This is a genomic window from Arthrobacter sp. TmtSoilC79 (genome assembly GCF_059739405.1).
On the sequence record NZ_AP046051.1, the window covers coordinates 2,675,388 to 2,906,073 of the forward strand.

Genomic DNA, 230,686 nt, shown 5'->3' on the forward strand with positions numbered 1-230,686 from the left:
CGACGACTGATCACGGGGCGGCAGAAAGCGTTAGGATGGATCCTCGCCGATGGCGCCCTTATGAGACCGACGCTACGCGCGTGTGCCCAGGGGTTGGCGGCCAAGGCTCCTTGCTCACTAAGGGAAATGGCGTGTGAATTCTCAGGAGTGCCGGTATGACGCCTAGGGTGCTTCCGGCCATCGTGAAGAAATACCCACAGGTGGCCGGCTATGCCCTTGGGTTGAAGGGGTCGGTTATTTTGTTGCCCAGATCGATCCACACCGTTTTCGTCTCCGTGTACTCATAGATGGCTTCAGGGCCGTTTTCCCGGCCCAGGCCACTGTCGCCGAAGCCTCCGAACGGAGCGATGTAGTTGGTCTTCCTGTAGTTGTTGATCCATACGGTTCCAGCCCGGAGGGTTCTGGTCATACGGATGCCGCGGGCGAGGTCTGTTGTCCAAACCCCGGCGGCGAGGCCGAAGTTGGTGTCGTTGGCGATCCTGACAGCGTCCTTCTCATCTTTGAAGCGTATGACGGCAGCAACGGGGCCAAACACTTCTTCTCTCGCAATTCTCATGTCGTTATGGACATCTGCGAAAACTGTGGGTCGGACGAACAAACCCTGATTTAATCCGGGGTCTGTGGGGTGGAAGCCGCCTGCGACGAGTCGTGCGCCTTCTCCCTTGGCAATGTCGACGTATGCGAGAACTTTGTCGAACTGTGCCTTGCAGGCCACTGTGCCCATTTCGGTTTGCTGGTCCAGTGGATCTCCCAGACGGACTCGGTTGGCCTTTTCCGCCAACTTTTGTATTACTTCGTCATAGATGCTGTCCTGCACGAGGACGCGGGAGCCGGCCATGCATGTTTGACCTGATGCGGCGAAGATGCCGGCGACTACTCCGTTGATTGCGTTGTCGATGTCAGCGTCTGCGAAGAGGATGTTGGGAGATTTGCCGCCGAGTTCCAGTGACACCCGCTTCAGCTGGCGTCCGGCAGTTTCGGCGATATGGCGGCCGACTTGCGTGGAACCGGTGAAGGCTATCTTGTCCACTTGCGGGTGCTGTGCGAGTGCTGCTCCGACGGTTCCGTGGCCTGTCACGACGCTCACTACTCCAGCTGGCAGGCCCGCTTCTTGCAGTAAGCGCATTAGTACCAATGTTGATACGGGAGTTACTTCCGATGGCTTGATGACCACAGTGTTGCCGGCTGCGAGGGCGGGGCAGAGTTTCCAGAGCAACAGAGCCAGCGGGCTGTTCCATGGAGTTATGGCTGCGATGACGCCAATTGGCTCCCGCACTGTGTACACCTGGAAATTCGGTACACTGCTGGCCAGAGTTTGCCCGGTGAGGTTTTCGGCCGCACCAGCAAAGAAGTAGCAATGGTTCGCCAAGGCGCGGGTTTGCCCGTGAACTTCCCGGATGAGTTTGCCGTTTTCCATGACTTGGACGCGGGCAAGTTCGTCCACGTTTTCGAGGATGAGGTCACCGAACTTCCTGAGCAGGGCTGCCCTGCCTGCCGGGGAGAAGCTCGCCCAGGGCCCGGACTCGAATGCCTTCCGTGCAGACTGCACAGCTTTATCTACGTCAGTGGATGTGGCCTCGGGGACTGATGCCCATGGTGCATTGGTGTAGGGGTTGATGGAATCGAACGTTTCGTTGGATTCGGCGTCGACCCACTGGCCGCCAATGTGCATTTGGAAGAATTCGGGGGCCAAGATTTTGTGCGTCATGTTGATCTCTTTCTAAAGAACCTGACCGGCGGCTGGCTGGTCCAGCTCCGCGGCCATCGTTTCCTCGATGTTGCTGGCGGCCTTTATTACGGCCCGACGGAATTCCTTCACCTTCACATCGGTAAATTCGTGGACGGGTCCGAGGATGTTCACGGCTCCGGTAACGCGACCCGTTGCGTCGTGAATGGCAGCGGCGACACCGGCTGCCCCCGGGATGCGTTCACCACGGGAAACAGCGACCCCTGTCTGGCGAACTTCCTCGACGCGCCTCATGAAGGCCTTTTTGTCGAAGGGCTGTGGGGCCACCGCGTCACTCCATGGTGAAAGCTCAAGGGCATCGTCGATGGTTGCATCTGGAAGGCCAGCCAGTATCGCGCGACCCGTCGAGCCGAGATGAAGACCGTACGGGCGTCCCAGTTCCACCGACATCTTCATCTCCGAATCCGGCAGAACCTGATCCACGTACATCCTCCGAAGTCCTCCCAAGACGCTGAGCGTGGCAGTTTGACCTGTTTCGGCCCCAAGACGCTCCAGCATTGGACGGGCAAGGTCCCTGAAGGAGTTGTGAGTCATCTGATTGCTGGAGAGAAACGCAGCACCCAGCCCCAGGGAATACTGCTGGCTGGCAGGGTTCTGCGCGACCAAGGAGCGTGACATAAGGGCACGTAGGATCCTGTGCGCCACCGTTGGACTCAAACCGGCCCGGCGCGCCAGTTCGTTGACGCCGATAGGTCCGTAGGCGTCGCCCAGGGCGATGAGGATGTCTGCGACACGACGGGCGGATTCGGTTCCTGCATCAGTAGACATTTTCGGGGGTTCCTCTTTCCATTGTCTTGGCTTCCTCGTAGCCGAGGATATTGCGACGGTGTGCGATTCGCCGGTATCCATACAGGGATAGGAGCGAGAAGATTCCTGCGACAGCCATCATCGCTACCAGTGTCTCCCAGCGCCCCGTCCCCGAGACTAGCGCTTCGGCGATGATCGGTGTCGGGGCACTCCATACGAGTGCAGCGACCGCGTATGTGACGGCTGTGCCTGAGTATCGGAAATGCACCGGGTACAGTTCGGCAATCATCGAGGACAAAACGGAGTAGGTAGTTGCATGGGCGATGACCAATCCGACTGCGATTGAAACGAAGATAAGGACGGGATTGCCTGAGTTCACACCCCAGAAGAACGGGAATCCCATGATGACCGCTGCGACTGCACCCGCCCCGAATACCCTCGCCACCCCGACTTTGTCGGCCAATGAGGCCAACAGGGGCAACGCGATGACGTCAACCACGGCGGCAAGCATGACGATCAGCAACGCCGTTCCCTGTGCCATCTTCAAAACGTTGACCGCATAGGAGACGAAGTAGGTGGCGACTATGTAGAAGACAACGTTCACTGATGCTTGTAACCCGACGCCGATTACCATGGGGAGCTTGGCATACCGAAAAAGCTGACCGAGGGGGACCTTGGGTTGGTCGTGGCGTTCCTTGATCTTCACGAATGACTTGGATTCCTCGACGCCGAGTCGGATCAGCAAGCCGATAATGACCAGCACGAACCCAAAGAGGAACGGGAGCCGCCAGCCCCAGGCGATTCTGTCCGCCTGCGGCATTAGCCCTACCAATGCCATGACACCAGTAGCCGTGATGAGACCGATGGGAGAACCCATCTGAGGGGCGGAACCATACAGGCGCACTTTGCCCGGCGGGGCGTTCTCGACCGACATGAGAACGGCGCCTCCCCACTCTCCTCCCACGGCCAAACCTTGGAGGAACCGCATGGTGACGAGAAGAGTCGGAGCGAGGACTCCGACCTGAGCATAGGTAGGCAGCAGGCCGATGAGCCCTGTAGCACCCCCCATGAGTGACAGCGTGACAATCAGGGTTGCCCGACGACCTATCCTGTCGCCGAGGTGCCCAAAAACGATGGCGCCAAGCGGACGGGCTATGAACGCGACACCGAAGCTCGCGAACGCCAAGAGTCGTCCGACTGCAGGATCGCCACCGGGAAAGAAGAGCGGGCCGAAATATAGTGCAGCTGCGGTGCCGTAGATGAAGAACTCGTACCATTCGATGCTTGTCCCAACCAAGCTCGCCATCGTGGCCCTTCGCGCTTGGATTTGAGGGGTGTTGGCCGTGGAGCTAGACGTTGTACGCATAAGATTCCTTCGAATTTCCGATGTGTTTGGCGGCGGCGTCTGCGGCTGCCAACCGGCCAAAGACCATGGCTCGAAGCATTGACGAAGCACCAGGGTAGCTGTGGTGGTACAGGCCAGCGGCCTCACCGACCACGTAGAGACCAGGGATTGGCTCCCCGTCTGTGGTCACCGCCCGCCCCGCCGTGTCTGTCTTGACACCGCCGAAGGTGAAGGTGATGACCGATGCCATCGGCCAGGCACCGAATGGACCTTTCGAGATGGGGCGTGCCCAGTTGGACTTGGGTGGGTTGAGGTTTTGGGTAGCGACGCCGTCCTTTACAGTGACATCGAGAGGACCGGGATGACAGGCGGAATTGTAGGTCTGCACCGTTGCGGCAAGTTCCGAGGGTTCGATGCCCAGTGAAACGGCCAGTTCTTCAAGGGAGTCGGCAAGAATCGGTTCAGTTTCTGAAAGCACAGCTTTTTTGTAGTCGCTTTGCAGAAGCAGTTGATCAACAATCAAGTAAGCCTGCTGGTTGGCATCTCTCCAGATGTGGTAGGCGACGTCTTCGAACGTCTCGTCTACAGAGTCTTTGCCTTCGTCCAGGAATCTTCGGCCTTCACTGTTGACCAGGATTCCGTAGGGGTAAATCATGACCAAGGCTTCGGCTTTGGTTGTTCTGGGATCGCTGGGCTCGCCGTGGAACATGTCGAATTGGCCGGCCTGGCCAGCGCCGGCTTTCAGGGCCATGCTGATGCCTTCGCCGCGGTTGTTTGCCCCGCCAGGGCAGATCGTTTCGAGGCTTCGACCACGCTCGCCCAGGTGGTGGGCGAGGAGTTCCTTGTTTCCCTGGAAGCCGCCGGTCGCCAGCACGACCGCCGGAGCCCGCCACGAAGTTTCCAACTCGTTCGCATCGAGTCCGGAGACACCAACTATCCGGCCTGCCTCGATGATCAGGTCCACAGCTGCTGCCTCATATTCGATCTGCCCACCGAGTTGTTCGAACCGTGCGGCCAATGCCTCCACAACCGCAGCTCCTCCCCCGCGCGGCATCATCCGGCTTCCCTTGGACGTCAAGAAGTACGTCTCGGCCAGGCCCATCTCAACACCATTGCTCTGCGCCCACGCAACAGTCTGCTGAGCCTCATCGGTGAGCTTCTCAACGATGGCGGAATCTGCCTGGCCCAGACTGTATCGATCGATGCGCTCAGCGAAGTCCTCGGTAGGGCTGCCGTCTTCTCGCAGCCGGAAGAAGCCCTTCGTCCATCTGGTGTTGCCGCCCCGGTCCGCACGGGCCGCGCGTTCAAGAACGACGACCTCGGATCCGGGCCGCTTCTCCAGAAAACTCACTGCAGCGGAAAGACCTCCTGCGCCGCATCCAACGACGATGAGGTCTTTGGGCTGAAACTGCTTCATTGCACTTTCTCCTTCTGCGTTTCGTTGAACGAAATGCTTTGCCGTGATTTCCACCACTAGATCATCAGCTCTTGCGCTTTAAGTCAAGAAATTCCTACTATGAATCTAGCGAAGTTGTCTACTAGTGTGATTCGCTCAGCGAAATGGAGTAGCCGTGAAAAGTTCAATCGAGAGTGCAAAGGCGTGGAGTCATCTGGTGCCGCCGCCCATGACCGTCAGCAGCAACGTGGGAGGTTTGACGTGAAATCAGACCTGTTGGAAGGCGTAAAGGTCCTCGATCTCGCCAACGTGCTGTCAGGTCCTTTTGCCGGGTACCAACTCGCCCTCATGGGTGCTGACGTGCTCAAGGTCGAGGCCCGGGGAGGTGGCGATTTGGCTCGCAAGCTGGGGAGTTCCCCGGACCTGAGCGAACGACACCTTGGCATCTCGTTCCTCGCACAGAACAGTGCAAAGCGGTCAATGACGCTGAACCTGAAGTCTGAGCAAGGAAAGGACGTCTTCCGGCAGTTGGTCGAAACCCACGACGTCGTGCTGGAGAACTTCCGCCCCGGCGTACTCGCCCGGCTTGGTTTCAGCTGGGACACACTGCGCCAAATCAACCCGGGAATCGTCTACTGCGCCATATCAGGGTTCGGCCAAACCGGCCCGCTCCGTGACCGCCCCGCCTACGACCAGATCATCCAGGGGATGTCCGGTCTCATGTCCGTTACCGGGGACAGCGAGACCGCGCCGTTGCGGGTGGGAGCCCCCATCAGCGACACGGTGGGTGGCTTCGCTGCCGCATTCGCTATTTCCTCAGCCTTGGTGCGCCGTGGCCGCACAGGCGAAGGCGCTTTCCTCGACGTCTCCATGCTCGAAGCCACCCTTACCGCAATGGGCTGGGTGGCGTCCGATTACCTCGTCGGCGGCAGCCTTCCCATCCCCATGGGGAATGAGAACCGCACCGCGGCACCGTCCGGAACCTTCACCACGGCCGACGGCAAGTTCAACATCTCCGCCAACAAACAGGAACAGTTCGAGGACCTCTGCCGCGTTCTTGGCTGCCCTGAACTTGCCACAGACCCCCGGTTCGCCGAGCGGGAGACCCGCAAAGCGAACCGCAAAGACCTCGAGGACGAGATCGAGGGCATCCTCAAGCAGCAGCCCAGCTCCCACTGGGACAGGGTCCTTTCCGCGGCCGGAATCCCGGGAGGACCGGTCATGGACGTTGCCGATGCCTTGGATTCTGAACAGATCACGGAAAGGGGTCTCGTTTCCACCCTTCAGATCGAAGGGCTCCAGGGAGTCGCCGACGCAACAATCGGCCCAGAGGGATCCGTCCGTCTGCTCGGCGCGCCCGTCCACGTGGACGGCGCCGCCGTCGGCCCAACCACCAGGCCTCCCCTCCTGGGAGAGCACACCGACGACGTACTCTGCGCGCTCGGCTATTCACCCAAGGACATAGAGTCCTTCCGATCCGAAGGCGTAATCTGATGACCCGCTCCGACTGGTGGAAAACCTCCATCTCCGACATCTCACCCGGCATCATCCGGTACTACGGCTACCCGGTGGAGCAGCTCATCGCCGCAGAGCACGTGGGAATGCCCTCCATGATCTGGCTGATGACCCGCGGCGAACTTCCGACAGCGCCCCAGGCGCACCTGCTGGAGCGCGCCCTCGTAGCCGGCGTCGACCACGGCCCGCAGGCCCCCTCCATCGCCATCGCCCGCATGGCCATGACCTGCGGCGTCGGCATCAATAGCGCCATGGCATCCGCCACGAACGTCCTGGGTGACGTCCACGGCGGCGCCGGCCAGGAACTCATGGAGGTCTTCCAGAGCATCCTCAACGATCCCCGGCCCCTTCCAGAGGCCGTCGCGGCTGAAATCGCCCGCCTGCGCTCCGACAACAAATACGTGCCGGGCTTCGGCCACCGATTCCACCCAGTCGATCCCCGACGCGAGCCGCTGGTTTCCGCCGTCGAGACGGCCCGCGACGAGGGAACGGTCGAGGGGCGACACCTGGAGGTCGCCCTGGAGATCGAACGCCAAATCAACCTGAACCGTGATCGCCCCATCCCAATGAACATCGATGGTGCCACCGCCATCATCTACGCCGAACTGGGATTCGAACCTGCCCTCGGCCGTGGCCTGTTCATCCTGTCCCGGTCCATTGGTGCCCTCGCGCACGCCTGGGAGGAATCCCGCTCGGGGCTGCGCAACAAAGGACCGGAACACAGGTCCGTCCTACCCGACTACCTCGGACCCGAACCCCGGGACGTCCCATGATCACCGACCCCACCATACCCAGATCCACCCTCACCATCGGAGCCAGAGAGATCCAGTACATCGACCTGGCATCTATTGAGGGTGCCAACTCCCTGCCATTCAGCCTCAAAGTGTTACTGGAGAACGTCATCCGTCACGGTGGAAGCGCTGAGACCATCGAGCTGCTGCTGCAAGGAGATGAACAGGATCGGCAGCCGGGCGGGGAGGTCCCGTTCAACCCCGCCCGCGTGGTGATGCAGGATATGGCCGGCGTCCCTGTGATCCACGACCTGGTCACCCTGCGTGAGACAGTGGAGCGCCTGGGCGGGGATACATCCCTGATCAATCCATCGATCCCGGCCGAGCTGGTCGTCGACCATTCTGTGAGTGTCGACAGTTTCGGGAGCTCTTCGGCGTTGCAGCGCAACGCGGAGCTGGAATTCGAGCGCAACCATGAACGGTTCCGCTTCCTGAAGTGGGCACAGAACGCCTTCGACAACTTTCGCGTCATACCTCCGGGAACCGGCATCATCCACCAGATAAATGTCGAACACTTGGCCCGGGGAATCATGACCTCCGAGATCGATGGCGAACTCCTGGCCTACCCTGACACCTGCATCGGAACGGACAGCCACACCACCATGATCAATGGCCTCGGGGTCCTCGGCTGGGGCGTCGGTGGTATCGAGGCCACCGCCGCGCTGCTCGGCCAGCCGCTGTCCATGCTGATCCCGCCGGTGGTTGGCGTCGAGATCAGCGGGTCCCTTGCAGCCGGAACGACGGCGACCGACGTGGTGCTGACGGTAACGGAAATGCTCCGGAAGCAGGGCGTCGTCGGCAAAATAGTCGAGTTCCACGGCCCTGGCCTGGCGAGGATTCCGGTGGCGGACCGATGCACCATTGCCAATATGTCTCCCGAGTTTGGCTCTACCGCCGCGATGTTCCCCATCGACGCAGCGACCATTGATTACTACCGGCTGACCGGCCGCTCCCCCGAACAGGTCGAGCTGATTGAGGCATACGCCCGGGCACAGGGCCTTTGGAACGACCAGAACTCTTTGCCGGCGCATTATTCGGAGTACCTACGACTAAACCTGTCCGAGGTGGTCCCCTCCATTGCCGGCCCCTATCGGCCCCAGGACCGGATAGGACTGGATCGCGCCCACGATCAGTTCCAGACCGATCTGGCACACCTGCGGCCACACGGATCGGCTGAAGTTCCCGTCGAGGTGGTTTTGGACGAAACAACAATTGCCCTCAACCATGGCGCGTTGGCTATTGCCGCGATCACGAGCTGCACCAACACATCAAACCCTCAAATGATGATGACTGCTGCCCTCATGGCAAGAAACGCTGTGGACCGCGGCCTGGCAGTCCCACCTTGGGTGAAAACCTCGATGGCGCCGGGGTCCCAAGTGGTGACCCAGTACATGGAAAAAGCGGGACTACTGCCCTACCTGGAAACGCTGGGATTCCACATCGTGGGCTACGGATGCACCACGTGCATGGGCAATTCCGGGCCCCTGCTACAACCAATCTCGGCAGCCGCCCGAGAGAATGGCCTGACGCTCACATCGATCCTCTCAGGAAACAGGAACTTCGAGGGAAGAATCAGCCCCGACGTGCGCATGAATTACCTCGCTTCCCCACCACTGGTAATCGCCTACGCCCTGGCCGGAACCATGGACATAGATATTCAAAGGGACCCGCTTGGACAAGACACCGACGGACGGAAAGTACACCTACGCGACCTCTGGCCTTCCCCCGAAGAGGTCGATCGTGAACTCTCCCGAGTCATCACCCGTCAGATGTACCTGGACAACTACCGCGACGCCTACTCCGGATCGCGGCAGTGGCAAGACTTAGAGGTCCCTAGCAGTGCCACATACGACTTCGGCACCTCATCGACCTACATGCGCAGTTCACCTTTCCTTGCGCGAGTCGGTCTGGAGCCGACCCCCATTCAAGACCTGACCGGGGCGCGTGTTCTTGTGAAGCTCGGGGACTCCGTCACCACCGACCACATCAGCCCGGTGGGCCAGATCCGTTCCGATAGCCCGGCCGGCAGATACCTGCTGGACCGAGGTGTGGCTCGTCGGGACTTCAACACCTACGGCTCCCGACGAGGGAACCACGACGTCATGGTGCGCGGGACATTCGCGAACCCCCGGCTGCGCAACCACCTCGTCAAAGATGCCGACGGCGGATACACCCAACTCCTCCCCGACGGCGAACAAATGACGGTCTTCGAAGCAGCAACCCAATACGCCGAGCGCGGAATCGACCTCGTGGTGCTGGCCGGACGCGAATACGGTGCCGGCTCTGCGCGCGACTACGCGGCCAAGGGCACCAGTCTCCTGGGCGTCCGCGCGGTGTTAGCCCAGTCCTTTGAGCGGATCCATCGGTCGAATCTCGTCGGCATGGGCGTAGTTCCCTTGGAATATCTCGACGGCGAATCCCCCCGGTCGCTCGGCCTCGACGGAACGGAAGAACTCTCGGTCACGGGACTGACGGAGTTCACCAGCGGATGGCCGGATGCGGTCAGCGTCGACGCCGCCCGTACAGACGGGCAAACGATCTCGTTTACGGTCAGGGTGAGGGTTGATACTGCCACGGAGGCCATCTACATCCGCCATGGAGGCATTCTCCCCTACGTCCTACGGCGCAGTCTCACGGAGGCAAGGAATCCACGGCGCGGCCACTGAGGCTCCTCCGCGGACGAAAGGAAATCGACGAAGGCGCCTACGGTGCGTAGCGGGAGTACTTCGACGTCGATCGGTTTCATCGCCTCTGTCTGGTTCACGAAAGGGCCCTTATCGGCAGGCTGGCCGCTTCCGCGCCGCTCACCGTCAAGCGCGAGATCCGCAAGCCTCCATTTGCAGTACCGCTATGGCTACACGGATAAAACCAACCCCAAGGCACTCGGTGGGCTTAGCGACTGAACTCTCACATCAGAGTGACCCCGCAAGTCATGTAGCTATGGCCACTCACAGGCGATGAATAGATGTAGGGCGAAGGAGGGACAAGCCAATGATAGACAATAGTCGCAATAAAGCAGACTTAAGTGTGCACACTGTACACACCCCTTTTGGCCTGACAAAGCAGCGCCTAACCCCGCTTCCTCACGTCATGAACGCGCCGACGTCCGATGGTCTCGGCGCCATGCCCCGAAGTCATGTAGCGCCAAGCCCTCCCATCTATGAAGAGGCGTAGGCCAACCACGACCTACCGGACGAACCAAAGAGAGGAATCCATGGCCCAGTAGAGAGCCAGCGGAGGGTCCACCTGCCACGACCCTGAACCCGCTCCCCCAAAACCGAACAGGCCAACCGGCGGCCAGGCAACAAGCCGGCAGCACACATCAGAGACTCGCGTCAACAATTGTCAACACGTTAAAGCAAAAACCCCCTCTAACGAGGGGGTCTGCTGTGCCCGAGGTGGGACTCGAACCCACACACCTTTCGATACTGCATTTTGAGTGCAGCGCGTCTGCCAATTCCGCCACTCGGGCGCGGATTACTTGGAAGTTAAATCTCGCTGACTGCTCTCATTTCTGTGAGCAACGCGATCCTTTCCCAGCACGCGAAACTACTCTACATGCAGATAGGCTGATTCAAAGAACCGGGCACGCTGATGCAACAAAAACCAGCCATCAAAGAGTCCACACTAAGATGGACATGAACCCGCCGAACCTTTTCAAGGAGATCCCGTGACCGAACAGACGGAGTCCACACCCACAGCCCAGCCGGCCCGACGCGTTGTCGTAGCCGAGGATGAGACCCTCATCCGCCTGGACATTATTGAGATCCTGAAGGGCGAGGGGTACGACGTCGTCGGCGAGGCAGACAACGGCGAGAAGGCCGTGCAGCTGGCCGAGGAATTGAAGCCTGATCTTGTCCTCATGGACGTGAAGATGCCTGTCATGGACGGCATTTCCGCGGCTGAGAAGATCGTCAAGGCACGTATTGCTCCCGTTGTCCTGCTGACTGCCTTCAGCCAGAAGGAACTGGTGGAGCGGGCACGCGATGCCGGCGCCATGGCGTACGTCGTCAAGCCGTTCTCCCCCGCGGACCTGATCCCGGCCATCGAGATCGCCCTGTCCCGCCACGAGGAAATCAAGGCGCTCGAGAACGAGGTCTCCGACCTCCAGGAGCAGTTCGCCACCCGCAAGCTCGTAGAGCGCGCCAAGAGCCTCCTGACCACCAAGATGGGCCTGACGGAGCCGGAAGCTTTCCGCTGGATCCAGAAGACCTCCATGGACCGCCGCCTCAGCATGCGCGAGGTTGCCGAAACCATCATCAACCAGGTCAACTAGCTTCAAACGCACGACGGCGGCCGCTCACCTCGCACGAGGTGGGCGGCCGCCGTCGTACGCACCAAAGCCGTACGCACCCACTGAGCCAACAAAAATGCGGGCCCCACCAAAAGGCGGGGCCCGCATTCAACAACCGAAGAGCTAGCTCTTGGCCTTGGACTTCTTTTCCGGCCAGGGGCCAACGGGTTCCTTGCGTGAACCGTCGTCGGTCTTGGAGGTGTCGGCGAGGTCGCCCACCTTGTGGACCTTCAGCGAGTTCGTGGAACCGGCCTGTCCGGGAGGGGAACCGGCAGCGATGACAACCAGGTCGCCTTCCTCCACGAGATCCATTTCGAGCAGGCTCTTGTCAACCTGTGCGGTCATCTCGTCAGTGTGGCCCACGGAGGGAACCAGCACCGGCTGGATGCCCCAGGTGAGGGCCAGCTGGTTCCAGACGTGCTCCACCGGGGTGAAGGCGAAGACGGGCTTGACCGGGCGCAGGCGCGAGAGGCGTCGTGCGGAGTCACCGGACTGGGTGAAAGTACAAATGTACTTGGCATCCAGCTGGTCGGCGATTTCGACGGCGGCACGGGTGATTGCGCCACCACGGGTCTTGGGCTTGGTGCCCAGCGGGGGTACGCGCTCGAGGCCGTGAACCTCGGTGGACTCGATGATCCGGGCCATGACCTTGACGGTTTCGATGGGGTACTGGCCCACGGAAGTTTCACCGGAGAGCATGACTGCGTCGGCGCCGTCGAGCACTGCGTTGGCGCAGTCCGAAGCCTCGGCGCGCGTCGGACGCGGGTTGTCGATCATGGACTCGAGGACCTGGGTGGCCACGATGACCGGCTTGGCCCAGCGGCGTGCCAGTTCAATGGCGCGCTTCTGGACGATCGGCACCTCTTCGAGCGGCAGTTCAACACCGAGGTCGCCACGGGCAACCATGATGGCGTCGAAGGCGTCGATGATCTCGTGGAGCTGCTCAACGGCCTGCGGCTTTTCGATCTTGGCGATCACCGGTACGCGGCGACCTTCTTCGTCCATGATCTCGTGGACGCGCTTGATGTCTGAGGCATCACGCACGAACGAGAGGGCGATGAGGTCGGCGCCGCGCTTGAGTGCCCAACGGAGGTCGTCCTCGTCCTTTTCGCTCAAGGCGGGAACGTTGACGGCTACGCCTGGCAGGTTGATGCCCTTGTTGTTGGAGACCTTGCCGCCAACGGTCACGGTGGCAACAACCTTGACGTCGTCAACCTCGATGGCGCGCATGGCCACCTTGCCGTCGTCGATCAACAGGGCATCGCCCACATTGACGTCTTCGGTGAGGCTTTTGAGCGTGGTGGAGCAAATCTCCTTGGTGCCGGGGACGTCTTCGGTGGTGATGGTGAAGGTGTCGCCGACGGCCAGCTCGTGGGGTCCGTCAACAAAACGGCCAAGACGGATCTTGGGTCCCTGCAGGTCAGCCATGATCGCAACAGGCTTGCCCAGCTGCGCCGCAGCCTTGCGGACGTTTTCGTAGGTGATGTCGTGCACGGAGTAGTCGCCGTGGCTCATGTTCATGCGGGCAACGTCAACGCCGGCCTCCAGCACCGCGAGGGTGTTGTCGAAGCTGGAGATAGCCGGGCCGAAAGTTGCCACAATTTTTGCGCGTCTCATATACCTACCCTAAGTAGTTCATGCTGATTGAGTAAAAGGTTGTTCCTGCCGGCGCTATAAGACCGCTATCGCCCGGTCGGTGGGGGCGACCGGTGCCGGGAGAATAGTGCTTCCCATCAGGAACTTGTCCACTGCGGCCGCACATGCACGGCCTTCCGCAATGGCCCACACAATCAGTGACTGGCCACGTCCGGCATCGCCGGCAACAAACACGCCCTCGGTGTTCGTCATGTAGTAGCCGTCGCGGGCAACGTTGCCCCGACTGTCGAACTCTGCGCTGACCTGCTCCGTGATTCCTGCCGGCTCAGCACCGGTAAAGCCAAGGCTCAGGAAGACAAGGTCAGCTGGGATGATCCGTTCTGTACCGGCTTTGGGAAGGCGTTTGCCGTCCACGAACTCGGTTTCAGCAACTTTAACTCCGGTGAGTTTGCCGTTTTCTCCAACGAACTCAACGGTGGATGCAAGGTAGGTACGCTCGCCACCTTCTTCGTGGGCGCTGGCGACCTCGAACAGGGTGGGGAACGTGGGCCACGGCTGGTGGGTGGCACGCTCGGCGGGCGGCTGCTTGCCGATCGCGAGGGTGGTCACCGAGGCCGCCTGGTGGCGATGCGCGGTGCCGATGCAGTCAGCACCGGTATCGCCGCCACCGAGGATGACAACGTGCTTGCCACGGGCGTCGATGTGGTTCGCGGGGTCCTCCCCCGCCACCTTGCGGTTGGACGGGACCAGGTAGTCCATGGCGAAGTGGACGCCCTCAAGGTCACGTCCGGGAATGGGAAGGTCGCGCGGAACGGTCGCTCCGGTGGCAACCACGACGGCGTCGTAACGGCGTCGCAACTGCTCCCAGGTCACGTCCGTACCAACTGCGACGCCGGTCCGGAAGCGGGTGCCTTCGGCCTTCATCTGCTCAAGGCGGCGGTCAACCTGTTCCTTCTCCATCTTGAAGTCGGGGATGCCGTAGCGGAGCAGGCCGCCGATCTTGTCATCGCGCTCGTACACGGCAACGGTGTGGCCCACGCGGGTCAGCTGCTGTGCCACGGCAAGGCCGGCCGGGCCGGAACCCACAACCGCGACCGTCTTGCCGGTCAGGCGCGTTGGAGGCAGGGGCTGGACCCAGTCGTTGTCGAAAGCCTGGTCGATGATGGAGACCTCAACCTGCTTGATGGTCACAGCAGGCTGGTTGATCCCCAGCACGCAGGACGCTTCGCAGGGTGCGGGGCACAGGCGGCCCGTGAACTCCGGGAAGTTGTTCGTCGCGTGAAGGCGCTCAATCGCTTCTTCACCCTTGTCCCGCCACACGAGGTCGTTCCATTCGGGAATCAGGTTGCCCAGCGGGCAGCCCTGGTGGCAGAACGGAACGCCGCAGTCCATGCAGCGGCCTGCCTGGCTCTTCAGGACACCCTTTTCCTGGGCTTCGTACACTTCTTTCCAGTCCATGATGCGGACGGGAACGGGACGGCGTGGCTGCGTCTCGCGCTGCCGGACTTTCAGAAATCCGCGTGGATCAGCCACCGGTTACCTCCAGGATTCGAGACCATACTTCTTCGCCATCGGGGTCAAGGCCCTCTTCGATGGCGTCGAGACGGGTTTGCAGGACTGCGGCGTAATCGCGCGGCAGCACTTTGGTGATGCGGGCGGCAGTGTCGTCGAAGTTTTCGAGCAGACGGCCGGCCAGGACGGATTCGGTTTCCTCAAGGTGCTTGGTCAGCAAACCATGAACGATGTCGCGGTCCTCGGCGTCGAGCTCCAGGAGCTGGAGTTCGCCGGTATCGAGGGCCATCTTGTTGACGCGCTCAGGCTGAAGGTCCAGCACATAGGCAGTACCACCGGACATGCCGGCACCGAAGTTGCGTCCGGTGCGGCCGATGATCAGGGTCTGGCCACCGGTCATGTACTCGCAACCATGATCGCCAATACCTTCGACGACGGCGGTCGCGCCGGAGTTGCGGACCAGGAAGCGTTCGCCCACCTGGCCACGCAGGAACATCTCACCGCTGGTTGCACCGTAACCGATGACGTTGCCGGCAATGACGTTGCGCTCGGCCTGGAACACGTTGGTGCGGTCCGGGCGGACGATGATGCGTCCACCGGAGAGGCCCTTGCCCACATAGTCGTTGGAGTCACCGAACATCCGCAGCGTGATGCCCGCGGGCAGGAACGCGCCGAGGGACTGGCCGGCGGTGCCATTGAGCGTGACGTCGATGGTGTCGGTCGCCAGGACATCGATGCCGAAGGTCTTGGTCACCACATGGCCGAGCATCGTACCCACGGAACGGTCCGTGTTGATGACGTCCAGGGTGATCTTGACGGGCATGCGGTCGCTGAGCGCTTCTTGCGCCATGGTGATCAGCCGCTGGTCGAAGTGCTTGTCCAGCTCGTGGTTCTGGCCGGTCATGTTGCGCAGCGGCACGTCGTCGTCGAACTCCAGCCCGTGCAGGATGGGGTCCAGGTCCAGCCCTTCGGCCTTCCAGTGGTTGATCGCTTCGCGGGTATCCAGGACCTCGGCGTGCCCGATTGCCTCTTCCAGGCTCCGGAAACCGAGCTCGGCCAGGATCTCACGGACTTCTTCTGCGAGGAACTCGAAGAAGTTGACCACGAACTCCGGCTTGCCGTTGAACCGTGAACGGAGCTCAGGGTTCTGCGTGGCAACACCAACAGGGCAGGTGTCCAAGTGGCAGACACGCATCATGATGCAGCCGGAAACCACCAAGGGCGCGGTTGCGAAGCCGTACTCCTCGCCACCCAGCAGGGCGGCAATGACGACGTCGCGGCCGGTCTTGAGCTGACCGTCAACCTGAACCACCACACGGTCACGCAGACCGTTGAGCATGAGGGTCTGCTGGGTTTCGGCGAGGCCGAGTTCCCACGGCACACCCGCGTGCTTGAGCGAGTTCAGCGGCGAGGCGCCGGTACCGCCGTCGTGACCTGAAACAAGCACGACGTCGGCCTTCGCCTTGGTGACGCCGGAGGCCACCGTGCCGATCCCGACTTCCGAAACCAGCTTCACGTGCACACGGGCCGAAGGGTTGGCGCGCTTGGCATCGTAAATGAGCTGGGCGAGGTCTTCGATCGAGTAGATATCGTGGTGCGGGGGCGGGGAAATGAGTCCGACGCCGGGTGTGGAGTGACGTGTCCGGGCTACCCAGGGGTAGACCTTCTGTGCCATCAACTGGCCGCCTTCGCCGGGCTTGGCGCCCTGTGCCATCTTGATCTGGATGTCGTCGGCATTGGTCAGGTACAAGCTGGTGACACCGAACCGGCCCGAAGCGATCTGCTTGATGGCAGAGCGGCGCTCGGGATCCAGCAGGCGGTCAACGTCCTCGCCGCCTTCACCGGTGTTGGACTTGGCGCCCAACCGGTTCATGGCGATGGCGAGCGTTTCGTGCGCTTCCTTGGAGATGGAACCGTAGCTCATTGCACCGGTGGAGAAACGCTTGACGATGCTGGAAACGGGCTCCACTTCCTCAAGCGGGACCGCCGGGCGGACACCGTCCTTGAACTTCAGGAGCCCGCGGAGGGTCATCAGGTTCTCGGACTGATCGTCAATGCCCTTGGTGTAGGACTTGAAGATGTCGTACCGGCGTTCGCGGGTAGCGTGCTGCAGGCGGAAAACCGTCTCCGGGTTGAAGAGGTGCGGTTCACCGTCACGGCGCCACTGGTACTCGCCACCGCCCAGCAACGGCTGGTGCGGGTGCTCGATGCCGCCCTCCGGGTACGCCATCTGGTGGCGTGCCGAAACCTCGGCGGCAATCACGTCCAGGCCCACGCCACCGAGCTGGGAGTGCGTGCCGGAGAAGAATTCATCCACGAGTTCCTGGGACAGACCCAGTGCCTCGAAGGTCTGGGCTCCCGTGTAGGAAGCCACGGTGGAGATGCCCATCTTGGACATGATCTTCAGGACACCCTTGCCAAGGCCCTTGATGAGGTTGTAAACGCCGTCTTCTGCAGTGACGCCTGTGACATCGCCGTTGGAGATCAGCTGCTCCACCGACTCCATGGCCAGGTACGGGTTGACGGCCGATGCGCCGTAACCGATGAGCACTGCAACATGGTGCGTCTCGCGGACGTCGCCGGCCTCAACCACCAGGGCGGTCTTGGTGCGGTTGGCACTGCGGAGCAGGTGGTGGTGCACTGCGCTGACCAGAAGGAGCGAAGGAATGGGAGCCCACTGCGCGTTCGAGTCACGGTCGGACAGCACCACGTACTGCACGCCACGGTTGATCGCACCGGAGACCTGCTCGCAGATTTCGGTCAGGCGTGCACGGAGCGCCGCTTCCCCACCCTCGGGGCGGTAAAGGCCACGAACCTTCATGGCAATGCGATCACCGTCGGGGGTTTCGATGTTCGCGATCTTGGCGAGTTGATCGTTGTTGATCACCGGGAACGGCAGGGAGATCTGCGGCTGGCGGACCTGCTTGCCGTCCAAGAGGTTGCCGTTGGGCCCGATGGCGCACTTCAGCGAAGTAACCAACTCTTCGCGGATGGCATCCAGCGGCGGGTTGGTGACCTGGGCAAAGGACTGCACAAAGTAGTCGAACAACAGGCGTGGGCGCTTGGAGAGGACAGCCACAGGCGTGTCCGAACCCATGGCACCGAGGGGCTCGGCACCGGTCCGGGACATCGGTCCCAGCAGGATCTTCAGCTCCTCGGTGGTGTAGCCGAACGTGCGCTGGCGGATGTTGACCGATGCAGCGGTGTGAACCACGTGCTCACGCTCGGGGAGCTCGTTGATGTCTATCAGGTTGTCCTTGAGCCATTCAGCCCACGGGTTTGCAGCAGCTACCTCGGCCTTGACCTCGGCGTCGTCAATGATGCGGCCGGCTTCGGTGTCCACCAGGAACATCTTGCCGGGGGCAACGCGGCCCTTCTTGACCACGTTGGAGGGCTCAACCTCGATCACGCCAACCTCTGAGGCGAAGATGATGAGGCCGTCTTCGGTGATCCAATAGCGTCCCGGGCGCAGGCCGTTGCGGTCCAGCGTGGCGCCAACAAGGTTGCCATCGGTGAAGGAAACAGCTGCCGGCCCATCCCACGGCTCCATGAGCAGTGAGTGGTACTCGTAGAAAGCACGGCGGGCCGGATCCATGGTGGCGTGGTTCTCCCACGCTTCCGGGATCATCATCATGATGGAGTGCGTGATGGGGCGGCCGGACAGCCAGAGGAGCTCTGCAACCTCGTCGAACGAAGCAGAGTCAGAGGCACCCGGGGTGCAGATCGGGTACAGCTCTTCGGGCACTGAGCCCAGCAGCGGGCTGGCCAGCTGCGACTGGCGGGCACGCATCCAGTTGCGGTTGCCCTTGACCGTGTTGATCTCACCATTGTGGGCGATGGTGCGGAACGGCTGCGCCAACGGCCAGGACGGGAAGGTGTTGGTGGAGAAGCGTGAGTGGACGATGGCCAGCTTGGTCTTGAAGCGCTTGTCCGAGAGGTCCGGGTAGAACGGCTCCAACTGGGCGGTGGTCAGCATGCCCTTGTACACAATGGTGCGCGAGGACAGCGACGGGAAGTACACGCCGAACTTGTTCTGGGCACGCTTGCGGATACGCCAGGCGCGCGAATCAAGCTCGTTGTGTTCCAGCTGCTCGCCAGTGGCGGAGGCAAAGAACGGCTGCGAGAAGTACGGCATACAGGCACGCGCCATGGCGCCTACAAGGTCAGCCACCACGGGTACCTCACGCCAGCCAAGGACAGTGAGGCCCTCGTCGGCGGCAAGGGCTTCAATGCCTGCCTTGGCGGTATCCGCTTCGCGGGACTCAGCAGGAAGGAAGGCAGTGCCCACTACATACTGGCCGGGAGCGGGCAGTTCGAATTCTGTGACGGCCCGGAAGAACTCGTCCGGAACCTGCATCAGCAGGCCCGCACCGTCGCCGGTACCTTCGTCGGCGCCCACGGCGCCGCGGTGTTCGAGATTGCGGAGGGCGGTCAGTGCCGCTTCCACGATGTCGTATCCCGGTTCCCCGCGGAGCGTGGCAATAATGGCCAGGCCGCAGGCGTCCTTCTCCTTATCAGGGTTGTAAAGACCCTGGGCCTCCGGGAGCGCGGCAAAGCGCTTGAACGGAGACATGGCACCCTGCGGTTCGATATGTTCGGACCAACCGGGGTTATGAAGATGGGTCATGGGAGACGTCCTTCCTCGAGATCGTGCGTATGGAAGGGACAACGTTGGCCCCACCTTGCCTGCCCTGTGACGGGCACAACAAAGCGCTAGTAATTGGAATTGTAGGCCAGCCGATCCAGCGCAACGAACAGTTACGCAGACCTCTGGCCCCGGCTTGACCAGTGAACATCGGTATGCTGCGATCCGGTTTCCGGGGTGCCACGACGCTGTGGACTGGGCCCTACGAGCGGTGACTCTGTTGCCCCTTTACCGAACGCGACTACTTGGTGTCGTCTGCGTTCGGTGTGGATCCGGGGGCCTTCCTTGCGGCAGTGGCAGCAGATACGGAACCCGTGCCGGACTTGGTGTCCTTGCTCGCGTCCCCTGCTGTTTCCTGCGGCTCGTCAACGTGGCCCGAATCGCTTTGGTTATCTGGGAGATTACCACGCGAACCAGTATCTGAGACAGATGCGTCCACATCATGACTGGTGACGCTCGTCACCGACGCCGGCTCCTTTTCCTTGGTCTCATCCGGCTCGCGCCCCGGCAAATACGGGGTATCCGGTACAGGGCGTCCCTTCCGGCCAAGAACCAGGAAGATGGCAAGGGCGGCAATGAACACAAAGATGCTGGTCCACACATTGAGCCGGGTGGTAATCCCGAAAAGGTTAATCTGCTCGGCATCATCGATCCGCAATGCCTCAATCCAGACACGGCCGAGGGTGTAGTACATGGCGTAGAGCCAGAAGAGGCGTCCCCACCGGAAGTTGAACTTCCTGTCCAGGAGCAACAAGATGGCGACGCCGGCCAGGTTCCACAGCATTTCGTAGAGGAACGTGGGGTGGAACAGCGTGCCGGCAGCCATGTCCGGCGGGAAGTTGGCGTTGGCGGGATCAATCTCCAGCCCCCAGGGAAGGGTGGCGGGGGCGCCGAAAAGTTCCTGGTTGAACCAGTTTCCCAAACGGCCGATTGCCTGTGCCAGCAGCAGGCCAGGGGCCGCTGCATCCAGGAAGGCCGTCAGCTTCACGCCGGCCCTCCGGCAACCAATCCAGGCACCCACTGCGCCCAGGACCACGGCACCCCAAATGCCCAGTCCACCGCGCTGTATCTGCGGAATCAGCGAGAGGTCGCCGGTGCCGTCAAAGCCCGGACCGAAGTAGGCATCAGGTGAGGAGAACACGTGGTAGAGGCGACCGCCGATGATGCCGAAGGGAATTGCCCAGATGGCAATGTCCCACAGGCTGCCTTCGGGGGCGCCGCGGCGCTTCCACCGGGCGGACGTCAGCCACAAGCCAACGATGATGCCCGCCAGGATGCAGAGGGCGTATGCGTGGATACGCAGCGTCCCCCACGGCAGCGGAATGTCGAAACCGGACCACGACGGGCTCGGGATACTCATGGGGACCATTGCCGCAGCGTGGAGGACGGTCTGCATTCGCTTCGCTGTTTCCTTTTTCTAGGCTTCTGCAGCTGCGCGGCCCAGGCCGGCGCTGAGATTCTTGGTGAGTTGCCCGACGGCGTCAACGCCGCCATCGCGAAGGGCCGCCACCAGGGCGGTTCCTACGATCACGCCGTCAGCGTAGGCGGCGATTTCGCGGACATGGTCCGGGTTGGACACACCCAAACCGACGCACACACGCTCGGCTCCGGCAGCATGGGCGCGGGACACCACGTCCTCGGCACTGCTGCTGACAGAGGTGCGCGTTCCGGTGACGCCCATGATCGAGACGGCGTAGACGAATCCACGGCTCGCCTTGACGGTCATGTCCAGCCGCTCCGGGGTGGATGACGGTGCCACGAGGAACACCCGGTCCAAGCCGTACTTGTCCGAGGCCTCGAACCACTCGTGGGCCTCGTCAGGCACCAGGTCCGGGGTAATAAGCCCCGCTCCCCCGGCTTCGGCCAGGCGGCGGGAGAATTCATCGACGCCCATGCGCATGACTGGGTTCCAGTAGGTCATGACCAGAACGGCTGCATCGGTGGCGGCGGTGATGCCGGCAACGACGTCGAAAACGTTGCTGACACGGAAGCCATTGGCGATCGCCTCGGTGGTGGCAGCCTGGATGACCGGGCCGTCCATTACCGGATCGGAGTACGGGATGCCGATTTCGATCAGGTCGGCACCGTTCCGGGCCAAGGCGATTCCGGCCTCGATGCTCTCCTGGACCGTGGGGTACCCCGCGGGGAGGTAGCCCACCAGGGCGGCGCGGCCTTCAGCCTTGGCACGATCGATGGCGGCAGCGGATTTGCTGGCGAATTCTTCAGTCATCAGTTCTGGTCCTCGTTGACATCCACGGCTGCTTCGGACGTGCGCTCGGTGGGGCCCTTGGGCTTGCGCGTGGACAAGGTGGTGCCCTTGACGTGCCCTTCCTCATCCAACATGTTGAACCAGGCAGCGGCAGTCTCCACGTCCTTGTCTCCACGGCCGGAGAGGTTGACGATCACCGTGACGTCGGAAGGGTTGTCCTTGCCTTCAGTCAGGCGGTGGCCGATCTTGATGGCACCAGCCAGGGCGTGCGAGGACTCGATGGCGGGAATGATGCCCTCGGTCCGGCACAGGAGGCTGAAGGCGTCCATGGCCTCGGTATCCGTGACAGCCTCGTAGGTGACGCGGCCAATATCGGCCAGGTAAGAGTGCTCCGGACCCACGCTGGGGTAGTCCAGGCCTGCGGAGATGGAGTGGGATTCGATCGTTTGGCCGTCTTCGTCCTGCATGAGGTACGAACGTGCACCGTGCAGCACACCGGGCCGACCCAAGGAGATGGCAGCAGCGTGGCGGCCGGTTTCGACCCCTTCGCCGCCGGCTTCGAATCCGTAGATCTTCACCGAGGCGTCATCAAGGAAGGCGTGGAACAGGCCGATGGCGTTCGAGCCACCGCCAATACATGCAGCAATGGCGTCCGGGAGCTTGCCCGCCTGCTCCAGGATCTGGCTGCGGGCTTCTTCGCCGATGACCTCGTGGAAGTAGCGGACCATTGCCGGGAACGGGTGGGCTCCAGCTGCGGTGCCAAGAAGGTAGTGCGTGTGCTCCACATTCGAAACCCAGTCGCGCAGGGCATCGTTAATGGCGTCCTTGAGGGTCTGGGAGCCGTTGGTGACCGGCACCACAGTGGCACCGAGCAACTGCATGCGGGCCACGTTCAACGCCTGGCGCCGGCAATCCTCGGCACCCATGTACACCACGCACTCAAGGCCCAGCAGGGCCGCAGCAGTGGCACTGGCAACGCCGTGCTGTCCCGCTCCGGTCTCGGCGATCACACGGGTCTTACCCATGCGCTTGGCAAGGAGGGCCTGGCCCAGGACGTTGTTGATCTTGTGGGACCCGGTGTGGTTCAGGTCTTCGCGCTTGAGGAAGATGCGGGCCCCTCCGGCGTGCTCCGAGAAGCGCTTGGCCTCGGTAAGCAAGGAAGGCCTGCCGGAGTAATTCTTGTTGAGGTCCTTGAGCTGCGCGATGAAATCGGGGTCAGCCTTTGCCTTCTCAAACGTGTCCTGGACTTCGTCAAGGGCGGCGATGAGGGACTCCGGCATCCAGCGTCCGCCGTAGTTGCCGAAGTAGGGCCCGGAGGCGTTGCGCAGCGAAGGGCCACCTTGCAGGAATGCGTCGGCCGCATTCTCTTCTGAGCCGGCTGTTGGCGCGTCGACCATCAGTCTCACCGTCCTGTTCCAGTTAGTTCATTGGGTAGTTCCACGTGCCACAAGGCAGCCGCGGGCTTCAGCCCGGGCTGCCTTGCGGCTGTTCGCCGTGATTCAGTGACTGCCTCAGTTCCTGACGGCGATGGCGGCAGCTCCAGCTGCCTTGAATTCAGTAATGCGTTCACGCGGGGTCGAATCGCTGACCAGCGCCTCCCCCACCAGGATGGCGTTGGCACCACCGGCCGCGTAATGCGAGACGTCATCGGCGCCCCGGACCCCGGACTCGGCGACGATGACCGACTCAGCCGGAATCAAACCGGCCAGGGACCCGAAAACCGAACGGTCGACGTCGAGCGTCTTGAGGTTGCGTACGTTGATGCCGATGATCCGGGCGTTTGCCGCCACGGCACGTTCGATCTCTTCCTCCGTGTGGGTCTCCACCAGTACGTTCATGCCAAGCTCGTGGCTCAGTGCGCTGAACTCCGCCAACTCGGTGTCGGACAACGCCGCGACAATCAGCAGGATGAGGTCCGCTCCGTGGGCGCGGGCTTCCCAGATCTGGTACTCGTCCACCGTGAAGTCCTTGCGGAGCAAGGGAATCTCGACGGCGGCGCGGACCGCATCCAAGTCAGCAAGCGAGCCACCGAAGCGGCGCTGTTCGGTCAGGACACTGATGACGGAAGCTCCGCCGTCGGCGTACTGAACCGCGAGGGAAGCGGGATCGGCAATAGGCGCGAGATCGCCCTTGGAGGGGCTGCGGCGCTTGATTTCCGCGATGACTTTGAGGTCGTTGCGGACCGATGCAGGCCCACCCAAGGCAGCCCAGGCATCGAGGGCCGGAGCAGCCACCGCTGCCCGGTCCTTCAACTCCGCCAGGGATACGAGGCGCTTGCGCGCCTCCATCTCCTCCTTGACGCCAACAATGATGTCATCAAGAACGGTCACGATTAGTGGCCGTTGTTCTGCAGCTTGCTGCCACCAACTCCGTAGCCCGCCTTGCGCATGACAAAGCCAACGATCAGGCCGATGACCATGACTACCAGCCCGCCAACGAAGATCGGGGTGCTGGCAATGACGAACGCGATGGAGGAAATCAAGGCACCGACCAGCATCACGAGTACGCAGGTCCAAGCAGCCGGGCTGTTTCCGTGGCCGATGGCGTCAGCGTGGCTGGCCATGGTGGATTCAGCTTGGTTCGTGGACACTGTGGTTTTGCTCATGTGAAATCTCCTCAGGATGAATACTGCTTACATTCTGCCATTTATTGGCGGCGTCCGGGACATCGCCCGACGTCAGGACGGGCGCGTGGGGATTTGTTGCGCCCCACCTGCCCGCAAGCCCCCTATGGCTGCCTACGTAGGGTCCTCACCGCGCGACAGGCTGTCCCAACTGTCAATCTCGTCCACCGGTTCATTGCTGCTCTTCCGGCTCCGTGCGCCGGCGTCGTACTTGGTTCGCGAGGTCCAATGGCGGCCGGCCAGCGCTAAGGCAACAGCGCAAAGGGCCAGCAGGGCGCCGGCAACAATCGCCACCACAGGGAAGGCGGTGGCGGCTGCATCGGCCTGGCCGCCGGAAACACCTGTTGCAGCCGCAATGGCACCTTGGGAGGCACCCAACGGATCCATCAGAACGGTGATCGCGGCAAGAATGATCCCGGCCGCTGACAGGACGATGAGGACGGCGATGATCCAGCGCGCGATTCTTCCCGCAATGGAGGCGGCCAGGCCGCCGGCCAGGGCAACCACGGCCAGCGCCGTGACTGCTGTTGCGGCTTTGCTCCCCTGGACGTGGAGATCGCTGTTGGAGGCTCCCGTGGGATCCAGCCGCACTTCGATCCAGGTCTGCGTTGTGGCCCCGAAGACTGCAAGGGCAAGGATCGTGGTGGCCAGGACCAAAGTGGACTTACGCGCCCAGCGCGGAGGCCGCTTGAGGGCAGACGGGGATTCAGTGCTCATGAGGCCGAAGTCCCGTCGTCCGGGACGTCTGTATTTCCTGCCGCTTCAGTTGAAACGTTGTGCAGGGATCCGGCGGTGTGTACGGCACGCAGGGGCGCTGCGGCTTTGTTGACCGTTTCCAAAGCCTCGGAAGGCTTGTGGGAATCGGCCACGATTCCGCCGCCTGCCTGGACGTACGCACGGCCCTCGCGGAGCAGCGCGGACCGGATGGCGATGGCCATGTCCATGTCCCCGGCGAAGTCGAGGTAGCCCACTACGCCGCCGTAGATCCCGCGCCTGTGTGGTTCGAGTTCGTCAAGCAGCCGCAGTGCACGCGGCTTGGGGGCTCCGGACAGGGTGCCGGCCGGGAATGTTGCCTTCAGGACGTCGTAAGCCTTGGCCTGCGGGGCCAATTCGCCCACCACTGTGGAGACCAGGTGCATGATGTGGCTGAACCGCTCCACTTCCATGAACTGCGTGACGTCCACGGTGCCGGCCACACAAACCTTGGAGAGGTCATTGCGCGAAAGATCCACCAGCATCAGGTGCTCGGCGCGCTCCTTCTGGTCAGCCAACAGCTCTGCCGCCAACGCCTTGTCCGCCTCCATGGTCTTGCCACGCGGGCGCGACCCGGCGATGGGGTGCGTAATGACTTCCTGGCCGGTCACGGTGACCAAAGCTTCCGGCGAGGACCCCACAATCGAGTACTCGCGTCCGTCTGCATCTTCCAAGCTGAAGAGGTACATGTATGGGCTCGGGTTGGTGTTGCGCAGGACGCGGTAAACGTCCAACGGGTCCGCCGCGCACTCCATCTCGAAACGGCGGGAAATCACCACCTGGAACACTTCGCCGTCAACAATGGCTTCCTTGCCGCGGTCGATCGCCTCCAGGTACCTGGCCTCGTCCCAGCGTTCCTGCACGCTGGAAGCAAAGTCCAGGGCCGCAGTTTCCAGCACTGAAACCGGCTGGGAGACGGGTGTGCTGATCTGCTCCAGCAGTGCCTGCACACGGGCAACGGCATCGTGCCACGCGTCGTCCACGCGCTCGGAGCTGTCATCAAAGTTGATGGCGTTGGCGATCAGGAGGACAGTGCCGTCCATGTTGTCGTGGACAGCCATGTCGGTGACCAGGTTCAGGGCCATCTCGGGAAGCTGCAGGTCGTCCTCGGGCGGGGAAGTCAGGCGCTCCCAGTGGCGGACAGCTTCCCAACCGAGGAAGCCCACCAGACCGGAGGTGAACGGGGGCAGTCCCTCAAAGCGGTCCGTCTGCAGCGCAGCAATGGTATCCCGCACCGCTTCTACCGGGTTGCCCGACACTGGAACACCAACAGGGGGCTCGCCAATCCAATGCGCCTGGCCGTCTTTGGTTGTCAGGGTGGCGCGGGACTTCGATCCAATGAAGGAGTAGCGCGACCAGGCGCCGCCGACTGCCGCGGATTCCAGGAGGAAGGTTCCGGGTTGCCCTTTGGCCAGCTTCCGGTACAGGCCAATGGGGGTCTCGGCGTCTGCCAAGACCTTGAGGCGAACAGGAATGACACGGCTGTGGACGGCGAGTTCGCGGAACTCTTCCAGGCCCGGGCTGATGATTCCAAGGTCCTGCATGGCTATTTTCTCCGCCTTTATCTGAGGTGGTGCTTCAGTGGAATGTAGTGGGTGCCTTAGTCGCGGTGACCCGTAACAACTGTGAAGTCGCGACCATCGAAGCAGGTCCGGGTTCCGGTGTGGCAGGCTGCGCCGATCTGGTCCACGCGGATCAGGAGGGCATCGCCGTCGCAGTCAAGGGCAACAGACTTCACGAACTGTACGTGTCCGGAGGTGTCGCCCTTGCGCCAGTACTCCTGGCGTGAACGTGAGTAGAACGTCACGCGACCTGTGGTCATGGTGCGGTGCAGGGCTTCGTCGTCCATCCAGCCAAGCATGAGGACCTCGTTGGTGTCATGCTGCTGCACGATCGCGGCTACGAGCCCGGAAGAATCCCGTTTCAGGGCGGTGGCGATCTCCTGCGGCAGGGGGCTGGCGGAGTCGCTTGAGGGCTCCACGGCAGGAGTTGGGCTGGGGGCGGACTGCTCTGACATCAGATCAAGTCTAGTGCCTTTGGCGGGAGCCGGATTCTGCGGCGGTTCCTCTGCGCAAGAGCGCTCTGATCGTGCTAGTTTCACAAGTGATGCATTTCGTCGATCCTTCCCGAGAAGTACTGGCCGAAACCCTGCTGGCGGCCGGACCTGACTCCCCCACGCTCTGCGAGGGGTGGCAGACCCGGGATCTTGCTGCGCATTTATATCTGCGCGAACGGAAAATTGCGGTAGGCCTGGGCCTGCTGATTCCAAGCCTGGGCAAGGCCTCCGAGAAAGCCACCTCCAAACTGGCAGCAAAGCTCAAGAGCCCTGAGGCCTATGCGGAACTCATCAAGACGTTCCGAGGCGGGCCCCCGGCCCTCTCTCCCTTGAAGATCAAGGCTTTGGACGAGACGTCCAACCTCATTGAGTACTTTGTCCACACCGAGGACATCCGCCGCGCCGGCGATCGTTGGGCGCCACGGGCCCTGGACGAAGCCTATTCCGATGCCCTCTGGGACGACCTCATCAAACGGGCCGCCTTCTTGTACCGCGGAGTGGACCTCGGCATCGTACTGGTTCGGCCTACTGGCCCGCGGCATGTGGCAAAGCGGGCCCCCGTCTCGGTTGCCATCGTCGGCGAACCGGGCGAGCTGCTCATGCACGCCCATGGCCGCACCAGCCAGGCCCTGGTGACCTTCGAAGGCCAGCCGGACGCCGTCGCACTGTTGCAGTCTGCCGACATCGGACTCTAACGATCCACTTGTTTTAACAAAGAAATGGAGAGTCACTTTCACAGTGACTCTCCATTTCTGTTTAATCCTGGCGCTAGCGGACCTCGAAACCAGCGTGCCGGATCGCCGTTTTGACTTGGGCGATCATGTCGTCCGGCCCGAAGTGGAACACCGAGGCCGCCAGCACGGCGTCAGCCCCGGCTTCGACGGCCGGCGGGAAATGTGCCGGCTCCCCCGCGCCACCTGAAGCAATAATCGGGATGTTCACCGCGGCACGGACCAGACGTATCAGTTCAAGGTCGAAGCCGTCCTTGGTGCCGTCGGCATCGATGGAGTTGAGCAGGATTTCCCCCACACCCCGGTCCGCTGCTTCCTTGGCCCAGGCGATGGCGTCGATTCCGGTTCCAGTGCGGCCACCGTGGGTGGTGACTTCAAAACCGGACGACGTCGGGACGTCACCTTCGCGGGTGCGGCGCGCATCCACGGAGAGCACCAGGACCTGAGAGCCGAAGTGGCGGGTGATTTCGTCGATGACCCCGGGCCGCGCGACTGCTGCGGTATTGATGGATGCCTTGTCCGCACCGAAGCGCAGGAGCTTGTCCACCTCGGCAACACCACGGACGCCGCCGCCCACGGTCAAGGGGATGAAGACTTCCTCTGCCGTTCGTCTGACGACGTCAAAGGTGGTTTCCCGGTTGCCGGATGAGGCTGTGACGTCCAGGAATGTCAGCTCATCGGCCCCGCCGTTGTCGTAGCGGTGGGCAAGTTCCACCGGATCACCGGCATCGCGGAGGCCTTCGAAGTTGACGCCCTTGACGACGCGGCCTGCGTCGACATCAAGGCACGGTATGACTCTGACGGCTACAGCCATGTGCTGCTCCTCAATCTTTCTGGGCTTGCTGTTACCGCGGGTCAGATGCGGCAGGCGTGGATGCTGCTGACCAGGATGGCACGCGCGCCGAGGTCGTAAAGCTCGTCCATGATGCGGTTGGTTTCCTTCTTGGGAACCATGGACCGCACAGCAACCCACTCCGAGTCACGCAAAGGTGACACGGTGGGCGATTCCAGGCCGGGAGTCAGCGCAGCGGCGTCTTCCACGAGGTCCTTGCGGATGTCGTAGTCCATCAGCACGTACTGGCGGGCAACCAGGACACCTTGGAGCCGGCGGATGAGGATGTCGATTTCCTTGACGGTTCCGTTGGCTGCTCCACCTGAACCGGAGCGGCGGATGAGCACGGCCTCCGACTTCAGGATGGGATCACCAAAGATCTCCATTCCGGCGGCCTTGAGCGTGTTTCCGGTTTCAACGACGTCGGCAATGGCGTCTGCCACGCCCAGCCGGACGGAAGACTCCACGGCACCATCAAGGCGAACCACGGTGGCATTGACCCCGCGCCCGGCGAGGTAGTCGCGCAGGAGTCCGTCATAGCTGGTGGCAAGACGCTTGCCTTCAAGCTGTTCGACGCCGGCAAAGTCACCCACCGGACCTGCAAAACGGAAGGTTGACGGGGCAAAGCCCAGGGGAAGGATTTCTTCGGCTTCGACCTTGGCGTCGAGCAGGAGGTCCCGGCCGGTAATGCCAACATCCAGCGTTCCCTGACCTACATAGACAGCAATGTCGCGCGGGCGGAGGAAGAAGAACTCGATGTCGTTATCGGGGTCCACCATCACCAGTTCGCGGGTGTCGCGGCGCTGGCGGTAACCGGCCTCGGACAGCATGGCCGAGGCGGCTTCGGACAGGGATCCCTTATTGGGAACTGCTACACGGAGCATGGGGAGACTTTCTTGTTTGAAGGGAGGTTTCAGGCACCTTGGCCACGCGTGGGGACTCCGCGGAAGTACGCCGGAGTGGCGTGGCTAGAGATGCTTGTAAACGTCCTCCAGCGTGAGGCCCTTGGCGAGCATGAGGACCTGCAGGTGGTAAAGCAGCTGGGAGATTTCCTCAGCGGCGGCTTCGTCGGATTCGTACTCCGCGGCCATCCAGACTTCGGCGGCCTCTTCGACCACTTTCTTGCCGATGCCGTGGATTCCGGAGTCCAGTTCGGCAACCGTGCGCGAACCTGCCGGGCGGGTCGCTGCTTTCTCACTCAGTTCTGCGAACAGCGTCTCGAAATTCTTCACGCCCTCCAGACTACTTGCTCCGGGGCTGACACTGCTTGTTGGGGCGTTGCATGACGAAGGGGATGTGAGTGAAGACACACCCACATCCCCTCCATACGCGATGCCCCTAGCTGTACTGCTTCAAGGTCACGGCAGTGGCGAGGGCTGCGGTCACTGCCTCGTGGCCCTTGTCTTCCTTTGAACCGGGCAGGCCAGCGCGGTCCAGCCCCTGCTGCTCGGTATCGCAGGTGAGGACCCCGAAGCCAACCGGCACGCCGGTGCGGACACTGACGTCGGTCAGTCCCGACGTCGCGGCCTGGCAGACGTAGTCAAAGTGCGGCGTCCCGCCGCGGATGACCACACCAAGAGCCACCACTGCATCAAAGTGCGGCGCAAGTTTGGCAGCTGCCACGGGAAGCTCGAAGCTGCCCGGCACCCGCAGGAGTACGGGATCGGCGATCCCGGCTTCCTTTGCGGCGCGCAGTGCGCCATCAACCAGTCCGTCCATGATTTGGGTGTGCCAGCTTGCCGCCACGATGGCGAGCTTGAGCTGCGAGGTTTCCTCAGGGTTGAGGGTGGTGAGGTCAATAGTGGGCGCGCCGTGTCCGCTCATATTTTCGTGAAGTCCGTTCAGTCTTGGGTGCTGTCAAAGGTTTGGTTCGAAGGTGTCTTGCCGTTGCTGACCGGCTCAACGTTGAGCGCCAGCAGGTGGTCCATCCGGTCTTTCTTGGTCTGCAGGTACCGGAGGTTCTGTTCGCGGGAGGGAACCTCGGTGGGCACCATCTCCACAACGGTGACTCCGGCCTGGGCAAGACGGTTTTGCTTGTCCGGGTTGTTGCTCAGCAACCTGACCTCGTGCAGTCCCATCTCCGCCAGGATCTGGCCCGCCGCAGTGTAGGAGCGTGCATCCACGGGCAGGCCCAGCTGTTCGTTGGCCTCCACGGTGTCAAAACCGGCTTCCTGCAGGGCATAAGCCTTGATCTTGTTGGCCAGCCCGATTCCCCGCCCCTCTTGGCCGCGCAGGTAGAGCAAGGTTCCGCCCTCTGCGTGGATGAGCTCCAGGGCAAAGGCCAGTTGTTCTCCGCAGTCGCAACGGTAAGAACCAAATACGTCACCGGTCAGGCATTCGGAATGGAGCCGTACCAACGGTGCACGGCCGCCCTTAGGCGGGTTCGGGGAACTCACGGCAAGGTGCTCGTGGCCCGTCTCAAGGTCTGTCCATGCCTGTGCCACGAACTCACCAAATGCCGTGGGCAATTGCACGATCGGCCCACCACTGACGGGGTGCGGCGCCTGTCCGGAATGGTCGCTGCTGTGCGTGGTCGATGCGGTCATCGCTTCTCCTCGTCCTCCTGTGAAATACGTGCCGCCTGGGACTCTACCGTCTCAACATAAGACACCAGGTCCTCAATGGAGATGAGGGGGCATCCATGGTTGGCGGCGAAGTCGCGCAGGCTGTCCAAGCGCATCATTTCACCATCGTCATGTACCAACTCTGCGATCACACCCACCGGGGCGAGCCCGGCAAGACGACACAGGTCCACGGCAGCTTCCGTGTGACCTGGACGTTCACGCACTCCCCCGTTAACCGCGCGCAGCGGGAAAATATGCCCGGGACGGGTGAGGGACGCCGGGCTGCTGCTCGGATCTGCCAGGATCCGGGCGGTCAAAGCCCTGTCCGTCGCCGAAATACCTGTACTGACGCCGATCGCTGCGTCGCAGGAAACGGTGTACGCCGTCCCCTTGGCGTCCTCATTGATTTCCACCATTGGCGGCAGCAGGAGGGCGTCCGCCCGTTCGCCGTCCAAGGGGACACAGATAACGCCGGATGAATAGCGGATGGTCCACCCCATGAGGGCGGGCGTGGCGTGCTGGGCGGCAAAAATAATGTCGCCTTCGTTCTCGCGGTCCTCGTTGTCTACCACGATCACGGCCCTGCCGGCAGCCATGGCTTCAATGGCTGCTTCCACCGGATCCAGTCCGGTCCGGGGCGATCCTGCCGGCGAATTCCGGGTGGGGGCGCTCATGGTGCGTTCCCTGCCTGCGGTGCGAAAGACAGAAGACGTTCGGTGTATTTTGCCAGCACGTCCACTTCAAGGTTGACCCGGCCGCCAACGGGCTTGGCGCCCAGCCCGGTCTCATCCAGCGTGGTGGGGATAAGCCCGACTTCAAACCAGGGGGCCTGCTCAGCGGCAGGACTGACTGCCGTGACGGTCAGCGAGACACCGTCGACGGCGATCGAGCCCTTCTCGGCGATGTAGCGCGCCAGCGGGGCCGGCACCCCGAAGCGCAGGCGGTCCCAATTACCCAGGGCTTCGCGCTCCAGCAACTCTCCTACGCCGTCGACGTGGCCCTGGACTACATGGCCGTCCAGGCGTCCGCCCGCCGGCACACAGCGTTCGAGGTTGACTGCGTCCCCGGCTTCCAGTCCGCCGATGGTGGTACGGATGAGGGTTTCGCCCATGACGTCGACGCTGAAGTCCTGGCCGTCGATCTGCGTGGCAGTCAGGCATACGCCATTCACTGCGATGGACCCACCCAAGGCCAAACCTGCAGCGGTTGTAGGCGCTTTCAAGCGCAAGGTGGCGCTGACATCTCCGTCACGCTCAATACCCAGCACAGTGCCTTGTTCGGCAACAATTCCCGTAAACATCAGTGTCCTCCTGTGAGATGTTCCGCAGCTTCACTGCGCGAAACCAAATTCTTGTTTTGAACCACATTCCCGGCATTGCCCGCACTGCCCCTTGGTGATCTGAGGTGCAGGCGAAGGTCCTCGCCGAGCGTCCGGACAGCTCCGCCGCCGGCGTCATCCCAGGACCACCGCTGGGCGTCAGCCAAGGTGGTGATGCCCAGGTCATTCAATGCGGGGGTCCCTGATCCCAACAAGGTGGGAGCCAGGTAGACGATCAGCTCGTCCACCAGGTGCGCCTGGAGGAATGTACTCAGAATCGACGAGCCGCCCTCGACCATGACGTGCCGGACACCTTGGTCGAACAACATGCGTAAAGCCTCTGAAGGATCCCTCGTGGGCAGGTGCACGAACCTGCCGTCAGTGCCGCGTACCGAGGCGTCTTCGGGCACATCCCGTAAACCCATCACGGCGCGCAGCGGTTGCCGGTGGGAAAGTTCTCCGTCCGCGTCCCTGGCAGTGAGCCGCGGGTTGTCAATCAGGACCGTGCCTGTACCCACCAGGATGGCGTCGATGAGTCCCCGCAGCCCATGGTTGTCGGCCAGCGACTCCGGACTGGAGATCCATTGGCTGGTGCCGTCGGCGGCCGCTATGCGGCTGTCCAGCGTCTGGGCGATGTGCAAGGTGACAAACGGACGCTTGGCGGCAACGGCGTCGAACCAGTCCCGGTTCAAGTCAAAGGCCTGGTCCAAGGCCAGCCCGGAAAGGACCTCCACCCCTGCGGATCGGAGGGTTCGGGCGCCACCCGCGGCGGGGTCATGCGGATCATCGACGGCGTAGATCACCTTCGCGATTCCGGCGGCAATGATCGCCTGGGCACAAGGTCCGGTGCGGCCTACATGGTTGCAGGGCTCCAAGGTGACAACCATGGTGGTTCCCACGGTGTCGACGCCCTTCTTGTGGGCCTCGGAAATCGCGTCCGCTTCGGCATGGGCCGTTCCGGCTCCCCGGTGATAACCGGTTGCCAGTTGCTCGCCCTCCGGGCTGAGGATGACCGCTCCCACCAGAGGGTTGGCGCCACGGGGACCGGCCAGGGCAGCGGCGAGTGCGGCGTCCATGGCTGTCTGTTCTGCCGGGGTGCAGGTCACGCTCACTGGGCAGCACCCGCAGATACGGCGACGGCTTCCGGGCCGGCGTCATGGCTGGCACGTTCACGCTTTTCGGCCCGCCACCACACGAAGAACCCCGTGAGGGTGAAAAAGCCGTAGAACAGATACATGACCGCGCTGGCGTAGTATCCAGCACTGAAAAGCAGCGGAACGCCCACAATGTCAACGGCCACCCAGATCAGCCAGAATTCAGTCCATCCACGGGCCATGCCATAGGTTGCCAGCAAGGAGCCCATGAAGGTCCAGGCATCAGCCCAAACGGGCGGGTAGGAGCCAAGGGCATCGAACACCGGCGTGAGGGCCGCAGTGCCTGCCACCATGGCGGCGATCAGTGCGATGCGAACCTTGTTGCTCGCCCAACCGGGGACAATGGCGCGGCCTTGGGCACTCGATTCCTGGCCCTGCTTCCAGCGGTACCAGCCGTAGATGGCCACGGTGATGAACATGACCTGACGCGCAGCCTGTCCCCACAACGTGGCCGGTGCTGCTGCACCGAAAACGTTACCCAGGAAGACCGTGAGCAGGAGGATGTTTCCGAGTATGCCGATTGGCCAGGCCCAGACTTTGCGGCGCATACCGCCGAGGGCGCTGAGCAGCCCAAAGATGTTTCCAAGCACTTCGCGTAAGACAAGGGCAGATCCTCCAATGGGGATCTGTGCTTCGAAGAGCCATCGCAGTAAGTCCATGCCGTTCCTTCCCAGTAAGCCGCGATGACTCCGGGGGTGTACGACAGCGCAATGCCGGGCGTCGCTGAAGGAACGCCCAAGGCATGACTGTACGTGCTTCTCCCATCCAGACTTTAACTGTCGGTACCGGAATTTCACCGGTTCAACCGTCTGCCATCGAGGCTCCAATCACTTGGAATCACGATGGCTCGCGGGTCGCGGACTATAACCGCCGGTTCGGACTTACACCGACCCCGGAGCACGTATGTGTGTTGTTATTCTGCCACAACTACCAAGATGCCCGGGCTATTCCCGGGCAATCTTCGTAACATGTGGTGACGGTCGTCAGGCGAACGTCGCTGTGACGCCCTGGCCCGCTGCACGCAGGCGATCAATCGCCGCTGCGGGGTCCTGGTGCCCATAAACCGCCGAACCGGCGACGAACACGTTGGCGCCGGCTTCCGCGGCCCTGATGATGGTTTCCTCGGTGATGCCCCCATCAACCTGGATGGCTACACCGATGCCCGAGCCCTCTACTGCTGCCCGGGCACGACGGATTTTGGGCAAGGTGATATCAAGGAAGGACTGTCCCCCGAAACCGGGCTCCACCGTCATGATCAACAACATGTCCAGCTCGCTGAGCATGTCCAAATAGGGCTCTACCGGGGTGGCCGGACGCAGGGCCATTCCAGCCTTGGACCCCCTCGCCCGCAATTCCCGGGCGAGCTTTACCGGGGCCATGGCCGCCTCAGCATGGAACGTCACGGAAGCAACGCCGGCGTCCGCGTAGGCAGGTGCCCAACGGTCGGCGTCGGAAATCATCAAGTGAGCGTCCAGCGGTACCGGGCTGACCGCCTGGATGCGCTGCACCACCGGCAGGCCCAACGTCAGGTTGGGGACAAAATGGTTGTCCATGACGTCCACATGAACGGCATCGGCATTGCTGATCCGCTGAAGTTCCGCCTCAAGATTGACGAAATCAGCAGACAGGATGCTCGGGTTGATACAGCACTGAGACAAGGCAGCCCCTCTGGGTAGGTGGAAAGCCGGGTTACGGCTTTTTACGGATGATTGCCATGAACATGGCATCCGTCTGGTGGACGTGCGGCCACAACTGGGCCGTTTGCTCATGACCGGCACCCAAGCGTCCGGTCAGGCTGACATGGTCAAGTGCCTGTCCGGCGTCGAGCAGTTCCAGGTCTTCCCGCTTGGCCATGACGTCGCTGACAACCGCGGTGGTTTCGGCCGGGTGCGGCGAGCAGGTCACATAGGCAACCACGCCGCCGGGCTTGACGGCGTCAATGGCGGACTTCAGGAGATCCCGCTGCAACGGACCGAGATCGCCGATGTCCTTGGGCGAGCGGCGCCACCGCGATTCGGGTCGCCTGCGCAAGGCACCCAATCCGCTGCAGGGAACATCAACCAGCACGCGGTCGAAAGCTTCCGCCTGTTCGGAACCAACGTCGCGTCCGTCACCGGTCCGTACCGACCAGGTGTCCGCAGGAACTGCCGAGAGCGCCTGCTGGACCAGCTTGGCCCTGTGCGGCGCCGGCTCGTTGGCCAACAGGGTAGCGCCGTCCCGGTGTGCCAGGGCAGCCAGAAGGGCGGCCTTGCCTCCCGGGCCGGCGCACAAGTCCAGCCAGCGTTCACTTCCGGCGATGGCTCCACCAAGGTCCACTCCGGCCAAAGCCCGCGCGACCAACTGGGATCCAACGTCCTGGACACGGGTGGTGCCGCGACGGACCGACTCCAGGCGGCCGAGGTCCCCACCGGCGGACAAAGCAGAATCTTCCACCAACTCCCCCGCCGTAGCCCCATTGTCGAAGGCCTCATCCAGGCTCCCCAACCCGGGCAACGCTACAAGATTGACCACCGGAGCGGCGTTGTCCGCTTCCAGGAGGTCATCGATTTCCGACTTCGGGCGGCCGTGGTTGACCAACGACTGGCGCAGCGCGCGGACAATCCATTCAGGGTGGGCGTGCCGGAGCGCTGCGATCTTTGTTTCATCAGTCTCGTTGGCCAGGAGGATGTTCAGCCACTCACCCATGCTGTGCGCGGTGACCTTGCGAAGGACCGCGTTGATCAGGGCTGACGGACCTGCGCCGATGACCGCTCGCGCCAGGCCAACGGTTTGGTCCAAGGCTGCGTGCGCAGGAACGCGCATAGACAGCAACTGATGGGCGCCAATCCGCAGGGCATCCAGGATGGCGGGGTCGAGTTGCTCAAGGGGGCGGTCCACGCAGCGGGCCAAGATCGCGTCATAGGTGCCTTGGCCGCGCAGGGCACCGTAACTGAGCTCGGTGGCAAAGCCGGCGTCCCGGCGGTCCAAGCGATGTTCCCTGATGCGGGCCGGAAGCACCAGGTTGGCGTAAGCGTCCTCGGAGGCAACAGCGCGGAGCACTTCGAAGGCAACGAGCCGGGCCGGGTCAGCGCGGCGCGTGCGTTGCGACGGAGCATTGTTGGTAAATCCGCGCTGGGGTCCCCGGTTCCGCTCGCGGCCCTGGGCGTTGCGGCGGCTTTCACCCCGCGCACCACGGTTCCCTTGTCCTCCGCCGTCCCGGTTCCCGCTGTTGTTGGGGCCTCGCCGGCCGGACTCACTCATTCGAATACCACTCTCTCGGGTGTTGCCAAGCCGCGGGCCCAATCGGCCGACGACATCATTTTCTTGCCTGCCGGCTGGATCCTGCCAAGTTCAACGGCATGGGATCCGGTGCCGACAAGAACAGTTTTTCCATCCACCCTGATGGCACCTGGCGCCAGGTCCTTCATATCAGGACGGAGGCCTACGGGTTCGAGCTTGATCCGCTGGCCCTCCAGGGTGGTCCATGCCCCCGGCTCGGGGGTCACACCACGAGCCCGACGATTAATGGCCAAGGCGGGCATCTGCCAGTCAAGGCGGCCATCCTCCAACGTCAACTTGGGTGCCAGGGATATCTCCCCGGTTTGCGGTTGGGGGGCGGCTTGCCCGGCGTCAATGGCGGAGAGCGTCTGGCTGAGCAGCACTGCACCGCTGACGGAGAGGCGCTCAAGGAGGTCCCCGGCGGTATCGTCCGGCCTGACAGCTTCCGTTAAGGTACCGAAGACCGGCCCGGTGTCCAGGCCCTCTTCAAGCTGGAAAGTCACTGCGCCAGTGATCTCGTCTCCGGCGATAACGGAGCGCTGGACCGGAGCAGCACCCCTCCATGCGGGAAGCAGCGAGAAATGCAGGTTGACCCACCCATGCCTGGGAACTCCCAAAGCAGACTTCGGAACAATTCCCCCGTAGGCCACAATGGCCGCGACATCAGGGGCGAACTCCGCGATCCGGGCAGTGGTATCCACATCGACCTTGGCGGCACGGATCACCTCGATACCCAGTTCCATGGCCCGAGCTGCCACAGGTGAAGGTGTCAGGACCCTCTTCCTGCCTACCGGCGCGTCCGGGCGTGTCAGGACGGCAACGACGTCGAATCCTGCCTTAACCAGTGCGTCCAGAGACGGGACCGCCACGGCTGGGGTGCCAGCAAAAAGGACCCTCACTCGGGAGCCCCGAAACTGCCGCCACCAAAGCTTGATCCCACGCTGGTGGCGCGCTGGGACGTAGTCTTCTCCGTGATGGCGTGGTAGTTGGCGTTCCGGATGGCGCGGAGGGCTGCCTTCCGGTCCTCCCCTTCCAACCTGTCCGTGTACAAAATGCCGTCAAGGTGGTCCGTCTCATGCTGGAAACACCGGGCGAGCATGCCCTCGGCCTCCACGGAAACCGGGTTGCCATGCATGTCGACTCCCGTCGCCCGGGTTGCCCGGAACCGGCGCACCGGGAAACCCAGGCCAGGGATCGAGAGGCAACCTTCGACTTCATCCGGCTGGAAATCTTCGCTGTTCTCCAGGACGGGGTTGATGATGTGGCCTTCCACTCCCCCGATCCTGTAGGTAAAAACGCGCTGGCTCACGCCGATTTGCGGTGCAGCGAGGCCTGCACCTTCCACGTCCTCCATGGTTTCGGTCATGTCAGCTACCAGCTTGGCGAGCTCCGGACCGAAGTCGGTGACGGGGTCCGCTACGGTGCGCAACACCGGATCCCCGATGATTCGGATACTCAAAATTGCCATGTGCTGTCAGTCCTCACTATCGTCAAACCCGGCTCCGGGTGTTACGGAGCCTAAGCCAGTTTAGTTGAGAGCATCGCCGGTGCCCGCGGCTCCGGCACCGACCCCTGCAAACACGGGCGGAGCTATGGGCAACAGTGCTTGCCCCGCCGCAGAGACGTCCGCAGACATTTCCCAGACACGGCGAAGCGCGCAAAACTTCCACCAATGGTGCTTGAGTATCTCCGGATTGGCCCGCATGGGCCGCACTTCAGTCTCTCCGATGGCCACCGCCAGCAGCATGGGATTATCTCCGTATTTCCACGGCTCCCATTCACCGGCAACAGGATCAACCAGGCTCTCCTCTGCCTTCATTCCCGCGGCCAGCTGCATGACCACTTTGTCATCCAAGGCCTTGACTGTGCCGTCCCGCGTCGTGCCTTTGGTCTTGTAGTCGATCAGGCAGATACGTCCGTTGATCCGGGCCACAAGATCCAGTGTTCCGGCGTAGCCCACCGTCTTGTTCCACACAGTGATCTCCGGGGCCAACGGCTCCACCCTGTAAAGTTCCCACCACTCATCAAAGCGGGCGGCAAAGGCCTGCTCTCCGTGGGCTGCGAGGTCGTCCCTGCATTCCTGCATCCGGTGGGGGCGTCCCAGGGCACGAAGGGCCACCTGTTCACAGTAAGTGTGGACCCTGTCGCCGCGCGCCGCTGCGGCATCCCGGTAGGCTTCCGCAGCTTTTGCGGCTTTGTTGATGGCCTGCCGGGTCTTGGCCGGGCTACCCAGAATCGCGGGAAGCTCCGGATCCGCAGCGAGGCTGCTCGCGCCCATGTAACTGAACCAACCGTCCAGGGAGTGTGCCTGTTGTCCAATCACCGTAGTGATGGAGGGCACAGAAAATTGCTCCGTGGTGGAGCGGGCGTACATCCGGCCGTAGTCAGTAGCGTGGGCAAGCAGTGGAGCAGTCATATAAAGACTGTGTCATACCGGACCGACAGAATTCTCCGGCGGGAAGATCGTTGCCAGTTGCTCCGGTGCAAGCCTGGCCAGCTTCGCGGCGAGGACGGGAGCCGTCACCGCCAGCTCCTTGCAGGGCAGCGCAGGACCGGGACAGTTCCGGGGCAGTTCGGGTTCTTGATCGTCTTGCATGCTGACGAAGTGCGCCGATGCAGCGGTTCGTGACGCGAATTCGCAGTACGTCCGCTGTACTTCCGTAGAACGAGGCGCAAAAACAGGCAAGAACTTGGCCGATCTGCTCGGCCGGGAGGATGGAATGCTCAGTCTTTGGACAAAACTGCTTCCAGAACGGCCTGAAACTCCGGGCCGACGCGGATCGACAACTTTCCATCCTCAGACAACGCGGTCAGTTGCTCATAGCCAGCGCCGTTGCTCCAGTAGACATGGGGACTCACTGGTCCAGGTGCGTCGCCGTAGCCCATGGCAGTGAAGCGCACCATGCCGTCCAGGACCATCACCAGGGTTTCATCGCTGATGAGGTGCCACACCAACTGATGCCTGTTGGGCATGCTCATCAGCCAGCCAAGATCAGGGCGCAAGGTTTGGCCGGACGCCTCTTCAGCAAGTCCTGGCAGCAACAAAGCCTTACTCGCCGTATAGACCGAATCACCCAAGAGGGCAGTAAATGAGCCACCGCCTTGCACAGGCACGGTTTCCAGGTGCTGGTCTTCCACCAACTTCAAGTTCGCAATTCCCTGGGAACGCAGAGCTTCCCAGCCTCCGCATCTCCCCGCGTGTTCCCGATTGAACACTGCCACGGTATCGGGAAGATCCAGTGCCAGCATTTCGATCACACCTGGAGCAAATTCGGTGTGGGGATAAGCGTCCGGATTTGGAATGCTGGATGCTTCGTATAGGCGTGCATGGACCCGGCGTGCCACATCTGCAGGCGTGAGGCATTCGAACGGATCGGGCGCTTCAAAGCTGGCAAGAACCTTCTGCAGATGTTCTCTTATGGTGTCCCGCCATTGGGATTCCGGACGGTTGTGGCACGACGCAGCAACATTCCAGAATCCATAACCCCGTCCGTCAGCATCAACGGCGCGGTCGCTGAAAATGTGTACCTCGTAGCCCAGCTCGCCGAAGACTTCGCGGATTGTTGTCCGAAACCTTTGGGCTTCGGAAACCGTGAAGAAGGACAAATCCTCGTCGGACGGTTCTTGCTCAGGCCGTTTCTTTTTGAAGAAACCCACGGGACCCACTTTCGTTGTTCCTTGGCGCCCATCCCGCAACGCCGGGGACTTCGAGGGCTGTCAACACGATGCACCCAACCTACCGGGCCAACCCCACCGGGCATAGCAACCGCAGGTCAAAAGGTGTCCACGAACGTCGTCGGCGCAATCCCACTGCCGCTGAACGTGTAGGTCATCGTGGTTGTCTGGTTGGGGTCTTTGCGGGTGACTCCCATATGGAAACCGAGGGCTCCCGGGTCCACCGCGGTACTGGTGCACTTCAGCTCCGGAATATCGTCGTGTTCCTTCCGGCAGCTCCAGCCTGATGGCTCGATCAATTTACCTGGGATGAGGCCTGATCCCTCCGACAAGCTGAATGTCACTTCAGCAGATGCTGGAATCCTCCCGTCGCCGAGGACAAAAACAATTTCTACATTCGCGTCGGAAGCAGTGGTGCCGGGTTCTGCCGAGAAGTCTGCTGTCACAGCCGGCACCGGATTCGTTTGGGTCGGCGTCGGCGTCGGCGTCGGAGTCGGAGTCGGGGTTGGGGCTGGACTCGACGACGACGGTTGGGGCGAGGGCGTGGTGTTGCCCGTCGGCGTGGCAGCGGGAGGGACGGATGCTGTGGCTGATGGGGATGCTGAAGGGACAACTGGCGGGTTGGTCCCGGGCGCAGAGGGGGCAATGGTGGGCAGGACCGGAGGCAAGGAAGGCGGCTCCTTTGGGGTCGACCCTCCGGGCGCGGGGGGCAGTGCCGGCAACGAGGGGTTGGTGTTTCGCCGCAGCACCACCCAGATTGCGGGAAGTGCCGGCACCTCGGCTGCTGTGGGTGGATTGGCCTGGCCTGTTTCCCCCGGAACAGGAACCAGTGGCCGCGTCGGGCTGGCCGTAGGTCTTGGAGTTACTCCCCGGGGCTTCGGCGAAGGCGCAATCTCGGCCGTTTGTGCGCCCGGAACAAACATGCCCGCAGCGCCCATGGCTGCCACTGCTGCGGAGCCCGCCACGGCAGCCACAAGCACCCCGACAACCACTTTCATGGGCAGTGCCATGCCGCCATGGGCTGCACCTGCTGCGGCAGTCGCACCGGCTGAACCAGAGGCTGAAGCCACAGCGGCAATTGCCGGGCTGAAGGCAATTCCCGCTATCAACGGGAACAGCACAGACCTCATTGAGGATTGGACATCATGAAGGTCCAGCAAGAGAGCCGTGCACATTGAGCACTCCTCCAGGTGGGACTGGACTTTCCGTTCGGATCGTGGGCTGAGTCCTTTGCGGGAATAGACCCCAAGCTGCGCAGAGTACTCCTCACAGTCCTCGCCAACAGAGGCTTTGACATGGTTCTGCAGGTAGGCCTGACGCAAACCTTCCCTTGCCCTCAGGGCAAGGGCGGAAACGCCGTTGGGGCTGAGCCCCAACATCGGCGACGCTGCCCTGGGCTTCATGCCCTCAATGTCGACGTACCACAGAACGGCCTGCCATCGCTCGGGAAGGGATTTGAAGGCTTGGGCCACAGCGGCTGTTTCGAATTCGGCCAGCACCAAATCCTGATGGTAATGCGCACTATCCAAGAGATAGGACTCGTCAGTGGGCCGCGTTCGCGAACCGGAGCGGTTGGCCCTGTAAGCGGTTCTGCGGACTGCGGTCAGCAAATAGGCGCGGAAAAATAAGTCGGGGCCCTTCCCCTGGGTCAGTGATTCCAGCACGGATGCAAAGGCATCAGCCACTACATCGTCAACGTCAGCACTGTTGTCGACTTGGGCTGCAGCGACGTGCCTCGCCATCACGCGATGCCTGCCATAAAGAGCATCGAAGGCGGCGGTGTCACCGGAGCGCACCTGCTCAACCAGTTGCTCATCGCTTAGTGCCGGCTCGGCCAGCCCCACTCCAGAGCTACTGTCCCGCAATCTGTTCCGTCTTGGATCCGCCCCCATGGCGCTGCCTACTGACGGACACGACAAGGTGAACGGAAAACCCGGACAACAACGTCCGGGACAGGAGAGCCACGCTGCTGCAGCCCTCACGCAGTCGCCATGTCCAGGGGCCGCGCTCCCCCACCAGACTAAAGCCGACGACCTCCCAGGAAAATAACGAATCGGTACCTTGTTTTCCGTTGAGGAACCGAAACCGCGCGATGACGCGGCAGGACCGGAAACCGGCCTCTGTGTGATAAAGCTCACACTCACTTCTCCGTCACGATCCCCTTCTGAAATCCACTAGTCATCCAATTGGGCGAAGAGCTACCGGTTTTCCGGTGGCATGTCAGGAGAAATGGACCATGCAGAAGTACATGAAGCGGGGCGTCACCAAGACCAACCGCGAGCGTGCCGCCTCACGGCTCGTCCTCCTCGCAACGGCTCTTGCGGTCCTTGCCGGCACCATCGGCTACAGCGCCGTCAATGCCCCCACACCTGTTGCCGCCCTGCCTGGAACGCCGGGCGTCACCCAGGCGGGAAAGTTGGTCTACAGCGAAGATTTCTCAAATGCGAGCGCGGCTACGGCGCCAATACCCTTGGGCTCGTACACCGGCGGAGCAGCAGCGGGCAGTGAACAGTACACGGCCGATGCCGCATGGCTGCCCGGCGCCCAGGCTTGCAACGGCTGGATCCTGCGCGAAGGTACGCCATTGCCCAGCAACGGCGGACTCCTGAACATCTTGACCAACGATCAATGTGGCCGGAACACCGCTTTCACGGAGCTTGGCAAGATGGCACATGCCATGGGCCTTTTCCAGGGCATGACAGACGCGCAGGCCGCCCAGAACCAGATCCTGAGCGAGTACACCAACAGCGTTACCGGCGCCCAGTTGGCGGGGCGTCAGTTGCAGACCACCAAGAACACGATTCCCACCATCGCCGGGCATTACTACGCGATCTCAGGCATCTTCGGGGCAACCAGTTGCTTCTCCAACCATGCGAGCCAGGAGTTCGCCATCCTCATCAACGGAGTACCCACCGTGGTGGGCTCCAATTTGGATCCATGCTCCGATGCCAGTTCCCAGTCCGTCAATTATGGCGGCAGCAGCTTCCGCGTCGCGAAGCTGCAGTCCGGCGCAATTCAAGTTCCCGTTTCCGGGACGACTCCCACGCTGGGCATCCGGGTGCGGAACCTTACGGCTACAGGCAACGGAAACGACGTCGGTTTTGACCTTCCGCAGCTGGTGGACGTGACCCCTCAGCTGGACAAGTCCTTTGCCCCCACCACTATCACGCAGGGGCAGAACACAACACTGACCTACACCGTCACCAACACCTCTGACCTCATGGCCAAGAACGGATGGCATTTCATTGACACAATGCCTGCCGGATTGACTGCCGTCGGGCCACTGGGCGGGACGTGTGTCCGCACAGCCGGAACAGTGTCGGGCAGGACCGTGGATGTGACGGGGAACCTCGCACAGGGCAGTGTCTCGTGCACCATTACCGTTACCGTTACGTCCAACACTCCCGGCGTTTACAACAACTCGGGATGCGTAGCCAACGACGGTACTGCGGTTCCCAATTGCACCAACAACTTCCCCACCATTACCGGGCTTTACTCTCCGGGGACTGCCCCTCTGACCGTGAAGCCGGTGGTGGACCTGTCCATCACCAAAGGCGCTGACCTCACCACCTACGTGCCCGGCCAGAGCATCACGTACACGGTGGTGGTGCATAACAACGGACCCAGCGATGCCGTGAACGCTCTGTTCACTGATCCCTTGCCCTCATCCATCCAGGGCGCAGCATGGACTTGCAGTGTGACAGCTGCAGGTACCCCGAACCTCCCACCCACCGCACCGACCGCCTGCAACGCTCCCAGCGGCACAGGAAGCATCTCCGGAACTGTACGTATCAACGTCGGCGGGACACTGACCTACAGGATTACAGGCACAGTTGCCCTGGGCAGCTCAACGAGTATCACCAATACGGCCACCATCGTGCCCGCCGCCCAGACCGCCGTTCCCACCATGCCAGGTGGAGGACCGAATCCTGTGGCTGGCTCCACCTCGCTGGTCACTACCGTTGATCCCGCCTGTGCTCCGTCTCCGGGAACCGGCTGCTCCGCCACCGTCACAACCCCCGTAACACCCCAGTGGACCATGGCAAAGAGTGCCTCAGTCAACGGCATACCTTCTGCCGGAAACACTTCTGTTCGACCCGGAGAAACCATCACCTACTCTGTGACGGCCACCAGTGACAGAGGGCAGATCAACAACGTTGTCCTCACCGATAACCTGGCGGACGTCCTGGATCAGGCAGCCTTCGTGCCCGGATCCGCCACACTGAAGATTGGCACTTCAGCGCCTGTCGCTGTAGCCGACCCGCCGGCAGGTTCGACGGTACTCACCACCGCCCCATTCACGCTTCCGGCCGGTGCAACGGCCGTCCTGAGCTACAAAGTCACCGTCGCCCAGACGGCCTGGAGTTCCCAACTCGTCAACATGGCCACCGGCAGTGGCAGCGTGACTCCTCTTCGTTGCGCGACTGGCGCCACACCAGTGAATCCGGCATGCATCACCACCCACCACACGCCGTCGAAAATTCTTCTTGAGAAGGTCGGGGAATCCTCGGGTTCATTATGGGTCCCCATGGCGGGCTCGTCCTGGGCCATCCACGACGACGCCTCGGGTGCGGCCGGTGCCGTCAATAATGCCTACGCTGTGACGCCTGTCCCCTCCAGCATTGGACAGTTTCAGATCACCGGAATCGAGCCGGGCGTTTACTGGCTCCAGGAGACCCAGGCACCTGCGGGATTCAGTCTCCTCGCAGAGCCGGTGCAGTTCACGGTTGCGCCCAATGGTGCCGTAACGCTGGGCGCCGGCAGCGGTTCAGGTGTCGTGACCAGCGGTGACCCTGACGGCGACGGCGTGTTCCTCGTTACCGTCCGTGATGTCCCTGCTTTGAAGATGCCCGAAACAGGAGGCATTGGTTGGTGGCCGCTCACGGCAGCCGGAACAGGACTCCTGACGGCGTCGCTGTTCGTGGCCTTCACAAGCTTCAGGCGCTCACGCAAGCGGGCATTGGCCTGATACCAGACCCGGTCCGCCATCCCAAGGTAGGACCGTATTTCCCCCCAAGGTGTTCACTCCGAGCATCACCCCCAAAAAAAGAAAGAGGTTCACGTGAGCAATTTACGCTCCCGGGGTCTTTGGAAGACCGCCGCCGCCACCATCGCCGGGGCGGTGCTGGCTATGTCCTTTTCCGTAGCTCCTGCATCCGCCGCTCCCCTTGTCGATGGCACCCGGACTGGTTCCATCACTGTCCACAAGTTTGAGCGTCCAGCCACGCCCACCGGGTTGCCGAACAACGGCACCGCCGTGGATACCAGCGCACTGACCCCGTTGTCGGGCATTACCTTCAGCATCGCGCAGGTCAATTCCATCGATCTGAGCACGAACGCCGGCTGGGATGCTGCCCACAACCTCAGCACTACTTTCTCTGCGGCCAATCCGGCTGGTTCCATCGCGGCCGGAGGCTACACCCTGGGCGCCGCACAATCCCAAACAACAGACGCCACCGGCACAGCAGCCTTCAACACTCTTCCCTTGGGCCTCTACCTGGTGACAGAAACCAATTACCCGGCCGGTGTGACGCCGTCGGCTCCTTTCCTGATTTCGGTGCCGCTCACTGACCCCAACAACACCAACAACTGGATCTACGACGTCAACGTCTACCCCAAGAACTCTGTGACCGGTGCTGAGAAGACGGTTACGGACGCCCCGGCTGTGAAACTCGGTGACGCGGTCGACTTCACCATCACCGGTGACATCCCGAACGAAGCCATCATTGATGGTTACAAGATTGTTGATGTCCTCGATCCCAAGCTGAGCTACGTCGATGCAACGGCAACGCTGCTCGATGGCACCGTCCTTACCGAAGGAACCCACTACGTGGTGACCTTCGATGCAGCCAGCAACACTGTTTCGGTTGAGTTCACCGCAGCCGGCCGGGCCGTGCTTGCCGCGCACAACACCACCCGCGTCCAGCTCGTTGTCAACACCACCGCCAACGCAGTCGGAGAAATCGAGAACGTTGCTGCCGTTTACCCGAACGCCGGAAGCTTCACCGGCACCCCGGGTCAGCCGGGTGGACCGATCGTTACGCCGCCGGTTGTCACCAAGTGGGGCGAAATGACCCTTCAGAAGACCGATCCGAACGGCACAGCCCTTTCTGGCGCATCCTTTTCCGTTTACGCTTCCGAGACAGACGCCAAAGCCGGCACCAACCCGATCGCCATCAGCGGCCAGACCGTATTCACCGTAGCTGCCGATGGCACGCTGACTCTGTCCGGTTTGCGCTACTCAGACTGGGCGAACGGCGCTGCTGTGGCACCCGGGGATGCCAACTACCGCACCTACTACCTGGTTGAAACAACCGCCCCAGCCGGATACGAACTGCTGGCCGCGCCGGTGTCCTTCGTCATCAACGCCGGTTCCACGGCAGTCGGGATTGACCTCCAGGTCAAAAACGTCCCTTCCAACAGCGGTTTTGAACTCCCCCTGACCGGTGGCGTTGGAACGAACCTGTTGTACGCAGCCGGCGGACTCCTGGTGGTTGGTGCAGTACTGCTGCTGATCCGTTCACGCCGCAGCGCCGACAAAGGCTGAATCCCGGAAGATCAGGGCCTGACAGCTTGACCGCACCGTGGGGAAGAACGCCAATCATGCGCTCTTCCCCACGGTGGTTCCGTCCGTTCCAACGACTCACTTCACCACCCTTCCCAGGACCGACATGAAACCGAAGCAAACAAACCGGCTGCGCCCCCGGAGCCCACGTCGCCGTGCCTGGACAGGGCAGCGCCTCTTCATCATTTTTGCCGCCGTCATAGGCGTAGGCATCCTGCTGTACCCAACTGCGGCCGCCTGGTTCTCGGACCGTGTGCATGCCACGGAAATCAGCGGCTACGCCGACACGGTGGAGAACCTTGCACCCTCAGCGCAGGACTCGTTGCTGGAGAAGGCCCGGGCATTCAATGCAGCCCTGCCCAGCGGTCCTTTGAGGGATCCGTACTCTTTGAATGACGACGGCGGCCAGATCGTTGTGGGGGCCGGCTCGGAAACGTACAAAAACATCCTCGACGTCGGCCCCAACGGCATGATGGGACGCATCAGCATCCCTTCAATCCACAGCGACCTCCCCGTCTTTCATGGCACGGACGAGGAAACCCTGTCCAAAGGCATCGGGCACCTTTTCGGCTCTGGGCTGCCGGTTGGTGGAACGGACACCCACAGCGTGTTGACCGGCCATTCGGGCTTCGTCAATTCGACGCTCTTCGACAACCTGGACAAGGTCAAAACGGGGGACGTCTTCTCCATCACCGTCCTGGGCAAGGCGATTTACTATGAAGTCGACCAAATCCTGACCGTGAAGCCCGAAGACACCGAAGCCCTCCGCAAAATCGCAGGGCAAGACCTGGTCACCCTCGTTACCTGCACCCCAAAGGGCGTCAACAGCCACCGACTCCTGGTACGCGGGAAGCGCGTTGATGCTCCAAGCGAGGACCAAGCACAAGCCTTTGCCGGCCAGACGCTGGACCCCGGCTTTCCTTGGTGGACACTCGGACTCTGTGCAACGGCAGCCCTTGCCATCCTCGTGACACGCCCCCGTCAGCAGGGTGCCGGGCGGGGCGTTGCGCCTAATGGTGAAGGTCCGTCGGGACCTGAACCGGCGGGCCTCTACGGCGTCGGGCGGTCCCGCACGTAAGCTTGTCCCGAAGGGGGCCACGTGAATTCACCAAGAACCTGCGTTGTCATTGAGGACGATACTGATATCCGCGACCTCATAGCGTTGATCCTTACAGACGCCGGCTTCGAGGTTCACGCCTGCGAAACAGGACATGACGGCGTGGTTGCAGCCGAACGACTCAACCCTGACCTCATCACTCTTGATGTGGGCCTCCCTGATATGGATGGCCGCGAGGCTGCACGCCTGATTGCCGCCGTTTCACCCGCCCCCATTCTGATGATCACGGCCTTTGCAGAACTGGATGACGAACTGCACGCCATCGCCTCCGGAGCCACGGCATACCTCATCAAGCCTTTCCGGCCCCGCCAGCTGCGTGAACTTGCACTGCAACTGAGTCCCCACGAACCGGCCTCGGGCGCAGTGCGTCCGACACCGTGCGTCAAGCCGTAAAGGAGAGGTGGGGACCGGCCCATCGCTCCAAAGAAGGAGTGCCCACATCATGAATAGACTGACAGCACCAATCATGATCGCGGCAGTGCTGCTGTTGGGCAGCTTGTCGGCGTGCGCAGATTCCGCGGGCCCGGGGTCCGGCCGGACCAGCAAGCCATCTGCTCCTCACAGCACCAATGACGCCTAAGCGTATGTCGCCTTACTCACGCCGCGGTCAGGCCAGGACGGCCGATTGTCAGAGTATTCAGTGCAGGGTTACCAGTACGGTCTCCGGGAGGTAAAGGGCACCGGCGTCGAAACCACTTTGCTGAATAACGAAACCCATGAGTGGGAGAGCCTGGGAAGTTTCGTGAAACTTCCGTAGGCAGGGTCACCGGTCTGTCACCGCCACCGCTCCCACGCCGGGAGCCAAGCTTCAGAGGTCCTCTTCCCAAAGCCGTTCGCGAAGTTCAAGTTTGGTCCTGGTTGGCCATCCGGCGTCAGTGTACTTGCGTTTGACACGCTCAAGGTACTCTCTGGCCGTTCCATAAGCGACGCCTGCCTGGCGGGCCGTTGCGGCCAGCGTGGCCCCCGAGGCGTAGATACGCAGAACCGTGGATTCCTGGGCTGAAAGCCGGGGTCGCTGCGGCCGCGCGTCAGTGCTTAGCAAAAACGCCAACTCCGGGCTGACCGCCAACTCGCCCTTAGCTGCGGACCGGATAAAGTCGACGAGGTTGGGCAGATCATTGTCCTTGGTGATGTAGCCCGACGCGCCCGCTTCAATAGTTGCCAACACATGTTCTTGATCGGGAATGGTTGAAACCACGAGAATAGCTGCACCTGTTTCGAGGAGCTCCTGGACATTGCGGCCGGGATTGCTGCCGTCCCTGAGATTCAAATCCAGCAGGATTACATCGACGTCCGCATGATCCTGCAGATATTCGGCCACCGTGGACGCCATCCTGACCAGCACCACATCCTCCAACGGTTCCAGCCACGCAGCAAGGCCTTGCAGGAGCATCCTGTCATCGTCAATCGCGCCAATCCGCACAGGACTGCTCATGCGGGCCACCGCAATTCCACGCTGGTCCCTTGCCCGGTCTGACTCTCAACCACTGCACTGCCCCCAATTTCAGCCATTCTGGCAATGATCGAACCGCTCAGTCCGAGGCCCGGATAGTTTCCGCCCGTGTCGAATCCCCGCCCGCGGTCTGTTACCGTGACCGTGACTCCGCCGTTCCCGGAGGGGTCGCCGCGCCCCGTCACCCATGCCTGGCTCTGCCCCGAATGCTTCAAGACGTTGTTCAGAGCCTCCCTGCTGGCGTCCCGAATCGTCATGACGACCTCCTCGGGAACGGTTGCGGGCATGTCGGCAACCTGGTGGTGCACCCTCAAGCCCAATACCGCCTGTTCCCGGCCTAGAGCCGCAAGCTCGCCCTGAAGCCTGTTTGCCGCTGACCGGTCCGCCGAGGAGATAATCGAGCGCAGGTATTCCGCATCAGCTGCGCAGCGCCGTTGGACGAGCGGGTCTGAGGCATCCAAACTTCCACGGGCCAGCGCACTGAGGGTAGAGAGTACTGTGTCATGCAGCGTGCGGTATTGCCTTGTCCGTTCGCTGCCTTGCATTTCCGCGGCTCGGCGCCACTGCAGGGCGTTCTCCAATGCCTCCGCGGCGCGGCCGGCATTTTCCGCCAGCGCGCGCAGCCGGTGCCCCACCAGTGAGGCCAAGGCAGCCACGACGAGGAGCATAACCAAGGTGGAAAGATACTCAGTCACCATCGCCGGCTGGCCGAACATGGCGACAGAGGCGCCGGCACCAATACCGGTTGACAGCATAAGCCAAGCCAGGACAACGCGCCGTGCCGGAAAAAGCAGTGCGAGGGAAAACATGCTTCCCATGGCCAACGGAACCGCGGAATTTGACCAACTCAATGCGTCCCAGGGATAGCACGCCAGACCTGCCGTGACGGCAGCACTGGCATTGATGGAGACATCTGCCCACAGCGACCATACAGGGATGTCGTTTCGGCTGAGCACGATGGTCACCCAAATCAAGGACCAAAGGGTTTGCAGGACAATGGTGACGGTCGCCAGGGCCGGGTTCTCAATGCCCGCAGTCAGGCCGAACACAATGCCTGCCGGCCACAGCAGCAGCTGGGCCAGCCGAAGAAGGGCAATGCCCCGCACCAGGAATGTCCGGTTGTGCATCAACGCATCCCTCACCGTCGCAAGGGTCTCTTCCCCGGTTCTGTCCATGGAACGCAATGCTACCCATCGCCGCCACCGGCATGCTGTCGGCAGTTCTGCTGACAGCATTTTTCCCGGCGTGACAGCACTGGTTGAAACTGCGATGGTTACGTCACAGCACGAAAAGTGCGGACCAACGCTATAGATCAAGGACAAGCAATCATGGAACGATTCGAACACCGGAGGATCTTGCTGGTATTGCCGTTGGTCTTGGCCAATGCAGGAGCAGCCTTTGCTCTTTCTGCATGCGGTGCCGGCGGCGCTCCTGCAGGAGCAGTCGTAACGGATGCGCCCGTCAGCAGTGCCGTCTCCACTGCGGCCAGCCCGTCACCGCAACTTGGTTCGCCGGTATCTGCAGGCCCCACATCAAATTCTCCTGCCGCAGCCAACTCCAGTTCCGGACCAGAGGTCATTATCCCCACCACCGCCCCAACTGCGCTCCAGATTTCCAGCGGAACCACCCACACTGTCACAGGCGACATTGTTACCGCCGAACTGAACTGTTCGGGTGGTGACGTTGTCATCGATGGAACAGGGAACACGGTGAGAATTTCCGGTGCCTGCAACTCAATCAGCGTCATGGGAACTTCGAATACGGTACAGGCCGCCAATGCCACAACCATTCAGATTGACGGTGTTGGGAATTTCCTCACAGGTGACACCTTTGAAAACGTCACCATCGTCTCGGGGCCCAATTCCCTGCACAATCGCACCACCGGTGTACTGACCATGGAAGGACAAGGCAATTCGGTCAAAACCGGCACGCTGAAGATGGCCACTGTCAGCGGCAACTCGAACTCGGCACGCTATGCCGGGGATGCCCCCGCGAGTTCGGTTACCGGCATTGGGAACAGCGTAACCCCCCACTAGCCACCGACACCTCGGACTGGAGACTGAAGCAGGCTTCGGCATCGAGTCAGTGTTTCCAGGCAGCTTGTCCCTCTTAGTCCGGGCACCTCATTTTCTGAAATTCCGCAGCTATAAAGTAGGAGAAACAGTCTTGAAGAGGATCCAACGTTCCGCCATTTTTGCCCTGGCAATGTCCATGACCTTAGGTCTGTCAGCCTGCGGTACCGGTGGCAGCCCGGAAGGCCCAAAACCCGACCCCTCCACTTCTACGACGGACTCGGCGCCCTTTTCCGGGCCTACGGCTTCTGAGCGTCACAGCCCGGCCGGGACATCCACGCCGGCACCGACGCCGACCACCACCGCACCCGGGAAGCTGGCGGCACCGGGTTCCCTGCAGGCCGGCGGCCAGTGGCTATACGCGCTCAAAAACGAATCCACCAGGCCGGTGGGCGAAACCAGCGCCGTACTTGAAGGCGATGCATCGGGCACCGTGTACACGAAATCAACATCCCAGTTCATGGGCTGCGACGGAACGACCGACCAGACAAGCTATCAATTGGATGGCGCATTCACGATTTTCAAGGCCCAAGTGGGTCTTCGCGCCGGTACCCCCGCTGGAATCAAAGCAATTGTTGATGTGTATCTCGATGATGCGCTCATCACCCGTCTGCAAATAGACGACGACGGAGGGGCGCCACTGCAAGTTGTTCTGACGGGGGGACAAACGCTGACTTTCCGTGCTTCAACAGGCACCGGCGAGTGCGAATATTCCGAGCAAGGCTATCTCGTCTTCGGTGACGCGCAGGTTTCCTGACCCAGCAAATATTTCTCCAGGCCAACAACGCAAGGCCGTTCGACGCGCAGGGACAACTCCCATTTCATCACTTGTCGTCACGATTCCGTAACCCACATCACATATAGGCAGCGGTAGTTCACCGTGGCACCGTCAGGCCTGATCTCAGTTGAGACCATGGCCTCCTCAGGCAACAAAGATGAGAAGGAGAAGTGGACAGTTGAAACCCACACTCAAGAAATTTGGCACAGCAGCGGCCATTGGCATCACACTCTCGTTGACCATGGTCGCTCCCCCGGCAAATGCGGCTGTTGCAAAGCTGTCAAGCACCATCAAGTACTGCACTCAGTTCCCACATAATGGCTACGGTGGCGCTGTCTCTTTCAGCGACTACCGCGCTAAGTGCGCTCAGGTCTACACCAACTACAACCTCAACGTCCGAAGAGGACCCGGCACCGGATACGCGCTCACGGGCCGCACGCTCAGCAGTGGCCTGGTCCAGGAATTCGATTGCTGGACCACCGGCACATGGGTAGACGGTGACAACATCTGGCTCAAGCTCTACCCCGGCTCGTTGGGTGCCCAGTACGTTTCTGACCGCTACGTCTACACCGGGCCGAACGTCACGACCATCCTGCCGCACTGCTGAAAGCTTCTGCTCAGACTTTGAGGACGACGCTGACATCCCCGGAAACCAAAAACCCCCCGGAGAACCGGGGGGTTTTTGTTTGGTGGGCGATACTGGGTTCGAACCAGTGACCTCTTCGGTGTGAACGAAGCGCGCTACCACTGCGCCAATCGCCCGGGTGCATAGAAAACACTAACCGACCACGGCCTGAATGCAAAACCGATCAGCTCCTTCGCACCGGCAGCGAACTACACGGGTGGAATTACACCGGTGAAACTCCCCGCAAGCCGCGGAAAGACAAGGATCCGGCCGTCTCCGAAAGCAAAAATCAGCGCCCGATTTGGAGTTTGCAACAACCTCCTATAGAGTTTTTACTCGTCGGAAAGCGACGGAAAGCCTGCAGGGCTGGCCGTCAAAACGACACTGCGGACGTAGCTCAGCTGGTAGAGCACCACCTTGCCAAGGTGGATGTCGCGAGTTCGAATCTCGTCGTCCGCTCGCAAGGCACTGTCAAGGCAAGAATTCCCCGGAATCCTGCTTACACGGTGGGTTGGCCGAGAGGCGAGGCAGCGGCCTGCAAAGCCGTATACACGGGTTCGAATCCCGTACCCACCTCGGTGAAAACCATGTCTTCCAGCTTCTGGCTGGATGCATGGGCGATTGGCGCAGCGGTAGCGCGCTTCCCTGACACGGAAGAGGTCACTGGTTCGATCCCAGTATCGCCCACCAGAACAAGGCAACTTGTTTGTTGTTGAAGGCCAGGCACCAACCAGGCAGACAACATGTGCGGACGTAGCTCAGCTGGTAGAGCACCACCTTGCCAAGGTGGATGTCGCGAGTTCGAATCTCGTCGTCCGCTCTCCTTTTAGAAGGACCCGGAAACGGGCGATTGGCGCAGCGGTAGCGCGCTTCCCTGACACGGAAGAGGTCACTGGTTCGATCCCAGTATCGCCCACCAGAACAAGGCAACTTGTTTGTTGTTGAAGGCCAGGCATCAGCCAGGCAGGCAGCATGTGCGGACGTAGCTCAGCTGGTAGAGCACCACCTTGCCAAGGTGGATGTCGCGAGTTCGAATCTCGTCGTCCGCTCCGGAATAAAAAAGCAGCTCCCCGGAGCTGCTTTTTTTGTGCCATTTTTCAGCAAAGACCAACTCATTACGGGAAATAACCGATACCCCTCAGAAGAAGTCGCTTTATCTAATGTGATTCGGCTCGCATAATGTACTGCGAGCTCATCACCGTTCCACGCCTATGGCAGGAGTACCCCCATGAATCAACAGACGGCTTCCAAGTCCGTCCTGAGGCGCAAGCCCATCGACGACATCGAGGAAGAAAGCAAACACAGCGGACTCTTTAAGAGTCTTGGCCTCTGGCAGCTGACAGCAATCGGCGTTGGCGGAATTATCGGCGTCGGGATTTTCTCCCTTGCCGGCCTTGTAGCCCACGGCAGCGAGGGCAACCCGGGCGTAGGCCCCGCAGTGCTCTTTTCCTTCCTGATCGCCGGCCTGGCTTCCGGTGCAGCCGCGCTCTCGTACGCGGAATTCGCCGGCATGATCCCCCGCGCCGGCTCGGCCTACACCTACGGCTACGTCGCCCTTGGCGAAATCATTGGCTGGTTCATCGGCTGGGATCTGCTGCTGGAGTACATTGCGATCGTGGCTGTAGTGGCCATCGGCATCTCCGGATACTTTGATGCTTTCCTCTCCGGCATCGGAATTCACATGCCAACCTGGATGACGTCCACGGCCGACGAGGGCAAGGGCGGAATCATCAACCTCCCGGCAATCCTGGTCTGCCTCCTGGTCACCTGGATCCTCAGCCGCGGAACCAAGGCCTTTGGTCGGTTCGAGCTGGTAGCTGTGGCCATCAAGGTCATCCTGATCCTGTTCATCATTGGACTGGGCATCTTCTACGTCAACACCGAAAACTACAACCCGTTCATGCCCAGCGGCTTCGGCCCGGTCATTGCCGGTGCCGCCACCGTCTTCTTCGCCGTCTTCGGCTATGACGCCATGAGCACGGCGGCCGAAGAGGCAAAGGACGGCAAGAAGCACATGCCCAAGGCCATCATCCTGTCCTTGATCATTGCCATGCTCCTGTACGTAGCTGCCACGCTTGTCCTGACCGGCATGCAGAACTACAAGGACATCAATCCCACAGCCGGCTTCGCATCGGCATTCCAGGGCGTGGGACTGCCCGTCATTGCCACCATCATCTCCGTGTTCGCGGTTCTGTCCATCCTGACCGTCATGCTGACCTTCCTGTTGGGCGTCACCCGCGTGTGGTTCTCCATGAGCCGTGACGGCCTGCTGCCGGGCTGGTTCGCCAAGACGGACCGGCACGGGACGCCGCAGCGCGTTACGTGGATCGCCGGCGTTGCTTCGGCATTCCTTGCCGGCGTCTTCCCCATCAAGGAAGTAGCCGACCTCACCAACATCGGCATCCTGGCCGCATTCGTGGTGGTGTGCGTCTCGGTGATTGTCTTCCGCTACACCAAGCCGAACGCTCCGCGGACGTTCCGGTTGCCGCTCATGCCGCTCGTGCCTGCCTTCGGTGTCCTGGCTTCGGCATTCCTGATGTTCCAGCTCCACTGGGAAACCTGGGTCCGGTTTGGTGTATGGCTCGTGATTGGCCTGGTGATCTACTTCGCTTACGGCCGACGACACTCCCTGATGAATCCGGACAGCCCCCGCCACAAGGTGGAAAGTACGCCGTTGGCGTAGTTTGTCCACAGGCCAATCCGGAACCCTTGGCACCCCTGGGAAGTGGTGTTAGGGTCGGACGCGGAGGAGCGAACTGGCTCCGCGATGGAAGGGAGGTGCCCGTGGGTTTAATTGACGACCTGAAGGGCAAGGCTCAGGGTCTCATTCAAGGCAACGAAGAAGCCATCAAGAATGGCATCGAAAAGGCCGGGGATTTTGTGGACGAGAAGACGGGCGGCAAGTATGCCGGCCACGTCGACAAGGTCCAGAACGCCGCTTCCGACTTCGTGGCCAAGAACGACGGTCAGCCTGGACAGGCTCCCGTCACGGATGAGCCGAAGCAGCCGTAGCTGCCTGAGCCGCCGTACCAGATACGTCAAGGGGGCACCGGTCCCGCCGAGAGGCGCCACCGGTGCCCTTGGCGTTTAACGCCCACCCTCTGACGGTCGGGTACGTTGGTCTTTATGCCTTCCGTCTCCCCGCCCCGAACGCACGACAGTTCCAGCCGGGAGACACTGGGACCTCCGATTACCGCCGGTATCGTCACCGCGCTGGTGGGTTTCACCTCATCATTTGCCGTCGTCCTTGCCGGCCTGCAGGCGGTGGGCGCCAACCAGGCCCAGGCATCGAGCGGACTACTCGCTCTCACCCTCACCTTTGGCCTTGGAATCCTGTGGCTGTCCTGGCGTTCCAGGTTGCCGGTGACGCTCGCCTGGTCCACGCCCGGGGCGGCGCTGCTCGCCTCAGCCGGAACGGTCGACGGCGGATGGCCGGCTGCCGTGGGGGCCTTCCTTATGGTTGGGGTGCTGATCGTCCTGACAGGACTGTTGCCGGTATTGGGGCGGCTCATGGCAAAAATCCCGACGGCACTTGCCCAAGCCATGCTTGCCGGAGTCCTGCTCCCCCTGTGCCTGGCTCCTTTCAAGTCGCTGGGATCGGCTCCGCTGCTGATTGTTCCCGTGGTCCTGTGCTGGGTTGTCCTGATGAAGTTCGCGCCGCGGTGGTCAGTCCCGGCATCGTTGCTGGTGGCCCTGGCCGTTATCGGAATCCACATTGCCTCCAACGGCGTCCAGATCCCCGTGGACAGCCTCCTGCCAAGGTTGGAGTGGACCACACCGGCTTTCTCCGTGGAGGCGGCAGTAGGGCTGGCCTTGCCCTTGTTCATCGTCACCATGGCCTCCCAGAACATCCCGGGAGTCGCTGTCCTGAAGTCGTTTGGTTACACCACACCTTGGCGTTCCTCCATGCTGGTCACCGGAGCCGGAACCATCGTGGGAGCGCCATTCGGCGGCCATGCGATCAACCTTGCCGCCCTCAGCGCAGCCCTGGCGGCCGGCGAGGAGGCGGGCAGGAACCACAGCAGGCGTTGGATCGCAGCGTTCGTCTCCGGTTTGGCCTACCTGGTCCTGGCCGCAGCTTCGGCGGCCCTGGTGACCTTGGTGGCGGCGGCACCATCGGGACTGCTGGAAGCCGTAGCCGGCCTGGCACTCCTGGGGACCTTGGCGGCGTCCATTTCCTCTGCGCTGGCCGTCGCAGAGGAACGCATACCAGCCTGCATCACTTTCCTGCTGGCAGCGTCAGGCCTCAGCTTCGCCGGTGTGGGCGCCGCGTTCTGGGCGCTTGCCGGAGGCATCCTGGTTCGCTGGATGCTCAAGAGCCGCGAACCAGTACAGAAAGCGTGAGTCAGGCAGGCTCGTGGTTTTGCGCCTCGCGGGCAAGCGCTGTCAGCCTGGACACAGCACGGAAGTACTTCTTGGTGTAGCCGCCGGTCATCATCTCTTCGGTAAAGAGCTTGTCGAAGGGGACGCCACTGGCCAGGATGGGCACATCCTTGTCGTAGAGCCTGTCCGCCAACACCACAAAGCGGAGGGCCACAGCCTGTTCCGTGATGGTTTCGACGTCGCTCCAGACCACTGCTTCGACGCCGGAGATGAGCTGCCGGTAGCGGCTGGGGTGAACCGCAGCCAGATGGTTGACCAGTGTGCGGAAATCGTCCACTGCCACCGTCTTGCCAGCAAATTCGGCCTTCATGCGGTGCTTGAGTTCTTCAGTCTTGAGGGGTGCCGGAGCAGCAGGCAAGCCGCGGTGCCGGAAATCCTCGCCGTCGATCCTGACAACATCGAATTGGTCGGCAAGAACCTGGATCTCGCGCTGGAAATCGACGGCGGCAAAGCGCCCCTCACCCAGCGAGCCAGGCAAGGTGTTCGATGTGGCGGCCAGTTTGACGCCGGCGTCGGCCAGTTCGCGCATGAGGCGGGACATCAACACGGTGTCGCCTGGATCATCGAGTTCGAATTCGTCGATGCAGACCAGCTTGTAGCTGCTCAGGGCCTCGACGGTCTTGCGGAACGAAAGCGCACCAACCAGGTTGGTGTATTCCACGAACGTGCCGAATGCCTTGGGGCCCGGAGACCTGTGCCACAAGGAGGCCAGGAGGTGGGTTTTGCCCACTCCAAAACCACCGTCAAGGTAGATTCCTGCCCTGGTGGCCGGAGCCTTTTTGGCGAAGAGCTTCTTGAACAATCCGCCACTGTCCTCGGAGCCAACCCCGTCGGCGAAGGCCGAAAGGAGCTTCACGGCGTTGGCCTGGCTCGGCTGCGAGGGATCGGGACGGTAACTGTCGAACGAGACCTCTCCGAATCGCGGAGAGGGGTAGAAACCCTTGAGGAGTTCCTCCACGGAGACTGCCGGTGTGCGGGCAGCCAGTTGTTCGATCTGTACCACGGTGGTCCGTTCCTTCGGTATTAGGTCCCCAGCAAGAATACCGGCATTGGAAGGTCCGGGAAGGACACGTGACCAAGCACATGTTTCATCGTGTGACCGCCGGGAAGCAATCCGGGCAGCCCGTGGTTAGTGTTGGGAGAACGCCGGGCTGGCACCTGCACCATTTTCCACGGCCTGGCTCCCGTCCGTTGTCAGTGAAAGGCCATCACCATGTCCTACCCCGTTGAACAGAACGAAAAGTTTGCCGCATACGCAAACCCGGAACGCCTCGTCTCCACAGAGTGGCTGGCATCAGCCCTGGCCGACGGTGCCATCGCCGACGGCAAGCTGGTAGTGGTGGAGTCCGATGAAGATGTCCTCCTCTACGAGACCGGGCATATCCCGGGGGCCGTGAAGATCGACTGGCACACCGACCTGAACGACGAGGTCACCCGTGACTACGTCGACGGTGCCGCGTTCGCTGCCCTCGCTGCCTCCAAGGGAATCTCCCGTGACAGCACCGTGGTCATCTATGGGGACAAGTCCAACTGGTGGGCTGCTTACGCCCTCTGGGTTTTCACTCTCTTCGGCCACGAAGACGTCCGGCTGCTTGACGGCGGGCGCGACAAGTGGATCGCAGAAGGACGCGCTCTCACCACCGACGCTTCCCAGCCCGTCGTCGGCGAATATCCCGTGGTGGAGCGCAATGACGCCCCCATCCGTGCGTTCAAGGAAGACGTCCTGGCGCACCTGGGCAACCCGCTGATCGATGTCCGCTCCCCCGAGGAATACACCGGCCAACGCACCCACATGCCTGCCTACCCCGAAGAAGGCGCCCTCCGCGGCGGCCACATCCCCACGGCAGCATCGATTCCGTGGGCACGTGCAGCTGCAGAAGATGGCACCTACCGCAGCCGCGAAGAGCTTGAAGCCCTGTACCTGGGTGAAGCCGGGCTCGAAGCCGGCGATGACGTGGTGGCCTACTGCCGGATCGGCGAACGTTCAAGCCACACGTGGTTCGCGCTCAAATACCTGCTGGGCTTTGATTCCGTGCGCAACTACGACGGCTCCTGGACGGAGTGGGGCAACGCAGTACGCGTTCCCATCGTCAAGGGCGCCGATCGGGGCTCGGTACCGGCCGCCTTCGCTCGCAGCTGATACGTGAACGGGAGTCCCGTAGTGTTGCGGCACACAGAGCCATTCCGCCCCGGTTGTGCGTAAGCTGGAAGAGATGAGTACGTACACTTTGCCCACCGCGTTGGCGGAAATCGTCGATGACTTCCAGGCACTGACGGAGCCCGACCGCCTCCAGCTCCTGCTTGAGTTCTCCAGGGGACTGCCGGAGCTTCCGGAACGCTTGAAGGACCACCCCGAGTTGCTGGAACAGGTTGTGGAGTGCCAATCTCCGCTGTTCCTCACGATCGAGTCGGAGAAGAATCCTGATGGCGTCCGGAAGTACCGGCTCTTCTTCAAGGCTCCCCAGGAAGCGCCGACCACCCGCGGCTTCGCAGGTGTCCTGCACGAGGGACTCGACGGATTAACAGCCGAAGAAATCCTCGCCGTCCCGGATGACATGCCCGAACTGCTGGGCCTGACCAGGGCCATCACTCCCCTGCGCATGCGGGGAATGACCGCCATGCTCGGCCGCATCAAACGCAAAGTTGCAGCCGCCAACCGGTTGGAACACTGATTCCGTCAGAGCACTGAAAGGCGACACCACACGGTATGGCCAAAAAGATGGCTTCACAGGGAACGCCGGCCACTGCAGCCCTCGCTGCGGCCGGCGTTTCCTTTGTGCTTCGCCCGTACGTCCATGACCCGGCAGCAACCAGCTACGGCCTGGAAGCAGCAGAGGTCCTGGGCATTGAACCGGCGCGGGTCTTCAAAACCCTCATGGTTGAAGTCGAAGCCCGCCTTGCCGTGGCCATTGTCCCCGTATCGGGCAACCTGGACCTGAAATCAGTGGCGGCAGCGCTGGGAGCCAAAAAAGCAGCCATGGCAGATCCCAGGGCTGCGGAGCGCCGAACCGGCTACGTGCTCGGCGGCATATCCCCCTTGGGGCAGCGCCAGCCCTCCCCCACTGTCCTTGACGCTTCAGCGCTTGCCTTTGATGCCATCCTGGTATCCGGAGGCCGGCGCGGGCTGGACATCGAACTTGCTCCGACGGACCTGGTCCGGCTGACCAACGCCACTGTCGCGGCCATTAAGACCACGCCAACGGCCCAAGGCTAACCAGCCAGCGCGTTCAGCCGCGAGGGCCCTGAACGCCGGCTGTGCCTCCACCGTCCACAGAATCCCCACCATGTACCTGGGCCGTGCCGTCCGTCGGCCCTGCTCCGCCCGCTTGTCCCGGGTTGTTCCGCGGTGCCAGCTGCCGCTGCAGCCATGAGCGCACTATGCGCTCCCACCGTTCCGGGTCCACATTCCATTCCTTGGTGTGCCGGGCGCCGTTGAATGGCTCAAAGGTCACCATCTCCGGGTTCTTCTCGGCAAGGCTCGCCGAGGGTCCGAACGGAACATAGTCATCGTCAACGCTGTGGATCAAAAGCGTGGGTGTGCGCAGCTCCACTGCCCGGGCTTCCCAATCCATTGCCTTGAGGTTAACGGGGGCCGCAAGACCGGTCAGCCTGCGACCCAGCGGGTGACCCAGCATCAACTGCCCGTAGCGCCCCACAGTGTAGGGAATCCTGTTCATCTGCGCGTGGTGTGCCATGACATTGACCCAGTTGATGACAGGGGCATCCAGGACCAGGGCCCGGATGAGATGCCGGTGGCTGGACAGATCGGCGGTCTGGAGGCTGATCGCTCCGCCCATCGACCACCCGAACAGCACGATCTCCTCCGCTCCGTGTTCACGCGCGTAGTCAATGGCAGCCTCCACGTCGCGCCATTCGGTGGATCCCAGGCCGTAGCGTCCATCGAGGGCTGACGGGGCAAGGCCGTCGTTGCGGTAGGAGATGAGCAGGCTGTCCATGCCCAGGCTCTGCGCCGTTCGCACAGCCCGAAGGCCTTCAAGGCGTGTGGCCCCACGCCCGTGGACCATGATTGCCCAGACCGCTGCCGGATTGGACGCCTCGGCGCGGACCAACCACGCAGGTGCCACACCGCCGTCGACCGCTATGTCCACGTCCTGGGCCAGCAGGCCAATCGACGCCGGGTCCGGGTAGGTGGCGCCGCTCCACCACCCACGGCGGGCCTCTGCAAGATTTCCGCTGTAGACCTCTTCAACCTCCCGGAGAACGGTCTGCTCGGCCGGGGAATAGGACACGATCCTGCCAATCCGTGCATGGCCCTGACCTCCGGCGAAGAAGAGGCTGAATACGCCGTCTATGGTGGTGTCGGGAGTAGCGGCCAGGATGACTTGGGGGCCCTTGTCGCCCTGGATGACGGCGAGGACCTCCTGGTCCTCATGCCTGGCAGCGGGGGTGATGACGCGGCGGGCAAAGTAGACGGCGAGCGCAGAGGATCCTGCGCCCAGCAGTCCGGCGAGGGTGCCGCCCGCGAGGAAGCCGCCGATGGCCCATTTGGTGCGGAGGGACAGTTTGTTCTCTGCAGCGTCGCTCGCTGACCGGTTAGTCGATGCCATGCTTCCATTGTTGCCGGTCCTTGGCGGTGCCTGGTGCAGGTGCCGGGCGCGCGGCGCCACTGTGCATTGAATCGGCGCGTTGATTCAGTGCGTTGATTCGGCGGCAAAAGCCTGCGGACGCACGTTGGGCGGGACTACGCTGTAGCCATGAGTGATCCCATAGTCATCCTGACTGAAGAGCCCCTTGGCCCCGACGACCGCGTAAACATCGCCAAACTGGTGGACGGCGGTGACACGCCCCTTGTTGTACTGGTTCCGGCCAATACCGAGCGACATCTCCTGGTGGATTTCCTGGAGAACCTCTCGTTGCTCGATATTGCCAAGGCATTCCGTGAGCTCACTGCGCAGTCACCGGATCCGGTAGCCGAGCGGGCTGAAGCGTCGGAGACGTTGGCTGCCTCGTTGGCGGCTTTGGCCGGCGTGGGTGGCGGCGTCACCGGTGAAGTAGTCGACGGCGGTGCGGTGGCCGGTTTGGTGGCCAAGGTGCGGGCACTGGATGCTGCTCAAGCTGTGGTGGTCACGCGGCCCCACGCGATCGCCGACACGTTCCACACGGACTGGGCCAACAAGGCCCAGGATCAATTGGGGCTTCCGGTGCTGCATTTGTACGCGGGTTCGGGATTTATCGGCGACTCGTGAGCGTTGGAGAAGACATGAACACTCCTGAGAACACCAGCAAGACAACCGCTGCGCCCGTGGAGAAGAGCGATGCCCAGTGGCGCGAGGAGTTAACCCCGGAGGAATACCGGGTTCTGCGGCAGGCGGGAACGGAGCGACCCTACACCGGGGAGTACTGGGATACCCACACCGAGGGCGTCTATCAGTGCCGTGCTTGTGGCAGCGAACTTTTCACCAGCAAGGAGAAGTTCGATTCCCATTGCGGCTGGCCCTCGTTCTGGGCTCCCCTGGCCGATGGCACGGTCCGTTACCTTCATGACCGCACCATGGGGATGGACCGGGTAGAGGTCCGCTGCGCCAACTGTGATTCCCATCTGGGGCACGTGTTCGAGGGTGAGGGCTACGGCACTCCCACCGACCAGCGGTTCTGCATCAATTCCGTTTCCCTCCGCCTGGTCAACGCGGAAGAGAACTGACGCGTCCGGACGGGCCAGCTATTTACTGGTCCGTCCGGCATCGTTCGGAGGAGAAACGCTGCGCGCTGGACCTCGAACGGGACAGAAGCACCCGAAGAACAAGAGTTGCTTATGCTGAGGGCTTTTTTGGATTAGCAATGCTTTTCGCTTGCTACGCTCGGCCCAGAAGCAATAACTACTTCGGAAAGGGCCGAGCTCCATGACAACCATCGCCACCTCCACCCTCCCGCGTGTCACCGCCGACAACGCCGAGTGGACATCGCTGAAGGCCGCGGCCACAGCGCTCCAGGCACACCAGGAACAGGACGGCTCCATCGCCGATCCTTCTGCCCACGCCGGGGCAGCCGCGCTCGTCGCAACGATCTGCGAAGCCATTACCGCCCTGGCTCCCCTCTTCCCCCACGATGCCCGTTACCTGGAGTTGCTGGTGGAAGACTTCGGCCGGTGGGTGAACGAAGGTTTTGGCGTACCTGACTTCCTGGATTCCCTGCAGGCGTTCCAGCCCCAGGAACTTCGCGTGGACGGCCTCCAGCACCTGGTGGTCTTCCCCATGTACACGCAGAACGGCAGCACCAACCGGCTGGTCGAGGCCGTCCTGATCGAGGTTATCTGGCCGGAGTTCATTGGAGGCCTGGAAGCAGGCGAGTACTCCAACAAGCTCTTCGTCCCCATCCGCTTCATCGATTTCACTCCGGGGTACGACACCAACTCAGCGGTCCTCTTCCCCGAAACCGTTGCAGTGCGCGAGACTCCCACCTTCACTTGGGGCGCCATCTTCGCCGACCGCGAAGCCGCACGCTTCCGTCGGGTCCTCAAAGCTGCAGCAGCAACTACGTCACTGGAACTTCCCGCGGATGCAGCCCAGTTGATCGAGGACCAGGAACTCACGCAGCGCACGTTCGTTATGTGGGACCTCATCCACGACCGGACCCACATGCGTGGTGATCTTCCGTTTGATCCGTTCATGATCAAGCAGCGCATGCCGTTCTTCCTCTACTCACTGGAGGAGCTGCGCTGTGACCTGACCGCTTTCCGTGAGTCGGTGCGCATCGAAAAGGACGAGAACGCAGATCCCGATGCCCGGAAACACGCAAAACTGGTTCAGTATGCGGTGATCTTTGACCGGATCTTCCGTTTTGCCATCACCGGCAGCCGCGTCCGCAACTACGACGGGCTCGGTGGGCAACTGCTGTTCGCCTGGATGCACCAGCACCACGTTCTGCACTGGACCGACAGCAAACTCTCCATTGACTGGGAAGATGCTGCTGCAGTGGTGGTTGAACTCGGCGCAAAGATCGAGGAACTGTACTGGCGTTCGATCGACCGCCCCAAGGCCGCCCACTGGTTGGCTGCTTACGAACTCATTTCCGGCACCGTCACAGCCCACCCGGCGTCGGTATGGGCCAAGGGTCCGGATGCCCTGCCGTTGGACGGTCCTCCCCGCGGGCTCACCGACCAGGTCCTTGACGATGAGTTCCCCCTGTCCATGTTCTACGAAGCACTGGAGAAGAAAATGCGCCCCGTCATCGAATCCACCACCGGCATCACTGGCGCGACGGCAGCCTGATGCCCGGTTTGACCATCCTTGTAACCGGCGGCAGCAGCGCGTCCGGCATCGCCACGGCGCGTGCGTTGGGGGCCGCCGGTCACAAGGTTTTCACCGTCGGCTCGGACGATGCCCGGATCAAGGCCGCGGCGGATGATGCCGGCAACGGAGTCACCCCCATGGTGTGTGACCTCGCCTCCTACGATGCCGTTCGTGAACTGGCCGGCGGGCTCACCGGCCGCGGCGTGGACCGCGTGGATGGTGTGATCCACCTGGTGGGCGGTTGGCGTGGAGCGAAAGGTATAGAAGACCAGTCCGATGAGGACTGGAATGCGATGGAACGCGGCGCTATCACTACCCTGCGCAACGTTTCCCGCGTCTTCTACAGCCAGCTTGAGGCCTCCCCCCATGGCCGGCTGGCGATGATTTCCTCCACTGCCGCTTCCGCCCCCACCGCCGCTGCCGCCAGCTACGCCGCTTCCAAAGCCGCCGCTGAAGCCTGGACCCTGGCGGTGGCTGACGGGTTCCGCAGGGCGCAGGCTGAAGGCCGGGCCGAAACCCAGCACCAGCCCGAAGACCTGCACAGTGCCGCTGTCATCTTCGTCGTCAAGGCTCTGGTGGATCCTGCCATGCGGGCCGCACACCCGGAGAGGCGGTTCCCCGGCTACACGGACGTCGAAGACCTGGCGGCCGCCGTCGTCGGATTGTTCGAAGAGCCGGCCGCAAACCTCAACGGCCAGCGCATCCTGCTGGCCAAATAGACTTGAAAGCGTGAATGAACAAGTGACGAGCACAACAGAGGCCACTGCCACCGCCAACACGATGGCCGGGCACCAACAACTCCACGACCCATCGGTGCGTGGATTTGCCTCCGACAACTACTCCGGCGTGCATCCTGAGATCCTTGCCGCCTTGGCCGGTGCCAACGGTGGCCACCAGGTTTCCTACGGCGAGGACGTCTACACCGCGCGCCTCCAGGAAGTTCTGGAGCAGCAGTTCGGCTCCGGCATTGAGAGTTTCCCTGTCTTCAACGGCACAGGGGCCAACGTCCTGGCTCTGCAGTCCCTCCTGCCGCGTTGGGGAGCCGTCATCTGCGCTTCCACCGCGCACATCAACATGGATGAGAACGGCGCACCGGAACGCGTCGGCGGGATCAAGCTCCTGCAGGTCCCCACAGAAGACGGCAAGCTCACGCCCGAATTGATTGATCGGGAAGCATGGGGATGGGGCGACGAACACCGCGCGCAGCCCCTGGTGGTCTCCATTACCCAAACCACCGAGCTGGGCACCTGCTACACCCCTGAAGAAGTACGTGCCATTGCAGACCACGCCCATGCCAAGGGCATGAAACTCCATATGGACGGCGCGCGGCTGGCAAACGCCGCGGCCTACTTGGATGTGCCCCTGCGCGCCTTCACACGCGATGCCGGAGTGGACATCCTCTCCTTTGGCGGCACCAAGAACGGCCTGCTCTTTGGCGAAGTGGTGGTTGCCCTGAACCCTGAGGCCGCGGACGGACTGAAGTTCCTGCGGAAGATGAACATGCAGCTGGCTTCGAAGATGCGCTTCATTTCCGCACAGTTCATCGCCCTGCTTGAGGACGGGCTGTGGTTGCGGTCTGCCGCACATGCCAACGCCATGGCGGCCCGTCTTCGCACGGCTGTCGAGGCAATCGACGGCGTGGAGCCCACCCAGGCAACGCAGTCCAACGGCGTCTTTGCCATCCTGCCGGCCGGCGTTGCCGATCGCCTGCGCAGGAACTTTGCCTTCTACGATTGGGACGCAGCCAGGGGCGAGGTCCGGTGGATGTGCTCCTTCGACACTACCGAAGCAGACATCGACGCCTTCGTCGCAGGAATCAAGCGGGAACTGGGCTCCCTCTAACCCCGTGCATCCGGGGCGGCGAGCCTGCTGGGAATCGCCGTCCCGGAAGCATAACCTGCGAGGGTGAACGCCCTCGCACAGGTTCCCTCGGACTTTCTTCTCGCTTTGGGAACGCTACGAAAAGCCCAATGCCGCAGCGAACTGCGGCTTGACGAAATCCCTGCACCGGCACGGCTGGCACCCTATGCAGTAGCCCTCGGAGCAGAAGTCTTCAGCCCCACCGCGGCAACACGTCGGGTGCCCGTGCACGGGCCGGCAGCCAAAGCATTCGCAGCCAGCCAGGCCAACACGCCGGCAAGCGAGGACGACGACGAACTGGCCACGGGCCGGTTCATCCTCCTCTACGATCCCGACGGCTCGGCAGTATGGGAAGGCGAATTCCGGATCGTCACCTACATCAGGGCCCAAATGGACGCGGAGATGGGCAATGACTCCATGCTTGGCTCAGTCGCGTGGACGTGGCTGGTGGATGCTTTGGAAAACCACGCGGCACCGTACCGCGCGGCTGGCGGCACGGCAACCAGGATTCTCTCCGAAAGCTTCGGCACGCTGGCCGAACGTCCGGACACCATAGACATTGAACTCCGCGCTTCGTGGACGCCGGCCGGCGCTGATGTCCAGGCCCACTTGGAAGCCTGGTCCGACATGGTGTGCACGTTCGCGGGACTTCCACCCCTTCCACCGGGTGTCACCGGACTGCCCAACAGGAGACTCAATTGACCAATAATCACCTACCGGCAGAGGTGCCCACGGTGCTGCCATCACCACGCCCCGGCGTGATCCCGGCATGAATCGGTAAGCTTAAGCCACCATGACCCCTGAAAACCTGGATAAAAACACAGCCGGCGTTCCGGTTGCTGATCCCACCACGCACATCAAGGTAGACGGCTTCGACAGCCACGTCCCTGAAGTCATCGATCTCGATACGCCACGCGAAGGCGTGCCCGTAGTCATCGATACGCCTTCGGGACTGGAACGGTGCGCCGCCGCCATCGCCGCCGGAACAGGACCAGCCGGGGTGGACGCAGAACGCGCCTCCGGCTTCCGCTACGGACAACGCGCCTTCCTGGTGCAGATCCGCCGCGAGGGGGCAGGAACCTGGCTGATTGATCCCGAGCCTTTCGAGAACCTGGACATCATTAACGAGGCCCTCCGGGGAGTCGAATGGATCCTGCACGCAGCAACACAGGATCTCCCCTGCCTGTCCGAGCTCGGCATGTGGCCGGACAAACTGTTCGACACCGAACTTGCCGCACGGCTTGCCGGCCTTCCGCGCGTAGGCCTGGCCGCCGTCATTGAACAACTCCTTGGATTCGGCCTCGCCAAAGAACACTCAGCGGCCGACTGGTCCACCCGCCCGCTGCCCGAGCCGTGGCTCCGGTACGCAGCCCTCGACGTCGAAGTCCTTGCCGAATTGCGCGAAGAACTCATCGAACTGCTCGAAGCTGACGGCAAACTTCAGTACGCAGAGCAGGAATTTGCCGGCATCCTTGCCGCCGGCATTTCAGCACCCAGGGTGGACCCTTGGCGGAAGACGTCCGGCCTGCACCAGATCCGGGACCGACGCCAATTGGCAGCCGTCCGTGAACTGTGGCAGGAGCGCGACCAGCTGGCCCGCAAGCGTGATGTGGCTCCAGGTCGCCTGATTCCCGATTCTGCGCTGGTAGCCGCCGCCAAAGCCATGCCTACCACTGTCCCCCAACTGCTGGCCACCAAGGGATTCCATGGCCGCTCAGCCCAACGTGAGGCGCCACGCTGGCTGCGCTGCATCACCAATGCCCGGACCCTGACGGACGTGCCGCCCTTGCACTTGCCCACGAACGCTCCGCCGCCACCGCGGGTCTGGGTGGATCGGGACCCCGAGGCCGCGGCCCGACTGGCTACCGCGCGCCCTGCGCTCCAGGCCAAAGCTGACGAACTCAACCTACCGGTGGAAAACCTGCTGACGCCGGACTTCCTCAGGCGCATCACGTGGCGACCCCCTGCGGAGATCTCCCTTGAGACCGTGGCTGCTGAATTGCGGGCGCTGGGCGCGCGCGAATGGCAGGTCGACTTTGCCGCCCCGATCCTCACCGATGCCTGCTTGAACCCCAAACCGCTTCCGGCCAAGGAATCAAAAGCGAAAGACAACCCACAGTCCCCGGGAACCCAAGAGTCCAAGGACTCCGCCTGAGCCTTATCGGACCGCCCAGGCCCTATCGGCCCGGCCGGCCCGTCGCCCGAACCACGGTTCGCGGTGGCGGGCCTTTCTCGTCTCCCCATGCACGTTGAAAGGATGTGACGCACCTTGCACCCTAAGTTACCGACGAGTAACATGGGCTTAATGCCAAACCGGAGCACCCGCAACGCGGGCCGGCACCATGTCTCAACGAGGAGTTAATACATGAGTCCATCACGCAGCGCCCAGAGGACCGTCCGGGATGTCGTCTTCGTGGACGGAGTCCGCACGCCCTTCGGCAAGGCCGGCGATAAGGGAATCTACGCTGGCACCAGGGCCGATGACCTCGTGGTGAAGTGCATCCGCGAACTGATGCGCCGCAACCCCTCGCTGCCTGCCGAACGTGTGGACGAAGTAGCGATTGCCGCCACCACCCAAACCGGCGACCAAGGCCTCACCATCGGACGCACTGCCGCTTTGCTGGCAGGTCTTCCGCGCACAGTGCCCGGCTTCGCGATCGACCGCATGTGTGCAGGTGCCATGACGGCAGTAACGACGACGGCGAGCGGCATCGGCTTTGGCGCTTATGACGTGGTCATCGCCGGCGGCGTCGAACACATGGGCAACCACCCCATGGGTGCTGGAGCCGACCCCAATCCACGGTTCATGTCCGAGCGGCTGGTGGACCCGGCTGCCCTGAACATGGGTAACACCGCAGAGAACCTGCACGACCGCTTTCCGGCCATCACCAAGGACCGCACAGACGCCTACGCTGCTGCTTCTCAAGCCAAGCTCGCCGCAGCCTACGCCAACGAACAAATCCAGCACGACCTCGTCCCCGTGGCCACCATGAAGCCCGGCCAAGGCTGGGCCCTCCACACCACCGACGAACCCCCGCGCCCGGGAACCACAGTGGCCGACCTTGCCGAACTGCGCACCCCGTTCCGTGCCCACGGCCGTGTCACCGCAGGCAATGCCGCAGGACTTAACGACGGCGCCACGGCTGCCGTCCTCGCCTCTGCCGACGCTGCGGAGGAACTGGGCTTGTCAGTGAAGATGCGGCTTGTTTCTTACGCCTTCGCCGGCGTCGAACCTGAGGTCATGGGCATCGGCCCCGTCCCGGCCACGGAAAAGGCCCTGAAGAACGCCGGACTGGGCATCGAAGACATCGGCCTCTTCGAGATCAACGAGGCCTTTGCCGTCCAGGTGCTCAGCTTCCTGGACCATTTCGGCATCGCAGACGAGGACCCCCGCGTCAACCGCTATGGCGGGGCGATCGCCGTCGGACATCCCCTGGCTTCCTCAGGTGTCCGGCTGATGAACCAGCTGGCCAGGCAATTCGAGGAAGATCCCACAGTGCGTTATGGCATCACCACCATGTGCATCGGCCTGGGCATGGGTGCCACAGTGATCTGGGAGAACCCGCACCACGCCGACTACGCTTCCTCCACCGCTGATACCGCCACCACCGAAGGAGCCGCCGCATGAGCGCCGCCGAATTCCAGAAGCTCGCCGCCCTTTTCCCTGATGAAGTCCGCACCCACTCCTACGTCCAGGACATCCAGCTGCCAGGTGGCGCAGGAACCTTCGCGCTGATCACCCTGGATAACGGCCTGGACCACTCCAAACCGACCACGCTGGGCCCGAACACGCTTGTTGAACTGGGCGGCGTCCTGGACGCCCTCAAGGAGCGCGCTTCGAAGGGCGAAATCGTCGGCGTCGGCGTCACCGGCAAGCCGTACTTCCTGGTGGCCGGCGCGGACTTGTCTGCGGTCAAAACGCTCAAGGAGCGCGAGCACGGTCTCTGGATGGCACAGCTTGGCCATGCCGTCTACAACACCCTGGCCAACCTTGGCGTTCCCAGCTTCGCCTTCATCAACGGCCTCGCCTTGGGCGGTGGCCTCGAAATCGCCCTGCAGTCCACGTACCGGACGGTCTCCACGGGCGCCGGCGCCTTGGCCCTGCCCGAAGCGTTCATCGGCTTGGTCCCGGGTTGGGGCGGGGTCTACATCCTGCCTCGCCTCATTGGCCCGGAAAACGCCGTCAAGGTCATGATCGAGAATCCCCTCAGCAACAACCGGACCCTCACCGGCCCGCAGGCCTTCGAGCTCGGTGTAGCTGATGCCATGTTCGAGCCAGCCGACTTCGTCGAACAGTCAATCGCATGGGCCGCCAAAGTCATCTCCGGTGCCGTAACACCGGAGCGGAAGAACTCCGTGGATGCCGGCGATGACACCGTCGCCGGCCGCTGGGCAGACGCTGTGGCCGCTGGACGTGCTTTTGTGGAGTCCAAGACCTCAAACGCTTCCCCTGCCCCGGCAAAGGTCCTGGATGTCATGGAGGCCAACCGCACCATGACGCAGGCCGAATCGGCCGCCCTCGAGTGTGAGACCCTGGCGGGCCTCATGCAAACCGACGAGTTCCGGTCCACGGTGTACGCATTCCTGGACCTCGTCCAGAAGCGCTCCAAGCGTCCTGCCGGCGCCCCAGACCGCAAGCTTGCCCGACCGGTCACCAAGATCGGCGTGGTGGGTGCAGGGCTCATGGCAAGCCAACTGGCGTTGCTGTTCGCCCGGCAACTGAAAGTCCCCGTGGTCATGACGGACATCGACCAGGCACGGGTGGATAAGGGCGTGGCCTACGTCCATGCCGAAGTCGACAAGATGCTGGCGAAAAAGAGGATCAAACCCGACGCCGCCAACAGGACCAAGGCATTGGTCACAGGCTCGGTCTCCAAGGAAGCCTTCGCAGACGCTGATTTTGTCATCGAGGCAGTCTTCGAGGAACTCCACGTCAAGAAGCAGGTCTTCGCAGAGGTTGAAGCAATTGTTTCCCCCGAATGCATCCTGGCCACCAACACATCCTCGCTGTCCGTCACTGCGATGGCCGAGGACCTGAAGAACCCGGAACGACTGGTGGGCTTCCACTTCTTCAACCCGGTGGCTGTCATGCCGCTCCTGGAGATAGTGCGGGCACCCAAGACAGACGACGCCGTGCTGGCCACCGCGTTCGAGCTCGCCAAGGGACTCAAGAAGACGGCCGTGCTGGTCAAGGACGCTGCAGCCTTTGTGGTCAACCGCATCCTGCTGCGCCTCATGGGTGAAGTCATCGCAGCCTTTGACGAAGGAACTCCTGCCGACGTCGCTGACAACGCCCTCCGTCCCATGGGCCTGCCGATGTCACCGTTTACTTTGGCTGCCATGGTTGGCCTCCCGGTTGCCCAGCATGTCCAGGAGTCCCTGCACAGCGCATTCGGTGAGCGGTTCCCCGTCTCGCAGAACCTGCAGAAGCTCATCGACAACGGAGTCAAGACCCTGTGGGTTCCCGGCTCCGAGGGCAAGCCCGTCATCCCGGCTGAAACCCTTGCCATCCTGTCGTTCGGGAACACCCCGTCCACCGGCGAAGAAGTCCTTCGACGCACGCAGGATGCTTTGGCAGAGGAAATCGGGCTCATGCTCGAGGAAGGCGTCGTGGCAGGACCGGAAGACATCGACCTCTGCGTCATCATGGGCGCCGGCTGGCCGATGTTCCTCGGTGGCATCACACCATACCTGGACCGTGTAGGCGCTTCCGAACGTGTCAACGGGAAGCGGTTCCTGGCGCCCGGGATTGCCTCGGCACCGGCTTAGGCCGGGCGTGTCCCTTTCCAGTACTGTCCGGCCACGTCCAGTCCCGTCCCTGATAGACAAGCAAAGGCCCCTATAGACAATCAAAGAGGGCAGTGGCCCGGAGCAGATGCTCCGGGCCACTGCCCTCTTTGCCTATCACCCGGCAACTTCCAACGCTGGGCCGGTCAATCCAGTTCTAAAACAGTGCCACTTTCGGAGCCTGCGGGAAGATTCCGTCCAATTCCGCGCGATCTTCCGGAGTGGGAACCCAGCACACCGCTTCGGCATTCTGGCGGATCTGCTCCGGACGCGTGGCGCCGGCAATGACGCTGCTGACGCCGGGCTGTGCCGCCAGCCAGGAGAACGCCAACTGCAATTCAGTGATGTCCCGCTCCTTGGCGAATTGTCCAAAGCGGCCCAACTGGTCCCAGTCGGCGTCATGAACCAGGTTGGTGCGCGTGTGGCTAAGCCGGGTTCCTTCGGGCGCCTTTCCAGCGGAGTATTTGCCCGTGAGCAGCCCATTGGCAAGGGGGAAATACGGCAGCACGCCCAGGGAGAAGGCACCAGCGGCGGGAAGAACCTCCAGTTCAGCACGGCGATCCAGCAGGTTGTAATGGTTCTGGGTGGAAATGAAGCGTGCACCGCCGGCCTGACGGCCAACATACTCGGCTTCGGCGATCTGCCAGCCAGCGAAGTTCGAGTGTCCTATATAGCGGACCTTGCCTTCGGTCACCAGGTCATCGAGCGCCGCGAGCGTCTCTTCGATGGGGGTCAGCGCGTCTGGGGTGTGGAACTGGTAAAGATCGATCCACTCCGTATCCAGTCGCCGGAGCGATGCTTCGACGGCTTTGACGATGTAGCGGCGTGAACCACGGGCTCCAAAATCATTCCCATTGACCCCTTGCATGTCCATGCCGAACTTGGTGCCGATGACGACGTCATCGCGCTTGCCCTTGAGGGCTTTGCCCAACATGGTCTCGCTCAGTCCGGGCTCGCGTCCGTAGACGTCGGCAACATCAAAGAACGTCACACCGGCCTCAATCGCAGCATGGACAACGGCGTCCGTGCCTTCCTGGGACTCGGTGGGCGTATTGGCGCGGCCCAAATTGTTACAGCCCAGCCCTACAGCTGAGACTGTCAGTCCGGAATGGCCAAGGCGTCGGTATTCAGTCATGAATTCAGCCTAGCCTCCGTTGTAGGAGATACCCGATTCCTCCATGGCGTCCTCCAGCTGGGCGATCGCCACCGGCCCCATACCGTGCAGCGTGGAGATCTTCGACTCGCCGAATTCCGCCAGCTGCTCCAACGTTTCGATTCCCTCATGCGCCAGTGCCCGTCTCGCCGGTGCAGCGAGCCCCTTGGGCAGTGGTGTATGTCCGGGCCAGTTGCTCTTGGACGCCATGGAAGTCCCTTCTGGTGCGTTGGGTGCTACTTAGAGAGTAAAGCCCATCCCCTGCTTGGGCGAGTGCTTCACCTTGAAGGCGTCGGGCTCGTTGTAGGGCGCCGAGGCGATGGTGAGCTTGGTGAAGTCCAGATCCTCACCGCGAACGCAGATCTTGATCGCGTTCACAGCCTTGTTGACGTCCGGGCAGAGGCAAAAAATGTTCAGGTGGCCATTTCCTATGTCGGAACGGTCCACCACGCCCAATCCACGCCATGCCAGTTCCCCGGTCAGGGCTGCCTTGGCTTTGCGTTCAAGATGGCGGTCCCGTTCAGTGCCGTCCTTGGTCTTGAGCGCAATTTGGGCGACGACCCAGAACTGCTCGGACTCGGGAATCTCCGCATATCCGTCTTCCTCGCACTGCGCGGCAAAGGCCGCCATCAACCCCTCCACCGACGACTCATCCTCAACGCCGGTTTCATCGGTTTTACTCTGGTGTCCCACTACGCCGTGATTGATCACGAACTGCTGGTCCTCGTCGTCGTACCAGGCTTCGCGGAAGTGGAGAACTCCCTCGTCATCCCGCTTGTATGTACGAATAATCCCGCTCATGCCCGTCCTTTCCTGAACCATTCGGCGCTGGTACTGGCACCAGAGACATCGAAGGGTGCTTTCATGGCCGCTACAGCCTCCAAGAGGGCTGCGCATTCCGTGCGCATAGCGGCCACTGTTTCGTCCGGATAGCCCATGGCCACCCGGTGCTGCTCAAACTCGTCTTCATCGTCAACAAACACGCCGTGGCGGGTGGAACGGATCACGTCCAGATCCATGTCGATCACATGGAACTCCGTTACACCGGGCTTGATGGTGTTCCAACTGTGGGACGTGGCCAGATCAACATAGATCCGGAAGTCCCCGGGGTAGGTGTCGTCGTAGAACGTGGCTACGAACTCACCACTCCGCGGAACCAGCAGGACAGCGTCCGAGGCCGTGTAGAAGGCTGCTCCGGGACGGGAACAGAACTCCCCCGCGCCCTGGAAAACCCACCAGCCGTGGATGTCCTCGCCAAGGTACCTGCCCGGAACCACCCAGTGGGCGTTACCGTTGAATTTCCTGTTCCTCGACACAACGAGGTCGCCGGGCTGCAGTGAGCCCGGCCCGCGTTCGTCCATCACAACGTGGGCAGACTGCCGGTGGCGGGGTGTTCCTGACCTGGAAGGGGCCTGGCAAAGGGGACCTTTGTCCCCAAAACCTGCGCTACGACGTCGTGCGTGATCTTCTGCGCCGTCAGCCCAACGCGCTCCAGGACTTGGCTCCGCGAGCCGTGCACAAGGAACTCCACCGGCAAACCGACTTCGTTGAGGGCCGTGTCCACCCCCGCGGCGCGCATTTCCTGCCGGATGCGGGAGCCGACGCCGCCTGCCCGCACACCGTCCTCGATGCAAATGACCAGGCGATGCCGGGCAGCCAGGGCAATGATCGATTTCCGCACGGGAAGGAGCCAGCGGGGGTCCACCACCGTGGAACTGATGCCTTGGGCCCCCAGCCTGCCTGCTACATCCAGGGCTAGTTCGGACATGGCACCGACGCTGACAATCAGGACATCGTTTTCGGTGGACCCCTCGGGACGACGGGCAAGGATGTCGACGCCGTCGTGGAGCCGCTCGATCGCCTCGACCTCTGACCCGACACTGCCCTTGGAGAAACGCACCACCGTGGGAGCGTCGTCAATTGCAACGGCCTCCCGCAGTTCTTCCCGGAGCCTCGTGGCGTCGCGGGGGGCGGCCAGGTGAAGACCCGGGACAATCTGGACCATGGCCATGTCCCACATACCGTGGTGGCTGGGGCCGTCCGGGCCGGTGACGCCGGCCCTGTCCAGGACAATCGTGACGCCGGCCTTGTGCAGGGCGACGTCCATCAGGAGCTGGTCAAAGGCCCGGTTGAGGAAAGTGGCATACACGGCCACTACCGGATGCAGTCCGCCGAAGGCCATGCCTGCAGCTGACGTGAGTGCATGCTGCTCTGCGATACCGACATCAATGACCCGCTCGGGGTGGCGCTCGGCGAACTTGTGAAGCCCCACTGGGATGAGCATGGCTCCCGTGATCCCCACAATGTCCTGGCGCTCGTCGGCTATGTCCGCGATCTCTTCGGCGAATACCGAGGTCCAGGACCTTGCACCTGGCATCTCAGTGGACTCACCCGTTTCGGGATCGATGATTCCCACGGCATGGAATTGGTCTGCCTCGTTGGCCAGGGCCGGGGCGTAGCCGTGGCCCTTCTCGGTCATCGCGTGCACGATCACCGGACCGCCGTACGCTTTGGCGGTGCTCAGGGCGTTCTCCATGGCCTGGAGGCTGTGGCCATCCACTGGACCGATGTACTTCATGCCCAGGTCCTCGAACATGCCTTGGGGCGCCCACCAGTCCTTGATGCCCTTCTTCATGGCGTGCAGGCTCTTGTAGGTGAACTGCCCGGCAGGTCCGCCGTCCTGGAGCTTCTTCTTCCACCAGTCCAGCATCCGCTCATAGGCCGGAGTGGTGCGCAAGGAGTCAATGGTGGGACGCAGTGAAGCGAGGTAATCGGCAAAGCCGCCGACAGTAGGTGCGTAGGAGCGCCCGTTGTCATTGACCACAATGACAACGCGGCGGCGCTTGTCGGCGGCAATGTTGTTGATGGCTTCCCAGGTCATGCCACCGGTGAGCGCGCCATCACCAACAACGGCGACGACGAACCGGTCACCTTCGCCGGTCAGCTGGCGGGCACGCGAAATGCCGTCGGCCCAGGACAGGGAGGATGAGGCGTGGGAGCTCTCCACAATGTCATGCTCTGATTCGGCGCGCTCTGGATAGCCGGAGAGCCCGCCCTGCTGGCGGAGGGTGCTGAAATCCTGGCGGCCGGTGAGCAGCTTGTGCACATAGGACTGGTGCCCGGTGTCGAAGACGATGCTGTCGCGCGGGGACTCGAAGATCCGATGGACAGCCAAGGTAAGTTCAACAACACCCAGATTCGGGCCCAGGTGTCCGCCTGTCGCGGCTACGTTGGTGATCAGGAATTCCCTGATTTCGCCAGCCAGTTGTTCCAGCTCGGTGCCGGACAGTTTGGCCAGGTCCTGTGGATCCTTGACGGTTTCCAAAAGTCCCAACGGCCCTCCTTAGGGTGAATGACGTGCTTGTTAACTTTAGCGCGTACGCGGGACCCCCGCGTTTCCCACGCCTGAGCACTGGGGGGCTGTGCTGGCCCCGGACGGCAACAGCCCCGGCTGGTCATTCGACCGGCCGGGGCTGCATGCCTCGGAATCAGCTGAAACCAGCTGGTTCGCTACGCGGAGATCTGGCGCAGAACGTACTGCAGGATGCCACCGTTGCGGTAGTAGTCCGCTTCGCCCGGGGTATCGATACGCAGGACAGCGTCGAAGGACTTGGACGTGCCGTCCTCAGCCGTTGCCGTCACCTTGAGCGTCTTGGGCGTGGTGCCGTTGTTCAGCTCCGTCACGCCCTCAACAGCGAAGGTTTCCGTACCGGTCAGGCCCAGCGTTGCAGCGGACTCGCCGGCCGGGTACTGCAGCGGGAGCACACCCATGCCGATCAGGTTGGAGCGGTGGATGCGCTCGTAGCTCTCAGCAACAACGGCCTTGACACCCAGGAGCGCAGTGCCCTTGGCTGCCCAGTCACGGGATGAACCCGAACCGTATTCCTTGCCTGCCAGGACCACCAGCGGCGTTCCCGCAGCCTGGTAGTTCTGGGCGGCATCGTAGACGTAAGCCTGCGGTGCACCTTCCTGGCTGAAGTCGCGGGTGAAGCCACCCTCAACGCCATCCAGGAGCTGGTTCTTGATACGGATGTTCGCGAACGTACCGCGGATCATCACTTCGTGGTTGCCACGGCGCGAACCGTAGGAGTTGAAGTCCTTGCGCTCCACGCCGTTGGCCAGGAGGTACTGGCCTGCCGGGGTGTCGGACTTGAACGAACCTGCTGGGGAGATGTGGTCGGTGGTGACCGAATCGCCAAGCTTGAGGAGCACGCGGGCACCGGAAATGTCCTGGACGGGATCCGGCTGGGCTTTCATGCCCTCGAAGTACGGGGGCTTCCGCACGTAGGTGGAATCCTCCGCCCAGGCGAACGTGTCACCGGCAGGGGTGTCCAGTGCCTTCCAACGGTCGTCGCCGTCGAAAACGCCCTCGTAACCCTTGGCGAACATTGCCTCATCGATGGAGGAGTCAATGACTTCCTGCACCTCGGTGGGGTTCGGCCAAATGTCCTTCAGGAAGACCTCGTTGCCTTCGGAATCGGTGCCCAGGGCATCGGTGTCGAAGTCGAAGTCCATGGAGCCGGCCAGTGCGTAGGCGATGACCAACGGCGGCGAAGCCAGGTAGTTCATCTTCACGTCCGGGTTGATGCGGCCTTCGAAGTTGCGGTTACCGGAGAGGACTGCCGTAACGGAGAGGTCGTTGGCCTGGATTGCCTCGGAGATTTCCGGCTCAAGCGGGCCGGAGTTGCCGATGCAGGTAGCGCAGCCGTAACCAACAATGTAGAAGCCAAGCTTCTCAAGGTAAGGAGTGAGGCCGGATTTCTCGTAGTAGTCGGTGACAACCTTGGAACCGGGGGCAACGGAGGTCTTGACCCACGGCTTGGACGTCAGGCCCTTGTCTACGGCGTTGCGTGCCAGGAGGGCAGCAGCCAGCATGACGGAGGGGTTGGACGTGTTGGTGCATGAGGTGATCGAGGCGATCGATACTGCACCGTGGTCCAACTCGAACTCGCGGCCGTCGGCCGTGGTGACCTTGACCGGCGTCGAGGGCCGGCCGTGCGCACCGTTGGCGGCGGAGTAGACGCGGTCCGTCTCCGTGGTGTGCGAGTCAGCATGGGTGAACGACGGTGCATCCGAAGCCGGGAAGGATTCGTCCAGGGACTCGTCCACGCTGCCGTCTTCGATGGCGACGTAGTTGTGGATGTCCTTGCGGAACTGTTCCTTGGCATCGGTGAGTTCAATGCGGTCCTGCGGACGCTTGGGACCGGAGATGGAGGGAACAACCGTGGACAGGTCCAGCTCAAGGAACTCGGAGAAACGAAGTTCGCGGGAGGGGTCGTGCCAGAGGCCCTGTTCCTTGCTGTAGGCCTCCACGAGGGCGACATTCGCCTCGGAACGGCCGGTCAGGCGCAGGTAGTCCAACGTGACGTCATCGATCGGGAACATGGCAGCGGTGGAACCGAATTCCGGGCTCATGTTGCCAATGGTGGCGCGGTTGGCCAGCGGCACAGCGGCGACGCCTTCGCCGTAGAACTCAACGAACTTGCCAACAACGCCGTGCTTGCGAAGCATTTCGGTGATGGTCAGGACGACGTCGGTGGCGGTAGCACCGGCCGGTATGCTGCCCTTGAGCTTGAAGCCCACAACTCGGGGAATCAGCATGGAAACAGGCTGGCCGAGCATTGCGGCCTCGGCTTCGATGCCGCCAACGCCCCAACCCAGGATGCCCAGGCCGTTGACCATGGTGGTGTGTGAGTCAGTGCCGACGCAGGTGTCGGGGTAAGCGCGCAGAACGCCGTCCACTTCGCGGGTCATGACGGTGCGTGCCAGGTATTCGATGTTGACCTGGTGGACAATGCCGGTTCCCGGGGGAACTACCTTGAAGTCGTCGAATGCGGTCTGGCCCCAGCGAAGGAACTGGTAACGCTCGCCGTTGCGCTGGTACTCGATCTCCATGTTGCGCTCCAGGGCGCCGGAGTTACCGAAGGCGTCGATCTGGACGGAGTGGTCGATGACCATTTCTGCAGGTGCCAAGGGGTTGACGCGCTTGGGATCGCCGCCGAGTTCCTTGACTGCTTCGCGCATGGTGGCGAGGTCAACAACGCAGGGAACGCCGGTGAAGTCCTGCATGATGACGCGGGCGGGGGTGAACTGGATTTCCGTGTCGGGCTCCGCATTGGGATCCCAACCGGCCAGGGCGCGGACATGGTCCGCCGTAATATTGGCGCCATCCTCAGTCCGCAGGAGGTTTTCAAGCAATACCTTAAGGCTGAACGGAAGGCTGTCTGCGCCCTCTACGGAGTTCAACCGGAAAATTTCATAATCGGTGCCGGCTACATTCAGTACGCCTTTGGAACCGAAGCTGTCCACAGTGCTCATGGCAGGACTCCTCTCGCAACAGTTTCATCTTTGTCGCGTGGTTGGCCGCTAGCCAGTTAGGCGCACCTTACTTAGCCGGGCGGCATCTCTCTTGGTCACCCCGGGCCGCGGTGTTGATTCCCCCGGAGCGGGACTACTACGCCCATCGTAGTGGCATCCGTCCCAAGAGTGGCACGCCTGACCCCAAACCCGCGCCGCCCGCCGGACTCCGGCGGGCGTACGCGCCAGGGGGTCAGTGGGAGGGGACGATCAGGCCCACTGTTTCGAGGTGATGCGTGTGGGGGTAGAGATCGAACGCGCGCAGCGACTCCAGGCGCCAACCACCCTGATGGAAGTAACCCAGATCACGCGCAAAGGACGCCGGATCGCAGGACACATAGGCAATTGCGCGGGGTCCGGTGGCCATCAACTGCTTGACCACAGCCTTTCCGGCCCCGGCGCGTGGCGGGTCCAGCACCAGCGAATCAAAGCTTCGCTCACTCTGGTGCAGCACACGTTCCACCCGACCCTGGACTATTTCCACCTGTGGTTGCCCGTGCAGGTTCTTGCGGGCGTCACGGCTGGTCCCGGGGGCGCCCTCCACCGAAAGCACCGATCCCGTGACACCTACGGCGTCGGCCAAGGGGGCCGTGAACAGCCCTGCGCCGGCATAGAGATCGGCAACGGCGGCACCGGGCTGCAAGTACCCGCCCCGTGAAAGATAATCCGTCACAGCACCCACCAAGGTTCCGGGCGCGTCCTTATGGATCTGCCAGAACCCCTCGCCAGTGACCCTGTATTCGTGGCCGGCGGCGGACTCCTGCACCCAGGTCCTCCCCCGCAACTGCAGGACCTCGCCCTTTCCCGGGTCGAAGCTGGCTACTGACACCTCATGCGGCAATTGGGACACGATGCTGTGCACCCTCTTGGGGCTCGTCCCTTCTTCCGGGGCCAACAGAATCAGCGGCCGTGAACCGTTGGCCGGCACGGCAACCTCGACGCGGGCGATCCCGGTGAGGTCCAGGTCCCACAGCTTCAGTTCATTGACTCCGGGCAGTGCCAGTGGCATTTCCTTAATGGGAAGCACCAGATCGGAGCGATGCGCGTGCATGCCCAACCGTCCCTTGGAAGTCACGGCGAAGCTGGCGCGCGTGCGCCAGCCGAGGCCGTCGTCGTGCTGGTCCCCGACCGCTTCAACCTCGGTGGCGAGGTCGAGGCCGGCAAGCCTCTGGAGTTGCTCGGCCAGCACCCCGGACTTCAGTTCACGTTGGTGCTCCAGCGAGATATGTCCGAGCTCAGCGCCGCCCACCGGAGGCCCACCCCGTTTCCACGAGGCCAAGGAGTCCGCCGGTTTCCAGAAATGCGGAACGCGGTGGGGCGATGCTTCAAGGACTTCGACGACGTCGGCCCGCCAGAAGCGCGACGAGTCACCGGAGTCGGTCAACCGGATGCGGACCTTCTCCCCCGGGATGGCATGCCGGACGAAGATGACGCGCCCTTCGTGCCGTGCGACAAAGTGGCCACCGTGGGCGATCGGTCCGATGTCCACGACGAGTTCGGTACCTGCCGCGCCTGGATGTTCGCCGGCGGCCTGTGCGGTGGGGTGGGAAGTGGTGTGGGAGGTCATTTAGGTATCCTGCAGTGCCTTTGCTTCTTCGGACGATTTCAGCTGCCACGGAACGCTGGCAACCATGACTCCAGGTTCAAAGTGGAGCCGCGTCTTGATTCGGAGTGCTGTCTGGTTGTGGACCAGTTGTTCCCACCATTTGCCCACCACATATTCGGGGATGTAGACCACGATCAGGTCCCGGGGCGAGTCACGCCGCATGTTCTTGATGTAGTCCATGATGGGTGTCACGGTTTCACGGTAAGGGCTGGCCAGCACGGTCAGGGGCACCGGAATTTCCAGCTTCTCCCAGTCCCGGACGGTGTGCTGGGTCTCTTCTGTGTTGATGTCCACGGTAATTGCGTCAAGGCGCGAGGGCCTGGATGCCCTGGCATATGCCAGCGCCCGGAGGACGGGCTTGCGGACGTGCGAGACGAGGAGAACCGCATGGACGCGGGTAGGCAGGGCGCGCGGTGACGAGTCCTCGTCGACCGCCAGTTCCCTGGCCACGTTGTCATAGTGGGCGCGGATGCTCCACATGATGAGGAAGAGGACAAACATGGCAAGCAAGGCGATCCAGGCGCCCTGCTCGAACTTGGTGATCAGGACGATCACCAGGACCAGGGCCGTCATGCCGAAACCGACCATGTTGATGGTGCGCGACTTGATAATCCTCCGGCGGACGGCCTTGTCCCTGGCGAGTTTCAATTCGCGTCCCCAGTGCCGGATCATCCCGAGCTGGCTGGCCGTGAAGGAGATGAAGACGCCCACGATGTAGAGCTGGATCAGCTTGGTGACATCGGCGTTGAAAGCGAGAATCAGCACCAGGGCACCCGCGGCCAAGGCCAGGACGCCGTTGCTGAACGCGAGCCTGTCGCCGCGGGTTCGGAGTTGACGCGGGAGGTAGCCGTCCTGGGCAAGTATGGAGCCAAGGACAGGGAACCCGTTGAAGGCAGTATTCGAGGCGAACACCAGGATGACACCTGTTGCCGCCACCACGATGTAGAACGGAATGGACCCTGCACCGAAGATGGTGTCGGCAATCTGGCTGATGGCCGGGTTCTGGATGTAGCCCTCGGGAAGCGGCTTGCCGTCCACCAGGAACTCCGTGGCGGGGTCAAGGACGATGTGTACTTTGGTGGCATTGGCCAGGAAGAGGATGCCGGCCAACATTGCCGCGGCGATTGCGCCGAGCAGCAGCAACGTTGTTGCCGCGTTTTTGCTCTTGGGCTTCTGGAAGTTTGGTACGCCATTGCTGATGGCTTCGACGCCGGTCAGTGCCGCAGCGCCGGAGGAGAACGCCCGAAGCAGGAGGAAAGCGCCGGCCAGTCCAACCAGGCCCTCATCAAATCCGGACTGCGGGACGATGGTGAAGTTTGCCGACTGTGCCTCCCCCAATTGCCCGGTGGCAAACTGGAAAATACCCACGGCGGTCATGCCCAGGATCGAAGCCATGAAAATGTAAGTGGGAACAGCAAAAACCGAGCCCGCTTCCTTGATGCCACGAAGGTTCACCAACGCAAGGATGACGACGCCGATAGTGGCAATGAGGGCCTGTTGCCCGTGCAGGGAAGGAATAGCCGTGGTGACATACGCTGCAGCGGAAGACATGGACACGGCAACGGTCAACACGTAGTCCACCAGGAGGGCTGAGGCCACGGTGAGCCCGGCATACTTGCCCAGGTTGACGTTCGCGATCTCATAGTCGCCGCCACCGGAGGGGTAGGCGTGGACGTTTTGCCGGTAGGACGCCACAACTGTGAGCAAAACCACCATGACGGCGAGGCCGACCAACGGCGAGAAAGCTACGGCACTGACGCCCGCGAGGGCCAGCGTCAGCAGGATTTCATCAGGGGCATAGGCTACCGAGGACAGCGCATCCGAGGCGAAGATCGGCAAAGCGATGCGTTTGGGCAACAAGGTGTGGGACAGGCGGTCATTCCTGACCGGCCTGCCCACCAACACCCGCTTCGCGGCATTCAAAATTGTCAGCACTCCGCAAAGCTACTCTGAATCCCCATCGATGTCATGACGGTTGTTCACAGCCAAGCCACTGCGCACCGGTAAAGTCATACCGAGCGGGACGGACAGCACAGATAAAGGAGACATGGTGGCACACTTCGTGATCATGGGTTGCGGCCGTGTTGGCGCAACCCTGGCACACACTTTGGAGGATGCCGGCCATTCGGTCGCCATCATCGACCAGGACGAGCGGGCCTTCCGCCGGTTGCGCAATACCTTTGCCGGCCGCAAGGTCACCGGCGTCGGTTTCGACAGGGACACCCTCAAGCAGGCCGGTGTGGAAGAGGCCTACGCCTTCGCCGCAGTTTCCAGCGGCGACAACTCCAACATCCTGGCCACCCGGGTGGCCCGCGAGACCTTTCATGTTGCCCATGTTGTGGCGCGGATCTACGACCCCGGACGTGCCGAGATCTACCAGCGCCTGGGCATCCCCACCGTGGCAGCTGTCCGTTGGAGCGCCGACCAGGTCCTGCGCCGCATTCTTCCCGAACAGCATCTGGCCGGGGATTACCGTGAGCCCTCGGGCCGGCTGGTTTTAGCCGAGGTGGATCTCCACGAGGAGTGGATCGGGCACAGCCTCGCATCCATTGAAGCCGCCTCGGGAATACGCATTGCCTTCATTACCCGGTTTGGCGAGGGCGTCCTCCCCACCACGGGCACGGCCTACCAGGAAGGCGACACCGTCCACGCGATGCTGAGCCTGGACAGAACGTCCGAGATCAGCCGGATCCTCGCCAAAGCACCCGCCAAGGAGTCTTAGTGAAAGTCGTTATTGTTGGTGCAGGAAGCGTCGGTTCGTCCATTGCGCGTGAACTTCTGGCCCATAAGCACCAGATCCTGCTGATCGACCTCAAGCCCGAGGTCATTGGCCGCAGCGGACTGCGGGGCGCCCGCTGGCTGGTGGGCGATGCCTGCGAACTCAGTACCCTGCAGGACGCAAAACTTGAGGATGCCGACGTCGTGGTCTCTGCCACCGGCGACGACAAAGTCAACCTGGTGGTATCCCTCTTGGCCAAGACGGAATTCGGCGTGGGCCGCACCGTGGGCCGTGTGAACAATCCCAAGAACGACTGGATGTTCAATGATTCCTGGGGCGTAGACGTCGCGGTCAATACTCCGCAGCTCATGACAGCCCTGGTGGAAGAAGCCGTCGAAATCGGCGACATCGTCCGCTTGCTGACGTTGCAGACAGGAGTGGCCTCGATCGTGGAATTCACGGTCCCGCATGACTCCCATGTCATTGGCAGCACGGTCGGCGGGATCGATTGGCCGGAGGACGCCACACTGGTGGCAATCCTGCGCGACCAGGCACCCATTACCCCCACCCGCGACGACGTCCTCGATGGCGGCGACGAGCTGTTCTTCGTCACCACCATCGCAGCAGAGGACGGCCTAAGGTCACTGTTGTCGCCGGGTTACGACGACGACAACGAACCTCGCGAGGGAACGTCGGGAACCGGGGATCAGGCCTCCGAGGACGACGGCTTCGACGGCTGAGGTGCGGGCTTGGTGACCAGCCAGGCAACCCAGAGGCCCAGGATGTACAGCGGGGCTCCCATCAGGAGCCTGGTGGTTGCCAGGGCTGTCAGGCCTGCTTCGCCCATGAAGTACAGCGGGACCTGCACCAGAAGGCGCAGAGCCAGGACCGCAACCACGATCCACGTTCCCAGCTTGTAAGCCCTCAGCCGTTCAGGGTCCTTGCGCCATTCGAGTCCCTCATTGCGGACGAACCCGAAGAGGAGGCCCGCTACCGGCCATTTGAGGACGATGGAGAGCACCATGGCGAGGATATAGGCGATGTTGGTGAAGAAGCCCAGGACGTAGAAGTCCTCGGCTTTGCCTGTGGTGTTGGCCAGCCACGCCGAAATACCGACCCCCACAACCCCGGCCAAGGCCTGGGTCAGTGGGCGCCGTTGGATCAACCGGACCACAGTGAACACGGCTGCCGTAGCCAAAGCCGCCACCAATGCAGGGGTGAGATCCCTGGCCACCGTGAACACCACCAGGAAGACCAATCCCGGGAGAATGCTCTCGGCGATGCCCTGCCAGCCACCGGCGGACTTCAGCATGTCCACGTGCCCGGCGCTGTTCCGGTGAAGGCCGGCCTTTTGTGCGTAGCCGGCAGCGAGATCGGAAACACCGGGTGCTTCCGCTGACGGCTTTGCGGCTTCCCCGGACAGGGAAGGGCGGCCATCCGGAACAGAGTCTCCGGTGTTCTTCGGTTCTGATCCGTTGGCCACTGTCATAGGTGCTCCTGGCGGGAAAGTATTTCGTAGCGTGGATTAAACATGGCCGGCAGCCCGTCAAGCTGGGTCACCATGCCGTTGAGGCGAAGCTGCACTCCGGCTTCGATACCGGGTACGCGGGTCCTGCCCAGCCAAATGACGCGAAGACGGTCGTAGGGCTTCCGGATGCCCCCTGCATTGGTGGCCTGGAGGGCTGCTGGGCCAAGGTCATCGACCACCACGGCGGAGAAAAATGGCTGCTCGCTGGGCGGTTGATGCGTCACCGATTCAATGTAGCCGGTACACACCGCCCTTCCCCTGGCTGGAAGATCACGGACGCCCTGCGCGCGGGGACGCTGGCCGGCCAGCCCACCTTTGCCCGAAGTGTCAGCCAATCTGGGTGATCTCCGGCCCTCGTTCAGGCTGTTCCATGGCCGGTGCGCCCTCAGGAGCGCCAGCTTGACCCGGCACGGCGGCGTCCTTGGGCAGGCGCAGCTGCAGCAGTTCGCGCGGGGGCATCGGATTATCGCCGCGCACCACCACTACCCTGCGGAAAAGTTCTTCCAGGCCTGCCGCGGCGTCACGTTCCAACGCAGCCTGCCCGCCGAGGACGCCCCGGAGGAACCAACGCGGCCCGTCCACGCCCATGAAGCGTGCGGCACGGAAGCCGCGGCTGCCATCAGCAGCTTCGGCGGGCAACTTGGCCACGAGTTCAGTACCGAACGCTCCGGAGACTTCTTCGGTTTCCCCGCCCTGGCTGGCTACGGACTGGGTGATCTGTTCCCGGATCTCGTCCCACAAGCCTTCCGAACGCGGAGCCGCGAAGGCCTGGAGCTGCAGGCTGGAACCTTCCAGGTCCATGGTCACTGCCACCACCCGCTGGGTGGCTTCTTCGACCTCAAGCCTCAGTTGGAGACCCTCGGCAGGAGCGATCAGGAGCGCACCGAGGTCCACGTAGCCATCACGGTCCTCGATCTCGTCTATATCCAAGGGGCCTTTGGCCAGCCTGAAATCACCGGCAGTGCCGGGCTGGACCGATTCAGGACTTTGTGCCTCAGCACCGGATTCCTCGACGGTGCCGGCGGATTCCGACCGCTCGTCCTTGGACTTCTTGCCGCGCCCAAAAAGCATTGGGTTTTCTCCTTAGTAGTGGTCTATCCCCAAGTAAACCGCACCCACGTTGAACCACGTTAAACCACGCCAAGGCGACGCCTGGACGTGGGGAGGGTCCAGTGGCTTCCTTTAGGCCTTCGATGCGTTGAAGCCACCGGTGGAACCGAAGCCACCGGTGCCACGAACGGAATCGGACAGCTGGTCAACAGCTACGAACCGTGCGTACTCAACGCGCTGAATTACCATTTGTGCAATTCTATCGCCGCGCTTGAGGTCGATGGCGTGGTTTTGGTCGGTGTTCAGGAGCGTCACCGCAATTTCGCCACGGTAGCCCGCGTCCACAGTGCCTGGGGCGTTGACGACCGTCAGGCCATGCTTGGTGGCAAGGCCTGAGCGTGGGTGGATGAGGGCAACGAATCCGTCCGGGAGGGCGATGGAGACGCCTGTCGGAACCAGTTTCCGCTCGCCGGGGGCGAGGTGTACGTCCTCCCGGGCGCGGAGGTCGGCTCCGGCATCTCCCGGGTGGGCATACGACGGCGCTTCCAGCCCGGCGTCGAGCATTTTCAGCTGCACTTCCAAAGTGGGGGCGCCGTAAGCCGCCGCGGTCTCACTGCCGCTGCCGGTGTCGGGGGCTGTGACTGTGCCTGTGCCTGTGTCTGCGTCTGCGTCTGCGTCTGCGTCTGTACTGAATACTGCCGTCTCATTGCTCACAGTGGACCATTCTACTGGGAGCCGCACCCCGGGCACCGGCTTGCCAACAGTTCCTTACCTGAAGGTGATTGCCGGCAGGTGATTGCCGGCAGGTGACTGCCGGAGGGTGATCGCCGACTCCCAGGTGGACGCAGCAGCCGTGCATCGCCGGATAAGCTGGATGCATGCCTACGCCTGACCAGTCCTCCCCCGTGCCTGCCCGGAACACTCCATCGCCGGAGGTCCTTTACTCCGAAAAACTGTGGCCGTCAGTGTGGATCTGGATCGTGGTGGTTGGCTTGTCCGGCGCGGGCATCCTGATGTTCGGTCCCATCAGTGCGGCAACGGGCATTATCGCGGCTTTGGTCCTGCTGGCCATCATGACCGTCATGCTGGTGCTCTCGACGCCCACCATCACTGTTACCCCAACTACGGTCCGTGTGGGCCGTGCGAGCATCGATCGGAAGTTCGTGGGAACCGTCCAGGCCTTCACCAAGGACGAAGCCACCGCTGAACGTGGTCCCCGGCTCAATGGACTCGCCTACATGTGCTTCAGGGGCTGGATCGATCCCGTGGTCAAGATTGAAATCACCGATCCCGCAGACCGGACTCCGTACTGGCTGGCCTCGTCCCGCAGGCCTGACGAGCTGGTTTCGGCCTTGTCAGCTCCGCGGGCCTGAAAGCGCCGGGACAACACCCTAACAACGGCGCCTCAACCAGGGCCCCTTAACAAGGGCCGGACGTCGCATTAGCAGCGCCCGGCCACTACCCGGGCAATACTTGCAGCTACGCCCAATCCCTGCAGCTACTCCCAATCCTTGCAGGTAGGCATTGCGCACTGATGCGCCTAGCTTTCGCACTCCGTGCAATACAAGTGACCGCCCCGCTCCGCGGCGATCTGCGACCTGTGCTTCACCAGGAAGCAGTTGAAGCAGGTGAACTCGTCCGGCTGCGGAGGCATCACCTGAATCAGGAGTTCCTCGCCGGACAAATCGGCGCCGGGCAGCTCAAAACTGTCGGCAAGATCGGACTCATCGACGTCCACAGCCGAGGACTGCTTACCCGACTGGTGCGTCTTGAGTTCTTCCAGGGAATCCTCGCTGACGTCTTCCTCGGTCTTTCGAGGGGCATCGTAATCGGTGGCCATGGTCCTTCCTTGTCCTCCATACCTGCTGCGGGTTCTGTCCGGTCCGGCGGTCCATCCCCGGCCGGTGTTAGGGTCCAACACCGGACGTCCCGGATTTGTGCCCGATATCGGCCAGATTTTCCTCCCCCGGCCCTGAAAAGTCCATAGACACCGCTTCTTACCGAAAAGTGCTAAAAACGCTGCCTACAGGGGCGGTTTCAGCGGAATATCACGGCACGCCCTTGCTCCTAATAGGAAAAGGCCGCGGCGGGTGGCAGAGTTTCGAATGTCAGTTATGCCATGTGGTGGAGGGTGTTATGCAGGATCTACGACTGGTAGGCGTCCACGACGACGGCGGGCATCTGCTTTTGAGCGGCCCCGGCGGTGAGATGTTCCAGCTTCCGATCGACGAGGCCTTGAGGGCAGCGGCGAGCCGGACCCCTGCCCAAGTGGCGGCCCGGGCCGCCAACACACCCATTGCCATGTCACCCCGTGACATCCAGTCCAGAATTCGCAGCGGCGCGACGGCGGCCGAAGTGGCCGAATTGTCCGGGCTACCCCTCGCCAACGTCCAACGCTACGAAGGCCCCGTCCTCGCAGAGCGTGAATACGTCGCCAGGCAAGCACGCAACATTGAGGTCGCTGCCCCCGCTCCGGGCCATGACGCCTACCGCTCAGCCTTCGGGGACAACCCGGCCACGCTCGGAGAGATGGTGGACCACCGGCTGGCTGCCCACGGCATCGATTCGTCCACCGTGGACTGGGATTCATGGCGCCGGACGGACGGTTCCTGGACCGTCGTCGCACGCTTCGAGACGGTGCCGGGCACGCACGGCAGCATCGGCGAAGAACCTCCCGCCATGTGGACCTTCAGCCCGCAGCGCAAGTCACTTCAGAACGCCAACCGTTGGGCACAGCAGCTCAGCGAACTCGAGCCCTTGGACGGACCAGTTCCGGCGCGCCGGCTCGCTGCTGTCTCGGACCGTCCCTTCGACTTCGAGACTGATGCTGAAACAGCCGCACGTGTCTCTGCCAAGGAAGCCAAGGAAGCGGACAGCCTCCTGGAGATGCTCCGGTCGCGTCGGGGTCAGCGCCTGGGAGTGGACGAGGACGGAGACGACGCCTTGGCAGTGCTGCTGAGCAACGTTCCGGCAGCCCACCCGCGGCCGGGAGACGGGAACGACGACGTCGACGAAGCCCCCGGTGCAGAACCCGCGCCCGCAGCGGTTCCTGCTGAGGAACCCGCGCGCAAGGACGGACGTCCATCGATGCTGTCGCGGCTGAGCCTCGCGCCACGGCACTTCGAACCCCAGGATGACGATGACGATGATTCGCTGAAGCTTCACCAGGGCGTCAGCACGGAAACGCGGGAGATCACGGTGGTGGCCAGCCCGCTGCGCCCCGTCACGCCTCTCGCCGGGCGCAAACCGGCCGGGCTTGACGAGCTTCTGGGCGGCAGCAACGTTTCCCGCGACGCGCAGGAGCAGCAGGAGTCACATGACGGGAACCCGGATTCGACAATTCCGGCCGATTCCACGGACTCCGAGGTCCGCAAGGACGCCGATGCGCCAGCAGAACGCCAGCCTTCACGGCCAAAGCGGTCCAGCATCCCCAGTTGGGATGAGATCGTTTTCGGGGCCCGCGGGGACTAGTTTTACAGCCTAGCTGCGGTGGAGCTCCCCGGCGCCCGGCCAGAGGCAAGCGTCAATATCGAAGGGAAGCGGCTGGTCCGCCCCTGCCATCAGGTTGGCACCATGGGCCGTGACACGCCTCATGTAGTGACGGCGGCACAATGTCTCGTAACCCACCACGGCTTCCCGGCCATCGACGCCGGCATCGGAAGTTGCCGTGGCGCCGTCACTTCCGGTGGAAGGTGCTACATCGCCCACCATCACCTGTTTGCCTTCCACCACCATGATGCCGTTCACTGTCCTGGCATTCTGGGTTGCCCTGCGCCCGCACCAGCACAACGCTTCGACTTGCAGAACCTGGACCTTGTCGGCAAGCTCGATGAGCCGCTGCGATCCGGGGAACAGCCGGGTGCGGAAGTCTGAGGTGATGCCAAAGGCGAAGACATCCACCTCCATCTCATCCACCACACGCGCCAACTGCTCAACTTGGGCGGGAGTGTAGAACTGCGCTTCATCGCAAATGGGGTAGTCGACACGAAGTCCGCTGGTCCGCCGAACCACCACCTCGTCCCAGAAATCCGTGTTGCCTTCGACTTCCACGGCATCGATGTGGAGGCCCAGCCTGCTGGAAATGGTGGAATATCCGGCGCGGTCGTTACAGCTGAAGCGGACGCCTCCGCGCCCCCTTGCACGGTGGTTGTGGTCCATCTGAAGGGCAAGCGTGGACTTGCCGCAGTCCATGGTGCCTGAGAAAAAGACCAGTTCAGCCACGTTTGCCTTTCCTGCCGGCTGCGGGGAAACACACCAGGGGTACTTCACGCTCGGATTTGGTCAGGGAACCGTGCTGGCCCACCACCTCCAGGGAGGCGGGGCGGACACGGCGGGTGTCATAGAGTGCCAGGGTGTCACGGGCAGCAATCATGACGTCCCCGATGCGGGGTGCGACTTCCGGGCGGACATCACCGAATAATCCGGCGTCCACGGCCTGGGTCCTCGTGAAGGCCCAGATCCGTTCACCGAACCGACGACGCCACGCAGCAAGAAGAGCGTCGCGGTGCTCCGCTGTGGCGTCCGGCTCAAGGTACAGGTGCACCATGCGCGGCTCCCCTGCCGTGTGCCGCACTCCTGCCACCAAGGGCTCATCGGCGGAGTAGTCGATCCTCTGGGACTCGGGCACGTCCACCATGCCGTGGTCACCTGTCAACAGGATGGTGGTTCCAGCAGGGAGCGTTGAGGACAGCCGTTTGACCGTGGAGTCCAGTTCCTCGAGCTGATGCTCCCAACGGTCCGACTGGCTGCCATAGCGGTGGCCGGCTTTGTCCAGCTCATTGAGGTAGAAGTACATCAAGGAACGTCCGCCTCCGGACATTGCTTCAGCGGCCGCGGCCGTCCGTGCGTGGAGCGTGGTGCCGCCAACGAACCGGCTGCCCCTCAGCGCGGCCTGCGTCATGGGCGAATCACCGAATTGCGGCAGGCTGACCGTCACCACGTCCAGCTCACCGGCCACACGCTCAAAAACGGTGGCATGGGGCTGCCATTCCAAGGGGTCAACGTGCGGATCCCAGTTGCCCAGGAGGTTCACCACCTTGTCCTGTGCAGGATCCAGGACGTCGTACCCCACCATGCCATGTTGGCCTGCCGGCAGCCCGGTCCCCAGGCTCGCCAAGGAGGCCGCCGTGGTGCTCGGGAACGCTGAGTCAATCCACTGCGGGACGTTGCCCTGCCCGTTGGCAAGGACGGAACGAAGGAACGGCGTGTGCGAGGCCTTTTGTTTGAGCAGGTTGCGGCCCAAACCATCGGCGAGGACAACGCAGACACGCTGCGATGCCGGCACCTGCAGCGGGTTGGTGAAGCCTGGTACGCCGAGGGCTGCCGCAGCGCTGACAAAGACTTCGGCAATCGACTTGCTCCCGAACAGCGGCGCGGAGGGAAGGCCGGTAACGGCGCTGGTTGCCGACGACGGTGTCTGTGCAGCGTCCCTCAACGCTGGTGTCCGCGGCTCAGGCGGTTGCTGAAAACGCCCGAACGAGGCCGTGGCGCGGGGATGCCGGAGTGCTGGACCGGTGCCGGGTTTCCGGTGTTGACCGCACGCAGGGCGCGGGCAAACAGCTTGGCATCCTGGACCGCCTGCAAGCCGTCGGCTTCAGCGCTGATGCGGAGCACGATGTCCTCCTGGGCAATAGTTCCGCTGTACCCGTGATCGGCCTCGCATTGGGGATCTCCGCAACTGGCCGGCCCCATGTCCAAACGCTGGCCTCCGGACCATGCGATGGAGACGGTGAGCTCCCGGACAGGATCGGAAGGCTTGTAGTCCTGGGGCTGGGAGTACATGTAGCTGAGCACCACCGACCGGATTTGGGCCACGGGAACTGACTCCGTGGAGATCTGCGCGACGATTTGCTCTCCGGCTTCGTCCAGCTGCTGGTCGTCGACATGGGTGATCACCAGCATGTCTTCAGTCAGCACCAGCACAGTAATGTGCCTTCGGACCTCTGCCCGGTCAAAGTGCGTCTCGAGGTGGACCAGATGTGAAAGGCACTCCCTGCCGTCCAGGGCGTCATCGACGACATCTGCCACCAACCGCGGGTAGAACCCGGCCTGCTGCAGCGCCTGGTCCAGGCTCTGACCCTGCGAGCTGTGGTTGTGCGCAGTGTGGTTCCCGGTATTGGACGGGCGTGATTGAGGCGTCGGAGACTGAGTGCTCATTCCCCCATTTTCACAGATCGCTTGGTGACTTCCTAACCGCCGGTCCCCTCCTGTGGCTAACTTCGCATCGCGCGCCGGGCACTGTCAGTTCGCTGCGCGGCGTTGCCGATCCAGACGTCTGCGCCCAGGATCGTGGCCCCTGCAGGGCCGGCAAGGACGGGGTTGAATTCCACCAGCGCGATTCCCGGGTGGTCGTCCTTGAGCTTGGCGAGCCGGGCCGCTATGTCCTCCAAGGAAGCCACGTCCACCGCCGGCAGCCCTTGGTAGCCGAAGAGTTTCCTGGAAGCGCGGGGCGAGCGGATGACATCGTGCAGGTCCGCAGCCGATAACGGCGGTACCCGGTGGGCCCAATCGTCCAGCAGGTTCACGGCGTCACCTGCCAGGCCGAAGGAGAGCACGGGCCCCAGCAAGGGATCCTCCATGGCCCGGAAAGTGCAGGCCTGTCCCACCGGAGCCATGGCCTGGACCTCGAGGGAAGGCGATCCGTACGGTTCCAAGGCCCGCCGCATCTGTGCAACATTCTGCCGCAGCGATTCGGCGTCCTGGATATCCAGGCGCACGCCGCCGAGGTCCAGCCGGTGCCGCAAGGCGGGATCGGTGGTCTTCAGGACAACCGGCCATCCCACGGTGTTGGCCGCCTGCACGGCCTCGTCGGGCGTACCGAATCCAAGCGTGGGAACGACGTCGATTCCGTAGCCGGCAAGCAGTGCCGCGGCAGCACCGGCGTCGAGCTTCCTGATCTTTTCGCCGGTAACACCGGCAAGCATTGCCGTCAGCGTTTCCCGGGTGCCTTCAACGTCGCAGCCCTCCGGTTCAACAAACAAGCCCTGGTCCCGGTCACGCCATTGCGCATAGCCGACAATCGCTGCCAGGGCAGCAACCGCGGCGCCGGCATTCGAATAGCACGGAAGCATGGGCTTTCCCGCCGAACCTACCATTCCTTCGACGTGCACGGACGGGTCCAGGATGCCGGTGAAGGCTGCAACAACAGGTTTCCGGGCCTCCGCGGCGCACTCTGCCAAGACACCGGCCAATGCCTCCGCTGTAAGCCCCCGCGCCGGGAGAAGCGCCGCAACCACCGCGTGAACTGAGTCATCGGCCAGGCTTTCCATAAGACTGGCCCGGAGTGCAGGCAGGGCAACGGACATTCCCGCATCAAGGTCGACGTCGGTGACCAGGCGGCTCACATCAAGCCCGAGTGGACCGGCACTGTCCGATACCACTTTGCCCAGGGCCACTGAGTTGGAATAGACGGCCACGCCGGGGCCTTGTGGCAGAGCCTGGGATGAGACGATCTGGGCAATGTCCATGAGCTGTTCAATGGTTTCGACCCGGATGACGCCGGCCTGGCGCATCATGGCATCCACTGCGGCTGAAGGGGCCTGGGTGGTCCGCACTTCATGTCCCGGCGGCAGGCTCAGGCCCGTCACATCGGATTTGGCGACAATCACGGGCTTGCTGCGCGACAACCGGCGGGCCAGGCGCGAGAACTTACGGGGATTGCCAATGGATTCCAGGTACAGGCCCACCGCGGAGGTATCGGCGTCGTCCTCCCAATACTGCATGGCATCGTTGCCCGAGACGTCGGCACGGTTTCCTGCGGAGAGGAACGAGGACAGCCCAAGCCTGCGGCGGCTTGCGGCGGCATAGACGGCAACACCCACAGCAGCAGACTGGCTGAACAAGCCCAGGCTGCCCCGGGGCGGCATGGCAGGGGCCATGGAGGCGTTGAGCGACACGGCCGGGTGGGTGTTCAGGATGCCCAGGGACTCGGGGCCGATGACCCGCATGCCGTTGGCACGGGCCCGGCGCACGAGATCGTGCTGGCGCGCCAAACCCCGCTCGCCGTCGTCGGCAAATCCTGCAGTTGCCACCACGATGCCCTTGACGCCGGCAGCAGCGCACTCATCCACCACCTTGGGGACTTCCTCGTATGGCACGGCGACGATCGCCAACTGCACGGGCCCCGGAATTTCGGACAGTTTTCCAAAGGAGACCATGCCGGCCAGTTCGAAAGCTTCGGGGTTCACGGCGTAGACCGGGCCCTTGAACCCGCCTTCAATGATGTGTTCCAGCAATTGGTAGCCAACGGTCCCCCACTTGCGGCTGGCACCAATAACAGCCACCGACGACGGCGACAACAGGTCGCGTACGCTGCGTGCCTCTGCGCGGTGCTCACGGGATTCCATCACGGCCCGGGATTTCTCCGTGGGGTCGATGTTGAACTCGACGCTCACCACGCCGTCGTCGAATTGCCTTGTGAGGTCGTAGCCTGCATCGGCGAAGACCATCAGCATCTTCCTGTTGTCCGGCAGGACCTCGGCCGTGAAGCGACGGATGCCGTTTTCGCGGGCGGCAACCGCCAGGTGTTCAAGGAGGATCGAGCCGATCCCGCGGCCCTGGTGGGCATCTGAGATATTGAACGCGACTTCGGCCTCGTCAGGATCATCCAGTCGGTCGTACCGGCCGATTCCCATGATCTCGCCGCCGATGGTGATGACGAAGGCCACCCGGTTGATGTGGTCCACCTCGGTGAACCGGCGCACTTCCTTGCCGGAGAGCCGGGGCTTGAAGGAAAAGAACCGCATGTAGATCGACGCCTGCGACTGGCCGGCATGGAAAGCCTGCAAGGCATCGGCGTCCTCGGGCCGGATAGGGCGCAGGTGGGCGGTGCCGCCGTCGCGCAGGACGACATCAGCCTCCCAATATTCCGGATAAATGCCGACGCCGGGCTGATCCACCATAGGCTTAGCCTAGCTAAAACATCCGCAGTACAACTTCAAGGATTCACCGACCCCATGGCCCGCAGCCAAAAATCAGCACGGACAGCCGAGCCACTCGGCGATTTCACCGAGAACATCGTGGACATCGACGTCACTTCGGAGATGGAAGGCTCCTTCCTGGAGTACGCCTACTCAGTGATTTATTCGCGAGCGCTCCCGGACGCCCGCGACGGACTGAAGCCCGTACAGCGCCGCATCCTGTACATGATGTCCGACATGGGACTCCGCCCGGATCGCGGACACGTCAAGAGCGCCCGCGTGGTGGGCGAAGTCATGGGCAAGCTCCACCCCCACGGCGATACCGCGATCTACGACGCCATGGTGCGCATGGCGCAGGACTTTTCCCTCCGCCTGCCGCTGATTGATGGCCACGGAAACTTCGGATCGCTCGACGACGGACCGGCAGCACCGCGGTACACCGAGGCACGCTTGGCGGCCGCCGCGCTGACCATGACGGACCACTTGGACGAAGACGTCGTGGACTTCGTCCCCAATTACGACAACCAACTGACCCAGCCGGATGTCCTCCCCGCAGCTTTCCCCAACCTGCTGGTCAACGGCACCACGGGCATCGCGGTGGGCATGGCGACGAACATGCCGCCCCACAACCTCGTCGAGGTCATCGCCGCCGCGCGCCACCTGATCGCCAACCCGGATGCCACGCTGGATGACATCATGAGGTTCATCCCGGGTCCCGACCTTCCCACAGGTGGCCGGATCGTTGGGCTGGACGGAATCCGTGACGCCTACGCCACGGGCCGTGGTTCCTTCAAGACCCGCGCCAAGGTTGAGGTGGAACAGCTCTCCGCCCGCCGGACCGGCCTGGTGGTCACTGAACTGCCCTACATGGTGGGCCCGGAAAAGGTGATCGAGAAGATCAAGGATGCCGTCAACGCCAAGAAGCTGACCGGCATCAGCGACGTCGTGGACCTGACGGACCGCAACCACGGCCTGCGCCTGGTCATCGAACTCAAGAACGGTTTCAACCCGAACGCCGTCCTCCAGCAGCTTTACCGCTACTCGCCCATGGAAGATTCCTTCGGCATCAACAACGTCACGTTGGTGGATGGCCAGCCGCAGACGCTGGGCCTCCTGCAGTTGTTGCAGGTGTACGTCGAGCACCGGCTGACTGTGGTCCGCCGTCGTACGTCCTTCCGCCTGGGCAAAAAGAAGGACCGCCTCCACCTGGTGGAGGGCCTGCTGATCGCCATCGTCGACATCGACGAGGTCATCCAGATCATTCGTTCCTCCGACGAGGCTTCCGCGGCGCGGGAGCGGTTGATGTCCATCTACGACCTCACCGAGATCCAGGCCAACTACATCCTGGAACTGCGCTTGCGTCAGCTGACCAAATACTCCCGGCTTGAACTCGAAAAGGAACAGGACGAGCTCCGCCGCGAAATCGAGGCACTTGAGGCCATCCTTGCCTCCGATGAGCTGCTCCGCGATCTTGTCTCCGGCGAGTTGGCCGTAGTCGCTGAGAAGTACGGCACACCCCGGCGCACCGTACTCCTTGAGTCCGAAGCTGTCTCCCCCACCGTTGCTGCGGCCCTCGCCGCTTCCACCCCGGGGCCCAAGGGCAAAGCTGCGGCTCTGCCCTTGGAGATCCCGGACGACCCCTGCTGGGCCCTGCTCAGCGTCTCCGGCCAGATCGCCAGGACCTCCAACCAGGAGCCACTGGCCGAAGCCGGGCCGCGGGCCAAGCATGATGTCTTCCGTTCGGTGGTCAAGACCACTGCCCGCGGCGAGATCGGCGCGGTGACTTCCCAAGGCCGCATGCTGCGACTCCAGGTCATGGACATGCCTGTCCTCCCGCCGATGTCAGGCCTGCCGAACCTTGCCGGGGGCGTCGCGGCGAAGGACTTCATCACCCTGCTCAAGGGCGAAACCCTGGTGGCGTTCGTTCCCCTGGATTCCATCCTCGCCATCGGTACTGTCCAGGGCGTCGTGAAGCGCGTGCTGCCCGACTACCCGCTGAACCGTGAGGACTGGGAGATCATTGCCCTGAAGGACAAGGATTCGGTCCTCGCAGTGGAACCGGCGCAGGGGGACGACGTCGATCTCGTCTTCGTGACGCGCCAGGCGCAGTTGTTGCGGTTCAGTGCCTCCAATGTCCGCCCACAGGGCCGCACGGCCGGAGGTATGGCAGGCATCAAACTGGCCGCCGGCGACGACGTGATCCACTTCGGTGCCGTGCGTGCCAACGACCCCGCCGCCGTCGTGGTCACTATTGCCGGAACCACCGGCGCCCTGCCGGGCACGGCACCGGGCACTGCGAAGGTTACGGCTTTCGAGGAGTATCCGATTAAGGGCCGCGCCACCGGCGGTGTCCGGGTCCACCGTTTCCTCAAGGGTGAGGACACCCTTTTGCTGGCCTGGGCAGGACATGGTCCGGCCAAAGCATCCTCGGCTGCCGGCGTGGCCCGTGCCCTCCCGCACGAGCATGGCCGGCGGGACGGTTCAGGGGTGCCCCTGTCACAGCCCGTGGAGGCCATCGGACCCAGCATGGCTTGGGACGAATCCGCCTCATAGGACAGCTTGAACAGCATAGGACAGCACAGCAAAGGCCGGGGTAAGACACCCCGGCCTTTGCTGTGCCATAGCCTCGCGGCCACGCGGGCTAGCCGGTTTGGTTGACACTGAGTATGTTTCCCTCGCTGTCGAGGAACCATGCGGCGGCGCTGCCGTCAGGCATTGTGGCAATGCCATCTTCTGTCTTCAGTCCAGGGAAGTCGTAGTCTTCGAATTGAACTCCCTTGCCGCGCAGCTCCTGCACCGTTGCCCTCAGGTCGCTGACGTTCCAGCCCATCTGGGTGTTTTTGGCAGTCCCTGCGTTGGACGTTTGGTACACCATGAATCCGGTGGAATCGCCGCACCTGTATTGGAGGTTGTCGCCATCGTCCGGATTTTCGGGTTCCAGTCCGAGTTTTTCGCTGTAGTACGCGCGGGCCCGGGCTATGTCCTGTGCCGGTAGGACGGCACCAACTTGCTGATCCTTGAGCATGTTTTTCTCTTTCCGGCTCTCCCCCCGGAACGAACTTTACTCTTGGGCGGGCCGCTAAGTAATGCGAAAACGACACCATATTTCAGGGTCTTCGATGGGGTGTGGCGAGTGTCGGCTTAGACTGGCGGCATGCCGATCATCCCTGACGAAAAAGACTGGACCTGGGTGCTCTCCCAGCCGTGCCCCGAGTGCGGTTTCGACCCCGCTACGGTGACTCCTGCCACCGTGCCGGGCACCGTACTGAACATGCTTCCGCGGTGGAGGGCTGTCCTCCGGCGTGAGGATGCAGCCGTTCGACCTGACGATCACACATGGTCCAACCTGGAGTACGCCTGCCATGTCCGCGATGTGTTCAGCCTCTTCGACCAGCGGCTGAACCTGATGCTGGCCGAAGATGACGCCCGGTTCGCCAATTGGGACCAGGACCAGGCTGCCATCGACGGCGAGTACGGTTCAGCGGACCCGCGAACTGTGGCCGACGAAATCGAGGCAGAGGGCACGGAGATCGCCGAGTCTTTCGCCCGGGTCACCGAGAACGACTGGCCACGCACAGGGACCCGCAGCAACGGGTCAGCCTTTAATGTGCTGACGTTCTCCCAGTACTTCCTTCATGATGTGGTCCACCATTTGCATGATGTGGACGGCTAGCACGGGCTAGAGCATCTTCTCCCACGTCATGCTGCGGTTCACCGGCTCGTAGCCCATGCGAAGGTAGAGCTCCAGGGCCCCGGTGGGGTTGGCCGAATCCACATCCAGTGATGCCACCTCCATCCCGGCCCCGGTGTACCGCTGCATTGCATCCGCCAGCAGGGCCTGGGCTATCCCCCGGCCCCTGTAGGCGCGACGTACGCCCAGAAGCTCCGTGTAGCCTTCCGTGAAACCACGGTCGGCGGCGGAAGCGGCATCAAAACTGCTCAGCTGGTATCCGGCCACCTCTCCGGTTGCCGAATCCAGGACTACTGCGCTGAGGTCGTGCCGTGCCGTGGGTTCCTCGATGGTGAAGCGCCACGACTCTTCGTCCCTGGGTTCGCTTCCCCAATGGTCCCTGAAGGCATCATTATGCGCCTGCCGCACGGGCTCAAAGAACACCGGATCCAGGGTCCTGAGTTCCAGGCCCGCGCCCAGCGGAACAACCGGCAGGTCTGCGGACGGCTGTCCCGGCGACAACGGACGGTGCATCTCATTGAACCAACGGACGGCCCGGTAACCGTGGCCCATCAGGAGGGTGGCCTGGTGTTCGTGCTTTTCCTCAGTCTGGATACGGAGGCGGGGCGGTGCAGCGGTATGCCCGGCTGCTTGATCGTCGGCGAACCGCCCGCGCACCTGCCCTTCCTGCCACACCAGAACCGCGGAGCCGATGCCGCGTTCCTGCCACTCCGGATCAACGCAGGCCATTCCGGTGGCCTTGTCTCCCTCCGGGTTCTTGGATATACGGCCATAAGCCCGGGCTGTGCCGTCGGTGTCCAGCCCCAGGAGGGTGCTCGTCTCCGGCGGGTTCTTCCTGGATTCAAGGACATGGGCAAGATCCCCGCGTTTCTCGTACCAGACAGGATGTTCGACGGCGGCCGTCCGGGCTATCAGGCCCGCCCAGTTATCCAGATCCCCTTCGGTGGCGGGCCGCCACTGCAGGCCAGTTACGTCGGCGTCGGGCATGGCAGGGCTTGCGGCGTTGAAAGGCATGCCAACAGGCTACTGATGGACCTGCTTTTGGACCAGTTCCGCCGCGCCCGTGCCGGGTGCGCCAGCGCTGGGTCCCCACGTTTCCTGCGGCGGAGCCTGGCCGGCCGCGGGCAGTTCCAGCCGCGTATCCCCGGGATCGATGTCCTCGGGATTGTGCGTTACCAGCACTACAGTCACCTCCGTCAGTCCCCGGCGTAGGATGGCCATCATTTCCCGCGCCGAACCGGCATCAAGATGTGCGGTTGGCTCATCCAGCAGCAATACCGAGGCTCCGGTCAGAAGGGTCCTGGCCATGGCAAGCCGCTGCCGCTCGCCACCGCTGAGGAACGAGCCGCCTGGACCGATGCGGGCATCGAGCCCACCGGGCAGGGCCTGGACCACTGAATCAAGTCCGACGTCGGCCAGCGCCTTTTGCATCTCCGCCTCGCTGGGCTTTGCCGCGGCGGGTCGTCCCAGCAAGAGGTTGCCGCGGATGGTGGAGTCGAAGAGGTGGGCTTCCTGGGGGCACCAGGCCGCTGTGCCTGTCAGCTTCGCTGATCCCCCGCTCAGGGGCAGGAAACCCAGCAGCACGGACAACAACGTGGTCTTTCCCGCACCCGAGGGTCCAGTCACGGCAAGCCAGCGGCCGGGTTCGGCAGCGGCGGTGATCCCGGTGAAGGCATCCGGTCCCCCGGGCCAGCCGGCCGAAGCGTCCGTCAGCTCAAGCCCGGCTTTCCCGTCGCGGTCCGGAAGAGGGCGTGGGCCGTTGAGGGCTGAACCGCCATCACCGGCCGTGGCCGGAACGTCCAACGCCCCGGAAGCGGCAACCCGGCCCAGGACGGACGCGAGCGCTGGAGCCTGGCGTACCGCGGAAACGATGCCGCCGAAAGCATCCACCAGGGCAAGCTGCATCAGGACAATCACGGCCACAAGTTCGGGGGGAACGGCGCCGCTGGCCACCGAAGGAGCGCTGAGGGCTCCTGCCCACAAGGCAGCCAGTGAGCAGGCCAGCACCACCACGGATTGGCCGAGGCCTTCGGCCCATGCCGAGTGTTGCGCGGATCGGGTGGCTGCGCGGTCTTTGCTGCGCAGATCCTTCAGCACCGGCCCGGCTACTGCGTTGGCCGTCAGTTCTGCCCGGGCGTCCAGGGCTGCGGCGACACCGTGGAGAACTACCGAGCGCATGTGCTGACCGGCCTTTGCGGCATTCCTGTCAGCCAGGACGGCAAGAAGCGGCGCGAGGACAAGTCCCACGATTGATGCCAGCACCACAGCCGGCAGCGCGGGAGGCAGAACGATTGCCGTGCCAATGATGGCCGCCGCTCCCACACCTACTGCTGTGACCGGTGGAAGCGCAACACGCGGCAGGAGGTCCCGGAGGGTATCGACGTCATCGACGATTGCGCCAAGCACGTTGCCGCCCTGGAGCAAGCGCCGCAGGGTCAGCGCCCTGCGGCTCAGCGTCTCCCACAGCACCCCGCGCAGGCGTGTCATCGCGGCAAAGACGGCGTCGTGCGTCAGAAGCCTCTCACAGTAGCGCAGCACTGCCCTGCCGATCCCGAAAAACCTGACGCCCACAATCGCGCCGAGCAGATAGAGGATGGGCGGTTGCTCGCTGGCCCGGATGATCAACCACCCGGACAGGCCTGACAGTGCCACGGCGAACAGGGCCGCCAGGACGGCCACGGCGCCGGCAGCGGCAAATTTCCACTGCACTGGTTTCAGGACCCCCGCCAGCCGTTTCAGGCTTCCGGAGCGTGCGCTGGAAGACTGGGCGGGATGTGCCAGGGCATCGGCTACTGTGCTGTTCCCGCCGGCGGCGGCATCACTGGTGTTTCCGGAATTCCCTGATGGAAGCAGGGGTGCGTCCTGGAAGCGCTTGGCGCCTACGGGCACCACATGGTCCGCGAGCGCACGGGTGGCGGAGTCGTGGGCCACCAGGATGACTGTGACGCTGCCTCGCAGCGCCTCGATGGCGTTGCGGACTACGTTGGCTGAATAGGGGTCAAGGTGGGCCGTGGGCTCATCCAGGAGCAGGAGCGTGGCGCCCGTCTCCACTCGTGCCAATCCCCGGGCAAGCGCAACGCGGCGCAGCTCGCCTGGACTGAGCTCGGCCGGGTTTTTCGGCGCCAGGTGGGCAGCCTTGGCTTCGGACAGGATTCGGGTCGCTGCTTGGGCAACATCGCCTTGGTATCCGTCCAGATACAAGGACAGCTCTTCCTGGACGGTGTGTGCTGCCATGACGGGGTGTTGGGGCACCCATGCCACAGCCCCTGTGCCGACTCCCGAGACTGTCCCGGTCACCGTGGCGCCGGGACCGGGACCGATCAATCCTGCCAGGACGGCCAGGACAGTGCTCTTCCCGGCGCCGCTGTCGCCGTCGAGGGCCGTAATGCTGCCCTGCGGGGCAGTAAAGCTCAGGGGCCCGACGGCGGCAGCGGACCGTCCTGCGTAGGTCACCGACAGGCGCTCCACCACTACGCCCGAAGAAGTGCCGGCTGGCACGCCAGGGGCGGAGAGGGTTTCGTGCGCGGGCGCAGCCAGCACGGCGTTGGTGGTTTCCAATGCGGCGCGGCCGTCGTCGCTGGCGTGGTGGGCAGTACCCAGTTCCCGCAACGGAAGATAGCAGTCCGGGGCCAGGATGAGGGCCAAAAGGCCGGCCTCCAGCGCCATGTCCCCACCTACGAGCCTGACGCCGATGAACACAGCGACGACGGCCACCGAAATGGTGGCAATAAGCTCAAGCGCCAACGCTGAGAGGAAGGCTGTCCGGAGGGTTCCCATGGTCCGGCTCCGGTACTGCTCGGAGATATCTTCCAGGGCCGCGCGCTGTTCACTCGCGCGGCCCAGGCCCACCAGGACAGGCAGGCCTTTGGCCAGTTCAAGGATGTGGCCGGAGAGTTTCCGCAAGGTGGTCTGGGCATCCCGGACGCTGTCCTCGGTATGCCGGCCAATCAGGACCATGAACAACGGCACCAGGGGAACAGTCAGAACGATCACCACGGCACTGACCCAATCGGCGAAGAGGATCCGTGCACCGATCAACAGCGGCACCGTCGCGCAGTTGACCAACGCCGGAAGGTACTGGGTGTAGTAGTCGTCCAGCGCATCCAGGCCGCGCGTTGCCAGGATTGCCAGACCGCCGTCGTTCATTCCTTCCACGCGCGGCGACCTGCCCTCGGACAGCGAGCGCCTGAGCAACTGAGCCCGCAATTCCTCCTTGACGCCAAGGGCGGCCCGCCGGGAGGCTACGCCTTGCCCCCAGACCGTGAGCGACCTCAGGATTGCTCCCGCTGCGCCCCAGGCAAGTCCGCCGCTCCAGTCTCCCGTTCCGGATGCCAGGCCTGCCAGCATCCCTGCCACGGCCTGCGCCATGAGCACCAGGGACAGCGCTTTGAGTGCGGACAGGAGCCCTATGGTGTACAGCGCGGAGCGGGTGGCCGGACCGGTGGGGAACACGGGTTTCATGGGGTGGTTATTCTCCCTTGGGGCCAGTGGCTGGTTGGCTGTCCTTGGAAATCAGGACCTTGGCCGCAATCGCCGGCAGGAAACCGTGCGCTTCAGGGATGTGTGCGGCGCTGACACGCCGGCGGAACACCCAGTAGGTCCAGGACTGGTAGGCGATCACCAACGGAAGCCCCACGGCTGCGACGATGCTCATCAGGCCCAGGGTGTAGTCCGAGGAGGAGGCGTTGGAAATGGTCAGGTTGAAGGCCGGATCCAGCGTGGAGGGAATGACCACGGGGAAGGCTGCCCCGAAGATCGACGCTGTGGCGCAGACGATGAACCCACCGAGGGCCGCGAAGGCGCGTCCTTCTGCCCCTGCACGGGCCAGCGTCCAGGCCAGGACTACGGCCACCACTCCGGCTGCCACCAGGGCCCAGGTCCACGGCTTGCCGCTGAGGAACTGTACCGAGACCATCCATCCGAACATTGGCAACACCGCGAACGGCACCAACCTGACAAACCAGCTGCGGGCCCGGTGCCGGACGTCGCCGTCGGTCTTGAGGGCCAGGAAGGCGAGGGCGTGAACCAGGGCGAACGCCACCACACCGAAACCGCCCAGCAGCGCGTAGCCGCTGAACCAGGACATCGGCCCACCGCTGCGGTCGCCGTTGGCGTTCAAGGGCAATCCGGTGGTGGTAAGGGCCAGTGCTGCGCCGATCCCAAAGGCAGCAACAAAAGAACCGATCCCGATCGCCCAGTCCCAACGGTTGCGCCACCGCTCCGAGTCCACCTTGCCGCGGTATTCGAAAGCCACAGCGCGGAAGATCAACGCGGCCAGGACTGCCAGGAGCGGCAAGTACAGCGCTGAGAACAACGAGGCGTACCACAACGGAAAGGCAGCGAAGGTGGCACCGGCGGCAGTGAGCAGCCACACCTCATTGCCGTCCCATACAGGGCCGATGGTGTTGAGCAGTACGCGGCGGTCCGTGTTGTTGCGGGCGAAAATCTTCATGAGCATGCCGACGCCGAGGTCAAAGCCCTCCAGGAAGAGGTAACCCGTCCACAGCACCGCGATGGCCACAAACCAGATGGTTGGCAAGAGTTCCATTCTCAGTTTCCCCTGTTCCTAGTACGCGAATGCCAGGACGTCGTCGCCGGAGTTGCCGGGACCGGCGTCGTGCTTGTCGTTGTCCTTCTGGTCTTGGTCCCTGTCGTCATCCTTCTGGTCCCGGGCCGGGTGTGCCAGCTCCGGCATGGCCGAGGCCACACCTCCGCGGATGTACTTGACCAACAGCTTCACTTCCACCACCAGCAACACGGCATAGATGGCAGTGAGGACCACAAGGGACGTCAGGATCTCACCTGCACTGACTCCCGGGGACACCGCAGCAGCAGTAAACATGAACACTTGGTCGATGCCGTTCATATCCGGGTTGGGCGCCACCACGAACGGCTGTCTGCCCATCTCCGTGAAGATCCAGCCGGCTGCGTTCGCGCCAAAAGGTGCAAGGATGCCGAACACAGCAAGGCGCATCAGCCACTTGGATTGCGGCACCACGCCCTTACGGGTCACCCAGAGTGCCAGCAAGGCGGCGAAGGCAGCGATCCCGCCGAAGCCGATCATCATGCGGAAGCCCCAGTAGGTCACTTCCATGACGGGCACGTATTGGATTTCCTGGCCTGCACGGTCGCCGTACAGCGGGTTGTCCGGGAGGTGGGTTCCGTACTTTTCCTTGTACTCGCCCAGCAGGCTGTTGACGCCCTTTACCTCGGTGGTGAAGTCCCCCTTGGCCAGGAAGGACAGGATGCCGGGTACTTCGATAACGGCAACAATGTCATCGCAGTTGGAGGCGCCAAGGTTGCCGACGCTCAGGACCGAGAAGCCAGTGCCGTCGTGGCAGGCGGCCTCTGCTGCAGCCATTTTCATGGGCTGCTGCTCGAACATCAGCTTGCCCTGCAGGTCGCCGGTGATGGCGGTCCCTGCAAAGGAGATCATGGCAACTACGGCACCGATCCGCAGGCTCTTCATCCACACGCTGTAATCGGACTTGTCCCGGCCGGGGATCGCTGCTTCCCCGGGAACCAGTTTGCCGTCCTTGCCCACGACGTCGATGCCATCATGCCGCCGGCGCCACAGGTGGTACCACGCGATCCCCAGGAGGAAGGCTCCTGCAACGGCCAGAGCTCCGAACAGAGTGTGCGGTACGGCCACGAGGGCTGTGTTGTTGGTGAAGACCGCCCAGGCATCGGTCATGACGGGCCGCCCGTCCACCATCTCCACTCCCACGGGGTGCTGCATCCAGGAGTTCGCCACAATGATGAAGTAGGCGGAGAAGACGGAGCCAATCACGGCGATCCACAGGCAGGCCAGGTGCACGCCGCGTTTGAGTTGCTTCCAGCCGAAGATCCACAAACCCAGGAACGTTGATTCCACAAAGAACGCCAGCAACGCTTCCAGGGCCAGCGGTGCGCCAAATACGTCACCGACAAACCGGCTGTACTCACTCCAGGCCATACCGAACTGGAATTCCTGCACGATGCCCGTAGCCACGCCCATGATGAAGTTGATGAGGAAGAGCTTTCCCCAGAACTTGGTCATCCGCAGGTATTCGGGCTTGCCCGTGCGGTACCAGATGGTCTGCATGATGGCCACCACCAGGCCCAGGCCAATGGTGAGGGGCACCATCATGAAGTGGTAGACGGTAGTGATACCGAATTGCCAGCGTGCGATTTCCAAGGCGTCCATGGCTGTCCTTTGTGCGGTGGACCGAAGTACGATGACGTGACTTCTACGATTCGCAGAAAACTTGTCTTCTACACAGTGTAGAACAAATGGCAGGCGACGAAACCCATTCTTCAAGTGGCGTTACGCACGCGCAAGGGTTCCGGGCGGAACGCGGCGCGCCGATAGTTCTACCTCACGTAGAATGAAGAGCTGAAAAGCTGTAGATTTATGGTGGAATGTTGGATCATCGCTCCCGGCGGCAGTAACCCTGCACCGGGAAGCGGAAGGTAGGGACGTATACATGGCAAGTCTTGGGGAACTGGAACGGGCAGTGATGGATCTGCTCTGGGCAGGCCAGGAGGCTGCAACTGCCAATACCCTGCGCGATCTTTTGGCGCAGGACTCCGAGGCCGGCGACGGCACTGCGGGACACCAAGGCAAGGACCTGGCCGTAACCACGGTCCTCACGGTCCTCTCACGCCTGGAAAAGAAGGGCCTGGTGGAGCGTGAACGCGGTACGCGACCGCACCGCTACCAAGCCGTTTCCAGCCGCGCGGACCACACCGCCGAACTCATGCATGAGGTCCTGGGATCCGCTCCTGACCGCGAGGCCGTCCTGGCCCGCTTCATTGGTTCCGTCACCGAAAGCGAAGCCGCTACCCTGCGCAAACTGCTCGGCTACAATTAGCCACTATGTTCTGGACCTCATACCTGCTTGCGGTCCTGGCATTGATTTTGGCATGGCCGGTTCCGGTGTTGCTCTCCCGAGCCCAGTGGCCGGCACGCTCACCGTTTACGGCCATGGTCCTTTGGCAGGCAATCGCCCTTGCCGGTGGGCTGTCCATGATCGGCGCCATGCTGGTCTACGGCCTGGAGCCGATCGGCGATAACCTCATTGCCGGACTCAAGAGCCTGGCTGGGATGGTCTTCAACAACGAACCCACAACAGCCTTGGGTTTTTGGCACCTTTTCGCCCTGTCCGCGGCGGCATTGTTGACTGCGCACCTGGTCTTCACCCTGCTGCTGACGTACTACAAGATCGAGCGCCAACGGCGGCGGCACCGCGAACTGCTGGCCCTGCTTGCCTCACCATCAGACGATGGCCCGGGAACGGTGGTCATCAACCACGACTCCCCCGTGGCCTACTGCCTGCCCGGCGGCGCCCGGTCCGTCACGGTACTTTCCGACGGACTGATGGCAGCCTTGGAGCCGGCCGAGCTCAGGGCTGTACTCATTCACGAGAATGCGCATCTGTCGCAGCGCCATGACCTCTTACTGTGGGCTTTCGCTGCCTGGCGGCAGGCACTGCCCTGGTTCCCCACCACGCGGCTGGCCCAGACGGCGGTTAACTCCCTGATCGAGATGCTGGCCGACGACGTCGCACTGCGGACCGAAAGCAAGGGCACCCTGATCAAGGCCATCGCAATCGTCGCCAGCGGAACATCCCAACCTGCCATCGGAACCGGGTCACTCAATGCCGGCGGCGCCGTGGTGGAGAGCAACGCCGTCAGCGCCACAGGCGGCGCCGACTCACCGCGCACGACGGCGTCACGCGTCAGCCGGTTACTCTCGCCACAGCCGCCACTCACCAAGGGCCTGCGCATCCTTGTTTTGGTGGCATCGGCCATGTTGCTGGCGGTGCCTACGGCCCTGTTGATTGTTCCAGGGCTGCTGGGCTAGGCGGAATTGCCGGGCTTGTCCGGGTCGGGCAACTTGGCTGCACTGGCTGCGCTAACGGGACTTGCTGGGCTCGGACTGGGCTCGGACTGGGCTCGGACTGGGCTTGGACTGCGTTTGGACTGGGCTCGGACTGCGTTTGGAAAAGACAGGCCGCACCGGTTGGACGATTACTCGGCGAGCGTGGCGTCGTACACCATGGCTGCATAGCCTTCCAGGGCTTCCGCGCATCGGGCCACAAGGGACGCCGCTTCGCCTGCTTGAGCCAAATGCAGGACATCACGCGACTTCAATTCCCTGTACCATCGCCGCAACCGTTCCAAGCTCTGCTCCTCTTCTTCGAGCTCGGCAAACGTGAACTTGCCCAAGGAAATCTCCTTGGCGATCTCCTGTTCGAACTTCCCACAATCGGCAGCGAACTCCGCCCATTCCTCGAGCCGGGCTGCCTCGAAGGCGCTGCGGAACGTCGCTGCGCCGCTCTCGCGCGGAGATGCGTCAACCAATGTCCAGGATCCATCACCCTTGGCAACCAGCGCCTCAGCCTTCTTGAGCCCCTCGGAAAAGGCCGGATGGGCCGGGAGCAGCCACGTTCCCGGGGACAAGGGAACGGCTCCCATGCGCCGCAGTTCCCGCCAAACCGCCACCCTGTGACGGGAGGGCTGCGAAGGAACCTGGACCAGGATCAGTAACCATCGCTCTTCAATCACACCAACGAATGTAGCACCTGTTACATTGTGAAGCGTGAAACCCACTGAAGTGACCCCTGTGCCCGCGCATGCCGCACAACGCTGGCCCCTCTACGCGGCAGGATTCACCACCGCCTTCGGCGCCCACGCTGTCGCAGCGGGTCTGGGGGCCGAAAGCGCCGACATCGGCCTGAGCCTGCTGACCTTGGGGTTCCTCCTGGCGCTCTACGACATAGCCGAGGTATTCCTAAAGCCGGTGTTCGGAGCCTTGAGTGACCGCATTGGACCAAAACCCGTGATTGTGGGCGGGCTGTTGGCATTTTCCGCTGCGTCACTGCTCGGTTTGTGGGCGAATGAGCCTGCCTTGCTGGCCGCGGCCCGACTGGGCCAAGGCATGGCGGCGTCGGCTTTCTCCCCGGCCTCCTCTGCAGGCGTGGCCCGCCTCTCCGGAAAAAGCACGGGACGCTATTTCGGACGCTATGGTTCGTGGAAGGGGCTCGGGTACGCGGCAGGGCCACTGATTGGGGCTGTTGCCATCATCAGCGGAGGCTTCACGCTCCTGTTCGCGGTCCTTTCGGTACTTGGCCTTGTTGTTGCCGTTTGGGCTGCGGCAAGAGTCCCCCACCTGGCCCCCTTGCCCCGCCCCCGCTACACCATCATGGACGTATGGCGTCAGAGCACAGAGCGATCATTCCTTGGCCCTACGTTGGTCCTGGCCGCAGCCACCGGAGCCCTCGGTGCCGCCGTCGGCTTCCTACCCGCCCTGGCGGCGCGCGCGGGCCTTGGTACAGCGGGCAGTGTGGCAGTGGTGACGGTACTGGCACTGGCGTCCTCGCTGATCCAACCACGCATTGGAAAGCTGCGGGACCAAGGCCGGCTCGGCGACAAGCCAGGCATGGTGTCAGGCCTTCTCTTCATTGCCGGGGGCACGCTGATGGCAGGGCTCCTCCCCGGAGCGGCCTGGATCTATTGTGCCGCCGTCCTGATCGGCGCAGGAATAGGCGTCGCCACCCCCTTGGCATTTGCACACCTGGCCGATTCGACCCCCTCCGAACGGTTGGGCCGCACCATGGGCTCGGCCGAGCTGGGTCGGGAACTCGGTGACGCCGGCGGCCCCTTGCTGGTGGGCGGAATCGCTGTGACAGCCGGGCTCCCCTGGGGATTGGGAACCTTGGCCCTGCTGGTGGGACTCACGGCATTCGCGGCGCCCGGAACCGGAGCCAATGAAACGACGGCTCCGCCCTGCGCAGACTAAGCGTCGATGCGCTCCCGGTCCAGTGTGGCGGCACCTGCAATGATGAACTCCTTGCGCGGGGCCACATCTGAGCCCATCAGAAGGTCAAAAACCTCTTCCGCACGCTGGGCACTCTCAATGCCAACCTTCCGCAGCGTCCGGTGCCGCGGGTCCATGGTGGTCTCAGCCAGTTGCTGCGCATCCATTTCACCCAGGCCCTTGTAGCGCTGGATAGGCTCCTTGTAGCGCTTGCCTTCCTTGGCGAGTTTGGCAAGGAGAACGTGGAGCTCCGCCTCCGAGTAGGTATAGATCATCTCGTTGGCCTTCTGGCCAGGGTTGATTACTTCCACACGGTGCAGCGGCGGAACCGCGGCAAAGACACGTCCCTCTTCCACCATGGGGCGCATGTAACGGAAAAACAGTGTGAGCAACAGGGTCCGGATATGCGCACCGTCCACGTCGGCATCGGTCATGAGGATGACTTTGCCGTAGCGGGCTGCCTCAATATCGAAACTGCGGCCAGAACCTGCCCCAACTACCTGAATCAGGGCCGCGCACTCGGCGTTCGAGAGCATGTCACCTACAGAAGCCTTTTGGACGTTCAGGATTTTGCCCCGAATAGGCAACAAGGCCTGGAAATCCGACGACCTGGCGAGTTTCGCTGTCCCCAAAGCAGAGTCACCCTCCACAATGAACAACTCAGAACGGGCTACATCATCGGTGCGGCAATCTGCCAGCTTGGTGGGCATTGAGGAGGTTTCCAACGCATTCTTGCGTCGCTGCGTTTCCTTGTGGACCCTCGCCGAGATGCGTGACTTCATCTCGCTGACCATCTTCTCCAGCAGGAGAGCCGACTGGGCCTTGTCGTTGCGGTTGGCCGAATTCAACCGGCCGGTGATCTCCTTCTCCACCACCTTGGCAACAATGGCCCGTACCGCAGACGTGCCCAGGATCTCTTTCGTCTGGCCTTCGAATTGCGGCTCCGCCAAACGGACGGTCAGGACAGCCGTGAGCCCGGCGAGGATGTCATCCTTCTCGATCTTGTCGTTGCCGGCTTTGAGCTTGCGGGCATTCGTTTCCACGGCCTTGCGGAAGGTCTTCAGCAGGGCCGCTTCGAAGCCTGACTGGTGCGTGCCGCCCTTGGGCGTGGCGATGATGTTGACGAAGCTGCGCATAGTGGTCTCGTAGCCGATACCCCAGCGCAGGGCGATGTCCACCTCGCAATCGCGTTCGACTTCGGCGATCTTGCTATGCCCGTTCTCATCGAGCACGGGGACAGTCTCCTTGAATTTTCCGGAGCCATGGAGCCGCCAGACATCTGTCACTCCGGAATCTGCAGCGAGGAACTCGACGAATTCCGAGATGCCGCCATCATGGTGGAACACTTCCTCGTGAGCACCATTCTCGCCAGGAGTTCCGGCGAGCTTGCGCTCATCGCGGACCGTGATCTTGAGCCCTGGCACAAGGAAGGAGGTCTGACGCGCCCTCGCAGCGAGGTCGTCGTAGGAGAACTTCGCATCGGGTGTGAAAATCTGCCGGTCCGCCCAGTAGCGGACGCGGGTGCCTGTCACACCGCGCTTGGCCTTGCCCACCACGTCAAGCACGGAGTTTTCAACGAACGGCTCAAAGGGCGCGTCGGGACCAGGCTTGGAACCGGAATCCACGAACCGGCCGGGCTCACCTCTGCGGAAGGACATTTGGTAGGTCTTGCTGCCCCTGTCCACCTGAACGTCAAGGCGGCTCGACAAAGCGTTGACCACCGAGGCGCCAACCCCGTGCAGACCGCCGGATGCCGTATAGGACCCGCCACCGAACTTACCGCCCGCGTGCAACTTGGTGAAGACCACCTCGACGCCGGACAGGCCGGTCTTGGGTTCGACATCCACGGGGATGCCTCGTCCGTCGTCATGGATTTCCACCGAGTTGTCCGCATGGAGGATCACTTTGATGTCGTGACCGAAGCCCGCCAACGCTTCATCAACGGCGTTGTCGATGATCTCCCACAGGCAGTGCATGAGACCGCGGGAGTCGGTGGAACCGATATACATGCCCGGGCGCTTGCGAACGGCTTCCAAGCCCTCAAGGACTGACAGGTGCCGGGCGTTGTATTCAGAACTCGGTGCCACTCGCGGTGTGCTCCTTCGGGGTATATCTCAGGGTGTATCCAGGGTGCGCATTCATTGCTGAATGCAGTGTGAAAGCAGGGGAACTTCCCAGCCGACATTTTGACGGCAAATCAAGGCAAACACTGCCCTTACTAGGGTAGTCCGGACCGCCCGTTGTCAGCGGATGCCACTCCCGGTTCGACCCAAGCTGCAAGGTTACGTTACGCACATGTGATACGCGGACAGCGAAAGTGACCCATCCTTGCCATGGATCTGCGTCGAATGCTGGTTATATGGATGTACAGAACTACTAAGGAGGCCGACATGACAACAGCAGTTGCAGACCGCACGCTAAACGCAGCTGACCGGTGCGATCGTTGCGGAGCCCAAGCATATGTCCGCGTTGTACTCGAGTCCTCCGGGGGTGAGCTGCTTTTCTGCGGCCACCACGCACGTGCAGTTGAAGCTACGCTCCGGCCCATGACTTCGGACTGGCACGATGAGACCGAGCGCCTCAACGAGAAGGCACCCGTCCCCGTCGACTAAGCAGGGCAGACCGCACAGCCGGCCTCCCCTCTTCACCGAGTATTGCATTGAGCAAAACAACAAGGCTCCTCCCATCTGGGAGGGGCCTTGTTGTCTTAGCGCGGGCCCTCAGGATGCCCACCAGAGGCCGCAGTGCTCATCCTGCGTTCCCGGTCCATACTGGATGACGGGCTGATGGGCCGGGTTGCTGATACAAAAGCGATCGACCAAAAGCGGCCCCAGCCGGATGTCCGACTGGGGCCGCTTTTTGGAGTCCGGACCAATTTAGTCCAGGTAGTCCCGGAGGACCTGTGAGCGCGACGGGTGCCGCAGCTTTGACATGGTCTTCGATTCGATCTGGCGGATACGCTCGCGCGTCACTCCGTAGACTTTGCCGATTTCGTCTAAAGTCTTCGGCTGGCCGTCTGTCAGACCGAAGCGCATGGCCACAACTCCGGCTTCGCGCTCGGACAGAGTGTCCAGCACGGAGTGGAGCTGCTCCTGCAGGAGGGTGAAGCTGACAGCGTCTGCCGGAACTACGGCTTCTGAATCTTCAATCAGGTCGCCGAACTCGGAGTCGCCATCCTCGCCCAGAGGAGTGTGGAGCGAAATGGGCTCGCGTCCGTATTTCTGGACCTCGACAACCTTCTCAGGGGTCATGTCCAGCTCAAGCGCCAGTTCTTCCGGCGTTGGTTCACGGCCGAGGTCCTGCAGCATTTGCCGCTGCACACGGGCCAGCTTGTTGATGACTTCCACCATGTGCACCGGGATACGGATGGTGCGGGCTTGGTCGGCCATTGCACGGGTGATCGCCTGGCGGATCCACCACGTGGCATACGTGGAGAACTTGAAGCCCTTGGTGTAGTCGAACTTCTCCACCGCGCGGATAAGGCCGAGGTTTCCTTCCTGGATCAGGTCCAGGAAGAGCATGCCACGACCGGTGTAACGCTTGGCCAAGGAAACAACGAGGCGCAGGTTGGCCTCGAGCAGGTGGTTCTTGGCGCGCTTGCCATCGTGGATGACGAATTCGAGTTCACGCTTGAGCTTGGGATCCATGGATCCGTCGTCAGCGTTGATCTTTTCCTCGGCAAAAAGGCCGGCTTCGATACGAAGGGCGAGGTCCACTTCCTGTTCAGCGTTCAGCAGGGCGACCTTGCCGATTTGCTTCAGGTAGTCCTTGACGGGGTCGGCGGTTGCGCCTGCAGACATGACCTGCTGGACCGGAGCGTCGTCGTCGTCAGCGTCCGAGTAGACAAAACCCGAGCCCGAAGGAGCCGGCTTGTCCTTGGCGGCAACTGCGCCTTCCTCGGCGTCATCTTCACCGACTTCGACTTCTTCCGCTGCCGCGGGATCAAAGTCCTCATCCTCGGCAGTGGCTTCCTCGGAGTCGGAGCCGGACTTGTTCGCAGCCTCAGCGGCGGCCTTCGCGCCGGGCTTGGGTCCACGCTTCTTGGGAGCGGGCTTGTCAGAGTCACCCTCTGAGGCCTTGTTGGCAGCGCGTGTGGCCGCGCGCTTTGCCGACGTGGCCGCCTTCTTTTCATCAGCGGTCAATTCGGCCTGGGCGGCGGGTTCCTTCTCGACGGAAGACGGAGTCACAGAAAACCTTTCTAGCGGCGGTCTGTGGAATCACCATACGGGCAACACCACTATGACCCTGTCAAGTCCGCGATCAATTTCAAATGCGATCGCGGTCTGCAGAGTCTGTTGATAGAACTCCCGACAACGCTGTTTTGTTCCCGTTTCCGGGCCAAAGCAGGCATTCAAACGCGGACCCAACCGGGTCTCGGCATCCATTGTCTCACGGTTTTGCCAAACCCACGCCTGTTCATTTCCCAGCGCATCCGCCCTGACCGCCTAGACATGGGCCTGCCTGGGTCCCCGCCATGCCGAGCCCGGCCGGCTGGCCCAACGACAAACAGTGCCCTGGCCCAAGACTTCCATCAACAGTTCAGCCAGCCGATACCCAGGGAAGGCAGCTTCAGCCCGGACCAGGAAAGCGTGGGCGATTGAACCGCTGCCCTTGCACCACGATATCCACCCCTGAAGCGTGAAAGCTGCGGCGGCCACCTCACCGGATTCGCCGTCCACGCACAGCCGGGCAAGAACCTGGTGCAAGGCATCAACGCGGCTCCAGCAGGGCCTGTCCGGGAGCATTCCCAGCAGGACATCACCATAAGTGAAGACGTCCCCCGGTTCACCATCGCCAGGGAACACAGCGGCCGCCGGGATGGATTCCCCGTCCGGAAGGCCAAGGTCGCCTATGTCGAACCCCTGCTCATGGGGGTCTTCATCACTGAACAGACCAAAAGCCCCGGCCCCGGATTTGGCGGAATTCATACCTGCGGCAGCCATCACCACCACCGCATCCCGCCATGCAGGCACGTTCAGCGTGGTCCTGAGGAACCCCATGAGTTTCGCATCAGTGGCGGCCTTCAAAGGACCGCCATGTTCAGCCCTGGTGAGGACGTGGTGCCAGACCGTAAGGACGGACTCCAGGGAACGCTCACTGCGCCACATCCCAAGGAGTTGCCCTTCAAACCGGGATTCTGCTTCCAGTACTAACGGATCAAGCGGGATCGCGGCGCCGGTAGAGGGCTGGCGCAACCCAGTGTTGGGCGCCGGACCGACAGCGCTCCCCTGGTACACGAGCTCGGCACTTAGTTGGCTGTCTTTGATGCGGTCAACCGGAAGCCCGGGATCAGGGCAGCAGCTTTCGTCGGTACAGAAGGCACTGCGCCAGTAATTGCTGCCGATCAGCCACGCATCCCGCACCGTCAGGTCTGCTTCGTCGAGGAAGGCCTGCAGGACCTCGATCAGCGGCATCGACTGCTGGACTACGGTGCCATCGGCCCAGCCGGCATCGGAGTAGAGCGCCAGCACCACGCCGTTTGCGGCTTCGTCCGCCACCAGGTAATGACGGATCTGTTCGGCGAAACCGGCGAGCGCACGGGGCGAGCGACGGACCGGGAGATCCACCCGCAGCGTGGCTCCCAGGAGCTTGCCTTGCATGGTGATGGCCACCAAGCTCTCTTCGGGCCAGTAGCCGAGCAGATGCGGGATATAGCCGAGGATGTCTTCGGGCCTGTGGATGGTCAAGGTTCGTTTGGTGGTCATGCATCCAGCCTGCGCACTCCCTGGGACTCAAAACAGGCCAAACCGAGGCTATGTGGAAAAGCCACTCACATAGTTGCCGCGTCGTGGAATCCCCTCGCCGCCATCAGTCCTTGGTGGCATTGGAACGCCCGGCGCGTCGTCGTTCCACCCGCTCACGGCGTTGCCTTGCCAAGGCAACCACCAGTGGCTGCACGTGAATACCCTGGGCAGCCATCTGCCGCCGGACTTTGCGCCGCGTGACCAGGATGAGGACCGTCCCCAGGCCAAGGAGCAGGAACTGCACGCTCAGGGCGATGCGGAACGGCGCCAAACCATACAAATCGCCGCCCGAGAAGCCGCTGGCATTGAGCAGGTCCAGCACGAGGCCGATGAGATAGATCGCCACCAAGGCAGCAATGAAGCCACCGACGTTCACTATTCCGGTTGCCGTACCGATCCGGTGTGAGGGGTTGAAGGTCCGGGCAAAGTCGAAACCAATCATGGACCCCGGACCCCCAACGGCCAGCACCACCACCAGGACCACCAGCATCCACAGTGGAGCCCTCTCCGGCAAGAGGAGCACCGCAGCCCAGGCCAGGGTGGTTGCCAAGGTAATCAGGAGGACCATCGCTGATCGCCGCATGGGGTGCCTGGAGACGAAACGGCCAAAGCCCGGACCGGCGATGATCGCGGTAGCCACGAACAGGGCCATCAAGGCCGAAACCGTTCCGGCATCCAGGCCTTGGGCCGAGAGCAGGAACGGGTAGCCCCAGGTCATCGCGAAGAGGTTTCCGCTGAATTGGACTGTGAAGTGGCTCCACAAGCCCAGCCGTGTGCCTGGCTGTTTCCACGCCCGTGACAGGGAGATCCCGGTGGCTCTCAGGCCTTGGCCGGACTCCTTGGGAGGATGCCCTGGAGGGGCGTCCCGCAGCATGGCCAGAACCAGCACGACTGCCAGCACAGACATGGCGGCCAGGGTCAGGAAAGCTGGAGTCCACCCTGCGCTGTGCAGCAGGAGAGCGAACGGAACTACGCTGAAGAGCTGCCCCAACTGTCCGCACATTCCGGTGAGCTGGGTGACCAGAGGGACTTTGGCCGGAGCGAACCACAGTGGCACGAGGCGGATGACCGAGATGAAGGTCATGGCGTCGCCAGCGCCCACCAGGACGCGGCCCAGCACACCGCCGGGCACACTGTCCGCGAATGCCAGCTGCAGCTGGCCAAGCCCCATCAGTACTGCTCCCCCGGCGATCATGGCCCGCGATCCAAATCTGTCCACTAGGACGCCCACCGGGATCTGCAGCCCTGCATAGACCAGGAGCTGAAGCACGGTGAAAAACGAGATGGCCGCAGCACTGGCATGGAACCGCTCAGTGGCTTCCAAGCCCGCCACACCGAAGGACGTGCGTTGGGCCACCGCCACGAGGTAGGCGAACACGCCAATCGTCCAGATGAGCCAGGCGCGGGGTGCATTCACCCCTTAATTATGCCCGGTGCCGTCTAAACCTGATTTATTAAGGCGCGTCTTTACGGGCCAGGTAGGCTTCGACAGCCGCGCCGATGTCCTCGGCGTTGGGCAGTTCGTCATTCTCGTCCGCCAGCAGCGACCGGCGGACCACGCCCTCGGATTTTTCGTCGTACCGCGTCTCCAAATTGGCGACTACGGCTTGCACTTCTTCCGAGGCCTGGATTTGCTCGGCGATCTGGCGGCCTACTTCACGACCGGCTTCGCGAAGCCGGTCAGTGGGCAACATCAGTGACGTCGCCGCGCCCAGGTACTCCAGGCCCGCTACGGCCGCCGGCGGATACTCCGCTTCGGATAAGTAGTGCGGAACGTGGATGACATACCCTGCAACATTCCGTTCAGCCTCCGTCAACCGGAGTTCAAGGATGTGGCCGATTGCGGCGGGAACATCGACAGTGGGCTTCCAGCTGGAAATACCTTCGATGAGGTCGGGGCGGTTGCCATGGACAGTCACTCCCACGGGCCGCGTGTGCGGGACAGGCATGGGAATGGAATGGATCCAGGTGACCAGGTTGACGTCAAGCTCCTCGACGATCCCGACGACGGCCCGCGAGAAACGCTCCCACTGAAGGTCCGGCTCAAAACCGGCCAACAACAGGAACGGCTGGCCGAGTCCGTCGGTCAACTTGTACAGCCCCAGCTTCGGAGCCTGGTAGTCCTGCACATGGTCTTCCACGAAACTGATGTGGGGACGGCGCGAACGGTAGTCAATCAGTTGGTCGGCGTCGAACATCGCCACGACCTCGGCGTCGAGCTCTTCCAGCAGTTCACCGTTGATCTGTCGAACCACCTGGCCGGCGTCGGCGAAGCCGGTAAATCCCATAACCATGTTCAGCCCGCGAAGTTCAGGGGTGTAGAAGGTCTCGATGTTGCGCGCGTAAAGCGATGCGGGGTCCAGGAGGGAGCCGGATATCCGTTCAAACACGGCGTGTTCCTTTCGCAATGACAAAGTAGGGGAAAGTCCCGGGGGTGCCGGCCACACGGCACCAACGGGGCCTTAAGGGGTGGCTGCGGGATTCCATTAATCCATACAACGCTGCACCTCCAACGGGCATTCCTGCACCGGATGTGCCGCAGCTCTCATTTAATTGCTGTCCGCAGCGCACAAGAGACTACGATCGAAAAGGGTCGGTTTCCACCAGCGACGCTGGCCCCTGAAGACCAAGGCCGGCGTCGGAAGAGGACGTCGGACGCGTACCGGGGCAGGCCGCCAAACATGCGGCCCAGCCATGCAATGCAGAGAGAAGTGAGGCAACATCCTCGTGGTCAAGACTACTGACATCATCCTGGGCATCATCGCCAAGGACCTGAAAAAGTCCCCCAGCGACGCACTAGTGATCGGAGTTGCGCAAGGGGCGGACGGGCCAGAGCTGCTCCCGAACCCGCTCAGCGCGAAGGCAGCCGAGTCCATCGCGGGCTCTCTGAAGCTGCTGGGGATCACCGGTGCTGCGGATCAGGCCCACCGGCTTCCCGGCCTTCCTGAAACCGGCTCGGGCATCCTGGTCCTCGCCGGCGTTGGCAAAATGCCGGAATCCGGCAGCCTTACCCAAGAGTCCCTGCGTCGCGCCGCAGGCTCTGCCGTCCGCCAGCTGGCCGGCGTCGCGTCGGTAACCTTGGCATTCCCGACCACCGGCGTTGCCGACGTTGCGGCAATCGCCGAGGGTGCAGCCTTGGGCGCCTACTCATATACGGAACACCGTTCCAGCAAGGACGGGCTCAAAGCGCCCGTAGCCAAGGCCCTTATTTTCTCCGACGTCGACCCCAAGGAAGCGCAGCCGGCCCTGGACCGCGCCGGTATTGTGGCCCGCGCTGTCAATGCCACCCGGACCCTGGTCAACCAGCCCCCCAGCCACCTCTACCCGGAGTCCTTTGCCGAGTCCGCCAAGGAACTCGCCAAAGGCCTGCCCGTCAAGGTCACCGTCTGGGATGAAAAGCGCCTGGAAAAGGAAGGCTTTGGCGGAATCCTTGGCGTCGGTAAGGGTTCAACCCGTCAACCCCGCCTGGTGAAGGTCGAATACGCGCCGGCCAAGGCCACAAAGAAGATTGCCCTTGTAGGCAAGGGCATTACCTTCGACACCGGCGGCATTTCCATCAAGCCGGCCCTCGGCATGGGTGACATGAAGAGCGATATGGCCGGCGCCGCCGTCGTGCTTAATACTGTCCTGGCCATCGCTTCCCTGGGCCTGGACATCAAGGCGACCGCTTGGCTGTGCATTGCGGAGAACATGCCCTCGGGTGCTGCGGCACGGCCCGCGGACGTCTTCACCATCTACGGCGGCAAGACCGTAGAGGTCCTTAACACCGACGCCGAAGGCCGCCTGGTCATGGCCGATGGACTCGTCGCTGCCAGCATGGAGAAGCCGGATGCCATCATTGACGTTGCCACGCTGACCGGCGCACAGCTGATTGCCCTTGGATTGCGCACCGCCGGCGTCATGGGCGAGGACTCCGTCACTGCAGCTTTGAAGTCGGCAGCTGACAGGGCAGGCGAGCTGGTCTGGCCGATGCCCCTTCCCGAAGAACTGCGCCCAAGCCTCGACTCCCAGGTTGCAGACCTCGCCAACATCGGTGAGCGCAACGGCGGCATGATGACCGCCGCTGTCTTCCTGCGGGAATTCGTCGGCAAGAACGGCGACGGCCGGCAGATCCCGTGGGCACACGTCGACATTGCAGGTCCGTCGTTCAACAACGGCAGCCCGTATGGCTACACCCCCAAGCAAGGAACCGGATGCACCGTCCGCACCTTGGTTGCCTATGCCGAGGATCTCCTCGCAGTTTCCGCCTAAGCACCACGCCCCTGCCCACCCGGGCGGTGCAGGCCTTGCCGGGCACACCCGCAAGGCCTGCACAACCCCGGAATTATGCGGGGTGTAGCGCTGTGTCACAAGGGAACGTGAGTCTCGACACAAGCGCTCCACAAACACCCGCAGAGGGTGGAGCATGGGTAGGTGGTTCGCTAAGGTGAACTCGATAGTCACAAATGCAAGAGAACTTAGGTGCTGGCATAATCACGGCAGAACAAGTTCCAAAGACCAGATGGCACGCAGTCCCGTGTCATCATTCACGCGAGGGAGCGTTTTAGTGGCCGATCAGGCAACTGCGCAAGAATTCGACATCCTGGTACTCGGTGGCGGCAGCGGCGGCTACGCCACTGCCCTGCGGGCCGTACAGCTTGGGTTCACCGTTGGCCTTGTGGAAAAGGCAAAGCTCGGCGGAACCTGCCTGCACAACGGTTGTATCCCCACCAAGGCACTCCTGCACTCGGCCGAATTGGCCGACCACGCGCGGGATTCGGCCAAGTATGGAGTGAACGTCACGCTGGACAGCATCGACATGCCGGCCGTGAACGCCTACAAGGACGGCATCATTGCCGGCAAGTACAAGGGCCTCCAGGGACTCATCAAGTCCAAGGGCATCACCGTCATCGAGGGTGAAGGCAAGCTCCAGGGCAATAACACCGTCGTTGTGAACGGCACCTCCTACACGGGCAAGAACATTGTCCTGGCCACGGGCTCCTACTCCCGTTCACTGCCTGGCTTGGAAATCGGCGGCAAGGTCATCACTTCCGACCAAGCACTGACCATGGACTACATCCCCAAGAGCGCGATCGTCCTTGGCGGCGGCGTCATCGGCGTTGAATTCGCTTCTGTCTGGAAGTCGTTCGGCGTGGACGTCACCATCATCGAAGGCCTCCCCTCCCTGGTTCCAAACGAGGACGCCTCGATCGTGAAGAACCTTGAGCGTGCCTTCAAGAAGCGCGGCATCAAGTTCACCACCGGCATCTTCTTCCAGGGCGTCGAGCAGAACGACGACGGCGTGAAGGTCACCCTTGTTGACGGCCAGACGTTTGAAGCCGATCTCCTGCTCGTAGCTGTTGGCCGTGGCCCTGTCACTGCCAACCTGGGCTACGAAGAAGCCGGCATCACCATTGACCGTGGATTCGTCATCACCAACGAACGCCTCCACACCGGTGTCGGCAACATCTACGCCGTGGGCGACATCGTCCCCGGTGTCCAGCTCGCACACCGCGGCTACCAGCAGGGCATCTTTGTTGCCGAAGAAATCGCCGGCCTGAACCCGGCGATCGTCGAGGACATCAACATCCCCAAGGTCACGTACTGCGAACCTGAAATTGCCACGGTTGGCTACACCGAAAAGGCCGCCAAGGAGAAGTTCGGCGACGACCAGGTGCAGACGCAGGAGTACAACCTCGCCGGAAACGGCAAGAGCTCCATCCTCGGCACCGGCGGCATCGTCAAACTCGTTCGCCAGAAGGACGGCCCCGTGGTGGGTATTCACATGATCGGCTCCCGCATCGGCGAGCAGATCGGCGAAGCCCAGCTGATCGTGAACTGGGAAGCCTACCCGGAGGACGTGGCCCAGCTGGTCCACGCCCACCCCACCCAGAACGAAGCACTGGGCGAAGCCCACCTCGCCCTCGCGGGCAAGCCGCTCCACGGCTAAGTCTTTACCCAAGACAAACGGGTCGGGTGCATGCAGCGGAATCTGCCGGATGCACCCGGCCCGGACCAGCAGAATTCATCCGCACAAAGATCAATAAGGAGAACGGGGACGACATGTCTGAATCCGTTAACTTGCCCGCCCTCGGTGAGAGTGTCACCGAAGGAACCGTCACCCGCTGGCTCAAGCAGGTTGGTGACCGGGTAGAGATCGACGAGCCGCTGCTCGAGGTTTCAACCGACAAAGTAGACACTGAAATCCCTTCTCCGATCTCTGGCGTCATCGAAGAAATCCTCGTCGCCGAAGACGAGACGGCTGAAGTTGGCGCCCCCTTGGTACGCATCGGCGACGGCTCCGGCTCTGGCGCTGCTGCTACGGAGGCTGCACCGGCCGAGGAAGCACCCGCTGCTCCGGCTGCGGAGGCTGCACCGGTCCAGGAGGCTCCGGCTGCTCCTTCAGCAGAGGAAGCTCCGGCCGCTCAGGCCGCCGGCTCCGGCGAAGGCCACGAAGTAACCCTTCCCGCCCTGGGCGAGAGCGTCACCGAAGGCACCGTTACCCGCTGGCTCAAGGCTGTAGGCGACACCGTGGAGGTCGACGAGCCCCTCCTGGAGGTCTCCACCGACAAGGTCGACACCGAAATCCCGTCACCGGTTGCAGGAACGCTGCAGGAGATCCGCGTCAACGAGGATGAGACTGCCGAGGTTGGCTCTGTCCTGGCCGTCATCGGTTCCGGCGCCGCTGCACCGGCCGCCGCTCCCGCACCTGCAGCACCCGCTGCAGAAGCACCGGCTGCCCCCGCTCCGGCCCCCGCAGCACCGGCTCCTGCCGCCGCCCCGGCACCCGCAGCTGCTCCGGCTCCTGCAGCTGCCCCGGCCCCGGCCCCGGCCCCCGCAGCAGCACCTGCACCCGCTTCGGCCCCGGCCAGTGAAGGTTCCTCGGAATCCGGCTACGTCACTCCCCTGGTCCGCAAGCTCGCCAACCAGCACGGTGTGGACATCGCATCCGTCTCCGGCACCGGCGTCGGTGGCCGTATCCGCAAGCAGGATGTCATTGCCGCCGCCGAAGCCAAGCAGGCTGCCGCAGCTCCCGCAGCATCGGCTCCCGCGGCAGCTCCGGCCGCCAAGGCCGCTGCTCCGGTGGTCGCATCCTCCCTCCGCGGCACCACGGAGAAGGCTCCGCGTATCCGCCAGGTTATCGCCCGCCGCATGCGCGAGTCCCTTGAGGTCTCCACCCAGCTGACGCAGGTGCACGAGGTCGACATGACCAAGATCGCCAAGCTGCGGCTGAAGGCCAAGAACCAGTTCCTGGCCCAGAACGGCGTCAAGCTCACCTTCCTGCCGTTCATCGCAAAGGCTGTTGCTGAAGCCCTGAAGCAGCACCCCAAGCTGAACGCTGCCTACGACGAATCCAAGCAGGAAATCACCTACCACAACGCCGAGCACCTGGCGATTGCCGTCGACACCGACAAGGGCCTTCTGGTTCCGGTCATCTCCGACGCCGGCAACCTCAATCTTGCCGGCCTCGCCGGTAAGATCGCTGATGTCGCAGGCCGCACCCGCGACGGCAAGATCGGCCCGGACGAACTGTCCGGCGGTACGTTCAGCATCACCAACATCGGTTCTGTTGGCGCACTGTTCGACACCCCGATCATCAACCAGCCGCAGGTAGGTATTCTCGGCACCGGCGCGATCGTCAAGCGCGCTGTGGTTGTAGCCGATGAGAATGGTGACGACTCGATCGCCATCCGTTCCATGATGTACCTCTCCCTGACGTACGACCACCGTTTGGTGGACGGCGCAGACGCCGGCCGCTTCCTGCAGACCCTCAAGGCCCGCCTTGAGGAAGGTGCTTTCGAAGCCGACCTCGGCCTCTAGGGTTCAGCGCCAGGGCCAGCCCTTGGCATCAAGGGGCAGGTTACCGGGAAACCGGTGACCTGCCCCTTTGCTTTACCCACCCCGCGTGGCTTTGCTACGGGACGTAGAAGCAACTCGATAGGCTGGAGCCATGAGTATTCTCTTCAGCATTCTGGTGTTCTTGCACATCGTCGGCGCAGCCATGATCGTGGGCTACTGGATCGCCACCATCAAAGAGCCCACCGTCCACCCCCGCCAGCGCGATGGTGCTTTTCTCCAGCTCCTGACCGGCATCGCCATGATGGGGTTGTTCCCCTTGCTCCCTGACGCCGATCCCAACTATTTCAAGCTCGGGGTCAAGTTCGCCATTGGCGTGGCCGTCGCCGTCCTGGCCGTTATCGGCTCCCGGAAGGTCAAGAAGGGCGAACCTGTTTCCACTGGCCTGGCCCATGGCGTGGGCGGTATGGCCTTGGTGAACATCGCCATCGCGACTCTCTGGAACTGATGCTTCGGCAGCTCCGGGTCACAATCCACTGTCAGCGGAATGTCCGTGCGGTCGCGCGGGCAAATCCCTAGGATGGGAACCGGTGGCACCCGCCTCAGGCTGGTTGCCGACTCACAACGACACCAAGGAGTGGACATGGCAGCAACACGCACCGCACACACGGTTTGGAACGGCAACCTGATCGAAGGCGCCGGCAACACGACGCTGGACAGCTCAGGCCTGGGAACATTCGATGTCACCTGGAAGGCACGTACCGAACAGTCCGGCGGCAAGACCAGCCCCGAAGAACTGATCGCAGCGGCACACTCCGCCTGCTTCTCCATGGCTTTCAGCCACGCCCTCGCGGGCGAAGGATTCACAGCTGAAGAAGTAAACACCAAGGCCGACGTCACGTTCGTTCCCGGCACTGGAATCACCGGCAGCCACCTGACCATGACCGCCAAGGTTCCTGGCCTTTCCGAAGAGGACTTCCGCCGCATCTCCGAGGACGCGAAGACCGGCTGCCCTGTTTCAGGCGCACTGGCCAGCATTGAGATCACCTTGGATGCCACGCTGACGGCCTAGCATCACCAGGTGCTCAAAAGCACCAAGGTTTCACAAGAAGAGCCCGCCGGCTTCCTGCAGGAAGCCGGCGGGCTCTTCTGTCTCGTCACCGCTGCTTCAGCCCTTCCGGGGCCGCGCGGGCAACGGCTCCGGACGGAGCTTTCGGTACCCCTCACGGAGTGGGGGCCTGTCGGTTGGCAGTTCCTGGATCATTTCCTTGAGTGCGCCAATACCGTACTCCAGCTGCGGATCCGAGCCGGCCGCATAGGCGTGCGGGGGGAAGAGTACTTCGATATCCGGCTCCACGCCCCGGTTTTCCACATCCCAGCCAATTCCGCCGCTGAACCAGGTAGCGTATCTGGGCTGCGTCACCCCGGTACCGTCGGCCAGGGCGAAGCGGTTGTCGATGCCCACGACGCCTCCCCAGGTTCGCGTACCGATCACCGGTCCAATGCCCCTGAGCTTGGATACCTGGGTGATGATGTCGCCATCAGATCCGGCAAATTCGTCGGCCAGAATGATCACCGGACCCCGCGGTGCATGATCGGGGTACGTTCGGGGCTTCTCGCCACGTGGCATGCTCCAGCCGGTGACCTTGCGGCCGATGAGCTCGGCTACCAGCTGGGAGGTATGCCCTCCACGATTACGCCGTACGTCCACGATGAGCCCGTCCAGGGCGGTTTCCGTATCCAGGTCGCGGTGAAGCTGGGCCCAGCCATTGGCCATCATGTCAGGGACGTGCAAGTAGCCGAACTTTCCGTCCGAGGCTTCGCGCACAGTGCGGCGGTTCGCCCGGACCCAGTCCTGGTACCGGAGCCGTTCTTCATCACGGACAGGAACCACAGCCACACGGCGCTGCGTGCCGGCGGCTTCGCCATGTCCTTCCCCGTTCAACAGGGTCAACTCCACTGTCCGGCCGGCCGCTCCCACCAACTGCATGGCCGGCGTCAAAGCCGCTGAAAGTTCGACGCCGTCAATCGCCAGGAGGACGTCACCGGCCTTCGCGTCCGCACCGGGCCGGGTCAAGGGCGACGTGGCCAGCGGGTCCGAGGACTCCCCCGCGAGAATCCGCGTGATCTCCCAACCCTTGGTGCCGAAGTGAAGCTCAGCCCCCAGGCGCCCTTGGCCGTTCCGGCCGGGCTCGGTGACGAGGGCCGGCTTGACGTAGGCGTGGGATGTACCAAGCTCACCGTGAATCTCCCACAGCAGGTCCACCAAGTCGTCGTGGGACCCGAGCCGGTCCACTATCGGGCGGTACCGTTTGTAGACGGAATCCCAATCCTGGCCTGCCATGTCTGCGGTCCAGAAGAAGTCCCGCTGGAGCCGCCACGCTTCCTCAAAGGCCTGTCCCCAAGCAGCAACGGGGTCCAGGATCACCCTGACCCTGTTCAGTTCCACTTTCACCAGGTCTCCGGACTCCTCGTCCACCTTGGCGTCGGAAGGCACAGAGGTGACCTGCTGGTCCAGGATGTACACAACACGCTTGAGATCGCCGGACAACCTGTAGCTGTCCACGGCGGTAACCAAAGTACTCTTTTTGCGCTTGGCGAGGTCATAGCGCACCAGTGCCGGCACTGTCTTCTTGTCCGAGGGCGTTCCCTTCCCTTCGCCGGTGACACCGGTTAGCTCCGTATCGAGCCATAGCAGGGCACCATCCGCCACGGCCAGCTGCGAGTAGTTCCCTTGAGGTACGGGCACAGTGATGACGCGGTGGGCAAGGCCCTCAGGGTCGACGCCCACGGCAGGTGCGCCGCCGTCGTCGGACTTTACCGAGGAGGCCGGGACATCCTCAAGCGTGTCGACGGACGGGCCGAAGGGTGAAGGGGTGTCTGCAGCCAAGGCGACCAGGTAGGGCTTAATGGGACTCGGGAACGACAGATCAAAGGAGTGGCCGTCGTAGACGGGGTCGAAGCTGCGATTCGACAGGAAAGCGAGGAACTTCCCGTCAGGGGTGAACCTCGGCGATTCGTCGCAGAACCGGCCATCCGTCACGTCAATGATGCCTGTTTCGGTGTGAGCCGGGCGGGTGATACGGAGCTTGCTTCGAGAACCGAAGGCCGTCACTGGCTCGGACCAAGCAAGCCATTGGGAGTCGCCGGACCAAGCCAGTTGTTCAATACTCCCCTCGCCCACGCTGACAACTTGGGTCAACGTGCCCTGCGAAGTATCAGCGACATAGACGTCACCGAAGGAGGTTCCCACTGCCAGCCATCGTCCGTCCGGGCTGGCTTCCACAGCGCTCGTGCGCGTGGGCGAAGGGAAATCAATCCGCACCTCGACGCCGTCTTCGGACGTATCAGGAGCCGCTGGTGCGTCCGTGGAGCTCACGGTGTCAGCAGAGGGCTCGGCCGGCAGGCCGTCGGACTGCCTGTCATCTGCCGGCGCGCCAGGCACTGGTGCTTGAGCAGGAGCATTCCCCTGCCCCAACACATTGGACGCGGATACCGGCTTGGGCAAGGGATCCGCTCCATTGACCGGCGCCGGCGAAGAAACAACTGCTTCGGGAACATCCACGACTGCCGACAAGCGCGATGCGATGCGCTTGATGTACAGGGCTTCGACCGCCCCATGGTCAGCGACGTAGGCGATCCGGCCGTCTGTGAGCGGACGCGGCAGGCGGGCGCGCACTCCCGGTGTCGCTTCCACTACACGGGAGGGGCCGTCCTTGTGCCGGAGCCAGTGCAGGGTGCCGTGCGATTCCACCGCACTGGCCGTCCCTGAAGCATTTGGAACGACATCGCCAAGGTGCGCGGCGACCTTCAGCGGTGCAGGACGGCGTGCCGGTGAAGCCGAGCCCAGGGTGATGTCCAGCTTGCTTGCCTCTGCGTCAGCCTCAAGTGAGGGAAGCACCCACAACTCGCCGGCCGATTCGAAGATGACCCGGCCGCCGTCCGTGCTGGCGTGCCTGACGTAGAAGTCCTCGTGATCGGTGTGGCGGCGCAAGCCTGAACCATCCGGAAGTGAGGAGTAGAGGTTACCGTACCCTTCGTGGTCCGAAAGGAACGCGATCCGTCCCTTGATCCACATGGGGTCGGTGAGGTTGCCGTCGAGCTGCGGCAAGAGGCGCTCGAATTCGCCGTTGCCGTCCGCATCGATCCACAGCTTGCCGGCAGTACCGCCCCGGTACCGCTTCCACCATGCCGGCTCACGCGAAAGGACGCTGGAAACCACAACTGGCTTCTCGTCGCCGATTTCAGGACCAAAGGCAACGGCCTCAACGGGACCAAAGGGAAGTTCGACGGCGGCACCCCCGTCCAGCGGCAGGCTGTAGGCATGCGTGTGGCGGCTTTCCGCTTGCTGGAAGGCGCTGGTCACCACTACGTTGCCCTTCGGCGTGAAACCCTTGACTTTCGTGGTGCTGTGGCCGAAGTACGTCAGCTGCCTGTAACCGCCGCCGTCGACGTCCGCCGTCACCACCTCAGGAGAGGTGCCCACGATCACCGTCCACACGAGTCGCGTTCCGTCGGGGGTGAACCGGGGGTTTCTGGCCGGCAGTTGCTGGGAAGAAACCCGCCAGGCGCGCCCACCGGAAAGGGGTGCGACCCAAACGTCGTCTTCGGCCACGAAAGTGACCAGATCGCCGTGCACATGCGGGAAACGGAGGTAGCTGGAGGAGGTCATTGTTCGATCATAGTCAAGAGGCGCCCACGCTCCGCCGCACCGACAGGCGTTTCCACCGCACACGTTTCCCATGGTGAGATGGGTCATGAGAATTGTGATGTCCGGCGCGTCGGGAATGATAGGAACAGCTCTAGCGGAGCACTTGACCGGCCACGGCCACGAGGTCATACGGTTGGTGCGGAGGCCTGCCAAGGGCCCTGATGAGTGGACATGGGATCCAGCTGCCGGACACCTTGACGAAGCCGTCCTGGACACTGCGGAGGCAGTCATCAACCTTTCAGGAGCCGGAATCGGGGACCGCCCCTGGACCAAAAACCGGATCCAGGTCCTCCGGGATTCAAGACTCCAGGCCACCAGGACCCTGACCGCTGCCATGGGACGCCTTGGCACTCCGCCCGCTACCTTCATCAGCCAGTCGGCGTCCGGTTACTACGGCGCCTCCCGGGATGGCCTCTTGACCGAGGATTCTGGTCCGGGCTTTGGCGTACTGGGGAGTTTGTGTGTCGAGTGGGAACGAACAGCCCGGACAGCACCACAGGGTGTGAGGGTAGTAACCCCCAGGACAGGCGTTGTGCTCAGCACCTCCGGCGGCGCATTGGGCCCGCTCCTCCCGCTGCTCAAGGTTGGGCTGGGCGGGCCGTTCGGAAGCGGCCGGCAGTATTGGCCCTGGATCACGTTGGCCGACGAGGTGAGCGCACTGGCATTTCTCCTGGCCTCCGAGCTCGAAGGCCCGGCTAACGTTTGCGCCCCGGAGAGCGCGGATGTCAACACGATCGTGGGCGCGCTGGCCAAGGCTTACCACCGGCCAGCCTTCTTCCGCGTCCCCGGCCCCGCCCTGCGCCTGGTCTTGGGACGGCTTGCCGATGAACTGGTTTTGGCCAACCAGAAGATGGAACCCGCCCGGTTGTCGGAGGCCGGTTTCCAGTGGCAGCACCCCTCGCTCTCCGACGCCATGGCGTGGCTGACGCAAGACAAAGCACGCTGAATGTGCGGCTGCCGCGCTAGCCGCCGGCTGCGGGGCTAGCCGCCGGCCGCGGGGCTAGCCGCCGGCCGCGGGGCCGGTAACTGCGGGCACGGGCGCTGCCGGTAGGGTGCCCGCCGGGCTGGAGTCAACGGCCAGGATCTCCCAAATCCACCAGCGCCCGGCCTCCCGTACAACACGCACGCTCAGCTCCTGCGGCGGACCGGAAGGCTGTGACCCGGCAACGGCACCGGCTGCGTTGCGTTCCTCATAGCCGGATGATGCAGCGGTGAGCGTGACCGCTGCGTCGCCCGACTCCGCAGACCCGGACACTTCCAGGATGGATAACGACGTGGAGAAACCGGCATACTTTGACCCCGATTCCCGTAGGTGGTCCGCCAGCAGACCGTCGGAAGCTTCAGCGGGTGATGCAGACGCATTCACCAAATCCAGCAAATCCAGCCGACCTTGGCTGAGTGCGATGTCGCGGATGGATGACAGCGTGGTTATGGCTATTGCCGGGTCTTCGGCGTGGAGGCCTTCAGCCAGTACCTGCGGCAGCGTTTCCGGCTGATCCGCGGATGCAGAGGTTCCCGGCTCCGGGGCCGGGCTACCGGTTCCTGTTTCTGCTCCTGTTTCTGCTCCTGTTTCTGCTCCAGCTTCTGCTCCAGTTCGCTTTCCAGTTCCTGTTTCTGTTGGTTGAGGTTCCGCAGACAACTCCATACTTTGTTGCTGCGGGTAGTGCGACCATAAAATCCAGCCCATGCTTCCGAGCAGCAGCCCGGTGGCCAGGATGGCTGCGCCAATTCTGAACCTGCCGCCCCTGAGCCACCCCCCGCTGAACCAACCGCGACTGAACCCACCGCCTACGATCCGGGGCCCGCGGCCCCTTGCCTGAACTTCGCCCTTTGGTCCACGTTGGACGAACCTGAGCCACGAACGGATCCGGCTGGGTATCAGGGATTTACGGCGCGCGGACCGCTCCAAGGCCCGGCGCCGCGTCAGCAGTTCAGGAATCACTGAAGGATGGACGGCGCCGGACAAGTCCACTGGCTCGGGTGCCGCGCTTCGAAAAATGGCCATGGCCAGCTCCCTGGCTGTTGGCCGCAGCACCGGATTCACATCCAGGGCAGCCTCCAATGCGGCCACCAGCGACTTCGGAACATCCGGCACCACCAAAGACAACGGCGGACGAAGTTGCGTGGTTTCCGGGACCGAACCGGTCAGGCAATACCATCCGAGGGCGGCCAGTGAGTAGACATCGAGCTGCGGTTGGAGTTCCCGCATTGTGCCCATCTCCCCATCGGCCCCTGGAGTAACAGGACTGCCAGGACTGCCAGGACTGCCAGGGCTGCCAGGATCCAAGAAACCGGGCGTTCCAACCAAAGGATCCTGCGGGGAACCGCCCACCACGGCGGCCATCCCGAGGTCTGCAAGCAGTGGTTTCCCCTCGGCAGTAAAGAGGACGTTCCCGGGCGCAACGTCACCATGTACGATCCCCTGTCCATGAAGGTAGGCCAATACCTGGGCGAGAGGGGTCAGAATGGTGACGGCTTCCCCCACAGTCAGCTTTCCGCGCCCAGCCATCAGGTTGGCCAGGGAGCCGCCAGCCGCGTAGTCCATGACGATTCCCAGCGTCCCTTCGGAGCCGCTTTCCAGCGGAACTGCCCCATGAACCCCAACCAGGTGCTGATGCTTCAGGGCCGACAAGAGCCTCACCTCTTGGGACGCTTGCTCAAGCCCCCGGGGTCGCACCAATTGACTGCCTGGGTTGGCGCACTTGATCGCAAATCGGGCACCATCGCTGCTCCTGGTGAGGAGCCAAACAGTCGAAGTGCTGCCGCGGCCCAAGAATCGGGTTGTCTCATAACCCGGGGCGGACGGCATGACGGCGGAGGGCGGATCCAGAGTTTCCATGGACAAGATCTACCGGAATCCGGGTTTTCCCGCAGAAGTTATCCACAGGCACCCCCTTGCCGCCATCTTGAACGCCACCGTCACTGGATGCGACTGAGAGCTTCGCCACAAAATCATGGCCTGCCTCCTGCTGGGTCTAAGCTTGAACCCATGACTCTTGAGTTTTCACAACTGGGTCTTGCCCCTGATTTCGTTGACTACATGCAGGGCTGGGACCTGCAGCGCGAAATCCACAACAAAGTTGTTGCGGGCGAGAAGAACAGCACCGTTTTGCTCCTGGAGCACGCTGCCGTCTACACGGCCGGCAAACTTACCGAAGATCACGAGCGGCCCTTTGACGGGACACCCGTTGTCCCCGTGGACCGCGGCGGAAAGCTGACGTGGCACGGTCCGGGGCAGCTGATCGCCTACCCCATCCTCAAGCTCAAGAACCGTGCCGGTATCCGCGATTATGTGGAGCGGCTCGAAGCCACCATGATCGCGGTGATGGCGGACTATGGCATCAACGCCGTGACCGTCAAAGGCCGGGCCGGTGTCTGGATTCTTGCCGATGACAAAGGTCCGGACCGCAAAATCGCCGCCATCGGCATCCGCGTCCTCGATGGCGTGACCATGCACGGTGTCGCCATCAACTGCAGCAACGACCTGTCCCCTTACGAACAGATCATTGCTTGCGGGATTACTGACGCCAGCGTATCCACCATGTCGCTGGAAGCCGGCCGGACCATCAATCCAGCCGACATCGTTGACCGCTTCGTGGAAGAATTCCGCAAGCATGAAGAAGCACTCGTTTCCACCCACGAAGGAGCACTCCAGTGACCTTGGCACCTGAAGGCCGTAAGTTGCTGCGCGTTGAGCAGCGTAATGCGGCGGTCCCGGTTGAACGTAAGCCTGAGTGGATCAAGGCCAAGGTCCAGATGGGTCCTGAGTTTGTCCAGCTCAAGAACCTGGTGAAGAAGGAAGGCCTGCACACCGTGTGTGAAGAGGCCGGCTGCCCGAACATTTTCGAGTGCTGGGAAGACAAGGAAGCGACGTTCCTGATCGGCGGGTCCGAGTGCACCCGGCGCTGTGATTTCTGCCAGATCGATACCGGCAAGCCCTCCCCGGTGGACATGTTCGAACCCACCAAGGTAGCCCGCAGCGTCCAGGCCATGCAGCTGCGCTACGCCACGGTGACCGGGGTGGCCCGTGATGACCTGGCCGATGAGGGCGTCTGGCTGTACGCCGAAACGGTCCGGAAGATCCACGAACTGAACCCCGGCACCGGGGTGGAATTGCTGATCCCGGACTTCTCCGGCAAGCCTGAGCACATCGCGGCGATCTGTGATTCCAAGCCCGAGGTCTTCGCGCACAATGTGGAGACCGTGCCGAGGATTTTCAAGCGGATCCGACCGGCGTTCCGGTACGAAAGGTCCCTGGATGTCATCACGCAGGGCCGGGATCTGGGCATGGTGACCAAGTCCAACTTGATCCTGGGCATGGGCGAGACCCGTGAAGAAATTTCCGAGGCGTTGCGGGATCTGCACCAGGCTGGGTGTGACTTGATCACGATCACGCAGTACCTGCGCCCGTCCGAGCGGCACTTGCCGGTGGACCGGTGGGTCAAGCCGCAGGAGTTCGTGGACCTCCAGCACGAGGCCGAGGAGATCGGTTTCCTGGGTGTCATGTCGGGTCCGTTGGTGCGGTCCTCGTACCGGGCCGGGCGTTTGTGGGCCACCGCGATGCGGAAGAAAGGCCGGGACATCCCCGCCGAACTCGCCCACATCGCAGAAGGCATCCAGGACTCCGGCACCACCCGCCAGGAAGCCTCCACCATCCTCGCCGCCCACAGCTAAACAGACCCGCCCTAAGCCGCGCCGCCATTGATGGCGGCGCGGCTGAGTCGTTTCCAGTGGCTGAGTCGGTTCTAATCCAGATAGAAGCGGTTCCGGGCACCCATGTGATCCAGTTGGAAACACCAGGCGGCACGGCCTATGCCGGAGGTCGCTGCCTCCAGGCCGCGTTCCAGGGTGGGTATGTCAATAACGTGTTCGTCCGGAGCGAAGATAAATTCGTCCCCGGCATGGACCAGGCTCTTTTTAGTCTGGCTTTCCGTATATCCGTGGACGGAGGGGCGAGTCCAAAAGATCCCCTTGCTGACAATTCTGGCCGGTACGCCTGCAGCGGTCGCATTTGAAGGGACGTTCTTGGTAATCAACGCCCGGGCAGCAAGAATGCTACCGGAACCAACCTTCGCTCCCTTGAGGAGAAGGGTATCTTCCCCCAACCACACGTGGTCCCCTACCCAAATCGATTCGCTCGGATTGACGCGTTGGTGGTGCTCCACCGAGTAGATCAAATGAGGGTCGGCCGTTCGGAAAGCAACCCGTGATGAAAACATTGCATCCCGTCCGACGATCACATGCTTGCGTTCAGTGGGAAGGACGCGCGCTTCGGCCGTGAAGGTTGCGCCTGGTCCCAAGTAAAAGACGGATTCTTCGAACACGGTCACAATCAGCCTGAGGAAGCCATGGGACTTCCTTAGATGGATCACGGCGTCGTTGCCCAGAAAGCGGAGCCTGGTGTTGCGGAGCCTTGTTCCGTCCTCCACGAAAAGGACATTTCCGCTGCCGGCAAACTCCACACTTGATGATGTGAATTCGGAACCTGGTGTCTCTTTGAGATGCACCACATTGTCTTGAACCGCGGCGACGTCGGCGTAGGAGCGGATGATCTGGTTCTTTGGCGCTTGGGCACGGCTGGGTGAATCAGTGATGTCCTGCACCGGCCAACACCTCCTTGGAGTCGGCCTGCACAACACTGGCGTCCTCCCAATCGATGGCGGAAAGGACTTCGACGGCCTCGGGGTCTGCATCGGCATCGATCACAAGCAGCAACCGCCGCACCCCGGCAGCGATGACGAACCTCAAGGCTGCGATGTCCGCCAATGCCCAGCCATCGAGTGGTTGAACTACTGCCTTGAAGGCGGTCCGAGAGCTGCTGTCAGGGATCTCTGCAGTTACTGAATCTGTGGTGGCCGCGAAATGGATTTCCATGGTGTCTCCGTCACCGGCCAGGGCACGGCAGTCATAACGGAAGCGGGCGAGGGTGTCGCCGTCGAGTATTGCGTACTCTTGCGTGGTTTCTGTCTCAAGAGTCAGCGGCTGGAAACTAAGGCTCTTTTTCAGCACCCGGGTTCCTGGTTTGACCGCCGCAGGCAGAGCAGCCGTCCACGTGGTTCCACCGGGCGTCAGGGCAATGACCTCGGAGAGCTGATCGATGGGGTCGTAGGCGGGGCAAAGACTCTGCTCGCCTGCGGTGTACTTGACGAAATGGTAGGAGTGTTCCGTCATCAGCTGAAGGAACCGCGTTCGCCCTGAACTCCCGGCAACGAACCAGTTGGCCCCGGCGACCATGGAAGCTTCGGCGTCGATCCGGACCTGTACTTGTACGCTCTGGTCATATCGGAAAGTTCGCAATTCTTCGCAGGCGAACTCTTTGTCAATCGGGCCGCTGAGGAAGCTTCGCAAAATACACAACATGGCAGGCAGGGCGGACCTTGCGACGTCTGAGTGCCCGCCGTGGATGCGGTATTTGGAGAGATTGGGTATATCTGATGCCAGTTCGATCAGTGAGTGATTGCTCAGCTCATCGGAATTCGTATAGAAGTAGTCAATCCTGCGTCCTTCCGCCAAGTACCTGCGGAGCCGCTCCTCTGGTTGTTCGACTTCGCGCAGAGCGGGATTCTGCAAGAGGTTGTCCCTGAAAAACGGCTTATTGAAGTAATACGGCAGGTTCATTTGCGGGACAGCCAGCAGCAACGCGGCCCGGGGATAATTCTCCGCGTAGTGGATGGCAATGGAACCACCCTTGGAAGCTCCGAAGAACAGCATCTCCTGGGCATCTATGTTGAACCGGCTCCGGAGCCCTTCAATGGCTCCCCCAACCCTGCTGTCCAGAGGCCTTCCCGAGTTGTCCACCATCATGTAGGAACCTGCCACCAGGTAACGGTCTTGGAAGCACACCATCAGGGTCTCTTGCAGGTCCACCTCAGTGAGGTCCTTAAGGTAGCTGACCGCATAGGAAATCCGGGTTGTTGAGGGGCCGAATCCCGGAAAGGTGATGAGCATTTTCTTCGGGTTTTTCGTGTTTCCCCGCAGGGAGTAGAACACGTCCCCGTGCTGCTCCACGCCGTACCGCTCGTCGTAGGCGAGCTGCTGTTGGGTGGTGAATGCTCCGCGCCCGATTTTCAATTCATATGGCACGTCGATATCGATCGTGAAGCGGGAGGGGTCCTCCGACGTGACCATGATGTTGCGGTATTCCAGAGGAAAGCCGCGGGCCGGAGGCTCAACCTGGTTTCCGTAGACTACTTTCCCATCCTGAAGGAGCCGGAACTGATGCCCCTTCCAAGCCTCCCAATTGCCCAGGGTCAGTTTCGCAAAGTAGACCCCCTGCGGGAGGCTCTCGGAGGCAACCCGGCGTATTCTTCCCTCCAGGGCTCTTGCCTTAATGATGCGCCGCACGGGCGAATCAGCGCGGGTCGCCAGGACTGCCCTGGCGACCTCCAGGCCGGCAGGCGAGTAGGCTGCCGCGCGGCCTGCTTTGGTGATGCTCCTTCTGAAGCCATGAACCAACGCCATCAGAGACTCAACATCCTTTCGACGATCTTTTCATTGATGCGTCCTGGATCCACGCCTTCAAAGAATCGTTCCCGGCGCCCGATGTACTCAGGATCGGTGACAGTGAATTCCTTCCGGACGATGTAATTGATCAACCCGGCGTGCTCATGGAACACCGGGCCCAGCCCCTCGTCGGCGTAGTCCAGACGGCTTTCATAGGGTTGGTCGTTGAAGAAGTCGGCTGCGTCCCAGTGGTAGTAGGCGATCGGTGTGCCCACGAATGCTGCGTCAAGGGCTGCTGAGCTGTAGTCGGTCACTACCAACTCGGCGGCACGGATCGCTTCCCGATAGCTTAATTCCGACTTCACGATGCGATCTGTGAACCTGAACTGACCGGCACGCTTTTCCACATTCGGATGCAGCTTCACATGCATTATCCGGTCAGTTTCCTCAAGGAACTTCAGGAGGGCGTGGTCCGACAGCAACGCGTCAATGGCTTGGAAATAGCTCGACTGGACAAAGTGCTCGGTGGAGGACTGGTGCAGGTTGAAGCGCCACGTTGGCATAAAGAGAAGATGCTGTTGCCCGAGGGTGTCGCGGTTCAAGGACTCGTAACGGGGCAATCCACTGTTCAGCGTTTCAATGGGGGCAAGTTTTTCCATGTATTCGGCCTCGATCCTGCCCGTGGCAATGAAGACATCGAAATACTTGGAGAGCACCCAGTCGGACATGTCATTGAGTTGGATTCCATGCTGAAGGTAGACAAAACGCGAGTTGGCGAAGGACTTGCCCCGATACCTGATGCTGTAGATCTGGGAGGAGACGACGAGGTCCGATACAAGGAATTTCTCGTAGAACTCCTTGGTGAAGATTGAGATCAGCTTGAAGCCCTTGGCTTGAAGCCGATCCCAATCAGGCGACTTGGGGTTGATTGCGAAGTACGCCTGGTCGAACTCGGGGTGCTTTGCCGTGAAGTACTCGTACAAGTGCTCTGCGTTGTCATCTGCCTGAAAGGGCCGGTCGAAGAAGAGGATGGTCGAGGAAGGACGGATCGGCCGGTTATAGAAGTTGTAACTGCCGGGCCTGGCATGGCCGGACCTGAGATTGCGTGCCCGGTAGCACTTGTTGATGGTCAGGATTTCCTGGTCGAACAGCAACTCATACAGGGGCACCTCCCCGGCGCCGCCGTCATCGGTATTGGGGCGAAAAACCAGGTAGGCGTCCTTGGTGCTCAATTGCTTGAAGAACTGCTTGCCGTCTGCCGGGTCGTCCAGCCAACGGATCCACGCGGCTTCGAAAGGCTGCAAGGTCTCCACCATGGCCAGAAGTTCCATCAGTTCGAAGCCGCGGATGAGGTCCCTCAAGTGGTTCAGGGAAATGGACGTCGCCTTCTGTCCCCGGATGCCCCTGAGAAACAGAGAAACGTAGCGCAGAACCTGCAGTCGGATTTCCTTGGAAGGAAGGGGCATCACCGGCATCAGGCGGCTGGCCTCCGCAGAAACCCTGAGGCCGGTTGCAGCCTTGGTGTCCGAGGCTGTAGAGAAACCCGTGATAAGTGGCCTGACCTTGGCTATGGACCAGTACATCCGGTAGCTGGTGTAGATGGCTGAACGATCCACATCCCCAAGCGCCTCCAGGGCGTCGGACAATCTCCTGGTGTTGAAAGCACTGCCAAAGACATCGGTGTCGCGGGCGTAGTGGTAAGTGTCATCGAGCTTGGTTCCAGCCACATTCTTGGGGATGGGCCCTGTGTAGATGACAGGCTCCGCGAGATAGACAGTGCGCGACTTGAGGTACTCAAAGATCGTGGCGACGTAGTTCGCGGACAACAGGTGGGAAGTTCTCATAAAGATGACGTACTTGCTGTCGATTTCCCGGCATAGCCTGGCAATGACGGGCGTTGTCAAGGACTCGGCCACATGGAGGACGGCGAAGTGGGATTCAAGCCGCAAGCGTGCAGCAATCAGTCGCCGGTACATGGCTGACTCGCGGTCGAGTTGTCCGGTTTCCTCAAGGACGATGGTGAGCAGTGGCGGCAAATCGGGCATGTGGTTCCTATGGGGATCGAACGGGGAAATGCGCAGTATCGAGTCACTCCGGCGCTTGGGAGTCACTTAAACGAAGTGACATGGCGGGCTGGATCATGACGAAGAAATCAAAAATGAATCGATGGCGCTCCGGCGCAGTTCCCCAAGGCGTCCGGTGTCCGGGCATGGATCACGTAGAATTAAGGCACTATGGCGAACTCCCCTGATTCCAGCAAATCGACCCCCTCGGCCGACGCCCCCAAGCGTGGGCTGTTCCAGCGCAAGCCCAAGGAAGCCAAGGCAAAGAAGCCCAGCCAACTGAAGCAGATCGCTGAAGTCTTCAAAATGACCCGGCGGAATGATCCCCAGGTTGTATGGATCATGGTGCTGGCATTCCTTGCTGTGGTGGCGGTCGCATTCCTGGTCGGCTTCCTCCTGGAGAACTGGGTCACCGGCCTGATCATTGGTATTCCACTGGGTCTTTTGGCGGCGGTCTTCATCCTTTCCCGAAGGGCCGAGAAAGCCGCCTTCGCGCAGATCGAGAACCAGCCCGGCGCCTCCGGCGCCGCCCTGGGAACCCTTCGCCGCGGTTGGGTCACCCAGGACCAGCCCGTAGCTGTCAATCCCCGCACACAGGACGCCGTCTTCATGGCGATAGGCCGCCCCGGTGTAGTACTTGTCAGCGAGGGCCCCACCCACCGCGTCAAGCCCCTCGTGGATGCAGAGCGCAAGCGCCTCGCCCGCATCCTCCCGAACGTCACCATCCACGTTCTGGAATCCGGGCGCGGCGAAGGCCAGGTGCCGCTGAACAAGCTGGCGAAGACCATGGGCAAGCTCAAGAACGAGCTCACCAAAATTGAGGTCAATGCCGTGAGCAAGCGCATCAACTCGCTGGGAAACCGCCTGCCGATTCCCAAGGGCATCGACCCCTACAAGGCCCGCCCTGACCGCAAGGCCGCACGCGGACGCTGACATTCTTCCTGGCAACAAAAATACTGCTTAACAAAAAACCGCCGCTCCCGATCCGGGCGCAGCGGTTTTTTTGGCTTTGTTCCGGGAGGAAACCCTACATCCGGATAAGGATCGTGTTCATGGCTTTGTCGTGGAGGCCACGCTGGTCGGGATCAAAGACAACTGCCGGTATGACCAGGCACAAAAGGATTGTCCGGACCAGCGCGGCCACGGGACCTGCCGGGCCACCTCCCAGGCGCACCACATGGATACCAACGATCCGGTGCCCGATGCTGTAGCCCAGGGTGCCAATCAAGAGAATCTGCTCAGCAGCAAAAACTGCCAGCGTTGCCCATTGGTTTCCCCCAAAGGCAAAATTGCTGATGACCAACGCGATGGTCCAATCCACCATGATCGCCAGGATGCGGCGACCGGCGCGGGCGGTGGAGCCGGGGCCCGATTCGGGCAGCCCAAGCCTCTCGCCGGGGTATTTTGAGATTCCTGAAGTGTCCGGACCACTGAGCCAGGAGCCTATGTCTTTTCGATCAACCACCCCCCAAGCCTAACTGCTGGCATGCATGCTGTCCGACTCACAGCGGCTTCGGCAAGGGACCGGCGGCGGTGTTCAGGCGGCTGCAGTGTTCGCCCACCGGACCCGCTTGGACCAGAGACGGTGAAGCCGACTACCGTTTACACAACAGATGATTCTGTAACCTGCCGGAAACAATACTGACACCCCCGGGAAATCCCATCTCCCTATGGTGGTATGAGTTGCCAGCCACCACCGCAAGGGGATGTTTTGTGTCTCCGGAGCTTTGGCATGGGCTGCACCACGCGGCCTTCCGGGCCTGTTACTTGATATGCATAAGGAGCATAGATGTTCAAGACTGCGGACGAAGTCCTCAAGTTCATCAAAGACGAAGACGTCAAATTCGTCGATATCCGCTTCACCGACCTTCCTGGTGTCCAGCAGCACTTCAATGTGCCGGCCAAGAGCGTCGACCTCGATTTCTTCGTCCACGGCCAGCTCTTCGACGGATCTTCCATCCGCGGCTTCCAGGGCATCGCCGAATCCGACATGCAGCTCATCCCGGATGTGACCTCGGCTTTCATCGACACCTTCCGCATCGAGAAGACACTCGCGCTGAACTTCTCCATCGTGAACCCCCGCACCGGTGATCCTTACCACCGCGATCCCCGTGGCGTAGCTGAGAAGGCTGAAGCGTACCTGGCATCCACCGGCATCGCCGATACCGCGTTCTTCGCTCCCGAAGCCGAGTTCTTCGTCTTCGACAACATCCAGTACGAGTCCTCCCCGCAGGGCAGCTTCTACAAGATCGACTCTGAAGAAGCCCACTGGAACACTGGCCGCAAGGAAGAGGGCGGCAACCTCGGTTACAAGACCCCGGTCAAGGGCGGTTACTTCCCGGTCTCCCCCACTGACAAGCAGGCCGACCTCCGCGATGCCATGTGCATCGAGCTGGACAAGGCAGGCCTCGAAGTTGAGCGCTCCCACCACGAGGTTGGATCCGCCGGCCAGGCTGAGATCAACTACAAGTTCACCACGCTGACCGCGGCTGCTGATGATCTGCAGAAGTTCAAGTACATCATCAAGAACACAGCAGATGCTTGGGGCAAGTCCGTTACCTTCATGCCGAAGCCTGTCTTCGGTGACAACGGCTCGGGCATGCACTGCCACCAGTCGCTGTGGAGCAACGGCGATCCCCTGTTCTATGACGAAAAGGGCTACGCAGGCCTCTCGGACATGGCCCGCTGGTACATCGGCGGCCTGCTGAAGCACTCCTCCGCGGTCCTGGCATTCACCAACCCGACGGTCAACTCCTACCGCCGCTTGGTCAAGGGCTTCGAAGCCCCCGTAAACATGGTTTACTCGCAGGGCAACCGCTCCGCAGGCATCCGCATCCCCATCACGGGCACCAACCCGAAGGCCAAGCGCATCGAGTTCCGCGCTCCGGACCCCTCCTCCAACCCGTACCTGGCGTTCGCCGCGCAGCTGATGGCCGGCATTGACGGTATCCGCAACCGCATCGAGCCGCCGGCTCCGATCGACAAGGACCTCTACGAGCTCCCCGCCGAGGAAGCCAAGGACATCCCCAAGGCTCCGGGCTCCCTGGAAGAAGCCCTCGAGGCCCTTCGCGAGGACAACGAGTTCCTCCAGGCCGGCGGCGTCTTCACCCAGGACCTCATCGATACTTGGATCGACTACAAGTACGAGAACGAGATCCGCCCGCTGTCTCTGCGCCCGAACCCCTACGAGTTCGAGCTCTACTACGGCGTCTAAGCTCCACCACACGCATTAACAAAGGCGATCCCCGGCCCATACGGACCGGGGATCGTTTCTTGGTGCGGTCGCAGACTACTCAGTCTTATCCTGATCGCGTTCGCGGATATTCCTGGCGATTTCGTCCAGTTTCTCCTTCACGAACCCGGCCGCTTCCGAAAGACCCTTCTCAGCGCTGCCGAGCGGATCAAGCTGAAGGTAGACCTTGTGATCTATGGTGAGGTCGTATTCGTCCTTGAGGTGGGTGCCGCCACCCACTCCTGCGAGCGATAAGTAGACCAGCGCTTCAGTTCGCGCAATGCCCGCGATGGTTCCGAAGACCACAGTGAAGTCATTGGGCTGAAAGCTCACGGACTGACCCACGTGGCGCCGGTCCAACTCCCCGGCTGTTATGGTCTTCTCTGTCGAACTTCCGTTGTATTCCATGGACTTTTCCTCTGCCTCGAGAACAGTGACAGAAGAAGTCTATAAGGATACTTAGCGTCTGCGCAGCTTGATGCACAGCGGCGACACTACCCGACGCATGAGCGCCTGCACAGGGAAGCGATCAGTGCTGGGTTCTGGGCGATTGTCCGGATTCTTCCGGTGCCGCACAGTCGGCGCAGAACACCGTGTCGGTTTCTTCGCCGCAGCACTGGCAGCGATGGAGCAGGGCCGCTGGTTCAACCACATACGTTGTCATACCCACCATGCTGCCTTTGCAGGAACAGCAGGGTCACGAGTAGCGTGTACTCGTTTTTTCCTTGCCGGGCGCGGAGACTACTTGGTTTGCCGGAAGCGGCAGTCCCTCGCGCCCTGGATTTCCCGCTCCCGCGGAGGCCTCACACACTCCGTCGTCAGAGAAGGTGGCGAAGCAGCGCCGGCAGGCAAAGGTACCCGCCCGCCCGTAACGCGATGACCAGTGCGGCCCCGCCTGCGCGCAGCGGAAACAGCACGTGGTGGAGAAAGCTGCACCGTCCGGATCCACCATGCTTGTCACGGGAGCATCCTAAAGGACAGCGGGCAGTGCGGACCAGCCCCTTCGCTCCGGACCCGCTCTATTGTTTTCCGTACTTCTTATGCACAGCCTGCTTGCTCACGCCAAGGCAAAGGGCTATCGCCTCCCACGACAACCCGGATTGCCTGGCCGCGCGAACCAGGGACGCCTCGCGCCGACCCACTTCCTTCTGAAGTTCCGCCACGGCATACAGTGCCTCAGCCGGGCCCATTCCATCCATCGATCCCACCAGTGTTTTCATCCGGTCCACCTCCATATCGTCAACGTTAGTTGACGAACTGCGTAGCGTCAACCGTAGTTGACAACCGAATCACGTAAAAGCCCGGTACATGATGCGCTGCGGGCCGGAACTGCCTCCCTCATACCTGCCGACATCACCGAAGCCCGCCTTGGAGTAAGCAGCCTGGCCAGCCGGATTGCGCTCGTTAACGGAAAGCACGACGCCGGCCTGGCCGCCTTCCAGCCGTCCCGTCAGCTTTCGAGCTTCCTCCACAGCCGCGCGCGCGGCCCGTGTTCCCAAACCTCGCCCTTGGCTTCCCGAGTCAATCAGGAAGCCCCTGAGAAGCCACACAGAATCGTCGTCGGACCAACCTGCCAACCGGGCGGCACCGGATTGGAGGGTCAGCACGCCAACAGCGATGCCCCCGGACTCGATGACATACGGCATGCGGGACTCTTCCTCCAGGGCTATCAGCATCATCCGGAGAGGGTCACCGACGAATGCCCGCTGCGGCTCCTCGACGGCCAGTCCAGCGACGGAACCGAGTTGGATGGCCCGTGCGTCATTGTCCAGGAGTTTGAGCGGGATCAGCCAAACGTCACCGACATCGATGTGATCACTCACGCTCGAAAACGGATCTCCTGAGTCATATTCGAGCATTTTGCGGGGTCTTCCTACTAGGGTTGTCACATCAGTTCCCTACGTCGAAGGAACCTTCCATGGGCCGGCCGAACGTCATTCTGATCTGTGTGGATGAGTGGAGGGGCGACTGCCTGTCCTCTGACGGTCATCCCTACGTCGAAACACCCCATCTCGACGAACTCGCCCGTAGCGGCGTGCGGTTCTCCAAAGGCTACTCTGCTACACCTTCCTGTGTTCCTGCCCGGGCGGCCCTGTTTACCGGCCAGTCCCAGGAACGGCACGGCCGGGTGGGGTACAACGACGGCGTACCCTTCCATGCAGTCCACCCGGTGACCGTACAGGACGAGTTCAGAAAGGGCGGCTACCACACACAGGCGATCGGCAAGATGCATGTATGGCCGGAACGCTCCAGGCTCGGCTTCGATGACGTGATCCTCCATGACGGCTACCTTCACCACGCACGGCGGGAACATCGGCAGCACTTCGCCATGTTTGACGACTACGTGCCGTGGCTTAGAAAGCAGCCAGGAGCCGGTCCGGACGCCGAGTATTTCGATCACGGCGTAAACTGCAACTCGATCGTCGCCCGGCCGTGGGATAAAGCCGAAAACCTGCACCCCACGCATTGGATCGGAACGCAGGCCATCGAGTGGATGCACCGCCGTGACCCGGTTAAGCCCTTCTTCCTCTACCTCTCCTTCCACCGTCCGCACCCACCGTACGATCCGCCGTCGTGGGCGTTTGAGCAGTACCTCGGCATACCCAACTACGAACCAGTGCTGGGCAACTGGGAACACCACTGGGACGAGCACCGGAAGGACGGCGACTACCAAGCGAGCTATGGCCGCATGCCGGACCACGTGGTCCACCGGGCCAGGGCAGGCTACTACGGGCTGATGGCGCAGATCGACCTGCAGATCAACCGGATCAGGGAGTCGTTGGCGGACTTCGGGCTGGATGGCAATACGGTGATCGCCTTCACCAGTGACCACGGTGAAATGATGGGCGACCACCGGATGTTCCGCAAAGCAGTCCCCTACGAGGGGTCTGCACGGATTCCCTTCATCATCGCCAACGCCCCGGCAGCAAGGGACGCTGCACGCGGAGCCGTGGTGGACCACGTGGTGGAACTGCGCGACATCATGCCCACGCTGCTGGACCTGGCCGGGCTGCCCATCCCGGACTCGGTGGACGGCAAGTCCCTTGCCCCGCTGGTGCGGGGGCAGGATACCGGGGCCGTCCGGCAGGTCCTGCACGGTGAACACGTCTACTGGGGGCAGAACCTGCATTGGCTGACCGATGGCCATCACAAGTACATCTGGGGTTCCGGGAAGGGCACAGAAGAACTGTTCAACCTCGACGCCGATCCCCAGGAACGATTCAACCTCGCCGAAGACCCCGCACACCACCACCAACTGCGACTATGGCGCGGACGGATGGTGGAAACACTCCAGGACCGGGAGGAGGGTTACGTAGCCGACGGCGCGCTGGTTCCCGGCGTGCCGGTGGTCGCCATGCTTCGGCATGCCCGTGAAAAGGCCCAGGCCGCACTTCCCATGGGCTAATTGCCGTAGAACACCTTCTCGAACACACCCCTGGCCCGCCGGCTGAGCCGCAGGTAGTCCTCTTCGAACTGGCCCGCATGTCCGGGAGCGTACCCACACCAGCGCGCTGCAGCTTCGAGGTCTTTCCGGGATGAAGGCAGGAGGTCCGAAGCCCGTCCGGTGACGATCACATTCGCTGAACGGATCCGGCTGGCAAACCTCCACGCGTCCCGCAGAAGTGTGGCGTCATCGTGACTGATGAAGTCCAGCTTTTCCGCCGCTTCGAGGGCTTCAAGGGTGGAAGTGGTGCGGAGTTCCACATGCTTGCCTGCGTGTTGCAGTTGAAGCAACTGGACCAGCCACTCGACGTCGCTGAGGCCACCGCGTCCAAGTTTGACGTGACGCGCAGGATCAGCGCCACGTGGCAGCCGTTCTGATTCAACGCGTGCCTTGACCCGACGGACTTCCCGCACATCCTGTTCCGCCAGTTCCCGGGGGTAGCGGATCGGATCGATGAGCTTGAGGAAATCGGCAGCCAGCTCGTCGGAACCAGCCATGGGGCGCGCCCGCAGCAGTGCCTGGGCCTCCCAGATCAGCGACCAGCGGCGGTAGTACTCCGCATACGACTCCAGCGAGCGGACCATTGCGCCGTTCTTCCCCTCTGGCCGCAGGTCCGCGTCCACCATGAGGACCCTTTCGGCCATGATCGCCGGCTTGAGTGGCTGGGTGAGGAAGCTGGAGACTTTGGCGACGATCGCCGTCGCCTGCTCCTGGGCCTCTGCGTCGGAAAACCCGGGCCGGGCACGATGCACGTAGATGACGTCCGCATCCGAGCCGTAGCCGATCTCGCGTCCGCCCTGACGCCCCATGGCTACCACCAGGACATCCGTTTTGAGTGGTCCATCGGAGGCAATCACGGCTTCCGCCACGTGCAATGCCCCTAGAACGGCGGCACGATCCGTCTCGGCCAAAGCAAGTCCCACGGCATCCTGGTCCAGCAATCCGGAGCTGTCGGCAATCGCTGTCCGCAGGATTTCGCGGCGCCGGATCAAGCGGATGAGCCTCATGGCACTTTCGGGATCCGGGTGCCGGGACAGCTTGGACTGGATTTCCTGCCATTGGGCTTCGAAGCTGATGGGCACCAGCTCTTTGTCGCTGCCCAGCCAGGCCACGGATTCCGGGGAAACTTCCAACAGATCCGAGATCAACCGGGAATTGGCCAACACCTGGCACAGGCGTTCTGCCGCGGCTTGGGAATCCCTCAACAGGCCCAGGTACCAGTGAGTGGTTCCCAAAGCCTCACTGACCCTGCGGAAAGCAAGCAGGCCTGCGTCAGGGTCCACGCCTTCAGCGAGCCAGCCCAACAGGATCGGCAGAAGCTGCCGCTGCAAAGCAGCCCGCCGGCTGACCCCCGCTGTCAGCGCTTCAATGTGCCGCATGGCTCCCTGCGGATCCGAGTAGCCAAGAGCCGCAAGCCGGCCCTGGGCTGCCTCGGGACTGAGCTTGGCGTCTTCGCTGCTGAGCTTGGCCGCAGTATTGAGCAAGGGGCGGTAGAAAATCCGCTCGTGAAGCTCCCGCACGGATTTTTTGGTTTTCTGCCAGGTGGCCATCAGCTGGTCAGGGTGGGGCCGCTCCATGGAGAAGGGTCCCAGGACAGCTTTGGCAAGGAACCGCTGGGCGTCCTCCGTGACAGGCATAAGGTGGGTACGGCGCAGCTGGAAAAGCTGGATCCGGTGCTCCAGCAGGCGGAGGTAGCGGTAGGCGTTGTCGAAAGCGGCTGCATCCGTGCGGCCAATGTAGCCTCCAGCGGACAGTGCGGCTATGGCCGAAGTGGTGTCCTTGCACCGGAGCGACTCGTCGGATTTACCATGGACCAGCTGCAGCAGTTGGACAGTGAACTCCACATCGCGGAGGCCGCCCCGCCCCAGCTTGATCTGGCGTTGCTCTTCGGCTGCCGGGATGTAGTCGGTTACCCTTCGCCGCATCGCCTGGACCGATTCGACGAACCCCTCCCGGCCCGCCGAGGCCCACACCAAGGGTTCAACTGCCTTCTCATAGCGCTGGCCCAGTTCCCGGTCACCTGCGATGGTCCTCGCCTTGAGCAGCGCCTGGAACTCCCAGCTTTCGGCCCAGCGTGCGTAGTAGCTCAGGTGCGAGGGCAGGGTACGGACGAGTGGCCCGGACTTTCCCTCCGGGCGAAGGTTGGCATCGACTTCCCACAGCCCGGGCTCTGGTGCCGACGAGGAGATTGCCCGGGATATTCCCGATGCCAGTGCCGTGCCGATGGTCGATGCCCGGGCGTCTTCCAGCTCACCGGCCTCAATAACGTAAATGACATCGACGTCGGAAATGTAGTTCAGTTCACGGGCGCCGCATTTACCCATGCCCATGACGGCAAGGCCGACGTCGGCGATCTCGGCGGCAGCATACTGTCCAGCCGCTTCGGCCCGCGAGACAGCCAGGGCGGCCTCAATGGCGGCACCGGCGAGGTCGGCCAGTTCGGCTCCGACAGAGGGCATGAAGTCCTGGGGTGAGGCAGCACAGAGATCCTTGATGGCCAGCTCAGTCAGCCCCCGGCGATAAGCACTCCTCAGGGCCGCATAGGCTGGCATCCCGGTCATCCCCGCCACTGGGCGCAGGGCTCCAGGTTCGGCTTTCACGGATCGGAGCAGCATTGCCCGGAGTTCCTCGCTGGAGGCCTGGAGAGGCTCCGGGCTGACGCGGACATCAAAGACGTCCAAGTGCTCGGGCCGGCGCATGAGGAACTCCCCCAGTGCCTCTGAAGCGCCGAGCAGGCGGTACATGGGCTCGCTGGTGTCCTGGTCCGCCGCAGCCAGTTTCTTCAGCCCGGGGTTTTTCTCGAGAAGCCGGACCAATGACTGGAGGGCGGTGTCCGGGCTCGCCGACATGGAGAGCCCGGCAAAGAGCGATTCCTGGTCAATCCCCTCAAGTTCGGGGGCTGCAAGGAACCGTTCGGCTTTTTCGAGATCACTGAAACCGGCTGAAATGAGCCGACGTGCGAGGCTCACTGGCCCTGCCTACAGAATGCCGAGGTTGCGCTGCAACTCGTATGGCGTGACCTGGAGGCGGTAATCCTGCCATTCCGCGCGCTTGTTGCGCAGGAAGTGCTCGAAGACCTGTTCGCCCAGGATCTCCGCAACAAGTTCAGATTCCTCCATGGCACGGATGGCGTCGTGGAGGCTGGCGGGCAACGGCGCATGGCCCATGGCCCTGCGCTCCGCGGTGGTCAGCGACCACACGTCGTCTTCGGCCGCAGCGGGAAGTTCGTAGCCTTCCTCGATGCCCTTCAGGCCGGCGCCCAGCAGAACGGCGTACGCCAGGTAGGGGTTGGTGGCGGAGTCAATCCCGCGGTACTCGATGCGCGCCGATTGGCCCTTGCCGGGCTTGTACAACGGAACGCGAACAAGTGCCGAACGGTTGTTGTGTCCCCAGCTGAGGTAGCTTGGCGCCTCGCCGCCACCCCAGAGCCGCTTGTAGGAGTTCACGAACTGATTGGTGACGGCGGTGAACTCGGGGGCATGCTTCAGGATTCCCGCGATGAACTGGCGTGCCGTCTTGGAGAGCTGGAACTCGGCGCCCGCTTCGAAGAACGCGTTGGTATCGCCCTCGAACAGGGAGAAGTGGGTGTGCATTCCCGAGCCGGGGTGGTCGGTGAACGGCTTGGGCATGAAGGTGGCGTAGGTTCCCTGCTGGAGGGCCACTTCCTTGATGACCGTACGGAACGTCATGATGTTGTCAGCGGTCTGCAGCGCATCCGCGTAACGGAGGTCGATCTCGTTCTGGCCGGGACCACCTTCATGGTGGCTGAATTCCACGGAAATACCGACCGATTCGAGCATGGTGACCGCGGTGCGGCGGAAGTCCTGGGCAACGCCGCCCGGAACGTGGTCGAAGTAGCCTCCCTCGTCCACCGGGACCGGGGAGCCGTCCGGCCCTAGGTCCTTGGACTTGAGGAGGTAGAACTCAATCTCCGGGTGGGTATAGCAGGTGAACCCCATGTCCGCAGCCTTGGCCAGGGTCCGTTTCAGGACGTTGCGGGGATCAGCGGCCGACGGCTCGCCATCGGGGGTCAGGACGTCACAGAACATGCGCGAGGTCTGCTCTGTTTCACCACGCCACGGCAGGATCTGGAAGGTCGACGGGTCAGGTTGGGCCAGCATGTCCGATTCAAAGACGCGGGCGAGGCCCTCAATTGCCGAACCGTCAAAACCAAGGCCTTCTTCAAAGGCGCCTTCGACCTCGGCGGGCGCAAGCGCCACCGACTTAAGGGAACCTACGACGTCGGTGAACCACAAGCGTACGAAGCGCACGTCACGCTCTTCGATCGTCCGCAGAACGAACTCTTGCTGGCGGTCCATAGGGCCTCTTTTCCGATTCAGTGTCCATGCCGCTTGTTCCAAGACTTTGAAGCCACGACAACTCAGCCTTCACTCTACTAACAGTTCGCTGCTATTGCCGCAGCAGTACCTTCGCGTAACACAGCGTTTACATTCCGTGACGCCGGGCACACTGGTGGCAGGCACCGTCGGCACGGCTTAGGCTCTATCCATGGCCCCGAGCAACCTCCCTGAGTCCACCACGCCCGCTGAAGTTCCCGCACCTTACGGGACCGGCCCTTCAGCGCCCTCAACGTCACCCTCCGCGGCGGCCTCAAAGCCTGCCGGCCGGGTCAGGATCCACCATCTCCAGCAGGCCAAGGACAACGGTGCCCGGTTCGCCATGCTGACCGCCTACGAGCAGTACACGGCGGAAATCTTCGACCAGGCAGGAATCGAAGTCCTCCTCGTGGGTGATTCAGCGTCGAACAACGTCTACGGCAACGAAACCAGCCTTCCGGTCACCGTGGACGAGCTGCTGCCGCTGACGCGCGCCGTAAGCCGGGCCGCAAAGCGCGCGCTGATCGTGGCCGATCTTCCCTTTGGCAGCTATGAAGTCTCCCCGGGACAGGCAGTTGCCACCGGCGTCCGCTTCCTGAAGGAAGGCTTGGCGCACGCCGTCAAAATTGAGGGAACCGCCTACTACGCGGACACTGTCAAGGCCATGGTCCAAGCCGGAATCCCTGTCATGGCCCATATCGGCTTCACGCCGCAAAGCGAACACGCCCTCGGCGGATACCGGGTCCAAGGCCGGGGAGAAGACGCACAACGCCTCATCGACGATGCTGTTGCCTTGCAGGATGCGGGGGCTTTCAGCGTGCTCATGGAAATGGTGCCGGCGGAAACCGCAGCCGCCGTGGATGCAGCGTTGCGCGTACCCACCGTGGGAATCGGCGCCGGCAACACCACCACCGGACAGGTGCTTGTGTGGCAGGACATGGCCGGTTTGCGCGGAGGCAAAATGGCAAAGTTCGTCAAGCAGTACGCTGACCTCCGCACTTCTTTGGCCGACGCCGCTGCCGCCTACGGGGAGGACGTCAGGTCCGGGCAGTTCCCCGGACCTGAGCATTCCTTCTAGTCCCCGTACAGGTCAGCACGGGTCCCGGTCAGTCCTCGTCCTGGGCGTCCCAGGCGTCATTGCGGGCTTTGACCTTTTCCAAGGCGTGCTCGGCTTCTTCCCTGGTTTTATAGGGTCCAATCAGCTGGGACCAATCGGACATGGCGTCCTCTTCGATCTGATGCGTCTTGACGTTGTACCAGTACTCCGTCACGTCTCCTCCTCGATCCTGGGTGGGCCGGACGCGTAACTTTGGCGGAGTCGCAGGAACCCAACCATGCTTTGTTACTTACGTCTCTTGTGTGCCTTATATGATCAATCTATGCCTTCTCTTGCTTCGACTGCACCCATCGGCGCCCTCACACCGGGAACCATCAGCCCCGAACGGCCTGTCCCGGCTTCCATTCCGCGGCCCGAGTACGTCGGCAAGAAGGCACCTGCCAGGTTCACGGGCTCCGAGGTGAAGTCGCCGGAGACCATTGAGAAGATCCGGATTGCGGGGCGGATCGCAGCGCAGGCCATCGTGGAGGTCGGCAAGCACATCCAACCCGGTGTCACCACCGACCACCTGGACAAGGTCGGGCATGAGTTCCTCCTCGACCACAAGGCTTACCCGTCAACACTCGGTTACCGCGGTTTTCCCAAATCCCTCTGCTCTTCCCTCAACGAGGTCATTTGCCACGGGATCCCGGACTCCACAGTCATACAGGATGGCGACATCCTGAACATTGACATCACAGCTTTCATCAACGGCGTCCATGGGGACACCAATTACACTTTCCTGGTTGGCGACGTGGATGAGGAATCCCGTCTGCTGGTTGAGCGTACGCAGGAGTCGCTCAACCGGGCCATCAAGGCCGTGGCCCCGGGCCGCGAAATCAACGTAATCGGCCGTGCCATCCAGTCCTACGCCAAACGCTTCGGCTATGGCGTGGTTCGGGACTTCACGGGCCACGGCGTGGGTGAGGCCTTCCATACGGGCCTCATCATCCCGCATTACGACGCAGCCCCGGCGTACAACACCGTGATCGAGGCAGGCATGGTCTTCACCATCGAACCCATGCTGACCCTCGGCACCATCGAATGGGATATGTGGGCGGACGACTGGACGGTCGTCACCAAGGACCACAAGCGCACGGCCCAGTTCGAACACACCCTGCTGGTCACAGAGACCGGCGCGGAAATCCTTACCCTTCCCTGAACCCTTCGGAAGGTCCAGCAGCCCGGGCGGCTGCGCCATGCCCATCCCCTCCTGCCATGATCGGAATTGCATTGTCCAAGAAGGATGAGAAGACCCACAAGAACGCACCGCTGATCGGTATCGACATCGGCGGCACCGGCATCAAAGGCGGCATTGTCGACCTCAAGAAGGGCAAGCTGATTGGTGACCGTTTCCGGGTCCCCACTCCCCAGCCTGCCACTCCCGAGGCCGTAGCCGAGGTTGTCGCCCAGATCGTGGAGGAACTCTCCAGCCGTCCCGAAGCCCCTGCCGCCGACTCTCCAGTGGGCGTGACCTTCCCCGGCATCATCCAGCATGGCGTGGTTAATTCAGCTGCCAACGTGGACAAAACGTGGCTCGGCACTGATATTGACGGGACGTTCACCAAGCGCCTTGGGCGGCCCGTTGAGGTCATCAACGACGCCGACGCGGCCGGCCTGGCTGAAGCCCGCTACGGGGCCGGCGAGGGCATTGACGGAACCGTCCTGGTCATCACTCTGGGAACCGGCATCGGGTCGGCTTTCATCTTCAACGGACAACTGGTCCCCAACGCCGAACTTGGCCACCTTGAGGTAGACGGACACGACGCCGAAACCAAGGCCTCCGCTGTCGCCCGCGAACGCGACGGCCTGAGCTGGGACGAGTACGGCGTCCTGCTCAACCGCTACCTCCAGCATGTTGAGTTCCTGTTCTCTCCCGAACTCTTCATTGTCGGTGGCGGCATTTCCAAGCGGTCCGACGAGTACTTCCCGCACCTTGACCTGCGCACCAAGATCGTCACCGCAAAGTTGAAGAACGACGCCGGTATTGTCGGAGCGGCGCTTGAGGTCGCCTTGCACCACAAGCTCGCCAAGTAGGCCCCGGATGGTAGGGGGCCCGGTTCCGAAACCCGGGACGGCAGTTGTTACGGGAGCAAGCAGGGGCATCGGTGCAGCCGTAGCCCACGCTGCGGCGCGGGCCGGATACGCAGTAGTTGTCAACTACTCCGAAGACAGGACCGGCGCTGAAACCGTTGCCAATGACATCATCGGCCTGGGTGGCCAGGCACTGGCCGTCCAGGCGGACGTCAGCCGGCCTGCCGACGTCGTGCGCTTGTTTGACCAGGCCGCAGGCTTGGGTCAAGTGACTGCGGTCATCAACAACGCGGCCATTACCGGCAACCTGATCGGCGCCTTGGTGGAGGTACCGGCAGAAACCGTTCAACGGGTGGTGGACGTCAACGTGTCAGGAATGATCCACATGTGCCAGGAAGCGGTGCGGCGACTCTCCACGGACCACGGCGGCAGCGGCGGGTCAATCGTCAATATTTCCTCTACTGCCACCAAAGCCGGCTCCCCCGGAACCTGGGTCCACTACGCTGCCACCAAGGGCGCCGTGGATGTCCTCACCGTTGGTTTGGCGGCCGAGGTGGCCCAGCAGGGCATTCGGGTCAATGCCGTGGCTCCCGGGAGCACCAACACCGGATTGCATGCCGCCGCCGGCATGCCGGACCGGGTGGAAAGACTGAACCCCACCATCCCCATGGGGCGCGGGGCCGAGCCCGAAGAGGTGGCGGCGGCCGTTCTGTGGCTGATGTCCGCCGAAGCCGGCTACATCACCGGCGCAGTGCTCCCCGTCTCAGGAGGACGCTGACCACCAGTGTGCCGGTGGCGGGTGCGGCTTCCCCTCCGCACCGCCACCGGAGCTAGAGTTGGCTCTTTTCCGAGCCCGTGGTTGCTTCCTTGGCGCCGGCTTTGGCGTGTTCTGCATGTTCGTGCCGAAGCAGCGAGATGGCGGATTCGAAATCTTCCAAGGACTCAAACGCCTGGTAGACACTGGCGAAGCGCAGGTAGGCCACTTCATCCAGCTTCCGAAGCGGGCCGAGAATGGCAAGGCCAACCTCGTGCGCGTCAATTTCGGCCGCCCCGGACGAACGTATGTTCTCTTCGACTTCCTGCGCCAGCATGGCGAGGTCGTCCTCGGTGACGGGACGTCCCTGGCATGCCTTGCGGACACCACTGATGACCTTGATCCGGCTGAACGGCTCGCCGACCCCGGAGCGTTTAATGACGGACAGGCTGGTGGTCTCCACAGTGGTGAAGCGGCGTCCGCACTCGGGGCATTGACGGCGTCGACGGATGGAAGAGCCGTCGTCGGCCATGCGGCTGTCAACGACGCGGGAGTCGGGATTCCGGCAGAACGGACAATACACGCTGGGCCTCCCCTGACAGTTCCGGCATGGAATATCGCCCTGCGGGTCGCGGGAACGCAAAAGGTGCCGGAAGTTTCACTTCCGGCACCAGTTTACGGTCGTTCACACCCTAATGACAAGCGTGTAACTACTATATGTAGTGGTAGGCACCCGTATATGTAGTGGTTGAGCGCTTAGGCGAAGCGGATACGTACGGCGTCCCCGTGGCCGGGAAGGTCCTCAGCACGGGACAAACTGACGATGTGTCCGCTGACCTGCTCCAATGCCGTGCGGTCGTAGTTGATGACCTGCACGGCGCGGAGGAAAGTAATGACATTCAGGCCCGAAGAGAAAGCCGCCGTCCCGCTGGTTGGCAGGACGTGGTTGGATCCTGCGCAGTAGTCTCCGAGGCTTACCGGGCTGTAGTCCCCCACAAAGATGGCGCCGGCATTGCGGATCCGCGACGCAACAGCCGCAGCATCCGCCGTCATGATTTCCAGGTGTTCAGCGGCATAGGCGTTGCACACGGCGATCCCCTGGTCGAGATCATCAACCAGCACCACCCCTGACTGGGGTCCCGACAACGCTTCGAGAACGCGCGTACTGTGCTTGGTGACTGCGGCCTGTGCCGTCAATTCACGCACGACGGCGTCGGCCAGCTCTGCTGAGTCCGTCACCAGGACTGAAGCTGCCTTGGGATCGTGTTCTGCCTGGCTGATGAGGTCGGCCGCGACGAGGGGGGCCTGCGCGCTGGAATCCGCCAGGATGGCAATCTCGGTAGTTCCGGCCTCCGAATCGATGCCCACCACTCCCTTGACGAGCCTCTTGGCTGTGGCAACAAAGATGTTTCCCGGGCCGGTTACAACATCCACGGGTTCGATGGGCAGCTCATCAGCGGAACCCGGAATGCCGTAGGCGAAGGAAACGATCGCCTGTGCTCCACCGATGGCGTAAACCTCGTCAATTCCCAGCAGCTGCGCAGCGGCCAGGATGGTGGGGTGGGGCAGGCCGCCAAAGTCCTTCTGCGGAGGAGAAGCCAACGCGATGGATTCGACGCCTGCCGCTACTGCGGGCACCACGTTCATGATCACGGAGGAAGCCAAGGGAGCCAGGCCCCCGGGCACATAGAGCCCGACGCGGCCCACCGGAATCCAATTCTGGCTGACCACGGCACCATCGGCCAAGGCAACATCGACATTGGCCGGGCGCTGCTGCTCTGCAAACTGCCGGGCACGGCTGATGGACTCTTCCAGTGCCGCCCGGACTGCAGGGTCCAGCTCGGCCAATGCCTGGGCCAGCGCTTCAGCCGGAACACGCGGGTGCGACTGTTCTACGCCGTCGAATTTCTGCGCCAGTTCCGTGAGGGCAGCAAAGCCGCGGCTGCGGACGGCTGCAATGATGTCCTGGACCTTCTGCTCGGCGTCGGCCATGGTCTGATGACGGGCCCTGGGAACGGCGGCACGCAGTTCAGCCAAAGAGAGGCGGCGGCCCCGGAGATCGATGCTTCGGAAATCGAGGGAAGCGGCGGGGCGGGCGGAGGTATCCGAAGAAGTGGTCACCCGGTTATTTTACGGGCTTCTTGGAAAGAACCCCGAACAGCGCCAGGACGAACGTGATGAATGCCGTAGCTGCCGGCCACAACAGCAGCACAGCGTAGGAACGGAGGGTGAACCCATATCCGGGACCAAGTGCGGGATCCGGAGCCGGACCAAACAGCTGGGCGCACAGCAACCCAACGAGCCACGCCACAATTCCACCCAGGGCTCCGCCGAGGAGAGCAAGCGTCAATCTGCGGCCCACGCTGGGACCCTGCAGCTTCCCGTCCAGCATGAGGCCCGTGAAGCAGCCGGCCAGGAGCACGAGTCCTGCCAGAACCAGATCCCGGGGAAGCCATGACGCGGGATTGTTCGCATCGGCAAGCGCAGGATTGCCGGAGACCAGGTTCAGCCCACCGGGAGCAAGAATCCACCAGAGCGCCCCCAGAAGGATTCCGCCGCCGGCCGGAACAACGATCCACAGGGCGTCCTTCGGGACGCGCCGGGGCGGGGCCGGCGCCGGTTCGGCAGCAGCAGGGACGTGCACGGTTGGCTCGGTCATACCCCTCACATTAACAAAGGTTCATGCAGGCTCAACAAAATGAGGTGCCGGCAGGACCGGAGGAATACGCTGAGGGGAGACGCAGCCCCCAGTCCAGGAGACACATCCGCGTGACAAGCGAACCATCCGGCTTTGACCAGACTTTCCGGGAGATGTTCCGCCGGCACGCCGCCGGGGTTGCCATCATCACGGCCAACCTGAACGGCAAACCCTTCGGCTTCACCGCAACCTCGGTGGCGTCGCTGTCCGCCGAGCCGCCCAGGTTCACCTTCAACATGGCCAGGAGCTCCAGTTCGTGGCCTGCCGTGGCCAACGCCGAATACATCGGCGTGCACATGCTGGGACTTGAGAACCAGGCCCTCGCCAACCGTTTCGCCCGCACGCGTGACCGGTTCGAGGGCGACCACTGGGAACCCGGACCCCACGAGGTACCCATCCTCAAGGATGTCAGCGGCTGGCTGGTGGGCAAGATCCAGATGCGGCTTTCCTTCGAGAACAACGCAGTAGTGGTGGTTGAGGTCGTCGACGGCCAAGTGGGCGGCGACGGCACTCCCCTGCTCTACCACAGCGGGGGCTACAGCAGGCCGGAGCCCCTCGACTACGAGATCTGACCGGACGAAGCGTCACCGGCTTCCAAGGCTCCTAGTTATCCAGGCAGGCCGGACCCAGGAGGACCTTCAGGTCACCAAAGAGGGATGGGCTGGGGTTGACCCGCATGTGGACCGGCAGGCCCATGACCTCCACCTTGGTATCACCCATCAGCTTCAAACGGACCTCCGAGTTGCCTCGATGCGTACGGAGGACGTCCCGCAGGTCAGTCACTACGGCCTCTGTAGCCTTGAAAGTCGGAATGGTGATCACTACCGGACCGTTGACGCTTTCACTCAAGTCCGGCACTGAGAGCTCCATGCAGTTGAGGGTGACCGCGCCATCGTCCCGGCGCTGCAACCGTCCCTTGACCACAACAATCAAGTCCTCTGCCAGGACCGAGGCAATGGGCCCGTACACCTGGCCAAAGAACATGACCTCCATGGAGGCACCAAGGTCCTCGATTTCGGCGCGGGCATACGCGTTACCGCTGGCCTTGGCGATCCTGCGGCTCAATGAGGTGATCATGCCCGCAATGGTGACGATCGCGCCGTCGTGCGGTCCGTCCTCGGCGATGATTGAAGTAATCGACTGTTCCGCATGCTGGCTGAGGACCCCCTCCAGGCCCTGCAGCGGATGGTCTGAAACGTAGAGTCCCAACATGTCCCGCTCGAAGGACAGTTTGTCCTTCTTCTCCCATTCCGGGAGATCGGGGATCTCCGTAGTGAGGGAAGCCTCCGGCTCCTGGTCCGCAAAGCCTGCGAAGAGGTCGAACTGGCCAATTGCCTCATTGCGTTTGAGGGTGATCACTGAATCAATGGCTTCTTCGTGGATCATGGCCAAGGCACGCCTATGATGCCCCAGGGAATCGAAGGCACCGGCCTTGATCAGCGATTCAATGGTCCGCTTGTTGCACACCACGGCCGGAACCTTCAGCAGGAAGTCCTTGAACGAGGTGTAGTTGCCTTCCGTGGTGCGGGTCGAGACCATCGCATCCACCACGTTGACGCCGACGTTTCGAATGGCCCCCATGCCGAAACGGATGTCTGTTCCCACCGGGGTGAAGTTCAACGAGGATTCGTTGACGTCCGGTGGGAGGACCGTAATACCCATGCGCCGGCATTCATTGAGGTAAATGGCCGATTTGTCCTTGTCATCGCCCACCGAGGTCAGCAGTGCGGCCATGTATTCAGGCGCGTAGTGCGCCTTCAAATAGGCAGTCCAGTACGAGATCACGCCATAGGCAGCCGAGTGGGCCTTGTTGAAGGCGTAATCGGAGAACGGAAGCAGGATGTCCCACAGCGTCTTGACGGCGGCCATCGAGTAGCCGTTGTCCTGCATGCCTTGGGAGAAGCCGGCAAACTGTTTGTCCAGCTCGGATTTCTTCTTCTTGCCCATGGCACGGCGGAGGATGTCGGCTTGGCCCAGCGAGTAGCCGGCCAGCTTCTGGGCTACGGCCATGACCTGCTCCTGATACACGATCAGGCCAAACGTACCGCCGAGGATTTCCTTGAGGGGCTCTTCCAGTTCCGGGTGGATGGGAATGACCTCTTGGATGCCATTCTTCCTCAGGGCGTAATCAGTATGGGCGTTGGCGCCCATAGGGCCCGGACGGTACAGCGCCAGGACTGCGGAAATGTCTTCGAAGTTGTCAGGCTTCATCAGCTTGAGCAGGGACCGCATGGGGCCACCATCAAGCTGGAACACACCCAGGGTGTCACCGCGGGCAAGAAGTTCGTAGGATGCGGCGTCGTCGAGTTCCAGGTTTTCCAGGTCGAGGTCGACGCCACGGTTCATCTTGATGTTTTCCAGGGCGTCGGAAATGATCGTCAGGTTTCGCAGGCCCAGGAAGTCCATCTTGATCAGGCCCAGGCCCTCGGACGTCGGGTAATCGAACTGGGTGATGACCTGGCCGTCCTGGAAACGGCGCATGATGGGAATGACGTCAATAATGGGGTCCGAGGACATGATGACGCCGGCCGCGTGGACACCCCACTGGCGTTTCAGTCCCTCGATGCCCAAAGCGGTCTCGAAGACCTTGGCGGCCTCGGGATCGGTGGCAATGAGCTGGCGGAAGTCCCCTGCTTCGCTGTAACGCTTGGACTCCGGATTCTGGATGTCTGCCAGCGGAATGTCCTTGGCCATGACGGCAGGCGGAAGTGCCTTGGTCAGGGTCTCGCCCATGCTGAAGGGGTAGCCCAGCACACGGGAGGAGTCCTTCAGCGCCTGCTTGGTCTTGATGGTGCCGTAGGTGACGATCATCGCCACACGCTCGTCGCCGTACTTCTTGGTGACGTAGTCAATCACTTCGGAGCGGCGCCGATCATCGAAGTCGACGTCGAAGTCAGGCATGGAGACGCGGTCCGGGTTGAGGAAGCGCTCAAAGATCAGGCCATGCTGCAACGGATCGAGGTCAGTAATACGCATGGCGTAGGCCACCATGGAGCCTGCACCTGAACCACGGCCCGGACCCACACGGATGCCGTTGTTCTTGGCCCAGTTGATGAAGTCGGCAACCACCAGGAAGTAGCCGGGGAAGCCCATGGACGTGATGACGCCAAGCTCGTAGTCAGCCTGCTTGCGGACCTTGTCCGGAATGCCTTGGGGGTACCGGTACTTGAGGCCGGTGTCCACTTCCTTGACCAGCCATGACGTCTCGTCCTCCCCTGGTGGGCAGGGGAAGCGCGGCATGTAGTTGGCACCGGTGTTGAACGAGACTTCGCAGCGCTCGGCGATGAGCAAGGTGTTGTCGCAGGCTTCGGGGTGGTCGCGGAACAGTTCCCGCATTTCCTGCGGCGATTTCAGGTAGTACCCGCTGCCGGAGAAGGCAAAGCGGGAGCCTCCGTTGTCGTACGTGGGCTCCAGGAGGGTAGAGCCGGACTGGATCGCCAGCAGGGCCTCGTGGGCTTTGGCATCGTGCTCATGGGTGTAGTGGAGGTCGTTGGTGGCCACGAGCGGGAGGTTCAGTTCCTTGGCCAGGCGCAGGAGATCGCCGGTGACACGCCGCTCGATGTCCAGCCCGTGGTCCATCAGTTCACAGAAGTAGTTCTCTGCCCCGAAGATGTCACGGAACTCGGCGGCGGCTTCAACAGCCTCACGGTAGAGGCCAAGCCGCAGCTTGGTCTGCACTTCGCCGGACGGGCAGCCGGTGGTGGCAATCAAACCTTCGGAATAGGTATTGAGCAGCTCCCGGTCCAGCCTGGGCCACTTGCCAAATACGGAATCGAGCGAAGCAATGGACGAGGCCCGGAACAGGTTCCTCATGCCCACGTTGTTGTAGCTCAGGAGTGTCATGTGGGTATAGGAGCCACCACCGGAGACATCGTCCTTGCGCTGGCTCTCATCGCCCCAGCGAACGCGCTCTTTGTCGCCGCGGGCGGTGCCGGGAGTTACGTACGCTTCCACGCCGATGATCGGCTTGATGCCCTTGTCCGTGGCCTTGCGCCAGAAGTCGAAAGCGCCGAACAGGTACCCGTGGTCCGTCGTCGCCAGGGCCGGCATCCCCAGACGTTCAGTTTCGTCGAACAGCTCCCCCAAGCGGGCCGCCCCATCCAGCATGGAGTATTCGGTATGGGTGTGCAGGTGGACGAACGAATCATTGCTGGAAGTCACCACGACAGTCTACCGTCCCGGGTCCAACAGGAAGCGGACCCGGGCAGTGAAATCCGTCTATGCGGAACCGGTTGCGAGCAGATCCAGGGCGTACTGGAGGTCCGCCGGATATTCGCTGCTCACTTCCACCCATTCACCTGTGGCGGGGTGGGTGAATCCGAGTTGACGGGCGTGCAGCCACTGCCGGGTCAATCCGAGAGTCGCCGCAAGACGGGGATCGGCGCCGTAGGTGAGATCTCCGGCACAGGGGTGCCGCAAGGCCGAGAAATGGACGCGGATCTGGTGTGTCCGGCCGGTCTCCAGGTGTACCTCCACCAGGGTTGCCTTGCCGAAGGCTTCAAGGACCTCATAGTGGGTCACGGATGGACGGCCGTCCTCGATCACGGCAAACCGCCAGTCATGTCCGGGGTGGCGCCCGATCGGGGCATCAATGGTGCCTTCCAGGGGGTCCGGCAGCCCCTGCACCACGGCATGGTAAACCTTCTCCACGGTGCGCTCCTTGAAGGCACGCTTCAGCACCGTATAAGCATGTTCAGTCTTGGCCACCACCATGACGCCGGACGTGCCGACGTCGAGCCTGTGTACGATCCCTGCGCGCTCCGGCGCACCCGAGGTCGAGATCCTGTAGCCGGCACCAGCCAGGCCGCCCACAACGGTGGGCCCCACCCATCCGGGTGAAGGATGGGCGGCAACTCCCACCGGCTTGTCGATGACAACGAATTCCTCGTCGTCCAAAAGGATCTTCAGGCCTTCCACAACTTCCTCCACCACTTCCAAGGGGTCCCGCCGGTCCGGGACGGTGACATCGAGCACGGACCCGGCGGCCAGCTTTGCCGACTTGCCCAGTGGCACCCCGGCGAGAGTCACGTTGCCTTCGGCGATCAGCAGTGCTGCTGCGGAACGGGAAATATCCAGCAACTTCGCCAGGCCTGCGTCCGCCCGCACCCCCGCGAGGTCATCGGGCACTTCCACGGAGCTACTCACCGGCAGGCTCCCCCTGGCTACCGCTGGCTGGCTTGGCATGGTCCGAACCCTTGGGAGCCGCTGTCTGCCGCGTCCCATCCATGCCAATGCCGCGAAGGGTCAGGAGGCAGATAATCACGACGCCGGACACCACGGCTGAGTCTGCGATGTTGAAAATGGCGAAGTTGGGAAGCTGGATGAAGTCCACCACGTGTCCCATGGCAAAAGAAGGCTCCCGGAACAGGCGATCGGTGAGGTTGCCCAGCGCTCCCCCCAGGAGCAAACCCAGCGAGAGCGCCCACCATGCCGAACCCAGCCGGCGCAGCTGGAAGAGGATTGCCACCGAGACGGCCGCCATGACAATCGTGAAAATCCAGGTGACGTTCTCGCCGATGGAGAACGCGGCCCCGGAGTTCCTGATGTAGTACCAATGCAGCAGTGGAGGCAGGACCGGAATCCGCTCCCCTTCCGTCATGGTGCTGGTCACCCAAAGCTTGGTGAGCTGGTCAAAGGCATAAGCAAACACGGCGAAGCCGGCAAACAGCCAGAGCATGGCCGGGCGCCACTTGCGGCGGGCGGTGGTCGCCGGCTGCGGGGCGTCTTCGGTGAAGTCGGTCATAGTGCTTTCATTCGGGGAGAAGCGTGGCGGGCTGCTGTCGGTCTTTAACAGCGAAAGCCGGTGGCCGAGGAATCCTCAGCCACCGGCTTTCAGAATACTTGCTAAACGTCAGCGGTTGCTTCGCCAACCTCAGGGGCAGCGACGGAACCACGGGCATCAAGGTCGCGGAGCTGGCCTTCGATGTAAGCCTTCAGGCGTGAACGGTAGTCGCGCTCGAAGCCACGGAGCTGCTCAACCTTGCGCTCCAGCACGGAGCGCTGCTGCTCCAAAGCACCAAGGATCTTGCGGGACTTCTCCTGGGCATCGTTGACGAGGCTTGAAGCCTCGATCTGAGCCTCGGCAATGATCTTTTCCTTCTGCTGCGCACCGTCGGAGACGTGCTTGTCGTGCATCTGCTGTGCCATGGCGAGCAGGCCTGCAGCAGACTCAGCGGAGGGAGTGAGGCTGTTGTTGGCAGCGGGAGCCTTCGCAGCGGCGGCAGCGGCTGCAGCCTGCTCGGCTTCCTTCTTCTTGGCAGCTTCGGCAGCCTTGGCTTCGGCTTCTGCCTTGGCTTCAGCTTCCTTGTCGACCTTGACGGGGGCCGGAACCTTCTCAACCACCGGAGCCGCAGCAGTCGCAGCAGGCACTGCCGAACCGGCTTCGCCGAGCTTCTTGCGAAGCTCGTCATTTTCCTGGTTCAAGCGGCGAAGTTCCACCACGATCTCGTCGAGGAAGTCATCTACCTCGTCCTGGTCGTAGCCTTCGCGGAACTTGGTCGGCTGAAAGCGCTTGTTGACAACGTCTTCTGGCGTCAAAGCCATCTGGTCACCTCGTTGGTCTAGTTAGTCAGTAGGCCTTCCGGCCGTTCAAAACTACGGTACCTAAATATCATCTTGTTCCTCCAATTCAACACCATCGTGTTGAATTGGCGAATTTGCGGCCTGTGAACCATCGGTGGTCCAGGTTCCGCGCGCAGCTAGGCGAGGCTGAAGGTCACTGCCATGGCGATACTCACGGCAATTATCAGGATCAGGAAGCCCAAATCCAAGGAGATTCCACCCAGCTGCAATGGCGGTATCAGTCGACGAAGCCTTCCCAAGGGAGGATCCGTGACCAAGTAGACCACGTGTGCTGTAACCAATGCCACACCCCTGGGCCGCCACTGGCGGGCAAACATCTGGACCCATTCGAAGACGAGGCGGATGATCAGGGCGATGAAGAACAGAAACAACACAATATGGATAAGGCCGAAAACAATGCCCACGAGTTAGCTCAGATCTCCCACTTGTTCCGGAATGTCAATCGGTCCCTACTATTGCAACACAGATGCCAGGCAGGTTGACCCGCCTGGCATCCGCAAAAGAATCGTCGTCAGCTCTGGTTGAAGAAGCTGGCCTGCGTCTCGCTGGCCTTCTTGTCGTCCCCGATGACCTCGACATACGACGGCGAAAGCAGGAAGACCTTGTTGGTCACCCTCTCGATGCTGCCGTGCAAGCCAAATACCAGGCCGGCGGAGAAATCCACGAGGCGCTTTGCATCGGCCTCGCCCATGTCCGTGACGTTCATGATGACTGGAATGCCATCCCTGAAGCTCTCACCGATGACCTTGGCGTCGTTATATGAACGGGGATGAACTGTGGTGATCTGCCTCAGGCCGGAGGCATCTTCGCGGCTGGAGGCCGCACGCTTAATGGGTGTCACGGGTGCGCGGTATTCCTCTTCGGCATCTACAGTGGGCATTTCACGGACAACTTCCCGGACGGGAGCGGGCGCCCGGCGCTCTTCCCGTTCCTGTGCCTGGGGGCGTTCTTCGTCGTGGTGCGAGGCGACGGCCTGCTCAGATTCGTAGTGTTCATCGCCGTCGGCGAGCCCAAGATAGATCATTGTCTTGCGCAGAGCGCCAGCCATGGTGCACTCCTATCGTTTCTGCAGTAGGCGGGCCGCCATGACGTGACATATTGGAACCCCGGCCCGTCATTCCAATACTTTGACGCTACCCCACGGCCGGACGGGAACCGAGAATATCGGAGCCAATTCTCAGGTGTGTCGCCCCGAACTTCACCGCCGCTTCAAGGTCCTGGCTCATCCCTGCCGATATCGACGTTGCGGCCGGATGGACAGCCCGGAGCGCTTGGGAAATACCGGCAAGTTTCTCGAAGGCCGCCTCAGGATCTGCCCCCAACGGAGCAACTGCCATGAGACCGGACAGATGAAGACCGGAAGCCGATGCGATCCTGTCGGCAAGAGCCGCGACTTCTGAAGGGTTTGCACCGCCGCGGTGGGCATCGGCGTCGTCGTCCAAACCGACCTGGATGTAGCACTCGAGGTCGCCCCGGCCGCTGGACTCCTGCTCCCGCCCCATGGCCTTGGCCAGCGCGTCAACGAGCTGGAGCCTGTCAACCGATTGGACTGACGCGGCGTACCTGACAACCGACTTTGCCTTGTTGCTTTGAAGTTGCCCAATGAAGTGCCAACGGACATCGACGTCGGGAAGACCGGCACTCTTTGCGGCCGCTTCCTGGTCCCGGTTCTCACCGACATCGGTGATGCCCAGGCCGGACAGTCGGCGCACATCCTCTGCGGGATGGAATTTGGTCACCACGATCAATTGCGGCGGGTCGGTACGTCCGGCGGCAGCAACGGCCGCGTCAATCCTGCGCCGCACTACCCCAAGCCGGCCGGAAAGTTCGGCCGTCCGGGCATCCCCCACATCGGGTTCGCTCGCTTCCTCGGCCCCACCAAGGCTAATCATGCGTCCACACCAAACCTGCAAATCGACCCGTCCGGGAGTCCCGGCGGTAGGAAAAAAGTGAATTGTTCTCCAGCGTGCACTCCCCTGAGTACTCCACGCTGACCTCCAAGGATGCCAGTTGGGCCCTCACACCGGCCGGAAGGTCCAGGGCCGGCGTACCCCATGAAGTCGAGGACCATGCAGCAGGAACCAAGGCGGCGACGTCGGCACGCAACTTTTCGGGTACCTCGTAGCACGAGCCACAGATGGACGGCCCCAGCCAGGCGCTGATATCCACCGCGCCACGCTTGCGCATTTCCTGGACGGTCCCGGTCACGACGTCCGAGGCCACACCTGGACGCCCGGCATGGGCCACGGCGATCACGGGATCAGCACCGGGACCGTCCGCCACAAAAACCACGGGAACGCAGTCAGCAACCATGACCGCCAAGGGCTGCGGCGCAGGGTGCACTCCGGCGCCGGAAGTGGTAACTGCTGAAACCATGGCATCAGCGGTGGGCCCAGGCCCATGTACCTTGATGAATTCGACCCTGTTGCCATGGACCTGATCCATGTACTGGAACTTACGGCTGCCGAGCCCGGCAGCCTGCTCCAGGTCAACGCGGCGCGCCAGAACCTCGTCAGGATTGTCCCCCACATGGAGGGCCAGGTTCCCGGCGCCTGTATCCGTGAAGGCTACAGAAACGCCGGGCCGGACTTCATTCCGCCACCAAAACACCAAAACCGGCTCTCGGGACCCGGCTTACTTGAGGAAGTCGGGGACGTCGAGGTCGTCGGAACGGCTACCCGAAAGATCGGGCTCCACTACCGCGGGGAGGTCGACGTCGAAGCCCGAGTCGGCCGGGAGTGCAGAGGGGCGCTGCTGCCCCCAGTTGCTCAGGCCGGCCGCACCGATCCCCGCTGTTGCGTGCTGCGGTGCAGCGGCGCTGGAGGGTGCGCTGCTTGGGGCAGCGGGGCGTTCCGAAGGGACAGGGTTCTGGGCAGGACGCGACTGGTCCATGGAGGGCGAGGTCGCCTTGACGTCATCAAAACCGGCAGCAATGACGGTCACGCGTGCTTCGTCACCCAAGGCGTCGTCAATGACGGCGCCGAAGATGATGTTGGCTTCGGGGTGAGCCACTTCCTGGACCAGGCGGGCGGCCTCGTTGATTTCGAAGAGGCCCAGGTCCGATCCGCCCTGGATGGAGAGGAGGACGCCGTGGGCACCGTCAATGGAAGCTTCCAGGAGCGGGGAGGCGATTGCCAGTTCGGCGGCCTTGACCGCACGGTCTTCGCCACGGGCGGAGCCAATGCCCATCAGGGCCGAACCGGCACCCTGCATGACGGACTTGACGTCGGCAAAGTCGAGGTTGATCAGGCCCGGGGTGGTGATGAGGTCCGTGATGCCCTGGACACCGGAAAGGAGCACCTGGTCCGCGGAACGGAAGGCATCAAGGACGGAGACGTTGCGATCGCTGATGGACAGGAGGCGGTCGTTGGGGATGACGATCAGGGTGTCGACTTCATCCCGCAGGGCGTCGATGCCGGCCTCGGCCGAGCCTGCACGACGACGGCCCTCGAAGGTGAACGGGCGGGTCACCACACCGATGGTCAGGGCGCCAAGCGAACGGGCGATGCGGGCCACCACAGGAGCGCCACCAGTTCCGGTGCCGCCTCCTTCGCCTGCGGTCACGAAGACCATGTCGGCACCGCGGAGAACTTCTTCGATCTCGTCGGCGTGGTCCTCGGCGGCCTGCTTGCCTACCTCGGGGTTTGCGCCGGCGCCGAGGCCACGCGTGAGCTCACGTCCGACGTCGAGCTTGACGTCTGCGTCACTCATGAGCAGCGCCTGCGCGTCCGTGTTGATGGCGATGAACTCGACGCCCCGAAGGCCCACCTCGATCATGCGGTTGACTGCGTTCACGCCACCGCCGCCGATGCCGACGACCTTGATGACGGCCAAGTAATTCTGCGGTGCTGCCACGTTTCGTGCCCCTTGCTTGTGTCCTATAGCGAAACTGATCGAGTCCAACTTGAATTCTTGGACCTTAACCCTCTAGTTGAAGGTTATAGTTATGTCAAGTAACTCTACTGCGACGGTATTTCCTATGGTTCGCACATGCAATCTCCGCTTGCGCGTGTCGTGTGATTGTCGCGAAATAAGGCCACCGACGGCCGCAGGTTACGTTCTCAAAGCTGCTTATTTGGTGAATGGATGCCGCGGAACGCTGACGTCGTAAACACTCACTGGAACCTTTGGGTCCGCAGGCATCTTGAGCAGCGCTTCAAGTGCCTTCGCCTTCAGTTCCTTGTCCTCGGCATTGCCCCACACTACCGTCTTTCCATCCACCAACTTCAGCTCCACGGCGTCCGCGGAGGCTGCCGAGGCAGTTGACATTTTGGCACGGACATCGGTGGGCAAGGTATCCAGCACCGCTGCGATGGCCTTGAACAACTCAGTATTGGAGGATCCTGCCCCCGCGTCGATCAACGGCAACGCCACTGCCGACTGGTCCTTGGTGGCCCCGAGCTGCACGCCGTCCACGTCCACCATCACGTAAGAGTCGCCCTGCTTCAGCAAGGCAACCGGAACGCGTTCGTTGACATGCACCAGCAACTCCGAGGGTGGCCTGGCCTCCATCGTGGCGGAGCGGACCTGCACCAGTGGCTTCAACAGTTCCTTGATCTCTTCTTCACTGACCTGCGGCAGCGGCTTGCCGTCCAGGCCCGACAGGGCTTTTTCGACGTCCTGCGGAGTCAATAACGTGGTGCCGTCAACCGTAATGGTCCGGACCGCCAACGCCGGCGAAAAGATGGCTCCGGCAATCACGGCAGCCACCACGGCGGCCACTATGGAAAGTGTCCACAGCACGAGTCGACGCCGGCGCCGCCCCTTCGGCTCCGGAAAGACGATGACGTTGTCCGGGCTCCCGGCTGAAGCCGCGGCTTTGCCTGTTGCCACTGACTGCTTGGCCGTGGCGGTAGTCCGCTCCGGTTCCAGGGACCGCTGGGCGCTGATGACGGCCTCCGGTTCAGCCTTGTCGCCTGCCCGCGGGGAACCCACCCGCGCCGAACCCGGACGCGCTGCACCGGGCCGGGAGTCCGGCCCTGGCCTGTACGTCGGCTTTCGGGTGCTAGCCACCCAGGGCCTCCACGATCACTGGCCCGTAAGCTGTGACGTCACCTGCTCCTACGGTCAGGACCACGTCACCGTCGCGGGCGGCGCCTGTCAGAACTTCCACTGCCTCGCCGGCCGAGACCAACCGCCCTGTGGCCAGCTGATCAGCGATCAGCGCACTGGTGACACCCGGAATGGGGTCCTCGCGGGCAGGATAGATGTCCAGGATCAAGGCTGTATCCGCTGCGTCCAACGCGGAGGCAAACTCCTTGGCGAATTCACGCGTCCGCGAGAACAAGTGGGGCTGGAACAGGACGTGGACTTTACTGCCGCCTGCTACCGATCGGGCCGCGGACAACGCAGCCCGGACCTCCGTGGGGTGGTGGGCGTAGTCGTCATAGACCCGTACTCCCCTGCCTTGGCCCTTGAGTTCAAACCGCCGCGAAGCACCGGTGAAATGACCCAGCGCTGCTGCGGCAGCTTCCGGTTCCACGCCAAGTTCGACGGCGACCGCGAACGCGGCCGCTGCGTTCAGGGCGTTGTGGCGTCCGGGAACCTGGAGTTCAACCTTGTGGGGGTCAGCGTGGACGCCTGACCCAACCGCGATGGAAACCTCACCCGGGCCGCCGTCGAAAAGCCGTATATCGGCGTCGTCGGAAGTCCCGTACGTCAGGACGCGCGTGGTTCCCTTGGCCCGGGTCCGTTCGGCCAGCGCGCGGGCCCCGGCGTCGTCGGCGCAGGCAAGGAGAAGGCCTTCCGCGGGAAGGAGGGCAGCAAAGCTGTCAAAAGAGGCGAAGACGGCTTCCGGCGTTCCGTAGTGGTCCAGATGGTCGGCTTCGACATTTGTCACGACGGCGATCAACGGCCGGTAGTTGAGGAAGGAACCATCCGACTCGTCCGCCTCGGCAACAAAAATATCCGACTCTCCATGGGCTGCGTTTACGCCCAACGCCGGGACGTTTGCCCCAATGGCAAAGGAAGGGTCAACCCCGGCTTCCTTGAGCAGCACCGCAATCATGGACGTAGTGGTGGACTTCCCATGGGTACCGGCCACTGTTACCACGCGGTGGCCTGCCATCGTGGCTGCCAGCGCTTCGGAACGGTGCAGCACGGGGAGCCCGGCGGCCCTGGCTGCGGCGAGCTCCGGATTGTCGGCGCGGATGGCTGAACCTGCCACGATCGTCTGGGCGTCGGCCAGGTTGTCTTGGTGGTATCCCACCGCGATGCGGGCCCCTGCCGAAGAGAGGTCGTGCATGACCGGCAGGTCCTTGGCATCACTGCCGCTGACGGGCACGCCGCGGGCCACCATGATCCGGGCGACCGCGGACATGCCCACACCGCCGATGCCAATGAAATGGACGCGGCCCAAGGACTCGAGGGGGGCGATGCTGGTGGTCATGCGGATACCGCTTCCAGGACAAGATCAGCCATGCGCTGATCGGCGTTTCTTATACCAAGTGCTTCGGATTTGGCGGCCATGTCTTCGAGACGCTTGCGGTCCGAGATCAACGGGATGAGCTCCCTTTCAAGCCACTCAGGGTTGAGGTCTTTGTCCTCCACCAGAAGTGCTCCGCCTGCATTGACCAACGGAGCAGCATTCAGTGCTTGTTCCCCGTTGCCGATGGGCAGCGGGACAAAGACAGCCGGAACTCCCACGGCAGCAACTTCGCTGACGGTTCCGGCCCCGGCGCGGGCCAGCAGGACATCCGCCGCAGCGTAGACATTTTCCATGCCGTCCACATATTCCACCTGGCGGTAGCCTTCGGCGGCCAGGAGCGTGCCGTGCTCATCGAGTACGGCTTTCCCGTTGCCGGTAATGTGCAGGGTTTGAATCCCTGCGGCCGCCAACGCCGGCAGGGCCGCAGCGATGGATCGGTTGATGCTCAAGGCACCTGAGGAACCACCGGTGACGATCAATGCCGGACGGTCCGGATCCAGGCCCAGGGCTTCCTTGGCACCGGGTGCGGCCTGTGCTCTGTGGAGGCCGGAGATGGCCCGGCGCATGGGCATGCCGACGTGCCGGGCTCCCCGCAGCCGGGTGCCGGCGAATGCCACCGCTACATGGTTGCTGAACCGCGCCCCCACCCGGTTGGCCAAGCCTGCCTTCATATTGGCTTCGTGGATCACCACGGGAATGCCCAGCTTGCGGGCGGCGAGGTACATGGGAGTGCAGACATAACCGCCCACACCGACCAGGACGTCAGCCTTGGCATCTTCCAGGATCCGCCGGGCTTGGGAGACTGCGGACCGCAATCGCCCGGGCAGTTTGATGAGGTCCACGGAGGGCCGCCGCGGAAACGGCACCCTGTCGATGGTGGCGAGTTCGTAGCCGGCTGCCGGTATGAGCCGCGTTTCCATGCCCGACGGCGTGCCTACAGCCAGGATGGCAGCCTCCGGACGCTTGTCCTTGATGGCATCGGCGATGGCCAGCAGCGGGCTGACGTGCCCTGCAGTACCGCCGCCGGCAAGGACGACGGACAAAGGCTTGGACGCGTTGCGGGAGTCAGGAGTCATGAAGTGCTAGGTACGCTTTCGTGCGGTTTTCGGAGAACGGCGGGGCAGGAAACGGGGACGCTGCTGAGGCGGTAACTGGCCCCTGGCCAAAGACAAGACTACGCCGATACCGCAGAGCGACATGATCAGTGCCGAACCTCCGTAGGAGATAAACGGAAGCGGCACACCCACCACGGGGAGAAGCTGCGTGACGACTGCCATGTTCATGCTTGCCTGGCCCAACAGCCACACCATGATGCCACCGGCAAGGGTGCGCTGGAACGGGTCGGTCTGCCGGACCACTACCCGGAAAATGGCGATGCCCAGGATGGCAAAAAGGATCAGGACCACCAGGGTCCCCACCAGGCCGAGTTCCTCTCCGATGATGGCGAAGATGAAGTCGTTGTGGGCCTCGGGGAGCCAGTTGTACTTCTGGCGGCTTTGCCCAAGGCCCAGGCCGGTCCAGCTCCCCTGTGCCAGCCCATACATGCCGTTGGTTGATTGGAAATCGAAATCGAATTGGTCAGTACAAGTCTGGGAGGCCGTTCCCAGCCAGGAGGTGATGCGGCAAATCCTGTTGGTACTGCTGATGGTCCCCAACACGGCACCTGCGGCTCCAATGATGCCGGCGATGGCCAGCATCCGCCCGGGCACACCCGCAAAGTAGAGTCCCGCAGCTGTGATGGCTGCGATGACGATGACAGTCCCGAGGTCGTTGCCCAGCATCACCAAAGCGATGACCATTCCGGCTCCCGGCACTACGGGAATGATGACGTGCCACCAGCGGTGGAGGAGTTTTTGCTTGCGCGCCAGAACCGCAGCGATCCAGATACAAAGAATCAGCTTGGCCATCTCGGAAGGCTGGAGGGTTATCCCGCCAATGTCGATCCAGTTCTTGTTGCCGTTGACGGTGTTGCCCATCACCTGGACCAGGACCAGAAGCACCAGAACCGCTCCGAGGGCCCACCAGGACAGCCTTTTCATCCAGTTCACGTTGGTCCGGGAGATGACGTACATCGCAATCAGGCCGACGACGCCGAACATGGCTTGCTTCAGGGCATCCGCGTAGGGGGATTTCCCTTCGGAGATGGCCTCGACACTTGAGGCGGACAGCACCATCATGATGCCAATGGCAGTGAGCGCCAGGGCACAGCCGAGGATGAGGTAGTACGTGGAACTGTTGGGCGCTTTGTCCTTGCCTTCAAGACTGTCCCAAAAGTTGCGCAGGTGTCCGCGGAGCCCTGAAGGCTTCTTGCCCGGCTTGGCCGGAGCCTTGGGTTTCCCGTCCCGGGGGTCTTTACCGCGGGTGCGGGTGGGCGTGCTGACCATTGTTACTCCTCGGTGGTCGGTGCCTGCCCTTCCACAAGCTCGCGAACTGCCTGGACGAAAGCATCGCCGCGGTGAGCGTAGGAAGAGAACTGATCCATGGATGCAGCCGCGGGCGCCATCAGGACGGTGTCCCCCGGCGCGGCAAGTTGGGCCGCCGACGCCACGGCCTGGGCCATGATTGCTTCGCCGTAGATAGGCGAAGCGGCGTTGCCGGCTGCGGTCTGCACCTCTTCAGTGTCGCCCTTCGGCTGGGCTATCACCGGGACATCGGGCGCGTGTCGCTGGAGGGAGCCTTCCAGCGCTTCGGTATCGGTACCTATCAACACCACAGCCTTGAGCCGGGGTGCATGTTCTTTGACGAGGTCGTCATAGTTGACCCCCTTGGACAGGCCCCCTGCTATCCAGACAACCTGCTGGAAGGAAGACAACGCGGCCGACGCGGCATGGGGATTGGTGGCCTTTGAGTCATTGATCCAAAGGACCTCATTCTGCTTGGCCACCAGCTGGATGCGGTGGGCGCCGGGCAGGTAGTTGATGAGGCCCTGCTTGACCGCTGCCGGCTCGACGCCATAGGCGCGCACCAGGGCTGCTGCAGCAAGTGCATTGGCGACCATATGCCGCGGGGCAACAGGTCCGAGGTCGGCCATGGAGGCCAGCTCGGCTGCGGAGTCCTTGCGCTCGGCGATGAAGGCGCGGTCTACCAGCAGCCCGTCCACTACCCCCAGCATGCTGATGGCCGGGGTGTTGGTGGTGAACCCGATGGCACGGCACCCTTCCACCACATCGGCGTTCTCCACCATGCGTTCAGTTTCGATCTGCTCAGCGTTGTAGACGGCCGCCTTTTGGGTGTTCTCATACACCTTGGCTTTGTCCGCCAGGTAGGAGGCATAGGATCCGTGCCAATCCACGTGGTCTTCGGCCACGTTGAGGCAAACACTGGCCACCGGGGACAAGGAGTGGCTCCAGTGGAGCTGGAAGCTGGAGAGTTCGACGGCGAAGGCGTCATAGTCCACAGGATCCCTGAGAGCGTCCAGGATGGGCGTTCCTACATTTCCTACCGCGATGGCCTTGAGCCCGGCCGCCTGCAGCATGGATTCGGTCATGCCCACGGTGGTGGTTTTGCCGTTGGTACCGGTGATGGTGAGCCAATCCGCGGTCTTGCGTCCCTCACGGACGCGGAGCCGCCACGCCAGCTCGACGTCTCCCCAGACGGCAATGTGCTTGCGCCTGGCGGCAGCCAGGAGAGCTTGGTCCGGGCGCCAGCCCGGCGAGGTGACCACAAGATCGGGCAATGCGTCCTCGATCAAGGGCAGGGCGCTGACCGCTTCTTCGCCCAGCAACACTTCCACGGCACCAACGATTTTCAAGGTGTCCGCCTGGGCTTTGGCTTTGGCGGTGGTGGCGGCATCTACGACCACTACTTTGGCGCCAAGCTCGATCAGGGTGTCCGCTGCCGAGAAGCCGGACACACCGATTCCCGTGACCACCACCCGCAGGCCGTTCCAGTCAGCGTCCCAGCTTGTGAGTCCTTTGAGCCTGTCCGTGACGGACGACGTCGTCTCCGGGCTTCCGTTCACAGCAGTACCACCCATTCAGCGTAGAAAATTCCGAGGCCGGCGGCTACGAAGAGGCCTGCAAGGATCCAGAAGCGGACCACCACTGTGACCTCTGCCCAGCCCTTCAGTTCAAAGTGGTGCTGGAGCGGTGCCATCTTGAACACACGCTTGCCGCCACTGAGCTTGAAGAAGCCCACTTGGATGATCACCGAAAGGGTGATCAGGACGAAGAGGCCGCCGATGAAAGCAAGCAGGAGTTCCGTGCGGGACAAGATGGCAAATGCTGCCACAGCGCCGCCGATCGCCAGCGAGCCGGTGTCGCCCATGAAGATCTTTGCCGGCGAAGTGTTCCACCAGAGGAAGCCCACCAAAGCGGCACTGAGGATCGCGGCCAACAGGGCCAGATCCATGGGATCCCGCACCTGGTAGCAACCGCTGCCGGCCTCCCGCGGGGATCCACAGGCCTGGTTGTTCTGCCAGATACCCATGATGGTGTAGGCACCAAAAACCATGATGGAGGCGCCCGCAGCAAGCCCGTCCAGGCCGTCAGTCAGGTTTACGCCGTTGGTGGCGGCGGTGATGATCAGGTTGGACCACACGATGAAAAGGATCGCACCGAGCACTGTTCCCCCGAAGGCCAGGTCCAGCCACGGGATGTCACGGACCAGGGAGATCTGGGTGGATGCCGGACGCAACCCGTCCTCGTTGGGGAATTGCAGGACCAGGACGGCGAAAATGATTCCCACCGCGGCTTGGAGGATCAGCTTGGCGCGGGCGTTGAGCCCCAGGCTTCGCTTGTTGGAAATCTTGATGTAGTCATCCAGGAAGCCAACGAAGCCCATGCCCACCATCAGGAAGAGCAGGAGAAGCCCGGACGCGGAAGGTCCTGGGGAGCGCGGGTTCATCATCCACATGATCAGGTGCGTTACGAAGTAGCTGATCAGGACGGCGGCAACGACCACGGTTCCGCCCATGGTGGGGGTTCCCCGCTTGGTGTGGTGCGATGTCGGCCCGTCGTCACGGATGAATTGCCCGTAGCTCTTGGCCACGAGGAACCTGATGAACAGGGGTGTCCCTATCAGGGCCACCAGAAGGGCGACGCCGGCGCCGATCAAAAGTGCAATCACAGCAGCTCGTTCCCTTCGCTTGCAGCCGTGCCGGCTGCGTTGTCTCCGGTGGGCTCGGCCCGTGGAGGTAATGCTATCCGATCACCCAAATGCCGCAGCCCCACACCATTGGAGGATTTGAACAGCACCAGGTCACCGGGTTCGAGCTCGTTCTGAAGAAGCTCATAGGCTTCATCCACCGTTTCGGTGAACGAACATTCATCTCCCCAGGATCCTTCCTGGATGGCTGAAATGTAGAGGGCCCGCGCTTCGCGTCCCACCACCACCAGCCGTGAGATGTTCAAGCGGACCACCTGCGTGCCCACGGCTGTGTGCTCGCGGATGGAGTCCTCCCCCAGCTCAAGCATGGCGCCCAGGACCGCCCAGGTCCTTCTGCCCTGTCCAAGGTCTGCCAGGGTCCGCAGCGCGGCCCGCATCGATTCAGGATTGGCGTTATAGGCGTCGTTGATGATGGTCACGCCGTCGGCGCGTTCCGTCCGCTCCATGCGCCAGCGGCTGGCCGCCGACTGTGAGCTCAGGGAGGCGGCAATGGCTGTTGCCGGGATACCTGCGGCGAAGGCGGCTGCCGCAGCGGCCAGCAGGTTGGTGACGTGATGAGCGCCGATCAGCCGGCTTCGCACCTGGACCGCCGGTCCGCCGTCGGGGAGTACAAGATCAAATTCAGGGAATCCCTGGCCGTTGACAACAACGTTGCGGGCTTCAACTTCCTCGGTGGTCGCCGGTGAAGATGTGAAACCCAGGACTTTGGCGTTGGTCCGGCTTCGCATGGCCGAAACCCGGGCGTCATCGAGGTTGATCACAGCTGTACCGTGCTCAGTGAGCGCTTCTACGAGTTCGCCCTTGGTCTTGGCGATGTTTTCGACGCCACCGAATTCACCAGCATGCGCAGTGCCGACTACCAGGACAACACCGATGTCCGGCTTTACCATGTCCGCGAGGTACTTGATGTGCCCCAGTCCAGTGGCACCCATTTCGATGACCAGGTAACGGGTTTGGGCGTCAGCAGCGAAAACCGTCAGCGGGACGCCCACCTCGCCGTTGTAGGAGCCCTGCGGGGCCACGGTCTTGCCGGCCGCGGAAAGCACTCCGGCCAGGAGATCCTTGGTGGTGGTCTTACCCGCCGAACCGGTGATCCCGATGACGGTGAAGTCCTCGCCGCGCTGGGCACGTTCGGCTCTGATGCGCCGGACGCTCTCAGCAGCCAACGCGCCCATGGCCAGGACGGCGTCATCAACCACGACGGCGGGAAACGGGCTTCCAGCGGCATCGGTGACTTCACGCTCGGCAAGTACCAGGACGGCGCCACGTTCGAAAGCAGCAGCGACGAAATCGTGGCCGTCGGCGTGTTCGCCGCGCTTGGCCACATACAGGGAACCGGGCGTCGCTTCCCGCGAATCAGTGACGACGGAGGTGGGCACGACGTCCGCTGCTCCGGTCAATCGGCCATGGGTGAGGTCGGCGATCTCCGCCGCAGTAAGTGCAATCATCTCGGTTTAGGACTCTATCCGCTGGTCCGTTGAAACGCTGAATCCCTTGGATGTCAAGGCGGCACGCAATTCCACCCTGTCGTCCAGGGCCAGGTTGACGCCTTTGACCTCTTGCCACACTTCGTGGCCGCGCCCGGCAACAAGGATGGTGTCGCTGGCTTCGGCCATCTCCACGGCCAGTCGGATCGCCGCGTCCCTGGGGTAGGACTCAACGATTTCGCTGGTCAGTCCCTCCGTATCCCGCGCGGCGTAGGCGCCCTGGAGCACTTCTGCCCGAATGGAGGCTGCATCTTCGTCGTGGGGATCGTCATCGCTGACTATCACAACGTCAGCCAGTCGGGCGGCTATGGCACCCATGGTGGGCCGTTTACCTTGATCCCGCTGGCCAGTGGCACCAAAGACCACGATGACCCGGGACCCCTCCTCCGGGGATCGTACGGCCTCCAGGGCGCGCGCCAAGGCATCGGGATTGTGGGCAAAATCAACAACGGCCGCCGGTTCAGTGGACACCAACTGCATGCGTCCGGGAACGGCGACGGTGAAAGGATCATGGGCGTCCAATGCCGCCTGAAGCGCCTGTCCATCCACTCCTGATGCCAGGACCATGATGGTGGCCAGTGCCGCGTTGGCCACATTGAAGGCTCCAGGCAGGCCGGTGTGGACGCGCAGCATCCGGCCGTCGACGTGCCGGAGTTCGAATTCGGAGCCTAGCCCGCGGGCAGTGATGCCTGCGACGTGCCAGTCGGAACCAGCGGCTGCTCCACCGGCGGAGAGAGTCGTGACCGGGATATCGGCCAATTCAACGAGTTTGCGTCCCCAGTCGTCATCGACGGTAACCACGGCGTGGCGGGCCCTCTTGGCGGTGAAAAGGTCAGCCTTGGTGCGGAAGTACTCTTCCATGCTCCCGTGCAGGTCCAGGTGGTCCTGGGTGAGGTTGGTAAAGCCTGCGACGTCGAACATGACCCCATCCACCCGGCGGTAGGAGATTGCGTGGGACGAGACCTCCATGGACGCCGCGTCCAGTCCGCGCTCCCGCATCAATGCCAGCAGGGCATGGACATCGGTGGACTCCGGAGTGGTCAGCAAGCTCGGGATGGGTTCGCCACCCGCCACAATCTCGATGGTGCCGATGAGCCCCGTCTTCCGGCCAAGGGCCCGCAGCAGCGAGTTGATGAAGTAGGTGGTGGTGGTCTTGCCGTTGGTCCCGGTGACACCGTAGAGCGCGGGCGATCCGCCCTCGGCCGGCTGGCTGCGGTAGATCAGCGCAGCGAGGGGACCCACCACCGTGCGCGGCTCATCAACAATGAGGACAGGCACCGGCTGTTCGCCTGCCAGCGCAAGCTGGCGTGCCCCGGCGTCGTCCGTCACCACGGCAGCGGCTCCGGCCTCTACTGCCTGGGGAACAAAGTCGGCACCATGGCGCGAAGCTCCCGGTAAAGCCATATAGAGATCGCCGGGTTCCACTGCCCTGGAGTTGAGCGTAATACCCGTTACTCCCCCGTGGTGCCCCTCTTCCGGGGCGGCCACGCCAAGGACCTCCGCGATGGTGGCCAAGGGCACCGCTGCAACAGACCCGGGCCGGAAGCCGGACCGGCCTGCGTCCGGCGTCGTGACGTTGTTGGCTGCCTCATTGTGCTCTGACACGTAGTTCTCCGTTGGTGCTCGTGGAACGACCGGCGTGGAGCCAGCGGCGCCCGGGCCGTTAGTGGTGGATCGAATCTTGGCCGAAACAGACGCCCAAGAAGCTTACTTGACGAACTGGGGCAGCCGCGCGGGAGTTCCCGTGGACGGGGCCACGTTGTAGGTACGCAGCACCTGTGACATGACCGAACGGAACACCGGTCCGTTGGTGACGCCATAGATGTTTCCCTTGGGACGCTGCAGGACCACCTCAACAATGAAACGCGGGTCATCCATGGGCGCCATGCCCACCATCGAGGCGGTGTATCCGTCGAATCCGGGCAGGCCATCCTCACGGGGAGCCTGCGACGTTCCCGTCTTTGCGCCCACCCGGTAACCATCGATTGCCGCGTCCTTGATCTGCCCCTCAGTGACGGCACTCTCGAGGATGTCCCGCACCTGCTGGGCGGTCTCCTTGGATACCACCTGGCGCGAATCCTTGGCCGGAACCTTCTGTTCCTCCCCCTGGGGAGTGATGTAGCTGTCAATAAGCCTTGGCTGCAGCATGACGCCATCGTTCGCGATGCTCTGGAACGCACGCACTGTCTGCAGCGTCGATTGGGAAACGCCTTGTCCGAACAGGACAGTGTATTGCTGCCGTTCGTCCCATTGATCAGGCTTTGCCAGGATGCCGGTTGCCTCGGCCGGCAGTCCGATGTCCGTCTGCTCACCGATGCCGAACTTCTTCAACCAGTCGTAGCGCTGTTCCTTGGTCAACCTGCTGCCCGCCATGACGGTTCCAGTGTTCATGGACCACCCCAGGATGCCGGCCAAAGTGCGTTCTTCAGTGCCGTGCTCAAAGGCGTCCGTGAACGTCTGCCCGTCGATCGTGTAGGCAGTTGGAATCGTGAAGTGATCCAAGGGGAACGACTTGCCTTCTTCGATCACGGCAGCTGCCGTGATCATCTTCTGCACGGAACCGGGCTCGTAGGCAGCTGTCACGGAGCGGACGCCACGGTCCTTGGCGTCAACCTTTCCGGGGTCGTTCGGATCCGGAGCATTGGTATCAGCCAGGGCCACCAGATTGCCGGTCTTGATGTCCATCACAATGATGGAACCCCACTCGGCGTTCATCTTGTTCACTTGGCTTTGGATGGCCTGCTGCGCAAAATACTGGATATCGGTGTTGAGGGTCAGCTTGACGTCACTGCCGTCCACCGCCGGAGTCAGTTCGTCGGTGGCCACTGGAATCCTCAGGCCGTCAGCGCCGATCTCGAAAACGCGCTTTCCTTCAACGCCACGCAGGACCTCGTCCTGGGTCTGCTCGATGCCTGCTTGGCCTGAGACGCCATCCTGAAGGAAACCCACTACTCCACCGGCCACGCTGCCATTTGGATACACGCGCTTACTGACGCCTTCGGGGATCACTCCCGGGATATTCAGTTTGGAAATCCGGTCTTCAAGCTCAGGCTTGATGTCTTTGGCGACCACGAAGTACTTCTTCTCTCCGGTCAGCGCCTCGCGGATTTTTTCGACGTCGGAACCCAGGAGCGTGGCCAGCTCCGAGATGCCTTGGTCCCTGGAAACGGTCTCAACCTCTTCGGTCTTCTCGTTGTACCTCTTAAAGGTGGCCGTGTTCGTATTCAGGACCTGGTCCACAACGAGGTTGTACCGGATGACGCTGCTGGCCAGGACAGTGCCGTTGGCATCAACGATCTGCCCCCGCTCAGCAGGCAGGACCTGGGGCGTCAGGCGCTTCGCCAGCGCAGCTTCGGCCATTCCGCCCATATCCAGGCCCTGGACCATGAACAGCTTGCCGCCCACTACCAACAGCAGCGTCAGCATGATGCCAAGACCAACCCGCAACCGCTTTTTTGCCGCCGGCGTCTTCGTTTTTTTCGATGTGCCGGGGTTCTGAGCCACGTTGATTCCTTGCTGCTGGCCTAGCTTCGGTGGACTGATGGATTATTGCCCGGGTGCCTTCTGCTGAGGGGCCGGTACAGAACCCCCGTTAAGGTCAACCGGCGGCGTAGCTGCCGGAGATGCTGGAGCAGCCGCGGGTGCAGCCGGGGCGGCAGGCGCAACCGGAGTCACCGGCTTGAGGTTCTCCAGGGGTTCCTTGGTTGTTACCGAGGGAACCACGTCCAGCATCCCCGCCACTGCCGGAGGAGCCAACTGGGCCAAAGGAGCATCTCCCTTAACGGCCGGTGTTGCCTTTCCGGTGACGGTCATCGTATTGAGGTCGATCTGTCCCTTGACAGTTGAAGGAACCATTCCTAATTCTGCCGCCTTCGCGGCCAAATTCTGGGGAGCCTCGAAGTTCTGCTTCCTCTGTGTCAGGTCCTGGTTTTCCTTGTTCAGGGTTGCTGCTTCGGCCTTAAGCTGCACCAACTGGTATTGGGCGGTGGATACCGAAATATTCAGGACAAGAACTGCCATGAGGGCAGCCGCCATGGCCACGAAGCAAAGGACGACGAATGGGGTCCGGCGTTTGCCCGGAGCACTGCGCACCAAGGAAAGCGGCGTACGGGCCTTGCGTCCGGAGTCAGGCTTGCCGCCGGGAGCAGGCAGTGCACGGGCGGTATTGCCCACCACGGAGGGCAGTGTCTTCGCTGCGGCGTTGCTCATGCGTCTCTCCTTGCTTTGATGCGCTCCACTGCCCTCAATCGGGCGGACGCCGCGCGGGGGTTCTCAGCGATTTCTGCTGCCGTTGGCACTTCCGTGCCCTTGGTGATGGTTTTCAGTTCGGGTTTATGTTCTTCAAGTTCCACGGGGAAACCAAGTGGGGCTGAGGATTTTGATCCAGCTTGGAAAACCGACTTCACGATCTTGTCTTCCAGCGAGTGATAGGACATCACCACGATCCGTCCCGCCATGGCCGTAGCGGCCACAGCTGAGGGAACAGCCCGTTCCAGGACGTCCAGCTCCTCGTTGACCTCAATCCTCAATGCCTGGAAAGTGCGTTTGGCGGGATGTCCACCGCTCTTGGCCGCTGCGGCGGGAACAACACTGCGGATCTGTTCCACAAGTTCGCCGGTGGTTGCGAAGGGTTTCTCCACCCGGGCATTGACGATCCTGTTGGCAATGCGGCCGGCGAACTTTTCTTCGCCCCACTTGCGGATGATGCGCACCAGTTCGTCTTCGCTGTAGTTATTGACGACGTCGGCTGCTGTCTGTCCGCGGCTGGTGTCCATCCGCATGTCGAGGGGGGCATCGTAGGAGTAGGCGAAACCACGCTCGCGCTCGTCCAACTGCAGCGAAGAGACACCCAGGTCCATGAGGATGCCGTGGACCTCGGAGATGCCGAGGTCTTCGAGGACTTCGCCGATCTCGTCGTACACGGCGTGCACCAGGTCCGTCCGGTCCGAGAAGGGCTCAAGCCGCGCGCCCGCCAAGGCAAGGGCCTCTTCGTCCCGGTCAATACCGACCAGGTGCAGGTCCGGAAAACGCTGCAGCATGGCTTCGGAGTGACCGCCCATGCCCAGGGTCGCATCGATGGCGACAGGGGTGGCTCCCCGCTTCCTGGCAGCCTCGAAGCCGGGGGCGAGCAGATTGATGCAGCGGTCTTTCAGGACGGGTACGTGGCGCTCCGATGTGGGCTTTGCCGCGTCCTGCTCTTCCACGCTGCCTCCTCTTTCTTCAATCGCTTGCCTGCTGTTTCTTGAATCGGATCCCCATCCGCGCCTATCGACCCGCCGGCCTGGCTCAGGGGAAGGTGAGCCAGGAAGACTGTTCGATGGGCGGCTGGAGATCCCATTCAAGAAGCGGTACTGCTGCTTCCTCCGACCGGTCAGATAAACCCGGGCAGATTGTCGTCATCCGTTTCCGAGAAGGCTGCTTCCTTCTCGTTGAGGTACTCATTCCAAGCTTCGGCATCCCAGATCTCCGCTCGGGTGCCGGCTCCGATCACAGCCAACTCCCTGCCAAGGCCTGCGTATGCCCGGAGCGCCGGCGGAATGGTCACGCGCCCCTGCTTGTCAGGTACTTCATCAGAGGCTCCGGACAGGAAAACGCGAATATAGTCGCGGGCCTGCTTGGAAGACAGTGGTGCTTCCCGCATCGACTCGTGAATACGTTCGAATTCTTTCTGGCTGAAGACGTAGATGCAGCGTTCCTGACCCCTGGTGAGGACCAGCCCCTCGGCAAGCTCCTCGCGGAACTTGGCGGGAAGGATGATCCGGCCCTTTTCATCGAGACGCGGCGAGTGAGTGCCCAGAAACATCTGGCCCCACCGCCCCTCAGTTAAGGTGCCCGTTCATTCCCAACACTGCCACTACCCTCTTATGCGCTCCACTTTACTCCACAAAGCCCCACAGTCAACGCAGGAGCAGGTGTTTCTCCACCACCTTGAGATTCGAGTTGGTTGAAATGGCGCGGATTTTGGCTCCGTGGCGGAAAGTGGAGGGCCGGTGGAGCCGCCGCGTGGCGCGGACATCTCCGGCGAGGGGTTCAGGTCTCCCCTGGGCTGCTTTCCCCGCCTGCTGCGCCGGTGTGGTGGGAAGGGGAGGCTGAGTAGGGGTGCCTGGCGGGGTAAAGAGCGGAGTGGTGGTGGGAAGTGGAGCAAAAGACACGTTAAACGCAAAAAGACCCGCGGCATGCGGGTCTTTCGTCATCCCCGGGAAAAAATCAGGGGCGCGCGTAAGGCAGGGGTCGTACTAGCGGAGGTGCAACGTCGTGGAGGACTTAGGAGTCGTCGCGGCGCCGCTCGTCCCAGCGCTCTTCGAGGCTGCTCATGAACGAACTCTTGGGTTTGCCCCGGGCTGGTTTGCCCTTGCCGGCTTTGCCAAAGGCTGCTCCGCGCAGCGTGGCGAAGTAGACGCCAGCACCCATGACGACGAAGCCGAGGACACCCACTGGTATCGCCTGCATCGAAACTCCCACGAGCAGGAGGAGGATGCCGGCAATGGCGCCAAGCACGCCGATGATTACATGCCGGGTTGACCAACTGCGGATGGGATCCGAGCCCATGGTGCTGGCAAACTTCGGATCGTCCTCATGAAGTTGCTTTTCAAGTTGCTCAAGCAGCTTCTGTTCGTGCTCCGAGAGGGGCATCGCGACCTCCTTTAGTCAGCCAGCGTCTGGACATAACGCTTTCTGTGCGTCTGTTTCCACAACGATCGGACCAAGAAAATCGTTCCCGAAATTCCCTCTTGGTTCAGCGGGCATCTCAGGGCCGACTGTTCAGGAAACAGTTTGTCCAGACGATCTAAATCTCTGTAATAAATAGGATAGTTTGTCCGACGCCGTTCTGAAAGACGCCTGATGGCCAGCGGGACCAAGCTCACAGTTGATCACCTGCCTCGGAGGGCTTTCCGGGGTCGAGGAGTCTTGCTGGAAGGAGGGTTTTGGACCCGAAACGTTCCGAAACCCGGTCCAAGGCCTGCTCCGCTGCCCGCCAGTTGTCGTCCCGGCGGTCCAGGCTTAGTTGGAGGGATGTTTGCCCGGCGGGCTCAAGCTGCTCCGCCCGTACCCCAACGAGGCGGACGCTCAGGGACCGCGGCCCCAATGAATCGAGCAGTTGTACCGCCACTTGGTAGATCATCTGCGCGCTGTCCACTGGGGCATGAACGGTCCGGCTCCGTGTGACCGTGGAAAAGTCCGAGTACCGGAGCTTCAGGGCCACGGTCCTGGCCAGCATGCCGGAACTGCGCAGCCTTCCCGCCGTCCGGTGGGATAAGCGCAGCAATTCCTTGTGCAGCAAGGCATTGTCACCCGTATCGGTGGAGAAGGTCTCTTCCGCCCCGATGCTCTTCTCAAGCCTGGTAGGCGTCACCGGGCGGGGATCTATTCCCATGGACAGCCGGTGGACGTGTTCCCCGCTGGCACCGAGGACCTTCTTCAGGGCAGCCACCGGAGTTGCCGCCACGTCTGCCACAGTTCGGATGCCAAGGCGGGCAAGCACCTCTCCGGTCTTTCCACCCACGCCCCACAGGGCATTAACGGGGAGACTGTGAAGATAGGCAAGGGTGTCCCCGGCGTTGATCTGCAGGATTCCGTCGGGCTTGCACCGCGTGGAGGCGATTTTGGCCACGAACTTGGTGCCGGCAATTCCCACAGATGCCGTAATGCCCAGTTCCGACTGGACCCTTCGGCGGATGAGGTGTCCTATTTCCAGGGGCGGACCGAGCCGGCGAATCGCCCCACCAACATCGAGGAAGGCTTCATCGACGCTGAGGGGCTCCACCAGATCCGTAATGGAAGCAAAGATCTCCATGATCTGGCCGGACACTTCGTAGTACACCGAATGCCGCGGATTAATGATCACCGCGGAGGGGCAACGCCGCATCGCGATCGACATTGGCATGGCGGACTTCACTCCTGTGGCCCGGGCCTCGTAGGAAGCCGAAAGCACCACCGACCGCTCAGCGGGAAATCCGACGATCACTGGCTTTCCCCGGAGATCGGGTCTGCTGCGGAGTTCAACGGAGACAAAAAACGCATCCATATCAACGTGGAGGATGCTGGTTCGCCTCAATTCCCGCAGAGCATCACCTGCGCTGCGGGAGGACTCCTGACCGGCTCCTGGGCCGCTGCCGAATGCTTCCTGCCTCACATCGGCAATACTATGCCCGGCCACTGACTAAACTGGAGGCAATCTCTGCCCCAGCCCCGGAAGGATACCCTGTGAAGCTCTTTGGAACTCCTCGATCGCGAGGGTTTGCCCTGCTCGCAGCAAGTGTCGCCGTAGCAGCCTCGGCATGCACGCCGGCCCCAGGAGGTTCGGCCGCTCCGTCCCCCACGGACACTTCATCGCAGTCATCGTCCTCGAGCCCTGCCGCTTCCGCGTCCGCGTCAGCGACTGCAACAGCGACGACCACGGAATCGGCCACTTCGGCGCCGGGCGCCACTGCCACGGTAAACGCCCTTGTTCCGGGCTTTCCCGAGCAACTGATTCCCGTCATGCCCAAGGCATCGGTCCGTTCCAGCAGCTTCGACAAGAGCACCTCCCTGGCAACGGCAGCCTTGGTTGGAACCGTCAAGGCCCCGCCGGAGGGCGTGGTGGACTACTACAAAACGTCCTTGGAGGCACAGGGCTTCAAGCTTGTACCTGGACCGGAGGCCGTAGGCAATGTCACCTCGCTGGACTTTGTCAGGGGTGATGGCGAGACAGTGAACGTCTCAATCCGGCAGAAGGAAGGCGTATCCACCTTCACCATTGGCGCCAATGTGGCGGCCGGGTCCATCAAGTGACGGCACTGGCCACAGTAACGTCCGAACAGACGGAGTTCATCAACGGCGTTGCCGGCAAGCTGAAGGGCTTCCTGTCGGGACAGCAAGAACTCATGGCTTCGGTGTCCCCGGACGTCGAGCCGCTCATCGGCTCGATTTCCCACCTGGTGACGGGCGGCAAACGCCTCCGGGCACTGATGTGCTACTGGGGTTGGAGGGGCGCCGGCGGACAGGCCGGGAACCCGGAGATCCTCACTGCCGGATGTGCGCTGGAACTGTTTCAGGCTGCAGCATTGATCCACGACGACATCATCGACCGGTCCGATACCCGCCGCGGCGGCCCCAGCGTGCACAAGCGCTTCAGCCAGCTCCATGAATTGAACGGCTGGGCTCTGGACAGTGGTCGATTCGGAGATGCCGCAGCCATCTTGACCGGCGATCTCTGCTTGTCGTTCAGCGAGGAGTCCTTTACCGAAATCGGCCCCCGGGCGGCAGCAGGAACTCCTGCACGGCGAATATTCAATGTCATGAGGGCAGAGGTCATGGCCGGCCAATACCTGGACATTCTTGAGGAAGTGGCGGGCCCTGTCCGTGACCGGGCCGGGTCCGTGGACCGGGCGCAATCAATCATCCGTTACAAGTCGGCGAAATACTCCACGGAACATCCGCTGGCATTGGGTGGTGCCCTCGCCGGCGCCCCCACAGGGCTCCTGAAGGAATATTCAGAGTTTTCCTTGCCACTGGGTGAGGCATTCCAGATGCGGGACGATGTCCTCGGAGTCTTTGGCGATCCTGAAACGACCGGCAAACCGGCCGGCGATGATTTGCTTGAAGGCAAACGCACCGTCCTGGTCGGATTTGCCCTGAACCAGGCTTCAACCGCTGACGCGGAGTACCTGGACCGAATGCTGGGGAATCCGGATCTGGGCGAAGACGACGTCGCCCGGATACGTCGGATCATGGTCCAGTGCGGCGCCTTGGATGCCACGGAATCGCTGATTGCAAAGCTGAGCAACCAGGCCTTCGAAGCGTTGGAACGCCTGCCACTGGATGACGTGCCGCTCACCGCCCTGCGGCAACTGGCTGAGGCTGCCGTCAGCCGCGCAGCATAATTTGCACGGGTCACCTTAGTGCCCGGCACCGATAGGACATGAAGCGACGACGGCGGTGCAACCCGCCGTCGTCGTCTTATTTCAGTTCCCGGTGTCCTGACTCACCCAAGGGGCACCGTTACCAGGCCAAAGACTGGGCGCGACGCCTGATCTCAGTTTTACGTCCCTCGCGCAGGGCGTCAATCGGGCGCCCACGCAGTGATTCGTCAGGGGTGAAGAGCCAGATGATCAGCTCTTCGTCGTTGTAACCGGCATCGCTGAGAACCGCGATGGTTCCCTTTAAGCTGTCGACAGGATGACCATCCTGGATAAACAAGGCCGGGATTGAGCGGATATTCCGTTCTCCCCGCCTGATGGCAACCAGTGCGCGTTCATCCAAGAGCCCGTGGACTTTGGTGATGGAAACTTCCAGCAGCTCGGCGACATCCGGCAAGGGGAGCCAGTCGGAAACAAGGCTTTCTACATTACTCACGGAACAAGGTTGCCACGCCGCCCTGCCCCACGCCTAGCCGGGGCCGGCTCCCGATACCTGAGGGGCGCCTTTAATGCGTCATTTCATTGGCAATAAATCGGACAGCATAATCCCGATCGACAGGAATTGTTGTGTCGATTGCATAAGTGTGAGAGATTCACACTGATCACACTTGCACCATTGATAACATCAGTAACATTCGCAACACTGACAACAGCGCCACCCCAACAACCGCTGTTGAGATGAGGACACTTTTCATGACGACGCCCCGCTCGCCGAAACGAACCATGAGCATGCCGGTCATTGCGGCAACCACGGCTGCGCTTCCCGCCGTGGTTTTGTCCTCGCTTGCCCTGGCCCAGCCATCCATGGCTTCTCCGGCACCCCAGCCCCGCAAAGTCCCGGCCACGCTTGCTGCAGCAATGAAGGCGCAAGCCGTCAACGCCGGCAATGTCATCCCCGCACAGGCTGTTGCCGCAACGTTGCCCGCAGCCCTGCGCCCCATGGCTCCTTCGGTTCCGGATACCTACACGATCGTCCGCGGCGATACGATCAGTGCCATCGCCCGTCGCTTCAACCTGGATACCAACGCCGTCCTGCAGCTGAACAAGTTGTCGGCCACCACGTTGATCTACCCGGGCCAGACCATCAAGCTCACGGGAACGGCCACGCCCGCCCCATCCCAGCCTTCCGCCCCGGCCCAGCCGTCGGCCCCGGCAGCTTCCAGCAACGCCACCATCTACACCGTCGTCTCCGGTGACACCCTCGGTGCCATCGCCGCCAAGCACGGTGTGCCCTTGTCCAGCATTTTCAGCTGGAACAACCTCAACGGCAGCTCCATCATCTATCCGGGCCAGAAGATCAAGGTCAGCGGCGGATCTGCGCCCTCCGCCCCCGCAGCTCCTTCACCGGCACCTGCCCCCGTTGCAGGCTCGGGCTCCTACACCATCAAGGCAGGCGATACCCTCAGTTCCATCGCCTCGCGCCACGGGGTTTCCCTGGGCGCGCTCATGACCGCCAACAACGTTTCCGCAACCACGGTCATCTACCCCGGCCAGAAGCTCACCATTCCGGGCACCGGACTCCAGCCTGCCGGCGAGACCAAGCCCTTGGTTCCCAGCACCTTCCTGGGCTTTACTTACCCCGCTGCCGTCGTCAGCTCGGCCAACGAGAACAAAGCCCTGCTCAACGCCTCACCGGTGCCCAGCCGCGCCGAGATGAAAGGCATTGTGGCTGACACCGCAAGGCGCATGGGCGTCAGCCCATCCCTGGCTCTTGCCTTCGCGGAACAGGAATCCGGTTTTGACCAGCGGGCAGTTTCCCCTGCCAACGCCATCGGCACCATGCAGGTCATCCCGTCCTCCGGCCAGTGGGCTTCGGACCTGGTGGGCCGTAAGCTGAACCTTTTGGATCCGTACGACAACGCTACGGCCGGTGTCGCCATCATCCGCGCACTGATCGCCACCAGCAAGGACCTGGATACCGCGATTGCCGGCTACTATCAGGGCCAGTACTCGGTCAGCAAGTACGGCATGTATGACGACACCAAGCGGTACGTCGAATCGATCAAAGCCCGCCAGCGCACGTTCGGCTAGGCTCCAGCAGCACCTGTGAAGGGGCCCGGATCCCATTGGCCAGCCCAATGCGGATTCGGGCCCCTTCCCTGCCTCGTTTAGGATCGTATGGTGCAAGAACCAACGCAGGACCAGCTCATTGGAACCATGGTGGACGGCCGGTATTTGGTCCGTTCCCGGCTTGCCAAGGGCGGAATGTCCACTGTCTACCTGGCCACGGACCAGCGCCTTGAGCGCGACGTAGCCCTCAAAGTCCTGCACCCGCACCTGGCAAACGATCCCACCTTCCTCCAGCGGCTCAGCCGCGAAGCAAAAGCGGCCGCGAGCCTTTCCCACCCGCACATTGTGGGCGTTTTGGACCAAGGCGAAGACGGGCACGTGGCCTACCTGGTGATGGAGTACGTCAAGGGCCACACTCTCCGCGACGTCCTCAGCGAACAAGGAGCCTTGGCGCCGAGGCTGGCCCTGGCCCTGATCGATCCCGTGATCGAAGGACTGGCTGCCGCCCACGGCTCCGGCTTGATCCACCGGGACATCAAACCCGAGAACGTCCTGATCGCGGACGACGGCCGGATCAAGGTGGGCGACTTTGGCCTTGCCCGGGCAGTCTCGGCGAACACCAGCACCGGAGCCCTGATCGGAACCGTAGCGTACCTGGCTCCCGAACTGGTTCTCGGCCAACCCGCAGATGCCCGCAGCGACATCTATTCTGCCGGCATCATGCTCTACGAAATGCTGACCGGCCAGCAACCCTATGCCGGCGACTCCCCCATCCAGGTGGCCTACCAACACGTCAACTCCGTGGTGGGACGCCCCTCGGACATTGCTCCCGGCTTGGCCGAAGACCTCGATGAACTGGTTCAGTGGTGCACGGCTGCCGATGCCGAGAACCGGCCTGTGAACGGGACAGCGTTGCTGACCGAACTCCGCCATATCCGGACCACGCTGTCCGACGAACAGCTGGATCACAAGCAAAGCCAGGATCACAGCCCATACCCCACCGCTTCAACAACTGCCCTCAACGGCGGCGCGGAGCATCCCACGGAAGCCTTGTCCACCACGGCCTCCCCCACTGAGTTCATCAGCCACCAGAGCAACCCGACCACCATCATGGCGGCCGGCGGTTCGGCCCTTCAGCACTCCAAAGCATCACCTGGTGGGGACGTCGACCAGGACCTCCGGCAACCCGGCAAGCGCGAGCTGAAGAGGCTCGAGAAGCAACAGAGCAAGGACCGCGCCCGGGCCGCGGCAACCCCCGTGCGGCCGCTCAGGGAAGGCAATCCCCGCCGCCGGGGCATCATCTGGGCCATCGTGATCGTTATCCTGGCGATGCTCGCAGCTTCTGCCGGGTGGTTCTTCGGCATGGGCCCGGGCTCCCCCGGGACCGTACCGGACGTCAAGAACAAGACAGTGGCCGAGGCACAGCAACTCCTCCGAACTGCTGGATTCCAGTCGGAGCCGCGCGACGTCTTCGACGACGACATCCTGGCCGGACTCGCCGTCGGAACTGAACCCGAATCCGGTGCCGAAGTGCGGAAGTTCCAGTCCATCACCCTCTTCGTCTCCAAGGGCGCCCAGCTGTTCCCGCTGCCGGATTTGACCGGCGGCACCCTGGATGAAGCCAAGACAGCACTCAATGCCGCCGAAATGGCCCTGGGGAACGTCACCGAAGCCTTTGATGAGAAGATCCCTGCCGGCGTCGTGATTGCCCAGGACCCGGCCAAGGGCAAGGAAGTACGTCACGGCACGCCTGTGGCTCTGGAGGTCTCCAAGGGGCCGCAGCCGATTCCGGTACCGGACGTACGCGGGAAGCCGCAGGATGCCGCCGTCAAGGCCATTCAGGATGCCGGGCTCAAGGCCGTGATCGCTCCGGAGACCGTCAATGACAAGTCGGTCCCCAAAGGGGCTGTGGTCAGCCAGGCCCCGGCCAATGGCACGCTCATCCGCGGTGAGTCCGTGACGATTACGGTGTCCAAGGGGCCCAAATTGGTCTCCGTTCCCAGCTTCATCGGCAAGCAGGCCGCCGAGGCTGAGAGGGAATTGAAGAAGCTGGGCTTCAAAGTGGAGGTCAACAAGATCCTGGGCGGCTTCTTTGGTACCGTCCGCGACCAAAACCCGGTCAATACCGAAGTGCCGGAAGACTCCGTGGTGACATTGACTGTCGTGTAGACGGACATGACGGCTCCCAGCAGACAGCAAAAAGGGCGTGGTCCGGATTAATCCGGACCACGCCCTTTTTGATGGTTTTTTACTGCTTGGAGAGGGCCCCTGCCACCAGGAAGGCCATTTCAAGTGACTGCATGTGGTTCAAGCGGGGGTCGCACACTGACTCATAGCGGTCAAGGAAGGCGTCCTGGTCGATCGGATCGGCGCCACCCAGGCACTCAGCGACGTCGTCGCCGGTCATTTCGACGTGGAGACCGCCGGGAACCGTGCCCAGCGAGTGGTGGACCTCGAAGAAGCCACGGACCTCGTCAATGACGTCGTCGAAGTTGCGGGTCTTGTAGCCGTTGGGCGAGGTGACGGTGTTGCCGTGCATGGGATCGGTGACCCAAAGCACTTGGGCACCTGAGGCGGTGACGCGCTCGACGACGGCGGGCAGCTTTTCGCGGATGTTCTTGGCGCCCATACGCGTGATGAACGTCAGACGCCCAGGTTCACGGTTGGGGTCCAGCTTGTCGATCAGGCGCAGGGCATCATCACCGCTGGTGGTGGGTCCGAGCTTGACGCCGATCGGGTTCCGCACACGGGAGAGGAAGTCCACATGGGCATGATCCAGTTCGCGGGTCCGCTCGCCGATCCACAGGAAATGGGCGGAAGTGTCGTAGGGCAGGCCCGTGCGTGAATCGATGCGGGTCAGGGCGCGCTCATAGTCGAGCAGCAAGGCTTCATGGCTGGCGAAGAATTCAACCCGCTTGAGCGCCTCGAAGTCCGCGCCGCAGGAATCCATGAAGCTGATGGCACGGTCAATATCGCGTGCCAGCGATTCATAGCGGGCGTGCGCAGGGTTTTCCGTAAAGCCCTTGTTCCACTGGTGAACCAGGCGCAGGTCCGCGAAACCACCTTGGGTGAACGCACGGATAAGGTTCAGGGTCGAAGCCGAGGTGTGATACGCCTTCAGCATACGGCCGGCGTCATGGGCGCGGGACTCCGGTGTGAACTCATAGCCATTGACGATGTCGCCACGGTAGGCGGGCAGCGTGACGCCGTCGCGGGTTTCGTCGTTGGACGAGCGCGGCTTGGCGAACTGGCCGGCCATGCGGCCCATCTTGATGACGGGCATGGCAGCACCGTAGGTCAGCACCACCGCCATCTGCAGGATGGTCTTTACCCTTGCGCTGATTTTGTCCGCGGTGGCAGCCTCAAATGTCTCAGCGCAGTCGCCGCCCTGCAGGAGGAATGCTTTGCCCTGGGCCGCAGCGGCCAAACGCTCCCGGAGGACATCCACTTCGCCGGCGAAAACCAGCGGCGGAACCACGGAAAGTTCCTTGACGGAAGCATCGAAGATGCCGGCGTCGGACCACGTGGGCTGCTGGGAGATCGGCAGGTCCCGCCAGGCGTCGAGCCCGGGATAGTTCGCTGCTCCGCTTTGGGCGGTGCTGGCGAGGGGATCTGCTATGGAGGATGCGGTGTTCGCGGTTAGCTCAGTCACCCTTCAAGAGTAGTAGCCTCGGGCATGGTTGCGGGACAGCGGGCGTAACTGATGCCGCCACCTGCGTCACAGTTTCTGCGGCGACCCTTCATCGCTGTTCCCCGGTTCATCCCTGTCCTCCGCTATGTCCCCCGCAACATCCTCTGTTGCCTCGACCTGGTGGACAGGTTCCGGGCCCTTGCCGGCCAACCGGGCCTTGACCACGGCAGCGTATTCATCGACGTATTCCTGGCCGGAGAGACGCATCAAAGCGGACATGATTTCATCTGTGACTGCTCTCTGGACCAGCCGGTCCTCCTCCATGCCGTAGTAGCGGCTGAAGTCCAGTGGCTGTCCGAAAATGATGCCTACCCTGCGGATGCTGGGGAGCCTCTTGCCGATGGGCTGGACCTTCTCCGTACCGATCATGGCGACCGGCACCACGGGTACCCGCGTTTGCAGGGCCAGCCGTGCCACACCCACTTTCCCGCGGTAGAGACGGGCGTCAGGGCTGCGGGTCCCTTCCGGGTAAATGCCCAGCAGACCTCCGGACGAAAGGACGTCCTTGCCTGCTTGCAATGACATTTCGGACGCTGCCCCGCCGGACCGATCCATGGGAAGTTGGTTGCTCAGCCTGAAGAACAGCGCCGTCAGCCGTCCCTTGATTCCCTTGCCGGTGAAGTACTCGGACTTAGCCAGGAAGATGACCGGCCGGTGCACCATCAGGGGCAGGAAGATGGAGTCCGAAAAGGACAGGTGGTTGGACGCCAGGATCGCGGCGCCGCTTTCGGGGACGTTATCAAGGCCTTTGACCCAAGGCCTGAACAGGAGTTTGAGGATGGGACCCAGAAAGATCCTCTTCATGACCCAATAGAACACAGTTGTCCTCCTACGGCCGACGGATGGCATGCTTCCGGCAACCGGCCGGCACTCAACTGCAACCCTACTCCAGTGAGAAATGTCCGGAACAGTGACACGATGGGACACATGACGGAACGCCACCCACCTGCAGCGCCGCTTGCTTTCCACTACGCCGGGCATGGTCCCAATGCCACAACAGGCGTTGCCATCTGCCATGGGTTCACCGGCAGTCCCCTCAGTATCCTCCCGTGGGCGGAGTACCTGGCCGCACAAGGTTTCGCGGTGTCGGTTCCCCTGCTGCCAGGCCACGGCACCACTTGGCGCGACCTGGCAACAACGCGATGGCAGGACTGGTACAGGACCTTTGAGCAGAGCTACCTGGACTTGGCGGAGCAAACCGAAAAGTGCTTCGTGGCGGGCTTGTCAATGGGCGGTGCCGTAGCACTCCGCGTGGCTGCCCTGCATGAGGTTCCCGGATTGGTCCTGGTCAATCCGGGGCTGAGCTTCTATGACCGGCGCGTGAGGTACGTCGCTGCGCTCAAGCACTTCATGCCAACCACCACCCCGATCGTGGAGGACAAACCCGCTCCTGTTGCGACCGAGGATGGTGACTATTCCAAAACCCCGTTGCAGTCGGTCCATGAACTGAAGAAACTCTTCCGCGCCGCTACCCTCGGGCTGCCCAAGGTGCAAGCACCGGCATTGGTTTTCAAGTCGTCAGTGGATGAGGTGGTGCCGCCAAGTTCCGTAGCCGCGATTGAACGCCACATTGCGTCCTCACGGCTGAAGGTGGTGACGCTTCCGCACAGTGGACATGTGGCCACGCTGGACGTTGACGCACCAACCATTTTCGAAGAATCCGCCAGCTTTTTCCGTCAGCACGCCGGGGACAGAGTAGCCTCGGAGTCATCATGAACATGCTTCCGGATTTCTCGCCGTTCCTCAGCAATTGGAACGGAACCGGCCCCCGCGTGGGCGTCGTCATGTCCCACGGCTTTACCGGCAGTCCGCACAGTGTCAGGCCATGGGCCGAGCACCTGGCGGCGGCCGGTTATGCTGTCAGGCTGCCGTTGTTGCCCGGGCACGGCACTACGTGGCAGGACATGGCCACCCGGTCGTGGCAGGAGTGGCACCGCGCAGTAGATGATGCCTACCTGGAACTGGCGGCTGAGTGCGATTACGTCTTCAGCACCGGACTGTCCATGGGTGGCACGCTGGCCCTGCGTATCGCGGCCACGCGTCCAGTGGCAGGAACCGTAGTGGTCAACCCGGGGCTGGTCCTCGATGACCCACGGGCAGTGATCGTCGCAGCGCTCAAATACGTGGTGAAGACAACGCCGGCCATTGCCAACGACATCCTCAAACCGGACCAGAATGAAGGTGCCTACGCCCGCACGCCTGTGGCCGCGGCGCATCAGTTGAAAAAGATGTACAAGGACACCGCAGCGATCCTGCCGCGCATCCACACCCCTGTCCAGGTGTACAAGTCCACTGTTGACAACGTGATTTCAGAGGCGAGCCTGGATTTCCTGCGCGCCCGGGTCAATGCTCCGGTGGATGTCACTTACCTCAGCAACAGCTACCATGTAGCAACCCTGGACAACGATGCCCCGGAGATCTTTGCAGGGACCGTGGATTTCATCCGGAAAACCGTAGCAACCCTGGCCGGACACGGGCCTTCCCCCGAAAAGGACACAGCCCATGAACAGGCCTGATGCCAACTCTGCCGATCAGAGTGCCAACAATGACGACGACGCCGTGTGGCTGGATCTGGTGGCCCGGTTGGAGGGCACAGGTACCCCTGACGGCGCGGACCCCCGCTCCGCCGGTGCCATGAATCCTGCCGAAACGGGCCTCAAGGACGTGACGCCCGCAGAATCGGGCAAAGCGTTTAGGGATTTCGATCCCCTGGGACTGTCCACGCCGCCCGCGGAGGCAGCAATTGCTCCCGGTCCCTCCGAAAGCGCCGGTCGCCCTTTGGGGCCGCGTGATTTCGAGGTCGAGGACGACGACACTTTCGTTCCGGAGGAGCCTCCGAGCCTGGCCGGCACGGAACCGTTGACCATGCTGGCGTGGGTGGGCGCAGTGGGCGGACCCATCGCCTTGCTGTTCACTGCAATGTTCTGGCGGTCTGCTCCCCTTGTTGCAATCCTGGGTATTGTTGCCGCTTTCGTGGTTTCGGTGGTCTTCCTGATCATGCGGCTTCCGCAGGAGAAGAATGAAGACGACGACGGCGCCCGCATCTAAGGGACCGCGCCCGCCTCTGGGGCGGCCGGCTTAGCGGTTGGCGCGTCCGCTGACACGCGAAAGGTCCGCAGCACCGATCATGCCGGCGCGTGGACCGAGCGCCGCGAGCTCAATCCCCGCCATGGGACGGAAGCCCCTGCCCGTGAGATTCTTCGCGAACGATTCCCGCGCTGGTCCGGCCAGGAACTCCCCGGCATCACAGAGTCCACCACCGATCACGAACATACCGGGGTCAAGGGCCGCGGCGAGGTTGGCCAGCCCCAAACCCAACCATTCACCTTGGTCTGCGAGGAGCTCACGCGAGGTGGCATCGCCTTCCAGTGCCAACGCGGTCACCGCCGCCCCCGTGAGGTTGTCCGCGGTTCCACCGGCCTTCTCCAGGAGGGCCCGGCCTTCTGTTGAGTTGGTTCGGACGAGTTGGCGTGCCTCCCGCCCCAGGGCGTTGCCGGAGGCGTACTGCTCCCAGCATCCGCGGTTGCCGCATTCGCAACGGTGTCCCCCGGGAAAAATGATCTGGTGCCCGAACTCGCCCGCCACGCCGTAGCGTCCGCGTTCCACCCGGCCGTCCATGACCATGGCTCCCCCGATGCCGGTACCAAGTGTCACGCACACCAGCCGGCTCTCCCCCTGGCCGGCCCCGAAGCGCCATTCCGCCCAGGCGGCGGCATCGGCGTCGTTCGTCAGAAGGACCGGACGCCGCAGCAGCTTTTGCAGGCTGGCCCGGAGGGGCTCGTTGCGCCAGGCCAGGTGCGGGCTGAACAGCACCGTTCCGCCGTCGAGGTCCATCCAGCCGGCCGCACCGATTCCAACGGAATTGACCCGATGATCGGCGCTGAGCTCATCCACCAGCTCCACGATGGTTTGTTCCACTGCCCTGGGGTCTGCACCGGGAGTGGATCTGCGGGCCTCGGCGAGGACCCGTCCTTCGGCGTCCACCACACCGGCAGCGACTTTGGTGCCGCCGATGTCTATGCCGATCGCCAGGCCGCGACGGCCCAGATGGCTGCGCCGGGCAGCCCACGGCACGTCCTTCCATGCTGAGGCCGGTGGCTTGGGTCTGACACGGAAAGTGGACCGTTGTGCGGGCATCCCATCATCATATTCCGCCGGGTGCCGCGGCCATGCATCGGCGGCCTTGAGGGGTCCAAGTTGCTTGAAATGACGGGGCTTCCGTAAAGTTACTCGCCAGTAGGTGAAATAGGACACACCTCCGCGAGCGGGCATACTAGAGTGAAAGCAGCCCCTCGTGGCCCGTGGATATCAAAGGAGCTACCTTGCGTGAAATCAGTGTTCCTCCCCTCGTCAAAATTGCCCCTGAAACCAACATCACGGACTTCGTGATCCGGGAGGCTGAAAAGGCGTCGAACCCTGCGTTGTTCTCCAAGCTGGACAGCAACGGGCAGTGGCAGGACATCCGGGCCAAGGACTTCCTCGCGGACGTCAGGGCCTTGGCGAAGGGCCTGATTGCCAGCGGGGTGGGAACGGGCGATCGGGTGGGCATCATGTCCAGGACCCGCTACGAATGGTCCTTGGTGGACTTCGCCATCTGGTTCGCAGGGGCGATCTCTGTCCCGATCTACGAAACGTCCTCACCGTCCCAAGTGGCATGGAACCTGGGTGACTCCGGTGCGGTGGCAGCTTTTGGCGAGGCAGCACACCACGAGGACGTCATCCGCCAGGCCGTGGCTGCCGAGGACATCAGTTCCGTGGCCAACGTCTGGCAGCTCGAAGGTGCAGGGCTCGACGCCTTGCGCGCAGCCGGCGCCGGTGTTCCCGACGACGAACTCGAATCCCGCCGCTCCTCCGCCGGCCTGGCCGATGTGGCAACCATCATCTACACCTCCGGGACCACCGGCAGGCCGAAGGGGTGTGAACTGACCCACGGCAACTTCGTGGAGCTTTCCGAGAACGCCCGCGCGTCCCTTCCCGAAATCATCAATGAGTCCGGGAAGACCATCATGTTCCTCCCGCTCGCCCACGTCTTTGCACGGTTCATCTCCGTGCTGGCAGTGGCCGGCGGCGTCAAGGTGGCCCACACCCCGGACATCAAGAACCTGCTGGCGGACCTCCAGAGCTTCCAGCCAACATTCATCCTGGCCGTCCCCCGCGTCTTTGAGAAGGTGTACAACTCGGCCCTGACCAAGGCCGAAGACGGCGGCAAGGGTGCCATCTTCCACCGTGCCGTAGACACCGCAATCGCTTACTCCAGGGCCCGAGAGTCCGGCTCCCTGGGGTTGGGCCTGAAAATCAAGCACGCTGTCTTCGACAAATTGGTTTACGGCAAGCTCCGGGCAGCCATGGGTGGCCACGTGGCACATGCAGTGTCCGGCGGCGGCCCCCTGGGCGAACGCCTCGGTCACTTCTTCCAAGGCATTGGCCTGCAGATCCTGGAAGGATACGGGCTTACCGAAACCACTGCCCCCATCTCGGTGAACACTCCCTCCATGATCAGGATTGGCACGGTGGGCGCCCCCTTGCCGGGCAACTCCGTCAAGATTGCCGACGACGGCGAAATCCTCACCAAGGGCGTTTGCGTCATGCGCGGCTACTACAAGCGTGAGGACCTAACGGCGGAAACCTTCACCGACGGATGGTTCCGCACCGGCGATATTGGCGAACTCGACAGCAACGGATTCCTCAAGATCACCGGACGCAAGAAGGAAATCATTGTGACCGCCGGCGGCAAGAACGTGGTTCCCGCCTTGCTCGAGGACCAGATCCGCGCCGACGCCCTGGTCTCCCAGGTATTGGTAGTGGGAGACAACCGTCCGTTCATCGGTGCGCTCGTAACCCTCGATGAGGAAGCCCTCCCGGGCTGGCTCGAGCGCCACGGACTGCCGGCCGGCACTTCCCTGGGCGAGGCGGCAGAACATCCCGTAGTGAAAGCCGCCGTCCAGGAACTGATCAGCAAGGCCAACCAGTCGGTGTCCCAGGCTGAAGCCATCAAGTCCTTCCGTATTGTGGCTGCGGACTTCACGGAGGCCTCGGGCCACCTCACGCCGTCGCTGAAGGTCAAGCGGGCACAGGTCATGAAGGACTTCGACGCTGTGATCGAGGAAATGTACTCCGCCCGCCGGGCTTCCTGAGAAACCCAGGCATTCCGCAACCCACGACTGACAGGCCAAGCACCACCCCAGTACCAGCACAAAAAAGTACCCCGTCCGGAAGTTTCCGGACGGGGTTCTTTTATGGTCGGATTATCAGCCGATCACCAGCAGCAAGTCGCCGCCCTGAACCTGTTCCACTGATGAAATCGCAAGGCGTGAAACCGTACCGGCTACCGGCGTCGTGATGGATGCTTCCATCTTCATCGCCTCAATGGTGGCAACGGTATCGCCTGCGTTGACCACGTCACCGGCTTTGGCCGTGACAGTTACGGCACCCGCGAACGGGGCTGCAACCTGGCCAGGCTGGGACGGGTCCGCCTTCTCCGCAGCTTTGACGTTGCTGACCACCGAGCGGTCGCGGACAACCACCGGGCGGGACTGGCCGTTGAGCGTACACATCACTGTGCGCATGCCCTTTTCGTCGGCTTCGGACACAGCCTCCAGCTGGGCAATGAGGCGGACGCCCTTTTCCAGCTCAATGACGTGCTCTGAACCCTGCTGGAAACCGTAGAGGTAATCACGGGTGTCCAGCACCGAAATGTTGCCGTACGTCTCCACGCTCTTCAGGTAGTCCTTGGTGGGACCGGCGAACAGCAAGCGGTTCAGTGTGTGCTGGCGCGTCTTGGAATCACCCTTGAGTGCAGCACTGTCCTCGGCGCTGATCTCCACATCGCGGACCTTGACGCTTCGGCCCTGCAGCGCCTTGGTACGGAACGGCTCAGGCCAGCCTCCCGGAGGATCTCCAAGTTCGCCGGACAGGAAGCCAATGACGGAGTCCGGGATGTCGTAGTTCTGCGGGTTCTCGTTGAAGTCCGCGGGATCAGCGTTCAAACCGACCAGGTGCAAGGCGAGGTCACCCACCACCTTGGAAGAAGGCGTCACCTTGACCAGCCGGCCCAGGATCCGGTCGGCAGCGGTGTACATATCCTCGATGGCTTCAAACTGCTCCCCCAACCCCAGGGCAATGGCTTGCTGGCGAAGGTTGGACAGCTGACCGCCGGGGATTTCGTGCTGGTAAACACGCCCTGTGGGACCCGGCAGGCCGGATTCGAAGGGAGCGTAGACCCGTCGAACAGCTTCCCAATAGGGCTCCATGGCACCGACATTGGCCAGGCTAAGGCCGGTATCGCGCGGCGTGTTGGCCAGGGCAGCCACCAGCGCCGAAGCGGCGGGCTGGCTGGTGGTCCCGGCAAGGGATGCAGCAGCGACGTCAACAGCATCCACACCGGCGTCGACGGCGGCCAACAGGGTAGCAAGCTGCCCGCCCGCGGTGTCGTGCGTGTGAAGGTGGACCGGCAGGTCGAAACGCTCGCGCAGCGCCGTCACCAGCTTGGTGGCCGCAGCCGGACGCAGCAGGCCCGCCATGTCCTTGATGGCCAGGATGTGCGCACCGGCGTCGACGATCCTCTGTGCCAGGTCGAGGTAGTAGTCCAGCGTGTACAGGTCCTCGTTGGGGTCAAGGAGGTTACCCGTGTAGCACAGCGCCACTTCTGCAACAGCGGTTCCGGTGGCCCGCACCGCCCGGATGGCCGGAGCCATCTGGTTCACATCGTTGAGGGCATCGAAGATACGGAAAATGTCGATGCCGGTCGCTGCGGCTTCATTGACGAAAGCCTCAGTCACTTCTTCCGGGTACGGCGTGTACCCAACAGTGTTGCGCCCGCGCAGGAGCATTTGGAGGCAGGTGTTCGGAAGTGCCTGGCGCAGCGCAGCCAAGCGGTCCCAGGGGTCCTCACCAAGGAAACGCAAAGCGACGTCGTACGTGGCACCGCCCCAGGCTTCCACCGACAACAGCTCCGGCATCAGGGCCGTCACAGCGGGCCCTGCCGCAACGAGGTCGCGGGTGCGCACGCGGGTGGCCAGGAGCGACTGGTGTGCATCACGGAATGTGGTGTCCGTGACAGCCAGGGCCTGCTGCTCGCGAAGGGCCTTGGCGAAGCCTTCCGGCCCCAGTTCCCTCAACTTCTGGCGCGAACCCGTGGTGGGAACCGGGCCTTCGATTGCCGGCAGCTTGCTGGCCGGGTCCGAGTGGACCGTCAGCTCGCCGTTCGGCTTGTTCACCGTCACCTCGGCCAACCAGGTCAGCAGCTTGGTTCCCCGGTCAGCGGAGATGTGCGACTTCAGCAGCTCCGGACGCTTGTCAATGAAGTCAGTAGCCACGTTGCCGGCGTTGAAGTCCGGATCGGCCAGGACAGCCTGAAGGAAGGGGATGTTGGTGGAAACACCGCGGATGCGGAACTCGGCGAGGCCACGGCGGGCGCGGGCCACGGCTGCCGGGTAGTCCCGGCCGCGGCAGGTCAACTTGACCAGCATGGAGTCAAAGTGCGGGCTGATCTCCGCGCCGGAGTAAACCGTACCGCCGTCGAGCCTGACACCGGCACCGCCGGCAGAACGGTAACCGGTGATCTTTCCGACGTCCGGACGGAACCCGTTGGCGGGATCTTCGGTGGTGATACGGCACTGCAGTGCCGCGCCCTTGATGGAGACGGTCTCCTGGCTCAGGCCAAGGTCCGCCAGTGTCTCCCCCGAGGCAATGCGCATCTGCGCCTGCACCAGGTCCACGTCCGTGATTTCCTCGGTGACAGTGTGCTCCACCTGGATACGGGGGTTCATCTCGATGAACACGTGCTGGCCCGCACGCTCACCCTCGGTGTCCACCAGGAACTCCACAGTTCCAGCGTTGACGTAATTAAGCGCCTTCGCGAAAGCAACGGCGTCACGGTAGAGCGCCTGGCGGATGTTCTCATCCAGGTTCGGCGCCGGAGCAATTTCCACGACCTTCTGGTGGCGGCGCTGCAGTGAACAGTCGCGCTCGAAGAGGTGCATGACATTACCCTCGGCGTCGGCCAGGATCTGCACTTCGATGTGCCGGGGACGCAGGACGGCCTGCTCAAGGAACATGGTGGGATCGCCGAACGCGGCGTCAGCCTCGCGCATGGCGGACTGCAATGCCTCAGGCAGTGCTTCACGCGTCTCAACGCGGCGCATGCCACGTCCGCCGCCACCGGCAACGGCCTTGGCAAAGATAGGGAACCCAATGTCGTCCGCAGCCGCGATGAGCTCGTCAAGGTCCTTGGACGGCTTACTCGACTTCAGGACGGGCACGCCGGCTTTGCGGGCTGCTTCCAAGGCCGCAACCTTGTTGCCGGCGAGTTCGAGCACTTCCGCGGGCGGGCCCACGAAAGTGATTCCTGCTGCCTTCGCTGCGCGGGCGAGGTCGGGGTTCTCGGAGAGGAATCCGTAGCCGGGGTAGATGGCGTCTGCGCCGGCTTCCTTGGCGACGCGGACAACCTCCTCCACGTCCAGGTAGGCGCGGACGGGATGGCCCACCTCCCCGATCAGGTAAGCTTCATCGGCCTTCTGCCGGTGGATCGAGTTACGGTCCTCGTGCGGAAAGACGGCTACGGTCTTGGCGCCAAGTTCATAACCAGCGCGAAACGCCCTGATCGCGATTTCTCCGCGATTGGCCACCAGAATTTTCGAAAACATACTTCTCCTGCATCATTGCGGGTGGATCGGTCGGTGGTCACAGTGTGTAGTGCCGCCAGCATCAAACACAAATCTTTGTGGCAACCATCACAAAGGAATCGTCATGTGGGCTGTATATGCGTGCGCGCGATCGGACAGCGTGCTAATAGCAAGGGTTGCCTCCTGCGCCCTGGCGCGTAGAAAGCGGGTTTCAGCCCGGAAGCACCATATGATGTTCAGGGGGCTTCGGCGAGCCCCGGCTCCGGCGGTTCCGGAGCCGAATCAGCGCGATACGGCAACCGGCGTTAGGTTTTGGGTTTTCAAGTGCAAGTAGTCAGCATCAGCAGCCTCAAAGGTGGAGTGGGAAAGACTTCCGTGACCACTGGTCTGGCGTCCGCGGCCCTCGCCGCCGGCATTCCCACCCTGGTGGTGGATCTCGATCCCCACGCCGACGCCACTACGGCCCTGGGCGTCCAGCCCGGTGGGCAGCTCGACATCGGCCGGATGCTGAAAAGCCCCCGGAAAGCCCGGATCCAGGAAAACGTCGCAGGCAGCAGTTGGGTATCCAACGGTTCCAGCGACGGCACCCTGGACGTCGCAGTGGGCTCCGCCTTCACCGGAATCTATGACCGCCCGGATCTGGGACGCCGCGACCTCCGCAGGCTTTCAGCAGTTCTGTCCGGAACCACCGCCTATGAACTCGTCCTGGTCGACTGCCCGCCGTCCCTGAATGGTTTGACGCGCATGGCGTGGAGCGCCAGCGACCGTGTGGTGCTGGTGGCTGAACCCGGACTGTTTTCCGTTGCCGGCACCGAACGCACCATGCGGGCCATCCAACTCTTCCGGCAGGAGTTCGCCCCCAACCTGGCACCCGCGGGCATCGTAGCCAACCGGGTACGCACCGGATCCGCCGAGCACACGTTCCGCTTGGCGGAAATGGAGTCCATGTTCGGTGAGCTGCTGCTGACCCCCCACATTCCTGAACAGGCCAACTGGCAGCAGATCCAAGGCGCAGCCCACTCCGTTCACCATTGGCCGGGAGATTCCGCCAAGAACTCCGCCAAACTGTTCGATGCACTGCTGCAGAGCCTCCTGGCAGGGCAACCTTCCACGCGGGACCGCCGCCAGCGCTGACCCAACCAGTCGGGGCTGGATCGTCAGGGCTGAATCAGCCCGCCTGAATCAGCCCGGCTGAGATGGGCCCCGCTGAAGAGGACCCGGCTGAAGTGAGCCGGCTGATTGGGCCCGAGCCGCTCGCTTAGCTACAGGCGCCCCTGCCGACAGAAAAAGCCCCTTCCCCACAAGGGAAGAGGCTCTTCTCATAAAAGTTGTGTTTGGGTGCCCGGTCTCAGCCGATCCGGCGGGCCACGCGGCGCTTGCTCAGTTCGTCGTCGGGAAAGGACTGCTCTACAGCGTGTTCACTCGGAAGTGCGGCCAGGCTTCCCTCGACTTCCCGCCATACACGTCCAACGGCGATGCCGAAGACGCCCTGTCCGCCCTGCACCAAGTCAATGACTTCATCAGCCGAAGTACATTCATAGACACTCGCGCCATCGCTCATCAGAGTGATCTGGGCAAGGTCCTCAACGCCACGCTCGCGCAGGTGTTCAACGGCAGTTCGGATCTGCTGCAGGGAAACACCAGTATCAAGGAGCCGCTTGACCACTTTGAGAACCAGGATGTCGCGGAATCCGTAGAGCCGCTGGGAACCTGATCCGGCCGCGCCGCGAACTGCGGGCTCCACCAGGCCCGTTCGAGCCCAATAGTCGAGCTGGCGGTAGGTGATACCCGCGGCTTTGCAAGCAGTGGGGCCGCGGTAACCCGCGTCCTCGTCCAGCACAGGAAGGTCCTCTGTGAAGAGCAAACCTTGGGCGCCGGATGCGGGCGCAGCAATGCCGGTCGAGGCCTGCTTCAGCTCGCCTGCTTCGCCTTTCGGACTCACGTGACCTCCTTGTTCTCAGTTCCCTTGGGGACGGTGCATACTCTGGCACAACACTGAAATGCAGCAGTGTAATTCCCACAAGTCCGCACCTTCCAGTGTGACTTGCGCGGGCAGTGTATGCAACGGGAACTTGATACCTTCGACGTTAGGCCCGTCGGGGGCCGAGGTCAAAGACCTTGGCCCCAATTTCACGTCGTGTCGAAAGTTTCACCCTCAACTTTAGGCTTAGGGTCTCTCAACCTTCGAAGTCTTCGGGTTCGACGTCGTCCAGGAACTCACGGAACCGGCGCATTTCGCGCTCTTCGTCCACGCTGGGATCCGGCTCGGAGTCCTCGCCTTCGTCGTGTTCGGTGATTCGGACGCCGGCTTCTTCCATCACGGCGTCCGCGCACCAGATACGACATTTTGCACGCAGCGCCAGCGCCAGCGCATCCGAAGCCCGGGAACTGACTACCGTGCCGTCGTCGAACTGCAGTTGTCCATAGAAGATGTTGTCCTCAACGGCCACGATATTGACGCTGATGATCGAATGACCCAGTGATTCGACAACATCGACCAGGAGATCGTGTGTCATGGGCCGCGGAGGGACCACCCCTTGCTGGGCCAAAGCGATGGCACTGGCCTCAGGGGTTCCGATCCAAATGGGCACGTGCCGTTCCCCATTGAGCTCCCGAAGAAGCACCAAGGGCTGGTTGGACGGCAGTTCTATGCGGACGCCAACGATTTCGACTTCGATCATCAGCTGTCCATCCGGGAGATGCGATCGTGGACGAGGGCCCTGTGAAGTGTCAGGCAGAGCTCGCTGATCTCACGGGCAGCTTCTGCTGCGCGCGCTTGGGAAGCTGCGTCCCGGCGGGATGTCAGGGGCGCTACGGCCCGCTCCACCAAACCGAATTCACGTTCTGCGGCAGCCTGGAAGGGACGCAGGTGCCGGGGCTCGAGCCCGTGCCCTTCCAATTGAACGCAGGCCCGCGCCACTTGGAGGGCGTGTTCATCGAAGCGCCCACCGACATGGCTGATCAGTCCGAAACTCAGGAGGGACTCCAGCAAGGGCACGCTGGCACCGGACTCAGAACGCAATTGCTCCTCGGTCAGTGCCCGGGCCCTCCCCTGCACCTCGGCAGCCATTCCGGCCGAGACAGCTTTGGGAGCAACTGTTACCCCGGGTGGCAGGTTCTCCGGGCGCTCTCCGCGGTCGATGGCGTCAAGGTAATCCTTGATGACTTTCAGCGGGAGGTACTGATCGCGCTGCAATGCGAGGACAAAACGGAGGCGCTCGACGTCGCTGTCCGCATATTGCCTGTAACCTGCAGCGGTCCGCTTGGGATTGATGAGCCCCTTTTCCTCCAGGAAGCGGATCTTGGACGCAGTCATCCCCGGGAAGTCGTCACTCAGCTGGGCGAGGACTTCCCCAATGTTAAGGACCTGCGGTCCACGGCGGTCAGGCTGGGCGATAGCCAAAGGCAGGACCCCGTCAGACTTGGCCTGCTGCGCGGACAGGGCTCATGTAGTAGGTCAACCGGAACTTGCCGATCTGGACCTCGTTGCCGCTCTTCAACTGCACACGGTCCACGCGATCGTGGTTGACGTATGTTCCGTTGAGGCTGCCCATGTCCACCAGTTCGAATCCGGTGGCCGTCCGAAGGAACTGGACGTGCTTGCGGGACACCGTGACGTCATCAAGGAAGATGTCCGCATCAGGGTGCCGCCCCGCAGTGGTGGTGTCGGCATCCAAAAGGAACCGTGCGCCGGCGTTGGGCCCGCTGTGGGCAATGAGCAAGGCCGAGTTGGGCGGAAGTGCTTCCACGGATGCACGCTCTTCAGGGGCCAGCTTGGGAGCGATGCTTGGCTCGTCCCACGTTGGCGTGATGCTGATCGAGGTGGTCTCCGACGTGGGCTGTTCCTCCGCGCCGTTCCCGACATTGGCTTGGTTCTGTTCGCCGCCAACCATGGAATTTCCTCCTCATCTGCCGGCAGTTCCAAAACCTGCCAGCCACTTCCGCATCCCGGTACCGCCGGGCAAATCGGTTGCTGGCCCGCCGTCGCGCTTTTCCCGTTAAGGAAATTCAGCTTGGCGGGCCAGATAACTTTAGCCTACCTGTTGTTCGTACTCTGATGCACTGAGCAGGGAATCCACTGCATCTGCTTCTGCGAGCTTGACCTCAATGAGCCACCCTTCGCCGTAGGGATCGGAGTTAATCAGCGCGGGATCGGTGTCCAACGCGTCATTGCGATTAGTGACCTCCCCGCTCACCGGCGCGTAAATATCACTGACGCTCTTGGTGGACTCAACTTCCCCCACCACTTCATTGCCGGTGACCTTTGTCCCGGGCTCGGGCATCTGGGCATAGACGACGTCACCCAGGGCGTCCTGCGCGAAATCGGTGATGCCAATCCGCACAACGCCTTCGGCATCGGGAGCGGTAACCCATTCGTGCTCCGCGGTATAGGAAAGTTCTTCTGGAATATTGCTCACGGGTGGCCTTTCATCGGGACAATGACGAACCTCGACGGCGGCCTATGCAGGTGGCCACCGCTGAAAGTATAGGCACATTTCCCCTGCGCCCAAGGGGGTCTCTGCCATGATTGACCCATGACTGAACAAGCACAAGTACCAGCTCGGAAAAAGCGCAATTGGGGCGCCAAAATAATCCTGATCCTGGTGGCATTGCTTGTCGCTGTGGCTGCCTTCTTTATTCTGGGGGCCATACTCCCCCGTTGGTGGTCAGATGTCATTGCCGGGCAGATCAAGCGGGACCTTGGGGCCAGTGTCCTGGTGGGTATGTTCTATGGATTTGTCTTCACCTTTATTCCCCTCCTTGTTGCTTGGCAGGCTACCCGCAAGGCAGTCACCTGGCCGTGGAAGATCGTCATCCTCCTGGTGGCTGTCGCCATTGCCACCCCGAACCTCCTGACGGCGGGCATCGCCTTTGGAGCCACGGAATCAGCTCATGCCGGCCAGCGGACGTTGAGCGTTGACGCGGGCTTCTTTACAACCTGGACAGCCATTTCGGCTGTTGCAGCGGTAGTGGTCTTCATCGCTGTTACGGTTCTGTGGGCTTTGTGGCGTCGTCGGGGCAAGCAGATGAAGGCGTTGAAGCAAGCAGAGAACCAGCGCGTCAAGGCCGCGCAGACGGCAGCAGCATCGGAAACGCAGGGCCATGGGCCGGACGCCTAAGCCCACCGGACGCAGGAAGCCCGCCACGGAGGAATCCGTGGCGGGCTTCTTTTTTTCTGTTGCCGGAATCAGGCGACGCTGGCCGCGCGCGGTTCGCGTTCGACGTCGGGCGTTCCAGCAGGTGCCGCAGCTTCCCGACGCTTTGCGGCGGCGGCAGCATAGACCATGACCAACAACGCAGCGGCGGTAATACCGGCACCTGCCCAGATGGGCGAGGTGTAGCCGAGGCCTGCTGTGATGGTGACGCCGCCGAGCCACGCTCCAAGGGCATTGCCCAAATTGAAGGCGCCAATGTTTGCACCCGACGCCAACGTCGGTGCCGTCGAGGCGAAATGCATCACACGCATCTGGAGTCCGGGTACCGTGGCGAAGCCGAAACCGCCCATGAGCGCAAGCGAGACCAGCGTGGCAATGCTGTTGGACGCGGTGAGCGCAAAGAAGACCAGCACCGCCACCAGTCCGGCGAGAATGACGATGAGCGAGGCGTCAAGGGCCTTGTCCGCTGCCTTGCCACCCAGGAAGTTGCCCACGAAAAGGCCGCCGCCAAAGAGCACCAGGAGCCAGGGCACAGCACCGGAGTCGAAACCGGAGACTTCCGTCAGTGTGAAGGCGATGTACGTGAAAGCACCGAACATGCCGCCGAAACCGAGGACTGTCACGGTGATGGACAGCCATACCTGGCCGGACTTGAAGGCACCGAGTTCACTGCGAAGGCCCTTGGTGGGCTCCGTGGAGGCCTTGGGAACCATCAGCGCAATGCCGATCAGAGCTATGACGCCGATTGCGGTGATCGCCCAGAAGGTCGAACGCCACCCGAAGTTCTGGCCCAGGAGCGTTCCAAAGGGAACGCCCAGTACGTTTGCTGCGGTGAGGCCGGTGAACATGATGGCGATCGCTCCGGCCTTCTTGTGGGCCGGAACCAGGCTGGCAGCAACCACCGAACCTATGCCGAAGAAGGCACCGTGGCAGAGGGCGGCCACTATGCGTCCGAGGAGCATGGCCGAGTAGCTGTCCGCGATGGCTGAGAGGAAGTTGCCGGCAATGAACAGCACGAGGAGGCCGATGAGGACCGGCTTCCTCGGCAGCCTGGTGACGGCGGCGGTGACCAGGAGGGCACCGACAGTGACGCTGAGGGCATAGCCGGAGATGAACCAGCCGGCAGAAGCTTCGCTGACCTGAAAGTCGGCAGCCACTTCGGGCAAGAGGCCCATGATCACGAATTCGGTCAGTCCGATGCCGAATCCGCCGAGGGCAAGGGCAATCAACCCTGCGGGCATGTGGAGCTCCTTCAAATGATGCGGTTCCGCGGTGAGGTGGAAGTGCGTCGCCGGGAACCGTAGAATAATAGTTGCAGACGCTCCATATATAGTTGCACACGCTAGATACTTGCGCAAGCAACTACCTTTGGAGATGTCTCCATCTACACGACATCAAGGCAGGAGCACAGCAAACATGGGCATCAAGGATGACGCCGTTGAAGTACGGGCGCAGGGTTGGCGGACCCTTGCTGCCCTGCACGGAAGCATCGAAGCCGCATTGGAGAAGGCACTCCAGGCCTCAAGTGACCTGTCAGTAGTGGAATACACGGTGCTGGACGCACTGAGCCGCCAGGACGGCTGGCATATGCGGATGCAGCAACTGGCCCGGGCCACGGCCCTGTCCAGCAGTGCGACCACCCGCCTGGTCAACCGCCTCGAGGACCGCGGCCTGCTCAACCGGATCCTGTGTGCCGATGACCGCCGCGGCATCTACACCGAACTGACACCGAACGGACAGAAGCTTCTTGAGGCCGCCAAGCCGGTGCACGATCACACGCTCGGCGCCGCCCTCGAGGCCGCGGAGTCCGTGCCGGAACTTGAACCACTGGTCAGGGCGCTCGGCGCGCTTCAGAGGGTCTGACCGGCACACGGACCAAGCGTTCCACCCGGCGCCACGCGGCGGGTGGAACCAACAGGGCGGGATACAAGAAAGGACCGGAATCCCGCGTTTCCGCGTGATTCCGGTCCTTCATTGTCGGGCTGACAGGATTTGAACCTGCGACCCCTTGACCCCCAGTCAAGTGCGCTACCAAGCTGCGCTACAGCCCGCTGGTTCCACCGTTCTCCGCCTAAGCTTTCCTCCGAAGAGTCCCACCTAAGCAGTCCGGCCGAACCACCTCCAAAAGCTTACACGAAGTTGGAGGTCGGAGACGCCATCACAGCCAAAGTGGGCTGTGATGCCCGTCTCACTTAGCGCTTCTTGCCACGCTTTTCGCGAACGCGCATGTTGACCTCGATGGGCGTGCCCTCGAAGCCGAACGTTTCGCGAAGGCGACGCGTGATGAAGCGGCGGTATCCGGGATCCAGGAACCCGGTGGTGAAGAGCACAAACTTCGGCGGACGGCTGGATGCCTGCGTGCCGAAGAGAATGCGCGGCTGCTTGCCACCACGGACCGGGTGCGGGTGGGCTGCAACCAGCTCGCCCAGGAACGCGTTGAGGCGTCCCGTGGGGATGCGGCGGTCCCAGCTTTCCAGCGCGATATCCAGCGCAGGAACCAAACGGTCCTTGTGCCAGCCGGTCTTGGCTGAGATGTTGACGCGCGGCGCCCATTCAACGTGCGCCAGGTCCTGCTCGATTTCACGTTCGAGGTAGCGGCGGCGTTCGTCGTCCAGCAGGTCCCACTTGTTGAAGGCCAGGACCAGCGCACGGCCGGATTCGATGGCCAGCTGCAGGATTCGGACATCCTGCTCGCTGAGGACTTCATCAACAGCAAGAAGCACGACGGCGACCTCCGCCTTTTCGAGCGCGGCCTGCGTCCGGAGGGAGGCGTAGAAGTCCGCACCCTGTGCCATGTGCTGGCGACGGCGGATACCGGCGGTGTCCACGAAACGCCAGGTACGGTCACCAAGCTCGATGAATTCGTCAACGGGGTCACGCGTGGTGCCTGCCAGAGGATCCACTACAACGCGCTCAGAGCCGGCAAGCTTGTTCAGCAGCGAGGACTTGCCAACGTTCGGGCGGCCGATCAAAGCGATACGCCGCGGACCGCCGGAGCGTTCGACGCCTTCCACCAGGGAGTACTCGGGAAGGGTATCCATAACGTGGTCCAGGAGGTCGGCAACGCCACGTCCGTGCAGTGCCGAAACCGGGTACGGTTCGCCGAAGCCCAAACCCCACAGGGTTGCGGAGTCGGCTTCCTGGGCAAAGTCGTCCACCTTGTTGGCCACCATGATGACCGGCTTCTTGCTCTTGCGGAGCATCTTCATGACGCCCTCGTCCGTGGCCGTGGCTCCAACGGCGGAGTCCACCACGAAGAGAACGGCGTCAGCAAGCTCAACGGCCATCTCAGCCTGCTCGGCGACGCGGGCATGGATGCCCTTGGCGTCATGTTCCCATCCCCCGGTATCAACCAGGGTGAAGTTGCGGCCGTTCCAGCGGGCTGAGTACATGACACGGTCGCGGGTAACACCGGGAGTGTCTTCCACAACGGCTTCACGGCGGCCCAGGATGCGGTTGACCAACGTGGACTTACCCACGTTGGGGCGGCCGATGATGGCCAGCACCGGGTCCAGCTTGAGGGGGCCTTCGTCGCCTTCGTCTCCGTATTCACCGCTGAGAAGCGCGGCGTCTTCTTCATCGAGTTCGTAGTCGTCCAGGCCGGCCCGGAGGGTGGCCGCGCGGAGCTCGGCCTCGTCATCGTCCAGGGCAGCCAGGTTTTCAGCCACCTGGTCGGTGCCGGTGGGCGTGTATTCGTCGTCGCCGGCTCCGTGGAGGCCGGATTTTTGAGTCGTATCGCTCATTGCACTTTCCTTAGTGGTGGTCTGCCGGCGTCCCGGCTACTGCTGTATGGCGGTGCTGCGGAGTGGATTCTCCGGGCGCAGGATCCTCGGGAAGGCCCTGTCCTGTGGCCCGGATGGCGTCCTGGACGTGATCGGCCAGGGCTTCACGGATTTCCGCAGCCGCCCTGTCCATTGAAACACGCCCCGGTTCGCCCTTCCGGCGCTTCACCGTGATGGGTTCGCCGAAGCTCACGTGGAGCTTCCGGCGTGGTCTGGGTATATGGTCGCGGTGCTCGTCGCCCTGGCGGGTTCCGAGGATGGCGACCGGTATGACTGTTGCTCCGGAGTTGATGGCGAGCCACGCAACACCGTTGCTGATGCTGCCGGCCGTGCCGCTCCCCCGCGTGCCTTCGGGAAGGATCCCGACGCAACGGCCGTCGTCGAGCAGTTGCTTGCCCAGATGCAGGGCGGAGCGATCCCCCGTTCGGTCCACCGGAATCTGTCCGGATCCCCGCAGGACGGAGCCGAGGAAGCCCTTGAACATTTCCTTCTTGACGAGGATATGCATGGGGCGCGGTGATGCTCCGAACATCACCGGACCATCGAGGAAGCTGATGTGGTTGGCAGCGAAGATCACCGGTCCGCCGGCGGGAACGTTGCCCTTGCCGGAAACGACGGTCCGATACAGGACGTGATCGATGAACCAACCAATGGGCCGGCTCCACACTTTGGTCCACCGGGCTGGAAGCCCGTGCTCCTTAGTCGCCATAGATGACCTTGCTGACGATCGCCAAGGCGGTGTCCACTGTCTCCTCAAAATTCAGGTCCGAGGAATCGAGCGTCACCACGCCATCAGCGGCCTGGCTGAAGTTCACTACCGTGGAATCCTTGGCGTCGCGCTGAATAACCTGGGCTTCCAACTGCTCTTTGCTTTGCGTACCACCCAACTGGATGCCCCTGCGCCGGAGGCGGGCTTCCTCGCTGGCGGTCAGGAGCATGCGCACCTCGGCATTGGGGACGACGACGGTGGTGATGTCGCGCCCTTCGACCACCATGCGGTGGTGGTGCTGGTCGATCAGTTCGCGTTGGCGGCGGATGAGCTCGGTGCGGGCACCGAGAGTCGTGGCAACGGCGCTGACCGAGGAGGAAATCAACGGGTCCCGGATTTCGTCCGTGACGTCCGTACCATCCACGGCCACATACTCCGTAGCCGTGGTGGTGCTGATCTCCAACGGCATGGCCTTGGAAGCCTGCTCCACGGCCGCGCCGTCCCGGAGGTCAACGCCGGTCTTGAGGCAGTACCACGTCAGGGCACGGTACATCGCGCCCGTATCCAGATACGCCAGCTTCAAGCGCCGGGCAACTTCCTTGCTGACACTGGACTTGCCCGAACCGGAAGGTCCGTCGATGGCAATGACCAACGGCTTTCCCGGACGGGCAACCGTCTCGGGGCCAAAAAATTCTCGCGTCATTACTGGAGTACCCGCCATCCACGGTCAGTCAAAGCTTCAACAAGGAGGTCGTGCTTGCTGGGAAGCACGGAGAGCTCCACCATGCCCACGTTTTGTCCCGACGAATGGTCGAGCCGGAGGTCTTCGACGTTCACGCCAATCTCGCCGATCTCCGTCAGGAGGTGGGCGATCTGACCCGGTTTGTCGTCCACCAGGATGGTGAGCCACGAGTACGCCTGCGGAGGTCCGCCGTGCTTGCCCGGGATCCTCGCCTGGCCTGCATTGCCCTCACTGATCAGCTGGGCAAGATCCAGCCGGGCACCGGGCGCCAAAGGTTCTTCCAGCGTTCCAATCAGCCGGTTCAGGTCTTCGCGGACGCCATGCAGGATCGAAACCACCTTCTCCGCATTGCCTCCCAGGATCTGCACCCAAAGGGTGGGATCGCTGGCGGCGATGCGGGTGGTGTCCCGGAGTCCGTTACCGGCAAGGGACAACGCATGCAACGGTGTGCCTTGCAGCCGGCTGGCCAACAGCGAAGACATGACCTGTGGCAAATGCGATACCAAGGCCACGGCTTCGTCGTGCTCGTCCGCGGTGAACTGGGAAACGATTCCGCCCAGGTCCACGGCCAGCGATCGGGCCGTTTGCAGTGCGGCGTCCGAGGTTTCCCCGGATGGGCACAGAACCCACGGCATGGAGGTGAACAGCTCACCCCGGGCAGCTACCGGTCCTGACTTCTCGCGGCCGGCCATGGGGTGGGTCCCCACATAGCGGGACATGTCCACGCCACGCTCCAGCAACTGCGCCTGAATGGTCGCTTTGACGCTCGCGATATCCACCACGACGGCGGACGGGTAGTCCGCCAGCGCTTTCTGCACGACGTCGGCGGTTACGTCCGGCGGAGCCGCGACAACCACCAGCTGGGGCTGTTCGTCCAACCCTGCAAGCGGCTGCCCCGCTCCGATGTCCACCGCGACCGCCTGGTTGGTGGGCGAAGGATCAGAGAGGAAGACTGGAACTCCGCGTCCGCGCAGGCCAAGGCCGATGCTGGCGCCCAGGAGACCAGTACCGAGAACGACGACCGGGCCATCGAGATGACCCCGGCCGTGCGTACCGAATGCCGACATGCCCTAGAGCCCTACAGATGCCAGGAGGTGTCCGACTTCCTGCCTGCCGAGGTTGCGGATGCTGCCCTGGCGCTGGTCGCCCAGGCCGATGGGACCAACCTTGACACGGACAAGGCGTTCCACCGGGAAACCGACGGCGTCGAACATACGGCGCACAATGCGGTTCTTTCCGGAGTGGAGGACAACCTCGATCAGGACGTGTCCCGGGGTGGAGTCCACCAGGCGGAAGGAATCCACTGCGGCAACACCGTCTTCGAGCTCGACGCCGTTTTTCAGCTTCGCGCCCACGCCTTGCGGGAACGGGCCACGCACCTGGACCAAGTACGTCTTGGGCACCTCATAGGAAGGATGCGTCAAGCGGTTGGCCAGTTCGCCGTCGTTCGTCAGCAGCAGCAGCCCCTCAGTGGCGACATCGAGGCGGCCAACGTGGAACAGGCGTTCGCCCTTGTTCTTGTTGTTCTTCAGGAAGTCGCTGATGCAGGGGCGGCCTTCGGGGTCTTCCATGGTGGAAACTACGCCCTTGGGCTTGTTGAAGACCATGTAGACGAGGGTTTCGTCCAGCTGGATCCTGATGCCATCAACGTGGATCACGGCCGAGGTGGGGTCCACGCGCATGCCGAGCTCGGTGGTCACCACGCCGTCAACCTCGACGCGTCCCTCGAGGATCATTTCCTCGCACACGCGCCGCGAGGCCACGCCGGCTTGGGCCATGACCTTCTGCAGGCGTACGCCGTCGACATCGTGGAGGTCCGACTGCGGCACTTCCTGGCGCGGACCGCGGTTGCGTCCCGGCTTGCGGATCGGTCCCAGGTTCTGGCCGAACCGTTCGCTGCCGAACGCCTTGGAGCCGTACTGCCTGGCCGGCTTGGCCTTGGGCTTCAGTGCACCGGGAGTCCCGGGCGCTTTGCCGAAGCCGGGCTTGTTGGAGCCTGGCTTACGGAAGGGTTTTGCAGGCCTGGCGGCCTGGCCGCGGTCGTAGTCGCCCGCCGTTGTGGGATTGTCGGGATCGAAGGGTGCCGCTTCGCGCGGCTTCGAAGCCTTGAAGGGGCGGCCCTCGCCCTGGTTGAAGTTGCGCTTTCCGGCGCCGGCGCTGCCGCCACGGCCGGAAAAGCCGCCGGCGTTGGAGCGGCCGGTGCCGCCCTTGGCCTCATTGCGTCCGGAGCTGTTGCGCCCCGAACCGTTACGTGGTGAACTCTGGCGTCCCGCCTGTGTCATGACCCGTCCTTGTGTAGTAATGGCCGGCTTTCTGTGCTGAAACCAACACTAGCCAGCCGGGCAGACATCGTCTGCCCTTTGTCGCTGTGCACCTTGAAGGTGCCGTGAATCCATATGAAATTCTTCTTGCGGCGCCGGATTTGGCCCCTGGGCTACATCCGGCTGGCGTCGTAGTGTTCGTCGATCCCTTCCAGGCCCGGAAGGTGCGGCGAAAGCTGTGGAAGTTCAGCCACTGAGCCGATGCCCATCCGTTCCAGGAAGTACGAGGTTGTCCGGTACAGGACAGCCCCGGATTCGGGATCGTTTCCGGAGTCCTCTATCAAACCCCGTTGGGTGAGGGTCCGGACCACCGAATCGACGTTGACGCCGCGAATGGCAGATACCCGGGCCCTGGAGACCGGTTGCCGGTAGGCGATGACCGCCAGGGTTTCAAGCGCTGCCTGAGTGAGCCTGGTGGTCTGGCCTTCGAGCACGAACCTGCCCACGATGTCGGCGAAATCCGACCGTGAATAGATGCGCCACCCGCCGGCGACATTCCGCAATTCAAAACCCCGGGGTGCAGTGCTGGCATCGGCAAAGCCGACAGCATCCACGTCCGGGGCTTTAACAGTATAGCCGCTATACTCCCGCTGCAGGTCATGCAGCAAATCCTCGACGACGGACACGGTCACGTTGAGCCCGGCAGCCAGCTCCTCCGAGGTTGCCGGCTCATCAATGACCATCAACACAGCTTCCAGGGCTGCCCGGGCACCACCGGGCAGCCGTTCCAGCTCCGCCAGGCCATCGTGGTCCATTTCCTGCTCACTCACTGCTGCTCTCCCCGTTGTCCGGCCCCACGCCGGTCTCATACTCTTCGCTCAGGCTGGAACTGTCCCATTCGGCGTCGTCCCCCGTCCAGCGAACGGTTAATTCCGCCAGGGGTTCGGGTTGCTCGAAAGCCACCACGCGGTCGCGAAACATTTCCAACAATGCAAGGAAGCGTGCCACCACTACAAGAGTGGTCTCGGCATCAGCTATCAGCGCCTGAAAGGACAAGGGCGCACCAAGCTTCAACCGGTAGCCCATGATCTCGGCCTGCTCCCTGACACTCACCGGCGGAGCGTGCAGATGGCCGAGGCCGACCTCCTCCGGTGCCGCATCCTTGGGTTTGAGCGCTTTGGCGGCGAGTTCGGCGAACTGCCCGGGGGTGTGTCTCCACACGAGCTCCGGCAGCAGCGCGGCGAAGTGCCCCTCCAGGGCTACTTGGCGCGGGTATCGACGGGCTTCCTGTTCCAAGGTTTCGCCCATGACCCCGGCAATGTGCTTGAAGGCCTTGTACTGCAGAAGGCGGGCGAAAAGAAGGTCCCTGGCCTCAAGCAGCGCTATGTCCTCGGCGTCCTCGACTTCCCCGGACGGCAGCAAGCGGGCGGCCTTGAGATCCAGCAGTGTTGCTGCGATGACCAGGAACTCGCTGGCCTCGTCCAAAGCCCAGTCCTCCCCCAGCTTCTGCAGCCGGCGGATGTACTTGATGAATTCATCGGTAACTGTGGCCAAAGCCACTTCCGTGATGTCCATCTTGTGCTTGGAAATCAGGCCCAGCAGGAGATCAAAGGGGCCCGTGAAGTTGGCCAGCCGCACCTCAAAGCCCGGTTTGCGAACCTCGGAGGTGCCGGCGTCGGGCGCTTCCGCGGCCGGTGCAACGTCCGCTGCCGTGGGCGGTGCGAGTGACGGTCCCACCGCAGGCTAGGGCGCGCCGCCGCGCGAGATCAATTCTTTGGCAAGCCGGCGGTAGGCGTCGGCACCGATGTGGTTGCCCGCATAACTGGTGATGGGCTCGGCGGCCACGGTTGCATCAGCGAACTTGATGGAGCGCTTGATGACGGTCTCGAAGACCTTGTCGCCGAAGGCTTCGACGAGGCGTGAAATCACTTCGCGGCTGTGGAGGGTGCGGGCGTCGTACATGGTGGCCAGGACACCGTCCACCTGCAGCCTCGGGTTGAGGCGGTCCTGGACCTTTTCAATGGTTTCGACCAGGAGGGCCACCGCCCTCAAAGCGAAGAACTCGCAAATCAACGGAATGATGACACCGTGGGCTGCAGTCAATGCGTTCACGGTCAACAGCCCCAGGGACGGCTGGCAGTCGATCAGGACGACGTCGTAATCGTCCTCCACGCTCTTGAGCGCGCGGTCCAGTACCTGCTCACGGGCAACCTCGTTGACCAGCTGGACTTCTGCGGCGGAGAGATCGATGTTGGCCGGCAGGAGGTCAACGCCCTCGACGCCGGTCTGCTGGATGGCGTCACGAATACTGACCTTGCGGTCCATCAGCACGTTGTACACGGTGAGGTCCAGCTCGTGCGGGTTGGCACCCAGTCCGGCGGAGAGCGCACCCTGGGGATCGAAATCCACCAGCAGGACACGCCGGCCGAACTCTGCGAGCGCCGCAGCGAGGTTGATGGTGGAGGTGGTTTTACCCACGCCACCCTTCTGGTTGACCATGGCGATGACTCTCGCCGGGCCATGGGAAGCAAGCGGGGCAGGTTCTGGAAATTCGCGGTGAGGGCGGCCTGTTGGCCCCATGATGGCGTCTTCCAGATCGAGCCCGGCGCCTCCCAGCGTAGCTGTTCCCCGTTCGATGCTCACGTATCTAACCACTCTTTCGACGACGATCTTCCCTGCCGCTGGCCCCCAGCTACAGCGCTACTACCCACCTAGGCTACAGCGCCCGACACGGTTATTTGGGGAACTTGACTTTGTCCCCTCCGTGAGCCTTGACCCTCTAGCTGAGGTCGAAGGTTCACTTTGCCCGCACCTCCCGGCCGGGGAAAACCGAAGGCCGGCACCTGGGGAGGTGCCGGCCTTCGGTGCTATTGCTCCACTTTGTTCACGTTGGCGTCAGACCGTGGCCTTTTCGCGCGTTTCAGCTTCGGGACCGGCCTCTTCTTCGCCGCCGTGGGCGATCATGGTCTGCTCATCGAAGGGCTCATTGCCGGAGAGGACCCGCTCTACCTGGCCGTTGTCGATTTCCTTCACCCAGGTACCGATCAGGACTGTCGCCACTGCGTTGCCGGTGAAGTTGGTCAGGGCCCGGGCTTCTGACATGAAGCGGTCGATTCCCACGATCATGCCTACGCCGCCAAGGAGTTCGGGCTTGTGGGCCTGGAGTCCGGCAGCCAGGGTTGCCAGGCCTGCTCCCGTTACGCCGGCGGCTCCCTTGGAAGCGATGATCATGAAGACCAGGAGCGAGATCTGCGCGCCGAGGTCCAGCGGCGTGCCCATGGCGTTGGCGACAAAGAGGGAGGCCATGGTCAGGTAGATCGCCGTGCCATCGAGGTTGAAGGAGTAACCCGTAGGAACGGTGACGCCGACTACCGGCTTGGAGACACCCAGGTGTTCCATCTTGGCGATCAGGCGGGGCAGTGCAGCCTCGGAAGAGGATGTGGAGAAGATCAGGAGGTACTCGCGGGCCAGGTACTTCATGAGCCGGAAGATGTTGACGCCGGCCACTGCCCGGAGCAGGGTTCCCAGAATGACAACGATGAACAGCGCACAGGTGATGTAGAAGGCCAGCATCAGGGTGAACATGCTCAGGATCGCCTGGGCGCCGGTGGCACCGACGACGGCGGCAATGGCGCCGAAAGCGCCGACTGGAGCCAGCCACATGATCATGATGAGGATGCGGAAAACAAGGCGCTGCCCGTGGCCGATCGCAGTGAGGATGGGGGCTCCCTGCTTGCCCATCTTCTGCAAGGCGAACCCGACCAGGATCGCGGCAAGCAGGGTGGGAAGGACTGGGATGTCGCCGGGGATGATTCCCAGGAGGAAGTCCACCGTGCTGTTGGTGTCAGCTTTCTTGTTTGGATCGTAGGGGGTCAGCTTGAGCCCCTCGCCCGGGTGGATGAGGTTGCCCACCACCAGGCCGATGGCCAGGGCGAACGTTGACATGGCCACGAAGTAGCCCAGTGCGAGGCCGCCTACCTTGCCAACGGTGGCAGCTTTGGCAATGGAGCCGATGCCCAGGACGATGGTGCAGAAAATGACCGGCGCGATCATCATTTTGATGAGCTTGATGAAACCGTCGCCGAGTGGCTTCAGTGACTTGCCAACCTCGGGGAACACCAGGCCGACCACGGCGCCGAGTACAACGGCCAGGATCACCGCGATGTACAGGTAGTGCGACTTGTCGAGCCCCTTGCGTCCAGGTTTGGCAGCTACTGCCGACTCTCCTCGTTGAGAGGTCATGGGATTCTCCTTTGGATACTGTGTAAGGCGCTGCGGTCCTGCACTGATGTCCAATCCGCTGCCCTTGTGTGATATCCATCATTGAGCCGTTGGTGACACACATCACCGTTGCGGTCATATTGGTCATGGAGGTCCATGTGTTTCACAGCTGGAGCATCGCCCGTCGCTTGTTCGTGGCAAACCTGCTGTTCGTGCTGGTCCTGACGGCCGTGTTTGGGGCTTTTTCCGTGGTGGAGGCCCGGGACAGGGCCTATGACAACGCCGGCGGACGGATGCTTGCCCTCGCAACGTCCATCGCGAACAATCCCCTTGTCCTGCAGGCGGCAGACTCCCCGGATCCTTCAGCACTGCTGCAGCCTTACGCCCGTGAAGTCATGGACGATGCCGACGCCGATTTCATCACCATCATGGCGCCGGACCGTACACGATGGACGCATCCCCGGCCCGAGGAGCTGGGCAAACCGTACATCGGAACCATTGATCCTGCCCTGCGAGGCGAAACCTTCACCGAAGTGACCGCCGGAACACTGGGCCCCTCGGTGCGTACCATCGCCCCCGTCAAAGATTCCAGCGGAAACATCAAGGCCCTGGTGGCGGCCGGTGTCACCGTCCGCACCGTAGACACCGATGTCGCGGAGCGCTTGGGAGTCATCGGCGGAATTGCCTTGGTGGTTCTGACCTTTGGGTCCTTCGCTTCGTGGCTGCTGGGACGTTACCTCCGTTCCGTGACCCGCGGATGGGGACCCGAACAGCTGGCACAGCTTTTTGCATACTACGAGTCCGTCCTCCATTCGGTCCGCGAAGGAGTCATCCTGATTGATACCCACGGCAAAGCCGTAATGTACAACGACCAGGCAGCGGAGTTGCTGGGGCTTGGGCCTTCCGACGCCGACCGCTCACCGGACGCTGCCCCGAAACTGTCCGAGCTCCCCCTCGACGGCAGCCTGCGGGCATTGTTCGAATCCGGCCGGCCGGCCCATGACGAGATCCACCTCACGGGACCACGGATCCTGGTAGTCAACCAGGCCCCCGCCGTGGGGCCGGTACCTGAACGCAGCCGGCAGAAGCCAGCCGTTTATGGGACAGTAGCCACCATCCGCGACCGGACCGAGATTGAGTCCCTGGGTACTGAACTGCAGACCATGAAGACCCTCTCCGACGCGTTGCGGGCCCAAACCCACGAACATGCAAACCGGCTGCACATGATTGTTTCCCTCCTGGAGCTGGGCCGAACGCCACAAGCCTTGGAATTCGCCACCAAAGACCTCGAACTCAGCCAGCAACTCACCGACGACATGGTGGCATCGGTGGACGAGCCCGTCATGAGCGCCCTTGTGATGGGCAAGGCTGCAGAGGCCCATGAACGGGGGGTGGAGTTGGAGGTCCGGACGTCGGGAAACTCCGGTGTCCGCGGCTTGGAGATCCAGGACTTGGTGACCATCCTGGGGAATCTGCTGGACAACGCGATAGATGCTGCCGCGGCCGGTGACTTCCCAAGGAAGGTGCAGCTGGACGTTGAAGCCGGGCCCGCCGCCGTCGGATTCACTGTGCGCGACTCCGGCAGCGGCATCAATCCAGGGTCCATTGATGACGTCCTGCAGTACGGCTTCAGCACCAAGTCTGCGGATGGGAATCCGCGCGGTTCCCACGGCCGCGGAGTAGGTCTTGCCTTGGTGCGCCAGGCGGTGGATCGGCTCAACGGTACGATGACCATCAGCAATCCAGGCGGAGCACAATTCCAAGTAGTGCTGCCGGCGCCGGTTCCCGAGGAAGAGAAGGCATGACAGAGATCCGCGTCCTGGTGGTGGAGGACGAACCCATAGCCTCGGACGCCCATTCCGTCTACGTCGGCCGCCTGGAGGGGTTCACGCTGGTGGGAACAGCACCGGACGGCCAGTCGGCACTGCGGATCCTGGGCGAATATTCCGCCTCCGGCGCACCTGTGGACCTGGTCTTGCTCGACATGAACCTCCCGGACCTGCACGGCCTTGATGTGGCCCGCCGGATGCGTTCGGCAGGAGTCTTCGCAGACATCATCGCCATCACGGCCGTCCGGGAACTGAACATTGTTCGCAGCGCCGTGTCCATCGGCGTCGTCCAGTACCTCATCAAGCCCTTCACGTATGCCACTTTTGCCGACAAGCTCAGGAGCTACCAGGCGTTCCGGGAACAGTTGGCGGGCTCCATGTCCGGCATCTCCAAGGCGGGAGCCTCCCAGAGCGATGTGGATCAAGCTTTTGCCAGCCTCCGGGCCCCGACGGAACTACCGCTGCCCAAGGGGCTTTCGGGGTCCACCCTGGAAGCGGTGAAAGAGTTGATGCGGGAGAGGCAGGAGGCAGTTTCCGCCAGTGAAGTGATGGACGCCCTTGGCATGTCGCGCGTCACCGCACGGCGGTATCTGGAATACCTTGCCGACGCCGGCACTGTCACGAGGGCGCCCCGGTACGGCACACCGGGCAGGCCGGAGAATGAATACGGGTGGAACCGCAGCTAGGCAATGTATACATTATGGGTGAATTTTCGCCATTTTCTCGCCCCACTATGATTCTGTGTATACACTGAAGGCATGCGCGCCAGTGATCGGGCCTACTCGGCCCTACGGGAAGACATTATTGAATGGCGCCTTCGTCCCGGAGCGGTCCTGGCGGAAGTTGAGCAATCCGAACGCTTGGGAGTGTCCAGGACACCCGTTCGGGAGGCCTTAAGCCGGCTCACCGCAGAAGGGTTGACGACGGCGGCAGGCGGCCGCGGCGTCGTCGTTACCGACATTTCGCTGGACAGCATCGACGAACTGTTCGAACTGCGCGAAACCCTGGAGGTGCGTGCAGCCGCCCTTGCTGCCGAACGAGGCGAACCGGGCATCTTCGCGGAATTGCATGCCCAGCTGCTGCTGGCCCCGGAACTCTTGAGCGACAATGATCCCGCACGCCACGAGTACTACGCCTTGGTGAGCCGGCTGGACGATGCCATTGACACCGCGGCTGCCAATTCCTACCTGGCCACTGCCATGCGGGGTCTTCGTGTCCATCTGGTTCGTGTCCGCCGCCTCGCAGCTGATGACACTGCCCGCCTCCATGCTGCCGCCGGCGAACATGCCGCGATCGCCGAGGCCATCGCTGCGGGCAATCCACGGCTGGCGGAGGCCGCCACCACGCTGCACCTCCACCGCAGCCTCACCCACGTCAAAGCCACCCACACCCCTCATTAGCACCACATCTGACACACACCTGTCTGAAACATCCTGCCGAGAAGGAGCATCATGGTTAAGAGCAACCACGTCCGCGTCTACAAGAGCGAAGAGAACCTGCCCCGCGAGGAGCAGCTGGCGCACAAAATCGCAGTGGTCGCCGCTGATCCCGTTGAGGTCTCGCCAGAGGTCACTGACATGGTGATCAACCGGATCATCGACAACGCTTCGGTTGCGATCGCCTCGTTGAACCGGGCACCGATCGTCGCAGCCCGTGCGCAGGCACTGACCCACGCTCCGTCCGCGAACGGCAAGGGCGCCGCTGTTTTCGGTATTACTGAGCAGGTCTCCCCTGAGTGGGCTGCCTGGGCCAACGGGGTGGCCGTGCGCGAACTGGACTACCACGACACCTTCCTCGCCGCGGACTACTCCCACCCCGGGGACAACATCCCGCCGATCCTCGCCGTCGCCCAGCACGTGGGCTCCAACGGCGCGGACCTGGTCCGGGCCATCGCCACCGGCTACGAAATCCAGGTGAACCTGGTCAAGGCCATCTGCCTGCACAAGCACAAGATCGACCACGTCGCGCACCTCGGCCCTTCTGCCGCCGCAGGTATCGGCACCCTTCTTGGCCTGGACGTGGAGACGATCTTCCAGTCCGTGGGCCAGGCCCTGCACACCACCACCGCCACCCGGCAGTCCCGCAAGGGCGAAATCTCCACCTGGAAAGCCCACGCCCCGGCCTTCGCAGGCAAGATGGCCGTCGAAGCCGTGGACCGCTCCATGCGCGGACAAACCTCCCCCGTGCCGATCTACGAAGGCGAAGACGGCGTGATCGCCTGGATGCTGGACGGCCCCGACGCTTCCTATGAAGTCCCGCTGCCGCTGCCCGGTGAAGCCAAGCGCGCCATCCTGGACACCTACACCAAGGAACACTCCGCCGAGTACCAGGCCCAGGCCTGGATCGACCTCGCCCGCAAACTCCACAAGGAGCACCCGGAAACCACGGACCCGGCAAACGTGGCCTCGGTGCTGATCAAGACCAGCCACCACACCCACTACGTGATCGGCTCCGGCGCGAACGATCCCCAGAAGTACTCCCCCACCGCATCCCGCGAGACCCTGGACCACTCCATCCCGTACATCTTCACCGTCGCCCTGCAGGACGGCGCCTGGCACCACGTTCACTCCTACGCCCCCGAACGTGCCGCACGCCCGGACACCGTGGAACTGTGGCACAAGGTCACCACCGTAGAGGACCCGGAATGGACACGCCGGTACCACTCCCTGGACATCGCAGAGAAGGCCTTCGGCGGGTCCGTTGAAATCACCCTCACCGACGGCACCGTCATTACCGACCAGATCGCTGTTGCCGATGCGCACCCGCTCGGTGCCCGGCCGTTCGCCCGCGAGCAGTACATCAACAAGTTCCGCACCCTAGCCGCCGGCGTGGTGGAGGAAGCCGAAATCGAAAGGTTCCTCGCCGCCGTCGAACGCGTCACCGAACTCGGAGCCGGCGAACTGGGCCAGCTGAACATCACCGCCGCTCCTGGCGTGATCGACCTCACCACAGCTCCGAAGGGACTGTTCTAAATGCTGTACTCCAAAACCACTCCGGAGCAGAAGCGCCTCAAGCTCCGCGAGTTGCTCGACTCCGGGACAGTGCAACAGTTCCCCGGTGCGTTCAACCCGCTCTCGGCACGGCTGATCGAGGAGAAGGGCTTCGCCGGTGTCTACATCTCCGGCGCCGTCCTGGCAAACGACCTCGGCCTCCCGGACATCGGACTGACCACCCTGACCGAGGTAGCGACCCGTGCCGGGCAGATCGCCCGCATGACCGACCTGCCGTCCCTGGTGGACGCAGACACCGGCTTCGGTGAACCCATGAACGTGGCCCGCACCATCCAGGAACTCGAAAACGCCGGCCTGGCAGGTTGCCACATCGAGGACCAGTTCAACCCCAAGCGTTGCGGTCACCTGGACGGCAAAAACGTGGTGGATATCGACACCGCCACCAAGCGCATCCGCGCCGCAGCAGACGCCCGCCGGGACCCGAACTTCCTCATCATGGCCCGCACCGACATCCGGGCCGTGGACGGAATCCAGGCTGCGCAGGACCGAGCCAAAGCACTCGTAGACGCCGGCGCCGACGCGATCTTCCCCGAAGCGATGCGTGACCTGAGCGAGTTCCAGGCCATCCGCGACGCCGTGGATGTGCCCATCTTGGCCAACATGACCGAGTTCGGCAAAAGCGAACTCTTCACCGTGGAGCAGCTCCAAGGCGTCGGAGTGAACATGGTCATCTACCCGGTAACCCTGCTCCGCATTGCCATGGGCGCTGCAGAGCGTACTCTGGAATCGATCAGGGCTGCGGGGACCCAAGAGGCGGAAGTGGAGAACATGCTCACGCGTGCACGCCTCTATGAACTCGTCGACTACGAGGCATACAACCAATTCGATACCGGCGTTTTTAACTTCCAGGTTCCTGGCGTCCGCTAGGTTCCGGATTCATCAAGGGGAACGCAGGCATTCCGGATCTCCCGGCGCGCCTGCTCTATGAACGAAGGAGTTCAGCGTGGTAGCTGAAGACATCAAAAAGGGCTTGGCCGGCGTCGTTGTGGACTACACCGCCGTCTCGAAGGTCAACCCGGACACCAACTCCCTGCTCTACCGTGGGTACCCGGTCCAGGAACTGGCTGCCAAGTGCAGCTTCGAAGAAGTGGCCTACCTGCTATGGAACGGCGAACTGCCCAACGAATCCCAGTTGGCTGAATTCACAGCCCGGGAGCGGGCCGGCCGCGCCCTGGACCCGGTGGTCAAGACCGTCATCGACGCCTTGCCCACCACCGCCCACCCCATGGACGTCTGCCGCACGGCTGCCTCCGTGCTCGGCGCCCGGCACGAGTTGGCCGAGGATTCCTCGCCCGAGGCAAACATGAAAAAGGCCATCGACCTCTGGGCTGCCATGCCCGCAGTGGTGGCCTACGACCAGCGCCGCCGCCGCGGCCAGGACGCCGTGGAAGCCCGCGAGGACCTGGACTACTCTGCCAACTTCCTCTGGATGACCTTCGGCGAAGAACAGGTCCCTGAAGTGGTGGAGGCGTTCAACGTCTCCATGATCCTGTACGCCGAGCACTCCTTCAACGCTTCCACCTTCACCGCCCGTGTGGTCACCTCCACGCTCTCGGACCTGCATTCCGCCGTGACCGCAGCCATCGGCGCTTTGAAGGGGCCGCTGCACGGCGGCGCCAACGAAGCCGTCATGCACACCTTTGACGAAATCGGCATCCGCAGCGAAGAATCCCTCGAAGAAGCGGCCACCCGCGCCAAGGCATGGATGGAAGACGCCTTGGCCCAAAAGAAGAAAGTCATGGGCTTCGGACACCGTGTCTACAAGCACGGCGACTCCCGCGTGCCCACCATGAAAGCCGCCCTGGACAAGATGATCGCCCACTACGGACGGCCTGAACTCCTGGGCCTGTACAACGGACTGGAACAGGCCATGGATGAGGCCAAGGCCATCAAGCCGAACCTCGACTACCCGGCAGGCCCCACGTACCACTTGATGGGCTTCGACACCCAGACGTTCACCCCGCTGTTCGTCGCCAGCCGCATCACCGGCTGGACCGCCCACGTCATGGAACAGGTAGCCTCCAACTCCCTCATCCGTCCGCTGAGCGAATACAACGGACCGGAAGAGCGGCACGTCCCCTGACACTTGCTGTCGCGCACCAAGACGTACGACGCCGGGCCTGTCACCGAAAGGTGACCGGTCCGGCGTCGCTCTATTAAGCCTGCCCGGGCTGGCTTTTAAGACTGTTGGGACAGGCTGTTAGGCCTGTCGGGACTGGCTTTTAAGCGTTTCTGGACTGGGGATCCACCCAGTCAATGGTGTGGACGTCAGCAACATTTTCGTTATCCGCCGCCAACGCCACGCGCACGGCAATACGCTGCCCGGCGATCATGGCAGGCAACCAGTGTTCGGCGTCGGCCCACATCCTGTCTACGGGAAGCTGCGCTACGGGGAACCACGCAGGGGCGATCTCATCGCTCTCCGATGGATCCCCTTCCCATACGCGGGTCAGGAATACTGTGGTGGCCATGTTCCACTCCGGCCTGGCCGGAAACACAAAGTCAACAGTGCCGGCCGGTATCAGGTCCTTGGCCGCTACTACGACGTTGATCTCTTCCATGACCTCACGGCAGGCAGCTTGCGCAGCAGTCTCCCCCAACTCAACATGCCCGCCGACGCCTACTACCTTGCCCAGGCCAAAACCGGTCTTCTTGGTCCCCAGCAGGACATCTTCGCCATCGATGCCGTCGCGGAGAAGGAAGCACAAGGTCACATGGGCTGCAGTCATGCTGCCTACCTTAACCTGATCTCCCCTGCCGCGGCGGCCATTGCTACAGTGAGCCCATGAGTGAAGGTGGGGGTGACGCGCGGGCTGCTGCAGCCGCCGTCGACGACGTTGCCGGGCCGCAGATCGACGACGACGCCAAAGGTGGCCTGGCTGCTGTTGAATCCACCCGCCAACCGACGCCGGAAAAGGATGCCTGGCTGCCCCGATGGCTTGTAGCCCACCCGCTCTACACCGGATGGGCCTGGACGCTCCTCTGGTCCGGGCTGATCGTGTTGGACGAAGTGGTGGACCTTGCCGGATGGACCTGGTACTTGCTGGTCCTCATGGCTGCGCTGCCCACCCTGGTCTCAACGCTCGTGGTCCTGCATGCCACGCCTAGAAGTCATCTGCGGGCGGTGGACGCAACAGTCCTTGGCCACTTTTTTGTGAGGTTCCTGGCGCTGGTGGCCGCGTTCATGGTGTGGGCCGCCTCTGTGGTGATGAGCGCCTCCATCTCCACCACGGTCCAGACCCTGATAGGCGATTCAGAAAAGGAAGTCACAGCGTTGGGGTTCAACCTGATGCTGGCCGCTGTTCCGCTGGTTCTGTCCATCCTGTGGATGGCCTTCATTGTGCGCTGTGCATGGTTCCTGCGCCGGCTGCGGGGGTGGCGGCAGGTACCGCTGAAGACTCGGGTTCCCAAGAAATTCCTCAAGGGCAGGCCCCGGCTCAAGCGTGTTGTGGTGGGCCTGGCGCATCCGGGCCTCCTGCTGGTGGCAGGCTTGGGAACCTCGCTCCTGGCACTTTTCGTCGACGCCGTGGAACTGACGCTGAACGTCCTCGGCTAGCACGGAGAACAGGCAACGCTGTCCGGGGTTATCCCAAGGCCCTTGGATGTGCTGCCGCATAGACTTCGCGCAACGTATCCGCCGTAACCAAGGTGTACACCTGCGTGGTGGTTACCGACGCGTGCCCCAGCAGTTCCTGTACCACCCTGACGTCCGCCCCGCCTTCCAACAGGTGCGTGGCAAAGGAATGACGCAGGGTGTGCGGCGAGACGTCTTTGGTGATGTTCGCTTTGTCGGCGGCAGCCTTGAGGATGGTCCACGCACTCTGCCTGCTGATCCGGCCACCCCGGGCGTTCAGGAACAGCGCCGGCGTTCCCTTGCCCTTGGAAGCGAGCAAGGGCCGGCCACGGACAACATAGGCTCCGACGGCGCGGGCACCGTAGGATCCCAACGGCACCAGCCGCTCCTTGGAGCCCTTGCCGAACAACCTCACGATTGAAGGGTCACCACCGGTGTCCTGGAGCGAGACGTCGTCAACGTCCAGCCCAACGGCCTCACTGATGCGGGCACCGGTGGAGTAGAGGAATTCAAGCAACGCGCGGTCCCGCAGTCCGGTGGGGCTATCGGAACCGGCAGCTTCCAGGATGCGCGTCACTTCGCCAACGCTGATTGCTTTCGGAAGCCGCTTGCCTGGCATGGGCGGGTGAACATCGCTGGCGGGGTCCGCCGTCGTAGTTCCTTCCAACGCCCAAAACTTGTGGAGTCCACGCACTGCCACCACAGTCCGTGCAGCCGAGCGGACACCCAGGACAGCGGCGCCGTCGCTGCCATCAGACAACGCCTGGACGAAGGCCGTCACATGGTGACGGGTAATGTCGCCTGGCCGCTGTACTCCCTGTCCGAGCAGGAAATTGGAGTACCGGGCAAGGTCCCTCCGATACGCCGCAAGGGTGTTCGGTGCCAGGCCGCGTTCCACGCCAACGTGTTGCAGGTAGTCGGTGACTGCGCGATCAATTCCGTTGGGGGTACGGGTGGGGGCCTCGGCCATACTCAGCGCTGGCTCGGATGTGCCGGCCACGGCGCGTTGGCGGGACGAAGGCCCGTAAAACCATCAGCCTTTGCAGCTGCAGCGGCAAGGATGCCCAGCACAGCCGACGGATTGTGCAAGCGGCCCTCCAGCACCGCCTGGACTGCGTCCTCGAGCGGCACCCAATGCAGTTCAATTTCGGCTTCTTCATCCGTGCGGACATGCCGGTCCGCTGCGGGAACGTCGCTGAGGCCCCGTGCCAGGTAGATTCGGACGGCCTCACTCGATGAACCCGGCGAATTGAAGAAGTCCACCAGGACGTTCCACGTAGCCGCCTTGAGGTCAGCCTCCTCGGCCAATTCGCGGGCAGCGCCCACCACGAAGTCCTCGCCTTCAACATCGAGCAACCCCGCGGGAATCTCCCATAGATCCATGCCGACAGGATGGCGGTACTGCTTCAGCAACAGGATCTCGCCATCCACGTTCATGGGCAACACCGCTACAGCGCCGGGGTGGTCGATGTAATCGCGAACCAGGGTGTCAGTGCCGTCACTGAGCTGGAAGGAATCGCTGACAACGTCCCAGATGCGGCCCTCGTAGACCTTGCTGGTGGACAAAAGACGGCGCGGGCTCGGCATGTCCGAAACCTGCCTTGATGTGCGGGGGGTTTCAGAAATACCGGGCATCGCGCCGTCCTTCGTTAGTACTTGCGTTTTACTTGGCAGCTACCGTGCGGGCACCGGTTTTGGTTGCCACAGGGGCACCTTCGCGACGCTCCAAGGCAGCTTTGACCAGGCCTGCGAACAAGGGGTGGGGGCGCGTGGGGCGGGAGCTGAGCTCGGGGTGCGCCTGCGTAGCCACGTAGTACGGGTGCACTTCGCGGGGAAGCTCCACGTACTCCACCAACTTGCCATCAGGAGAGGTACCGGAAAACACCAGGCCCTCTGCTGCGATCTGGTCACGGTACTTGTTGTTGACCTCGTACCGGTGACGGTGGCGTTCGCTGACCGTCGTGGTGCCGTAGGTCTCGGCGATGACCGAGCCCTCGTCCAGCTTGGCTTCGTACAGGCCCAGGCGCATGGTGCCGCCAAGGTCTCCCTTGCCTTCAACGATGTCCAGCTGCTCTTCCATGGTTGCGATGACCGGGTACTTCGAATCCGGCTCGAACTCGCTGGAGGAAGCGCCTTCAAGGCCAACCACGTTGCGGGCGTACTCGATCACCATGCACTGCAGGCCAAGGCACAGGCCCAGGACCGGAAGCTTGGACTCGCGGGCGAACTTCAACGCACCGAGTTTGCCTTCGAGGCCGCGGATGCCGAAACCACCGGGCACGCAGATGGCGTCCACGCCGGCCAAGGCCTTGGTGGCGCCTGCATGGGTTTCGCACTCATCCGAGGGAACCCAGCGGATCTTGACCTTGGCTTCGTTGGCAAATCCGCCGGCGCGGAGTGCCTCGGTGACCGAGAGGTAGGCGTCCGGGAGGTCGATGTACTTGCCCACCAAGGCAACTTCGACCTCGTGCTTGGGGTTGTGGACAGCTTCAAGGAGCTTGTCCCATTTGCTCCAGTCAACGTCCTTGAACGGCAGATCCAGCGCACGGACGATGTAGGAGTCCAGGCCCTGGGAGTGCAGGGTCTTGGGGATGTCGTAGATGCTCGGGGCATCAGCGGCGTTCACCACGGCGTCGATATCGACGTCGCACATGCGGCCGATCTTCTCGCGCATGGCCTCGGGGACTTCGCGGTCCGAACGGATCACGATCGCCTCAGGCTGGATGCCGATGGAGCGGAGGGCTGCAACAGAGTGCTGGGTGGGCTTGGTCTTCAGTTCCTGGGACGGACCGATGTACGGAACCAGCGAAACGTGCAGGAAAAAGACGTTGTTGCGGCCAACATCCTGGCGGACCTGGCGGGCCGATTCCAGGAACGGCTGCGACTCGATGTCGCCCACCGTGCCGCCGATCTCGGTGATGATCACGTCAGGTGCGTTCTTTCCTTCGGCAGGAAGGCGCATGCGGCGCTTGATTTCATCGGTGATGTGGGGAATGACCTGGACGGTGTCTCCGAGGTACTCGCCGCGACGTTCCTTGGCGATGACTGTGGAGTAGATCTGGCCCGTCGTGACGTTGGCCGAACCTTCAAGGTTTTCATCAAGGAAGCGCTCGTAGTGTCCGATGTCGAGGTCGGTTTCGGCGCCGTCATCCGTCACGAATACTTCGCCGTGCTGGAAGGGGTTCATCGTGCCCGGATCCACGTTCAGATAGGGATCGAGCTTCTGCATAGTTACAGACAAACCGCGTGCCCGCAGCAGGTGACCGAGGCTGGAAGCCGTCAGACCCTTACCGAGCGAGGACGCCACACCACCGGTGACGAAGATGTGTTTGGTCGTCTTGGACGAGCCCGGGAACCGGGAATTTACACGGGAATTTGATCGCTGCACCACGGAATTCGAGCTTATCATCAATTACGCCTTCCAAGCGTCTGTTCGGATTCCCCAAATGGTCAATAGTTGCTCACCACCGCATTCCAAGCAAGAGCTGTACGGGATTTGGTGTGCCAATGTGATGGTGCTCCCACTTGCCTTGGCCCTTCCAGCCCGGGACTGGGCACGCTCCGGACCCGGCGCGCTGTGGGAGCAGGCGCGCTGCGGGACTAGGCGCGCTGCGGAAGCAGCTTCGCGTCGTCGAGCAATTCCTGTGCGTGCGCCTGTGCCGACTCGGAGTCCTCCTGGCCGGCCAGCATGCGGGCCAACTCCTTGACGCGCTCATCGTCGCTGAGGAGTTGGACATCGCTGGAGGTGAAACCGGTGGTGGTTTTCCCGTCAGCTCCGCGCACGGACGTTTTTGTCACGCGGATGTGCTGATCGGCGAACGCAGCAACCTGCGGCAAGTGCGTCACCACCAGCACTTGGACGTGCCGGGCAAGCATGGCAAGCCTCCGGCCGATTTCGACGGCGGCCCTGCCGCCCACGCCCGCGTCCACCTCGTCGAACACGAACGTCGGGACGGGATCCACGGCGGCCAGCACCACTTCGATGGCCAACATCACCCGGGACAGTTCACCGCCGGAAGCGCCCTTGCCCAACGGCCGTGCCGGAGCCCCGGAGTGCGGCTGGAGGAGGAAGGCGATCTCGTCGGTGCCCCATGGACCCAACGGTCCGGTGCCATCGACCTCAATGACCAGCGTGGCATCGGCCATGGCCAGGGCCTTCAGCTCCGCGCTGACACGCGCCGAAAGGTCCTTGGCTGCCTTGATCCGCGCTTTGGAGATGGCCGCAGCCTGCTTGCGAAGGGTTGCCTCAGTGGAAGCAACTTCGGCGTCGAGGGATTCGATACGGCTGGAGTCGTCCTGCAGCTCATCCAAACGGGCCCGGGCGGTTACTGCCCACTCCAGCACTTCGTCGATACTGGGGGCATATTTGCGGATCAGCTTGGCAAGGGCAGCACGGCGTTCCTCGATCTCGGACAGCCGCTCCGGGCCCTCCGTGTCCAAGGCGGCCTGGTAACTGGACAGCTCCGTAGCAATGTCGTTGAGCAGGAACCCGACTTCTGCAAGCCGGGCAGCGGCGGACCGCAGCTCTTCGTCGTGCTCTGCCACGTGCTCCAGGGTCCGCTTGGCGGCATCGACCATGGTTGTTGCATCGCCGGCATCCCCGAATTCCTCCGCAATGAGGGACTCGTGGGCAGCGGCGGCGGCCAGCCTCAGCTCTTCGACGTTGGCAAGCTTCACGGCCTCCGCCTTGAGTGTCTCGTCCTCGCCGGGCTGCGGATCCACCTCATCGATCTCTTTGAGGGCTGCCTCCAGGGATTCGGCCTCGCGCA

General features: G+C 62.5%; 200 protein-coding genes, 9 tRNA genes and 1 riboswitch (1 of these 210 running past the window's edge). Of the genes, 79 read left to right on the forward strand and 130 right to left on the reverse strand.

Annotated features, from left to right (window positions below):
• Window positions 1-208: 208 nt before the first annotated feature.
• From AC6JA3_RS12320 to AC6JA3_RS12335, 4 genes are read right to left on the reverse strand one after another with little or no spacing between them, the layout of a single operon-like run.
• Window positions 209-1,708 (reverse strand): aldehyde dehydrogenase, encoded by a 1,500-nt coding sequence (locus AC6JA3_RS12320; protein WP_035760618.1) that lies wholly within the window; start codon window positions 1,706-1,708, stop codon window positions 209-211.
• Window positions 1,709-1,720: 12 nt separating this feature from the next.
• On the reverse strand, window positions 1,721-2,515 hold the full coding sequence (locus AC6JA3_RS12325; protein WP_051420740.1) for an IclR family transcriptional regulator: 795 nt from the start codon (window positions 2,513-2,515) through the stop codon (window positions 1,721-1,723).
• Window positions 2,505-3,800, reverse strand: a complete 1,296-nt coding sequence (locus AC6JA3_RS12330) for an MFS transporter (RefSeq protein ID WP_202900147.1) — start codon at window positions 3,798-3,800, stop codon at window positions 2,505-2,507. The genes AC6JA3_RS12325 and AC6JA3_RS12330 overlap by 11 nt, the downstream gene beginning before the upstream one ends.
• 43 nt (window positions 3,801-3,843) lie before the next feature.
• Complete coding sequence (locus AC6JA3_RS12335; RefSeq protein WP_026540375.1) at window positions 3,844-5,256, reverse strand: FAD-binding protein; 1,413 nt, start codon at window positions 5,254-5,256, stop codon at window positions 3,844-3,846.
• Window positions 5,257-5,496: 240 nt separating this feature from the next.
• Between AC6JA3_RS12335 and AC6JA3_RS12340 the strand changes: the two genes are divergently transcribed.
• The 3 genes from AC6JA3_RS12340 to acnA (AC6JA3_RS12350) are packed head-to-tail and all read left to right on the forward strand — an operon-like array spanning window position 5,497 to window position 10,207.
• Window positions 5,497-6,729 carry a CaiB/BaiF CoA transferase family protein gene (locus AC6JA3_RS12340; protein WP_026540374.1) on the forward strand — a complete coding sequence of 411 codons (1,233 nt, stop codon included), beginning with the start codon at window positions 5,497-5,499 and terminating at the stop codon, window positions 6,727-6,729.
• Window positions 6,729-7,523 (forward strand): citryl-CoA lyase, encoded by a 795-nt coding sequence (locus AC6JA3_RS12345; RefSeq protein WP_051420739.1) that lies wholly within the window; start codon window positions 6,729-6,731, stop codon window positions 7,521-7,523. Before AC6JA3_RS12340 ends, AC6JA3_RS12345 begins: the two co-directional genes overlap by 1 nt.
• Window positions 7,520-10,207: an aconitate hydratase AcnA gene (gene acnA / locus AC6JA3_RS12350; RefSeq protein ID WP_497920148.1), complete on the forward strand. Its 2,688-nt coding sequence runs from the start codon at window positions 7,520-7,522 to the stop codon at window positions 10,205-10,207. Before AC6JA3_RS12345 ends, acnA (AC6JA3_RS12350) begins: the two co-directional genes overlap by 4 nt.
• Window positions 10,208-10,931: 724 nt before the next feature.
• On the opposite strand, the gene AC6JA3_RS12355 is transcribed toward acnA (AC6JA3_RS12350), so the two are convergent.
• Window positions 10,932-11,013: transfer RNA gene (locus AC6JA3_RS12355), tRNA-Leu, on the reverse strand.
• A 198-nt stretch (window positions 11,014-11,211) separates the two neighbouring features.
• Here AC6JA3_RS12355 and AC6JA3_RS12360 point away from each other — a divergent pair.
• The gene (locus AC6JA3_RS12360; protein WP_026540371.1) at window positions 11,212-11,817 is read left to right on the forward strand and encodes an ANTAR domain-containing response regulator; all 606 of its coding nucleotides are present in this window, start codon (window positions 11,212-11,214) and stop codon (window positions 11,815-11,817) included.
• Between the two features lie 141 nt (window positions 11,818-11,958).
• Here the strand turns inward: AC6JA3_RS12360 and pyk are convergent, their stop codons facing one another.
• The 11 genes from pyk to hisI form a co-directional block, all read right to left on the reverse strand.
• Window positions 11,959-13,452: a pyruvate kinase gene (pyk, locus tag AC6JA3_RS12365; protein WP_223945184.1), complete on the reverse strand. Its 1,494-nt coding sequence runs from the start codon at window positions 13,450-13,452 to the stop codon at window positions 11,959-11,961.
• 54 nt (window positions 13,453-13,506) lie between these two features.
• The gene (locus tag AC6JA3_RS12370; protein ID WP_026540369.1) at window positions 13,507-14,964 is read right to left on the reverse strand and encodes a glutamate synthase subunit beta; all 1,458 of its coding nucleotides are present in this window, start codon (window positions 14,962-14,964) and stop codon (window positions 13,507-13,509) included.
• Complete coding sequence (gltB, locus tag AC6JA3_RS12375) at window positions 14,957-19,570, reverse strand: glutamate synthase large subunit (RefSeq protein ID WP_497920149.1); 4,614 nt, start codon at window positions 19,568-19,570, stop codon at window positions 14,957-14,959. Before gltB ends, AC6JA3_RS12370 begins: the two co-directional genes overlap by 8 nt.
• Window positions 19,571-19,829: 259 nt before the next feature.
• Window positions 19,830-20,984, reverse strand: coding sequence for a prolipoprotein diacylglyceryl transferase (lgt, locus tag AC6JA3_RS12380; RefSeq protein WP_497920150.1), 1,155 nt, complete (start codon window positions 20,982-20,984; stop codon window positions 19,830-19,832).
• 21 nt (window positions 20,985-21,005) lie between these two features.
• Window positions 21,006-21,818, reverse strand: coding sequence for a tryptophan synthase subunit alpha (gene trpA, locus AC6JA3_RS12385; RefSeq protein ID WP_035760616.1), 813 nt, complete (start codon window positions 21,816-21,818; stop codon window positions 21,006-21,008).
• Entirely contained in the window at window positions 21,818-23,194 is a 1,377-nt protein-coding gene (gene trpB / locus AC6JA3_RS12390) for a tryptophan synthase subunit beta (RefSeq protein WP_223945182.1), read from the reverse strand. The genes trpA and trpB overlap by 1 nt, the downstream gene beginning before the upstream one ends.
• Window positions 23,195-23,308: 114 nt before the next feature.
• Complete coding sequence (gene trpC, locus AC6JA3_RS12395; protein WP_223945181.1) at window positions 23,309-24,127, reverse strand: indole-3-glycerol phosphate synthase TrpC; 819 nt, start codon at window positions 24,125-24,127, stop codon at window positions 23,309-23,311.
• 2 nt (window positions 24,128-24,129) lie between these two features.
• Window positions 24,130-24,402: an HGxxPAAW family protein gene (locus AC6JA3_RS12400; RefSeq protein WP_026540363.1), complete on the reverse strand. Its 273-nt coding sequence runs from the start codon at window positions 24,400-24,402 to the stop codon at window positions 24,130-24,132.
• A gap of 132 nt (window positions 24,403-24,534) precedes the next feature.
• Window positions 24,535-25,137, reverse strand: coding sequence for a Trp biosynthesis-associated membrane protein (locus AC6JA3_RS12405; protein ID WP_026540362.1), 603 nt, complete (start codon window positions 25,135-25,137; stop codon window positions 24,535-24,537).
• Window positions 25,134-26,717 carry an anthranilate synthase component I gene (locus tag AC6JA3_RS12410; protein WP_026540361.1) on the reverse strand — a complete coding sequence of 528 codons (1,584 nt, stop codon included), beginning with the start codon at window positions 26,715-26,717 and terminating at the stop codon, window positions 25,134-25,136. Before AC6JA3_RS12410 ends, AC6JA3_RS12405 begins: the two co-directional genes overlap by 4 nt.
• 56 nt (window positions 26,718-26,773) lie before the next feature.
• On the reverse strand, window positions 26,774-27,190 hold the full coding sequence (gene hisI / locus AC6JA3_RS12415; RefSeq protein WP_026540360.1) for a phosphoribosyl-AMP cyclohydrolase: 417 nt from the start codon (window positions 27,188-27,190) through the stop codon (window positions 26,774-26,776).
• A gap of 89 nt (window positions 27,191-27,279) precedes the next feature.
• On the opposite strand from hisI, the gene AC6JA3_RS12420 reads away from it, so the two are divergent.
• The gene (locus AC6JA3_RS12420) at window positions 27,280-27,924 is read left to right on the forward strand and encodes a TIGR03085 family metal-binding protein (RefSeq protein ID WP_026540359.1); all 645 of its coding nucleotides are present in this window, start codon (window positions 27,280-27,282) and stop codon (window positions 27,922-27,924) included.
• Window positions 27,925-27,997: 73 nt separating this feature from the next.
• Here the strand turns inward: AC6JA3_RS12420 and hisF are convergent, their stop codons facing one another.
• From hisF to AC6JA3_RS12500, 16 genes are all read right to left on the reverse strand, one after another.
• The gene (hisF, locus tag AC6JA3_RS12425; RefSeq protein WP_026540358.1) at window positions 27,998-28,774 is read right to left on the reverse strand and encodes an imidazole glycerol phosphate synthase subunit HisF; all 777 of its coding nucleotides are present in this window, start codon (window positions 28,772-28,774) and stop codon (window positions 27,998-28,000) included.
• Window positions 28,775-28,815: 41 nt separating this feature from the next.
• On the reverse strand, window positions 28,816-29,676 hold the full coding sequence (gene hisG, locus AC6JA3_RS12430) for an ATP phosphoribosyltransferase (protein WP_026540357.1): 861 nt from the start codon (window positions 29,674-29,676) through the stop codon (window positions 28,816-28,818).
• An 84-nt stretch (window positions 29,677-29,760) separates the two neighbouring features.
• Window positions 29,761-30,024, reverse strand: a complete 264-nt coding sequence (locus tag AC6JA3_RS12435; RefSeq protein ID WP_024820576.1) for a phosphoribosyl-ATP diphosphatase — start codon at window positions 30,022-30,024, stop codon at window positions 29,761-29,763.
• Between the two features lie 106 nt (window positions 30,025-30,130).
• Entirely contained in the window at window positions 30,131-30,616 is a 486-nt protein-coding gene (ribH, locus tag AC6JA3_RS12440; RefSeq protein WP_026540356.1) for a 6,7-dimethyl-8-ribityllumazine synthase, read from the reverse strand.
• A 17-nt stretch (window positions 30,617-30,633) separates the two neighbouring features.
• Window positions 30,634-31,338, reverse strand: coding sequence for a GTP cyclohydrolase II (gene ribA / locus AC6JA3_RS12445; RefSeq protein ID WP_026540355.1), 705 nt, complete (start codon window positions 31,336-31,338; stop codon window positions 30,634-30,636).
• Window positions 31,335-32,030 (reverse strand): 3,4-dihydroxy-2-butanone-4-phosphate synthase, encoded by a 696-nt coding sequence (ribB, locus tag AC6JA3_RS12450; RefSeq protein ID WP_026540354.1) that lies wholly within the window; start codon window positions 32,028-32,030, stop codon window positions 31,335-31,337. Before ribB ends, ribA begins: the two co-directional genes overlap by 4 nt.
• Window positions 32,027-32,656, reverse strand: coding sequence for a riboflavin synthase (locus tag AC6JA3_RS12455; protein ID WP_026540353.1), 630 nt, complete (start codon window positions 32,654-32,656; stop codon window positions 32,027-32,029). Before AC6JA3_RS12455 ends, ribB begins: the two co-directional genes overlap by 4 nt.
• On the reverse strand, window positions 32,656-33,750 hold the full coding sequence (gene ribD, locus AC6JA3_RS12460; protein WP_051421485.1) for a bifunctional diaminohydroxyphosphoribosylaminopyrimidine deaminase/5-amino-6-(5-phosphoribosylamino)uracil reductase RibD: 1,095 nt from the start codon (window positions 33,748-33,750) through the stop codon (window positions 32,656-32,658). The genes AC6JA3_RS12455 and ribD overlap by 1 nt, the downstream gene beginning before the upstream one ends.
• A gap of 32 nt (window positions 33,751-33,782) precedes the next feature.
• On the reverse strand, window positions 33,783-34,487 hold the full coding sequence (gene pnuC, locus AC6JA3_RS12465) for a nicotinamide riboside transporter PnuC (protein ID WP_026540351.1): 705 nt from the start codon (window positions 34,485-34,487) through the stop codon (window positions 33,783-33,785).
• An 89-nt stretch (window positions 34,488-34,576) separates the two neighbouring features.
• Window positions 34,577-34,733: riboswitch (FMN riboswitch) on the reverse strand.
• Window positions 34,734-34,811: 78 nt separating this feature from the next.
• A complete protein-coding gene (gene rpe / locus AC6JA3_RS12470) occupies window positions 34,812-35,486 on the reverse strand; it encodes a ribulose-phosphate 3-epimerase (RefSeq protein ID WP_026540350.1) in 675 nt (224 codons plus the stop codon).
• Between the two features lie 31 nt (window positions 35,487-35,517).
• Complete coding sequence (locus AC6JA3_RS12475; RefSeq protein WP_026540349.1) at window positions 35,518-37,068, reverse strand: RsmB/NOP family class I SAM-dependent RNA methyltransferase; 1,551 nt, start codon at window positions 37,066-37,068, stop codon at window positions 35,518-35,520.
• Window positions 37,065-37,985, reverse strand: a complete 921-nt coding sequence (gene fmt, locus AC6JA3_RS12480; protein ID WP_026540348.1) for a methionyl-tRNA formyltransferase — start codon at window positions 37,983-37,985, stop codon at window positions 37,065-37,067. Before fmt ends, AC6JA3_RS12475 begins: the two co-directional genes overlap by 4 nt.
• Entirely contained in the window at window positions 37,982-38,554 is a 573-nt protein-coding gene (gene def / locus AC6JA3_RS12485; protein WP_026540347.1) for a peptide deformylase, read from the reverse strand. The genes fmt and def overlap by 4 nt, the downstream gene beginning before the upstream one ends.
• A gap of 60 nt (window positions 38,555-38,614) precedes the next feature.
• Window positions 38,615-39,502, reverse strand: coding sequence for a cytochrome (locus tag AC6JA3_RS12490; protein WP_051421484.1), 888 nt, complete (start codon window positions 39,500-39,502; stop codon window positions 38,615-38,617).
• A gap of 308 nt (window positions 39,503-39,810) precedes the next feature.
• A complete protein-coding gene (locus AC6JA3_RS12495) occupies window positions 39,811-40,743 on the reverse strand; it encodes a hypothetical protein (protein WP_155854070.1) in 933 nt (310 codons plus the stop codon).
• A gap of 116 nt (window positions 40,744-40,859) precedes the next feature.
• Complete coding sequence (locus tag AC6JA3_RS12500) at window positions 40,860-42,605, reverse strand: sigma-70 family RNA polymerase sigma factor (protein WP_223945180.1); 1,746 nt, start codon at window positions 42,603-42,605, stop codon at window positions 40,860-40,862.
• 392 nt (window positions 42,606-42,997) lie between these two features.
• Here AC6JA3_RS12500 and AC6JA3_RS12505 point away from each other — a divergent pair, with 392 nt between their 5' ends.
• From AC6JA3_RS12505 to AC6JA3_RS12530, 6 genes are all read left to right on the forward strand, one after another.
• The gene (locus AC6JA3_RS12505) at window positions 42,998-45,730 is read left to right on the forward strand and encodes a DUF7933 domain-containing protein (protein WP_091551196.1); all 2,733 of its coding nucleotides are present in this window, start codon (window positions 42,998-43,000) and stop codon (window positions 45,728-45,730) included.
• A 93-nt stretch (window positions 45,731-45,823) separates the two neighbouring features.
• The gene (locus tag AC6JA3_RS12510) at window positions 45,824-47,308 is read left to right on the forward strand and encodes a SpaH/EbpB family LPXTG-anchored major pilin (protein ID WP_026540344.1); all 1,485 of its coding nucleotides are present in this window, start codon (window positions 45,824-45,826) and stop codon (window positions 47,306-47,308) included.
• A gap of 124 nt (window positions 47,309-47,432) precedes the next feature.
• Complete coding sequence (locus AC6JA3_RS12515) at window positions 47,433-48,404, forward strand: class C sortase (RefSeq protein ID WP_081733252.1); 972 nt, start codon at window positions 47,433-47,435, stop codon at window positions 48,402-48,404.
• Window positions 48,405-48,425: 21 nt separating this feature from the next.
• On the forward strand, window positions 48,426-48,836 hold the full coding sequence (locus AC6JA3_RS12520) for a response regulator transcription factor (RefSeq protein WP_026540343.1): 411 nt from the start codon (window positions 48,426-48,428) through the stop codon (window positions 48,834-48,836).
• Window positions 48,837-48,885: 49 nt separating this feature from the next.
• On the forward strand, window positions 48,886-49,023 hold the full coding sequence (locus tag AC6JA3_RS12525) for a hypothetical protein (protein ID WP_155854577.1): 138 nt from the start codon (window positions 48,886-48,888) through the stop codon (window positions 49,021-49,023).
• A gap of 45 nt (window positions 49,024-49,068) precedes the next feature.
• On the forward strand, window positions 49,069-49,200 hold the full coding sequence (locus AC6JA3_RS12530) for a hypothetical protein (protein WP_272944930.1): 132 nt from the start codon (window positions 49,069-49,071) through the stop codon (window positions 49,198-49,200).
• Window positions 49,201-49,251: 51 nt separating this feature from the next.
• Here AC6JA3_RS12530 and AC6JA3_RS12535 read toward each other — a convergent pair whose 3' ends face one another.
• Together AC6JA3_RS12535 and AC6JA3_RS12540 are read right to left on the reverse strand one after the other, a co-directional pair.
• The gene (locus AC6JA3_RS12535; RefSeq protein ID WP_026540342.1) at window positions 49,252-49,878 is read right to left on the reverse strand and encodes a response regulator; all 627 of its coding nucleotides are present in this window, start codon (window positions 49,876-49,878) and stop codon (window positions 49,252-49,254) included.
• Window positions 49,875-51,071, reverse strand: coding sequence for a sensor histidine kinase (locus AC6JA3_RS12540; protein WP_051421482.1), 1,197 nt, complete (start codon window positions 51,069-51,071; stop codon window positions 49,875-49,877). The genes AC6JA3_RS12535 and AC6JA3_RS12540 overlap by 4 nt, the downstream gene beginning before the upstream one ends.
• Window positions 51,072-51,224: 153 nt before the next feature.
• Between AC6JA3_RS12540 and AC6JA3_RS12545 the strand changes: the two genes are divergently transcribed.
• From AC6JA3_RS12545 to AC6JA3_RS12555, 3 genes are all read left to right on the forward strand, one after another.
• Entirely contained in the window at window positions 51,225-51,932 is a 708-nt protein-coding gene (locus AC6JA3_RS12545) for a DUF3060 domain-containing protein (protein ID WP_026540341.1), read from the forward strand.
• Window positions 51,933-52,356: 424 nt separating this feature from the next.
• Window positions 52,357-52,725 (forward strand): hypothetical protein, encoded by a 369-nt coding sequence (locus AC6JA3_RS12550; protein WP_155854576.1) that lies wholly within the window; start codon window positions 52,357-52,359, stop codon window positions 52,723-52,725.
• 199 nt (window positions 52,726-52,924) lie between these two features.
• Complete coding sequence (locus AC6JA3_RS12555) at window positions 52,925-53,353, forward strand: SH3 domain-containing protein (RefSeq protein ID WP_051420736.1); 429 nt, start codon at window positions 52,925-52,927, stop codon at window positions 53,351-53,353.
• Window positions 53,354-53,433: 80 nt separating this feature from the next.
• Here the strand turns inward: AC6JA3_RS12555 and AC6JA3_RS12560 are convergent.
• Window positions 53,434-53,508: transfer RNA gene (locus tag AC6JA3_RS12560), tRNA-Val, on the reverse strand.
• A 249-nt stretch (window positions 53,509-53,757) separates the two neighbouring features.
• Between AC6JA3_RS12560 and AC6JA3_RS12565 the strand changes: the two genes are divergently transcribed.
• The 9 genes from AC6JA3_RS12565 (at window position 53,758) to AC6JA3_RS12605 (ending at window position 57,715) form a co-directional block, all read left to right on the forward strand.
• A tRNA-Gly gene (locus tag AC6JA3_RS12565) sits at window positions 53,758-53,830 on the forward strand.
• Between the two features lie 46 nt (window positions 53,831-53,876).
• Window positions 53,877-53,947, forward strand: a tRNA-Cys gene (locus tag AC6JA3_RS12570).
• A gap of 39 nt (window positions 53,948-53,986) precedes the next feature.
• Window positions 53,987-54,061, forward strand: a tRNA-Val gene (locus AC6JA3_RS12575).
• A 57-nt stretch (window positions 54,062-54,118) separates the two neighbouring features.
• A tRNA-Gly gene (locus AC6JA3_RS12580) sits at window positions 54,119-54,191 on the forward strand.
• A 24-nt stretch (window positions 54,192-54,215) separates the two neighbouring features.
• Window positions 54,216-54,290: transfer RNA gene (locus AC6JA3_RS12585), tRNA-Val, on the forward strand.
• 57 nt (window positions 54,291-54,347) lie between these two features.
• A tRNA-Gly gene (locus tag AC6JA3_RS12590) sits at window positions 54,348-54,420 on the forward strand.
• A 179-nt stretch (window positions 54,421-54,599) separates the two neighbouring features.
• The gene (locus AC6JA3_RS12595; RefSeq protein WP_026540339.1) at window positions 54,600-56,054 is read left to right on the forward strand and encodes an amino acid permease; all 1,455 of its coding nucleotides are present in this window, start codon (window positions 54,600-54,602) and stop codon (window positions 56,052-56,054) included.
• 95 nt (window positions 56,055-56,149) lie between these two features.
• The gene (locus tag AC6JA3_RS12600; RefSeq protein ID WP_026540338.1) at window positions 56,150-56,383 is read left to right on the forward strand and encodes an antitoxin; all 234 of its coding nucleotides are present in this window, start codon (window positions 56,150-56,152) and stop codon (window positions 56,381-56,383) included.
• A gap of 114 nt (window positions 56,384-56,497) precedes the next feature.
• The gene (locus tag AC6JA3_RS12605; protein WP_026540337.1) at window positions 56,498-57,715 is read left to right on the forward strand and encodes a benzoate/H(+) symporter BenE family transporter; all 1,218 of its coding nucleotides are present in this window, start codon (window positions 56,498-56,500) and stop codon (window positions 57,713-57,715) included.
• A 1-nt stretch (window position 57,716) separates the two neighbouring features.
• On the opposite strand, the gene zapE is transcribed toward AC6JA3_RS12605, so the two are convergent.
• Window positions 57,717-58,757, reverse strand: a complete 1,041-nt coding sequence (zapE, locus tag AC6JA3_RS12610) for a cell division protein ZapE (RefSeq protein ID WP_026540336.1) — start codon at window positions 58,755-58,757, stop codon at window positions 57,717-57,719.
• 210 nt (window positions 58,758-58,967) lie between these two features.
• Between zapE and AC6JA3_RS12615 the strand changes: the two genes are divergently transcribed.
• The 3 genes from AC6JA3_RS12615 (at window position 58,968) to ybaK (ending at window position 60,968) form a co-directional block, all read left to right on the forward strand.
• Window positions 58,968-59,894 carry a sulfurtransferase gene (locus tag AC6JA3_RS12615; protein ID WP_026540335.1) on the forward strand — a complete coding sequence of 309 codons (927 nt, stop codon included), beginning with the start codon at window positions 58,968-58,970 and terminating at the stop codon, window positions 59,892-59,894.
• Between the two features lie 73 nt (window positions 59,895-59,967).
• On the forward strand, window positions 59,968-60,426 hold the full coding sequence (locus tag AC6JA3_RS12620; protein WP_202900146.1) for a SufE family protein: 459 nt from the start codon (window positions 59,968-59,970) through the stop codon (window positions 60,424-60,426).
• 35 nt (window positions 60,427-60,461) lie between these two features.
• Window positions 60,462-60,968: a Cys-tRNA(Pro) deacylase gene (gene ybaK / locus AC6JA3_RS12625; protein WP_026540333.1), complete on the forward strand. Its 507-nt coding sequence runs from the start codon at window positions 60,462-60,464 to the stop codon at window positions 60,966-60,968.
• 13 nt (window positions 60,969-60,981) lie between these two features.
• Here ybaK and AC6JA3_RS12630 read toward each other — a convergent pair whose 3' ends face one another.
• A complete protein-coding gene (locus AC6JA3_RS12630) occupies window positions 60,982-62,322 on the reverse strand; it encodes an alpha/beta hydrolase family protein (RefSeq protein ID WP_081733251.1) in 1,341 nt (446 codons plus the stop codon).
• A 147-nt stretch (window positions 62,323-62,469) separates the two neighbouring features.
• Here AC6JA3_RS12630 and AC6JA3_RS12635 point away from each other — a divergent pair, with 147 nt between their 5' ends.
• The 9 genes from AC6JA3_RS12635 to AC6JA3_RS12675 all read left to right on the forward strand — a co-directional run bounded on the left by AC6JA3_RS12635 (window position 62,470) and on the right by AC6JA3_RS12675 (window position 72,633).
• On the forward strand, window positions 62,470-62,961 hold the full coding sequence (locus tag AC6JA3_RS12635; RefSeq protein ID WP_026540332.1) for a hypothetical protein: 492 nt from the start codon (window positions 62,470-62,472) through the stop codon (window positions 62,959-62,961).
• A gap of 14 nt (window positions 62,962-62,975) precedes the next feature.
• Window positions 62,976-63,416, forward strand: coding sequence for a peptide-methionine (R)-S-oxide reductase MsrB (gene msrB / locus AC6JA3_RS12640; RefSeq protein ID WP_026546602.1), 441 nt, complete (start codon window positions 62,976-62,978; stop codon window positions 63,414-63,416).
• 199 nt (window positions 63,417-63,615) lie between these two features.
• Window positions 63,616-64,983 carry a DUF6421 family protein gene (locus AC6JA3_RS12645; protein ID WP_026540330.1) on the forward strand — a complete coding sequence of 456 codons (1,368 nt, stop codon included), beginning with the start codon at window positions 63,616-63,618 and terminating at the stop codon, window positions 64,981-64,983.
• A complete protein-coding gene (locus AC6JA3_RS12650) occupies window positions 64,983-65,723 on the forward strand; it encodes an SDR family oxidoreductase (RefSeq protein WP_026540329.1) in 741 nt (246 codons plus the stop codon). Before AC6JA3_RS12645 ends, AC6JA3_RS12650 begins: the two co-directional genes overlap by 1 nt.
• Before the next feature lie 61 nt (window positions 65,724-65,784).
• On the forward strand, window positions 65,785-66,846 hold the full coding sequence (locus AC6JA3_RS12655) for a threonine aldolase family protein (RefSeq protein ID WP_051421517.1): 1,062 nt from the start codon (window positions 65,785-65,787) through the stop codon (window positions 66,844-66,846).
• Between the two features lie 63 nt (window positions 66,847-66,909).
• Window positions 66,910-67,566 carry a DUF3000 domain-containing protein gene (locus AC6JA3_RS12660; RefSeq protein WP_026540327.1) on the forward strand — a complete coding sequence of 219 codons (657 nt, stop codon included), beginning with the start codon at window positions 66,910-66,912 and terminating at the stop codon, window positions 67,564-67,566.
• 91 nt (window positions 67,567-67,657) lie between these two features.
• On the forward strand, window positions 67,658-69,019 hold the full coding sequence (locus tag AC6JA3_RS12665; protein WP_026540326.1) for an HRDC domain-containing protein: 1,362 nt from the start codon (window positions 67,658-67,660) through the stop codon (window positions 69,017-69,019).
• Between the two features lie 210 nt (window positions 69,020-69,229).
• A complete protein-coding gene (locus AC6JA3_RS12670; protein ID WP_223945170.1) occupies window positions 69,230-70,492 on the forward strand; it encodes a thiolase family protein in 1,263 nt (420 codons plus the stop codon).
• Entirely contained in the window at window positions 70,489-72,633 is a 2,145-nt protein-coding gene (locus AC6JA3_RS12675; RefSeq protein WP_026540324.1) for a 3-hydroxyacyl-CoA dehydrogenase NAD-binding domain-containing protein, read from the forward strand. The genes AC6JA3_RS12670 and AC6JA3_RS12675 overlap by 4 nt, the downstream gene beginning before the upstream one ends.
• Window positions 72,634-72,808: 175 nt before the next feature.
• Here AC6JA3_RS12675 and AC6JA3_RS12680 read toward each other — a convergent pair whose 3' ends face one another.
• The 8 genes from AC6JA3_RS12680 to AC6JA3_RS12715 all read right to left on the reverse strand — a co-directional run bounded on the left by AC6JA3_RS12680 (window position 72,809) and on the right by AC6JA3_RS12715 (window position 83,702).
• A complete protein-coding gene (locus AC6JA3_RS12680) occupies window positions 72,809-73,786 on the reverse strand; it encodes an aldo/keto reductase (protein WP_026540323.1) in 978 nt (325 codons plus the stop codon).
• Between the two features lie 9 nt (window positions 73,787-73,795).
• Entirely contained in the window at window positions 73,796-74,014 is a 219-nt protein-coding gene (locus AC6JA3_RS12685) for a helix-hairpin-helix domain-containing protein (RefSeq protein ID WP_026540322.1), read from the reverse strand.
• A gap of 30 nt (window positions 74,015-74,044) precedes the next feature.
• Window positions 74,045-74,605, reverse strand: a complete 561-nt coding sequence (locus AC6JA3_RS12690; RefSeq protein ID WP_026540321.1) for a hypothetical protein — start codon at window positions 74,603-74,605, stop codon at window positions 74,045-74,047.
• Window positions 74,602-75,168 carry a DUF402 domain-containing protein gene (locus AC6JA3_RS12695; protein WP_497920152.1) on the reverse strand — a complete coding sequence of 189 codons (567 nt, stop codon included), beginning with the start codon at window positions 75,166-75,168 and terminating at the stop codon, window positions 74,602-74,604. Before AC6JA3_RS12695 ends, AC6JA3_RS12690 begins: the two co-directional genes overlap by 4 nt.
• Entirely contained in the window at window positions 75,165-77,138 is a 1,974-nt protein-coding gene (gene dxs / locus AC6JA3_RS12700; RefSeq protein WP_497920153.1) for a 1-deoxy-D-xylulose-5-phosphate synthase, read from the reverse strand. Before dxs ends, AC6JA3_RS12695 begins: the two co-directional genes overlap by 4 nt.
• Window positions 77,139-77,314: 176 nt before the next feature.
• Entirely contained in the window at window positions 77,315-80,122 is a 2,808-nt protein-coding gene (acnA, locus tag AC6JA3_RS12705) for an aconitate hydratase AcnA (protein ID WP_026540318.1), read from the reverse strand.
• A 232-nt stretch (window positions 80,123-80,354) separates the two neighbouring features.
• Window positions 80,355-81,728, reverse strand: coding sequence for a class I SAM-dependent RNA methyltransferase (locus AC6JA3_RS12710; protein ID WP_026540317.1), 1,374 nt, complete (start codon window positions 81,726-81,728; stop codon window positions 80,355-80,357).
• Complete coding sequence (locus AC6JA3_RS12715; protein ID WP_026540316.1) at window positions 81,729-83,702, reverse strand: APC family permease; 1,974 nt, start codon at window positions 83,700-83,702, stop codon at window positions 81,729-81,731.
• Between the two features lie 115 nt (window positions 83,703-83,817).
• Here AC6JA3_RS12715 and AC6JA3_RS12720 point away from each other — a divergent pair, with 115 nt between their 5' ends.
• Together AC6JA3_RS12720 and AC6JA3_RS12725 are read left to right on the forward strand one after the other, a co-directional pair.
• A complete protein-coding gene (locus tag AC6JA3_RS12720) occupies window positions 83,818-84,489 on the forward strand; it encodes a potassium channel family protein (RefSeq protein WP_026540315.1) in 672 nt (223 codons plus the stop codon).
• Entirely contained in the window at window positions 84,489-85,226 is a 738-nt protein-coding gene (locus tag AC6JA3_RS12725; RefSeq protein WP_026540314.1) for a potassium channel family protein, read from the forward strand. Before AC6JA3_RS12720 ends, AC6JA3_RS12725 begins: the two co-directional genes overlap by 1 nt.
• Here AC6JA3_RS12725 and AC6JA3_RS12730 read toward each other — a convergent pair.
• The 4 genes from AC6JA3_RS12730 to dut form a co-directional block, all read right to left on the reverse strand.
• Window positions 85,193-85,975: a DUF3159 domain-containing protein gene (locus AC6JA3_RS12730; RefSeq protein ID WP_026540313.1), complete on the reverse strand. Its 783-nt coding sequence runs from the start codon at window positions 85,973-85,975 to the stop codon at window positions 85,193-85,195. The two genes, AC6JA3_RS12725 and AC6JA3_RS12730, sit on opposite strands and share 34 nt — an antisense overlap.
• Window positions 85,972-86,238 (reverse strand): hypothetical protein, encoded by a 267-nt coding sequence (locus tag AC6JA3_RS12735; RefSeq protein ID WP_081733297.1) that lies wholly within the window; start codon window positions 86,236-86,238, stop codon window positions 85,972-85,974. The genes AC6JA3_RS12730 and AC6JA3_RS12735 overlap by 4 nt, the downstream gene beginning before the upstream one ends.
• 103 nt (window positions 86,239-86,341) lie before the next feature.
• Window positions 86,342-87,085 carry a DUF3710 domain-containing protein gene (locus AC6JA3_RS12740; RefSeq protein WP_026540311.1) on the reverse strand — a complete coding sequence of 248 codons (744 nt, stop codon included), beginning with the start codon at window positions 87,083-87,085 and terminating at the stop codon, window positions 86,342-86,344.
• Between the two features lie 111 nt (window positions 87,086-87,196).
• Window positions 87,197-87,778, reverse strand: a complete 582-nt coding sequence (gene dut, locus AC6JA3_RS12745) for a dUTP diphosphatase (protein ID WP_035760684.1) — start codon at window positions 87,776-87,778, stop codon at window positions 87,197-87,199.
• A gap of 164 nt (window positions 87,779-87,942) precedes the next feature.
• On the opposite strand from dut, the gene AC6JA3_RS12750 reads away from it, so the two are divergent.
• Window positions 87,943-88,437 (forward strand): DUF3093 domain-containing protein, encoded by a 495-nt coding sequence (locus AC6JA3_RS12750; protein WP_026540309.1) that lies wholly within the window; start codon window positions 87,943-87,945, stop codon window positions 88,435-88,437.
• A 167-nt stretch (window positions 88,438-88,604) separates the two neighbouring features.
• On the opposite strand, the gene AC6JA3_RS12755 is transcribed toward AC6JA3_RS12750, so the two are convergent.
• Entirely contained in the window at window positions 88,605-88,904 is a 300-nt protein-coding gene (locus tag AC6JA3_RS12755) for a DUF4193 domain-containing protein (RefSeq protein WP_026540308.1), read from the reverse strand.
• Window positions 88,905-89,200: 296 nt separating this feature from the next.
• Here AC6JA3_RS12755 and sepH point away from each other — a divergent pair, with 296 nt between their 5' ends.
• On the forward strand, window positions 89,201-90,535 hold the full coding sequence (sepH, locus tag AC6JA3_RS12760; protein WP_026540307.1) for a septation protein SepH: 1,335 nt from the start codon (window positions 89,201-89,203) through the stop codon (window positions 90,533-90,535).
• 9 nt (window positions 90,536-90,544) lie between these two features.
• Here the strand turns inward: sepH and AC6JA3_RS12765 are convergent, their stop codons facing one another.
• From AC6JA3_RS12765 to AC6JA3_RS12780, 4 genes are read right to left on the reverse strand one after another with little or no spacing between them, the layout of a single operon-like run.
• A complete protein-coding gene (locus AC6JA3_RS12765; RefSeq protein ID WP_497920154.1) occupies window positions 90,545-91,285 on the reverse strand; it encodes a thymidine kinase in 741 nt (246 codons plus the stop codon).
• Complete coding sequence (locus AC6JA3_RS12770) at window positions 91,278-92,498, reverse strand: alkaline phosphatase family protein (protein WP_026540305.1); 1,221 nt, start codon at window positions 92,496-92,498, stop codon at window positions 91,278-91,280. Before AC6JA3_RS12770 ends, AC6JA3_RS12765 begins: the two co-directional genes overlap by 8 nt.
• Complete coding sequence (locus AC6JA3_RS12775; RefSeq protein WP_026540304.1) at window positions 92,495-93,220, reverse strand: DUF5998 family protein; 726 nt, start codon at window positions 93,218-93,220, stop codon at window positions 92,495-92,497. The genes AC6JA3_RS12770 and AC6JA3_RS12775 overlap by 4 nt, the downstream gene beginning before the upstream one ends.
• Window positions 93,221-93,276: 56 nt before the next feature.
• Window positions 93,277-95,964 carry a bifunctional acetate--CoA ligase family protein/GNAT family N-acetyltransferase gene (locus AC6JA3_RS12780; RefSeq protein WP_026540303.1) on the reverse strand — a complete coding sequence of 896 codons (2,688 nt, stop codon included), beginning with the start codon at window positions 95,962-95,964 and terminating at the stop codon, window positions 93,277-93,279.
• Between the two features lie 54 nt (window positions 95,965-96,018).
• On the opposite strand from AC6JA3_RS12780, the gene AC6JA3_RS12785 reads away from it, so the two are divergent.
• Complete coding sequence (locus AC6JA3_RS12785; RefSeq protein ID WP_026540302.1) at window positions 96,019-98,535, forward strand: DNA gyrase/topoisomerase IV subunit A; 2,517 nt, start codon at window positions 96,019-96,021, stop codon at window positions 98,533-98,535.
• 88 nt (window positions 98,536-98,623) lie between these two features.
• Here AC6JA3_RS12785 and AC6JA3_RS12790 read toward each other — a convergent pair whose 3' ends face one another.
• Window positions 98,624-99,007, reverse strand: a complete 384-nt coding sequence (locus AC6JA3_RS12790; RefSeq protein WP_026540301.1) for a VOC family protein — start codon at window positions 99,005-99,007, stop codon at window positions 98,624-98,626.
• A gap of 129 nt (window positions 99,008-99,136) precedes the next feature.
• Between AC6JA3_RS12790 and AC6JA3_RS12795 the strand changes: the two genes are divergently transcribed.
• On the forward strand, window positions 99,137-99,655 hold the full coding sequence (locus tag AC6JA3_RS12795) for a DinB family protein (RefSeq protein ID WP_026540300.1): 519 nt from the start codon (window positions 99,137-99,139) through the stop codon (window positions 99,653-99,655).
• Window positions 99,656-99,661: 6 nt separating this feature from the next.
• Here the strand turns inward: AC6JA3_RS12795 and AC6JA3_RS12800 are convergent, their stop codons facing one another.
• The 4 genes from AC6JA3_RS12800 to AC6JA3_RS12815 are packed head-to-tail and all read right to left on the reverse strand — an operon-like array spanning window position 99,662 to window position 106,859.
• Entirely contained in the window at window positions 99,662-100,687 is a 1,026-nt protein-coding gene (locus AC6JA3_RS12800; RefSeq protein WP_026540299.1) for a GNAT family N-acetyltransferase, read from the reverse strand.
• 9 nt (window positions 100,688-100,696) lie between these two features.
• Entirely contained in the window at window positions 100,697-104,134 is a 3,438-nt protein-coding gene (gene cydD, locus AC6JA3_RS12805; protein ID WP_026540298.1) for a thiol reductant ABC exporter subunit CydD, read from the reverse strand.
• A 7-nt stretch (window positions 104,135-104,141) separates the two neighbouring features.
• Window positions 104,142-105,221: a cytochrome d ubiquinol oxidase subunit II gene (cydB, locus tag AC6JA3_RS12810; RefSeq protein WP_026540297.1), complete on the reverse strand. Its 1,080-nt coding sequence runs from the start codon at window positions 105,219-105,221 to the stop codon at window positions 104,142-104,144.
• A gap of 18 nt (window positions 105,222-105,239) precedes the next feature.
• Entirely contained in the window at window positions 105,240-106,859 is a 1,620-nt protein-coding gene (locus AC6JA3_RS12815; RefSeq protein ID WP_026540296.1) for a cytochrome ubiquinol oxidase subunit I, read from the reverse strand.
• Between the two features lie 280 nt (window positions 106,860-107,139).
• Between AC6JA3_RS12815 and AC6JA3_RS12820 the strand changes: the two genes are divergently transcribed.
• Together AC6JA3_RS12820 and AC6JA3_RS12825 are read left to right on the forward strand one after the other, a co-directional pair.
• On the forward strand, window positions 107,140-107,526 hold the full coding sequence (locus AC6JA3_RS12820) for a BlaI/MecI/CopY family transcriptional regulator (RefSeq protein ID WP_011774471.1): 387 nt from the start codon (window positions 107,140-107,142) through the stop codon (window positions 107,524-107,526).
• A gap of 5 nt (window positions 107,527-107,531) precedes the next feature.
• Complete coding sequence (locus AC6JA3_RS12825) at window positions 107,532-108,518, forward strand: M56 family metallopeptidase (RefSeq protein WP_026540295.1); 987 nt, start codon at window positions 107,532-107,534, stop codon at window positions 108,516-108,518.
• A gap of 167 nt (window positions 108,519-108,685) precedes the next feature.
• Here the strand turns inward: AC6JA3_RS12825 and AC6JA3_RS12830 are convergent, their stop codons facing one another.
• Window positions 108,686-109,222, reverse strand: a complete 537-nt coding sequence (locus AC6JA3_RS12830) for a Chromate resistance protein ChrB (protein ID WP_026540294.1) — start codon at window positions 109,220-109,222, stop codon at window positions 108,686-108,688.
• Window positions 109,223-109,256: 34 nt separating this feature from the next.
• Here AC6JA3_RS12830 and AC6JA3_RS12835 point away from each other — a divergent pair, with 34 nt between their 5' ends.
• A complete protein-coding gene (locus AC6JA3_RS12835) occupies window positions 109,257-110,456 on the forward strand; it encodes an MFS transporter (RefSeq protein WP_081733250.1) in 1,200 nt (399 codons plus the stop codon).
• Here AC6JA3_RS12835 and AC6JA3_RS12840 read toward each other — a convergent pair.
• The gene (locus AC6JA3_RS12840) at window positions 110,453-112,561 is read right to left on the reverse strand and encodes a DNA gyrase/topoisomerase IV subunit B (RefSeq protein ID WP_026540292.1); all 2,109 of its coding nucleotides are present in this window, start codon (window positions 112,559-112,561) and stop codon (window positions 110,453-110,455) included. The genes AC6JA3_RS12835 and AC6JA3_RS12840 overlap by 4 nt on opposite strands.
• 303 nt (window positions 112,562-112,864) lie before the next feature.
• Here AC6JA3_RS12840 and AC6JA3_RS12845 point away from each other — a divergent pair, with 303 nt between their 5' ends.
• Window positions 112,865-113,086, forward strand: a complete 222-nt coding sequence (locus tag AC6JA3_RS12845) for a DUF7455 domain-containing protein (RefSeq protein WP_018778705.1) — start codon at window positions 112,865-112,867, stop codon at window positions 113,084-113,086.
• Window positions 113,087-113,350: 264 nt separating this feature from the next.
• Here the strand turns inward: AC6JA3_RS12845 and AC6JA3_RS12850 are convergent, their stop codons facing one another.
• From AC6JA3_RS12850 to AC6JA3_RS12865, 4 genes are all read right to left on the reverse strand, one after another.
• A complete protein-coding gene (locus AC6JA3_RS12850) occupies window positions 113,351-114,661 on the reverse strand; it encodes an RNA polymerase sigma factor (protein WP_026540291.1) in 1,311 nt (436 codons plus the stop codon).
• A gap of 258 nt (window positions 114,662-114,919) precedes the next feature.
• The gene (locus AC6JA3_RS12855) at window positions 114,920-116,179 is read right to left on the reverse strand and encodes a DUF4192 domain-containing protein (protein ID WP_347783496.1); all 1,260 of its coding nucleotides are present in this window, start codon (window positions 116,177-116,179) and stop codon (window positions 114,920-114,922) included.
• A gap of 103 nt (window positions 116,180-116,282) precedes the next feature.
• A complete protein-coding gene (locus AC6JA3_RS12860) occupies window positions 116,283-117,635 on the reverse strand; it encodes an MFS transporter (RefSeq protein ID WP_026540289.1) in 1,353 nt (450 codons plus the stop codon).
• 37 nt (window positions 117,636-117,672) lie between these two features.
• Window positions 117,673-118,608 carry a proteasome assembly chaperone family protein gene (locus AC6JA3_RS12865; RefSeq protein ID WP_026540288.1) on the reverse strand — a complete coding sequence of 312 codons (936 nt, stop codon included), beginning with the start codon at window positions 118,606-118,608 and terminating at the stop codon, window positions 117,673-117,675.
• Between the two features lie 337 nt (window positions 118,609-118,945).
• Here AC6JA3_RS12865 and AC6JA3_RS12870 point away from each other — a divergent pair, with 337 nt between their 5' ends.
• From AC6JA3_RS12870 to AC6JA3_RS12890, 5 genes are all read left to right on the forward strand, one after another.
• Complete coding sequence (locus tag AC6JA3_RS12870) at window positions 118,946-120,469, forward strand: leucyl aminopeptidase (RefSeq protein ID WP_026540287.1); 1,524 nt, start codon at window positions 118,946-118,948, stop codon at window positions 120,467-120,469.
• Between the two features lie 295 nt (window positions 120,470-120,764).
• On the forward strand, window positions 120,765-122,147 hold the full coding sequence (gene lpdA, locus AC6JA3_RS12875; protein WP_026540286.1) for a dihydrolipoyl dehydrogenase: 1,383 nt from the start codon (window positions 120,765-120,767) through the stop codon (window positions 122,145-122,147).
• Between the two features lie 113 nt (window positions 122,148-122,260).
• Window positions 122,261-124,018 carry a 2-oxoglutarate dehydrogenase, E2 component, dihydrolipoamide succinyltransferase gene (sucB, locus tag AC6JA3_RS12880; RefSeq protein WP_026540285.1) on the forward strand — a complete coding sequence of 586 codons (1,758 nt, stop codon included), beginning with the start codon at window positions 122,261-122,263 and terminating at the stop codon, window positions 124,016-124,018.
• Window positions 124,019-124,148: 130 nt separating this feature from the next.
• Window positions 124,149-124,502 carry a hypothetical protein gene (locus AC6JA3_RS12885; protein ID WP_026540284.1) on the forward strand — a complete coding sequence of 118 codons (354 nt, stop codon included), beginning with the start codon at window positions 124,149-124,151 and terminating at the stop codon, window positions 124,500-124,502.
• A 135-nt stretch (window positions 124,503-124,637) separates the two neighbouring features.
• Window positions 124,638-125,066, forward strand: coding sequence for an OsmC family protein (locus tag AC6JA3_RS12890; RefSeq protein ID WP_026540283.1), 429 nt, complete (start codon window positions 124,638-124,640; stop codon window positions 125,064-125,066).
• A gap of 96 nt (window positions 125,067-125,162) precedes the next feature.
• On the opposite strand, the gene AC6JA3_RS12895 is transcribed toward AC6JA3_RS12890, so the two are convergent.
• Complete coding sequence (locus AC6JA3_RS12895; protein WP_026540282.1) at window positions 125,163-128,666, reverse strand: S41 family peptidase; 3,504 nt, start codon at window positions 128,664-128,666, stop codon at window positions 125,163-125,165.
• Between the two features lie 85 nt (window positions 128,667-128,751).
• Between AC6JA3_RS12895 and AC6JA3_RS12900 the strand changes: the two genes are divergently transcribed.
• A complete protein-coding gene (locus AC6JA3_RS12900) occupies window positions 128,752-129,651 on the forward strand; it encodes a TIGR01777 family oxidoreductase (RefSeq protein ID WP_026540281.1) in 900 nt (299 codons plus the stop codon).
• Window positions 129,652-129,705: 54 nt separating this feature from the next.
• Here the strand turns inward: AC6JA3_RS12900 and AC6JA3_RS12905 are convergent, their stop codons facing one another.
• On the reverse strand, window positions 129,706-131,544 hold the full coding sequence (locus AC6JA3_RS12905; protein ID WP_347783499.1) for a serine/threonine protein kinase: 1,839 nt from the start codon (window positions 131,542-131,544) through the stop codon (window positions 129,706-129,708).
• 150 nt (window positions 131,545-131,694) lie between these two features.
• Here AC6JA3_RS12905 and lipB point away from each other — a divergent pair, with 150 nt between their 5' ends.
• Window positions 131,695-132,363, forward strand: coding sequence for a lipoyl(octanoyl) transferase LipB (lipB, locus tag AC6JA3_RS12910; RefSeq protein WP_026540280.1), 669 nt, complete (start codon window positions 131,695-131,697; stop codon window positions 132,361-132,363).
• The gene (gene lipA / locus AC6JA3_RS12915) at window positions 132,360-133,379 is read left to right on the forward strand and encodes a lipoyl synthase (RefSeq protein ID WP_347783500.1); all 1,020 of its coding nucleotides are present in this window, start codon (window positions 132,360-132,362) and stop codon (window positions 133,377-133,379) included. The genes lipB and lipA overlap by 4 nt, the downstream gene beginning before the upstream one ends.
• A 71-nt stretch (window positions 133,380-133,450) precedes the next feature.
• On the opposite strand, the gene AC6JA3_RS12920 is transcribed toward lipA, so the two are convergent.
• From AC6JA3_RS12920 to AC6JA3_RS12930, 3 genes are read right to left on the reverse strand one after another with little or no spacing between them, the layout of a single operon-like run.
• Entirely contained in the window at window positions 133,451-134,308 is an 858-nt protein-coding gene (locus tag AC6JA3_RS12920) for an acyltransferase (protein ID WP_051421660.1), read from the reverse strand.
• Window positions 134,292-136,166, reverse strand: coding sequence for an alpha/beta hydrolase family protein (locus AC6JA3_RS12925; protein ID WP_497920155.1), 1,875 nt, complete (start codon window positions 136,164-136,166; stop codon window positions 134,292-134,294). Before AC6JA3_RS12925 ends, AC6JA3_RS12920 begins: the two co-directional genes overlap by 17 nt.
• Window positions 136,166-138,193, reverse strand: coding sequence for a CDP-glycerol glycerophosphotransferase family protein (locus AC6JA3_RS12930; RefSeq protein ID WP_026542537.1), 2,028 nt, complete (start codon window positions 138,191-138,193; stop codon window positions 136,166-136,168). Before AC6JA3_RS12930 ends, AC6JA3_RS12925 begins: the two co-directional genes overlap by 1 nt.
• A 189-nt stretch (window positions 138,194-138,382) precedes the next feature.
• On the opposite strand from AC6JA3_RS12930, the gene AC6JA3_RS12935 reads away from it, so the two are divergent.
• Complete coding sequence (locus AC6JA3_RS12935; protein WP_026542536.1) at window positions 138,383-139,144, forward strand: DUF4191 domain-containing protein; 762 nt, start codon at window positions 138,383-138,385, stop codon at window positions 139,142-139,144.
• Window positions 139,145-139,238: 94 nt separating this feature from the next.
• Here AC6JA3_RS12935 and AC6JA3_RS12940 read toward each other — a convergent pair whose 3' ends face one another.
• On the reverse strand, window positions 139,239-139,676 hold the full coding sequence (locus tag AC6JA3_RS12940; protein WP_026542535.1) for an RDD family protein: 438 nt from the start codon (window positions 139,674-139,676) through the stop codon (window positions 139,239-139,241).
• A gap of 324 nt (window positions 139,677-140,000) precedes the next feature.
• Between AC6JA3_RS12940 and glnA (AC6JA3_RS12945) the strand changes: the two genes are divergently transcribed.
• A complete protein-coding gene (glnA, locus tag AC6JA3_RS12945) occupies window positions 140,001-141,425 on the forward strand; it encodes a type I glutamate--ammonia ligase (protein WP_024820496.1) in 1,425 nt (474 codons plus the stop codon).
• 75 nt (window positions 141,426-141,500) lie between these two features.
• Here glnA (AC6JA3_RS12945) and AC6JA3_RS12950 read toward each other — a convergent pair whose 3' ends face one another.
• The 3 genes from AC6JA3_RS12950 to AC6JA3_RS12960 form a co-directional block, all read right to left on the reverse strand.
• Window positions 141,501-141,851 carry a hypothetical protein gene (locus AC6JA3_RS12950; RefSeq protein WP_026542534.1) on the reverse strand — a complete coding sequence of 117 codons (351 nt, stop codon included), beginning with the start codon at window positions 141,849-141,851 and terminating at the stop codon, window positions 141,501-141,503.
• 611 nt (window positions 141,852-142,462) lie between these two features.
• Window positions 142,463-142,678, reverse strand: a complete 216-nt coding sequence (locus AC6JA3_RS12955; RefSeq protein WP_026542533.1) for a hypothetical protein — start codon at window positions 142,676-142,678, stop codon at window positions 142,463-142,465.
• Between the two features lie 54 nt (window positions 142,679-142,732).
• Window positions 142,733-143,302 carry a GNAT family N-acetyltransferase gene (locus AC6JA3_RS12960; protein WP_497920635.1) on the reverse strand — a complete coding sequence of 190 codons (570 nt, stop codon included), beginning with the start codon at window positions 143,300-143,302 and terminating at the stop codon, window positions 142,733-142,735.
• 59 nt (window positions 143,303-143,361) lie between these two features.
• Here AC6JA3_RS12960 and AC6JA3_RS12965 point away from each other — a divergent pair, with 59 nt between their 5' ends.
• Complete coding sequence (locus tag AC6JA3_RS12965; RefSeq protein ID WP_026542531.1) at window positions 143,362-144,849, forward strand: arylsulfatase; 1,488 nt, start codon at window positions 143,362-143,364, stop codon at window positions 144,847-144,849.
• On the opposite strand, the gene AC6JA3_RS12970 is transcribed toward AC6JA3_RS12965, so the two are convergent.
• A complete protein-coding gene (locus AC6JA3_RS12970; RefSeq protein WP_026542530.1) occupies window positions 144,846-147,857 on the reverse strand; it encodes a bifunctional [glutamine synthetase] adenylyltransferase/[glutamine synthetase]-adenylyl-L-tyrosine phosphorylase in 3,012 nt (1,003 codons plus the stop codon). The two genes, AC6JA3_RS12965 and AC6JA3_RS12970, sit on opposite strands and share 4 nt — an antisense overlap.
• A gap of 9 nt (window positions 147,858-147,866) precedes the next feature.
• A complete protein-coding gene (gene glnA / locus AC6JA3_RS12975) occupies window positions 147,867-149,207 on the reverse strand; it encodes a type I glutamate--ammonia ligase (RefSeq protein WP_026542529.1) in 1,341 nt (446 codons plus the stop codon).
• A 190-nt stretch (window positions 149,208-149,397) separates the two neighbouring features.
• Between glnA (AC6JA3_RS12975) and panB the strand changes: the two genes are divergently transcribed.
• Window positions 149,398-150,303, forward strand: a complete 906-nt coding sequence (panB, locus tag AC6JA3_RS12980; RefSeq protein ID WP_026542528.1) for a 3-methyl-2-oxobutanoate hydroxymethyltransferase — start codon at window positions 149,398-149,400, stop codon at window positions 150,301-150,303.
• A gap of 28 nt (window positions 150,304-150,331) precedes the next feature.
• Here panB and AC6JA3_RS12985 read toward each other — a convergent pair whose 3' ends face one another.
• A complete protein-coding gene (locus AC6JA3_RS12985; RefSeq protein ID WP_139183528.1) occupies window positions 150,332-150,496 on the reverse strand; it encodes an SPOR domain-containing protein in 165 nt (54 codons plus the stop codon).
• Between the two features lie 108 nt (window positions 150,497-150,604).
• Between AC6JA3_RS12985 and map the strand changes: the two genes are divergently transcribed.
• The 3 genes from map to AC6JA3_RS13000 all read left to right on the forward strand — a co-directional run bounded on the left by map (window position 150,605) and on the right by AC6JA3_RS13000 (window position 153,133).
• Window positions 150,605-151,483, forward strand: a complete 879-nt coding sequence (gene map / locus AC6JA3_RS12990; RefSeq protein WP_026542527.1) for a type I methionyl aminopeptidase — start codon at window positions 150,605-150,607, stop codon at window positions 151,481-151,483.
• A 71-nt stretch (window positions 151,484-151,554) separates the two neighbouring features.
• Window positions 151,555-152,358: a polyphosphate--glucose phosphotransferase gene (gene ppgK / locus AC6JA3_RS12995; protein WP_026542526.1), complete on the forward strand. Its 804-nt coding sequence runs from the start codon at window positions 151,555-151,557 to the stop codon at window positions 152,356-152,358.
• Between the two features lie 7 nt (window positions 152,359-152,365).
• Window positions 152,366-153,133, forward strand: a complete 768-nt coding sequence (locus AC6JA3_RS13000; protein WP_347783505.1) for an SDR family oxidoreductase — start codon at window positions 152,366-152,368, stop codon at window positions 153,131-153,133.
• Between the two features lie 52 nt (window positions 153,134-153,185).
• Here the strand turns inward: AC6JA3_RS13000 and nrdR are convergent, their stop codons facing one another.
• The 3 genes from nrdR to AC6JA3_RS13015 form a co-directional block, all read right to left on the reverse strand.
• Window positions 153,186-153,692 carry a transcriptional regulator NrdR gene (gene nrdR, locus AC6JA3_RS13005; protein WP_347783506.1) on the reverse strand — a complete coding sequence of 169 codons (507 nt, stop codon included), beginning with the start codon at window positions 153,690-153,692 and terminating at the stop codon, window positions 153,186-153,188.
• 173 nt (window positions 153,693-153,865) lie between these two features.
• Complete coding sequence (gene hisD / locus AC6JA3_RS13010) at window positions 153,866-155,230, reverse strand: histidinol dehydrogenase (RefSeq protein ID WP_026548592.1); 1,365 nt, start codon at window positions 155,228-155,230, stop codon at window positions 153,866-153,868.
• A gap of 4 nt (window positions 155,231-155,234) precedes the next feature.
• Window positions 155,235-155,768: a hypothetical protein gene (locus tag AC6JA3_RS13015; protein WP_026542522.1), complete on the reverse strand. Its 534-nt coding sequence runs from the start codon at window positions 155,766-155,768 to the stop codon at window positions 155,235-155,237.
• A 110-nt stretch (window positions 155,769-155,878) separates the two neighbouring features.
• Between AC6JA3_RS13015 and AC6JA3_RS13020 the strand changes: the two genes are divergently transcribed.
• The gene (locus tag AC6JA3_RS13020) at window positions 155,879-156,379 is read left to right on the forward strand and encodes a flavin reductase family protein (protein ID WP_026542521.1); all 501 of its coding nucleotides are present in this window, start codon (window positions 155,879-155,881) and stop codon (window positions 156,377-156,379) included.
• A gap of 31 nt (window positions 156,380-156,410) precedes the next feature.
• Here the strand turns inward: AC6JA3_RS13020 and dnaE are convergent, their stop codons facing one another.
• The 24 genes from dnaE to dinB form a co-directional block, all read right to left on the reverse strand.
• A complete protein-coding gene (gene dnaE, locus AC6JA3_RS13025) occupies window positions 156,411-159,968 on the reverse strand; it encodes a DNA polymerase III subunit alpha (RefSeq protein WP_347783507.1) in 3,558 nt (1,185 codons plus the stop codon).
• 57 nt (window positions 159,969-160,025) lie between these two features.
• Complete coding sequence (locus AC6JA3_RS13030) at window positions 160,026-160,952, reverse strand: RluA family pseudouridine synthase (RefSeq protein WP_091554067.1); 927 nt, start codon at window positions 160,950-160,952, stop codon at window positions 160,026-160,028.
• A complete protein-coding gene (gene lspA, locus AC6JA3_RS13035) occupies window positions 160,945-161,550 on the reverse strand; it encodes a signal peptidase II (protein WP_026548590.1) in 606 nt (201 codons plus the stop codon). The genes AC6JA3_RS13030 and lspA overlap by 8 nt, the downstream gene beginning before the upstream one ends.
• Window positions 161,551-161,651: 101 nt before the next feature.
• Window positions 161,652-162,350 carry a DivIVA domain-containing protein gene (locus AC6JA3_RS13040; protein ID WP_026542517.1) on the reverse strand — a complete coding sequence of 233 codons (699 nt, stop codon included), beginning with the start codon at window positions 162,348-162,350 and terminating at the stop codon, window positions 161,652-161,654.
• Window positions 162,351-162,505: 155 nt separating this feature from the next.
• The gene (locus AC6JA3_RS13045; RefSeq protein ID WP_347783508.1) at window positions 162,506-162,793 is read right to left on the reverse strand and encodes a YggT family protein; all 288 of its coding nucleotides are present in this window, start codon (window positions 162,791-162,793) and stop codon (window positions 162,506-162,508) included.
• A gap of 107 nt (window positions 162,794-162,900) precedes the next feature.
• On the reverse strand, window positions 162,901-163,437 hold the full coding sequence (locus AC6JA3_RS13050) for a cell division protein SepF (protein ID WP_026542515.1): 537 nt from the start codon (window positions 163,435-163,437) through the stop codon (window positions 162,901-162,903).
• 85 nt (window positions 163,438-163,522) lie between these two features.
• Complete coding sequence (locus AC6JA3_RS13055; RefSeq protein ID WP_347783509.1) at window positions 163,523-164,281, reverse strand: YggS family pyridoxal phosphate-dependent enzyme; 759 nt, start codon at window positions 164,279-164,281, stop codon at window positions 163,523-163,525.
• Entirely contained in the window at window positions 164,274-164,999 is a 726-nt protein-coding gene (locus AC6JA3_RS13060; protein WP_347783510.1) for a purine nucleoside phosphorylase YfiH/LACC1 family protein, read from the reverse strand. The genes AC6JA3_RS13055 and AC6JA3_RS13060 overlap by 8 nt, the downstream gene beginning before the upstream one ends.
• Window positions 165,000-165,023: 24 nt before the next feature.
• A complete protein-coding gene (gene ftsZ / locus AC6JA3_RS13065; RefSeq protein ID WP_026542512.1) occupies window positions 165,024-166,244 on the reverse strand; it encodes a cell division protein FtsZ in 1,221 nt (406 codons plus the stop codon).
• Between the two features lie 216 nt (window positions 166,245-166,460).
• Window positions 166,461-167,402, reverse strand: coding sequence for a cell division protein FtsQ/DivIB (locus AC6JA3_RS13070; protein ID WP_347783511.1), 942 nt, complete (start codon window positions 167,400-167,402; stop codon window positions 166,461-166,463).
• Window positions 167,395-168,777 (reverse strand): UDP-N-acetylmuramate--L-alanine ligase, encoded by a 1,383-nt coding sequence (gene murC / locus AC6JA3_RS13075; RefSeq protein ID WP_347783512.1) that lies wholly within the window; start codon window positions 168,775-168,777, stop codon window positions 167,395-167,397. The genes AC6JA3_RS13070 and murC overlap by 8 nt, the downstream gene beginning before the upstream one ends.
• The gene (gene murG / locus AC6JA3_RS13080) at window positions 168,774-169,892 is read right to left on the reverse strand and encodes an undecaprenyldiphospho-muramoylpentapeptide beta-N-acetylglucosaminyltransferase (RefSeq protein WP_347783513.1); all 1,119 of its coding nucleotides are present in this window, start codon (window positions 169,890-169,892) and stop codon (window positions 168,774-168,776) included. The genes murC and murG overlap by 4 nt, the downstream gene beginning before the upstream one ends.
• Before the next feature lie 6 nt (window positions 169,893-169,898).
• Window positions 169,899-171,200: a putative lipid II flippase FtsW gene (ftsW, locus tag AC6JA3_RS13085; RefSeq protein ID WP_026542508.1), complete on the reverse strand. Its 1,302-nt coding sequence runs from the start codon at window positions 171,198-171,200 to the stop codon at window positions 169,899-169,901.
• 2 nt (window positions 171,201-171,202) lie between these two features.
• A complete protein-coding gene (gene murD / locus AC6JA3_RS13090; protein WP_347783514.1) occupies window positions 171,203-172,792 on the reverse strand; it encodes a UDP-N-acetylmuramoyl-L-alanine--D-glutamate ligase in 1,590 nt (529 codons plus the stop codon).
• Window positions 172,774-173,883: a phospho-N-acetylmuramoyl-pentapeptide-transferase gene (gene mraY / locus AC6JA3_RS13095; protein WP_026542506.1), complete on the reverse strand. Its 1,110-nt coding sequence runs from the start codon at window positions 173,881-173,883 to the stop codon at window positions 172,774-172,776. Before mraY ends, murD begins: the two co-directional genes overlap by 19 nt.
• A complete protein-coding gene (locus AC6JA3_RS13100; protein ID WP_347783515.1) occupies window positions 173,880-175,370 on the reverse strand; it encodes a UDP-N-acetylmuramoyl-tripeptide--D-alanyl-D-alanine ligase in 1,491 nt (496 codons plus the stop codon). The genes mraY and AC6JA3_RS13100 overlap by 4 nt, the downstream gene beginning before the upstream one ends.
• 6 nt (window positions 175,371-175,376) lie before the next feature.
• Window positions 175,377-177,014 carry a UDP-N-acetylmuramoyl-L-alanyl-D-glutamate--2,6-diaminopimelate ligase gene (locus AC6JA3_RS13105; protein WP_347783516.1) on the reverse strand — a complete coding sequence of 546 codons (1,638 nt, stop codon included), beginning with the start codon at window positions 177,012-177,014 and terminating at the stop codon, window positions 175,377-175,379.
• Between the two features lie 102 nt (window positions 177,015-177,116).
• Window positions 177,117-178,913 (reverse strand): peptidoglycan D,D-transpeptidase FtsI family protein, encoded by a 1,797-nt coding sequence (locus AC6JA3_RS13110; RefSeq protein ID WP_026542503.1) that lies wholly within the window; start codon window positions 178,911-178,913, stop codon window positions 177,117-177,119.
• 42 nt (window positions 178,914-178,955) lie between these two features.
• Window positions 178,956-179,618 (reverse strand): cell division protein FtsL, encoded by a 663-nt coding sequence (ftsL, locus tag AC6JA3_RS13115; RefSeq protein ID WP_026542502.1) that lies wholly within the window; start codon window positions 179,616-179,618, stop codon window positions 178,956-178,958.
• Entirely contained in the window at window positions 179,615-180,613 is a 999-nt protein-coding gene (gene rsmH / locus AC6JA3_RS13120) for a 16S rRNA (cytosine(1402)-N(4))-methyltransferase RsmH (protein ID WP_347783517.1), read from the reverse strand. Before rsmH ends, ftsL begins: the two co-directional genes overlap by 4 nt.
• A gap of 167 nt (window positions 180,614-180,780) precedes the next feature.
• A complete protein-coding gene (mraZ, locus tag AC6JA3_RS13125; RefSeq protein ID WP_026542500.1) occupies window positions 180,781-181,212 on the reverse strand; it encodes a division/cell wall cluster transcriptional repressor MraZ in 432 nt (143 codons plus the stop codon).
• A 94-nt stretch (window positions 181,213-181,306) separates the two neighbouring features.
• Window positions 181,307-181,561 (reverse strand): hypothetical protein, encoded by a 255-nt coding sequence (locus AC6JA3_RS13130; protein ID WP_347783518.1) that lies wholly within the window; start codon window positions 181,559-181,561, stop codon window positions 181,307-181,309.
• A 112-nt stretch (window positions 181,562-181,673) separates the two neighbouring features.
• Window positions 181,674-182,042, reverse strand: a complete 369-nt coding sequence (locus tag AC6JA3_RS13135) for an SCO2097 family morphological protein (protein WP_026542499.1) — start codon at window positions 182,040-182,042, stop codon at window positions 181,674-181,676.
• A 229-nt stretch (window positions 182,043-182,271) separates the two neighbouring features.
• Window positions 182,272-183,543 carry a DNA polymerase IV gene (gene dinB / locus AC6JA3_RS13140; RefSeq protein WP_223945122.1) on the reverse strand — a complete coding sequence of 424 codons (1,272 nt, stop codon included), beginning with the start codon at window positions 183,541-183,543 and terminating at the stop codon, window positions 182,272-182,274.
• Between the two features lie 71 nt (window positions 183,544-183,614).
• Between dinB and AC6JA3_RS13145 the strand changes: the two genes are divergently transcribed.
• Entirely contained in the window at window positions 183,615-184,181 is a 567-nt protein-coding gene (locus AC6JA3_RS13145) for a hypothetical protein (RefSeq protein ID WP_347783519.1), read from the forward strand.
• A complete protein-coding gene (locus AC6JA3_RS13150) occupies window positions 184,178-185,272 on the forward strand; it encodes a polyprenyl synthetase family protein (RefSeq protein WP_347783520.1) in 1,095 nt (364 codons plus the stop codon). The genes AC6JA3_RS13145 and AC6JA3_RS13150 overlap by 4 nt, the downstream gene beginning before the upstream one ends.
• A gap of 118 nt (window positions 185,273-185,390) precedes the next feature.
• On the opposite strand, the gene AC6JA3_RS13155 is transcribed toward AC6JA3_RS13150, so the two are convergent.
• Window positions 185,391-185,744 (reverse strand): Rv2175c family DNA-binding protein, encoded by a 354-nt coding sequence (locus AC6JA3_RS13155; protein WP_026542495.1) that lies wholly within the window; start codon window positions 185,742-185,744, stop codon window positions 185,391-185,393.
• 257 nt (window positions 185,745-186,001) lie between these two features.
• On the opposite strand from AC6JA3_RS13155, the gene AC6JA3_RS13160 reads away from it, so the two are divergent.
• Both AC6JA3_RS13160 and pknB read left to right on the forward strand, forming a co-directional pair.
• Window positions 186,002-187,339, forward strand: a complete 1,338-nt coding sequence (locus AC6JA3_RS13160; RefSeq protein WP_347783521.1) for a LysM peptidoglycan-binding domain-containing protein — start codon at window positions 186,002-186,004, stop codon at window positions 187,337-187,339.
• A gap of 87 nt (window positions 187,340-187,426) precedes the next feature.
• Complete coding sequence (pknB, locus tag AC6JA3_RS13165) at window positions 187,427-189,487, forward strand: Stk1 family PASTA domain-containing Ser/Thr kinase (protein ID WP_347783522.1); 2,061 nt, start codon at window positions 187,427-187,429, stop codon at window positions 189,485-189,487.
• 79 nt (window positions 189,488-189,566) lie between these two features.
• Here pknB and AC6JA3_RS13170 read toward each other — a convergent pair whose 3' ends face one another.
• Window positions 189,567-190,970, reverse strand: coding sequence for a class II 3-deoxy-7-phosphoheptulonate synthase (locus AC6JA3_RS13170; protein ID WP_347783523.1), 1,404 nt, complete (start codon window positions 190,968-190,970; stop codon window positions 189,567-189,569).
• A gap of 66 nt (window positions 190,971-191,036) precedes the next feature.
• Window positions 191,037-191,828 (reverse strand): lysophospholipid acyltransferase family protein, encoded by a 792-nt coding sequence (locus tag AC6JA3_RS13175; protein ID WP_026542491.1) that lies wholly within the window; start codon window positions 191,826-191,828, stop codon window positions 191,037-191,039.
• 108 nt (window positions 191,829-191,936) lie between these two features.
• On the opposite strand from AC6JA3_RS13175, the gene AC6JA3_RS13180 reads away from it, so the two are divergent.
• From AC6JA3_RS13180 to AC6JA3_RS13190, 3 genes are read left to right on the forward strand one after another with little or no spacing between them, the layout of a single operon-like run.
• A complete protein-coding gene (locus AC6JA3_RS13180; RefSeq protein WP_347783524.1) occupies window positions 191,937-192,725 on the forward strand; it encodes an alpha/beta hydrolase in 789 nt (262 codons plus the stop codon).
• Complete coding sequence (locus AC6JA3_RS13185) at window positions 192,722-193,525, forward strand: alpha/beta hydrolase (RefSeq protein ID WP_026542489.1); 804 nt, start codon at window positions 192,722-192,724, stop codon at window positions 193,523-193,525. Before AC6JA3_RS13180 ends, AC6JA3_RS13185 begins: the two co-directional genes overlap by 4 nt.
• Window positions 193,512-194,057, forward strand: a complete 546-nt coding sequence (locus AC6JA3_RS13190; RefSeq protein ID WP_223945117.1) for a hypothetical protein — start codon at window positions 193,512-193,514, stop codon at window positions 194,055-194,057. The genes AC6JA3_RS13185 and AC6JA3_RS13190 overlap by 14 nt, the downstream gene beginning before the upstream one ends.
• Window positions 194,058-194,087: 30 nt before the next feature.
• Here AC6JA3_RS13190 and AC6JA3_RS13195 read toward each other — a convergent pair whose 3' ends face one another.
• Window positions 194,088-195,146, reverse strand: a complete 1,059-nt coding sequence (locus AC6JA3_RS13195; RefSeq protein WP_091554110.1) for an ROK family protein — start codon at window positions 195,144-195,146, stop codon at window positions 194,088-194,090.
• A gap of 185 nt (window positions 195,147-195,331) precedes the next feature.
• Between AC6JA3_RS13195 and AC6JA3_RS13200 the strand changes: the two genes are divergently transcribed.
• The gene (locus tag AC6JA3_RS13200) at window positions 195,332-197,143 is read left to right on the forward strand and encodes an AMP-dependent synthetase/ligase (RefSeq protein ID WP_026548572.1); all 1,812 of its coding nucleotides are present in this window, start codon (window positions 195,332-195,334) and stop codon (window positions 197,141-197,143) included.
• Window positions 197,144-197,257: 114 nt separating this feature from the next.
• Here the strand turns inward: AC6JA3_RS13200 and AC6JA3_RS13205 are convergent, their stop codons facing one another.
• Entirely contained in the window at window positions 197,258-200,653 is a 3,396-nt protein-coding gene (locus AC6JA3_RS13205; protein ID WP_026542485.1) for a pyruvate carboxylase, read from the reverse strand.
• Window positions 200,654-200,956: 303 nt separating this feature from the next.
• Between AC6JA3_RS13205 and AC6JA3_RS13210 the strand changes: the two genes are divergently transcribed.
• Complete coding sequence (locus AC6JA3_RS13210) at window positions 200,957-201,766, forward strand: ParA family protein (RefSeq protein ID WP_026542484.1); 810 nt, start codon at window positions 200,957-200,959, stop codon at window positions 201,764-201,766.
• Between the two features lie 214 nt (window positions 201,767-201,980).
• Here AC6JA3_RS13210 and AC6JA3_RS13215 read toward each other — a convergent pair whose 3' ends face one another.
• The 5 genes from AC6JA3_RS13215 to gcvH all read right to left on the reverse strand — a co-directional run bounded on the left by AC6JA3_RS13215 (window position 201,981) and on the right by gcvH (window position 205,050).
• The gene (locus AC6JA3_RS13215; protein WP_026542483.1) at window positions 201,981-202,574 is read right to left on the reverse strand and encodes a MerR family transcriptional regulator; all 594 of its coding nucleotides are present in this window, start codon (window positions 202,572-202,574) and stop codon (window positions 201,981-201,983) included.
• A 235-nt stretch (window positions 202,575-202,809) separates the two neighbouring features.
• Window positions 202,810-203,313: a bifunctional nuclease family protein gene (locus AC6JA3_RS13220; RefSeq protein ID WP_026548570.1), complete on the reverse strand. Its 504-nt coding sequence runs from the start codon at window positions 203,311-203,313 to the stop codon at window positions 202,810-202,812.
• Window positions 203,313-204,029 (reverse strand): transcriptional regulator FtsR, encoded by a 717-nt coding sequence (gene ftsR, locus AC6JA3_RS13225; protein WP_026542481.1) that lies wholly within the window; start codon window positions 204,027-204,029, stop codon window positions 203,313-203,315. The genes AC6JA3_RS13220 and ftsR overlap by 1 nt, the downstream gene beginning before the upstream one ends.
• Before the next feature lie 19 nt (window positions 204,030-204,048).
• Window positions 204,049-204,525, reverse strand: coding sequence for an FHA domain-containing protein (locus AC6JA3_RS13230; protein ID WP_026542480.1), 477 nt, complete (start codon window positions 204,523-204,525; stop codon window positions 204,049-204,051).
• A gap of 138 nt (window positions 204,526-204,663) precedes the next feature.
• A complete protein-coding gene (gene gcvH / locus AC6JA3_RS13235; RefSeq protein ID WP_223945116.1) occupies window positions 204,664-205,050 on the reverse strand; it encodes a glycine cleavage system protein GcvH in 387 nt (128 codons plus the stop codon).
• Between the two features lie 117 nt (window positions 205,051-205,167).
• Here gcvH and AC6JA3_RS13240 point away from each other — a divergent pair, with 117 nt between their 5' ends.
• Window positions 205,168-205,752 (forward strand): hypothetical protein, encoded by a 585-nt coding sequence (locus AC6JA3_RS13240; RefSeq protein ID WP_026548569.1) that lies wholly within the window; start codon window positions 205,168-205,170, stop codon window positions 205,750-205,752.
• Between the two features lie 68 nt (window positions 205,753-205,820).
• Here AC6JA3_RS13240 and AC6JA3_RS13245 read toward each other — a convergent pair whose 3' ends face one another.
• On the reverse strand, window positions 205,821-207,029 hold the full coding sequence (locus AC6JA3_RS13245; RefSeq protein ID WP_026542477.1) for an MFS transporter: 1,209 nt from the start codon (window positions 207,027-207,029) through the stop codon (window positions 205,821-205,823).
• Window positions 207,030-207,204: 175 nt separating this feature from the next.
• Here AC6JA3_RS13245 and AC6JA3_RS13250 point away from each other — a divergent pair, with 175 nt between their 5' ends.
• Complete coding sequence (locus tag AC6JA3_RS13250) at window positions 207,205-207,651, forward strand: MarR family winged helix-turn-helix transcriptional regulator (RefSeq protein ID WP_026542476.1); 447 nt, start codon at window positions 207,205-207,207, stop codon at window positions 207,649-207,651.
• Between the two features lie 114 nt (window positions 207,652-207,765).
• Here the strand turns inward: AC6JA3_RS13250 and AC6JA3_RS13255 are convergent.
• The 10 genes from AC6JA3_RS13255 to AC6JA3_RS13300 form a co-directional block, all read right to left on the reverse strand.
• Window positions 207,766-207,839: transfer RNA gene (locus AC6JA3_RS13255), tRNA-Pro, on the reverse strand.
• Window positions 207,840-207,980: 141 nt separating this feature from the next.
• Window positions 207,981-209,531 (reverse strand): ribosome biogenesis GTPase Der, encoded by a 1,551-nt coding sequence (gene der / locus AC6JA3_RS13260; RefSeq protein WP_026542475.1) that lies wholly within the window; start codon window positions 209,529-209,531, stop codon window positions 207,981-207,983.
• Window positions 209,532-209,541: 10 nt separating this feature from the next.
• Window positions 209,542-210,279, reverse strand: coding sequence for a lysophospholipid acyltransferase family protein (locus AC6JA3_RS13265; protein WP_051421029.1), 738 nt, complete (start codon window positions 210,277-210,279; stop codon window positions 209,542-209,544).
• On the reverse strand, window positions 210,269-210,982 hold the full coding sequence (gene cmk / locus AC6JA3_RS13270) for a (d)CMP kinase (protein ID WP_223945115.1): 714 nt from the start codon (window positions 210,980-210,982) through the stop codon (window positions 210,269-210,271). The genes AC6JA3_RS13265 and cmk overlap by 11 nt, the downstream gene beginning before the upstream one ends.
• Entirely contained in the window at window positions 210,982-212,088 is a 1,107-nt protein-coding gene (locus AC6JA3_RS13275; protein ID WP_223945114.1) for a prephenate dehydrogenase, read from the reverse strand. Before AC6JA3_RS13275 ends, cmk begins: the two co-directional genes overlap by 1 nt.
• A 3-nt stretch (window positions 212,089-212,091) precedes the next feature.
• Complete coding sequence (locus AC6JA3_RS13280) at window positions 212,092-213,303, reverse strand: pseudouridine synthase (protein WP_223945113.1); 1,212 nt, start codon at window positions 213,301-213,303, stop codon at window positions 212,092-212,094.
• A gap of 152 nt (window positions 213,304-213,455) precedes the next feature.
• Entirely contained in the window at window positions 213,456-214,097 is a 642-nt protein-coding gene (gene scpB / locus AC6JA3_RS13285) for an SMC-Scp complex subunit ScpB (protein ID WP_175493521.1), read from the reverse strand.
• 7 nt (window positions 214,098-214,104) lie between these two features.
• Window positions 214,105-215,019: a segregation and condensation protein A gene (locus AC6JA3_RS13290; RefSeq protein WP_026542469.1), complete on the reverse strand. Its 915-nt coding sequence runs from the start codon at window positions 215,017-215,019 to the stop codon at window positions 214,105-214,107.
• A 6-nt stretch (window positions 215,020-215,025) separates the two neighbouring features.
• The gene (locus tag AC6JA3_RS13295) at window positions 215,026-215,925 is read right to left on the reverse strand and encodes a ParA family protein (RefSeq protein WP_223945112.1); all 900 of its coding nucleotides are present in this window, start codon (window positions 215,923-215,925) and stop codon (window positions 215,026-215,028) included.
• A gap of 252 nt (window positions 215,926-216,177) precedes the next feature.
• Entirely contained in the window at window positions 216,178-217,524 is a 1,347-nt protein-coding gene (locus tag AC6JA3_RS13300) for a cation:dicarboxylate symporter family transporter (protein WP_091554397.1), read from the reverse strand.
• Window positions 217,525-217,661: 137 nt separating this feature from the next.
• On the opposite strand from AC6JA3_RS13300, the gene AC6JA3_RS13305 reads away from it, so the two are divergent.
• From AC6JA3_RS13305 to AC6JA3_RS13330, 6 genes are all read left to right on the forward strand, one after another.
• Window positions 217,662-219,308 carry a sensor histidine kinase gene (locus AC6JA3_RS13305; protein WP_223945440.1) on the forward strand — a complete coding sequence of 549 codons (1,647 nt, stop codon included), beginning with the start codon at window positions 217,662-217,664 and terminating at the stop codon, window positions 219,306-219,308.
• Window positions 219,305-220,018, forward strand: a complete 714-nt coding sequence (locus AC6JA3_RS13310; RefSeq protein ID WP_223945111.1) for a response regulator — start codon at window positions 219,305-219,307, stop codon at window positions 220,016-220,018. Before AC6JA3_RS13305 ends, AC6JA3_RS13310 begins: the two co-directional genes overlap by 4 nt.
• Before the next feature lie 72 nt (window positions 220,019-220,090).
• Window positions 220,091-220,732, forward strand: a complete 642-nt coding sequence (locus tag AC6JA3_RS13315) for a GntR family transcriptional regulator (protein ID WP_223945110.1) — start codon at window positions 220,091-220,093, stop codon at window positions 220,730-220,732.
• 51 nt (window positions 220,733-220,783) lie between these two features.
• Window positions 220,784-222,304 (forward strand): MmgE/PrpD family protein, encoded by a 1,521-nt coding sequence (locus AC6JA3_RS13320; RefSeq protein WP_223945109.1) that lies wholly within the window; start codon window positions 220,784-220,786, stop codon window positions 222,302-222,304.
• Window positions 222,305-223,210 carry a methylisocitrate lyase gene (prpB, locus tag AC6JA3_RS13325; protein WP_091554392.1) on the forward strand — a complete coding sequence of 302 codons (906 nt, stop codon included), beginning with the start codon at window positions 222,305-222,307 and terminating at the stop codon, window positions 223,208-223,210.
• A 76-nt stretch (window positions 223,211-223,286) separates the two neighbouring features.
• Window positions 223,287-224,426 carry a bifunctional 2-methylcitrate synthase/citrate synthase gene (locus tag AC6JA3_RS13330; RefSeq protein ID WP_026542462.1) on the forward strand — a complete coding sequence of 380 codons (1,140 nt, stop codon included), beginning with the start codon at window positions 223,287-223,289 and terminating at the stop codon, window positions 224,424-224,426.
• A 139-nt stretch (window positions 224,427-224,565) separates the two neighbouring features.
• Here the strand turns inward: AC6JA3_RS13330 and AC6JA3_RS13335 are convergent, their stop codons facing one another.
• Window positions 224,566-225,072, reverse strand: a complete 507-nt coding sequence (locus AC6JA3_RS13335) for an 8-oxo-dGTP diphosphatase (RefSeq protein WP_497920156.1) — start codon at window positions 225,070-225,072, stop codon at window positions 224,566-224,568.
• Window positions 225,073-225,128: 56 nt separating this feature from the next.
• Here AC6JA3_RS13335 and AC6JA3_RS13340 point away from each other — a divergent pair, with 56 nt between their 5' ends.
• The gene (locus AC6JA3_RS13340) at window positions 225,129-225,899 is read left to right on the forward strand and encodes a hypothetical protein (protein ID WP_026548557.1); all 771 of its coding nucleotides are present in this window, start codon (window positions 225,129-225,131) and stop codon (window positions 225,897-225,899) included.
• Window positions 225,900-225,927: 28 nt separating this feature from the next.
• On the opposite strand, the gene xerD is transcribed toward AC6JA3_RS13340, so the two are convergent.
• From xerD to recN, 4 genes are all read right to left on the reverse strand, one after another.
• On the reverse strand, window positions 225,928-226,887 hold the full coding sequence (xerD, locus tag AC6JA3_RS13345; protein WP_035761171.1) for a site-specific tyrosine recombinase XerD: 960 nt from the start codon (window positions 226,885-226,887) through the stop codon (window positions 225,928-225,930).
• 2 nt (window positions 226,888-226,889) lie between these two features.
• Window positions 226,890-227,552, reverse strand: coding sequence for an NUDIX domain-containing protein (locus AC6JA3_RS13350; protein WP_223945107.1), 663 nt, complete (start codon window positions 227,550-227,552; stop codon window positions 226,890-226,892).
• A gap of 28 nt (window positions 227,553-227,580) precedes the next feature.
• The gene (gene pyrG, locus AC6JA3_RS13355) at window positions 227,581-229,326 is read right to left on the reverse strand and encodes a CTP synthase (RefSeq protein WP_026542457.1); all 1,746 of its coding nucleotides are present in this window, start codon (window positions 229,324-229,326) and stop codon (window positions 227,581-227,583) included.
• 191 nt (window positions 229,327-229,517) lie between these two features.
• Window positions 229,518-230,686: the 3' portion of a DNA repair protein RecN gene (gene recN / locus AC6JA3_RS13360; RefSeq protein ID WP_091554383.1), read on the reverse strand. The gene runs 571 nt beyond the window's last position; only the last 1,169 of its 1,740 coding nucleotides appear in the window; its start codon lies beyond the right edge, outside the window; its stop codon occupies window positions 229,518-229,520.

Excerpts from the sequence above, each read along its gene's own strand:
- AC6JA3_RS12320 (WP_035760618.1), bottom strand. The coding sequence starts at position 1,708 with ATGACGCACAAAATCTTGGCCCCCGAATTCTTCCAAATGCACATTGGC.
- AC6JA3_RS12325 (WP_051420740.1), bottom strand. The coding sequence starts at position 2,515 with ATGTCTACTGATGCAGGAACCGAATCCGCCCGTCGTGTCGCAGACATC.
- AC6JA3_RS12330 (WP_202900147.1), bottom strand. The coding sequence starts at position 3,800 with ATGGCGAGCTTGGTTGGGACAAGCATCGAATGGTACGAGTTCTTCATC.
- AC6JA3_RS12335 (WP_026540375.1), bottom strand. The coding sequence starts at position 5,256 with ATGAAGCAGTTTCAGCCCAAAGACCTCATCGTCGTTGGATGCGGCGCA.
- AC6JA3_RS12345 (WP_051420739.1), top strand. The coding sequence starts at position 6,729 with ATGACCCGCTCCGACTGGTGGAAAACCTCCATCTCCGACATCTCACCC.
- acnA (WP_497920148.1), top strand. The coding sequence starts at position 7,520 with ATGATCACCGACCCCACCATACCCAGATCCACCCTCACCATCGGAGCC.
- pyk (WP_223945184.1), bottom strand. The coding sequence starts at position 13,452 with ATGAGACGCGCAAAAATTGTGGCAACTTTCGGCCCGGCTATCTCCAGC.
- gltB (WP_497920149.1), bottom strand. The coding sequence starts at position 19,570 with ATGACCCATCTTCATAACCCCGGTTGGTCCGAACATATCGAACCGCAG.
- lgt (WP_497920150.1), bottom strand. The coding sequence starts at position 20,984 with ATGCAGACCGTCCTCCACGCTGCGGCAATGGTCCCCATGAGTATCCCG.
- trpA (WP_035760616.1), bottom strand. The coding sequence starts at position 21,818 with ATGACTGAAGAATTCGCCAGCAAATCCGCTGCCGCCATCGATCGTGCC.
- trpB (WP_223945182.1), bottom strand. The coding sequence starts at position 23,194 with ATGGTCGACGCGCCAACAGCCGGCTCAGAAGAGAATGCGGCCGACGCA.
- AC6JA3_RS12400 (WP_026540363.1), bottom strand. The coding sequence starts at position 24,402 with ATGAGCAAAACCACAGTGTCCACGAACCAAGCTGAATCCACCATGGCC.
- AC6JA3_RS12405 (WP_026540362.1), bottom strand. The coding sequence starts at position 25,137 with ATGAGCACTGAATCCCCGTCTGCCCTCAAGCGGCCTCCGCGCTGGGCG.
- AC6JA3_RS12410 (WP_026540361.1), bottom strand. The coding sequence starts at position 26,717 with ATGCAGGACCTTGGAATCATCAGCCCGGGCCTGGAAGAGTTCCGCGAA.
- hisI (WP_026540360.1), bottom strand. The coding sequence starts at position 27,190 with ATGTCAGAGCAGTCCGCCCCCAGCCCAACTCCTGCCGTGGAGCCCTCA.
- AC6JA3_RS12420 (WP_026540359.1), top strand. The coding sequence starts at position 27,280 with ATGCATTTCGTCGATCCTTCCCGAGAAGTACTGGCCGAAACCCTGCTG.
- hisF (WP_026540358.1), bottom strand. The coding sequence starts at position 28,774 with ATGGCTGTAGCCGTCAGAGTCATACCGTGCCTTGATGTCGACGCAGGC.
- hisG (WP_026540357.1), bottom strand. The coding sequence starts at position 29,676 with ATGCTCCGTGTAGCAGTTCCCAATAAGGGATCCCTGTCCGAAGCCGCC.
- ribH (WP_026540356.1), bottom strand. The coding sequence starts at position 30,616 with ATGAGCGGACACGGCGCGCCCACTATTGACCTCACCACCCTCAACCCT.
- ribA (WP_026540355.1), bottom strand. The coding sequence starts at position 31,338 with ATGACCGCATCGACCACGCACAGCAGCGACCATTCCGGACAGGCGCCG.
- ribB (WP_026540354.1), bottom strand. The coding sequence starts at position 32,030 with ATGAGCGCCCCCACCCGGAATTCGCCGGCAGGATCGCCCCGGACCGGA.
- AC6JA3_RS12455 (WP_026540353.1), bottom strand. The coding sequence starts at position 32,656 with ATGTTTACGGGAATTGTTGCCGAACAAGGCACTGTGCTGGGTATTGAG.
- ribD (WP_051421485.1), bottom strand. The coding sequence starts at position 33,750 with ATGGACGCCGCACTCGCCGCTGCCCTGGCCGGTCCCCGTGGCGCCAAC.
- pnuC (WP_026540351.1), bottom strand. The coding sequence starts at position 34,487 with ATGGACTTACTGCGATGGCTCTTCGAAGCACAGATCCCCATTGGAGGA.
- AC6JA3_RS12475 (WP_026540349.1), bottom strand. The coding sequence starts at position 37,068 with ATGAGTGAGTCCGGCCGGCGAGGCCCCAACAACAGCGGGAACCGGGAC.
- def (WP_026540347.1), bottom strand. The coding sequence starts at position 38,554 with ATGGCAATTTTGAGTATCCGAATCATCGGGGATCCGGTGTTGCGCACC.
- AC6JA3_RS12490 (WP_051421484.1), bottom strand. The coding sequence starts at position 39,502 with ATGACTGCTCCACTGCTTGCCCACGCTACTGACTACGGCCGGATGTAC.
- AC6JA3_RS12505 (WP_091551196.1), top strand. The coding sequence starts at position 42,998 with ATGCAGAAGTACATGAAGCGGGGCGTCACCAAGACCAACCGCGAGCGT.
- AC6JA3_RS12515 (WP_081733252.1), top strand. The coding sequence starts at position 47,433 with ATGAAACCGAAGCAAACAAACCGGCTGCGCCCCCGGAGCCCACGTCGC.
- AC6JA3_RS12525 (WP_155854577.1), top strand. The coding sequence starts at position 48,886 with ATGAATAGACTGACAGCACCAATCATGATCGCGGCAGTGCTGCTGTTG.
- AC6JA3_RS12535 (WP_026540342.1), bottom strand. The coding sequence starts at position 49,878 with ATGAGCAGTCCTGTGCGGATTGGCGCGATTGACGATGACAGGATGCTC.
- AC6JA3_RS12540 (WP_051421482.1), bottom strand. The coding sequence starts at position 51,071 with ATGGACAGAACCGGGGAAGAGACCCTTGCGACGGTGAGGGATGCGTTG.
- AC6JA3_RS12545 (WP_026540341.1), top strand. The coding sequence starts at position 51,225 with ATGGAACGATTCGAACACCGGAGGATCTTGCTGGTATTGCCGTTGGTC.
- AC6JA3_RS12595 (WP_026540339.1), top strand. The coding sequence starts at position 54,600 with ATGAATCAACAGACGGCTTCCAAGTCCGTCCTGAGGCGCAAGCCCATC.
- AC6JA3_RS12605 (WP_026540337.1), top strand. The coding sequence starts at position 56,498 with ATGCCTTCCGTCTCCCCGCCCCGAACGCACGACAGTTCCAGCCGGGAG.
- AC6JA3_RS12615 (WP_026540335.1), top strand. The coding sequence starts at position 58,968 with ATGTCCTACCCCGTTGAACAGAACGAAAAGTTTGCCGCATACGCAAAC.
- AC6JA3_RS12620 (WP_202900146.1), top strand. The coding sequence starts at position 59,968 with ATGAGTACGTACACTTTGCCCACCGCGTTGGCGGAAATCGTCGATGAC.
- ybaK (WP_026540333.1), top strand. The coding sequence starts at position 60,462 with ATGGCCAAAAAGATGGCTTCACAGGGAACGCCGGCCACTGCAGCCCTC.
- AC6JA3_RS12630 (WP_081733251.1), bottom strand. The coding sequence starts at position 62,322 with ATGGCATCGACTAACCGGTCAGCGAGCGACGCTGCAGAGAACAAACTG.
- AC6JA3_RS12635 (WP_026540332.1), top strand. The coding sequence starts at position 62,470 with ATGAGTGATCCCATAGTCATCCTGACTGAAGAGCCCCTTGGCCCCGAC.
- msrB (WP_026546602.1), top strand. The coding sequence starts at position 62,976 with ATGAACACTCCTGAGAACACCAGCAAGACAACCGCTGCGCCCGTGGAG.
- AC6JA3_RS12645 (WP_026540330.1), top strand. The coding sequence starts at position 63,616 with ATGACAACCATCGCCACCTCCACCCTCCCGCGTGTCACCGCCGACAAC.
- AC6JA3_RS12650 (WP_026540329.1), top strand. The coding sequence starts at position 64,983 with ATGCCCGGTTTGACCATCCTTGTAACCGGCGGCAGCAGCGCGTCCGGC.
- AC6JA3_RS12655 (WP_051421517.1), top strand. The coding sequence starts at position 65,785 with ATGGCCGGGCACCAACAACTCCACGACCCATCGGTGCGTGGATTTGCC.
- AC6JA3_RS12665 (WP_026540326.1), top strand. The coding sequence starts at position 67,658 with ATGACCCCTGAAAACCTGGATAAAAACACAGCCGGCGTTCCGGTTGCT.
- AC6JA3_RS12670 (WP_223945170.1), top strand. The coding sequence starts at position 69,230 with ATGAGTCCATCACGCAGCGCCCAGAGGACCGTCCGGGATGTCGTCTTC.
- AC6JA3_RS12675 (WP_026540324.1), top strand. The coding sequence starts at position 70,489 with ATGAGCGCCGCCGAATTCCAGAAGCTCGCCGCCCTTTTCCCTGATGAA.
- AC6JA3_RS12680 (WP_026540323.1), bottom strand. The coding sequence starts at position 73,786 with ATGACTGAATACCGACGCCTTGGCCATTCCGGACTGACAGTCTCAGCT.
- AC6JA3_RS12685 (WP_026540322.1), bottom strand. The coding sequence starts at position 74,014 with ATGGCGTCCAAGAGCAACTGGCCCGGACATACACCACTGCCCAAGGGG.
- AC6JA3_RS12690 (WP_026540321.1), bottom strand. The coding sequence starts at position 74,605 with ATGAGCGGGATTATTCGTACATACAAGCGGGATGACGAGGGAGTTCTC.
- acnA (WP_026540318.1), bottom strand. The coding sequence starts at position 80,122 with ATGAGCACTGTGGACAGCTTCGGTTCCAAAGGCGTACTGAATGTAGCC.
- AC6JA3_RS12710 (WP_026540317.1), bottom strand. The coding sequence starts at position 81,728 with ATGACCTCCCACACCACTTCCCACCCCACCGCACAGGCCGCCGGCGAA.
- AC6JA3_RS12730 (WP_026540313.1), bottom strand. The coding sequence starts at position 85,975 with ATGACAGTGGCCAACGGATCAGAACCGAAGAACACCGGAGACTCTGTT.
- AC6JA3_RS12740 (WP_026540311.1), bottom strand. The coding sequence starts at position 87,085 with ATGCTTTTTGGGCGCGGCAAGAAGTCCAAGGACGAGCGGTCGGAATCC.
- AC6JA3_RS12750 (WP_026540309.1), top strand. The coding sequence starts at position 87,943 with ATGCCTACGCCTGACCAGTCCTCCCCCGTGCCTGCCCGGAACACTCCA.
- AC6JA3_RS12755 (WP_026540308.1), bottom strand. The coding sequence starts at position 88,904 with ATGGCCACCGATTACGATGCCCCTCGAAAGACCGAGGAAGACGTCAGC.
- sepH (WP_026540307.1), top strand. The coding sequence starts at position 89,201 with ATGCAGGATCTACGACTGGTAGGCGTCCACGACGACGGCGGGCATCTG.
- AC6JA3_RS12775 (WP_026540304.1), bottom strand. The coding sequence starts at position 93,220 with ATGAGCACTCAGTCTCCGACGCCTCAATCACGCCCGTCCAATACCGGG.
- AC6JA3_RS12780 (WP_026540303.1), bottom strand. The coding sequence starts at position 95,964 with ATGGTGGATCAGCCCGGCGTCGGCATTTATCCGGAATATTGGGAGGCT.
- AC6JA3_RS12785 (WP_026540302.1), top strand. The coding sequence starts at position 96,019 with ATGGCCCGCAGCCAAAAATCAGCACGGACAGCCGAGCCACTCGGCGAT.
- AC6JA3_RS12790 (WP_026540301.1), bottom strand. The coding sequence starts at position 99,007 with ATGCTCAAGGATCAGCAAGTTGGTGCCGTCCTACCGGCACAGGACATA.
- AC6JA3_RS12795 (WP_026540300.1), top strand. The coding sequence starts at position 99,137 with ATGCCGATCATCCCTGACGAAAAAGACTGGACCTGGGTGCTCTCCCAG.
- AC6JA3_RS12800 (WP_026540299.1), bottom strand. The coding sequence starts at position 100,687 with ATGCCTTTCAACGCCGCAAGCCCTGCCATGCCCGACGCCGACGTAACT.
- cydD (WP_026540298.1), bottom strand. The coding sequence starts at position 104,134 with ATGAAACCCGTGTTCCCCACCGGTCCGGCCACCCGCTCCGCGCTGTAC.
- cydB (WP_026540297.1), bottom strand. The coding sequence starts at position 105,221 with ATGGAACTCTTGCCAACCATCTGGTTTGTGGCCATCGCGGTGCTGTGG.
- AC6JA3_RS12815 (WP_026540296.1), bottom strand. The coding sequence starts at position 106,859 with ATGGACGCCTTGGAAATCGCACGCTGGCAATTCGGTATCACTACCGTC.
- AC6JA3_RS12820 (WP_011774471.1), top strand. The coding sequence starts at position 107,140 with ATGGCAAGTCTTGGGGAACTGGAACGGGCAGTGATGGATCTGCTCTGG.
- AC6JA3_RS12825 (WP_026540295.1), top strand. The coding sequence starts at position 107,532 with ATGTTCTGGACCTCATACCTGCTTGCGGTCCTGGCATTGATTTTGGCA.
- AC6JA3_RS12845 (WP_018778705.1), top strand. The coding sequence starts at position 112,865 with ATGACAACAGCAGTTGCAGACCGCACGCTAAACGCAGCTGACCGGTGC.
- AC6JA3_RS12855 (WP_347783496.1), bottom strand. The coding sequence starts at position 116,179 with ATGACCACCAAACGAACCTTGACCATCCACAGGCCCGAAGACATCCTC.
- sucB (WP_026540285.1), top strand. The coding sequence starts at position 122,261 with ATGTCTGAATCCGTTAACTTGCCCGCCCTCGGTGAGAGTGTCACCGAA.
- AC6JA3_RS12885 (WP_026540284.1), top strand. The coding sequence starts at position 124,149 with ATGAGTATTCTCTTCAGCATTCTGGTGTTCTTGCACATCGTCGGCGCA.
- AC6JA3_RS12890 (WP_026540283.1), top strand. The coding sequence starts at position 124,638 with ATGGCAGCAACACGCACCGCACACACGGTTTGGAACGGCAACCTGATC.
- AC6JA3_RS12895 (WP_026540282.1), bottom strand. The coding sequence starts at position 128,666 with ATGACCTCCTCCAGCTACCTCCGTTTCCCGCATGTGCACGGCGATCTG.
- AC6JA3_RS12900 (WP_026540281.1), top strand. The coding sequence starts at position 128,752 with ATGAGAATTGTGATGTCCGGCGCGTCGGGAATGATAGGAACAGCTCTA.
- AC6JA3_RS12905 (WP_347783499.1), bottom strand. The coding sequence starts at position 131,544 with ATGGAAACTCTGGATCCGCCCTCCGCCGTCATGCCGTCCGCCCCGGGT.
- lipB (WP_026540280.1), top strand. The coding sequence starts at position 131,695 with ATGACTCTTGAGTTTTCACAACTGGGTCTTGCCCCTGATTTCGTTGAC.
- AC6JA3_RS12925 (WP_497920155.1), bottom strand. The coding sequence starts at position 136,166 with ATGGCGTTGGTTCATGGCTTCAGAAGGAGCATCACCAAAGCAGGCCGC.
- AC6JA3_RS12930 (WP_026542537.1), bottom strand. The coding sequence starts at position 138,193 with ATGCCCGATTTGCCGCCACTGCTCACCATCGTCCTTGAGGAAACCGGA.
- AC6JA3_RS12935 (WP_026542536.1), top strand. The coding sequence starts at position 138,383 with ATGGCGAACTCCCCTGATTCCAGCAAATCGACCCCCTCGGCCGACGCC.
- glnA (WP_024820496.1), top strand. The coding sequence starts at position 140,001 with ATGTTCAAGACTGCGGACGAAGTCCTCAAGTTCATCAAAGACGAAGAC.
- AC6JA3_RS12950 (WP_026542534.1), bottom strand. The coding sequence starts at position 141,851 with ATGGAATACAACGGAAGTTCGACAGAGAAGACCATAACAGCCGGGGAG.
- AC6JA3_RS12955 (WP_026542533.1), bottom strand. The coding sequence starts at position 142,678 with ATGGAGGTGGACCGGATGAAAACACTGGTGGGATCGATGGATGGAATG.
- AC6JA3_RS12960 (WP_497920635.1), bottom strand. The coding sequence starts at position 143,302 with ATGCTCGAATATGACTCAGGAGATCCGTTTTCGAGCGTGAGTGATCAC.
- AC6JA3_RS12965 (WP_026542531.1), top strand. The coding sequence starts at position 143,362 with ATGGGCCGGCCGAACGTCATTCTGATCTGTGTGGATGAGTGGAGGGGC.
- glnA (WP_026542529.1), bottom strand. The coding sequence starts at position 149,207 with ATGGACCGCCAGCAAGAGTTCGTTCTGCGGACGATCGAAGAGCGTGAC.
- panB (WP_026542528.1), top strand. The coding sequence starts at position 149,398 with ATGGCCCCGAGCAACCTCCCTGAGTCCACCACGCCCGCTGAAGTTCCC.
- map (WP_026542527.1), top strand. The coding sequence starts at position 150,605 with ATGCCTTCTCTTGCTTCGACTGCACCCATCGGCGCCCTCACACCGGGA.
- AC6JA3_RS13000 (WP_347783505.1), top strand. The coding sequence starts at position 152,366 with ATGGTAGGGGGCCCGGTTCCGAAACCCGGGACGGCAGTTGTTACGGGA.
- AC6JA3_RS13015 (WP_026542522.1), bottom strand. The coding sequence starts at position 155,768 with ATGACCGAGCCAACCGTGCACGTCCCTGCTGCTGCCGAACCGGCGCCG.
- lspA (WP_026548590.1), bottom strand. The coding sequence starts at position 161,550 with ATGACCGACTTCACCGAAGACGCCCCGCAGCCGGCGACCACCGCCCGC.
- AC6JA3_RS13040 (WP_026542517.1), bottom strand. The coding sequence starts at position 162,350 with ATGGCTTTGACGCCAGAAGACGTTGTCAACAAGCGCTTTCAGCCGACC.
- AC6JA3_RS13050 (WP_026542515.1), bottom strand. The coding sequence starts at position 163,437 with ATGGCTGGCGCTCTGCGCAAGACAATGATCTATCTTGGGCTCGCCGAC.
- AC6JA3_RS13055 (WP_347783509.1), bottom strand. The coding sequence starts at position 164,281 with ATGATTAGCCTTGGTGGGGCCGAGGAAGCGAGCGAACCCGATGTGGGG.
- murC (WP_347783512.1), bottom strand. The coding sequence starts at position 168,777 with ATGACCACCAGCATCGCCCCCCTCGAGTCCTTGGGCCGCGTCCATTTC.
- murG (WP_347783513.1), bottom strand. The coding sequence starts at position 169,892 with ATGACTCCTGACTCCCGCAACGCGTCCAAGCCTTTGTCCGTCGTCCTT.
- ftsW (WP_026542508.1), bottom strand. The coding sequence starts at position 171,200 with ATGGTCAGCACGCCCACCCGCACCCGCGGTAAAGACCCCCGGGACGGG.
- murD (WP_347783514.1), bottom strand. The coding sequence starts at position 172,792 with ATGGGTGGTACTGCTGTGAACGGAAGCCCGGAGACGACGTCGTCCGTC.
- AC6JA3_RS13100 (WP_347783515.1), bottom strand. The coding sequence starts at position 175,370 with ATGATTGCACTTACTGCGGCGGAGATCGCCGACCTCACCCATGGCCGA.
- ftsL (WP_026542502.1), bottom strand. The coding sequence starts at position 179,618 with ATGAGCAACGCCGCAGCGAAGACACTGCCCTCCGTGGTGGGCAATACC.
- mraZ (WP_026542500.1), bottom strand. The coding sequence starts at position 181,212 with ATGTTTCTGGGCACTCACTCGCCGCGTCTCGATGAAAAGGGCCGGATC.
- AC6JA3_RS13135 (WP_026542499.1), bottom strand. The coding sequence starts at position 182,042 with ATGCCCCTCTCGGAGCACGAACAGAAGCTGCTTGAGCAACTTGAAAAG.
- AC6JA3_RS13160 (WP_347783521.1), top strand. The coding sequence starts at position 186,002 with ATGACGACGCCCCGCTCGCCGAAACGAACCATGAGCATGCCGGTCATT.
- pknB (WP_347783522.1), top strand. The coding sequence starts at position 187,427 with ATGGTGCAAGAACCAACGCAGGACCAGCTCATTGGAACCATGGTGGAC.
- AC6JA3_RS13180 (WP_347783524.1), top strand. The coding sequence starts at position 191,937 with ATGACGGAACGCCACCCACCTGCAGCGCCGCTTGCTTTCCACTACGCC.
- AC6JA3_RS13185 (WP_026542489.1), top strand. The coding sequence starts at position 192,722 with ATGAACATGCTTCCGGATTTCTCGCCGTTCCTCAGCAATTGGAACGGA.
- AC6JA3_RS13190 (WP_223945117.1), top strand. The coding sequence starts at position 193,512 with ATGAACAGGCCTGATGCCAACTCTGCCGATCAGAGTGCCAACAATGAC.
- AC6JA3_RS13195 (WP_091554110.1), bottom strand. The coding sequence starts at position 195,146 with ATGCCCGCACAACGGTCCACTTTCCGTGTCAGACCCAAGCCACCGGCC.
- AC6JA3_RS13205 (WP_026542485.1), bottom strand. The coding sequence starts at position 200,653 with ATGTTTTCGAAAATTCTGGTGGCCAATCGCGGAGAAATCGCGATCAGG.
- AC6JA3_RS13220 (WP_026548570.1), bottom strand. The coding sequence starts at position 203,313 with ATGATCGAAGTCGAAATCGTTGGCGTCCGCATAGAACTGCCGTCCAAC.
- AC6JA3_RS13230 (WP_026542480.1), bottom strand. The coding sequence starts at position 204,525 with ATGGTTGGCGGCGAACAGAACCAAGCCAATGTCGGGAACGGCGCGGAG.
- AC6JA3_RS13240 (WP_026548569.1), top strand. The coding sequence starts at position 205,168 with ATGACTGAACAAGCACAAGTACCAGCTCGGAAAAAGCGCAATTGGGGC.
- AC6JA3_RS13245 (WP_026542477.1), bottom strand. The coding sequence starts at position 207,029 with ATGCCCGCAGGGTTGATTGCCCTTGCCCTCGGCGGATTCGGCATCGGA.
- AC6JA3_RS13250 (WP_026542476.1), top strand. The coding sequence starts at position 207,205 with ATGGGCATCAAGGATGACGCCGTTGAAGTACGGGCGCAGGGTTGGCGG.
- der (WP_026542475.1), bottom strand. The coding sequence starts at position 209,531 with ATGAGCGATACGACTCAAAAATCCGGCCTCCACGGAGCCGGCGACGAC.
- AC6JA3_RS13265 (WP_051421029.1), bottom strand. The coding sequence starts at position 210,279 with ATGGCGACTAAGGAGCACGGGCTTCCAGCCCGGTGGACCAAAGTGTGG.
- cmk (WP_223945115.1), bottom strand. The coding sequence starts at position 210,982 with ATGACGCGAGAATTTTTTGGCCCCGAGACGGTTGCCCGTCCGGGAAAG.
- AC6JA3_RS13275 (WP_223945114.1), bottom strand. The coding sequence starts at position 212,088 with ATGTCGGCATTCGGTACGCACGGCCGGGGTCATCTCGATGGCCCGGTC.
- AC6JA3_RS13280 (WP_223945113.1), bottom strand. The coding sequence starts at position 213,303 with ATGACACAGGCGGGACGCCAGAGTTCACCACGTAACGGTTCGGGGCGC.
- scpB (WP_175493521.1), bottom strand. The coding sequence starts at position 214,097 with ATGGACCACGATGGCCTGGCGGAGCTGGAACGGCTGCCCGGTGGTGCC.
- AC6JA3_RS13300 (WP_091554397.1), bottom strand. The coding sequence starts at position 217,524 with ATGACCTCTCAACGAGGAGAGTCGGCAGTAGCTGCCAAACCTGGACGC.
- AC6JA3_RS13310 (WP_223945111.1), top strand. The coding sequence starts at position 219,305 with ATGACAGAGATCCGCGTCCTGGTGGTGGAGGACGAACCCATAGCCTCG.
- AC6JA3_RS13315 (WP_223945110.1), top strand. The coding sequence starts at position 220,091 with ATGCGCGCCAGTGATCGGGCCTACTCGGCCCTACGGGAAGACATTATT.
- AC6JA3_RS13320 (WP_223945109.1), top strand. The coding sequence starts at position 220,784 with ATGGTTAAGAGCAACCACGTCCGCGTCTACAAGAGCGAAGAGAACCTG.
- prpB (WP_091554392.1), top strand. The coding sequence starts at position 222,305 with ATGCTGTACTCCAAAACCACTCCGGAGCAGAAGCGCCTCAAGCTCCGC.
- AC6JA3_RS13335 (WP_497920156.1), bottom strand. The coding sequence starts at position 225,072 with ATGACTGCAGCCCATGTGACCTTGTGCTTCCTTCTCCGCGACGGCATC.
- AC6JA3_RS13340 (WP_026548557.1), top strand. The coding sequence starts at position 225,129 with ATGAGTGAAGGTGGGGGTGACGCGCGGGCTGCTGCAGCCGCCGTCGAC.
- xerD (WP_035761171.1), bottom strand. The coding sequence starts at position 226,887 with ATGGCCGAGGCCCCCACCCGTACCCCCAACGGAATTGATCGCGCAGTC.
- AC6JA3_RS13350 (WP_223945107.1), bottom strand. The coding sequence starts at position 227,552 with ATGCCCGGTATTTCTGAAACCCCCCGCACATCAAGGCAGGTTTCGGAC.
- pyrG (WP_026542457.1), bottom strand. The coding sequence starts at position 229,326 with ATGATAAGCTCGAATTCCGTGGTGCAGCGATCAAATTCCCGTGTAAAT.